The 225,837-nt window shown below is 73.2% G+C and carries 207 protein-coding genes, 1 tRNA gene and 9 pseudogenes (1 of these 217 cut by a window edge); 102 read left to right on the top strand and 115 right to left on the bottom strand.

All coding sequences use genetic code 11. The features are described 5' to 3' along the window. Positions 1-72: 72 nt before the first annotated feature. Positions 73-783: a GntR family transcriptional regulator gene (locus BX285_RS16050; RefSeq protein ID WP_097238605.1), complete on the bottom strand. Its 711-nt coding sequence runs from the start codon at positions 781-783 to the stop codon at positions 73-75. Positions 784-947: 164 nt separating this feature from the next. Next, a complete protein-coding gene (locus BX285_RS16045; RefSeq protein WP_257032862.1) occupies positions 948-1,835 on the bottom strand; it encodes an NAD(P)-dependent oxidoreductase in 888 nt (295 codons plus the stop codon). A 131-nt stretch (positions 1,836-1,966) separates the two neighbouring features. On the opposite strand from BX285_RS16045, the gene BX285_RS16040 reads away from it, so the two are divergent. Next, complete coding sequence (locus tag BX285_RS16040) at positions 1,967-2,557, top strand: TetR/AcrR family transcriptional regulator (RefSeq protein ID WP_097238604.1); 591 nt, start codon at positions 1,967-1,969, stop codon at positions 2,555-2,557. A gap of 107 nt (positions 2,558-2,664) precedes the next feature. On the opposite strand, the gene BX285_RS16035 is transcribed toward BX285_RS16040, so the two are convergent. From BX285_RS16035 to arc, 24 genes and pseudogenes are all read right to left on the bottom strand, one after another. Further along, positions 2,665-3,618 carry an ornithine cyclodeaminase family protein gene (locus tag BX285_RS16035; protein ID WP_310794214.1) on the bottom strand — a complete coding sequence of 318 codons (954 nt, stop codon included), beginning with the start codon at positions 3,616-3,618 and terminating at the stop codon, positions 2,665-2,667. Positions 3,619-3,650: 32 nt separating this feature from the next. Beyond that, on the bottom strand, positions 3,651-4,679 hold the full coding sequence (locus BX285_RS16030; protein WP_121175490.1) for a proline racemase family protein: 1,029 nt from the start codon (positions 4,677-4,679) through the stop codon (positions 3,651-3,653). After that, positions 4,679-6,046: an aldehyde dehydrogenase gene (locus tag BX285_RS16025; RefSeq protein ID WP_121175489.1), complete on the bottom strand. Its 1,368-nt coding sequence runs from the start codon at positions 6,044-6,046 to the stop codon at positions 4,679-4,681. Before BX285_RS16025 ends, BX285_RS16030 begins: the two co-directional genes overlap by 1 nt. A 104-nt stretch (positions 6,047-6,150) precedes the next feature. Then, on the bottom strand, positions 6,151-7,155 hold the full coding sequence (locus BX285_RS16020; RefSeq protein WP_097238602.1) for a proline racemase family protein: 1,005 nt from the start codon (positions 7,153-7,155) through the stop codon (positions 6,151-6,153). Between the two features lie 106 nt (positions 7,156-7,261). Next, on the bottom strand, positions 7,262-8,125 hold the full coding sequence (locus BX285_RS16015) for a dihydrodipicolinate synthase family protein (RefSeq protein WP_398900963.1): 864 nt from the start codon (positions 8,123-8,125) through the stop codon (positions 7,262-7,264). A 151-nt stretch (positions 8,126-8,276) separates the two neighbouring features. Then, positions 8,277-9,683 (bottom strand): NAD(P)/FAD-dependent oxidoreductase, encoded by a 1,407-nt coding sequence (locus tag BX285_RS16010; protein ID WP_121175487.1) that lies wholly within the window; start codon positions 9,681-9,683, stop codon positions 8,277-8,279. Then, a complete protein-coding gene (locus BX285_RS16005) occupies positions 9,664-9,981 on the bottom strand; it encodes a (2Fe-2S)-binding protein (protein WP_097238599.1) in 318 nt (105 codons plus the stop codon). Before BX285_RS16005 ends, BX285_RS16010 begins: the two co-directional genes overlap by 20 nt. Before the next feature lie 87 nt (positions 9,982-10,068). After that, a complete protein-coding gene (locus BX285_RS16000) occupies positions 10,069-11,229 on the bottom strand; it encodes an FAD-binding oxidoreductase (protein WP_257032860.1) in 1,161 nt (386 codons plus the stop codon). 160 nt (positions 11,230-11,389) lie between these two features. Next, entirely contained in the window at positions 11,390-12,286 is an 897-nt protein-coding gene (gene tatC, locus BX285_RS15995) for a twin-arginine translocase subunit TatC (protein WP_097238598.1), read from the bottom strand. 148 nt (positions 12,287-12,434) lie between these two features. Beyond that, positions 12,435-12,602 (bottom strand): annotated as a pseudogene (tatA, locus tag BX285_RS15990) (Sec-independent protein translocase subunit TatA); the annotation flags it as partial. 222 nt (positions 12,603-12,824) lie between these two features. Then, positions 12,825-13,004 carry a hypothetical protein gene (locus BX285_RS15985; protein ID WP_097238596.1) on the bottom strand — a complete coding sequence of 60 codons (180 nt, stop codon included), beginning with the start codon at positions 13,002-13,004 and terminating at the stop codon, positions 12,825-12,827. An 89-nt stretch (positions 13,005-13,093) separates the two neighbouring features. Beyond that, on the bottom strand, positions 13,094-13,324 hold the full coding sequence (locus BX285_RS15980; RefSeq protein WP_097238595.1) for a hypothetical protein: 231 nt from the start codon (positions 13,322-13,324) through the stop codon (positions 13,094-13,096). A 3-nt stretch (positions 13,325-13,327) separates the two neighbouring features. Next, a complete protein-coding gene (locus BX285_RS15975) occupies positions 13,328-14,284 on the bottom strand; it encodes a YafY family protein (protein WP_097238594.1) in 957 nt (318 codons plus the stop codon). Continuing rightward, positions 14,281-15,261, bottom strand: a complete 981-nt coding sequence (locus tag BX285_RS15970; RefSeq protein WP_097238593.1) for a YafY family protein — start codon at positions 15,259-15,261, stop codon at positions 14,281-14,283. Before BX285_RS15970 ends, BX285_RS15975 begins: the two co-directional genes overlap by 4 nt. 199 nt (positions 15,262-15,460) lie before the next feature. Further along, positions 15,461-15,859 (bottom strand): FKBP-type peptidyl-prolyl cis-trans isomerase, encoded by a 399-nt coding sequence (locus BX285_RS15965; RefSeq protein WP_218893117.1) that lies wholly within the window; start codon positions 15,857-15,859, stop codon positions 15,461-15,463. Between the two features lie 148 nt (positions 15,860-16,007). After that, positions 16,008-17,324: an FKBP-type peptidyl-prolyl cis-trans isomerase gene (locus BX285_RS15960; protein ID WP_097238591.1), complete on the bottom strand. Its 1,317-nt coding sequence runs from the start codon at positions 17,322-17,324 to the stop codon at positions 16,008-16,010. A 202-nt stretch (positions 17,325-17,526) separates the two neighbouring features. Further along, positions 17,527-18,516, bottom strand: coding sequence for an FKBP-type peptidyl-prolyl cis-trans isomerase (locus tag BX285_RS15955; protein ID WP_121175486.1), 990 nt, complete (start codon positions 18,514-18,516; stop codon positions 17,527-17,529). 138 nt (positions 18,517-18,654) lie between these two features. After that, positions 18,655-20,016, bottom strand: a complete 1,362-nt coding sequence (gene pafA, locus BX285_RS15950) for a Pup--protein ligase (RefSeq protein WP_097238589.1) — start codon at positions 20,014-20,016, stop codon at positions 18,655-18,657. Between the two features lie 112 nt (positions 20,017-20,128). Then, positions 20,129-20,890, bottom strand: a complete 762-nt coding sequence (prcA, locus tag BX285_RS15945; RefSeq protein WP_121175485.1) for a proteasome subunit alpha — start codon at positions 20,888-20,890, stop codon at positions 20,129-20,131. Between the two features lie 30 nt (positions 20,891-20,920). Next, the gene (prcB, locus tag BX285_RS15940) at positions 20,921-21,718 is read right to left on the bottom strand and encodes a proteasome subunit beta (RefSeq protein ID WP_373560573.1); all 798 of its coding nucleotides are present in this window, start codon (positions 21,716-21,718) and stop codon (positions 20,921-20,923) included. Then, positions 21,715-21,792 (bottom strand): annotated as a pseudogene (locus BX285_RS39480) (recombination endonuclease VII); the annotation flags it as partial. The gene prcB and the pseudogene BX285_RS39480, both read right to left, overlap by 4 nt. A 132-nt stretch (positions 21,793-21,924) precedes the next feature. Further along, positions 21,925-22,143: a ubiquitin-like protein Pup gene (locus BX285_RS15935; RefSeq protein ID WP_030055588.1), complete on the bottom strand. Its 219-nt coding sequence runs from the start codon at positions 22,141-22,143 to the stop codon at positions 21,925-21,927. A gap of 174 nt (positions 22,144-22,317) precedes the next feature. After that, positions 22,318-23,829 (bottom strand): depupylase/deamidase Dop, encoded by a 1,512-nt coding sequence (gene dop, locus BX285_RS15930; RefSeq protein WP_121175484.1) that lies wholly within the window; start codon positions 23,827-23,829, stop codon positions 22,318-22,320. 230 nt (positions 23,830-24,059) lie between these two features. Continuing rightward, positions 24,060-25,826, bottom strand: coding sequence for a proteasome ATPase (gene arc / locus BX285_RS15925; RefSeq protein ID WP_097238586.1), 1,767 nt, complete (start codon positions 25,824-25,826; stop codon positions 24,060-24,062). Positions 25,827-26,110: 284 nt separating this feature from the next. Here arc and BX285_RS15920 point away from each other — a divergent pair, with 284 nt between their 5' ends. Continuing rightward, the gene (locus tag BX285_RS15920; protein ID WP_030055585.1) at positions 26,111-26,416 is read left to right on the top strand and encodes a ferredoxin; all 306 of its coding nucleotides are present in this window, start codon (positions 26,111-26,113) and stop codon (positions 26,414-26,416) included. 52 nt (positions 26,417-26,468) lie between these two features. Here BX285_RS15920 and BX285_RS15915 read toward each other — a convergent pair whose 3' ends face one another. The 3 genes from BX285_RS15915 to BX285_RS15905 all read right to left on the bottom strand — a co-directional run bounded on the left by BX285_RS15915 (position 26,469) and on the right by BX285_RS15905 (position 29,493). Next, positions 26,469-27,128, bottom strand: a complete 660-nt coding sequence (locus BX285_RS15915; RefSeq protein ID WP_147465171.1) for a hypothetical protein — start codon at positions 27,126-27,128, stop codon at positions 26,469-26,471. A gap of 114 nt (positions 27,129-27,242) precedes the next feature. Further along, complete coding sequence (locus tag BX285_RS15910; protein WP_097238584.1) at positions 27,243-28,202, bottom strand: tRNA (adenine-N1)-methyltransferase; 960 nt, start codon at positions 28,200-28,202, stop codon at positions 27,243-27,245. A 73-nt stretch (positions 28,203-28,275) separates the two neighbouring features. Next, entirely contained in the window at positions 28,276-29,493 is a 1,218-nt protein-coding gene (locus tag BX285_RS15905) for a site-2 protease family protein (protein WP_398900961.1), read from the bottom strand. Between the two features lie 164 nt (positions 29,494-29,657). Here BX285_RS15905 and BX285_RS15900 point away from each other — a divergent pair, with 164 nt between their 5' ends. Next, positions 29,658-30,581 (top strand): RecB family exonuclease, encoded by a 924-nt coding sequence (locus BX285_RS15900; RefSeq protein ID WP_121175482.1) that lies wholly within the window; start codon positions 29,658-29,660, stop codon positions 30,579-30,581. After that, positions 30,582-31,253, top strand: a complete 672-nt coding sequence (locus BX285_RS15895; RefSeq protein WP_049650980.1) for a response regulator transcription factor — start codon at positions 30,582-30,584, stop codon at positions 31,251-31,253. A 133-nt stretch (positions 31,254-31,386) separates the two neighbouring features. Here BX285_RS15895 and BX285_RS15890 read toward each other — a convergent pair whose 3' ends face one another. The 3 genes from BX285_RS15890 to metH all read right to left on the bottom strand — a co-directional run bounded on the left by BX285_RS15890 (position 31,387) and on the right by metH (position 37,592). Further along, positions 31,387-32,985: an ABC transporter substrate-binding protein gene (locus BX285_RS15890; protein ID WP_179852921.1), complete on the bottom strand. Its 1,599-nt coding sequence runs from the start codon at positions 32,983-32,985 to the stop codon at positions 31,387-31,389. 247 nt (positions 32,986-33,232) lie between these two features. Further along, positions 33,233-33,937, bottom strand: a complete 705-nt coding sequence (locus BX285_RS15885) for an HAD family phosphatase (protein ID WP_097238580.1) — start codon at positions 33,935-33,937, stop codon at positions 33,233-33,235. A gap of 142 nt (positions 33,938-34,079) precedes the next feature. Continuing rightward, entirely contained in the window at positions 34,080-37,592 is a 3,513-nt protein-coding gene (gene metH, locus BX285_RS15880) for a methionine synthase (protein WP_097238579.1), read from the bottom strand. Positions 37,593-37,735: 143 nt separating this feature from the next. Between metH and BX285_RS15875 the strand changes: the two genes are divergently transcribed. Continuing rightward, positions 37,736-38,830: a glycosyl hydrolase family 18 protein gene (locus BX285_RS15875; protein ID WP_121175481.1), complete on the top strand. Its 1,095-nt coding sequence runs from the start codon at positions 37,736-37,738 to the stop codon at positions 38,828-38,830. A 3-nt stretch (positions 38,831-38,833) separates the two neighbouring features. Here BX285_RS15875 and BX285_RS15870 read toward each other — a convergent pair whose 3' ends face one another. Continuing rightward, entirely contained in the window at positions 38,834-39,355 is a 522-nt protein-coding gene (locus tag BX285_RS15870) for an SRPBCC domain-containing protein (RefSeq protein WP_121175480.1), read from the bottom strand. A 354-nt stretch (positions 39,356-39,709) separates the two neighbouring features. On the opposite strand from BX285_RS15870, the gene BX285_RS15865 reads away from it, so the two are divergent. Continuing rightward, a complete protein-coding gene (locus BX285_RS15865; protein WP_097238577.1) occupies positions 39,710-40,663 on the top strand; it encodes a PAC2 family protein in 954 nt (317 codons plus the stop codon). A gap of 96 nt (positions 40,664-40,759) precedes the next feature. Here BX285_RS15865 and mshC read toward each other — a convergent pair whose 3' ends face one another. From mshC to BX285_RS15835, 6 genes are all read right to left on the bottom strand, one after another. Then, entirely contained in the window at positions 40,760-41,989 is a 1,230-nt protein-coding gene (mshC, locus tag BX285_RS15860; RefSeq protein WP_097238576.1) for a cysteine--1-D-myo-inosityl 2-amino-2-deoxy-alpha-D-glucopyranoside ligase, read from the bottom strand. A 219-nt stretch (positions 41,990-42,208) separates the two neighbouring features. Further along, positions 42,209-43,042, bottom strand: a complete 834-nt coding sequence (locus BX285_RS15855) for a carbohydrate-binding protein (protein WP_220783911.1) — start codon at positions 43,040-43,042, stop codon at positions 42,209-42,211. A gap of 144 nt (positions 43,043-43,186) precedes the next feature. Continuing rightward, complete coding sequence (locus tag BX285_RS15850; RefSeq protein ID WP_121175479.1) at positions 43,187-44,122, bottom strand: AraC family transcriptional regulator; 936 nt, start codon at positions 44,120-44,122, stop codon at positions 43,187-43,189. An 83-nt stretch (positions 44,123-44,205) separates the two neighbouring features. Further along, positions 44,206-45,078 (bottom strand): SCO1664 family protein, encoded by an 873-nt coding sequence (locus BX285_RS15845; protein ID WP_097238574.1) that lies wholly within the window; start codon positions 45,076-45,078, stop codon positions 44,206-44,208. Further along, positions 45,048-45,617: a DUF3090 domain-containing protein gene (locus BX285_RS15840; RefSeq protein WP_097238573.1), complete on the bottom strand. Its 570-nt coding sequence runs from the start codon at positions 45,615-45,617 to the stop codon at positions 45,048-45,050. Before BX285_RS15840 ends, BX285_RS15845 begins: the two co-directional genes overlap by 31 nt. A 230-nt stretch (positions 45,618-45,847) precedes the next feature. After that, entirely contained in the window at positions 45,848-46,540 is a 693-nt protein-coding gene (locus tag BX285_RS15835; RefSeq protein ID WP_097238572.1) for a histidine phosphatase family protein, read from the bottom strand. A 210-nt stretch (positions 46,541-46,750) separates the two neighbouring features. Between BX285_RS15835 and BX285_RS15830 the strand changes: the two genes are divergently transcribed. Further along, complete coding sequence (locus tag BX285_RS15830) at positions 46,751-47,731, top strand: magnesium and cobalt transport protein CorA (protein WP_121177541.1); 981 nt, start codon at positions 46,751-46,753, stop codon at positions 47,729-47,731. 24 nt (positions 47,732-47,755) lie between these two features. Here the strand turns inward: BX285_RS15830 and BX285_RS15825 are convergent, their stop codons facing one another. Continuing rightward, positions 47,756-48,802, bottom strand: coding sequence for an LLM class F420-dependent oxidoreductase (locus BX285_RS15825; protein WP_121175478.1), 1,047 nt, complete (start codon positions 48,800-48,802; stop codon positions 47,756-47,758). Positions 48,803-49,053: 251 nt separating this feature from the next. Here BX285_RS15825 and BX285_RS15820 point away from each other — a divergent pair, with 251 nt between their 5' ends. Then, the gene (locus BX285_RS15820; protein WP_097238570.1) at positions 49,054-50,034 is read left to right on the top strand and encodes an aldo/keto reductase; all 981 of its coding nucleotides are present in this window, start codon (positions 49,054-49,056) and stop codon (positions 50,032-50,034) included. A gap of 130 nt (positions 50,035-50,164) precedes the next feature. Here BX285_RS15820 and BX285_RS38405 read toward each other — a convergent pair whose 3' ends face one another. Then, a complete protein-coding gene (locus BX285_RS38405; protein WP_259470545.1) occupies positions 50,165-50,341 on the bottom strand; it encodes a hypothetical protein in 177 nt (58 codons plus the stop codon). Here BX285_RS38405 and BX285_RS15815 point away from each other — a divergent pair. Further along, a complete protein-coding gene (locus BX285_RS15815; protein ID WP_259470544.1) occupies positions 50,331-52,334 on the top strand; it encodes a helix-hairpin-helix domain-containing protein in 2,004 nt (667 codons plus the stop codon). The two genes, BX285_RS38405 and BX285_RS15815, sit on opposite strands and share 11 nt — an antisense overlap. A 114-nt stretch (positions 52,335-52,448) precedes the next feature. Here BX285_RS15815 and BX285_RS15810 read toward each other — a convergent pair whose 3' ends face one another. After that, positions 52,449-53,054, bottom strand: a complete 606-nt coding sequence (locus tag BX285_RS15810; RefSeq protein WP_097238568.1) for a hypothetical protein — start codon at positions 53,052-53,054, stop codon at positions 52,449-52,451. A 364-nt stretch (positions 53,055-53,418) separates the two neighbouring features. Between BX285_RS15810 and BX285_RS15805 the strand changes: the two genes are divergently transcribed. Further along, complete coding sequence (locus BX285_RS15805; protein WP_037901221.1) at positions 53,419-53,628, top strand: DUF5703 family protein; 210 nt, start codon at positions 53,419-53,421, stop codon at positions 53,626-53,628. A 121-nt stretch (positions 53,629-53,749) separates the two neighbouring features. Here BX285_RS15805 and BX285_RS39225 read toward each other — a convergent pair whose 3' ends face one another. From BX285_RS39225 to BX285_RS15790, 3 genes are all read right to left on the bottom strand, one after another. After that, positions 53,750-54,607 (bottom strand): chaplin, encoded by an 858-nt coding sequence (locus BX285_RS39225; RefSeq protein WP_121175476.1) that lies wholly within the window; start codon positions 54,605-54,607, stop codon positions 53,750-53,752. Between the two features lie 276 nt (positions 54,608-54,883). Further along, positions 54,884-55,129 carry a chaplin gene (locus BX285_RS15795; protein WP_097238566.1) on the bottom strand — a complete coding sequence of 82 codons (246 nt, stop codon included), beginning with the start codon at positions 55,127-55,129 and terminating at the stop codon, positions 54,884-54,886. Positions 55,130-55,427: 298 nt separating this feature from the next. After that, positions 55,428-56,759, bottom strand: a complete 1,332-nt coding sequence (locus BX285_RS15790) for a M20/M25/M40 family metallo-hydrolase (RefSeq protein ID WP_097238565.1) — start codon at positions 56,757-56,759, stop codon at positions 55,428-55,430. 291 nt (positions 56,760-57,050) lie between these two features. Here BX285_RS15790 and BX285_RS15785 point away from each other — a divergent pair. Further along, positions 57,051-57,135 (top strand) — tRNA-Leu (locus tag BX285_RS15785). 116 nt (positions 57,136-57,251) lie between these two features. Here BX285_RS15785 and BX285_RS15780 read toward each other — a convergent pair. From BX285_RS15780 to BX285_RS15770, 3 genes are all read right to left on the bottom strand, one after another. Then, positions 57,252-57,971, bottom strand: a complete 720-nt coding sequence (locus BX285_RS15780) for a YukJ family protein (RefSeq protein WP_121175475.1) — start codon at positions 57,969-57,971, stop codon at positions 57,252-57,254. Positions 57,972-58,142: 171 nt separating this feature from the next. Continuing rightward, a complete protein-coding gene (locus tag BX285_RS15775; protein WP_257032855.1) occupies positions 58,143-58,883 on the bottom strand; it encodes a TetR/AcrR family transcriptional regulator in 741 nt (246 codons plus the stop codon). A 114-nt stretch (positions 58,884-58,997) separates the two neighbouring features. Then, positions 58,998-60,149 (bottom strand): acyl-CoA dehydrogenase family protein, encoded by a 1,152-nt coding sequence (locus BX285_RS15770; protein ID WP_121177538.1) that lies wholly within the window; start codon positions 60,147-60,149, stop codon positions 58,998-59,000. A 180-nt stretch (positions 60,150-60,329) separates the two neighbouring features. On the opposite strand from BX285_RS15770, the gene BX285_RS15765 reads away from it, so the two are divergent. Continuing rightward, complete coding sequence (locus BX285_RS15765; protein WP_097238563.1) at positions 60,330-60,764, top strand: hypothetical protein; 435 nt, start codon at positions 60,330-60,332, stop codon at positions 60,762-60,764. Between the two features lie 121 nt (positions 60,765-60,885). Here BX285_RS15765 and BX285_RS15760 read toward each other — a convergent pair whose 3' ends face one another. The 5 genes from BX285_RS15760 to BX285_RS15740 form a co-directional block, all read right to left on the bottom strand. After that, the gene (locus BX285_RS15760; RefSeq protein ID WP_121175474.1) at positions 60,886-61,848 is read right to left on the bottom strand and encodes an electron transfer flavoprotein subunit alpha/FixB family protein; all 963 of its coding nucleotides are present in this window, start codon (positions 61,846-61,848) and stop codon (positions 60,886-60,888) included. Positions 61,849-61,887: 39 nt separating this feature from the next. Next, positions 61,888-62,673 carry an electron transfer flavoprotein subunit beta/FixA family protein gene (locus tag BX285_RS15755; RefSeq protein WP_097235160.1) on the bottom strand — a complete coding sequence of 262 codons (786 nt, stop codon included), beginning with the start codon at positions 62,671-62,673 and terminating at the stop codon, positions 61,888-61,890. A gap of 203 nt (positions 62,674-62,876) precedes the next feature. After that, positions 62,877-63,722, bottom strand: coding sequence for a family 1 encapsulin nanocompartment shell protein (locus tag BX285_RS15750; RefSeq protein ID WP_097238560.1), 846 nt, complete (start codon positions 63,720-63,722; stop codon positions 62,877-62,879). Then, entirely contained in the window at positions 63,719-64,810 is a 1,092-nt protein-coding gene (locus BX285_RS15745) for a Dyp-type peroxidase (RefSeq protein ID WP_398900373.1), read from the bottom strand. The genes BX285_RS15750 and BX285_RS15745 overlap by 4 nt, the downstream gene beginning before the upstream one ends. Before the next feature lie 142 nt (positions 64,811-64,952). Next, positions 64,953-66,323: an MFS transporter gene (locus BX285_RS15740; RefSeq protein ID WP_259470714.1), complete on the bottom strand. Its 1,371-nt coding sequence runs from the start codon at positions 66,321-66,323 to the stop codon at positions 64,953-64,955. Between the two features lie 224 nt (positions 66,324-66,547). Here BX285_RS15740 and BX285_RS15735 point away from each other — a divergent pair, with 224 nt between their 5' ends. Beyond that, the gene (locus BX285_RS15735) at positions 66,548-66,973 is read left to right on the top strand and encodes a helix-turn-helix domain-containing protein (protein ID WP_218893115.1); all 426 of its coding nucleotides are present in this window, start codon (positions 66,548-66,550) and stop codon (positions 66,971-66,973) included. 97 nt (positions 66,974-67,070) lie between these two features. Here BX285_RS15735 and BX285_RS15730 read toward each other — a convergent pair whose 3' ends face one another. Then, complete coding sequence (locus tag BX285_RS15730) at positions 67,071-67,694, bottom strand: FMN reductase (RefSeq protein ID WP_097238556.1); 624 nt, start codon at positions 67,692-67,694, stop codon at positions 67,071-67,073. Then, positions 67,691-68,860, bottom strand: a complete 1,170-nt coding sequence (locus BX285_RS15725; protein WP_121177535.1) for an LLM class flavin-dependent oxidoreductase — start codon at positions 68,858-68,860, stop codon at positions 67,691-67,693. Before BX285_RS15725 ends, BX285_RS15730 begins: the two co-directional genes overlap by 4 nt. 136 nt (positions 68,861-68,996) lie before the next feature. Between BX285_RS15725 and BX285_RS15720 the strand changes: the two genes are divergently transcribed. After that, a complete protein-coding gene (locus tag BX285_RS15720; RefSeq protein WP_097238555.1) occupies positions 68,997-69,758 on the top strand; it encodes a PP2C family serine/threonine-protein phosphatase in 762 nt (253 codons plus the stop codon). 84 nt (positions 69,759-69,842) lie between these two features. Here BX285_RS15720 and BX285_RS15715 read toward each other — a convergent pair whose 3' ends face one another. Together BX285_RS15715 and BX285_RS15710 are read right to left on the bottom strand one after the other, a co-directional pair. Beyond that, complete coding sequence (locus BX285_RS15715) at positions 69,843-72,131, bottom strand: M9 family metallopeptidase (RefSeq protein WP_259470543.1); 2,289 nt, start codon at positions 72,129-72,131, stop codon at positions 69,843-69,845. 307 nt (positions 72,132-72,438) lie between these two features. Continuing rightward, complete coding sequence (locus tag BX285_RS15710; protein ID WP_097238553.1) at positions 72,439-73,014, bottom strand: DoxX family protein; 576 nt, start codon at positions 73,012-73,014, stop codon at positions 72,439-72,441. A gap of 213 nt (positions 73,015-73,227) precedes the next feature. Between BX285_RS15710 and BX285_RS15705 the strand changes: the two genes are divergently transcribed. Further along, positions 73,228-73,824 (top strand): TIGR03086 family metal-binding protein, encoded by a 597-nt coding sequence (locus BX285_RS15705; RefSeq protein WP_121175470.1) that lies wholly within the window; start codon positions 73,228-73,230, stop codon positions 73,822-73,824. Positions 73,825-73,926: 102 nt separating this feature from the next. Continuing rightward, a complete protein-coding gene (locus BX285_RS15700; protein WP_121175469.1) occupies positions 73,927-74,388 on the top strand; it encodes a hemerythrin domain-containing protein in 462 nt (153 codons plus the stop codon). Positions 74,389-74,454: 66 nt separating this feature from the next. Here BX285_RS15700 and BX285_RS15695 read toward each other — a convergent pair whose 3' ends face one another. Beyond that, on the bottom strand, positions 74,455-75,177 hold the full coding sequence (locus tag BX285_RS15695) for a VOC family protein (RefSeq protein WP_259470542.1): 723 nt from the start codon (positions 75,175-75,177) through the stop codon (positions 74,455-74,457). Positions 75,178-75,361: 184 nt separating this feature from the next. Further along, entirely contained in the window at positions 75,362-75,943 is a 582-nt protein-coding gene (locus BX285_RS15690) for a Uma2 family endonuclease (RefSeq protein WP_121175467.1), read from the bottom strand. Between the two features lie 261 nt (positions 75,944-76,204). Here BX285_RS15690 and BX285_RS15685 point away from each other — a divergent pair, with 261 nt between their 5' ends. From BX285_RS15685 to BX285_RS15670, 4 genes are all read left to right on the top strand, one after another. Further along, on the top strand, positions 76,205-76,885 hold the full coding sequence (locus tag BX285_RS15685; RefSeq protein WP_097238548.1) for a TetR/AcrR family transcriptional regulator: 681 nt from the start codon (positions 76,205-76,207) through the stop codon (positions 76,883-76,885). A gap of 222 nt (positions 76,886-77,107) precedes the next feature. Beyond that, on the top strand, positions 77,108-78,640 hold the full coding sequence (locus tag BX285_RS15680) for an MFS transporter (RefSeq protein WP_121175466.1): 1,533 nt from the start codon (positions 77,108-77,110) through the stop codon (positions 78,638-78,640). A 223-nt stretch (positions 78,641-78,863) separates the two neighbouring features. Further along, the gene (locus tag BX285_RS15675; RefSeq protein ID WP_121175465.1) at positions 78,864-80,474 is read left to right on the top strand and encodes a cytochrome bc complex cytochrome b subunit; all 1,611 of its coding nucleotides are present in this window, start codon (positions 78,864-78,866) and stop codon (positions 80,472-80,474) included. A 29-nt stretch (positions 80,475-80,503) separates the two neighbouring features. After that, positions 80,504-80,944 (top strand): PPOX class F420-dependent oxidoreductase, encoded by a 441-nt coding sequence (locus tag BX285_RS15670; protein ID WP_310794212.1) that lies wholly within the window; start codon positions 80,504-80,506, stop codon positions 80,942-80,944. 186 nt (positions 80,945-81,130) lie between these two features. On the opposite strand, the gene BX285_RS15665 is transcribed toward BX285_RS15670, so the two are convergent. Both BX285_RS15665 and BX285_RS15660 read right to left on the bottom strand, forming a co-directional pair. Then, positions 81,131-81,340 (bottom strand): hypothetical protein, encoded by a 210-nt coding sequence (locus tag BX285_RS15665; RefSeq protein WP_121175464.1) that lies wholly within the window; start codon positions 81,338-81,340, stop codon positions 81,131-81,133. Next, entirely contained in the window at positions 81,337-81,606 is a 270-nt protein-coding gene (locus BX285_RS15660) for a DUF1876 domain-containing protein (protein ID WP_030059398.1), read from the bottom strand. Before BX285_RS15660 ends, BX285_RS15665 begins: the two co-directional genes overlap by 4 nt. A gap of 214 nt (positions 81,607-81,820) precedes the next feature. On the opposite strand from BX285_RS15660, the gene BX285_RS15655 reads away from it, so the two are divergent. The 3 genes from BX285_RS15655 to BX285_RS15645 are packed head-to-tail and all read left to right on the top strand — an operon-like array spanning position 81,821 to position 83,924. Further along, positions 81,821-82,708, top strand: coding sequence for a YndJ family protein (locus BX285_RS15655; RefSeq protein WP_121175463.1), 888 nt, complete (start codon positions 81,821-81,823; stop codon positions 82,706-82,708). Then, positions 82,705-83,217, top strand: coding sequence for a DUF1990 family protein (locus BX285_RS15650; RefSeq protein WP_097238543.1), 513 nt, complete (start codon positions 82,705-82,707; stop codon positions 83,215-83,217). The genes BX285_RS15655 and BX285_RS15650 overlap by 4 nt, the downstream gene beginning before the upstream one ends. Before the next feature lie 44 nt (positions 83,218-83,261). Next, positions 83,262-83,924, top strand: a complete 663-nt coding sequence (locus tag BX285_RS15645) for a hypothetical protein (protein WP_310794231.1) — start codon at positions 83,262-83,264, stop codon at positions 83,922-83,924. 71 nt (positions 83,925-83,995) lie between these two features. On the opposite strand, the gene BX285_RS15640 is transcribed toward BX285_RS15645, so the two are convergent. From BX285_RS15640 to BX285_RS15630, 3 genes are read right to left on the bottom strand one after another with little or no spacing between them, the layout of a single operon-like run. Continuing rightward, positions 83,996-84,742, bottom strand: a complete 747-nt coding sequence (locus BX285_RS15640) for a zf-HC2 domain-containing protein (RefSeq protein WP_179852920.1) — start codon at positions 84,740-84,742, stop codon at positions 83,996-83,998. After that, entirely contained in the window at positions 84,739-85,341 is a 603-nt protein-coding gene (locus BX285_RS15635; protein WP_097238540.1) for a sigma-70 family RNA polymerase sigma factor, read from the bottom strand. The genes BX285_RS15640 and BX285_RS15635 overlap by 4 nt, the downstream gene beginning before the upstream one ends. A gap of 19 nt (positions 85,342-85,360) precedes the next feature. Then, positions 85,361-85,978: a hypothetical protein gene (locus tag BX285_RS15630; protein WP_097238539.1), complete on the bottom strand. Its 618-nt coding sequence runs from the start codon at positions 85,976-85,978 to the stop codon at positions 85,361-85,363. Between the two features lie 164 nt (positions 85,979-86,142). Between BX285_RS15630 and BX285_RS15625 the strand changes: the two genes are divergently transcribed. The 5 genes from BX285_RS15625 to BX285_RS15605 all read left to right on the top strand — a co-directional run bounded on the left by BX285_RS15625 (position 86,143) and on the right by BX285_RS15605 (position 91,255). Next, positions 86,143-86,532 carry a co-chaperone YbbN gene (locus BX285_RS15625; protein WP_097238538.1) on the top strand — a complete coding sequence of 130 codons (390 nt, stop codon included), beginning with the start codon at positions 86,143-86,145 and terminating at the stop codon, positions 86,530-86,532. 164 nt (positions 86,533-86,696) lie between these two features. Then, complete coding sequence (locus tag BX285_RS15620; RefSeq protein WP_121175461.1) at positions 86,697-87,431, top strand: alpha/beta fold hydrolase; 735 nt, start codon at positions 86,697-86,699, stop codon at positions 87,429-87,431. Positions 87,432-87,597: 166 nt separating this feature from the next. Then, positions 87,598-89,040: an NAD(P)/FAD-dependent oxidoreductase gene (locus tag BX285_RS15615; protein WP_179852919.1), complete on the top strand. Its 1,443-nt coding sequence runs from the start codon at positions 87,598-87,600 to the stop codon at positions 89,038-89,040. Positions 89,041-89,252: 212 nt separating this feature from the next. Then, on the top strand, positions 89,253-90,347 hold the full coding sequence (locus BX285_RS15610; RefSeq protein ID WP_121175460.1) for an exo-alpha-sialidase: 1,095 nt from the start codon (positions 89,253-89,255) through the stop codon (positions 90,345-90,347). Positions 90,348-90,502: 155 nt separating this feature from the next. After that, a complete protein-coding gene (locus BX285_RS15605; RefSeq protein WP_121175459.1) occupies positions 90,503-91,255 on the top strand; it encodes a GNAT family N-acetyltransferase in 753 nt (250 codons plus the stop codon). 43 nt (positions 91,256-91,298) lie between these two features. Here BX285_RS15605 and BX285_RS15600 read toward each other — a convergent pair whose 3' ends face one another. Continuing rightward, on the bottom strand, positions 91,299-92,216 hold the full coding sequence (locus BX285_RS15600; RefSeq protein WP_259470541.1) for a DMT family transporter: 918 nt from the start codon (positions 92,214-92,216) through the stop codon (positions 91,299-91,301). A gap of 73 nt (positions 92,217-92,289) precedes the next feature. On the opposite strand from BX285_RS15600, the gene BX285_RS15595 reads away from it, so the two are divergent. Beyond that, positions 92,290-93,153, top strand: a complete 864-nt coding sequence (locus BX285_RS15595) for a MurR/RpiR family transcriptional regulator (protein WP_121175457.1) — start codon at positions 92,290-92,292, stop codon at positions 93,151-93,153. On the opposite strand, the gene BX285_RS15590 is transcribed toward BX285_RS15595, so the two are convergent. Beyond that, entirely contained in the window at positions 93,150-94,112 is a 963-nt protein-coding gene (locus tag BX285_RS15590; protein WP_097238532.1) for a DUF4436 family protein, read from the bottom strand. The two genes, BX285_RS15595 and BX285_RS15590, sit on opposite strands and share 4 nt — an antisense overlap. A 212-nt stretch (positions 94,113-94,324) precedes the next feature. Between BX285_RS15590 and BX285_RS15585 the strand changes: the two genes are divergently transcribed. Then, positions 94,325-95,371: a LacI family DNA-binding transcriptional regulator gene (locus tag BX285_RS15585; protein ID WP_097238531.1), complete on the top strand. Its 1,047-nt coding sequence runs from the start codon at positions 94,325-94,327 to the stop codon at positions 95,369-95,371. 39 nt (positions 95,372-95,410) lie between these two features. On the opposite strand, the gene BX285_RS15580 is transcribed toward BX285_RS15585, so the two are convergent. From BX285_RS15580 to BX285_RS15570, 3 genes are all read right to left on the bottom strand, one after another. Further along, positions 95,411-96,448: a sphingomyelin phosphodiesterase gene (locus tag BX285_RS15580; RefSeq protein WP_097238530.1), complete on the bottom strand. Its 1,038-nt coding sequence runs from the start codon at positions 96,446-96,448 to the stop codon at positions 95,411-95,413. A gap of 239 nt (positions 96,449-96,687) precedes the next feature. Then, positions 96,688-97,206, bottom strand: a complete 519-nt coding sequence (locus BX285_RS15575; protein WP_097238529.1) for a GNAT family N-acetyltransferase — start codon at positions 97,204-97,206, stop codon at positions 96,688-96,690. 191 nt (positions 97,207-97,397) lie between these two features. Continuing rightward, positions 97,398-97,865, bottom strand: a complete 468-nt coding sequence (locus BX285_RS15570) for a MarR family winged helix-turn-helix transcriptional regulator (protein WP_097240341.1) — start codon at positions 97,863-97,865, stop codon at positions 97,398-97,400. Between the two features lie 152 nt (positions 97,866-98,017). Between BX285_RS15570 and BX285_RS15565 the strand changes: the two genes are divergently transcribed. Beyond that, positions 98,018-98,800, top strand: a complete 783-nt coding sequence (locus BX285_RS15565) for a dioxygenase (protein WP_121175456.1) — start codon at positions 98,018-98,020, stop codon at positions 98,798-98,800. A gap of 20 nt (positions 98,801-98,820) precedes the next feature. Here BX285_RS15565 and BX285_RS15560 read toward each other — a convergent pair whose 3' ends face one another. The 4 genes from BX285_RS15560 to BX285_RS15545 form a co-directional block, all read right to left on the bottom strand. Then, positions 98,821-99,465: an NAD(P)-dependent oxidoreductase gene (locus BX285_RS15560; RefSeq protein WP_121175455.1), complete on the bottom strand. Its 645-nt coding sequence runs from the start codon at positions 99,463-99,465 to the stop codon at positions 98,821-98,823. A gap of 183 nt (positions 99,466-99,648) precedes the next feature. Beyond that, on the bottom strand, positions 99,649-100,035 hold the full coding sequence (locus BX285_RS15555) for a VOC family protein (protein ID WP_121175454.1): 387 nt from the start codon (positions 100,033-100,035) through the stop codon (positions 99,649-99,651). A gap of 5 nt (positions 100,036-100,040) precedes the next feature. Next, positions 100,041-100,661: a GNAT family N-acetyltransferase gene (locus BX285_RS15550; protein ID WP_121175453.1), complete on the bottom strand. Its 621-nt coding sequence runs from the start codon at positions 100,659-100,661 to the stop codon at positions 100,041-100,043. A gap of 32 nt (positions 100,662-100,693) precedes the next feature. Continuing rightward, positions 100,694-101,152 carry a group II truncated hemoglobin gene (locus tag BX285_RS15545; RefSeq protein WP_121175452.1) on the bottom strand — a complete coding sequence of 153 codons (459 nt, stop codon included), beginning with the start codon at positions 101,150-101,152 and terminating at the stop codon, positions 100,694-100,696. A gap of 199 nt (positions 101,153-101,351) precedes the next feature. Between BX285_RS15545 and BX285_RS15540 the strand changes: the two genes are divergently transcribed. Genes BX285_RS15540 through BX285_RS15530 form a run of 3 tightly spaced genes read left to right on the top strand, consistent with a single transcriptional unit; the run spans position 101,352 to position 104,143 of the window. Continuing rightward, the gene (locus BX285_RS15540) at positions 101,352-102,158 is read left to right on the top strand and encodes an SDR family NAD(P)-dependent oxidoreductase (protein ID WP_121175451.1); all 807 of its coding nucleotides are present in this window, start codon (positions 101,352-101,354) and stop codon (positions 102,156-102,158) included. 35 nt (positions 102,159-102,193) lie between these two features. After that, positions 102,194-102,556, top strand: coding sequence for a MerR family transcriptional regulator (locus BX285_RS15535; RefSeq protein WP_121175450.1), 363 nt, complete (start codon positions 102,194-102,196; stop codon positions 102,554-102,556). 51 nt (positions 102,557-102,607) lie between these two features. Then, positions 102,608-104,143 carry an AMP-binding protein gene (locus tag BX285_RS15530; protein WP_097238521.1) on the top strand — a complete coding sequence of 512 codons (1,536 nt, stop codon included), beginning with the start codon at positions 102,608-102,610 and terminating at the stop codon, positions 104,141-104,143. 20 nt (positions 104,144-104,163) lie between these two features. On the opposite strand, the gene BX285_RS15525 is transcribed toward BX285_RS15530, so the two are convergent. Further along, positions 104,164-105,009 carry a LuxR C-terminal-related transcriptional regulator gene (locus tag BX285_RS15525; RefSeq protein ID WP_121175449.1) on the bottom strand — a complete coding sequence of 282 codons (846 nt, stop codon included), beginning with the start codon at positions 105,007-105,009 and terminating at the stop codon, positions 104,164-104,166. A 176-nt stretch (positions 105,010-105,185) separates the two neighbouring features. On the opposite strand from BX285_RS15525, the gene BX285_RS15520 reads away from it, so the two are divergent. Beyond that, positions 105,186-106,007, top strand: coding sequence for a TIGR03084 family metal-binding protein (locus tag BX285_RS15520; RefSeq protein ID WP_121175448.1), 822 nt, complete (start codon positions 105,186-105,188; stop codon positions 106,005-106,007). Between the two features lie 72 nt (positions 106,008-106,079). On the opposite strand, the gene BX285_RS15515 is transcribed toward BX285_RS15520, so the two are convergent. Genes BX285_RS15515 through BX285_RS15505 form a run of 3 tightly spaced genes read right to left on the bottom strand, consistent with a single transcriptional unit; the run spans position 106,080 to position 111,972 of the window. Then, positions 106,080-109,373, bottom strand: coding sequence for an error-prone DNA polymerase (locus BX285_RS15515; protein WP_121175447.1), 3,294 nt, complete (start codon positions 109,371-109,373; stop codon positions 106,080-106,082). A gap of 57 nt (positions 109,374-109,430) precedes the next feature. Beyond that, entirely contained in the window at positions 109,431-111,176 is a 1,746-nt protein-coding gene (locus tag BX285_RS37900) for a DNA polymerase Y family protein (RefSeq protein ID WP_220783910.1), read from the bottom strand. Position 111,177: 1 nt separating this feature from the next. Continuing rightward, a complete protein-coding gene (locus BX285_RS15505) occupies positions 111,178-111,972 on the bottom strand; it encodes a hypothetical protein (protein ID WP_147465169.1) in 795 nt (264 codons plus the stop codon). 141 nt (positions 111,973-112,113) lie between these two features. Here BX285_RS15505 and BX285_RS15500 point away from each other — a divergent pair, with 141 nt between their 5' ends. From BX285_RS15500 to BX285_RS15480, 5 genes are all read left to right on the top strand, one after another. Beyond that, positions 112,114-112,797: a helix-turn-helix domain-containing protein gene (locus BX285_RS15500; RefSeq protein WP_121175445.1), complete on the top strand. Its 684-nt coding sequence runs from the start codon at positions 112,114-112,116 to the stop codon at positions 112,795-112,797. Next, positions 112,794-113,540, top strand: a complete 747-nt coding sequence (locus BX285_RS15495; RefSeq protein WP_121175444.1) for an SRPBCC domain-containing protein — start codon at positions 112,794-112,796, stop codon at positions 113,538-113,540. Before BX285_RS15500 ends, BX285_RS15495 begins: the two co-directional genes overlap by 4 nt. Before the next feature lie 126 nt (positions 113,541-113,666). After that, positions 113,667-114,239, top strand: coding sequence for a dihydrofolate reductase family protein (locus BX285_RS15490; RefSeq protein ID WP_097238513.1), 573 nt, complete (start codon positions 113,667-113,669; stop codon positions 114,237-114,239). Positions 114,240-114,326: 87 nt separating this feature from the next. Further along, complete coding sequence (locus BX285_RS15485) at positions 114,327-114,932, top strand: DinB family protein (RefSeq protein ID WP_097238512.1); 606 nt, start codon at positions 114,327-114,329, stop codon at positions 114,930-114,932. Between the two features lie 96 nt (positions 114,933-115,028). After that, on the top strand, positions 115,029-116,186 hold the full coding sequence (locus tag BX285_RS15480; protein WP_121175443.1) for an SUKH-4 family immunity protein: 1,158 nt from the start codon (positions 115,029-115,031) through the stop codon (positions 116,184-116,186). A 66-nt stretch (positions 116,187-116,252) separates the two neighbouring features. On the opposite strand, the gene BX285_RS15475 is transcribed toward BX285_RS15480, so the two are convergent. Continuing rightward, positions 116,253-117,296: an MFS transporter gene (locus BX285_RS15475; RefSeq protein WP_310794211.1), complete on the bottom strand. Its 1,044-nt coding sequence runs from the start codon at positions 117,294-117,296 to the stop codon at positions 116,253-116,255. A 361-nt stretch (positions 117,297-117,657) separates the two neighbouring features. Here BX285_RS15475 and BX285_RS15465 point away from each other — a divergent pair, with 361 nt between their 5' ends. Together BX285_RS15465 and BX285_RS15460 are read left to right on the top strand one after the other, a co-directional pair. Further along, entirely contained in the window at positions 117,658-118,761 is a 1,104-nt protein-coding gene (locus BX285_RS15465) for a DUF2332 domain-containing protein (protein ID WP_121175440.1), read from the top strand. Positions 118,762-118,941: 180 nt separating this feature from the next. Further along, positions 118,942-119,700 carry a MerR family transcriptional regulator gene (locus tag BX285_RS15460; protein ID WP_097238508.1) on the top strand — a complete coding sequence of 253 codons (759 nt, stop codon included), beginning with the start codon at positions 118,942-118,944 and terminating at the stop codon, positions 119,698-119,700. A gap of 95 nt (positions 119,701-119,795) precedes the next feature. Here the strand turns inward: BX285_RS15460 and BX285_RS15455 are convergent, their stop codons facing one another. Then, positions 119,796-122,180 (bottom strand): FtsX-like permease family protein, encoded by a 2,385-nt coding sequence (locus BX285_RS15455; protein WP_121175439.1) that lies wholly within the window; start codon positions 122,178-122,180, stop codon positions 119,796-119,798. A 79-nt stretch (positions 122,181-122,259) separates the two neighbouring features. Next, complete coding sequence (locus tag BX285_RS15450; RefSeq protein WP_257032852.1) at positions 122,260-122,973, bottom strand: ABC transporter ATP-binding protein; 714 nt, start codon at positions 122,971-122,973, stop codon at positions 122,260-122,262. Positions 122,974-123,252: 279 nt separating this feature from the next. Here BX285_RS15450 and BX285_RS15445 point away from each other — a divergent pair, with 279 nt between their 5' ends. The 4 genes from BX285_RS15445 (at position 123,253) to BX285_RS15430 (ending at position 127,809) form a co-directional block, all read left to right on the top strand. Continuing rightward, positions 123,253-124,764: a histidine kinase gene (locus BX285_RS15445; protein WP_259470540.1), complete on the top strand. Its 1,512-nt coding sequence runs from the start codon at positions 123,253-123,255 to the stop codon at positions 124,762-124,764. Next, positions 124,716-125,366 (top strand): response regulator transcription factor, encoded by a 651-nt coding sequence (locus BX285_RS15440; RefSeq protein ID WP_121175437.1) that lies wholly within the window; start codon positions 124,716-124,718, stop codon positions 125,364-125,366. The genes BX285_RS15445 and BX285_RS15440 overlap by 49 nt, the downstream gene beginning before the upstream one ends. Positions 125,367-125,763: 397 nt before the next feature. Continuing rightward, positions 125,764-126,807: an isopenicillin N synthase family oxygenase gene (locus BX285_RS15435; RefSeq protein ID WP_097238504.1), complete on the top strand. Its 1,044-nt coding sequence runs from the start codon at positions 125,764-125,766 to the stop codon at positions 126,805-126,807. Between the two features lie 234 nt (positions 126,808-127,041). Beyond that, positions 127,042-127,809, top strand: coding sequence for a MerR family transcriptional regulator (locus tag BX285_RS15430; protein ID WP_097238503.1), 768 nt, complete (start codon positions 127,042-127,044; stop codon positions 127,807-127,809). A gap of 81 nt (positions 127,810-127,890) precedes the next feature. On the opposite strand, the gene BX285_RS15425 is transcribed toward BX285_RS15430, so the two are convergent. From BX285_RS15425 to BX285_RS15410, 4 genes are all read right to left on the bottom strand, one after another. Then, positions 127,891-130,059 (bottom strand): 3-hydroxyacyl-CoA dehydrogenase NAD-binding domain-containing protein, encoded by a 2,169-nt coding sequence (locus BX285_RS15425; protein ID WP_121175436.1) that lies wholly within the window; start codon positions 130,057-130,059, stop codon positions 127,891-127,893. Positions 130,060-130,093: 34 nt separating this feature from the next. Continuing rightward, complete coding sequence (locus BX285_RS15420) at positions 130,094-131,308, bottom strand: acetyl-CoA C-acetyltransferase (protein WP_121175435.1); 1,215 nt, start codon at positions 131,306-131,308, stop codon at positions 130,094-130,096. A gap of 112 nt (positions 131,309-131,420) precedes the next feature. Further along, the gene (locus tag BX285_RS15415; RefSeq protein ID WP_121175434.1) at positions 131,421-132,563 is read right to left on the bottom strand and encodes an acyl-CoA dehydrogenase family protein; all 1,143 of its coding nucleotides are present in this window, start codon (positions 132,561-132,563) and stop codon (positions 131,421-131,423) included. A gap of 2 nt (positions 132,564-132,565) precedes the next feature. Then, positions 132,566-133,762 (bottom strand): CaiB/BaiF CoA-transferase family protein, encoded by a 1,197-nt coding sequence (locus BX285_RS15410; protein ID WP_398900957.1) that lies wholly within the window; start codon positions 133,760-133,762, stop codon positions 132,566-132,568. Between the two features lie 282 nt (positions 133,763-134,044). On the opposite strand from BX285_RS15410, the gene BX285_RS15405 reads away from it, so the two are divergent. The 5 genes from BX285_RS15405 (at position 134,045) to BX285_RS15385 (ending at position 138,768) form a co-directional block, all read left to right on the top strand. Next, on the top strand, positions 134,045-134,593 hold the full coding sequence (locus tag BX285_RS15405) for a GNAT family N-acetyltransferase (RefSeq protein ID WP_183107079.1): 549 nt from the start codon (positions 134,045-134,047) through the stop codon (positions 134,591-134,593). 169 nt (positions 134,594-134,762) lie between these two features. Then, positions 134,763-135,818 (top strand): hypothetical protein, encoded by a 1,056-nt coding sequence (locus tag BX285_RS15400; protein ID WP_147465167.1) that lies wholly within the window; start codon positions 134,763-134,765, stop codon positions 135,816-135,818. A gap of 41 nt (positions 135,819-135,859) precedes the next feature. Then, on the top strand, positions 135,860-137,092 hold the full coding sequence (locus BX285_RS15395; protein WP_121175431.1) for a sensor histidine kinase: 1,233 nt from the start codon (positions 135,860-135,862) through the stop codon (positions 137,090-137,092). 146 nt (positions 137,093-137,238) lie between these two features. After that, complete coding sequence (locus BX285_RS15390; RefSeq protein ID WP_259470539.1) at positions 137,239-137,952, top strand: response regulator transcription factor; 714 nt, start codon at positions 137,239-137,241, stop codon at positions 137,950-137,952. 165 nt (positions 137,953-138,117) lie between these two features. After that, positions 138,118-138,768: a Pr6Pr family membrane protein gene (locus BX285_RS15385; RefSeq protein WP_097238495.1), complete on the top strand. Its 651-nt coding sequence runs from the start codon at positions 138,118-138,120 to the stop codon at positions 138,766-138,768. 228 nt (positions 138,769-138,996) lie between these two features. On the opposite strand, the gene BX285_RS15380 is transcribed toward BX285_RS15385, so the two are convergent. Beyond that, positions 138,997-140,604, bottom strand: a complete 1,608-nt coding sequence (locus BX285_RS15380) for an ABC-F family ATP-binding cassette domain-containing protein (protein ID WP_121175429.1) — start codon at positions 140,602-140,604, stop codon at positions 138,997-138,999. Positions 140,605-141,155: 551 nt separating this feature from the next. Between BX285_RS15380 and BX285_RS15375 the strand changes: the two genes are divergently transcribed. The 4 genes from BX285_RS15375 to BX285_RS15360 all read left to right on the top strand — a co-directional run bounded on the left by BX285_RS15375 (position 141,156) and on the right by BX285_RS15360 (position 145,892). Then, entirely contained in the window at positions 141,156-142,385 is a 1,230-nt protein-coding gene (locus tag BX285_RS15375) for a serine protease (protein WP_097238493.1), read from the top strand. A 119-nt stretch (positions 142,386-142,504) separates the two neighbouring features. Continuing rightward, a complete protein-coding gene (locus BX285_RS15370; protein WP_121175428.1) occupies positions 142,505-144,142 on the top strand; it encodes an ABC-F family ATP-binding cassette domain-containing protein in 1,638 nt (545 codons plus the stop codon). 183 nt (positions 144,143-144,325) lie between these two features. After that, a complete protein-coding gene (locus tag BX285_RS15365) occupies positions 144,326-145,021 on the top strand; it encodes a nitroreductase family protein (RefSeq protein WP_121177528.1) in 696 nt (231 codons plus the stop codon). A 172-nt stretch (positions 145,022-145,193) separates the two neighbouring features. Continuing rightward, complete coding sequence (locus BX285_RS15360) at positions 145,194-145,892, top strand: GNAT family N-acetyltransferase (RefSeq protein WP_121175427.1); 699 nt, start codon at positions 145,194-145,196, stop codon at positions 145,890-145,892. Between the two features lie 339 nt (positions 145,893-146,231). Here the strand turns inward: BX285_RS15360 and BX285_RS15355 are convergent, their stop codons facing one another. The 3 genes from BX285_RS15355 to BX285_RS15345 form a co-directional block, all read right to left on the bottom strand. Then, a complete protein-coding gene (locus BX285_RS15355; RefSeq protein ID WP_179852681.1) occupies positions 146,232-147,482 on the bottom strand; it encodes an IS701 family transposase in 1,251 nt (416 codons plus the stop codon). Between the two features lie 80 nt (positions 147,483-147,562). Continuing rightward, complete coding sequence (locus BX285_RS15350) at positions 147,563-148,516, bottom strand: aldo/keto reductase (protein ID WP_097238490.1); 954 nt, start codon at positions 148,514-148,516, stop codon at positions 147,563-147,565. 152 nt (positions 148,517-148,668) lie between these two features. Continuing rightward, on the bottom strand, positions 148,669-149,292 hold the full coding sequence (locus BX285_RS15345; protein WP_121175426.1) for a GDSL-type esterase/lipase family protein: 624 nt from the start codon (positions 149,290-149,292) through the stop codon (positions 148,669-148,671). A gap of 356 nt (positions 149,293-149,648) precedes the next feature. Here BX285_RS15345 and BX285_RS15340 point away from each other — a divergent pair, with 356 nt between their 5' ends. The 3 genes and pseudogenes from BX285_RS15340 to BX285_RS39475 form a co-directional block, all read left to right on the top strand. Next, on the top strand, positions 149,649-150,245 hold the full coding sequence (locus tag BX285_RS15340; RefSeq protein WP_097238488.1) for a choice-of-anchor C family protein: 597 nt from the start codon (positions 149,649-149,651) through the stop codon (positions 150,243-150,245). 229 nt (positions 150,246-150,474) lie between these two features. Then, positions 150,475-152,040 (top strand): carbohydrate binding domain-containing protein, encoded by a 1,566-nt coding sequence (locus BX285_RS15335; protein ID WP_121175425.1) that lies wholly within the window; start codon positions 150,475-150,477, stop codon positions 152,038-152,040. A gap of 141 nt (positions 152,041-152,181) precedes the next feature. Next, a pseudogene (locus BX285_RS39475) lies at positions 152,182-152,892 on the top strand (short-chain dehydrogenase); the annotation flags it as partial. Positions 152,893-153,326: 434 nt separating this feature from the next. On the opposite strand, the pseudogene BX285_RS38385 reads toward BX285_RS39475, so the two are convergent. Then, a pseudogene (locus BX285_RS38385) lies at positions 153,327-153,569 on the bottom strand (SDR family NAD(P)-dependent oxidoreductase); the annotation flags it as partial. A 152-nt stretch (positions 153,570-153,721) separates the two neighbouring features. Here BX285_RS38385 and BX285_RS15320 point away from each other — a divergent pair. The 4 genes from BX285_RS15320 (at position 153,722) to BX285_RS15300 (ending at position 156,678) form a co-directional block, all read left to right on the top strand. Further along, positions 153,722-154,411 carry a TetR/AcrR family transcriptional regulator gene (locus BX285_RS15320; RefSeq protein WP_121175423.1) on the top strand — a complete coding sequence of 230 codons (690 nt, stop codon included), beginning with the start codon at positions 153,722-153,724 and terminating at the stop codon, positions 154,409-154,411. 356 nt (positions 154,412-154,767) lie between these two features. Then, the gene (locus BX285_RS15310) at positions 154,768-155,445 is read left to right on the top strand and encodes a GNAT family N-acetyltransferase (protein ID WP_121175421.1); all 678 of its coding nucleotides are present in this window, start codon (positions 154,768-154,770) and stop codon (positions 155,443-155,445) included. 406 nt (positions 155,446-155,851) lie between these two features. Continuing rightward, positions 155,852-156,349 carry a DUF6232 family protein gene (locus tag BX285_RS15305; protein ID WP_259470711.1) on the top strand — a complete coding sequence of 166 codons (498 nt, stop codon included), beginning with the start codon at positions 155,852-155,854 and terminating at the stop codon, positions 156,347-156,349. Beyond that, positions 156,346-156,678: a hypothetical protein gene (locus BX285_RS15300; RefSeq protein ID WP_121175419.1), complete on the top strand. Its 333-nt coding sequence runs from the start codon at positions 156,346-156,348 to the stop codon at positions 156,676-156,678. Before BX285_RS15305 ends, BX285_RS15300 begins: the two co-directional genes overlap by 4 nt. Positions 156,679-157,030: 352 nt before the next feature. Here the strand turns inward: BX285_RS15300 and BX285_RS15295 are convergent, their stop codons facing one another. Both BX285_RS15295 and def read right to left on the bottom strand, forming a co-directional pair. Then, positions 157,031-157,606 (bottom strand): hypothetical protein, encoded by a 576-nt coding sequence (locus tag BX285_RS15295; protein ID WP_097238482.1) that lies wholly within the window; start codon positions 157,604-157,606, stop codon positions 157,031-157,033. A gap of 127 nt (positions 157,607-157,733) precedes the next feature. Beyond that, a complete protein-coding gene (def, locus tag BX285_RS15290) occupies positions 157,734-158,408 on the bottom strand; it encodes a peptide deformylase (protein WP_121175418.1) in 675 nt (224 codons plus the stop codon). Positions 158,409-158,498: 90 nt separating this feature from the next. On the opposite strand from def, the gene BX285_RS15285 reads away from it, so the two are divergent. Beyond that, positions 158,499-159,071, top strand: a complete 573-nt coding sequence (locus tag BX285_RS15285) for a winged helix-turn-helix domain-containing protein (protein ID WP_259470538.1) — start codon at positions 158,499-158,501, stop codon at positions 159,069-159,071. A gap of 53 nt (positions 159,072-159,124) precedes the next feature. Here BX285_RS15285 and BX285_RS15280 read toward each other — a convergent pair whose 3' ends face one another. Beyond that, a complete protein-coding gene (locus tag BX285_RS15280; RefSeq protein ID WP_121175416.1) occupies positions 159,125-159,661 on the bottom strand; it encodes a hypothetical protein in 537 nt (178 codons plus the stop codon). 295 nt (positions 159,662-159,956) lie between these two features. Here BX285_RS15280 and BX285_RS15275 point away from each other — a divergent pair, with 295 nt between their 5' ends. Beyond that, complete coding sequence (locus BX285_RS15275; RefSeq protein WP_121175415.1) at positions 159,957-160,880, top strand: LLM class flavin-dependent oxidoreductase; 924 nt, start codon at positions 159,957-159,959, stop codon at positions 160,878-160,880. Between the two features lie 74 nt (positions 160,881-160,954). Here BX285_RS15275 and hemC read toward each other — a convergent pair whose 3' ends face one another. The 3 genes from hemC to BX285_RS15260 all read right to left on the bottom strand — a co-directional run bounded on the left by hemC (position 160,955) and on the right by BX285_RS15260 (position 164,837). After that, the gene (hemC, locus tag BX285_RS15270; protein ID WP_121175414.1) at positions 160,955-161,890 is read right to left on the bottom strand and encodes a hydroxymethylbilane synthase; all 936 of its coding nucleotides are present in this window, start codon (positions 161,888-161,890) and stop codon (positions 160,955-160,957) included. Between the two features lie 42 nt (positions 161,891-161,932). Further along, entirely contained in the window at positions 161,933-163,177 is a 1,245-nt protein-coding gene (locus tag BX285_RS15265) for a hypothetical protein (RefSeq protein ID WP_147465166.1), read from the bottom strand. 148 nt (positions 163,178-163,325) lie between these two features. Then, positions 163,326-164,837 carry an FtsX-like permease family protein gene (locus BX285_RS15260; protein ID WP_121175412.1) on the bottom strand — a complete coding sequence of 504 codons (1,512 nt, stop codon included), beginning with the start codon at positions 164,835-164,837 and terminating at the stop codon, positions 163,326-163,328. Between the two features lie 28 nt (positions 164,838-164,865). Here BX285_RS15260 and BX285_RS15255 point away from each other — a divergent pair. The 5 genes and pseudogenes from BX285_RS15255 to BX285_RS15235 all read left to right on the top strand — a co-directional run. Beyond that, positions 164,866-164,970: pseudogene (locus BX285_RS15255) on the top strand (DNA-binding response regulator); the annotation flags it as partial. Between the two features lie 208 nt (positions 164,971-165,178). Beyond that, the gene (locus tag BX285_RS15250) at positions 165,179-166,387 is read left to right on the top strand and encodes a cytochrome P450 (protein WP_259470537.1); all 1,209 of its coding nucleotides are present in this window, start codon (positions 165,179-165,181) and stop codon (positions 166,385-166,387) included. Positions 166,388-166,434: 47 nt separating this feature from the next. Then, on the top strand, positions 166,435-167,595 hold the full coding sequence (locus BX285_RS15245) for a type III polyketide synthase (RefSeq protein ID WP_097238474.1): 1,161 nt from the start codon (positions 166,435-166,437) through the stop codon (positions 167,593-167,595). Further along, a complete protein-coding gene (locus BX285_RS15240; RefSeq protein WP_097238473.1) occupies positions 167,592-168,176 on the top strand; it encodes an NUDIX hydrolase in 585 nt (194 codons plus the stop codon). The genes BX285_RS15245 and BX285_RS15240 overlap by 4 nt, the downstream gene beginning before the upstream one ends. Before the next feature lie 82 nt (positions 168,177-168,258). Next, positions 168,259-168,690 carry an SHOCT domain-containing protein gene (locus tag BX285_RS15235; protein WP_097238472.1) on the top strand — a complete coding sequence of 144 codons (432 nt, stop codon included), beginning with the start codon at positions 168,259-168,261 and terminating at the stop codon, positions 168,688-168,690. An 84-nt stretch (positions 168,691-168,774) separates the two neighbouring features. Here BX285_RS15235 and BX285_RS15230 read toward each other — a convergent pair whose 3' ends face one another. Beyond that, complete coding sequence (locus BX285_RS15230) at positions 168,775-171,306, bottom strand: Tex family protein (protein ID WP_183107078.1); 2,532 nt, start codon at positions 171,304-171,306, stop codon at positions 168,775-168,777. Positions 171,307-171,571: 265 nt separating this feature from the next. Here BX285_RS15230 and BX285_RS15225 point away from each other — a divergent pair, with 265 nt between their 5' ends. Then, positions 171,572-172,471, top strand: a complete 900-nt coding sequence (locus BX285_RS15225) for an aminoglycoside phosphotransferase family protein (RefSeq protein WP_257032844.1) — start codon at positions 171,572-171,574, stop codon at positions 172,469-172,471. On the opposite strand, the gene BX285_RS15220 is transcribed toward BX285_RS15225, so the two are convergent. Further along, a complete protein-coding gene (locus BX285_RS15220; protein WP_121175410.1) occupies positions 172,468-173,385 on the bottom strand; it encodes a LysR family transcriptional regulator in 918 nt (305 codons plus the stop codon). The two genes, BX285_RS15225 and BX285_RS15220, sit on opposite strands and share 4 nt — an antisense overlap. Before the next feature lie 72 nt (positions 173,386-173,457). On the opposite strand from BX285_RS15220, the gene BX285_RS15215 reads away from it, so the two are divergent. The 6 genes from BX285_RS15215 (at position 173,458) to BX285_RS15190 (ending at position 176,972) form a co-directional block, all read left to right on the top strand. Next, complete coding sequence (locus tag BX285_RS15215) at positions 173,458-173,865, top strand: RidA family protein (protein ID WP_097238470.1); 408 nt, start codon at positions 173,458-173,460, stop codon at positions 173,863-173,865. An 80-nt stretch (positions 173,866-173,945) separates the two neighbouring features. After that, positions 173,946-174,458, top strand: coding sequence for a DUF6232 family protein (locus BX285_RS15210; protein WP_143685824.1), 513 nt, complete (start codon positions 173,946-173,948; stop codon positions 174,456-174,458). Further along, positions 174,455-174,778: a hypothetical protein gene (locus BX285_RS15205; protein ID WP_121175409.1), complete on the top strand. Its 324-nt coding sequence runs from the start codon at positions 174,455-174,457 to the stop codon at positions 174,776-174,778. The genes BX285_RS15210 and BX285_RS15205 overlap by 4 nt, the downstream gene beginning before the upstream one ends. 122 nt (positions 174,779-174,900) lie before the next feature. Next, the gene (locus BX285_RS15200) at positions 174,901-175,572 is read left to right on the top strand and encodes a TetR/AcrR family transcriptional regulator (RefSeq protein WP_097238467.1); all 672 of its coding nucleotides are present in this window, start codon (positions 174,901-174,903) and stop codon (positions 175,570-175,572) included. A 10-nt stretch (positions 175,573-175,582) separates the two neighbouring features. Continuing rightward, positions 175,583-176,317, top strand: coding sequence for a tyrosine-protein phosphatase (locus BX285_RS15195; RefSeq protein WP_121175408.1), 735 nt, complete (start codon positions 175,583-175,585; stop codon positions 176,315-176,317). Between the two features lie 94 nt (positions 176,318-176,411). After that, positions 176,412-176,972 carry a DinB family protein gene (locus BX285_RS15190; protein ID WP_097238465.1) on the top strand — a complete coding sequence of 187 codons (561 nt, stop codon included), beginning with the start codon at positions 176,412-176,414 and terminating at the stop codon, positions 176,970-176,972. 5 nt (positions 176,973-176,977) lie between these two features. Here BX285_RS15190 and BX285_RS15185 read toward each other — a convergent pair whose 3' ends face one another. Continuing rightward, a complete protein-coding gene (locus BX285_RS15185; protein ID WP_259470536.1) occupies positions 176,978-177,922 on the bottom strand; it encodes a pentapeptide repeat-containing protein in 945 nt (314 codons plus the stop codon). A gap of 149 nt (positions 177,923-178,071) precedes the next feature. On the opposite strand from BX285_RS15185, the gene BX285_RS15180 reads away from it, so the two are divergent. Further along, on the top strand, positions 178,072-178,728 hold the full coding sequence (locus BX285_RS15180) for a GNAT family N-acetyltransferase (protein WP_121175406.1): 657 nt from the start codon (positions 178,072-178,074) through the stop codon (positions 178,726-178,728). Between the two features lie 4 nt (positions 178,729-178,732). Here BX285_RS15180 and BX285_RS15175 read toward each other — a convergent pair whose 3' ends face one another. Both BX285_RS15175 and BX285_RS15170 read right to left on the bottom strand, forming a co-directional pair. Then, entirely contained in the window at positions 178,733-179,572 is an 840-nt protein-coding gene (locus BX285_RS15175) for an SGNH/GDSL hydrolase family protein (RefSeq protein ID WP_398900336.1), read from the bottom strand. A gap of 253 nt (positions 179,573-179,825) precedes the next feature. After that, positions 179,826-180,203 (bottom strand): annotated as a pseudogene (locus BX285_RS15170) (winged helix-turn-helix transcriptional regulator); the annotation flags it as partial. Positions 180,204-180,300: 97 nt separating this feature from the next. Here BX285_RS15170 and BX285_RS15165 point away from each other — a divergent pair. Together BX285_RS15165 and BX285_RS15160 are read left to right on the top strand one after the other, a co-directional pair. Then, positions 180,301-181,515 (top strand): pyridoxal phosphate-dependent aminotransferase, encoded by a 1,215-nt coding sequence (locus BX285_RS15165; RefSeq protein ID WP_097238462.1) that lies wholly within the window; start codon positions 180,301-180,303, stop codon positions 181,513-181,515. 16 nt (positions 181,516-181,531) lie between these two features. Beyond that, entirely contained in the window at positions 181,532-181,864 is a 333-nt protein-coding gene (locus BX285_RS15160; protein WP_097238461.1) for a YnfA family protein, read from the top strand. 61 nt (positions 181,865-181,925) lie between these two features. Here the strand turns inward: BX285_RS15160 and BX285_RS15155 are convergent, their stop codons facing one another. The 3 genes from BX285_RS15155 to BX285_RS15145 form a co-directional block, all read right to left on the bottom strand. Continuing rightward, a complete protein-coding gene (locus BX285_RS15155) occupies positions 181,926-183,593 on the bottom strand; it encodes a metallophosphoesterase family protein (protein ID WP_121175405.1) in 1,668 nt (555 codons plus the stop codon). Positions 183,594-183,801: 208 nt separating this feature from the next. Continuing rightward, a complete protein-coding gene (locus BX285_RS15150; RefSeq protein ID WP_030056971.1) occupies positions 183,802-184,053 on the bottom strand; it encodes a hypothetical protein in 252 nt (83 codons plus the stop codon). A gap of 132 nt (positions 184,054-184,185) precedes the next feature. Next, positions 184,186-184,641, bottom strand: coding sequence for a (2Fe-2S) ferredoxin domain-containing protein (locus BX285_RS15145; RefSeq protein ID WP_259470535.1), 456 nt, complete (start codon positions 184,639-184,641; stop codon positions 184,186-184,188). Positions 184,642-184,945: 304 nt separating this feature from the next. Between BX285_RS15145 and BX285_RS15140 the strand changes: the two genes are divergently transcribed. After that, positions 184,946-185,884 (top strand): SGNH/GDSL hydrolase family protein, encoded by a 939-nt coding sequence (locus BX285_RS15140; RefSeq protein WP_097238459.1) that lies wholly within the window; start codon positions 184,946-184,948, stop codon positions 185,882-185,884. A gap of 70 nt (positions 185,885-185,954) precedes the next feature. Here BX285_RS15140 and BX285_RS15135 read toward each other — a convergent pair whose 3' ends face one another. Then, a complete protein-coding gene (locus BX285_RS15135; protein ID WP_097240329.1) occupies positions 185,955-187,058 on the bottom strand; it encodes a HoxN/HupN/NixA family nickel/cobalt transporter in 1,104 nt (367 codons plus the stop codon). 124 nt (positions 187,059-187,182) lie between these two features. Here BX285_RS15135 and BX285_RS15130 point away from each other — a divergent pair. From BX285_RS15130 to BX285_RS15110, 5 genes and pseudogenes are all read left to right on the top strand, one after another. Further along, positions 187,183-188,266: pseudogene (locus BX285_RS15130) on the top strand (hydrolase); the annotation flags it as partial. A 179-nt stretch (positions 188,267-188,445) separates the two neighbouring features. Beyond that, positions 188,446-190,299 (top strand): CocE/NonD family hydrolase, encoded by a 1,854-nt coding sequence (locus BX285_RS15125; RefSeq protein ID WP_097238457.1) that lies wholly within the window; start codon positions 188,446-188,448, stop codon positions 190,297-190,299. 237 nt (positions 190,300-190,536) lie between these two features. Beyond that, positions 190,537-191,295, top strand: a complete 759-nt coding sequence (locus tag BX285_RS15120; RefSeq protein WP_097238456.1) for an alpha/beta hydrolase — start codon at positions 190,537-190,539, stop codon at positions 191,293-191,295. Between the two features lie 130 nt (positions 191,296-191,425). Next, positions 191,426-192,010 carry a TetR/AcrR family transcriptional regulator gene (locus BX285_RS15115; protein WP_097238455.1) on the top strand — a complete coding sequence of 195 codons (585 nt, stop codon included), beginning with the start codon at positions 191,426-191,428 and terminating at the stop codon, positions 192,008-192,010. Between the two features lie 121 nt (positions 192,011-192,131). Continuing rightward, on the top strand, positions 192,132-192,920 hold the full coding sequence (locus BX285_RS15110; protein ID WP_097238454.1) for an SDR family oxidoreductase: 789 nt from the start codon (positions 192,132-192,134) through the stop codon (positions 192,918-192,920). A gap of 131 nt (positions 192,921-193,051) precedes the next feature. Here the strand turns inward: BX285_RS15110 and BX285_RS15105 are convergent, their stop codons facing one another. The 4 genes and pseudogenes from BX285_RS15105 to BX285_RS39220 form a co-directional block, all read right to left on the bottom strand. Further along, on the bottom strand, positions 193,052-193,957 hold the full coding sequence (locus tag BX285_RS15105) for an aminoglycoside phosphotransferase family protein (protein WP_259470534.1): 906 nt from the start codon (positions 193,955-193,957) through the stop codon (positions 193,052-193,054). Between the two features lie 71 nt (positions 193,958-194,028). Then, positions 194,029-194,685 carry an HAD family phosphatase gene (locus tag BX285_RS15100; protein WP_097238452.1) on the bottom strand — a complete coding sequence of 219 codons (657 nt, stop codon included), beginning with the start codon at positions 194,683-194,685 and terminating at the stop codon, positions 194,029-194,031. An 88-nt stretch (positions 194,686-194,773) separates the two neighbouring features. After that, positions 194,774-195,502: pseudogene (locus tag BX285_RS38380) on the bottom strand (putative Ig domain-containing protein); the annotation flags it as partial. Between the two features lie 204 nt (positions 195,503-195,706). Further along, positions 195,707-196,303: pseudogene (locus tag BX285_RS39220) on the bottom strand (serine protease); the annotation flags it as partial. A 363-nt stretch (positions 196,304-196,666) separates the two neighbouring features. Here BX285_RS39220 and BX285_RS15090 point away from each other — a divergent pair. Beyond that, the gene (locus BX285_RS15090) at positions 196,667-197,788 is read left to right on the top strand and encodes an esterase family protein (protein ID WP_257032840.1); all 1,122 of its coding nucleotides are present in this window, start codon (positions 196,667-196,669) and stop codon (positions 197,786-197,788) included. A 196-nt stretch (positions 197,789-197,984) separates the two neighbouring features. Then, positions 197,985-200,306: a glycosyltransferase family 39 protein gene (locus tag BX285_RS15085; protein ID WP_121175402.1), complete on the top strand. Its 2,322-nt coding sequence runs from the start codon at positions 197,985-197,987 to the stop codon at positions 200,304-200,306. Positions 200,307-200,415: 109 nt separating this feature from the next. Here the strand turns inward: BX285_RS15085 and BX285_RS15080 are convergent, their stop codons facing one another. Together BX285_RS15080 and moaA are read right to left on the bottom strand one after the other, a co-directional pair. Next, positions 200,416-201,987 carry an alpha/beta hydrolase gene (locus BX285_RS15080; protein ID WP_097238449.1) on the bottom strand — a complete coding sequence of 524 codons (1,572 nt, stop codon included), beginning with the start codon at positions 201,985-201,987 and terminating at the stop codon, positions 200,416-200,418. A 75-nt stretch (positions 201,988-202,062) separates the two neighbouring features. Continuing rightward, complete coding sequence (gene moaA / locus BX285_RS15075) at positions 202,063-203,067, bottom strand: GTP 3',8-cyclase MoaA (RefSeq protein ID WP_097238448.1); 1,005 nt, start codon at positions 203,065-203,067, stop codon at positions 202,063-202,065. Positions 203,068-203,196: 129 nt separating this feature from the next. On the opposite strand from moaA, the gene BX285_RS15070 reads away from it, so the two are divergent. From BX285_RS15070 to BX285_RS15050, 5 genes are all read left to right on the top strand, one after another. Then, the gene (locus BX285_RS15070) at positions 203,197-203,796 is read left to right on the top strand and encodes an NTP transferase domain-containing protein (RefSeq protein WP_121177518.1); all 600 of its coding nucleotides are present in this window, start codon (positions 203,197-203,199) and stop codon (positions 203,794-203,796) included. 151 nt (positions 203,797-203,947) lie between these two features. Further along, complete coding sequence (locus BX285_RS15065; RefSeq protein ID WP_257032839.1) at positions 203,948-204,802, top strand: hypothetical protein; 855 nt, start codon at positions 203,948-203,950, stop codon at positions 204,800-204,802. 201 nt (positions 204,803-205,003) lie between these two features. Further along, on the top strand, positions 205,004-205,855 hold the full coding sequence (locus tag BX285_RS15060) for a hypothetical protein (protein WP_398900329.1): 852 nt from the start codon (positions 205,004-205,006) through the stop codon (positions 205,853-205,855). A gap of 161 nt (positions 205,856-206,016) precedes the next feature. Next, complete coding sequence (locus BX285_RS15055; RefSeq protein ID WP_121175401.1) at positions 206,017-206,970, top strand: (2Fe-2S)-binding protein; 954 nt, start codon at positions 206,017-206,019, stop codon at positions 206,968-206,970. Between the two features lie 214 nt (positions 206,971-207,184). Next, complete coding sequence (locus BX285_RS15050) at positions 207,185-208,327, top strand: DUF2637 domain-containing protein (protein WP_097238446.1); 1,143 nt, start codon at positions 207,185-207,187, stop codon at positions 208,325-208,327. 108 nt (positions 208,328-208,435) lie between these two features. Here BX285_RS15050 and BX285_RS15045 read toward each other — a convergent pair whose 3' ends face one another. From BX285_RS15045 to BX285_RS38370, 3 genes are all read right to left on the bottom strand, one after another. Continuing rightward, positions 208,436-210,070, bottom strand: coding sequence for a triacylglycerol lipase (locus tag BX285_RS15045; RefSeq protein ID WP_121175400.1), 1,635 nt, complete (start codon positions 210,068-210,070; stop codon positions 208,436-208,438). Positions 210,071-210,253: 183 nt separating this feature from the next. Next, positions 210,254-212,395: a SpoIIE family protein phosphatase gene (locus tag BX285_RS15040; protein ID WP_183107077.1), complete on the bottom strand. Its 2,142-nt coding sequence runs from the start codon at positions 212,393-212,395 to the stop codon at positions 210,254-210,256. Positions 212,396-212,916: 521 nt separating this feature from the next. Beyond that, positions 212,917-213,531 carry an ATP-binding protein gene (locus BX285_RS38370; RefSeq protein WP_121175398.1) on the bottom strand — a complete coding sequence of 205 codons (615 nt, stop codon included), beginning with the start codon at positions 213,529-213,531 and terminating at the stop codon, positions 212,917-212,919. A gap of 469 nt (positions 213,532-214,000) precedes the next feature. Between BX285_RS38370 and BX285_RS15030 the strand changes: the two genes are divergently transcribed. The 4 genes from BX285_RS15030 (at position 214,001) to BX285_RS15015 (ending at position 218,208) form a co-directional block, all read left to right on the top strand. Then, on the top strand, positions 214,001-214,711 hold the full coding sequence (locus BX285_RS15030; RefSeq protein ID WP_097238443.1) for an urease subunit gamma: 711 nt from the start codon (positions 214,001-214,003) through the stop codon (positions 214,709-214,711). After that, complete coding sequence (locus BX285_RS15025; protein WP_373560521.1) at positions 214,708-216,429, top strand: urease subunit alpha; 1,722 nt, start codon at positions 214,708-214,710, stop codon at positions 216,427-216,429. The genes BX285_RS15030 and BX285_RS15025 overlap by 4 nt, the downstream gene beginning before the upstream one ends. Positions 216,430-216,477: 48 nt before the next feature. Continuing rightward, positions 216,478-217,527, top strand: coding sequence for an agmatine/peptidylarginine deiminase (locus tag BX285_RS15020; RefSeq protein WP_179852913.1), 1,050 nt, complete (start codon positions 216,478-216,480; stop codon positions 217,525-217,527). An 81-nt stretch (positions 217,528-217,608) separates the two neighbouring features. Then, positions 217,609-218,208 (top strand): TetR/AcrR family transcriptional regulator, encoded by a 600-nt coding sequence (locus BX285_RS15015; RefSeq protein ID WP_121175397.1) that lies wholly within the window; start codon positions 217,609-217,611, stop codon positions 218,206-218,208. A gap of 509 nt (positions 218,209-218,717) precedes the next feature. On the opposite strand, the gene BX285_RS15010 is transcribed toward BX285_RS15015, so the two are convergent. Further along, positions 218,718-220,349 carry a protein phosphatase 2C domain-containing protein gene (locus tag BX285_RS15010; protein ID WP_121175396.1) on the bottom strand — a complete coding sequence of 544 codons (1,632 nt, stop codon included), beginning with the start codon at positions 220,347-220,349 and terminating at the stop codon, positions 218,718-218,720. Between the two features lie 318 nt (positions 220,350-220,667). Here BX285_RS15010 and BX285_RS15005 point away from each other — a divergent pair, with 318 nt between their 5' ends. The 4 genes from BX285_RS15005 (at position 220,668) to pth (ending at position 223,524) form a co-directional block, all read left to right on the top strand. Continuing rightward, positions 220,668-221,204, top strand: a complete 537-nt coding sequence (locus BX285_RS15005) for a hypothetical protein (RefSeq protein WP_147465165.1) — start codon at positions 220,668-220,670, stop codon at positions 221,202-221,204. A 102-nt stretch (positions 221,205-221,306) separates the two neighbouring features. Then, a complete protein-coding gene (locus BX285_RS15000; RefSeq protein WP_097238438.1) occupies positions 221,307-221,972 on the top strand; it encodes a DUF3105 domain-containing protein in 666 nt (221 codons plus the stop codon). Between the two features lie 149 nt (positions 221,973-222,121). Continuing rightward, positions 222,122-222,754, top strand: a complete 633-nt coding sequence (locus tag BX285_RS14995) for a DUF305 domain-containing protein (protein ID WP_097240322.1) — start codon at positions 222,122-222,124, stop codon at positions 222,752-222,754. Between the two features lie 176 nt (positions 222,755-222,930). Next, complete coding sequence (gene pth, locus BX285_RS14990; RefSeq protein WP_121175394.1) at positions 222,931-223,524, top strand: aminoacyl-tRNA hydrolase; 594 nt, start codon at positions 222,931-222,933, stop codon at positions 223,522-223,524. Here pth and BX285_RS14985 read toward each other — a convergent pair. Next, positions 223,521-224,990: an MFS transporter gene (locus BX285_RS14985; RefSeq protein WP_121175393.1), complete on the bottom strand. Its 1,470-nt coding sequence runs from the start codon at positions 224,988-224,990 to the stop codon at positions 223,521-223,523. The genes pth and BX285_RS14985 overlap by 4 nt on opposite strands. Positions 224,991-225,134: 144 nt before the next feature. On the opposite strand from BX285_RS14985, the gene BX285_RS14980 reads away from it, so the two are divergent. Together BX285_RS14980 and BX285_RS14975 are read left to right on the top strand one after the other, a co-directional pair. Then, entirely contained in the window at positions 225,135-225,641 is a 507-nt protein-coding gene (locus BX285_RS14980) for a MarR family winged helix-turn-helix transcriptional regulator (protein WP_121175392.1), read from the top strand. A 44-nt stretch (positions 225,642-225,685) separates the two neighbouring features. Next, positions 225,686-225,837: the start of a GNAT family N-acetyltransferase gene (locus BX285_RS14975; protein ID WP_121175391.1), read on the top strand. 472 nt of this gene lie beyond the right edge of the window; the window shows 152 of its 624 coding nt (coding positions 1-152); the start codon lies at positions 225,686-225,688; its stop codon lies off the right edge, out of view.

Genomic DNA, 225,837 nt, shown 5'->3' with positions numbered 1-225,837 from the left:
ACCATCATCGTAGGACCCGGGCACCCCCGACGCCCGATCCTCCGTATTCACCCGAAGGGGCGGTTCAAGCCCCTACCGGGCCCGCAGCCGCAGGGCCGGGCGGTCCGCTTCCGCCGCCTCGTCCTGGCCGGCCCACAGCGAGCGGACGTGGCTGAGGTGGCGGGTCATGCAGGCCTCGGCCGCCTCCGCGTCGCCGGAGATCATCAGGTCCAGCAGCTCCAGGTGCTCCTCCGCCGAGGACACCAGCTCGCCGCGCTCGTCCAGCCGGTTCAGCCCGTACAGCCGGGACCGCTTGCGCAGGTCGCCGACCACGTCGACCAGCCGCGCGTTGCCGGCCAGGCCGAGCAGGTCGAGGTGGAACTGCCGGTCGGCCTCCAGGTAGCCGATCAGGTCGTGCTTGCGGGCGGCGGCGACGATCGCCTCGGCCTGCGGGCGCAGCCGCTCCAGCTGGTCCTTGCTCGCCGCGCGGGTGACCCGGCCGACGGTCGGGACCTCGATCAGGGCGCGGATCTCGGTGTAGTCGTCCAGGTCTCGCTCGGTGAGCTCGGTGACCCGGAAGCCCTTGTTGCGGACGGCTTCGACCAGGCCTTCGCGGGCGAGGTCGAGCATGGCCTCGCGGACCGGCGTGGCGGAGACGCCGAAGTCGGCAGCGAGGGCGGGTGCCGAGTACACGACGCCGGGGCGCAGTTCGCCGGAGATCAGGGCGGCCCGGAGTGCGTGGGCGACCTGGTCGCGAAGCCGCTCCTGGACGGAGATCAGGGTGCGGGATTTGAGGTCGGCCATAGTGTTCCTCCGGGTGGGTGCAGAACCCCAGCGTACAATGTCACGTTACGGTGCGTGCGCAACCGTCCGTGATTCGAATGCCTCCCGGGCCTGCCGACGCTCATGGTGGCAGCGGCCGTCGGCCGTGACAACGGCCGACGGCACACGATCTGCCCCACCCACGGCTATGCCCGGCGGAACTGCCCGACCAGCGAGGTCAGGCTCGCCGCGCCGTTCCCGGCCTCCACGGCCCGCCGGAACGCCGCCTCCAGGACGGCCGGCAGCGCGCCGTCGACCCCGGAGGCCTCGGCGGTGTGCCGGACGTGCTCGATGCCGGCGAGCCCCATCGCCACCCGGTCGACGTCCCCGCGGTGGTCCCCGGCGGCGATCCGCGGCGCGTAGAAGGCCTGGAAGCCGGCCATCGAGGCGGCGGTCGAGCTCAGATAGGGCAGGAACTCCTCGGCCGAGATGCCGTTGGCCTCGGCGATCGCGGTGGCGTGCAGGTAGCCGACCAGGGAGGTCCAGAACAGGTCCATCTGGATCTGGTAGTACAGCTGCGCCAGCCCGGGGTCGTCGCCGCGGTAGTCGGCGCCGGTCAGCACCTCCAGGGCCACCCGGTGCCGCTGGAACGGCTCGACCGGGCCGCTGTAGAAGGTGGACGATTCGGGGCTGCCGATGCCCGAGGGCGGGGTCTGCACGCCGCCGGTCAGGTGCCCGGCCCCGCGGTCGGCGAGCCACGCCGCGACCTCGCGGGCCCGCTGCGGGGTGTCGGAGGTGAGGTTGGCGAAGACCTTCCCCTTCAGGGCCGGCTCCGCCTGCTCCAGGATCGCGAACACCGCGTCGTAGTCGGTGAGGCTGAGCACCACCAGCTCGTTGGCCGCCACCGCCGCCTCCACACTCGGCGCCAACTCGGCTCCCCGGGCGACCAGTTCGGCGGCCCGCTCGGGCGTACGGTTCCACACCGTGACGGCGTACCCGGATTCCAGGTACGCCCCGGCCATGGCCTGCCCCATCGGGCCGAGCCCGATCACCGTCACGGACCTCGCGGCGGAACCGGCGGAACCAGCGGACACGGCGGACGACGTAACAGACACAGCAGCAGATCCCCTCGATTGGAACGAACGCTCTACCCAGAGCGACGGGGTCGACGTTAGCACAGTCCTAGAACGAACGCTCTACCCAGATCCTCGACTAGGATTCCCCCGTGAAGACGTCCGAGAAGACCACCACCGTCGGCACCCGCGAGCGGATCATCCGGGCCACCTCCCGCCTGCTCCAACGCCAGGGGTACGAGGGCACCGGAATCAAGCAGATCTCCCGTGAGGCCGAGGCCACGCTCGGCTCCGTCTACCACTTCTTCCCGGGCGGGAAGCAGGAGTTGGCCGCCGAGGCGATCCGGCACGGGGACGAGGAGTTCGCCGTCCTGCTGCGCGCCGGGCTGGGCTCCTCCGAGGACCTGGGCGAGGCGGTGAACGCCTGCACCCGGTTGCTCGCCCACGAGCTGCGCGCCTCCGACTGGCAGGACGGCTGCCCGATCACCACCACCGCCCTGGAGACGGTCGGCCGGGTGCCCGTCATCGAGCAGGCCGTGACCGAGGCCTTCGCCAACTGGCAGGCCATCGTGGCGGAGCGGCTGCGCGCCTCCGGCATCGCCGAGCAGGACGCCCGCGAACTGGCCGGCACGGTCATCAACACCCTGGAGGGCGCCGAGCTCGCCGCCCAGGTCGCCCGCAGCGAGGAGCCACTGCTGGTCACCGGCCGACACCTGGCCCGCCTGCTCGCCGGCTACTGCTGACGCCCGGCCCGCTGCCGACGCCTTCCCGAGAACGCAAAGAAGCCGGCCCGGCGGGGGATCCCTTCCCGCCGGGCCGACTCCAGCCTCACAACCAGGCCTGCGAACGCCTACGCCTGCGCCTGCGCCTGCCGGTACACCTCCGCCGCGACCGCCAGGTCCTCCCAGGCCATCCCGACGCTCTTGAAGAACCGCGGCCGCCCGGCCGGCACCAGCGCGTCCCCGCGCACCAGTTCGGCGAGGTTCCACAGCTGCCGCCCGGTGACCCCCGCCAGCAGCAGGTCCCCGGCCTCCCGGGCCGCGACCGACCGCGCCTCCACGTACAGCTCGGCCCGCCCGACCAGCGCCCCGTCCACCTCCCGCGCGTCCGGCTCGTGCGAGCCGACCGCCGCCACCGCCGCGTGCGCGGGCACCAGGGTGCCGTCGAACAGCGGGGTGCGCGCGGTGGTGCAGCAGACCACCAGGTCCGCCTCCGCGACGGCCTCCGGCCCGCCGACGGCGGCCGCCAGGCCGAGCCCCCGGCCGTACGCCGCCAGCGCCTCGGCCCGACCGGCGTGCCGCGCCACCACCGTGAGCCGGCTCAGCGGCCGCACGGCCAGCAGCGCGTCCAGGTGCCCGTACGCCTGCGGCCCGGAGCCGAACAGCACCAGGTGCCGTGCCTCCGGCACCGCCAGCCGGCGCAGCGCCGCCGCGGTGACGGCGGGCGTGCGCAGCGCGGTGAGCGCGGCGCCGTCCAGCAGCGCGAGCGGTTGCAGGGTGGGCCCGTCCAGCAGCAGGTAGCTGCCGGTGATCCGGGGCAGGCCGCGCGCCGGGTTGACGGGCGCGACCCCGGCGATCTTCACGCCCGCGTACGACCCGTCGGCGGCCGGCATCATCAGCAGCTCGCCGGCGGGCACCGGCACGGCCGACCGGGCGGGTGCCGCCTCCGGGTCGAACCCGTTCAGCAGCACCCGCTCGATCGCCCCCACCGCCTCGGCGGGCCCGACCCCGCCGGTGCCCGGCACGGCGTACTGGAGCGGCACAACCGCCGTACCGGGCAGCGCAGTCGGACTCGAAGGAGTCACACCCGGAACCGTCACTCCCGACCCGTCCGGACTCACAGGAGGAACCCCGTCCCCAGTTCGTCGTCCGCGTCCAGCACGAACCCGTGCTCCCCGGTGCGGAAGGCCGTCCCGCCGACCTCGGTGACGACGCCCTCCCCCGACGGGTCGCCGCCGGGGAGCACTCGACCGGTGAACACCGTCCCGATGACGGACTCGTGCCGCAGGATCTCCCCAGGGGTCAGCCGGCCCTCTGCGGCGAGCACGGCGAGCCGGGCTGAGGTGCCGGAGCCGCAGGGCGAGCGGTCGATCTGCCCGTCCGCGAACACGGTGACGTTCCGCTGGTTCAACATCCCGTCCGCCAAGGGCAGTTCGTCGTGGAGGATCACCCCGTACACCCCCGACAGCCGGGCGTCAGTCGGGTGCGCCACCGCCTCCGCGCCGGCCAGCGCCGCCCTGATCTCCCGCCCCACAGCGGTGAGTTCGGGCAGTCGGGCCGGCTCCACGGCAAGCCCCAAGGCCGACGCCGGCACGGAGACGTAGCAGGCGCCGGAGTGCGCCACCGCCACCTCGACCGTCCCCCGCGAGGTCTCCACCGGCAGCTTCAGCGCGCTGACCCGGGTGGGCACGTTGCGGAAGGTCACCCCGGTGGTGCGCCCGCCGGCCCGGTGCACCAGTGCGGTGACCCGCCCCGAGGGCACGTCGATCCGGACCCGCGCCACGCCGTCCTCGGGGGCCCGGACCAGGCCGGACTCCACCGCCCACGCGCCGAGCGCGATGGTGCCGTGCCCGCAGGCCGTCGAGTAGCCGTCCTTGTGCCAGAACAGCACGCCGAGATGGGCCTCGTCGTCGTCCGACGGCACCAGGAACCCGCCGTACATCCCGGCGTGTCCGCGCGGTTCCCGGGTGAGCAGCTGCCGGATCTCGTCCAGCGCGCTCGGCCGGGGCGCGGTGGCGCTGCCGCCGGCGCCGAGCGCGATGGCCCGCCGCTCGGCGACGGTGTCGCCGGGGATCGGCGGCGTGCCGTCGAGCACGATCCGGAACGGCTCGCCGGCCGTGTGGTAGTCGACCGTCCGCACGAACATCAGAGCGCGCCTCCGCCCGGCAGCACGCTGACGGTCCGGCCGGCGGTGTAGAAGTCCAGTGCCGCCTGACCCTGTTCGCGCTCGCCGTGGCTCGCGCCCTTGGCCCCGCCGAAGGGCAGGTGGAAGTCGACGCCGCTGGACGGGGCGTTGACCCGGATCATGCCCGCGTCCAGCCGGTCCGCGGCGGCCAGCGCCACGTCCAGGCTGCGGGTGTGCACCGAGGTGGCGAGGCTGTGCGGGGTGTCGTTGGCGAGCGCGATCGCCTCGTCCAGGTCGGCGGCGGCGTGCAGCACGGCGATCGGGCCGAAGAACTCCTCGCGGGCCAGCGGGTGTTCGGCCGGTACGTCGGCGAGCAGGGTCGGCTCGACGTACCAGCCGACCCGTTCGGGCACGCCGCCGCCGGTGAGCACGGTCGCGCCGGCTTCGACGGCCGAGTCCACCGCGCCGGTCAACCGGTCCCGGGCCCCGGAGTTGACCACCGGGCCGCACACCGAGTCGTCCACCGCCGCCAGCGCCTTGACCAGTGCCTCGCGCAGCGGCTGGTACGCGGCGCCGACCGCGATCACCCGGCTGGTGGCGGTGCACTTCTGCCCGGCGTACCCGGCGATGGCGGCGGCGATGTGCGTGGCGGCCAGCTCCAGGTCGGCGTCCGGCAGCACCAACGCGGCGTTCAGCCCGCCGAGTTCGGCCTGGACCGGCACCCCGCGCTCGGTCGCCGCCCGCACCACGGCCCGGCCGACGCCGGTCGAGCCGGTGAAGGAGACCACGTCCGCCGTCTCGACCAGCGCCGCGCCCTCCTCCGCCCCGCCGGGCAGCACGGTGAACACGTCCTCCGGCAACCCGGCCCCCCGGGCCAGCTCCGCCAGCCGCAGCGCGCACGCCGTCGCCTCGGGCGCCGGCTTGAGGACGGCCGTGTTGCCGACCGCCAGGGCCGGCGCCGCCTTCCAACTCGGGATCGCCAGCGGAAAGTTCCAGGGCGCGATCAGCCCGGCCACCCCGTACGGGCGGCGCCGGGTGAACAGCAGTCCGGGCCCGGCGGCGGTCTCGTGCACCGCCCCGGACGGCGTGTACGGCGCCTGCGCGTAGTAGCGCCAGATCGCCGCCGTCCGGGCGACCTCGCCGCGGGCCTCGGCGAGCGGCTTGCCGACCTCGCGCACGATCAGCGCGGTCAGCTCCTCCGCGTGCGCCTCGATCGCGTCCGCGATCCGGCCGAGCGCCGCCGACCGGGCGGCCGCCCCGGCGGCGAGCCAGCCGGTCTGCGCCGCCCGGGCCCGGCCGACGGCGGCCCGCACGGCCTCGGCGCCGGGTTCCTCGACGGCGAGCACCAGGTCGGTGGGGTCGGCGGGGTTGTACGAGGTGATGGTCACAACTGGCAGCCCTTCGGGGGTGGTTCAGCAGGCACGGGCAACGCGGGTGCTGCTCGGAGCAGGGCTCTGCTCGGAGCAGGGCTCTGCTCGGAGCAGGGCTCGCCTCAGAGCAGGAAGCCCGCCGGGAACGGGTCGCTCGGGTCGAGGAAGTACTGGGCGGTGCCGGTGACCCAGGCCCGCCCGGTGACGGTGGGCACCACGGCGGGCCGCCCGGCGACCTCGGTCTCCTCGACCAGCCGCCCGATGAAGGTCGTGCCGATGAAGGAGTCGTTGCGGAAGTCCTGCCCGAGCGGCAGCTCGCCGCGCGCGTGCAGTTGGGCCATCCGCGCGGAGGTGCCGGTGCCGCAGGGCGAGCGGTCGAACCAGCCGGGGTGGATGGCCATGGCGTGCCGGGAGTGCTCGGCGGTGGAGCCGGGCGCCAGCAGCTGGACGTGGTGGCAGCTGTGGATGGACGGGTTCTCCGGGTGCACCGGCCGGTCGGGGCCCGCGTTGATCGCGTCCATCAGGGCGAGGCCGGCGTCCAGGATCTCCTGCTTGCGCTCGCGTTCGAAGGGCAGCCCGAACCGGTCGAGCGGCAGGATGGCGTAGAAGTTGCCGCCGTAGGCGAGGTCGTAGCTCACGGTGCCGTAACCGGGCACCTCGATCTTGCGGTCCAGCGCGACCGAGTAGGACGGCACGTTGTGGATGGTCACCGCCTTGGCGGCGCCGTCCTCGACCTGCACCTCGGCGACCACCAGCCCGGCCGGGGTGTCCAGCCGTACGGTGGTGACCGGCTCGACCACCGGCACCATCCCGGTCTCGACCAGCACGGTGGCGACGCCGATGGTGCCGTGCCCGCACATCGGCAGCAGCCCGGAGACCTCGATGTAGAGCACCCCGAAGTCGGCGTCCGGCCGGGTCGGCGGCTGCAGGATGGCGCCGCTCATCGCCGCGTGGCCGCGCGGCTCGTACATCAGCAGGGTCCGGAAGTGGTCCAGGTGCTCCTGGAAGTGCACCCGGCGCTCGGCCATGGTGGCCCCGGGGATGATGCCGAAGCCGCCGGTGATCACCCGGGTCGGCATGCCCTCGGTGTGCGAGTCGACGGCATGGAACACATGACGGCTCCGCATGGGTCACAACTCCCGTACAGGTTCTGGTGGTTGGTGGGGCCTGGCCGGCTGCCCCCGCAGCCGGCCGGGAAGTCGGGCGCGGCCAGGACACGCCCCGGGGCAGGCCTTACGCCAGACCCTCGGCCAGCGCCTTCTCGGTGGCGGCGCGCACGGCCGCCTCGACCTCCGGGGTGAGCGGCAGCCGCGGCGCCCGGGCCGGCCCGCCGGGGCGCCCGGCGATGTCCATGGACAGCTTGATGGCCTGGACGAACTCGGTCTTGGAGTCCCACCGCAGCAGCGAGTGCAGCGACTTGTACAGCGGCAGCGCGGTCTCCAGGTCGTGCTTGACCGCGGCGTCGTAGAGCGCGACCGAGGCCTCGGGCAGCGCGTTCGGGTAGCCGGCGATCCAGCCGACCGCGCCGGCCAGCGCCAGCTCCAGCAGCACGTCGTCGGCGCCGATCAGCAGGTCCAGCCCGGGGGCCAGCTCGGCGATCTCGTACGCCCGGCGGACGTCGCCGCTGAACTCCTTGACCGCGACGATCGAGCCCTCGCCGTGCAGCTGGGCGAGCAGCGCCGGGACGAGGTCCACCTTGGTGTCGATCGGGTTGTTGTAGGCGACGATCGGCAGGCCCGCCTTGGCGACCTCGGCGTAGTGCGCCCGCACCGAGGCGTGGTCGGCCCGGTAGGCGTTCGGCGGCAGCAGCAGGACGGAGCCGGCGCCGGCCTCGGCCGCCTGCTCGGCCCAGCGGCGGGACTCGGCGCTGCCGTACGCGGCGACCCCGGGCATGACCCGGGAGCCGTCGCCGGCCGCCTCGACCGCGACCTCGACGACCCGGGCGCGCTCCTCGGCGGTGAGCGTCTGGTACTCGCCCAGCGAGCCGTTGGGGACGACGCCCTCGCAGCCGGAGTCGATCAGCCAGCGGACGTGCTCGGCGTAGGCGTCGTAGTCGACGGAGAGGTCCGGGCGCAGCGGGATCGTGGTGGCGACCATGATGCCGCGCCAGGGACGGTTGGTGTCGTGCTGGGTGATGGACACGTGCAACTCCTTGGTGAGGTGTGACATTTTATAGGAGCGGACAGGCCGGAGACAAGGTCCCCGACCGACCCGTTCGACAACAGGCCGAGCGGCCGAGCGGCAGGCCCTACCCCGGCGACGGCCCCGCCGCCAACTGCGAGAGCGGCACCGGGCACCCCAGCGGCCGCCGATCCGGCCCCGAGGCCGAACCCGCCCCCGCCAGACAGGCCACCGCCGGCCCGCACATCCGCCCCTGGCACCAGCCCATCCCGGCCCGGGTGAGCAGCTTGACGGTGCGCGGATCCCCCACGCCCAGCTCCTCCACCGCCTCCCGGACCGCCGAGACCGGCACCTCCTCGCACCGGCAGACGTCGGTGTCCGGACGCAGCCACCCGGTCCAGCCGGGCCCGGGCCGGTGCGCGGCGGCCATCAGCTCGGCGAAGGCCCGCAGCCGCGCCCGGCGGCGCAGCAGCGCGGCCGCCGGCAGCGCCCCGGACACCGCGTGCGCGGCCAGTTCGCCCTCGGCGAGCGCCAGGTCCGCGCCGCCGACGCCGTTGGTCTCCCCCGCCGACCAGAGGCCGGGCACGCTGGTGCGCAGCCGGGCGTCGACCTCCAGCGCAACCGCACCGTCCGGCCCGGTCCGGGTCCGCGCCCCCAGCTCGGTGGCGAGGTCGATCTGTGGCAGCAGGCCGTGGCCGACGGCGAGCGCGTCGCAGTCGATCCGCCGCTCGGTGCCGGGCACCGGCCGCCAGTCGGCGTCCAGCCGGGCGACCGTGACGCCGGTGACCCGGTCCGTCCCGTGCGCCTCGACCACGGCGCTGCGCGGCCGCAGCCGTACGCCGTGCCGCAGCAGCGCGCCGCCGTGCCCGGCGCCCTCCACCAGCTTGCCGGGGACGCCCGCGAGCACTCCGGGGCGCCGCGCGTACCCGAGGTAGGCGGTGGCCTCGACCACCGCGGGCACCTCGGCCCCGGCGGTGACCAGCGAGGACGCCGCCGCGAGCAGCAGCGGTCCGCTTCCGGCGACCACGATCCGCCGCCCGGGCAGTACGAGCCCGGCCTTGAGCATCGCCTGCGCGCCGCCCGCGGTGACCACTCCGGGCAGGGTCCAGCCGGGGAACGGCAGTTGCCGCTCGTACGCGCCGGTGGCGAGCAGCACCGACCGGGCCCGGACGGTGGCCCGGTCGGTGCTCTCCGGCCCGCGTGTGACGTGCACCGCGAAGCCGTCCCCGGTGCGCTCCAGCGCCCAGACCTGGTGCCCGCCGCGGAAGGCGGCCGCCCCGGACCGTTCGTGGGCGGCGAGCCGGTCGGCCAGGCCGGTGTAGGCGGACCAGTGGTGGTGCAGCCGGTCCGGGCGGGCCGCGCCGAGGCCGGGCGCCGGGTGGCGGTAGTACTGCCCGCCGGTGCTCGACCCGCCGTCCAGCAGGACGCACCGCAGCCCGAGGTCGGCGGCGGTGACGGCCGCGGCGAGCCCGGCCGGGCCTGCGCCGACCACCGCGAGGTCGAACAGCGAATCGTCAGACGGCGAGGTCGGCACGGCCGTGGCCCTCCTGGGTGGTGACGGTGGTGCCGGGCTCGGCGGGCAGCAGGCAGGTGCGCTGGTTGGGGCGGCCGTTCACGACGGCCAGGCAGTCGAAGCAGGCGCCGATCCCGCAGAACGCCCCGCGCGGCTTCCCGCCGACCCTGGTGGTGCGCCAGGCGAGCACGCCGTCGGCCCAGAGCGCGGCGGCGATGGACTGCCCGGGCAAGGCGGGGACGGGCCGCCCGTCGAACTCGATGTGGTGGGCGGGCCCGGGCTCGGCCTCGACCAGCCCGGCGGGGGTGCGGCGGCGCATCGGCGGCTTCTCCAATCCAGGACGGAATCTCATACGGGGCGGTGACGGGGCGGTGGCGGGGCCGGTCTCACCGGCCGGGAACCGGTCTCACCCGGCCGGGAACCGGTCCGCCCGGAACGGCGCGAGGTCCTGCTCCGGCTGCTTGCCGGCGAGCTGCTCGCTGATCAGCAGTCCGGTCGCCGGAGCCAGCCCGATGCCGGCCCCCTCGTGCCCGCACGCGTGGTACAGCCCGGCCACCCGGGGGTCCGCGCCGATCGCCGGCAGGTGGTCCGGCAGGTACGGGCGGAAGCCCCGGTAGGCCCGCATCACGGCGACCTCCGCGAGCACCGGGAAGAGCTCCGCGGCCTGGACGGCCAGTCGGCGCAGCACCTCCTGGGAGAGGGTGCGGTCGAAGCCGACCCGTTCCCGGCTGGCGCCGATCAGCACCGGCCCGCCCGGGGTGCCCTCGATCACGGCGGAGGTCTCCAGCCCGGCCGAGCTGCTGGCCACGTTGGCCACGTAGTCGGCGGCGTAGACCTTGTGCCGGACGACCCGCGGCAGCGGTTCGGTGACCAGCACGAAGCCGCGCCGGGGCATCACCGGCAGGTGCACCCCGGCCAGCGCGGCCAGTTCACCGCCCCAGGTGCCGGCCGCGTTCACCACGGCGGGTGCGGCCAGCCGGCGGCGGTCGGTGCGCACACCGCGCACGGCGCCGTCCGGCCCGCGGTCCACGGCGGTCACGGTCTCCCCGGTGATCAGCTCGGCGCCCATCCGGCGGGCCGCGAGCAGCAGCCGGGCAGCGGCGAGGGCGGGCTGGACCTGGGCGTCCTGGGGGTAGTGGAAGCCGCCGGCCAGGTCGGGGGCGAGGTGCGGCTCCAGTTCGTGCAGCCGCTCGCCGGGGACCTCCTCGGCGACCACCCCGACGGCGCGCTGGCCCTCCGCGAAGGCCCGCAGCGCCTCCTGCCCGGCGGCGGTGGAGGCGACCACCACGCCACCCTTGGGCTCGTACTCGACGGCCGCGCCGAGCTCGTCGGCGAGTTCGCGCCAGAGCCGCGCACTGAGCAGTGCGAGGTCGAGTTCGGGGCCGGGCTCCTTGTCGGAGACCAGCACGTTGCCCTCGCCCGCGCCGGTGGTGCCGCCGGCCACCGGCCCGCGGTCCACGACGGCGACGGCGAGCCCGGCGCGGGCGGCGTAGTAGGCGCAGGCGGCGCCGACCACTCCGGCGCCGACCACGACGACGTCCAGGGGAGGTCTCTGGGTCTTCAGCACGCCAGTAATATGTCACATGCCATCAACCCTGCCAAGACCACCCGCCGAAACCCGGGGGAGCCCCCGACCAGCGAAAAGCCCCGGCCCGCCGCTCGGAAGCGACGGGCCGGGGCTCACGAAGGCCTACGCCGGCCACGACGGCCTACGACGGCTCACCGGCTCAGGTGATGTCGTCCATCTGCTCGTGGCGGGCGCCCGGCACCGGGGCGCTGCTCGCCGTCGGCGCCGCCGACGCCCGGACGGCCTCCGCACCGGCCACCGGCTGCACGGACAGGTCCAGGTGCGAGGCCTCCTCGTCGTCCAGCCCCGCGTCCGGGTTGCGCCGCGCCTTCCGCTTGTCGTTGAAGAGCGCGATCGCCACGGCGATGAAGTACAGCGCCCAGATCGGCGCCGACAGCAGCAGCATGCTGACCGGGTCGGCGCCCGGGGTGGCGAACGCCGCGAACACGGTGATGGCCATGACCATCCCGCGCCACCAGCCGAGCAGCCGCCTGCCGGTCACGATGCCGACCAGGTTGAGCATCACCAGCAGCAGCGGGAACTCGAAGGCCAGACCGAAGACCAGCACCATCCGGGTGGCGATGTCGAAGTAGTCCTCGGGCGGCAGGATCGGCGTCGTGTCGCTCGGGGTGAACGAGATCAGCATCTCGACCATGGTCGGCATCACCATGATCGCGCAGCCCACGCCCGCCAGGAACAGCGGGGCGCCGCAGACCATGAAGAGGATCGCGTACTTCTTCTCGTGCCGGTGCAGACCGGGCGCCACGAAGGCCCACACCTGGTACAGCCAGACCGGGACGGCCGCGACCACGCCGGCCGTCAGCGCGACCTTCAGCATCCAGTTGAAGCCCGCGGTGAGGCCGATGTTGGACACCTGGGCGCAGCGCCCGTGGTAATGGTCGGCGGCCACCTTGGTGTTGCACTGCGGCAGCGGCTGGAGCAGGAAGTGCTCGATGTCCTTGTGGAAGACCGCCGCGATGGCCGCGAACAGCACGATCGCCAGGACCGACTTCACCACGCGGTTGCGCAGTTCCCGCAGGTGGTCGGCGAGGGCCATCCGCCCCTCAGGGTCCTTTGGCGCCTTCGACGCCTTGGAGAGCTTGCTCAACCCCGGTCCTCAACTCGTGCGTCGAGGCCCGCCGGTCGACGGGCCTGCGTGGTCGTGTGCGTCGCGTGCGCCGTGTGCGTCGCGCTCAAGGCCGACGCTCGCCGTCGGCCCCGGACTCCCCGTCCGAACGCATCGCCTTGGCCTCGCTCTTCAGGATCCGCAGCGACTGGCCCAGCGACCGCGCCACCTCCGGCAGCCGCTTGGCTCCGAACAGCACGATGGCGACTACCACGATCACGACGATCGCGGTCATCGAGATGCGCATGGCCGACCACCTTCAGTCATGGCGGCCCGACGGGCCGTCCGCTGCGGATGGTAACCGCTGCGGATGACGCCACGACGACGGCCGCCCGAACAGGACAGCGGCCCCCGGTACACGGTTCTCAGGAGCCATCTGAGAGCGTAACCCGCCCCTACCTCCGCGCAGCAGCCCCCGTACCGCGAACGGTTTCGCCGTGCTACGGGCCGCGGGCGCCGCGCCAGGGCGCTACGCCCGGCCCGGCACCGCCTCCGCGAGGTCCTCCGCCGCCGAGGCCAGCGCCCGCGAGGCCGCGTCCACGCCCTTGGCGAGCGTCCGCACGTCCAGCCAGAGCCGGATCGCGAGGACCCCCAGGACCAGCAGGCCCGCCGTGGCGAGCAGGACGGCGGCGACGAGCATCCAGGACATGCGCCCCACCCTATACGGGCCCCGAGCGGGGCCCGCCCCGACTCCTACCCCAGCTCGCCCCGCCCGCTACCCCCCGCTCACCCCGCCCGCTACCCCTCCGCCGGCACGAGCCGCATGGTGCGGACCCCGGCCCCGGTGAGCGCCTCGACGATCTTCTCCCCGGCCTGCTTGCGCACCGCCGCCCCGCACTGCGGGCAGCCGAAGCTGTAGTGCGCCTGGGCCGGGGTGCGCCCCAGGGTCAGCCGGAACTCCTCGGCGGGCAGCTCCACCTTCTCCCGGCACTCCGAGCAGTACACCTTGAATCTGGTCCCGGGTTCCACCGCTCAGACCTGCCCCTCCCCGTAGGCGGCCAGCGCCTCGCGCGCGGCCGAGCGCGCCTGCTCGGCCGGCTCGGGCGGCGAGACGATCCGGCCGTCCCGGCCCAGCCGCAGCGCCAGCGGGCGCAGCTGGGAGGGGTCGGCGCTGCGCAGGGTGATCCGCAGCCCGCCGTCGGGCAGTTCCTCGGCCCGGTCGTGGGTGTAGTACTCGGCGACCCAGCGTCCGGCGGAGGAGACCTCGATGACGACCTCGGGGTCGTCGGCCGCCGGGTTGACCAGCCCACCGCTGAGGTCGCGCGGCTCGCGCCGGGGCGGGTCGGCGGGTACGTCCAGGACGCGGATCTCGGCGACCCGGTCGAGCCGGAACATCCGGTGGTCCTCGGAGGTGCGGCACCAGGCTTCGAGGTAGGTGTGGCCCTCGGTGAGCAGCCGGATCGGGTCGACCTCGCGCTCGGTCATGCCGCCGCGCCCGTGCGAGTAGTAGCGCAGCCAGAGCCGGCGGCCCTCACTGAGCGCCCGGTCGATGTCGGCGAAGACGTGGCTCTCCGCCTCGAAGGTCACGCCGACGCGGGCGCTGCCCTCGGCGCTCTCCCCCGCCGCGTTCTCGATCTTGGCGACGGCCCGGGTCAGCGCCTCCCGGTCCCCGGCCCGCAGCCCGGGCAGTCCGGCGACCGCGCGGGCGGCCACCAGCAGCGCGGTGGCCTCGTCGGCGGCCAGCCGCAGCGGCTGGGCCACGTCGTCGACGTTGTGCCACCAGATCCGCTCGCCGTCGGTGTCGATGTCGAGCAGGTCGCCGCCGCGGAAGCTGGTGCCGCACATCGGCAGCACGTTGAGGTCCCCGATCAGCTCGCGCTCGCTGATCCCGAAGGCCCGGGCCACCTCGGCGACCTCGGCCCCGGGCCGCTCGCGCAGGTAGGTGACCAGCGACAGCATCCGTCGCGTCTGGTCGATTGCGTTACTCATGCCCGAACGTCCTCCGAGTCCAGCCCCGCGACCGCCCGCAGCCGGTCGATCACATCCGCCCGCAGCTCCTCCGGCCCGAGCACCACCACGTCCGGCCCGAACTCCGCGAGGTCGGCGCCCAGACCGTTGCCGTACGGGATCTCCAGCTCGTCCCAGACCTCGTCCACCCGGGTGCTGGCCAGCGCCTTGGTGCGCAGCGGGAAGCCCGCGCCCCGCCGGACCCGCACGGTGGCGGTGGCGGTGGCGCCCTCGCCGGCGAACTTCGCCACGGTGGCCCGGACGTCCACGTGCTCGGGCACGGTGCCCAGGAAGGCCCCGTTCTTCGCCCGCACCTTGCCGGTGATCCGGCTGAGCCGGAACACCCGGGCGTCGCCGCGGTCGCGGTCGTACCCGGCCAGGTACCAGTGCCCGCGCCAGCACTCCAGCGCCCACGGCTCGACGCTGCGCTGCTCGACGGCGGCGGCGCCGGCCTTGCGGTACTCGAAGGTGACGGGGCGGCGGTCCCGGGCGGCGGTGAGCAGCGGCTCGAACGCGGCCTCCCGGGCGGGGATGCGCGGCTCCAGGGCGGTACGGCCCTCGGCCTCGGTGAACGGCACTCCGGCCGCACGCAGCTTCTGCAGCGCGCCGCTGGCCGCGCCGGACATCTTGGCCTGCTGCCAGACCCGGGCCGCCAGGGTCAGCGCGGCCGCCTCCTCGGCGTCCAGCGCGATCTCGGGCAGCCGGTTGCGGTCGGCCCGGGCCAGGTAGCCCAACTCGCCGTCCAGGGCGCTCTCGTCGACGTCGATCACCAGTCCGAGTTCGCGCAGGTCGTCCTTGTCCCGCTCGAACATCCGGTTGAAGGCGTCCTCGCTGCTGCTCTGCCAGGCCTCGCGGTACGCCTCGATGGATTCCCGCAGCTCCTTCTTGGAGAGCGGCCTTCTGGTGTTCATCAGGCACAGGGCGAGATTCATCAGCCGCTCTGCCTTGGCGATCGCCATCGCTGACCCTTCCGGTGTGCCGCGCCGCGCGCGGGGTGCGCCAACCGGGCGATCTCGACCCGGCGGGACCGACCGTACCGGTAGCGGTACGCACTGCAAAAGCCGCCTCCCGAACCCGGTCCTCCGCCCGTGCCCTCCGGGCCCGGACACGCCCGTGGGCCGGGCCCCCGGAGGGGTCCGGCCCACGGCGCGAAGGGCCTCAGACGGCCAGCAGGTCGACCACGAAGATCAGGGTCGAGTTCGCCGGGATGAGCGGCGACGGCGACTGCGCGCCGTACGCCAGCTTCGCCGGGATGGTCAGCTCGCGGCGGCCGCCGACCTTCATGCCGACGACGCCCTGGTCCCAGCCCTTGATGACGCGGCCGGCGCCCAGCGGGAAGCGGAACTCGTTGGGGCTCCGGTTCCAGCTGGCGTCGAACTCCTCGCCGGTCTCGAAGGTCACGCCGACGTAGCGGACGCTGACGTTCTGGCCCTTCTTGGCCTCCGCGCCGTCGCCCACGACGATGTCGCGGATCTGCAGCTCCGTCGGGGCGTCGCCGATCGGGAAGTCGATCTCGGGCTTCTCGTTGAGGTTGACGCTCACAGTCCCTCTTCTCATGTCTCGCCTTGCATTTCACGACCAAGCAGCGGGCGCCCGTACCGTGGTCCCGGAATGGACCACGGTACGGGCGCCCGCCGCCCGTCCGGGCCCGGCCACGCGGCCGGACCCGAAGGTCACACGCACACCATTCTCACCCGAAAGTGGATCAGCCCACACCGGCGTCCAGGATGTCCACCACGAAGACCAGCGTCGCGCCGGGCGGGATGTCGCCCTGGCCCTTGTCGCCGTAGCCCAGCGCGGCCGGGACCACCAGCTCGACCCGGCTGCCGACCGTCTGGCCCTCCAGGCCCTGGTCCCAGCCCTGGATGACCTGGCCGCCGCCGAGCGGGAAGGCGTACGCCTGGCCCTTGCCGAGCGAGGAGTCGAAGACCTTGCCGTCCTTGAACAGCGCACCGGTGTACTGGACGAGGACCTTGTCGCCCTTCTCCACCTTCGGCCCGGTGCCCTTGATCAGGACGTGCGACTTCAGCTCGGTCGGGTCCTTGGCGCCGGCCACCGGGGTGATCTCGGCCGGCTTCTTGCCGTTGTCCTTGACCTGCGGGAAGTCCGCCGGCGGCGGGGTGACCGTGCCGCTGACGACCGCGTCGGGCGCGTTGGCGTTGCGGATGTCGATCACGAAGATCAGGTCGTCCTTGGGCCCGATCGACATGTCGGCCTTGCCCTGGGAGCCGAACGCGGCGGCCGGCGGGGCCACCACCAGCACCCGGCTGCCGGCCTTCTTGCCGAGCACGGCCTGGTCCAGCGCCGGGATCAGCGAGGACGTGCCGGCCTGGAAGATCTGCGGCTTGCCGTTGGCGTCGTACGAGCTCGGGATGTCCTTGCCGGTGTTCCAGTCCTTGGCGGTGTAGTCCACCGAGGTCCAGGAGTTCTTGTCCACCTTGGGCCCGGTGCCCTCGGTGAGCACCTTCACCACGAAGGAGCCGTCGGACTTGTCGGCCGGCACCTGGATGTCGGCCTTCTTGCCGAAGTCACCGGCGACGGTCGGCAGCACCTTGGCGCTGTCCTTGACCGGCGGCACCGGGTCGGCGGTCGGCGTGGGCGGCGCGGTCTTGGCCGCGTCGGGCTTGGCCGCCGACGCGTCGTCCTTGGAGCCGTCCTTGTTCACCATGTAGAGCGTCACGGCACTGCCCGCCAGCAGCACGGCCAGCACCGTGCCGAGGATCACGCCGAGCCTGCCGACACCGGGCGGGTTCTCGTCGTACCCGGCCTCGGAGGTGTCGCTCTTGCGCACGTTGGAGGCGAAGATCTGCGGGGTGTCGTCGGTCTTCGTCCCGCCCGCGGCACGCGGCGCGTCACCGGGCCGGGCCCAGCCGGCCTGCTGCTTCAGGATCGACGGCGGAACGACGATCGACTCGCCGTCCCCCGGAAGCGGGCCGCCGGGACGGGAGGCGGCCGGGTCACCCGCAGGGCTGTCGTTCGCCGCGGTGCCGGCCCCGCCCGGGCTCGGCGTCTTCTCAGTCATGACTCCCCATCCATCTCGCCACAGGTCTTCCAGGTCTGCGCCCGGCGTGCTGAGCGCCGGCCTGCCGCCGCACCGCCCGCCCGTACCTTGGCGCCGGACGGCGCTTGCCACAGCGCGAGGGCAGTATGACAGCTCAGGATGAGGGCGGACGCTTCGTTGTACGAGCGTCCGCCCAAGCGTACGGAATCCCCCGGGTGACTTCCTAGACCGCTTCCAGAATGTCGATCACGAAGACCAGCGTGGAGTTCGCCGGGACGGCGCCCTGGGCCTGGTCCTTGTACCCCAGCGCGGGCGGCACCACCAGCAGCACCCGGCTGCCCACGTTCTGCCCGACCAGGCCCTTGTCCCAGCCCTCGATCACGCTGCCGGTACCGATCTGCACCGCCTGCGCGCCGCCGTGCGTCCAGGAGGCGTCGAACTGCTGGCCGTTGCTCCACAGCACCCCGGTGTACTGCACCACCAGCGTCTGCCCGCTCTTGACCTGCTTGCCCTCGCCCTTGATCAGCACCGCCTGCTGGAGGTCGGTGGGCGGCGCCTGCCCGGTCGGGATGGTGATCGTCACCGGCGCCTTGCCGTTGTCCTTGACCTGCGGCAGCGTCGCGGCCGGCTGGGTCATGTTCCCGGTGAGCGTGGAGTCCTGCGGCAGGCTCTCCATGATGTCCAGCACGAACACCACGGTGTCGCCCTTGTTGACGCCCAGCTGGCCGGAGCCCTGCTCACCGAAGGCCGCCGCCGGCGGGGCCACCACCAGCAGCCGGGAACCCACCTTCTTCCCGATCACGCTCTGGTCCAGCGCCGGCACCAACTGCCCGCTGCCGGCCTGGTAGAGCTGCGGCTTGCCGTTCGGGTCGTACGAACTGGGCAGGTCCTTGCCGGTGGTCCAGTCCTTCGCGGTGTAGTTGACCGTCACCCAGTCGCCCTTGTTGACGGTCGAGCGCTCGCCGTCGATCGCCGTGTTCACCACGAACTGGCCACTGGGCTGCTGGCCTTCGGGGATGGTGATGGTGGCCTTGCTGCCGAAGCCGCCGCCCGAGAGGGTGGGCATCGGCGACGCCTCGCTGACCGGCGCGGGCACCGTCGGAGCGGCGCTCGCCGTGGACGGCGTCGCCGGACCGGCCGCCTTGGGGGAACTGCTGCAGGCGACCGCCAGCAGCAGGGGCAGGGTGAGAAGCAAACCGGCGGTGCGGCGCACGGTGGTCCTAACTGTCGGTCGAAGTCGGCTCTCCTGACTCGACGGACAGCGTATGCCCGGCGCGCGTCCGGCCCCGGTAGACACCACCGGGGCCGGTCACGACCTTGATCACATCGCCGCGGTCGCGGCGCCCACGGGCTACATCCCCGCGATGAGCTTCTCCACCCGCTCGTCGACCGAGCGGAACGGGTCCTTGCACAGCACCGTGCGCTGCGCCTGGTCGTTCAGCTTCAGGTGCACCCAGTCCACCGTGAAGTCCCGGCGCTGCTCCTGCGCCCGGCGGATGAAGTCCCCGCGCAGCCGGGCCCGGGTGGTCTGCGGCGGGATCGACTTGGCCTCGAAGGTCTTGAGGTCGGTGGTCACCCGCTGCGCCTGGCCCTTGCCCTGGAGCAGGTAGAACAGGCCCCGACGGCGGTGGATGTCGTGGTACGCGAGGTCGATCTGGGCGACCCGCGGGTTGGACATGCTCATCTGGTGCTTCTCGCGGTAGCGCTCGATGAGCTTGTACTTCATGATCCAGTCGATCTCGGTGGCCACCCCGTCCAGCCGCTCGCTGCGGACGGCCTCCAGGGTGCGGCCCCACAGGTCGAGGACCCGGCCGATGGTGCCGGTGTTGATGCCCTTGCGGTCGGCGAACTCCAGCGCCTTGCTGTAGTACTCCTCCTGGATGTCCAGCGCGCTGGCCTCGCGGCCGTTGGCGAGCCGCACCTGGTGGGTGCCGGTGAGGTCGTGGCTGACCTCGCGGATGGCCCGGATCGGGTTCTCCAGGGTGAGGTCGCGCATCACCACGCCGGCCTCGATCAGCCGCAGCACCAGGTCGGTGGCGCCGACCTTGAGCAGCGTGGTGGTCTCGGACATGTTGGAGTCGCCGACGATCACGTGCAGCCGGCGGTAGCGCTCGGCGTCCGCGTGCGGCTCGTCCCTCGTGTTGATGATCGGCCGCGAGCGGGTGGTGGCGGAGCTGACGCCCTCCCAGATGTGCTCGGCCCGCTGGCTGACGCAGTACACCGCGCCGCGCGGGGTCTGCAGCACCTTGCCCGCCCCGCAGATCAGCTGCCGGGTGACCAGGAAGGGGATCAGCACGTCGGCCAGCCGGGAGAACTCGCCGTGCCGGGCCACCAGGTAGTTCTCGTGGCAGCCGTAGGAGTTGCCGGCCGAGTCGGTGTTGTTCTTGAAGAGGTAGACGTCCCCGGCGATGCCCTCCTCGTGCAGCCGCCGCTCGGCGTCCACCAGGAGGCCTTCGAGGATGCGCTCGCCCGCCTTGTCGTGGGTCACCAGCTCGACCACGTCGTCGCACTCGGGAGTGGCGTACTCGGGGTGGGAGCCGACGTCGAGGTAGAGCCGGGCGCCGTTGCGCAGGAAGACGTTGCTGCTGCGGCCCCAGGAGACGACCCGGCGGAACAGGTACCGCGCGACCTCGTCCGGCGACAGCCGCCGCTGCCCGCGGAACGTGCAGGTCACGCCGTACTCGTTCTCCAGCCCGAAAATCCGGCGGTCCATGAGCACTCCTTGCTTTGTCGGAGCTGTCCGAAACCGCCTCCACGGCGGCCGGGCCGCCGCAGGGGCACCGGAGTCCCGTACGGCGATCGCGCCGCACGGGACTCCGAAGGCACTACTCGTCCGACGGCGGGGTGGCCGCCGGCTTGTCGTCGTCGTCCGCCTCGGCGGACTGGTCCCCGTCGAGCAGTCGGCCGAGCTGGTTGCCCAGGATCCGCTTGAACTTGCGCTGCTGGAACCGCTGGCGGTCGAGGACCGCGACCTCCAGCTGTTCCGGGGTGAGGCTGCGCGGGCTGCCGCCGTTGGGGTCGCGGGCGAGCGAGTCCACCGCGACCTTCACCGCCTCGGTCAGGCTCAGGCCGACGCGGTGGCGCTGGCCCAGGTAGTTGCCGATGGAGTCGGCGTTGCCGCCGACCACCACGTAGTTCTTCTCGTCGACGACCGAGCCGTCCGGCGTGAGCCGGTAGATCTGGTCGTTGTCGGCGGATCGGCCGACCTCGGCCACGATCAGCTCGACCTCGTACGGCTTCTCGCCGACCGAGGAGAAGATGGTGCCCAGCGTCTGGGCGTACACGTTGGCCAGGCCCCGGGCGGTGACGTCGGCCCGGTCGTAGGAGTAGCCGCGCAGGTCGGCGTAGCGGACGCCGCCGATGCGCAGGTTCTCGAACTCGTTGTAGCGCCCGACCGCCGCGAAGGCGATCTTGTCGTAGATCTCGGAGACCTTGTGGAGCGCCCTGGAGGTGTTCTCGGCGACGAAGACGATGCCGTCGGCGTAGGTGAGCACGACCACGCTGCGGCCGCGCGCGATGCCCTTGCGGGCGTACTCCGCGCGGTCCGCCATGGCCTGCTGGGGCGAGACGTAGAACGGTGTCGACACCGGCGGTCGTCCCTTTCCTGTGAGGTGTGGCTAGAGCAGCGGGGCCTGCGGGCCGTTGGGGTGGACGAGCCGCTCGTCGGTGATCGAGACGGCGATCTCGGCGACCTCCGCGTCGGTGAGGCGGCGGAAGCCGTCCTCGGTGATCAGCGAGACGAGCGGGTAGATCTTGCGGGTGAGGTCGGGGCCGCCGGTGGCGGAGTCGTCGTCCGCCGCGTCGTAGAGCGCCTGGACGACCAGGGTCGAGGCCTGGTCGGCCGTCAGGCCCTCGCGGTAGAGCTTCTTCATCGAGCCGCGGGCGTAGACCGAGCCCGAGCCGGTGGCGGCGAAGCCGCGCTCCTCGGAACGCCCGCCGGTGACGTCGTAGTTGAAGATCCGGCCGCGGCCGAGGTCGAGGTCGTAGCCGGCGAACATCGGCACCACCGCGAGGCCCTGCATCGCCATGCCCAGGTTGCCCCGGATCATGGTGGTGAGGCGGTTCGCCTTGCCCTCCAGGGAGAGCACGGTGCCCTCGATCTTCTCGTAGTGCTCCAGCTCCAGTTGGAACAGCCGGACCATCTCGACCGCGAGTCCGGCGGTGCCGGCGATGCCCACCGCGCTGTACTCGTCGGCCGGGAACACCTTCTCCATGTCGCGCTGGGCGATCACGTTGCCCATCGTCGCCCGGCGGTCACCGGCGATCACCACGCCGCCGTCGAAGACCGCGGACACGATCGTGGTGCCGTGCGGGGCCTCGACGACGACTCCCTCGGGGAGCCCTCTCAGGCCGGGGATCAGCTCCGGCCTGTGCTCGGCGAGGAAGTCGAGGAACGAGGACGACCCCGGGGTCAGGAAGGCAGCCGGTAGACGCCCGGTGCCACGAGTGTTGGCTTCCACACGATTCCTTCCAGGTAGCTTGAAGCGCGCATTGCCCGCACCCTACCCGCCCGACGATCTTTGTCCACGCCTGGAGCGGAGGTGCCGAGCGGCCGGGCGGCAGAAGCCGCCCGACCGCCCTCGACGGTCTCGACCGTGAATTCCCGATGACCGGGGAGGGGCTATTGCCCGCCCTTCTGCACGAATCCCCGGACGAAATCCTCGGCGTTCGATTCGAGGACTTCGTCGATTTCGTCCAGTACCGCGTCGACGTCGTCGCTCAGCTTTTCCTGGCGCTCCTTGAGGTCGTCGGAATTCTGGGATTCCGCAACCTGCTCCTCGACCTCCTCGGAGGAGCGGTTCGCCCGCTGCTGGCCGCCGCCGGTGTCCTTGCTCGCCATTTCCCTCACCCCGCTCGATTCGTCTGGCACGGTTGGGTCGCTGCTTGCTGCACCGACCCTATACACAAGGTGCGACTGCCGCTCCCGGTTTGCCGGTGGCGCTTCCTGTCCAACACCCGCTGCCACCCCGGATGATTCCCATTCGGCGGACGTTCACCCGTGGTGATCGAAAAGTTACCCGCCGGACAGGACCCGTAGCAGGTCCTCCGCCGTGCGACAGCGGTCCAGCAGCTCCTTGACGTGGTTGCGGGTGCCGCGCAGCGGCTCCAGGGTGGGCACCCGCTGCAACGAGTCCCGGCCCGGCAGGTCGAAGATCACCGAGTCCCAGGAGGCCGCCGCGACGTGCTCCGCGTACTGCTCCAGGCAGCGCCCGCGGAAGTACGCCCTGGTGTCCTCCGGGGGCTTGGAGACGGCCCGCTCGACCTCGTCCTCGGTCAGCAGCCGCTCGAACCGCCCGCGGGCCACCAGGCGGTTGTAGAGGCCCTTCTCGGGCCGCACGTCGCTGTACTGGAGGTCGACCAGGTGCAGCCGCGGGTTGGACCACTCCAGGGCGTCCCGGGTGCGGTAGCCCTCCAGGATCTCCCGCTTGGCGATCCAGTCCAGCTGCCTGGACAGCGACATCGGGTCGCGCTCCAGCCGGCCCAGCACGTCCTCCCAGCGGACCAGGACGTCCACGGTCTGCTCGTCCGCGTCGTTGCCGAAGCGGTCCTCGACGTACTTGCGGGCCAGCTCGAAGTACTCCAGCTGGAGCTGGACCGCGGTGAGCTTGCGCCCGTTGCGCAGGGTGATCAGGTGCTTGAGCGTCGGGTCGTGGGAGACCCGGTGCAGGGTGCGCACCGGCTGGTCGACGGCGAGGTCGGAGGCGATGAAGGAGTCCTCGATCATCGACAGGACCAGCGAGGTGGTGCCCAGCTTGAGGTAGGTGGAGATCTCGGAGAGGTTGGCGTCCCCGATGATCACGTGCAGCCGGCGGTACTTCTCGGCGTCGGCGTGCGGCTCGTCCCTGGTGTTGATGATCGGGCGCTTGAGGGTGGTCTCCAGGCCGACCTCGACCTCGAAGTAGTCCGCCCGCTGGCTGATCTGGAAGCCGTGCGCCGAGCCGTCCTGGCCGATCCCGACCCGGCCGGCGCCGGTGACCACCTGGCGGGAGACGAAGAACGGCGTGAGGTGGCGGACGATGTCGGCGAACGGGGTCGCCCGCTTCATCAGGTAGTTCTCGTGGGTGCCGTAGGAGGCGCCCTTGTTGTCGGTGTTGTTCTTGTACAGGTGGATGGTCTGGCCGTTGGGCAGTTCCAGCGCGCGCTGGGCGGCGGCCGCCATGATCCGCTCGCCGGCCTTGTCCCACAGCACGGCGTCGCGCGGGTTGGTCACCTCGGGCGAGCTGTACTCGGGGTGTGCGTGGTCCACGTAGAACCGGGCCCCGTTGGTGAGGATGACGTTGGCGAGGCCGATGTCCTCGTCGGTCAGCTGGCTGGCGTCCGCCACCTCCCGCGCGAGGTCGAAGCCCCGGGCGTCGCGCAGCGGGTTCTCCTCCTCGAAGTCCCAGCGGGCCCGCCGTGCCCGGTGCATCGCCGCCGCGTACGCGTTGACGATCTGGGACGAGGTGAGCATGGCGTTGGCGTTGGGGTGGCCGGGCACGGAGATCCCGTACTCGGTCTCGATGCCCATCACGCGCCGTACGGTCATGCGGCCCTCCTTGCCCGGTGCCCCGCCCCCGACGGGCGGGACACGCTGACGTACCGCTGAACAACACCGACGCCGGCGATCTGCCCGCGAACGGTGGGTCGAGCCTAGAACCCGGCGCCGGACGGCGGGCCCCGAGACGCGCCGTCCGGCTGCGGGGCCGCGAGGCGCCACAGCCGGACGGTGTGCGTACAGCTCCGGGGACCGCTGCCGGCCCGGGTAACCGTGTGTGCTTACAGGTACTGCCCCGTGTTGGCGACGGTGTCGATCGAACGGCCGGACTCGGCGCCCTGCTTGCCGGTGACGAGCGTGCGGATGAAGACGATCCGCTCGCCCTTCTTGCCGGAGATGCGGGCCCAGTCGTCCGGGTTGGTGGTGTTCGGGAGGTCCTCGTTCTCCTTGAACTCGTCCACGCAGGCGGCGAGCAGGTGGGAGACGCGCAGACCGCGCTGACCGTGGTCGAGGAAGTCCTTGATGGCCATCTTCTTCGCGCGGTCGACGATGTTCTGGATCATCGCGCCGGAGTTGAAGTCCTTGAAGTACAGGACCTCCTTGTCACCGTTGGCGTAGGTGACCTCCAGGAAGCGGTTCTCCTCGGTCTCGGAGTACATCCGCTCCACGACCGACTGGATCATCGCGGCCACCGTCGCCTCGACGGAGCTGTCGTGCTCCTTGAGGTCGTCCGGGTGGAAGGGCAGCGACTCCTTGAGGTACTTGGAGAAGATGTCCTTCGCGGCCTCGGCGTCCGGGCGCTCGATCTTGATCTTGACGTCCAGGCGGCCGGGCCGCAGGATCGCCGGGTCGATCATGTCCTCGCGGTTCGAGGCGCCGATGACGATGACGTTCTCCAGCCCCTCCACGCCGTCGATCTCGGCGAGCAGCTGCGGGACGATGGTGTTCTCCACGTCCGAGCTGACGCCGGAACCGCGGGTGCGGAACAGCGACTCCATCTCGTCGAAGAAGACGATGACGGGCGTGCCCTCGCCCGCCTTCTCCCTGGCCCGCTGGAAGACCAGGCGGATCTGCCGCTCGGTCTCGCCCACGTACTTGTTGAGCAGCTCGGGGCCCTTGATGTTGAGGAAGTAGCTCTTCCCCTGGGGGCGGCCGGTGACCTCGGCGACCTTCTTGGCCAGCGAGTTGGCCACCGCCTTGGCGATCAGCGTCTTCCCGCAGCCGGGCGGACCGTAGAGCAGGACGCCCTTGGGCGGGCGCAGCTCGTACTCCTTGAAGAGGTCGGCGTGCAGGTACGGCAGCTCGACCGCGTCGCGGATCAGCTCGATCTGGTTGCTGAGGCCGCCGATCTGGCGGTAGTCGATGTCCGGGACCTCTTCGAGGACCAGCTCCTCGACCTCGGACTTCGGCACGACCTCGTACACGTAGCCGGAACGGGGCTCCAACAGCAGGGCGTCCCCCGCCCGGATGTTGGTCTCGCGCAGCGGTTCGGCGAGGCGCACCACCCGCTCCTCGTCGGTGTGGCCGAGAACCAGGGCGCGTTCGCCGTCCTCCAGGACTTCCTTGAGGGTGACGATCTCGCCGATGCGCTCGAAGGCCATCGCGTCCACGATGTTGAGGGCCTCGTTGAGCATCACTTCCTGGCCGCGCCGCAGTTCGTCGAGGGCGACGTTGGGGCTGACGTTCACGCGGAGCTTGCGCCCGCCGGTGAAGATGTCCGCGGTCCCGTCCTCGTTCGCTTCGAGGAAGGTGCCGAAGCCGGCCGGGGGCTGTGCCAGCCGGTCCACTTCCTCCTTGAGGGCCACGATCTGGTCGCGGGCCTCGCGCAGGGTGGAGGCGAGCCGTTCGTTCTGGGCGGTCACGCCCGCCAGGTTGGTCTGGAGCTCGACGATCCGCTCTTCGAGGATCCTCGAATTGCGCGGCGAGTCGGCGAGCTTGCGGCGCAACACTGCGATTTCCTGCTCTAGGTACGAGACCTGAGCGGCCTCGTCGGAACCACGAGCGGGCCTGCCGGTGCTGCGGTTGTAGTCGTCATCGTGGGCTGCCACGGTCCTCACCTCCTCCGGGGAGCTGGACGCTTCCAGACCCTACCTGGGACCAGGGGTCCGTAAACCCCTAGATCAAGAAAGATGGAACGGGCGTGTCCGATCTTCGCCCCAGCGTGCTTCCCCTCTGCATAGGGGATACCCACCGCGCACCACCCAAAGCGGGCCAGATGTATCGTCGAGCGAAGTGATATCCGATCGCGACCGCCACTCCGGCTCCGATCGTTGTACGAATGGCGGGATTGCTCCAGGAATAGGGCGACCCGGGACAGAAACGGCAGGGGACCATGTCGGTGACCGAGCAGACGGCTGCGGCGACCGAGGCGCTGGAGGTGTGGATCGACCAGGATCTGTGCACCGGCGACGGAATCTGCGTCCAGTACGCACCGGAGGTCTTCGAGCTGGACATCGACGGCCTCGCCTACGTCAAGGGGCCGGACGACGAACTGCGCCAGCAGCCCGGGGAGAGCGCCCCGGTGCCGCTGACGCTCCTTCAGGACGTGGTGGACTCGGCGAAGGACTGCCCCGGCGACTGCATCCACGTGCGCCGGGCGTCCGACCGGGTCGAGGTGTACGGGCCGGACGCCGAGTAACCGCCCCGAGGCACCGGGCCTGAGCGCCCGGAGGCGAGCGGGCGAGTTGCTGTCAGGCCACGGAGACCGGGGCGGCGGTCTGGGAGCGTTCCCAGCCGCCGCCCTTGTGCGTCCAGCTGAGGTCGAGTGAGATGTCGGGCCGGAAGCGCGGCACGTCCTCGCTCGAATACCCCTGCGCGTGGCCGGTGATGGCGCCGTCGGAGCGCACCGCGAGCCGGTTCACGGTGAGGTTCTCGCGCTCGGGGAGCAGGGTGGCGACCACCGCGGGGCGGCCGTCGGAGCCGAAGCCGAGCAGGAAGACGGCGTCCGGCGGGGTGCCGGTCTCGGTGTCGCAGTGCGCGGCGACCACCGTGCCGGGGCGGCCGCCGCCGAGTTCGGCGGGCACGCTGAGCACCGTCTTCACCGGGAACGGTCCGCAGTCCAGCGGGAGTTGGACCTCGGCCGGATCGGGGGCCGCGCTCGCGGCGAGGGCCTTGGGAGTGCCGTGCCCGGGCACCGGGGTGCCGGTCGCCGGGGAGGCGGCGAGGGCGGCGGCCACCACCGCGCCGCAGCCGGCCAGGGCGAGGGCCCAGTGCCAGGGGGAGGTCCGCGCGTGCCCGGGCCGGGTGCGGCCCCGCGGTGTCTGCTGTCCAGCCGTCGCCGTCGTCCCGACCAAGGTCTCCACCAGGCGTCCCCTCCAGAGCTCCAGGAGCTGGTCTGCGTGAGCGAGCATCCTCCCACACCGTGCTGACGGAAATGCCGGCCGGGGCGCTGCACGGGCGGGCCGGCCACGACAAAAGGGGTGGCACGAGAATTCTCGTGCCACCCCTGTTCCGGTTGTGCGGACTCAGCCCAGGTCGGGCTGGTCGGTGTCGCCGGCGCGGGCGGCCTTGCGGGCGGCGGCGCGCTCCTGCAGCGACGGCTCGGGCGCCCCGCTGTCGTAGTCCTCGCCGTACGCGCCCTTGGCCGGGCGGCGGCGGCGCAGCGGCGGCTCGACGCCGTCCGCCAGGCGGCGGGCGGTGAGCAGGAAGCCGGTGTGGCCGATCATCCGGTGGTCCGGGCGGACGGCCAGGCCCTCCAGGTGCCAGGTGCGGACCATGGTCTCCCAGGCCTGCGGCTCGGTGAAGGTGCCGTGGTCGCGCAGCGCCTCGACGGTCTTGGACATCTGCGTGGTGGTGGCCACGTAGCAGCAGATGAGGCCGCCGGGGACGAGCGCCTTGGAGGCGACGTCCAGGCACTCCCAGGGGGCGAGCATGTCCAGGATGATGCGGTCGACGTCGGTCTCGACCAGGTTGTCCTGGAGGTCGCCGACGGTGAGCTTCCACGCCGGGTGTGACCCGCCGAAGTAGCGCTCGACGTTCCCCTTGGCGATGTCGGCGAAGTCCTGCCTGCGCTCGTAGGAGGCCAGCATGCCCTGCTCGCCGACGGCGCGCAGCAGGTACGTGCTGAGCGCGCCCGAGCCGACACCGGCCTCGACCACGCGGGCGCCGGCGAAGATGTCGGCCATGGCCAGGATCTGCCCCGCGTCCTTGGGGTAGATCACGGCGGCGCCGCGCGGCATGGACAGGACGTAGTCGGGGAGCAGGGGGCGCAGCGCGAGGTACGGGACGTTCCCCGTGGTGCGCACGACCGTGCCTTCGGGGGCGCCGATCAGCTCGTCGTGGGGGAACGCACCCTTGTGGGTGTGGAACTGGTTCCCGGCCTGGAGCGTGAACGTGTAGTGGCGACCCTTGGGGTCGGTCAGCTGGACCTGGTCCCCGACCTGGAAGGGCCCGCGTCGGCGGGCGGCACCGGTCGGTTCGGACATGCGGCCAATCCTAAGGGAAGCGTGCGCTCCGGCCGACCACGGTGATCACCGCCCGGTGGTCACCACCCCGCGGTCACCGCCCGGCGACGGCGGCGGTCAGCCGCTGCTCGATGTCGGTGAGCGCGACGACGCCGTACACCCGGCCGTCCGCCTCGATCACCAGGTACTCCCCCGCCGGGGTGGCCTGGACGGCCCGCAGCAGCTCCTCGCCGCTCAGGTCGGCGTCCAGTCTCAGCCCGGGTTCGAGGTCGCGGGCGAGCGGGCCGACGGCCACCCAGGGGCGGCGGTGCTCGGGTACGCCCCGGACCGCGGACTCGCGGACGATGGCGATCGGCTCGCCCCGGCCGTCCACCACGACCACCGCGCCGGCCCGGGCCTCGTGGGCGCGGCGCATCGCCTCGCCGAGCGGGGTGTCGGCGGTGACCTCGACGGCCCGCCGGGCCAGGTCGCGCAGCCGCAGGGCGGGCAGCGCCTCCTTGAGCCGGGCGTTGCGCACGCTGCCGGTGGCGCCGTTCCAGATGATCGCGGCGAGCACGGCGGCCAGCACCGCGTCCACCAGGGTGTCGGTGGTGCTGCGCTCGCCCCCGCGGGCGGCGCTGACCAGCGGCAGGCCGAACAGCACCGCGACCGCCAGCGCCCGGCCGACCCAGGCGGCGACCACGGTGCCGGTCATCGCCTTGCCGGTGACCGCCCAGACGACGGCGCGCAGCATCCGCCCGCCGTCCAGCGGCAGGCCGGGCAGCAGGTTGAAGGCGGCGACGACCAGGTTGGAGACCATCAGGCCGGTGAGCAGCACCCCGGGCACGGTGGCGAGGTCCACGGCCCGTACGGCGAGGTAGAACAGGCCGCCGAGCGCCAGGGAGAGCAGCGGGCCGACGAAGGCCAGCCAGAACTCCCGCCAGGGCGTGGTGGCCTCGTTCTCGATCTCGGAGACGCCGCCGAAGAACTGCAGCTGGATCCGCCGCACCCCGAGCTTGTAACGCAGCGCGACCAGGGTGTGGGCGAGCTCGTGCACCAGGACGGAGGCGTAGAAGGCGACCGCGAAGGAGAACGCGACCAGGTAGCGGGCGCCGCCGAGGTCGGGCAGCACGTCGCCGAGCTGCCCGCCGAACACCCAGGTGATCAGCGCGGCGATGACGAACCAGGAGGGAGTGACGTAGACGGGCACGCCGAAGGGCCGGCCCATCAGGATGCCGCCGCTGCGCTCCGGCGGCTTCCCGGTCGGGCGGCCGCCGTCGTCCTGCGGTGGCTGGTCGGAGGTCTGCTGCCCCCTGCTGTCGCTCACCGTGATCCCTTCGGTCGTCTCCCCCGTCGTGCCCCCGGTGCGCCCACGCTACGTGATCGCGGCACTGCCGGGGCCTCGCGCCCCTCTTTCTGCCTTCATACCCATTGCGCGGGCCGCGGTGGCAGCCCGGTGGCAGTCAGATGACAGCGAAGGGCAATAGGGTCGTAGCCATGCAGCAGACCGACACCACCAGCACCGCCGGGGCCCCGGTGCGCCCGGCGGCGCCTCCGACCGGCCTGTCCCCGTCCCGGGCGGGGGACTTCCTCACCTGCCCCCTGCTGTACCGGCTGCGGGTGATCGACCGGCTGCCCGAGCCGCCGAGCGCGGCGGCGACCAGGGGCACGCTGGTGCACGCGGTGCTGGAGCGGCTGTTCGACAGCCCGGCGGCCGAGCGGACGCCGGAGCGGGCGCTGGGCCTGCTGCGCCCCCAGTGGGAGCGACTGCTGGGAGAACGGCCGGAGCTGGGCTCGTTGTTCCCGGACGACCCGGACGGCGCGGCGCTGACCCGCTGGCTGGCGGACGCCGAGAAGCTGGTCGGCCAGTGGTTCCGGCTGGAGGACCCGACCCGGCTGCACCCGGTGGAGCGGGAGCTGTACGTGGAGACGGCCCTGGACTCGGGGCTGCTGCTGCGCGGCTACATCGACCGGGTGGACGTCGCCCCGACCGGCGAGGTCCGGCTGGTGGACTACAAGACCGGCCGGGCGCCCTCGCGGGACTTCGAGGGCAAGGCGATGTTCCAGATGAAGTTCTACGCACTGGTGGTGTGGCGCTGGAAGGGCGTGATCCCCAAGCGCCTCCAGCTGGTGTACCTGGGCGGCGGCGGGGACGTGGTCAGCTACGACCCGGACGAGGCCGACCTGCTCGCGGTGGAGCGCAAGCTGCAGGCGCTGTGGGAGCGGATCGGCCACGCGGTGGCCACCGGGGACTTCCCGGCCACCCGCAACCGCCTCTGCGACTGGTGCGACCACCAGGCCAGCTGCCCGGAGTTCGGCGGCACCCCGCCGCCGTACCCGCTGCCGCTGCCACTGCCGCCGGCCCGTACGTCGGAGGAAGACGATCCCAACGGGGGATCCGATGATCAAGGAGTGTCCTAGGTGACGATCCGAGTGCTGCTGGTCGACGACCAGCCGCTGCTGCGCACCGGTTTCCGGATGATCCTGGAGGCCGAGTCCGACCTGGTGGTGGTCGGTGAGGCCGGCGACGGTCAGCAGGCGCTGGACCAGGTGCGGGCGCTGCAGCCCGACGTGGTGCTGATGGACATCCGGATGCCCAGGATGGACGGCGTCGAGGCGACCCGCCGGATCGCCGGCCCGGGGCGGGACGGCCCGGCCAAGGTGCTGGTGCTGACCACCTTCGACCTGGACGAGTACGTGGTGGAGGCGCTGCGCGCGGGTGCCAGCGGCTTCCTGCTGAAGGACGTGCCGGCCGAGGAGCTGGTGCAGGCGATCCGGGTGGTCGCGGACGGCGCGGCGATGCTGGCGCCGAGCATCACCCGCCGGCTGCTGGACATGTACGCCACCAAGCTGCCCTCGGGCGACGAGGCGCCGCCGCAGGCACTGGGGGCGCTGACCGAGCGCGAGCTGGAGGTGCTGAAGCTGGTGGCGCGCGGGCTGTCGAACGCAGAGATCGCGGCCGAGCTGTTCGTCAGCGAGACCACGGTGAAGACCCACGTCGGCCACGTGCTGACCAAGCTCCAGCTGCGTGACCGGGTGCAGGCCGCGGTGTACGCCTACGAGAGCGGGCTGGTGCGCCCGGGGGCCCTGTAGGGGCTCCTGCGGGCCCCCAGGAGCCCTCCAGGGCGGCCCGCAGCGGCCGGTGAACGGCCTGCAGAAACGTGACGGCGGCCCGTCCGCTCCCCCGTGGTGACGAGGGAGCGGACGGGCCGCCGTCGTGCCGGTACTACTTGCTGTTCCGGCTGATCTCCCAGAAGCGGAAGAAGCCGGTGGTGTCGACGGTGGACTCGACGCCGGTGACGTACGAACGCGCCGCGTAGAAGGCCTTGTTCTGGTACAGCGGGATCAGCGGCGCGTTCTCGGCCTCGATCTGCTGGATCTGCGCGTAGCCGGGCGAGGCGGCGCTGCGGTCGGCCTGCTTGAGGCCCTCCGGCACCAGCTTCCCGCTGATCCGCGGGTCGTCCCAACCGTGGTGGTAGGCACCGCCGTTGACCAGCAGCGGGGCGATGTAGTTGTCCGGGTCCGGGTAGTCGGCGAACCAACCGATGACGTACGCCTGGTACTTGCCCTCGGCCCAGCCCTTCTTGTACGCGTCCCAGTCCGGCTCCTGCTGGACGGTGACCTGGAAGAGGCCGCCGGCCTCCAGCTGCTTCTTCAGCGTGTCGGCCTCGTTGCTGCCGGCCCGCGAGCGGGACCAGGTGAGGTTCAGCTTGACCGGGGTCTGGACCTTGGCGTCGGTCAGGATCTTCTTGGCCTTGGCCAGGTCCTGGTCGCCGTAGCGGTCGAAGAAGGCGGTGGTGTGGCCGGTGACGCCGGCCGGGACCATCGCGTACAGCGGCTGGACGGTCCGGGCGAAGACGTCGCGGGCGAGCGCCTTGCGGTCCACCAGCTGCGCGGCGGCCTGGCGGACGGCGACGTTGCCGCCGACCGCGTCCTTGGTGTTGAAGACCAGCGAGCGGGTGTCGTTGCTGTCGCCCTCGGTCACCTGCAGGTCGGTCTTGCCGCCCTGCTGGTCGGCGCGGATCTGGGCGGCGGTGTTCGGCTCCAGGCTGTTGTCGGTGAGGTCGACGTCGCCCTTGTCCAGCGCGGCCTTCAGGTCGTCGGCCTTGTCGAAGTACCGGACGGTGAACTTGTTGTTGCGCAGCTTGGCGTCGCCGCCGTACTTGTCGTTGGGCGACAGGACGACCTTGCCCAGCTGCTTGCCCGACGTCTCGACCGAGTCGATGCGGTACGGGCCGGAGCCGATCTGCTTGTCGTTGGGCAGCGCCTTGTCGGCCGGGTAGACCTGGTGGTCGACGATGGCGCCGGCCGGGGTGGCCAGCTTGGCCGGCAGGGTGGCGTCGGGCGCGGTGAGGTGGAAGAGCACCTCGGTGTCGCCCTTGGCCTCGACGGACTTGATCGAGGAGAGCAGCGAGACCGGGCCGTTCTCGTCGTTGATCTTCCGGGTGCGCTCGATCGAGAAGACCACGTCCGCGGCGGTCAGCGGGTGGCCGTTCGAGAACTTCAGCCCGGGCCGCAGGGTGCAGTGGTACTCGGTGGCCTCGCTGCTGGTGAACTCGCAGGACTGCGCGGCGTCCGGGGTGGGCGTGCTGGCGGCCGCCGGGAAGGTGAGCAGCGACTGGAAGGCGTTGCGCATGACCAGCCAGGAGCCGGAGTCGTAGGACATCGCCGGGTCCAGCGTGCCGGTCAGCTGGGCGGTGCCCATGGTGATCGACTTGCCGCTGTCCCCCTTGACGGCGTCGGTCACCGATCCGCAGCCGGCCACCGTCACGGCGACCAGACCGGCACAGCCGAGTACTGCGAGGCGTTCAGCTGAAGTCTTCACGGGGCGCGTCCTTATCGGTGGCACGAAACCCGAGTAGCGTGCCATATCGAACACGCACGACCGATACCCGCGCAGATGACGTTTGGGACACGGTGGTTACGGGCAACGCGGCCGCGACCGACGAGATGTCGGTCAATGCCCTTTTTCTCCCCCGATCCCCCCGGATCGGAGCCCCCTGACGCCCCGTACCGGCCGGTAGGGGCGGTCCGCAATGAGAGGACAATCACACTCGACGGTCACCCGCGGGTCACACCCGCGAGGCGACCAGCGAGCGCAACAGATCGAGGTCGACCTGCTCCAGCGAGGGCAGCACCAGCCGTCCGGGGGCCGGCTCGATCGCCGCCACCGAGGGCACCGCGATCACCGGGCAGCCGGCCGCCTCGCCCGCGCTCACCCCGGTCGGGGTGTCCTCGACCACCACGCAACGGGCCGGCTCCGCGCCCAGCCGGCGGGCCGCCTCCAGGTACGGGTCCGGGAACGGCTTGGTGCGCGGCACCTCGTCCCCGCCGATGGTGAAGGCGAAGTGGTGGGCGCCCAGCGAGCGCAGCACGATGTCGATCACGTGCCGGTGCGAGGCGGACACCATGGCCGCCGGGATCCCGTGCGCGGCAAGGGTGTTGAGGAGGCGTTCGGCGCCCGGCATGAGCGGCACGCCGCCCGCCAACAGGTCCACGAAGCGCTGGTTGACCAGGACGCCCAGGTCGGCCGGTGCGATGTCCACGCCCGTCCGGGCGACCAGGTAGTCCATCACCCGGGTCATCGGGCCGCCGACCACGTGCGCGCGGTCCGCCTCGTCCAGCTCGTGGCCGAGCTCGGCGAAGAGCGAGACCTCGGCCTGCCACCAGAAGTCCTCGGTGTCCACCAGGGTGCCGTCCATGTCCAGCAGGACCGCCTGCAGACCGCGGTCGTCACCGTGGTCGAGGACCCGGGTGGCAGTGGGGCTGGTGGTCATGGGCGGACGTCCTTCCGGCAGGCCCCGGGGAGCCCCCGGGGATGGCACAGGCCGGCCCGCTGGTGAGCGGACCGGCCCGTTCAGGATCCTCCAGGATACGCCCGCTTCGTCCGAAAAGAGCGAACGGAGGGGGACCGAGGCGTTACCGGGCGTTGAAGTACTTCGCCTCCGGGTGGTGGATCACGATCGCGTCGGTGGACTGCTCCGGGTGCAGCTGGAACTCCTCGGAGAGCACCACGCCGATCCGCTCGGGCTTCAGCAGCTCGGCGATCTTGGCGCGGTCCTCCAGCTCGGGGCAGGCCCCGTAGCCGAGCGAGAAGCGGGCGCCCCGGTACTTGAGCGCGAACATGTCCTTGACGTCCTGCGGGTCCTCGCCGGAGAAGCCCAGCTCGTAGCGGACCCGGGCGTGCCAGAACTCGGCCAGCGCCTCGGCCAGTTGGACCGAGAGGCCGTGCAGCTCCAGGTAGTCGCGGTAGGAGTTCCCGGCGAACAGCTCGTTGGCCGCCTCCGAGATCCGGTTGCCCATGGTGACCACCTGCAGGCCGACGACGTCCCGCACGCCCGACTCCTCGGGGCGGAAGAAGTCGGCCAGGCAGAGCCGGCGCCCGCGGCGCTGGCGCGGGAAGGTGAAACGGGTGCGCTCGGTGCCGTCCTCGTGGAAGACGATCAGGTCGTCGCCCTTGGAGTTGGCCGGGTAGTAGCCGTAGACCACGGCCGCCTCCAGCCAGCCCTCGGTCTGCAGCCGGTCCAGCCAGGCGCGCAGCCGCGGCCGGCCCTCGGTCTCCACCAGCTCCTCGTACGACGGCCCCTCGCCGCTGCGCGCCGCCTTCAGGCCCCACTGCCCCTTGAACAGTGCGTCCTCGTCCAGCCAGGAGGCGTAGTCGGCGAACGGGATGCCCTTGACGATCCGGTCGCCCCAGAACGGCGGGGTGGGCACGGTGTTGTCGACGGCGACGTCGGAGCGGATCTGGCCGAGGTTGACCTCCGGCTCCGGCTCCGCCACCTCGACCCGGGCGTGCCGGCGCTGCTTCAGCTCCGGCAGGGCGGCGCCGGGCACGCCGCGCTTGACCGCGATCAGCGCGTCCATCAGCCGCAGGCCCTCGAAGGCGTCCCGGGCGTAGCGGACCTCGCCCTCGTAGATCTCGTGCAGGTCCTGCTCGACGTAGGCCCGGGTGAGCGCGGCGCCGCCCAGGATCACCGGGTAACTCGCGGCCAGCTTGCGCTGGTTGAGCTCCTCCAGGTTCTCCTTCATGATCACGGTCGACTTCACCAGCAGCCCGGACATGCCGATCACGTCCGCGTTGTGCTCCTGCGCGGCGTCCAGGATCGCCGAGACCGGTTGCTTGATGCCCAGGTTGACGACGTTGTAGCCGTTGTTGGACAGGATGATGTCGACCAGGTTCTTGCCGATGTCGTGGACGTCGCCCTTGACGGTGGCCAGCACGATGGTGCCCTTGCCCTCGTCGTCGGACTTCTCCATGTGCGGCTCCAGGTGGGCCACCGCGGTCTTCATCACCTCGGCGGACTGCAGCACGAACGGCAGCTGCATCTGGCCGGAGCCGAACAGCTCGCCGACCACCTTCATGCCGGCCAGCAGGGTCTCGTTGACGATCTCCAGCGCCGGGCGCCCGGCCAGCGCCTCGTCGAGGTCGGCCTCCAGGCCGTTGCGCTCGCCGTCGATGATCCGGCGCTGCAGCCGCTCCTCCAGCGGGAGCGCGGCCAGCTCCTCGGCCTTGGAGGCCCTGACCGAGGCCGAGGAGACGTTGGCGAACAGCTCCAGCAGGCGCTGCAGCGGGTCGTAGCCGTCCCGGCGGCGGTCGTAGACCAGGTCGAGGGCGACCTCGCGCTGGTCCTCGGGGATCCGGGAGATCGGCAGGATCTTGGAGGCGTGCACGATCGCGGAGTCCAGGCCGGCCTCCACGCACTCGTGCAGGAAGACCGAGTTGAGCACCACGCGGGCGGCCGGGTTGAGGCCGAAGGAGATGTTGGACAGGCCGAGCGTGGTCTGCACATCGGGGTGCCGGCGCTTCAGCTCGCGGATCGCCTCGATGGTCTCGATGCCGTCCCGGCGGGACTCCTCCTGGCCGGTGGCCAGGGTGAAGGTGAGGCAGTCGACCAGGATCGAGCCCTCGTCGATGCCGTAGTCGGCGGTCAGCTCGGCGATCAGCCGCTCGGCGATCGCCACCTTCGCGTCGGCCGTACGGGCCTGGCCCTCCTCGTCGATGGTGAGCGCGATCAGGCCGGCGCCGTGCTCGCGGGCCAGCGAGGCGATCTTCCCGAAGCGCGAGTCGGGGGCGTTGCCGTCCTCGTAGTTGACCGAGTTGAGCACCGCGCGGCCGCCCAGGGCCTCCAGGCCGGCCCGCAGCACGTCCGGCTCGGTGGAGTCCAGCACGATCGGCAGGGTGGAGGCGGTGGCCAGGCGGCCGGCGATCTCCTTCATGTCGGCGACGCCGTCGCGGCCGACGTAGTCCACGCAGAGGTCCAGCAGGTGGGAGCCGTCCCGGATCTGGTCGCGGGCGATCTCCACACAGGCCTGCCAGTCGCCGGCCAGCATCGACTCGCGGAACTTCTTGGAGCCGTTGGCGTTGGTGCGCTCGCCGATCGCCAGGTACGAGGTGTCCTGGCGGAACGGCACCGCCTGGTACAGCGAGGCCGCCGAGGGCTCGGGCTGCGGGGTGCGCGGGGCGATCTCGCGGCCCTGGACGCGCTCGACCACCTGGCGCAGGTGCTCGGGCGTGGTGCCGCAGCAGCCGCCGACCAGCGAGAGGCCGTACTCGCGGGTGAACACGTCGTGCGCGTCGGCCAGTTCGGCCGGGGTGAGCGGGTAGTGGGCGCCGTCCTTGCCGAGCACCGGCAGGCCCGCGTTGGGCATGCAGGACAGGCCGATCCGGGCGTTCTTGGCCAGGTAGCGCAGGTGCTCGCTCATCTCGGCCGGGCCGGTGGCGCAGTTGAGGCCGATGTAGTCCACGCCGAGCGGCTCCAGCGCGGTGAGCGCGGCGCCGATCTCGGAGCCGAGCAGCATGGTGCCGGTGGTCTCCACCGTCACCTGGACCAGCACCGGCAGATCCAGCCCGGCCTCGGCCAGGGCGCGCTTGGAGCCGAGGATGGCGGCCTTGGTCTGCAGCAGGTCCTGGCTGGTTTCGACCAGCAGCGCGTCGGCGCCGCCGGCGATCAGGCCGGCCGCGTTGCGCTGGAAGCCGTCGCGCAGCGTCTCGTACGGCGCGTGGCCGAGGGTGGGCAGCTTGGTGCCGGGGCCGATCGAGCCGAGCACCCAGCGGAGGCGGCCGTCCGCGGCGGTGTGGGCGTCGGCCACCTCGCGGGCGATCCGGGCGCCGGCCTCGGACAGCTCGTGGATGCGGTCGGAGATCTCGTACTCGCCGAGCGCGGAGAAGTTGGCGCCGAAGGTGTTGGTCTCCACGCAGTCCACGCCCACCTCGAAGTAGGCCTCGTGGACGGAGCGGACGATGTCGGGCCGGGTGATGTTGAGGACCTCGTTGCAGCCTTCGAGGTTCTGGAAGTCCTCCAGCGTCGGGTCCTGGGCCTGGAGCATGGTGCCCATGGCACCATCGGCCACCACCACCCGGGTGGCGAGCGCTTCACGCAGCGCGTTCGCGCGGCTCTGCGGAGTGACGGACGGACTGGCTGCAGTGGCCATGGGGCTTCTCCCTGGTGCGACGGCTGTCGGCTTTGCACGCCCGCTTGCTCGGGCACGCACGTGGCCAGGGTATCCGGCCCACGGCTCGGGCTGCGGGCCCATTCCGTATCCTGAGCGTTCGACCGAACGGGGGGAGCGACCGCGTGGCCCGATTCCGGACCGGCGCGCGGCGGATCGGCGGGGCCCTGGCGGTCCCGTTCCGGGCGCTGCGCGACCGCTGGCGAGGCTGGTCCTGGTGGCGACGGACCCTGCTGGTCCTGGTGCTGGCGGCGGCCGTGCCCGCCACCGCACTCGGCTCGGTGTTCGTCACGATCCGACTGCACTACACGGGTGAACCCCCGGCCGAGGCCCGCACCCGGGGCCGCGACGCGCTCTGGCTCGGCCACGCCTGGGTGGACGGCCGCAAGACCGAGACCGACGTGGCCGGGCTGGTCCACCAGCTGGCCGGCACCGGCATCCGGGACCTGTACGTGCACACCGGCCCGCTGGAGCACGACGGCACCCTGCCGCCCGCCGTCCACCCCCGGGCCCGCTGGTTCGCCGACACCGTCCACCGGGAGCTGCCGGGCGTGCGGGTGCAGAGCTGGCTGGGCGACGAGGTCAAGCCGGAGAAGGACGCCATGGACCTGGAGGACGCCCCGACCCGGGACCGGGTCACCGCCTCCGCCCGCCAGGTGCTGGACCTCGGCTTCGACGGCGTGCACTTCGACATGGAACCGATCCGCCCGGGTTCGGCCGGCTGGCTGGCCCTGCTCGACCAGGTCCGCCCGGTCACCGCGGCCCGCGGCGCCAAACTCTCGGTCGCCGCCCCGCAGATCGACCCCGTCCCCGGCCTGCACACGGCCGGCATCCTGCTCACCGACCACGGCAAGTGGTGGGACCGGGCGTACTTCTCCGCGACCGCCCGCCGGGTCGACCAGGTCGCGGTGATGACCTACGACACCTCGATGCCGACCGCTCCGCTGTACGGCGGCTACGTGGCCCAGCAGACCGAGCTCGCCCTGCAGGCCACCCCGGCCGACGTGGACCTGCTGATCGGCCTGCCGTTCTACTGGGACGACAAGTGGGGCCACTGGGGCGACGCCGAGACCGTCCCGGCGGCCGTCCGCGGCGTCCGGCTGGGCCTGGGCCGGGAGGACCCGCGGCGGGCGAACTTCGGCGTCGCGCTGTACGTGGACTTCGCCTCGACGCCCGGGAACTGGGCGGACTACCGCAGCGGCTGGGTCGACGTCCGGTAGCCGTCAGGCGGCCATCCGGTGGGCCAGGGCGCCCAGGTAGCGGTGGATGGTGCTGTCCTCGCCGACGACGTAGTGCGAGACGGCCCGGTACAGCGGCCGGCGCACCTCGCCGCGCTCGGTGACGGTCAGCGAGCAGCCCGGCCCGGCCGGGGTCAGCACGTACGTCCAGGTGCCGCCGTAGGGCAGGTCCGGGTCGGCGATGCCGGTGACCAGGCGGTGCGGGGCCTCGCTGGCCACCACCTCGTACGTGGTGTGCCCGTGCCGGTCGTACTCGCGCCAGCGCTCCCGGCCGCCGGCCGCGGCGGGCAGCCGCTCGACGTGGGTCAGGCCCGGGCGCCAGGCCGGGTAGAGGTCGATGTCGGTCAGCACGTCCCAGACCGCGCCGGGCGACTGGGCGAGCTCCAGGCCGCCCTCGGTGACGTGCTCCACCGGCAACCGGCGCCCGGCCCGGTCCGCCGCCAGCACTGCGGCACCGGCCAGCACGACGGCGCCCGTGCCCGCGCCGATCCACAGCCATCGCTTCATCGGTCCGGCCCCTTCCGCCCGGCCCCCGCCCGTTCATCATCGCGCCGTCCCGCCTGGGCGGCACGCGGTCGGGCCGGGCCGCCGGGCGGAGGCGGTCCGGCCCCGGCCGCGGGCTGACGCCCCGTCGGGCCGGGCCGTCCCGATATCCGCTGGATCGGCACGGCCGGCTCCCCCAGACTGTCCCGGTGCCCGGTCACGGGGCGCATCAAAGCCCGTAGGCTGGGCAGGTAGGGACCATGGGGCGAGGCGTTCCATGGGTGACGAGAGGTTCGACAGTCGGCAGCAGGCCCGTCGGCGCCCGGCAAGCCGGCCGAGGCGGCGCCGGTCCGACCGCCGACCGGAGGGAGACGCTGGGTGATCGAGTTGGAAGATGTTCCCGAGTTGATCGACCCGGTCATGGTCTGCGCCTTCGAGGGCTGGAACGACGCGGGTGACGCCGCCTCCGCGGCTCTGGCGCACCTGGACGAGACCTGGGGCGGCAAGGTGTTCGCCGCCCTGGACGCGGAGGACTACTACGACTTCCAGGTCAACCGGCCCACGGTCTGGCTGGACGGCGGCATCCGCCGGATCACCTGGCCGACCACCCGGCTCTCGGTGATCCGGGTCACCGAGCCGACGACCAGGGACGTCGTGCTGGTGCGCGGCATCGAGCCGAGCATGCGCTGGCGTTCGTTCTGCAACGAGCTGCTGGGCTTCGCGCACGAGCTGGGCGTCGAGCTGGTGGTGATCCTGGGCGCGCTGCTCGGCGACACCCCGCACAGCCGCCCGGTGCCGGTCAGCGGTGTCACCTCCGACCCCGACCTGGCCCGCCGGCTGGACCTGGAGGAGAGCCGCTACGAGGGCCCGACCGGCATCGTCGGCGTGCTCCAGGAGGCCTGCACGCACGCCGGGGTCCCGGCCGTGACGCTCTGGGCGGCGGTGCCGCACTACGTCTCGCAGCCGCCGAACCCGAAGGCCACGCTGGCCCTGATCAACAAGCTGGAGGACCTGCTGGACCTGCGCATCCCGCCGGGCGAGCTCGGCGAGGACGCCCGGGCCTGGCAGCTGGGCGTGGACCAGCTGGCCGCCGAGGACAGCGAGGTCGCCGAGTACGTCCAGCAGCTGGAGGAGGCGCAGGACACCGCGGAGCTGCCGGAGGCCTCGGGGGACGCCATCGCCCGCGAGTTCGAGCGCTACCTGCGCCGCCGGGAGAACGTCGGGCCGACCGGCGAGAAGCCGGTCGCCGGGCACGCCACCGCGGAGCGGCCGGCCGAGCCGGAGCCGCCGGGCCCGGGCCGGGAGAGCCCGGACGGCGCCGAGGAGGAGTAGCCGCCTCGGCCCCAGCAACGCCGAAGGGGCGTCAGGACCGGTGTCCTGACGCCCCTTCGGCGTTGCGGCTGAGGGACCTGCAGCCGTCCTGGGGAGCTACAGCGCGACGCCGAGCAGGGCGTCCACGGTGCGGGTCACCAGGCCGGGCGCGCCGATGTCGGTGCCGCCCTCGGTCTCCTGCCGCTCCACCCAGCGGTCGACGGCGGCCAGCGCGGCGGGCGCGTCCAGGTCGTTCGCGAGCGCCGTACGGACCTCGGCGAGCAGCTGCTCGGCCGCGGGGCCGTCCGGCCGGGAGACCGCGGCGCGCCAGCGGGCGAGTCGCTCGACGGCCTCGTCCAGGACGCTCTTGGTCCACTCCCAGTCGGCGCGGTAGTGGTGCGAGAGCAGCGCCAGGCGGATCGCCGCCGGGTCGACGCCGTCGCGGCGCAGCGCCGAGACGAAGACCAGGTTGCCGCGGGACTTGGACATCTTGTGGCCGTCCAGGGCGACCATGCCGGCGTGCACGTACGCCTTGGCGTACGGGTGGGTGCCGGTGGCGACCTGGGCGTGCGCGGCGCCCATCTCGTGGTGCGGGAAGGAGAGGTCGCTGCCGCCGCCCTGGATATCGAAGGACATGCCGAGGTACTGCAGCGCGATGGCGACGCACTCGATGTGCCAGCCGGGGCGGCCGTGGCCGAGCTCGGTGTCCCAGGCAGGCTCGCCCGGGCGGGCGGCCAGCCAGAGCAGGGCGTCCAGCGGGTTGCGCTTGCCCGGGCGGTCCGGGTCGCCGCCGCGCTCGGCGAAGACGGGGCGCATGGCCTCGCGGGTGAGGCCGGAGACCTCGCCGAAGTGCGGGTCCGCGTCGACCGAGAAGTAGATGTCGCCGTCCACCCGGTAGGCCGCGCCGGAGGCCAGCAGCTTCTGGACGATCGGGACGATCCACGGGATCGACTCGACGGCGCCGATGTAGTGGGCCGGCGGGAGCAGCCGCAGGGCGGTCATGTCCTCGCGGAACAGGGCCGTCTCGCGCTCGGCGAGGGCCGTCCAGTCCTGGCCGGTCTCGACGGCGCGCTGCAGCAGCGGGTCGTCGACGTCGGTGACGTTCTGGATGTACAGGACGTCGTGGCCGGCGTCCTTCCAGACGCGCTGGACCAGGTCGAACGCGTTGTAGGTGGCGGCGTGGCCCATGTGGGTCGCGTCGTAGGGGGTGATGCCGCAGACGTAGATCCGGGCGGTGCCGTCCTGCGGCACCACCTCGCGGACCGTGCCCGCTGCGGTGTCGTGGATACGGAGAGGGAGCCCCTGACCAGGCAGGGCGGGAACCTCGGAGGCGGGCCAGGCATGCATGGAAACAACTTTAACCTTGCGAACATTTGAAAGCCTAACCAGTAAGCAAGATCGACTGGATTCGCTTCCTGTCGTTGCCTGACCGCTTCCCGACTGGTATTGGACCTTTCGATGCACCTTCGCCGCACGGAGATCGGTCCGGATTCCGGGCAGCGGTGAGCGCCCGGTCGGCCCTGCTGCCGACCGGGCGCCCGGCTCTCCGGGAGGCGGCCGGAGCCGCTACGACCGCTGCTGCCAGAGGGCCGGTACGTTCGGCGGCTCCCAGCCGACCATGGCGGTGTGCGCCTGGAGGCAGACGTAGGAGACGCCGGAGTAGGTGACGCGGTCGCCCGCGCGGTAGGCGGTGCCCGGGGTCCAACTGCCGCTCGGCGGCCGGGTGGGCGTGGAGGTCGGGGTCGGCGTGGGCGTCGGGCTCGGGGTGCCGGGGGTCTGCGGCACGTCCAGCACGAAGTCGTAGCTGCCCTCGCGGATCGGGCCGTTCTGCCGCACGTTCATCAGCAGCCGGGCGTCGTAGATGGAGTCCGTGCTGTTGCGCGGCTCGCCCGGGAAGTACAGCTGGGTGGTGACGATCGGGCGGCCGGGGGCCTGGAGCTTGACGTGGAGGTGCCGGGTACGGCCGGGGTAGAGGCCGGGCACGATGGTGTCCAGCCTGAACGCACCGCCCGCGTCGGTGAACTGGTGGCCGCGGAAGGTGTAGCCGACGTTGTCGTAGGCGCCGTCGTCGTCGGCCTGCCAGAAGTCCAGCAGCACGCCGGGGACGGGCCGGCAGGCGCGGCCGAAGACGTAGCCGATGACGGCCAGCCGGGTGCCCGGGCCGTCGCCGACCATGGAGCTGCGCAGCGGGGAGTCGGGCTTGAAATAGGGGCCCTCGGTCTGTTCGATCGTGGGGTCGTCGCCGTCGTGGCACTCGGGGGTGAGCTCCGGCGCCCGGCCGGTGCCGACCTGGTCGCGAGCCAGGGCGACCCCGCCGCCGATCAGCAGCGGGGCGGCCCCGAGCGCGGCGGCGGCCTTCAGTACGGTCTTGCGACTGATCATGCGGTCGGGCATGGGCATGCGCCGTCTCCTTCTCGTGAGGCGGGAAGCGAAGGGCGGAGGGGCGGCCCTTGCCATGGTGGGGGCATGACAAGGACCGGGCCGACCGACCGCCCGTACGCGCCGGACCGACCGCCGACGCCACTCCTCGGGCCAGCAGCAAAACTACGGGCCGTCCGGTGCGACCGCGATGGACATGATCCGGGGATCGTGGTGATTTCCGTCGACCTTGGCCCGGAACCCCCCCGGCGTCATCCCGGTCTCCCGGCGGAAGAAGCGGCAGAAGTACGCCGGATCCACGAAGCCCGCTTCCTTCGCCACCTGGCGGATCGTCAGATCGGTACAGGCGAGCAGCCGCTTGGCCTCCAGGGTCTGCTGTCGGCGGATCAGTCCGCCCGGAGTGCGGCCGGTGGCCTGCTTCACCAGGGTCTGCAAGTGCCCCGGGGAGACACCGAGTTCCTGGGCGGTGGAGGCCACCGAGTGCCGCACCCCGCCCGGCCGGGCGATCAACCGGGTGAAGGCGGCCGCCACTTCGGCCGGGCGGCTGGGCACCAGCGGCCGGTCGTCCGGGGCGCAGGCGCGCAGCGCCCGGACGATCAGGATGTGCAGACTGGCCCGCAGCACGCCCTGGTAGCCGGGCGCCCTGGTCAGGTACTCGTGCTCCATGTCGGCGAACAGGGCGCCGATCGCGTCGGCCTGCCCGCCGAGCGCGAGGGCGGGGCGGGCGGCCAGCGCCCGCAGGGCGGCGAGGTCCTGCGGGTGGCCGAGCAGGAAGTCCTCGTTGAACAGCACGACCCGGCCGGCGAGGCCTTCGGTGTCCGCCCAGTAGTGCACCTGGCCGGGGGTGATCACGCACAACTGCGGTGGTGCCAGCGGCCGCTGGACGAGGTCCAGGACGTGGGCGCCGCGGCCGCCGGTGACGTGGACCATCTCGTAGAACGAGTGTCGGTGGGGGAAGCCGGCCCGGGAGAGTGGGCCGATCGCGTCGAAGCTGCCGATCGCGAAGGGGAGCAGGTGGGGCAGCGGGACCTGGAGACGGTGCAGCGGCAGGTCCGGCGTGGTTCGGGGGGCGGGGGTGGGGGTGGTCCGTCGCGCGTCCATCGGAGCAGTGTGCGACCTCCTCCGGGGACCGGTCCAGACCACCAACTCCCATACGGGAGCCCTGCCTTGGCCCGAAGCGGCCGCTACACCGGCGGCCAGGGGATCGCCGGCCAGTCCTCGGAGGGCAGCGGGTGGCGGCCGGAGTCGCGCAGCTCGGCCACCCGGGCCCGGGTGGCCGCCAGCTCGGCCTGCGTCAGGTGCGGGGCCAGGCGCTCGGCCAGTTCGCCGTCCAACTGCTCGGCCAGCCGGGCCAGCACCTCCAGTGCCTCGGCCGGCAGCGGGTCGCCGGCCCAGCCCCAGAGCAGGGTGCGCAGCTTGCCCTCGGTGTTGAAGGTGACGCCGTGGTCGATGCCGTACACCCGCCCGTCGGCGGCCGGGATCAGATGGCCGCCCTTGCGGTCGGCGTTGTTGAGCACCGCGTCCAGCACCGCGAGCCGGCGCAGCCGCCCGTCGTCGTGGTGCACCAGCAGCGCGGTGCGCCCGCCCTCGACCTCGGCCCGGATGATCGGCAGCCAGCCCTCCTCCGGGCCGCGCGGGTCCTGCAGCGCGAGCAGCGGCTCGGCCTGCGGGTCCGGCTCGACCCACAGCTGCACCATGCCGGGCCCGTGCGGGCCCTCGCGCAGCACGGTCGGCGGGATCAGCGCCCAGCCCGTCGCCGCGGACAGCTCGTAGGCGGCGACCTCACGGCCGGCCAGGGTGCCGTCCGGGAAGTCCCACAGCGGGCGCTCGCCGGCCACCGGCTTGTAGACGGCCTGCGCGCTCAGCGAGCCGTGCGCGACCGTGCAGTACAGCGCGGCGTTGGAGGCGTCGGTGAGGCGGCCGTGCACGGTCAGCTCGCCCTGGCGCAGCAGCGCGAGGGCGGTGGGCACGTCGGCGGCCAGCGCGGCCGCCGACGCCGGGTCGGCCTGGGGCGGGGTCTCGGTGTTCAGCGCCGGTAGCCGTTCGCGCGCGGGCACAGGTGGCCCTCCGGGTCGAGCGGCAGGTTGCAGAACGGGCAGGGCTTGCGGCCGGCCGCGACCAGGTCCAGCGCGCGCTTGGCGAACACCCGGGCCATCGCACCGGACAGCCGCACCCGCAGCATGTCCGGGCCGGTGTCGTCGTCGGTGAAGACCGTCTCGGCGCCCTCCTCGTCCTCCTCGTCCTCGACCAGCGCCTGCGCCTCGACCACCAGGCAGCCGTCCACGCTGTCCCAGGCCAGGGCCATCGTGCCGACCCGGAACTCCTGCTCCAGCGGCAGGTCGAGCGGCGCGGTGTCGAGCAGGTCCTTGGGGGCGGTGGCCGGGATGGCGGTGTCGCCGCCGCTGCGCCGCAGCGCCTCGTCCAGCACCTCTTCGATGCGCTCGGCGAGCGCCGCGACCTGGGTCTTCTCCAGCAGCACGCTGGTGATCCGGCCCCGGGCGCTGGCTTGCAGGTAGAACGCCCTGGCGCCGGGCTGGCCGACGGTGCCGGCCACGAACCGTTCGGGCTGGTCGTAGAAGAAGACCTGACGGGGCACGCTCTCGCTCCGGATCGTGTCGGTCGGCGCGGATCCGCCGTGGGGGATCGCGGGTTTCGGGACTCGTTAGTCACCCTACGACCTCCGGGCTCCGGTCGGGGAGCCGAGCCGACGGCCGGGGGGATGGCACCCGGGGTCTCGGGTGGTGACGTGCGGGCGCTGACGCCCGGGCAGTCACGCGCGGGAGGGACGCCGGCGGGGCTGCCGGCCCGCGTCGCGGGTGGCCGCGGTCAGGCGGTGCCGCCGACCACCGCGTCGCCGGCCGGGGTGACCGGGGCCGCGCCGGTCCGCGGTGCGAGCGAGGAGAGGTCGCCGGTGTCGCCCATTCTCAGCACGAAGGGCCGCTGCGGGGTGTACCGGATCGCGGTGACCGAGCCGGGCTCGACGCTGATCCGCTGGAAGTGGTCCAGGTGCAGGCCGAGCGCGTCGGCCACCACCGCCTTGATCACGTCACCGTGCGAACAGGCGATCCAGACCGCGTCCTCGCCGTGCTCGGCGGCGATCTTCCCGTTCCACTCGCGCACCGCGCTCACCGTGCGGTGGCTCAGCTCGCGCAGCGACTCCCCGCCGGGGAAGGCCGCGGCGGCGGCGTGGTCCTGCACGGTGCGCCACATCGGCTCCTTGGCCAGCTCGGCCAGCGGACGGCCGGTCCAGTCGCCGTAGTGGCACTCCCCCAGCCGCTCGTCCTCGGCCGGGGCGCCCAGCTCGGGCCGGGCGGCCAGCAGGGGCTCCAGCGTCTGGCGACAGCGCTCCAGCGGGCTGCTGACGGCCTGCACCAGCGGGATCCCGGCCAGCCGGTCGGCCAGCGCGGCGGCCTGCCCGCGCCCGGTGTCGTCGAGGTCGACGCCGGGGGTCCAACCGGCCAGGATTCCGGCGGTGTTCGCGGTGGAGCGGCCGTGACGGACGAGCAGCAGGGTGGGCATGGGGCTCAGCCTACGGCCTCCGGGCCCGGCCGTGGAGGCGGGTTACCGTCCGGTTATCCGCCCGGGCGCCTGGGGCGGTCTCGGTCGGCCGTCCTGCCCGCCGAGCCGCCTCGCCACCGAGCCGACGACACCGGCCGCCGGCACCGGCCGGTGGACCCGCACCGCACCGGTCCTGTGCCCGGAGGCCGCGGTCGGGTGACAATGGCCCGCATGATCGTCCACTGCGCCGCCTACTCCGACGGCCGCCGGATCGAGGCCCCCGCCGACCTGGCCGGTGCGCTCGCCGCCGCCCGCGCGGCCGGTCCGGACGGCTTCGTCTGGATAGGCCTCTTCGAACCCACCGCCGAGGAACTCGACCACGTCGGCAAGGAGTTCGCGTTGCACCCGCTGGCCGTCGAGGACGCCGTCAGTGCCCACCAGCGCCCCAAGGTGGAGGCCTACCAGGGCTCGCTGTTCGTCTCCCTGAAGACCCTCGGCTACGCCCCCGGCGCGCATGTCGTCACCGTCGGCGAGGTGATGGTCTTCCTCGGGCCCGACTTCGTGATGACCGTCCGGCACGGCGCGGACTCCCCGCTCGGCGGCCTGCGGGCCCGCCTGGAGCAGGAACCCGAACTGCTGCGCTTCGGGCCCAGCTCGGTGCTGCACTCGGTCGCCGACACCGTCGTGGACGGCTACATGGAGGTGGCCACCGCACTGCAGAGCGACCTGGACGAGCTGGAGGCGGACATCTTCACCCCCAGCCGGGTCGGCCGCGACACCGCCGGGCGGATCTACGGCTACAAGCGCCAGGTGATGTCCGTACGCCGCGCCACCGGCCCGCTGCTGGAGCCGATGCTGGAGCTGGAGCGCGGCGCCCGATTCGTCCGCCCCGAGGCAGCGCCCTACCTGCGGGACGTCGCCGACCACCTGGCCCGGGTGAACGACCAGGTGGACGGCATGGACCGGCTGCTGTCCGACATCCTCAACGCCAACCTGGCGCAGGTCAGCGTGCAGCAGAACAACGACATGCGGAAGATCTCGGCCTGGGCGGCGCTGGCCGCCGTGCCGACGATGATCGCCGGAATCTACGGGATGAACTTCGACGACATGCCCGAGCTGCACCAGCCCTGGGGGTACCCGGCGGTACTGGTGCTGATGGCCGTGGTCTGCGTGGTGCTGCACCGGGTGTTCAAGCGGCACGACTGGCTGTAGCGCCACTCGAACACGCTCAGGCGCTTACGCCAGGCCGGCGCGCTCCAGGGCCGCGACCCCGGTGCGCAGCGCCTGGATCCGCTCGTCCAGGGTGAACCCGGCCGGGGCCAGGGTCAGTGTGGTGACGCCCGCGTCGGCGTATGCCTGCATCCGGTCGGCGATCCGGGCGGTGTCGCCGATCAGCGAGGTGGCGTCGACCAGGTCGTGCGGGACGGCGGCCGCGGCGCCCGCGTAGTCCTTGGCCAGGTACTTCTCCTGGATCTCGTCGGCGGCCTGCTCGAAGCCCATCCGCCGGGTGAGCTGGTTGTAGAAGTTCTTCTCCTTGCTGCCCATGCCGCCGATGTAGAGCGCGGCGTAGGAACGCAGGGAGTCGACGGCGGCCTTGATGTCCTCGCCGACGGCCAGGTTCACGGTCGGGCAGAGGTCGAAGCCGTCCAGCGTCTTCCCGGCCTTGGCGCGGCCGGCGGTCAGCGGGTCGAGGGAGAGCGCGGAGTGCTCGGGCGAGAAGAAGATGCCGAGCCAGCCGTCGGCGATCTCGCCGGTGAGCTCCAGGTTCTTCGGGCCGATCGCGGCGATGTACAGCGGGATGTGCTCGCGCACCGGGTGCACGGTGAGCTTGATCGGCTTGCCCGGGCCGCCGGGCAGCGGCAGGGTCCAGTGCGCGCCCTCGTGGACCAGGCGCTCGCGGGACATCGCCTTGCGGATGATCTCCACGTACTCGCGGGTGCGGGCCAGCGGCTTGTCGAACTTCACGCCGTACCAGCCCTCGGAGACCTGCGGGCCGGAGACGCCGAGGCCCAGGCGGAAGCGGCCGCCGGAGAGGGTGTCCAGGGTCGCCGCGGTCATCGCGGTCATCGCCGGGGTACGGGCCGGGATCTGGAAGATGGCCGAACCGACGTCGATCCGCTCGGTCTTCGCGGCGACGTAGCTCAGCACCGTCGCGGCGTCCGAGCCGTACGCCTCCGCCGCCCAGCAGACCGCGTACCCGAGCCGGTCCGCCTCCTGGGCCACGGCGATGTTGTCGGCGTCCATGCCGAGTCCCCAGTAGCCGAGGTTGATACCGAGTCGCATCTGCCGCACCTTCCAGTGGGTTGGGTTGTGGCGAGGGTAACCGCGCCCGCGCCGGACATGCTACTGACGGGTAGTGGTGGGGTGGGTCACACCCGCACCACCTCCTCCGGCGGTGATCGTTCTGCGGGTCTGCACACCTGCCCGCACACCGGCCGCTACGCTCAGCCGACGTGGGAGAGCACTCTCCTCACCTGCGCTTTCACAGGGCCACCGGGGCGCCCGGGGCCACCGGCCAGTGGAGGGCCCGTCCGATGGAAAAGCGTCACCTGGGCCGTACCGGTCTGCAGGTCTCCCGACTCGGCCTCGGCACCATGACCTGGGGCCGCGACACCGACGAGCACGAGGCCGGCGAGCAGCTCAAGGAGTTCGTCGACGCCGGCGGCAACCTGATCGACACCGCCGACGTGTACGCCGACGGCGGCGCCGAGTACCTGATCTCCCGGCTCACCGACAACCTGATCCCCCGCTCCGACCTCGTCATCGCCACCAAGGCCGGTAGCGTCCCCGACTCCGCCCGCCGCTTCGACGGCTCGCGCGGCCACCTGCTCGCCGCCCTGGACGACTCGCTGCGCCGCCTCGGCACCGACTACGTCGACCTCTGGCAGGTGCACTCCTTCGACCCGACCACCCCGGTCGAGGAGACGCTCAGCGCCCTCGACATCGCCGTCTCCACCGGGCGCGCCCGCTACGTCGGCGTCTGCGACTTCAGCGGCTGGCAGCTCGCCAAGGCCGCCACCTGGCAGCGCGCCCACCACGGGCGGGTGCCGCTCGCCGGGGCGCAGCTGGAGTACTCGCTGCTGCAGCGCGGCATCGAGCGCGAGGCGCTGCCCGCCGCGCTGGACGACGGGATCGGGGTGCTGGCCGGCTCGCCGCTCGGGCGCGGGGTGCTCACCGGCAAGTACCGGCACGGCGTCCCGCAGGACTCGCGCGGCGCCTCGCCGTACCTCACCGGGTTCGTCCAGCCGTACCTCGGGGAGCGCTCGCGGCGGATCGTGGACGCCCTCGCCACCGCCGCCGACGGGCTCGCCAGCAGCCCGCTGGCGGTCGCGCTGGCCTGGGTCCGGGACCGCCCCGGGGTGGCCAGCGCGCTGGTCGGGGCACGGACGGCGACCCAGCTGCAGGCGGCGCTGTCGGTGGAGGCGCTTACGCTTCCGGGTGAGATCCGCAGTGCGCTGGACGACGTGTCGTCCCCGGTGCACCGCTACCCGGACCAGGGGTGGACCGAGCTGTGACCAGTCGGCCGGGTCGTCGAGCAGAACGCGCAGTGGAGTGACCTTTGGAGCGGACGACGATGAGTGACACGGGGAACGGCGCTCCGGAGGAGACCTCGGCGGCTCCGGCGACTCCGGGGACCGCGGCGACTCAGGGGACTGCGGCCGACAAGGCCGCGGCGATCGCGGAGCTGGCGGCGCGGATCCGCAGCATCGCGCCGCAGGGGTCGGGGCCGGGGGCTTCGGCGGGCTTGGCTCCGAGGCGCCCGGCCGAACCGGCGTCGGAGGCGGAGGCGAGGGCGGAGGCGGAGGCTTCGGTGGCCGCCACCCCGGCCGTTCCGGCGGCCCCAGCGGCTCCGGCGGCTCCGGCGGCCGTGATGGCGGACGGGCCGCGCGGCGACGCGCTCCAGCGGACCAGCGCCGTGCTGGCCGCGGGCGGCGCCCCCGCCGAGCTGGCGGCCGCCGCCGTGGCCGAGTTCGGCGACGACGCGGCCGAGCGGCTGCGCGAGGACCCGTGGGCGGTGCTGGGCCTGCCCGGCGTCCGGCCCGAGCACGCCGACCGCTTCGCCCGCGAGCTGCTCGGCCCCGAGGCCGAGCCCGCGGACCCGCGCCGCGCGCAGGCGCTGGTGGTCTGGCTGCTGGAGCAGGCGGCACTGCGCGGGCACTCGGCCCTGGAGCTCGCCGAGGTGACCTCCGGGCTCGACCGGCTCCGGATGCCGGACCCGGTCGCCGCCGTCCAGGCCGCCGTCGAGGACGGCCGGGTGCTGCCCGCCCAGGAGGAGCTGACCGGCGCCGAGGCCCAGGCGGCGGGCGGCGAGGACGACGAGCCGCCGACCCGGACGCTGCTCGCGCTGGAGCGGCTGGCGATGGCGGAGACCACCCTCGCCGAGGGGCTGCTCCAGCTGATGGCGACCTTCGTACCGGGCGAGGACGTCGAGGAGGACGGCGACTCCTCCGCCGTCGAGTCCGCTCCCGATTCGGACGTCGAATCGGACGTCGAATCGGACGTCGAATCGGACGTCGAGTCGGACGTCGAGTCGGCGGGCGGGGAGACGGCGGGCGCAGCGGACGGCGAGGCGGAGGGCGCCGAGCCTGAGCCCGTCGCCGCCCCCGGCCCGGCCGCGTGGGCGGCCGCCGCCGAGGCCGCGCCGACCTCCTCCGCGACCGCCCTCATCCAGGCGGTGGCCGACAACGCCCTCGTCCTGCACACCGGCGGCGAGGCGGCCCGCGCCGAGCCGGCCGCGCTGCTCACCGCCGCCCGGGGCCTCGGCCTGCGGGCCTGGGCCGCCACCTGGACCGACCAGGGCCGGGCCTCCTTCGCCGCACTCGCCGGAGCCGGGGCCGGGGCCGGAGCCGATGCCGGAGCCCCCGTGGTCACCCTCGCCGAGCTGCTGGCCGGCACCGCCGGCCCGGGCCGCGGGCCGGACGGCATGCTCGCCCTGGATCTGCTGATCGTCCTGGACGCCCCGCTGCTGGACGTCGAACTGGCCGCGACCGTCGTGGAGTCGCTCGCCGACGGCACCCGGCTGGTGCTCAGCGGCGACCCGGGCCAGCTCTGGTCGGCCGGCCCCGGCCGCTTCTTCGCCGACCTGCTGGCCGCCAAGGCCTGCCCGGCGGTCGCCTCCCGGACCCCGGACTTCGGCCCGATCGGCGAGCTGGTCTCCGGCGTCGGCATCGGCGAGCTCCAGCCGGTCGACGCACCGGACAAGGAGGTGGTCATCCTGACCGCCAAGGACGCCGGCGAGGCCGTCCACCGGGCGATCCAGCTGCTCACCGACTCCATCCCGCGCGCCCTGGGCATCCCCGCCGAGCAGGTGGTGCTGCTCACCCCGGGCCACGGCGGCGCGGCCGGTACCCGGGCCCTGAACGCCGCCGCCAAGGCCCGGCTCAACCCCGGCCCGGGCCGGTTCGGCGGGTTCGACCCGGGCGACCGGGTGGTCGACTCCCCCGCGCCCGGCATCACCCGCCCGGCCCGGGTGCTGGACGGCGACGCCGACGGTCTGCACCTGGAGTACGCGGACGGCACCCGCCGGACCGTCCCGCCCGCCGAGGCCGCCCGGCTGCGGCACGGCTGGGCGCTGACGGTCCACCAGGCACTCGGCCGCCGCTGGCCGGGCGCGGTGGTCGTGGTCCCGGAGGACGCCGCCCCGGCGCTCACCCGGCAGTGGGTCTACACCGCGTTCGGGCGGGGCGAGCGGCACCTGTCCGTGGTGCACGCGGCGGGCCCGGCGCTCGTCCAGGCCGTCGCCGAGCGCCCGGCGCAGCCGCGTACCACCCGGCTGCGGGCGATCCTCGCCGAGAACGCCGCCCCGGCGTACTGAGCGCACTCCCGACGAACGTGATGACGGGCGGGCCCCATGCTCCGGGGCCCGCCCGTCATCACGTCCGCCCGTCGTCGCGTCCGCCCGTCGTCGCGTCCGTCAGGCGTCAGCCGGTCAGTCGTCGCCGTCCTCGTCGTCGTAGACCTCGCTGACGTCGAACCGGCAGATCAGCAGCTGCGGGTCGGCGTGCTCGAAGGGCTCCGGCAGCCATTCCCCCGGCTCGGTCGGCTCGGCCGCCGCGACCCAGAGCGTCGAGTCGCCCTCCTCCAGCCCGAACTCCTCGCTGCGGGCGGCGATCTCGTCCGGCTCGTACTCGCCGAACAGCACACCGATCGCGGCGTTCACCTCGCCCGCGCCGGCGCCGCCCGGGGTCAGCGACTCGTCCAGCCGCTCGGCCTGGGCGCGCAGCCGCTTGGGGTCGACGACGTGGTAGTCGCGGCGGATCAACACGCTGATCGCCTCGGGCTGTTCGGGACCGTGGTACCCGCCGGGTCCCTCGTCCCCGGGGATCTCGAAGGGCGTGACCTCGTCGTAGGCCTCGTACAGGAGCTGGTCGTAGGCGATGGCCGCCGTCGCGAGCTGCTCGTAGGCGGCGGACACGGCGGGATCATCGGCTGCGTTGGGGCTTGACACCGCTTCCAGATGACGGTCGATGGCGGCCTTGACCGCCTCAGCGGCGGCGCGTACCTCGGCAATGGTGGGCTGCGCGGCATCAGACATGGTGCAGACGCTATCTCCCCGCGGTGTCGGTACGCACAGCGGTTGTCACCTACACCCGCGATTTCACCGCAACTTCCCCCCCCGATGTCCGATCTGCACACGTACGTCCCCCTGCGGTACGGGCGCGAGACGGGCGCGGAGGGCGCACGGCGGACCCGGCGAGGCCGTCCGGGTACCGCTTCGCGCGCCGGGATCGGGGTATCCCCTCCACAGCCGCAACAGAACTGATGCACTGTCAGCCGACTGCCCGAATCATGATCTCCCTGGCTGCCGTTCCCGCACGGGAGGACGGCCGGAAATACCCGGGCCGACTGTCCGGGGTAGGCCGTAGGCTTGCCTGAAGGTGATCCTCAGGAGGAGCGTTTTGACCCCACGGAAGCCGGTCCGGCAGCCGGAGTACGAGTACCAGTCGCTGCGCATGCCGCGCGGCACCACGCGCAACGCGGCGCGCCAACTGCTCACCGAGCACGCCGAGTACGGCCACTGGGAGCTCGACCGGCTGCGGCTGTTCCCCGACGGCAGCCGGACGGTCCGGCTGAAGCGGAGGATCATCCGCCAGGTCCGGAACTGGTGACGGGCGGGGCGCTCCGCCCGTGGCGGGACCTCGCGCACGACTTCCACGCACCCGCGGCCGCCTGGTCATCCGGCGGCCGCGGGTGCGTCGTTTCCGCGGTCGGCCCCGCGGGGCTGCTATCTCAGCGGGCTCCGGCGCGAGCCCGGCGGTAGAGCACGCCGCCGCCGAGCAGCAGGGCGAGGCCGGCCGCGCCGAGCAGCTCGACGCCGCCGGCGCCGGTGGAGGCCAGCTGGCTGTCGGCGGTGGGGGTGGCGGCCGGGGCGGCGGCCGGGACGGCCTGGGTGCCCGGGGTCGTGCCGTGGACGACCGGCGTGGCCGGGGCCCCGGTCTCCGGGCCGCCGGTGCGCGGGATGCCCGGGGTGCTCGGCGTCGTCTCGCCGCCGGTCTGCGGCGGGGTCGGGTGGTCGCCCTCGTGGCAGTCGTCGCCCGGCTTGGGGGCGGGCGTGTGCGCGGGAGGCGCGGGCTGCGCCACGTTGCCGCAGTCGTTGCCGAAGGCCGGGTTGCCGACGCCGACCACGTTGACGGAGTTGCCGCAGGCGTTGACCGGGACGTGCACCGGGGCCTGGACGCTGTTGCCGGAGGCCACGCCGGGCGAGCCCGCGGCGGTGCCGGAGGCGGAGGAGCCCGAGGCCGTGGTGCCCCGGCTCCCGCCGGTGCCGGAACCCTCGGTGGCTCCGCTGCCCGGGTGGCCGCCCTGGCCGGCCTGCCCGGACGGGGGCGCCGCGTGGCGCCCGCCGCTGACGTTGGCGCAGTGGTTGCCGTAGGCCGGGTTGAGCACGCCGATCACGTCGACCGTGTTGCCGCAGGCATTGATCGGCACCTCCACCGGGACCTGCACCGAGTTGCCCGAGGCGACGCCCGGCGAACCCGCGGCACCGCCCTGTGCCTCGGCGCCCGCGTAGGCGTAGCCGGCGGTCGAGGCCAGCACACTGCCGGTGGCCACGGCCGTGAGGATGCCCTTCTTGGCCACATTCCTCATGTTTTCCCCTGACGTTCGAGACGAGGTTTCGACCTTGGCATGAACCTTATGAAAGTCGGAATTTCCGAATATCCGTAAATCACGCAGGGTCTTTGGCTGCACAGGAGTTAACGACGGGCCGACGGGGAGGTTGGGCCGAACGAAGCAGCTTCACCCGATCGAGCGATCGTGTCGCCGTCGGGTATCCAGGGACGCGAAGGCCCCCGGTACGGCGCGTCCGCCGCCCGGGGGCCGGGTCGAGTCCGCTCAACAGGCCTCAGCGGCCCGGAGGTCGACTCAGAAGTTGGCGCAGTGGTTGCCGAACGCCGGGTTCAGCACGCCGATCACGCTGACGGTGTTGCCGCAGGCGTTGACCGGGATGTGCACCGGAACCTGGACCAGGTTGCCCGAGGCGACGCCCGGGGAACCGACGGCCGCACCCTGAGCGGCGGCACCGCCGTGAGCGGATGCGACACCGGCGGCGGCGAGCACCAGGCCACCGGTGGCGGCGGCGACAGCGGCGATCTTCTTGACCTTCATCATTCCTCCTGTATGGACAACGCAACCCGTTCGGCGGGGTGCACAGGGATGAACGACGCTGCGGCAAACGGGGTACGGAACGGATTTCCCATTCACCCGCAACGGTGAGGTCTCGCACAGATGGTCGGCGCGGAATTCCGGGCAGAATCGTTTCTGTCGATCTCCTCCCACCCGTCCCACAATCATCAGCTCGGACAATGCGGTCGGCCCGCCCCCGGAACTCCGGGAACGGGCCGACCCAGTCGCCTGATCAGCCACCGGTGACCGACCGGCGGTCGATCGGCGGACAGCCAGGGGGCGATCAGCAGGCGTCGATGAAGCGGTCCAGGACCCGGACGCCGAACTTCAGGCCGTCCACCGGCACCCGCTCGTCCACGCCGTGGAACATCCCGGCGAAGTCCAGCTCCGGCGGCAGCTGCAGCGGTGCGAAGCCGAAGCAGCGGATCCCCAGGTCCTGGAACGACTTGGCGTCCGTCCCGCCCGACAGGCAGTACGGCACCGCGCGGGCGATCGGGTCCTCGGCCCGCAGCGCGGTCTGCATCGCCTCGACCAGCGCCCCGTCGAAGCCGGTCTCGATCGCCTTGTCGGAGTGCAGGCTCTCGCGCTTCACGCGCGGGCCGAGCACGCTGTCCAGCTCGGCCAGGAACTCCTCCTCGTAGCCGGGCAGGAAGCGCCCGTCCACGTGGGCGGTGGCCTGACCGGGGATCACGTTCACCTTGTACCCGGCGCCGAGCATCGTCGGCTGGGCGGTGTTGCGCAGCGTGGTGCCGATCATCTTGGCGATGCCGCCGAGGACGCGCAGCGTCTCGTCCATGTTCTCCGGGTCGAGCTCGACCCCGAGCGCGTCCGAGAGCTCGTCCAGGAAGGCCCGGACGGTCTTGGTGATCCGCAGCGGGAACTGGTGCCGGCCGAGCCGGGCGACCGCCTCGCACAGCTCGGTGATCGCGTTGTCGTCGTTCTCCATCGAGCCGTGCCCGGCCCGGCCCTCGACCGTCAGGCGCATCCAGTGCATGCCCTTCTCGGCCGTCTCCACCAGGTAGAGGCGGACCTGGTCGTTGACCGTGAAGGAGAAGCCGCCGACCTCGCCGATCGCCTCGGTCACGCCCTCGAACAGCCCCGGGTGCTTGTCCACCAGGAAGCGCGCGCCGTACGTGCCGCCCGCCTCCTCGTCGGCGAGGAAGGCCAGCACGATGTCGCGCGGGGGCTTGCGCCCGGTGCGCAGCCGGTCGCGGATGACGGCCAGCGTCATCGCGTCCATGTCCTTCATGTCGACCGCGCCGCGCCCCCAGACGCAACCGTCGGCGATCTCGCCGGCGAACGGGTCGTAGGTCCAGTCCGCGGCGTTGGCCGGCACCACGTCGGTGTGGCCGTGGATCAGCAGGCCCGGGCGGGAACGGTCCTCGCCCTCGATCCGCACCACCGTGGAGGCCCGTCCCTTGGCCGACTCGAAGATCTTCGGTTCGAGCCCGAACTCGGCGAGCTGCTCGGCCACGTACTCGGCCGCCTTGCGCTCGCCCGGGCCGGAGCCGTCACCGTAGTTGCTGGTGTCGATCCGGATCAGATCGCGACAGATCCCGGCGACCTCCGACTCAGCCGTCACCTTCGGCGCCGCCGACTCGCTCCGCTCGCTCACGGTCACTCCTCGTCTCTGGCCCGCACCGACGCACCAGCGCGCCACCCCCGGGACCTGCACCCGGGCCGTACGAGCACGTCCGCCCATCCTCCCCCAGCCCCCCAGCCGGATCCACCCCCCGCACGCTCTCGAAACCCCCTGGTCACGCCCCCGCCACAGAGCACCCCTTGCCCGCGCCACCGGCCCCGCTCCCCCGTCCGGAGCCGTTTTGGGAGCCCAAGCCGATCTTTGCTACAGTTACATCTGTCAGCGCGACGGACGAGAGATCGGAAGCCGCGAGGACGACACCCGGTCCGGGTGGCGGAATGGCAGACGCGCTAGCTTGAGGTGCTAGTGCCCTTTATCGGGCGTGGGGGTTCAAGTCCCCCCTCGGACACAGAGTGATGCGGGTCAGGAGAAATCCTGGCCCGCATTTCGCGTTTTCGGAGCAGGGATGGGGCGGGGCGGGAACCCGGCCGGGTTTCTGCCGGGTTCCGTTCGGGGCCCCGGCCGTCAGCGGTGCCCTGGGGTGGTGGGCTGGTGGGGGCGGGTGGGGCGCGGGACGGGGGTGCGGGCGGGGAGGGCGTGGCCGGTGCGGTCGTCGGTGTGCCAGGACTGGGACTGGAAGGCGAGGAAGAGGGCGGTCCAGCGGTTCTCGGCGGGGAGGTGGATCAGGACGGCGCCGTCCTGGTAGACGTCGTCGTCGGCGGTGAAGCGGCCGCTGTTGCCCTGGTTCATGTGGATGTCGTGGACGCCGTTGCCGGGGAGGAAGCCGAACACCTTGTCGGGGACGCCGGGTTCGGGGCCGAAGCGCTGGCCGAAGACGTAGAGGACGGCGGCCGGGTCGGCGATCGCCCGCTGGACGTGGCGGTCGAGCTGGTCGGCGAGGTCGTTGTCCGGGCCCGGGGCGTCGGGCGGCAGGACGTGCATCGCGGCGGGGTCGAAGAGCCGGCCGCGGACGAAGTCGAGGCTCGCCGTGCCGGGGCGGGACGGCAGCGGGTTCCAGCCGCTGCCGGCGGGCGGGAGGAGGCCGGTGACGGGGTGCCGGAAGTCCTCGTCGGCGAGGTGGCGCAGGTCCGAAGGGGCCTGCTGGGAGAGGACGTTGACGGCCGCGCGGTAGTCGGTGCCGTGCGCGTCGCGCAGGTGGATCTGGTAGTGCGGGGTGTCGGTGGCGCCCTCGCGGCGCCGGTCGACGGCGGTGGCGGCGAGCACGCCGTAGTCGCGGATCGGCATGGGTGGGGTCCTCGGAGTCGGCGGGTCGGGAGACTCCTCCGTTATGCGGCATGCGGCGGGCCGACTGCCCGGGAATCGACGGATGTTCACCTGCCGTCCCCGTGCGGGTTCGAGGCGACACCGGACGTTGGCAGCCGGGCCGGGGACGGCGGCGGACGTCAGAGCGGCGTGTCAGGCCTGGCGGGTGTCCGCGCCCAGGGCGCTCTCGATGCCCTGGACCATCCGCCACAGCGGCGCCCGGCGGCTGGCGACCAGGACCACCACCTCGTCGGACTCCCCCTCGGCGGCGGTCTCGGACGGGCGGTCGCTCCAGGTGCCGGTGACGAAGCCCATCGCCGCGTCCACCTCGGCCACCCAGTCGCTCTCCCCGCCCGAGCGCAGCCAGGTGCGCAGGGCGTGGTTGTGCGCGGCGACGACGGCCGCGGCGATCACGTCCGCGCGCAGCGGGCCGTCCGGGCGGTCGGCGAAGCGGCCGCGCAGGTAGGCGGCGAGGGTGTGCTCGTAGCGCCAGACCACCGACAGCTCGTACGCCCGCAGTCCCGGCACCTTGCGGGTCAGCCGGTAGCGCTGGACGGAGAAGGAGGGCTGCTCGGCGTACATCCGCAGGACCAGGCGGGCGGCGTCGCAGGCGTGCCGGACCGGGTCCTCCTCGCCGGTGCCGGACTCCAGGAACTCCGTCATCTCGGCCAGGCTGCGTTCGTGGTCGGGGAAGACCACGTCCTCCTTGGCCGGGAAGTAGCGGAAGAAGGAGCGCCGGCCGACGCCGGCCAGCGAGACGATGTCGTCGACGGTGGTCTGCTCGAAGCCGCGCTCCAGGAAGAGCTCGAAAGCCGCGGCCACCAGCGCCTCGCGCATGGCGGGCTTGGGGGGACCGTCGTTCATGGGCAGGTCCTGCTCTTCCTTCTCGCTCATCTCCGCAACCTACCTCGGTGCACCGCGCCGGCGCCGACGGCCGGACCACTCCGGTCCGGCCGTCGGCGCAGGTCGGACCGGGGTACGGCCGACCGTCGGCGGTGTCCTGCGGGGTTACGGCAGGTTGCGGGCCATGACGATGCGCTGGACCTGGTTGGTGCCCTCGTAGATCTGCGTGATCTTCGCGTCCCGCATCATCCGCTCCACCGGGTAGTCCCGCGTGTACCCGTAACCACCCAGCAGCTGCACCGCGTCCGTGGTGACCTCCATCGCCACGTCCGACGCGAAACACTTCGCCGCCGCACCGAAGAACGTCAGATCCGCATCCCCGCGCTGCGACTTCGCCGCCGCCACGTACGTCATCTGACGCGCCGCCTCCAGCTTCATCGCCATGTCCGCCAGCATGAACTGGACGCCCTGGAACTCGGCGATCGCCTTCCCGAACTGCCTGCGCTCCTTCACATAACCCTTGGCGTAGTCCAGCGCACCCTGCGCGATCCCCACCGCCTGCGCGGCGATGGTCACCCGGGTGTGGTCCAGCGTCCGCATCGCCGTCGCGAAACCCGTACCCTCCGCACCGATCATCCGGTCCGCCGGAATCCGCACGTTGTCGAAGTACACCTCACGCGTCGGCGACCCCTTGATCCCCAGCTTCTTCTCCGGCGCACCGAACGACACCCCCTCGTCGCCCTTCTCCACCACGAACGCCGAGATCCCCTTCGACCGCGCCGACGGATCCGTCACCGCCATCACCGTGTAGAACTCCGACACCCCGGCATTGGTGATCCAGCGCTTCACCCCGTTCAGCACCCAGAAGTCACCGTCCCGCACCGCCCGGGTCTTCATCCCCGCCGCGTCCGAACCCGCCTCCGGCTCCGACAGGCAGTACGAGAACATCCCCTCACCCCGGGCCAGCGCCCCCAGGTACTTCGCCTTCAGCTCCTCCGAGCCCGACAACTGCACCGGCAGCGACCCCAGCTTGTTCACCGCCGGGATCAACGAGGACGAACCGCACACCCGCGCGACCTCCTCGATCACGATCACCGTCGCCAGCGCATCCGCCCCCGCACCGCCGTACTCCTCCGGCACGTGCACCGCATGCAGGTCATTGCCCCGCAACGCGTCCAACGCCTCCTGCGGGAACCGACCCTGCTCGTCCACCTCCGCCGCGAACGGAGCGATCTTCGCCTCGGCCAGCGAACGCACCGCCTCACGAAGCATCTCGTGCTCCTCGGAGATACGGAAGAGATCGAAGTCCTGGCTCATGATCGCCACTCCTGTTTCACGACGGTACTCAGTACCCTTCATTATGCATGGGCGCAGCAAAAAGGGAACTCAGTGCCTTCCCTTGGCGGTACTGAGTTCCCTATCCTTTTCGTGCCGAACTTCTGCCGAACTTCTGCCGAACTGTCGAACGAACCGGTCCGAGCCCAGGGAGATGACAGCGTGGTCCACCCAGCCATCGATGCCGACACCCGGAGCACCACGCTGTACTTCCAGCGCTGTACGTGGTGCAACAACCCGACCTTCCAGCGGCTGCTCTGCCCCACCTGCGGCTCCACCGACCTGAGGCTGGAGCCCAGCGAGGGCACCGGCGTGGTCCGACGCTGCGCGGTCGAGCAGGCCCGGACGCCGCTGGTCCGTCAGAAGTCCCTGATCCGGATGGCGGAGGGCTTCGACGTCTGGTGCATCGTGGACGGGATGCGCAGCACCGTGCCGGTCGGCACCCGGGTGCGGCTGCTCTCCTCCCCCGACTCCGAGCAGCCCGAGCTGCGGCTGCTCCCGATGGAGGAGCCGCCGCCGCTGCCGGAACCCGAGCTGCGCCCGCTGCCGCCCTCCCAGGGCGGTTTCACCCAGCACCTCGCGGCTTTCGCGGAGTGAGCGGAGCGGTCCGGCCGCGAGGACGAACGCCGGAGGGCGTGGCACCGGGTACCCGGTGCCACGCCCTCCTTGTGTTACTCGTGTTGCACGTGTCGCCCGTGGTGCTCGGGCTACCGCGGGATCAGGCCTTGCGGGCCTTCACCTCGGCGGTGAGCTGCGGCAGGACCTGGAAGAGGTCGCCGACCACGCCGTAGTCGACCAGCTCGAAGATCGGGGCCTCGGGGTCCTTGTTGACGGCCACGATGGTCTTCGAGGTCTGCATGCCGGCCCGGTGCTGGATGGCGCCCGAGATGCCGTTGGCCACGTACAGCTGCGGGGAGACCTGCTTGCCGGTCTGGCCGACCTGGCTGCTGTGCGGGTACCAGCCCGCGTCCACCGCGGCACGCGAGGCACCGACGGCCGCGCCCAGCGCGTCCGCGAGCTCCTCGACCACGCCGAAGCCCTCGGCGGCACCGACACCACGGCCACCGGAGACCACGATCGCGGCCTCGGTCAGCTCCGGACGGCCCGTCGACACCCGCGGCGTGCGCGAGGTCACCGTGGCCGCATTGCCGGTGAACGCCACCGACACGTTCTCCACCGCACCCGCCGCCGCAACGGCCTCCGGAGCCACCGCATTCGGCTTGACGGTGATGACCGGCGCACCCTTGGTGACCTTCGACTTCACCTGGAACGACGCCGCGAACACCGACTGCGTCGCCACCGGACCACCATCACCGGCCTCCACGTCCACCGCGTCGGTGATGATGCCCGAACCCAGGCGCAGCGCCACGCGGGCGGCGACCTCCTTGCCCTCGCCGGACGAGGTGACCAGCACGGCCGCCACGTCGTTGGCCTTGGCGATCTGGGCCAGGGCGTCCACCTTGGGGACGACCAGCTGGTCGGCGAACTCGGCACCGTCGGCGACGTACACCTTCACCGCGCCGAACTCGCCGGCCTTGGCGGCGATGTCGGCGGCCGCGCCACCGGCGCCGAGCACCACCGCGGACGGCTCGCCGATACGGCGGGCCAGGGTCAGCAGCTCCAGGGCCGGCTTGCGGACCACACCGTCGGCGTGGTCCACCAGGACGAGAATCTCAGCCATTGCTCAATGTCTCCGTGTTCGCAGGTTCGAGGGGTCGGACTAGATGAACTTCTGGTCGGCGAGGAAGCCGGCGAGCGCCTTGCCGCCCTCGCCCTCGTCCTTGACGACCGTGCCCGCGGTACGCGCCGGACGCGCCGCCACCGACTCCACCGCCGTCCACGAACCCGCCAGACCGACCTCGTCCGCCTCGATCCCCAGATCGTCCAGGTCCAGCGACTCGACCGGCTTCTTCTTCGCCGCCATGATCCCCTTGAACGACGGGTACCGGGCCTCACCCGACTGGTCCGTCACCGACACCACCGCCGGCAGCGCCGCCTCCACCAGCTCCGTCGCCGCGTCACCGTCACGACGGCCCTTCACCACACCGCCCTCGACCGACACCTCCGACAGCAGCGTCACCTGCGGCACACCCAGACGCTCCGCCAGCAGCGCCGGCAGCACACCCATCGTGCCGTCCGTCGACGCCATACCACCGATCACCAGGTCGAACCCGGTCTTCTCCAGCGCCTTCGCCAGAACCGCCGACGTCCCGATCACATCCGAACCGTGGATGTCGTCGTCGTTCACGTGCACGGCCTTGTCCGCACCCATCGACAGCGCCTTGCGCAGCGCGTCCTTCGCATCGTCCGGACCGACCGTCAGCACCGTCACCTCGGCACCCTCGTTCGCCTCCGCGATCCGCAGCGCCTGCTCCACGCCGTACTCGTCCAGCTCCGACAGGAGGCCGTCCACGCCATCCCGGTCGGTGGTGTGGTCGTCCGCAAAACGACGGTCACCCGTCGCATCCGGCACGTACTTCACACAGACGACGATCCTCAAGCTCATCAGCGGTTCTCCTGTCACGGGTGCTCGGATGCACGGATCCATGGCCTCGGGTCATGCCGAGGGTACTGAGTGCCAAGTCCGGCCCGGCCGCGACCCGCGCGTCGCAAGCGCCACCTGGACCGGCATACCGTGTCGGCTCTCTTCGACTGGCGTCAGAGGCTCCACGGAGAGAATACGGCACTCAGTACCCCTCGTAAAGGAACTCAGTACCCTTCCCGGTGCCCTGGGGCCCGGGGGGACTGCTCCGGCGGGGTCCCGCCCAGGGCGACGGCGGCCTCGCCCGTGTAGACGCGGAAGGTGAGGGATTCCTGGAGGTAGAGCCGGATCGTCTCGGCGTCGTGCGAGAGGTAGCCGACGGAGACGTCCTGGCCGAGGAAGAGCTCGAAGTCGCCGCCCCGGGTCGAGAGGAGGAAGGCGCCTTCCAGGGCGGGGGCCCAGATGATGTCGCCGTCGAGGAGGCGGGCCAGGTGGTTGTGGACGGGGTAGCCGTGGTCGCTGGTCTCGTTGACGGCGGTGAAGGCGGCCGCGCCGAGCAGCAGGGAGTACGGGCCGCCGACGCCGGCCAGGCGCAGCGCGGTGAGGGCCCGGCTGACCGCCTCGGGGTACTCGCGGACGTCCTCGGGGAGCGGGACCGGCGGGTTGCCGGAGGCGGCCCGGATGCCGTCGATGGCGGCGGCGCGGTAGCCCTCGAAGACCGCCCGGTCCTCGGCTAGGGCGAGGGTGCGGGCGGCGTCCTTGACGGGCTGCCAGTCGGAGTCGCGGGAGCCGCGCTCGACGTCGTCCACGGCCTCGCGGCGGACGGTGAAGGGCACCCGCAGCTCGACCACCGGCTGGGCGGCGCGGGCGTGTGCCCGGACGCCGTCCGCCGGCGGTTCGATGCCGGTCAGGTGGCCGGTGCCGACGGCCGCGAGGGTGGTGCCCCCGGGGCCGTTCAGGTCGACGACCCGGCGGCCGGCGATGTGCAGCTTGAAGGTCTGGCGGGCCTCCTCCTCGATCTCCTCCCACGCGGCGGCGGAGACGGGGGCGAGGTCCCGGTGGAGGTTGTTCATGGGCGGGGTCCTGTTCGGGAGGTCTGCTTGAGGCTGCCGATGCCCAGCGAGCCGTCACCCGGGGCCGACGGGGCGGACTGGGCGGACCGGGCGGGCGCGGCGGTGTCCGGGGCCGGCGGCGGGGAGTCGAGGAAGTCGGCGGTCGGGACGAAGAACAGCGAGCCGGTGACGGCGGTGGAGAAGTCGAGCAGCCGGTCGGTGGTGCCGGGCGGGTTGCCGACGAACATGTTGCGCAGCATCTCCTCGGTCACCCCGGGGTCGCGGGCGTAGCCGATGAAGTAGGTGCCGAAGGTGCCGCCCCGTTCGAAGGAGCCGAAGGGCATGTTGAAGCGGACGATCTTCCGCTCCTCGCCGTCCGGGCCGGTGATCACGGTGAGCGCCACGTGCGAGTCGGCGGGTTTGACCTCGTCGGCCAGCTCGATGTCGGTGAGTTTGGTGCGGCCGACCGCCGCCTCCTGCTCCTCGACGACCAGCGCGTTCCACTTGTCCAGGTCGTGCAGGTACTTCTGGACGACGACGTAGCTGGCGCCGAGGAAGTCCGGGTCCTCCGAGCCGACCAGTGCGGCGCTGACGGCGGCCCGGCCCTCGGGGTTCTCGGTGCCGTCCACGAAGCCGAGCAGGTCCCGGTCGTCGAAGTAGCGGAAGCCCTGGACGGAGTCCACCACGGTGGCCGCGCCCGCGAGGCGGTCGGTGAGCTGCCCGGCCAGCTCGAAGCAGAGGTCCATCCGCTCGGCCCGCAGGTGCAGAAGCAGGTCACCGGGGGTGGCCGGGGCCAGGTGCCGGGCGCCGGCCACCTCCCGGAAGGGGTGCAGTGCGGCCGGCCGGGGGCCGTCGAAGAGGCGGTCCCAGAGAGCGGAGCCGATGCCGGTGACACAGGTGAGGCCACCCTCGGGGGCCCGGAAGCCGACCGAGCGGCGCAGCCCGGCGAGATCGGGCAGCAGGGCGCGGACGGTGTCCTCGCCGCCGGGTTCGACGGTGAGCACCAGGAAGACGGCCGCGCCGGTCAGCGGGGAGAGCACGGCCTGCGGTTCGGGCCGGGGCTGCGGTTCGGCCTGCGGCTGCGACTGCGGTTCGGGCTGGGGCTGCACGGTTCGGACCTCCTCGGGACACCCGGGCCAGTACATCGCACAGCGGACGAATCGGCACGGCCGCCGCGCACCCGTACGGCCCTGCCGGGCGGTGCTCCGACAGGGCCGTACGGGTGAGCGGCGGCGTCCTTCCGAACGGGAGTCAGGCGCGGCGCCGCCCCGCGCCGGTGGCCGCCACCACCGCGCCCAGCACCGCCGAGGCGACCGGCACCACCAGGGCCGCCCGGAACCCCTCCAGTGTGCTCGCCCCGGAGCCGAGCGCGGCCAGGTTCACCGTGGTCACCACCGAGAGGCCGAGCGCCGCGCCGAACTGGAAGGAGGTGTTGAGCAGCCCGCCGGCCAGCCCCTGCTCCTCCTCCGCGACGCCCTCGGTGGCCGCGATGGTCAGCGGCCCGTACGCGAGCGCGAAGGCGAGCCCGGTCAGCAGCATGGTCGGGAACATCATCGGGTATGTCCAGTCGGCGCCGACCGGCAGGAACAGCCCGTACGAGAGCGCGGCCAGCAGGAAGCCGCCGAGGATCACCCGGGCGTTGCCGAAGCGCTCCACCAGCTTCGGGGTGAGGGTCGGTGCCAGCACGGAGTCCACCCCGATCGCCAGCAGCGCGAGGCCGGTCTGCAGCGGGGACCAGCCGCGCAGGTCCTGCAGGTAGAGGGTGGCGGTGAACTGGAAGCCGAAGAACGAGCCGGCGAACAGCACCGCGCCGAGGTTGGCCCGCAGCAGCGGCCCGGAGCGCAGGATGCCCAGGCGCACCAGCGGCGAGGACGAGCGCCGCTCGATCGCCACGAAGGCCGCCAGCAGCGCCAGCCCGCCGGCCAGGACGGCCGCCGTGAGCTCGGCCGCCGCGCCCGGCTCCCCGATCCGGACCACGCCGTACACCAGCAGCAGCATCGCGCCGGTCGCGGTGGCCGCCCCGGCCAGGTCGAAGCGCCCGCCGCCCGCCTGCTCCGGCGCGGTGTCCCGCGGGATCAGCGGGACGGCCGCCGCCAGCAGGGCGCCCGCCAGCAGCACCGGGGCGAAGAACACCCACCGCCAGCTGACCGCCGTCAGCAGGCCGCCGACCACCAGGCCCAGCGAGAAGCCCGCCGCGGCCGTCCCGGCGTACACCAGCAGCGCCCGGTTGCGCTGCGGGCCCTCGGGGAAGGCGGTGGTGATGATCGACAGCCCGGCCGGGGTCATGAACGCCGCCGACAGGCCGGTGACGAAGCGGGCCAGGATCAGCACCCAGCCATCGGTGGCCAGGCCGCCGAGGCCGGAGAAGAGGACGAAGACGGTCAGCCAGAACAGGAACATCCGGCGCCGGCCCAGCAGGTCGGCCGTCCGGCCGCCGAGCAGCATGAAGCCGCCGTACCCGAGCACGTAGGCGCTCAGCACCCAGGACAGCGCGCCGGTGGACATGCCCAGGTCGGTCCGGATCGAGGGCAGTGCCACGTTGAGCATGGCGACGTCGATGCCCTCCAGGAAGATCGCGCCGCACAGCACGGCGAGCACCGCGGCGGCCCGGCCGCCGAGCACCGTCGAGGGCTGCCCGGCGGGCTCCCGGGCGGCGTTTCCTGGTCGGGCTCCGGGCGCGGCGCCGGGCAGGGCTTCGGGCAGGGACTCGGTTTCGGGCAGGGCTGATGGCACGGACACCTGGGGCTCCTCGGGGGAACGGGAATGGCGAGGGCCCCGACGGTTCTCTTCCGTCCGGTCGGTTCCCTCTTGTAACCAACCGTCATCCTGGGGCAGCATCAGGAAGCGTGGAAGAAGGCACTTTGAAGGAACCGACGCACTGCACGGGTACCGAAGACCTCTACGACGTCCTCCAGTGGGACGTCCGCGAGGACTGCGAGGTGCGGCAGATCCTGGACCGGATCGCCGACAAGTGGTCGCTGCTGGTGATCGCGCTGTTGGACCGGCAGTCGCTGCGCTTCACCGAGCTGCGCCGGGCGATCGACGGGGTCAGTCAGCGGATGCTCACGGTCACGCTGCGCCAGCTGGAGCGGGACGGGCTGGTCGAGCGGACGGTGCACCCGGTGGTGCCGCCCCGGGTGGACTACGCGCTGACACCGCTCGGGCGGACGCTGCACGCCACCATCCAGTCGCTGGTCACCTGGACCGAGACGCACCAGCCCGAGATCGCCGCCGCGCGGGCGGCGTACGACGCGCGGGAGGGCGCGGCCTGAGGCTGCTTGCGGCGGCCGGTTCCCGAGACCGGCTCCCGAGACACGGCGAGGGGCAGGTGCGCCGGATCGCGCACCCGCCCGTACCGCCCCTGCTGGTTCAGACCCGCAGCGCCGCCAGCTGCTCGGCGAACGGCACCACCTGCTCCGGCAGCGCCGGGGCCGCCGGGCCGCGGCCGGACAGCAGGGCCGCCAGCTCGCCCGCCGCGCGGTCGATCCGGCGCGGCAGCCCGTCGGTGAGCCCGTCCCCGGCCGCGCCCCAGTCGTCGGTGGCCGCGTAGACGGCGGTCGGCAGCACCACCGCGCGCAGGTAGCTGAACAGCGGGCGGACGGCGTGCTCCAGGGCGAGCGAGTGCCGGGGCGTGCCGCCGGTGGCGGCGATCAGCACCGGCTTGCCGGTGAGCGCGTCGTGGTCGATCAGGTCGAAGAAGGACTTGAACAGGCCGCTGTAGGAGGCCGTGAAGATCGGCGTCACCGCGATCAGCCCGTCCGCCTCGGTCACCGCCTCGACCGCCTCGCGCAGCGCGGCGCCGGGGAAGCCGGTGACGAAGTTGTTGGCGATCTCCGTTGCCAGGTCACGCAGTTCGACCACCCGTACGTCCACCGGGCTTCCTTCTGCGGTGAGTTGACGGACCGTCGACTCGGCGAGCCGGTCCGCCAGCAGACGGGTCGAGGAGGGCTTGCTCAGCCCGGCGCTCACCACCACCAGCTTGTACGCGGTCACTTGGCCACCTCCACCTTCTCGTTCGCGTTCTCGTTCGCGTTCTCGTTCGCGTTCGCGTTCTCGTTCTCGGTCGCCGCCGCGTTCGCGTGCTCCTGGTCGCGGGCCGCGAGCAGCGCGGCGTGGGTCGGACCCTCCGGCACCCCGGCCGGGCGGCCCTTGGCGAACTCCTCCCGCAGCACCGGCACGACCTCCTCGCCGAGCAGGTCCAGCTGCTCCAGCACCGTCTTCAGCGGCAGGCCGGCGTGGTCCATCAGGAACAGCTGGCGCTGGTAGTCGCCGAAGGTCTCGCGGAAGGTCAGCGTCTTCTCGATGACCTCCTGCGGGCTGCCGACGGTCAGCGGGGTCTGCTCGGTGAACTCCTCCAGCGAGGGCCCGTGTCCGTACACCGGCGCGTTGTCGAAGTACGGGCGGAACTCGCGCACGGCGTCCTGGGAGTTCTTCCGCATGAACACCTGCCCGCCGAGGCCGACGATCGCCTGCTCGGGCGTGCCGTGGCCGTAGTGGGCGTAGCGCTCGCGGTAGAGCTCGATCAGCTTCTGGAAGTGCTCCTTGGGCCAGAAGATGTTGTTCGCGAAGAAACCGTCGCCGTAGTAGGCGGCCTGTTCGGCGATCTCGGGACTGCGGATCGAGCCGTGCCAGACGAACGGCGGGACGTCGTCGAGCGGGCGCGGGGTGGAGGTGAAGCCCTGCAGCGGGGTGCGGAAGCGGCCCTGCCAGTCCACCACGTCCTCGCGCCACAGCTGGTGCAGCAGCGCGTAGTTCTCGATGGCGAGCGGGATGCCCTGGCGGATGTCCTTGCCGAACCACGGGTAGACCGGGCCGGTGTTGCCGCGGCCCATCATGAGGTCCACCCGGCCCTCGGCGAGGTGCTGCAGCATCGCGAAGTCCTCGGCGATCTTCACCGGGTCGTTGGTGGTGATCAGGGTGGTCGAGGTGGAGAGGATGATGCGCTCGGTCTGCGCGGCGATGTAGCCGAGCATGGTCGTCGGCGAGGACGGGACGAACGGCGGGTTGTGGTGCTCGCCGGTCGCGAAGACGTCCAGGCCGACCTCCTCGGCCTTGCGCGCGATCGCCACCATGGCCTTGATCCGCTCGTGCTCGCTCGGGGTGCGGCCGGTGGTGGGGTCGGCCGTGACGTCACCGACGGTGAAGATTCCGAACTGCATGCTGCTCACCACTCCCAGGGGGCCAGGTAGTCCAACTTTCAACCATCCTAGCAGTCGGGTGGGGACGGTTATTCCCGCCGACAATGGAAGGCGGGGCATCGACAGACGGCAGGGGATCCGGAAAGGGCGGCGGACGATGGCGCCGTACATCGCGGTCAGCGCGCTGAGCCACGAGGGCCTGGTGCGGGAGCACAACGAGGACAGCCTCACGGTCGGGCCGTGGACCCTCTGCGCCACGGTGACCGCCAACCCGCAGACCCTGCTCTTCCCGCTCGGCCCGCCCTGCGTGGTCGCGGTGGCCGACGGCCTGGGCGGCCACCCCGGCGGCGAGGTGGCCAGCGCCCTGGTGGCCCGCCGGCTCGCCACCGACGGCGACGCCCTCGCCGACGAGGAGGCCGTCCGGGAGGAGCTGCAGGAGTGCAACCGGGCCGTCTTCGCGGCCGCCGCCGGGGATCCGGAGCTCGCCGCGATGGGCACCACCGTGGCCGGGCTGGTGCTGCTGCCCGAGCAGGCCCTGGCCTTCAACGTCGGCGACAGCCGGGTCTACCGGATCACCGGGGACGGGCTGAGCCGGGTGAGCGTGGACGACAGCCCGCCGCTGCCGCCCGGGCAGCGCACCACCTCGATGGTCACCCAGACCCTGGGCGGCTCGCTCGGGCTCACCTTCGTCGAACCGCACGTCCGCACCGCCCCGCTGGCCGCCGGCGACCGGTACCTGGTCTGCAGCGACGGCCTCACCGACCCGGTGCCCGAGGAGGAACTGGCCGAGCTGCTGGCCCAGCCGTACGAGGGGGCCGAACGCTCCGACGGCAAGGCCGCGTTCGAGCTGTGGAAGGCGGCGATCGAGGCGGGCGGGCCGGACAACATCACGCTGGCGCTGATCCGGGTCGGGGGTTAGAGAAGACCCGGGGAACGGACCCGCCCCGGCGGGGCGCCGAAGCGCTCCGCCGGGGCGGTCACCTGTCCGTTCGCCGTGCCCGGCTCACATCTCGCTCGTGACGGTCACCCCACTGAATCCCTGCTGGGCGTAGAGGCTGAAGTACACGTAGCCGGCCGGCGGGTTGGTGACGGTCAGCGTCTCCGAGTTGTCCGGGCCGGTCGACCGCGCGGTGTAGGCACCGGTGTACGCCCAGTTGCTCGCGTTGTAGTAGAGGTCGCCGTTGCCGGTGCCGCCGCCGGTGGTGATCTTCACCTGCTTGGTGCCGGCCGGCACCAGGAGGTAGAAGTGCGCGTAGTTGCCCGTGGTGGCCGCGACGTTGCTGCGGGCGCAGCCGGCGCCCAGCTGCCGGGTGTCGGCGGCGGTGCACTCCGGTGCCGTCGGGACGGTCGGGGTCGTGGCGCAGGCGCCGTTCGCGCAGCTGGTCAGCCAGCTGTCGAAGCCGGCGTCGTACCGGGTGCCGATGGTGGTCTTCAGCAGCGTACGGGCGCCGGCCCAGTCCCCCACCCGGTACTTGGCGAGGAGCGCGTCCACGTCGGGGCGGTGCTGTTCCAGCATGTAGCGGACGGCGAGGTAGCCCCAGCGGTAGACGCGGTCCTGGTCGCCGTAGACGGTGTCGAAGAGGTCGCTCAGCTTGTAGGTGTGCCGGGCGGCCGCCGCGACGGCGGCGTCGTTGGTGACCTTGCGGTACGAGTAGGAGACGTACTCGGCGAAGCCCTCGACCCACCAGACCGTCGGGGTGGTCATGCCGGCGTCGAAGTCGCCGTACATGTCGAACCGGCCGTCGAGGTAGTGGGTGTACTCGTGGTTGAGGTTCCAGATCTGGAAGGACGGGCGGACCCACTCGGCCTCGTAGCAGAGGAAGCGCGGCTGGTTGCCCGCCGCGGCCGGGTTGCCCTCCAGGTACATGCCGCCGTTGTTGGTGTCGATGCCGTAGATCGCGGCGGCCAGCACCTGGTAGTCGAGCGAGGAGTGGAAGACCACGACCTCGATCGTGGTGTTCCCGTCGTCCTTGACCGGGCCGTTGTCCTTGACCACCGCGTGGACGAAGGCGTCCTGGCCGGTCAGGCTGGCGCAGGTGGTGGCCAGCTGGGTGCCGTCCAGCGCCTGGGCGATCAGCTTGATGCTCGGGCTGCAGGTGTACCTGATCGTCAGCACACCGGACTTGAGCTGGTCGGCGGCATTGCAGGTGCCGTAGTACGAGCAGTTGGCGGCGTCGTAGTAGCCGACCGACTCGGCGACCGCGGCCCACTGGAAGACGGTGCGGCCACTCGGCGCGGACTGCGCGGCGAGCGCCTTGGCGAGCGGACGGACCTTGGCCTGGAGCGCCGCGTCCTTCAGGAAGCGGCCCAGCTCCTTGGTCGCGTTGTAGGGCAGCACGCCGAAGTCGCCGCCGAGCAGGTCGCCGGTGCGGCCGGCGAAGGCCGACAGGGTGTCCAGCACGCTCGGGTCGGCCTCGACGGCGGCGTCGAAGCCGTCCACCTGGTGGCCGCGGAACAGCACGGTGAACACCGGGTTGACCGCCCAGGCCATGCCGGCCGGGTTCCAGCTGGCGCTGTCGTAGTCGGTCAACAGCCGCTTGACCACCGGGAGGTAGCGGACGTTCTCCTGCGCGCTGTCGATCAGGGTGACGGACTCGCCCAGGATGGTCGCGTTGCCCGCGGTGACGTCACGGGAGTGCGCGCTGCCGAAGAACGCGTCCAGCCCGGAGCGGATCGCGGTCTGCAGGGCGGTGCCGTACGTACCGACGTCGTCCTTGTGGTACCACTGCACGAAGTAGCCCGCGCGCAGGTAGAGCACCAACTGCTCGACCGAGGTGGAGTCGTCGCCCGGGTAGCTGCCCGCCGCGTCGCGCAGCGCGTACGCCACGGTGGTCATCTGCTCCTCGCGGAACGCGCCGCGGGCGTCGCTGCCGGTGAGCGGGAAGAGGCTGTTGATGCACTGGACGTCGGCGGCCTTGATGTGCTGGACCAGGTCGCTGCCGGTCCGGCCGGTGAAGTCGCTGATGGTACAGGCCTGTTGGGCCGCGGTGGCGAGGTTCCGGGGCTGCGCGGCGGGCCGGGCCTCGGCCGGCCTGGTGTCCAGCGGGAGCGGGGCGCGCTGGTCGAGGGAGGTGAACTGCCGCTCACCGTCGCCGCGTTGGGGGGTGCCGGTGGCCGGCTGGGGGGCCGGTCCGGCGGGGGTGGTGGGCGCGCCGCCGGGGGTGGCGGCGGGAGCGGCGACGGGAGCGGCCTGGCTCTGCGGGGCGAACAGGCCGACCGCGAGGAAGAGCGACAGGAGGAGCGTCAACAGTCGTGCCGGCTGCAGGAGTCGCAGCAGACGTGCGGGACTCACGTGGGGGCCTCCGGGCCGTCGTCGGCCGCGATTGGGGCGCGGCCGGTGTGGGGAATCGAGGACCGTTGGCGACGGCGCCGCGTGGGGGCGGCTCCGCCGGGAACACGGTGGGGAATGTGACATGTACCATGGCACACATCACATGCCTTGGGAACCCTCGCCGTTGTGTGCGATGTGCGCGGAAAAAGCGCAGAGGCCGTGGTGACGGTTCGCCACCACGGCCTCCGGGCCGGTGAGTTGGGCTGACTGGTTCGCCGGGCCCCGTGTCAGTCTTGTGCCGGACCGACCAACGGCCCGGCAGGAAGCACTACTTGCGCAGCAGCAGGATCACCCCGGCCGTGGCCAGGCCGACCACGACGGCGGCCACGCCGTACGCCAGGCGGTGCGCCCGCACCACCGGCAGGAAGCGGTCCACGGCGTAGCGACCCGGGCCGGTCAGCGCGAGCGCGGCGGCCCCGGCGGTCAGCAGCAGCTCGTACTCGTTGCCCTTCGGAGCGAAGAAGCCGCCGCCCCAGGTGACGGCGATCGCGTTGACCATGGTGCCGACGATCGCGGCGCCCGCAAGCGGGGTCAACAGGCCTACGGCCAGGGCGAGTCCGCCCAGCGTCTCGGTGAGGCCGGCCACCACGGCCATGGCGTGGCCGGCCGGGTAGCCGCTCATGGTGAAGAACTGACCGGTGCCGTCGATCCCACCGCCGCCGAACCAGCCGAACAGCTTCTGGCTGCCGTGCGCGGCCATGGTCAGGCCGAGGGCCAGGCGCAGGAGCAGGAGTCCGGCGTCGTAGGCGTGCGGGGAGGTCGCCGTCGCGGGGCCGGAGGTCGCTCCGGCCGGGCGGACGGTGGGGCTGGTGGCGGCGGTCGTGCTCGGGCTGCTGCTCGGCATGCGCGTCTCCATCGATCGAGGGTCGGTCGTCGCCGGCCGGAGCCGGCGTGAGTGCAAGGTGCGGTGAAGGCGGCGGGCGGGGGTCGTCACCCCGGCACCATTGTTCAAATTTGAACCGGCCGCTCCTCGACCGTACCCCGGAGTTCGAATTTGAACAACTGACGGCTGGTGAACGACTCGCGGGCCCCACCCTGGTCGGGGCAGGGTGGAGGCATGGCTCAACGCAGGCAGCACCAGCGGGCAGCGCGCACCGGCACCCCGTACACCGAGGCCCTGGACGCCTTCGACGAACGCGTCCGGCTGATCACCCCCGACCAGTGGGACTCCCCCACCCCCTGCGCCGACTGGTCCGTCCGCGACCTGGTCAACCACCTCACCGGCGAACAGCTCTGGGTACCCGAGCTGCTGATGGGCGCCACCATCGCCGAGGTCGGCGGCCGCTTCGACGGCGACGTGCTCGGCGCGGACCCGGTCGCCGCCTGGGCCGACGCCGCCACGGCCGCCCGGGAGGCCTGGGCCGTCCCCGGTGCCACCGAGCTGACCGTCCACCTCTCCTTCGCCGACGTCTCCGGTCAGTACTACCTGGACCAGCTCACCACCGACCTGGTGGTCCACACCTGGGACCTCGCCGAGGGCATCGGCCGGCGCACCCGGCTCCCCGCCGGCCTCGTCGACTTCGCACTCGGCGAGATCACCGGTTACGGCGACCTCTCCGGCAGCGGGCTCTTCGACCCGCCGCTGCCGGTGGCCGACGACGCCGGCCCGCAGACCCGGCTGCTCGCCCTCACCGGGCGGCGGGACGGAGGGTGACCAGGCTGTTTCGGAGGGCGATCGCAGGCCCGCCCGGTCGATCGGCCCGACGCCGGATACTGGAAGGTGCGGGGGCAGACTTCCGTGCGAGAGGCGGGCACCATGAGTCGCAGGCCGGACATCCTCGACGAGTTCACCGCCGACCACCGGGCGGTCACCGAGCTGCTCGACCGGATCGAGGCCGCCCCGGCCGGCGGCACCGACCGCGGCGAGCTGGTGACCCGCCTGACCGACCTGCTCTTCGCCCACTGCGCAGCCGAGGAGGAACACCTCTTCCCGGTCGTGCAGCACGACGTGCCCGACGGCGGGGCGCTGGTGTTCGGCAGCATCCACGACCACCTGGCGATCGGGCAGTACCTCGCCGACCTCCAAGCCCTCGGCCCGGCCGACCCGGCCCTCGAAACCCTGCTGCGCGGCCTCGCCGACACCCTGCGACGACACCTGCGCAGCGAGGAGGAAGGGATCTTCCCCGCCGCCCGCAAGGCCCTGCCCGCCGCCGCCCGCACCGCCCTCGGCGACCGGCTGCGGGCGGAGCGCGCGGAACTCGGCGCGCCGCCCGAGTGATCGGGGCTCGGGGGCTCGGGGGCTCCGGGGTCAGGAGGTCAGGGGCCGGTCAGGCTTCGGGGCCGGTCAGGCTTCGGGGCTGATCACCGCGAACCGCGCGCCTTCCAGGTCCTGCAGCCGGGCCACCCGCCCGTAGGGGGAGTCGAAGGCCGGGCCGAGCGCCACACCGCCCAGCTCGACCGCGCGGGCCAGCGCCCGGTCGGTGTCCGGGACGGCGAAGAACACCTCCCAGTGCGGCGGCATCCCCGCCGGGCCGCCCGCCTGCTCCTTGGCCAGCGCCGCGACGCTGTTGCCCTCCGCGCGCAGCACCACCCGGTCGTGCTCCCAGCGCACCTCGAAGCGCTCCGGGTCGCGGCCGTCCCAGCGGAACACCTCGCCGTAGAACAGCGCCGCCGCGAACGGGTCCGGGGTGCGCAGCTCGATCCAGACCGGGGCGCCGGGCAGCTCCAGCTTCCGGGCCCGGCCCGGCGGGCCCTCCCAGATGCCGAACACCGCGCCCGCGGGGTCCGCCGCGATGGCGACCCGCCCGGCGTCGAAGGCCAGCGGACCGACGGCCAGGGTCGCGCCGCGCTCGCGCACCGCGTCGGCGGCGGCGTCCGCGCTCTCCGTCCCGAAGTAGCTGGTCCAGGCGACCGGGATCGCCCCGCCCTCCGCGACGCCCAGGCCGGCCACTGCCTCGCCACCCGTCACCGCGTGCACGTACGGCCCGAAGCGGTCCGGCCCGGGCTCGAACTCCCAGCCGAGCAGCGGCCCGTAGAACCCCTCGGCCCCCTCCAGGTTCCGGGTCATCAGGCTCACCCAGCACGGAACGGCCGCCACACAACGCACCTTGGCGGTCTCACCGCTGCCCATCGCGAACCTCCTCGCCCACCCGGCGGCCGGGCCCCTCCCGACTCCCACGACCCACCGGCCGCCCGGGACGCCCACAGCCTAGGGGGCCACCCCGGACACCCTTGGGAAGCCATGCCCGGGATCAGCGCACCCAGTTCTTCAGCGGCTCGGTGTCCAGCGAGATGCCCACCGGCTCGGGGAGGTGGACGGCCTTGCCGAACGGGAGGATCCGGACGCTCTCGTAGCGCACGCCGTCGGGCTGGCTGTGGACGACGACCTCGGCGGAGTCCCGGTCGATCAGCAGGTAGACGGGGATGCTGGCCTCCGCGTAGGCCCGGGGCTTCTCGACGCGATCCCGGCGGTCGGTCTCGGAGTCGAACGAAGTGACCGCCGCAACCATCAGCACGTCTTCCGTCGTGGCCCAATCTCCCCGCCCGACGAAGGCGTCCGCATCAGCAAGCGTGCCGTCCGGACGAGCGAACCCGCCCCGATAGCCCTGGATCTTCAGCCCCTGGTCATGGACATAGAGCTCCGGCCGGGCCTGAATGCAGATCCGGTTGAGCCACTGGATGATGCGGCCGTGGTCGCCGTCCGGCACGGGCTTGATCCCCAACTTCCCGTTGATGAACTCCAGCCGGATGCCTTCGACAGTCCGCCCCAGATGACGAGCGAACTCCTCGAACTGCTCGGGCAGCATCTGCGGGCGGTCGGAGATCGCGGTCACGGGCCTTCCCCCTTCGCCTGGGCACCCTCCGGGGGAACGAACTCACCGTCGGATGGCTACTGGCTGCGTGGCTTCCGACGATAGCGCCCGCCGCAGCCGCAGGCCGCCCTGATCGGCGAGCTGTGGGCGTGGACGCCCGACAGCACCGAGATGTGACCCAGGTCACATCGACAGAGGAAATTCCGGGGACAGATTCCCCGTTTCCGATTACATTGGCAGAAGCGGGGAGAACTTCCCCGGTACTATGGAGGAGCAGTCGTCGTGACCACCGCAGCCGCTGAGTCGGTCCGTCCCGCGGGGAGCGTCCGCACGCCGAAGTTGCGTGCCGACGCGAGCCGGAACCGGGAGCGGATCGTGGTGGCGGCCCGGGACGCGTTCGTCGAGCACGGTGCGGATGTGCCGCTGGACGAGATCGCGAAGCGGGCGGGGGTCGGCAACGCCACCTTGTACCGGAACTTCCCGGACCGGATGGCGCTGATCCGCGAGGTGGCGCTGCTCGTCAAGAACCGCATCCTGGCCCTCGCCGAGACGGCGACGGTGGAGGCGGACACCCCTGACGGCAGCGGCCCGTTCGACGCCCTGCAGCGGTTCGCGCACGCGGCCGTCGCGGAGAAGGTCGGCGGACTCTGCCCGTTGTTCACCAGCCATGTCGACCCGTACGACCCGGAGTTGACCGAGATCCGAGAGCGCCTGCGGTCCGCTGTGAGCGGACTGATGGAGCGCGCCCGGGCCGCGGGCGAACTGCGGCCGGACGTCGACCACGGTGACCTGTTCATCGCGATGGGCCAGCTGACCCGACCGCTGCCGGGCACCTCCTGCGGCCTGCTGGAGGAGTTCGTCCACCGGCACCTGCAGCTGTTCCTGGACGGCATGCGCGCGCCGGCCCGTTCGGCGCTGCCCGGCCGGGCCGCGACCTTCGAGGACTTCCAGCCCCAGAACTGATCCGAGCACCGATCCCAGAACCGACCGACCACCGGCACTGACCCGCCGGCACCGACCAGCCGGCACCGACCGACCGGCGTCGCTGCGCCGCGCCCTGCGGCCGCGCCTGCACACGCCTTCAACACGCCTTTCCTGCAAGCCTTTTCACCGTACGGCGATCCGTCGTTCCCGTACGGCAGTCGACCGTTTTCACGCACCACGCACCGTGAAGTGAGTACCCCCATGTCTCGAACCGACGCCCGACCGGCGACGCTGCCCGATCCCCGGCGCTGGAAGGCGCTGATATTCATCGGCCTCGCCCAGCTGATGGTCGTTCTCGACGCGACCATCGTGAACATCGCCCTGCCCTCCGCCCAGCGGGACCTGGGCATCACCGACGGCAACCGCCAGTGGGTGATCACCGCCTACGCGCTGGCCTTCGGCGGCCTGCTGCTGTTCGGCGGCCGGATCGCGGACCTGTGGGGACGCAAGCGGACCTTCATCGTCGGCCTGACCGGCTTCGCCCTGGCCTCCGCGCTCGGCGGTGCCGCGGCCAACACCGCGATGCTGCTCGGCGCCCGCGCCCTGCAGGGCGTGTTCGGCGCGCTGCTCGCCCCGGCCGCGCTGTCGCTGCTCGCGGTGACCTTCACCGAGGCCAAGGAGCGCGCCAAGGCCTTCGGCATCTACGGTGCGATCGCCGGTGGCGGTGGCGCCATCGGCCTCATCCTCGGCGGCCTGCTGACCGAGTACATGAACTGGCGCTGGACCTTCTTCGTCAACATCCCGTTCGCCATCGTGGCCGCCGTGGGCGCCGTCATGGTGATCCGCGAGCCCGCCGAGGGCCGCAACCGCAACAAGCTGGACGTCCCCGGCGTCCTGCTGGTGACCACCGGTCTGGTCTCCCTGGTGTACGGCTTCACCCGGGCCGAGTCGCACGGCTGGACGGCCGGCAGCACCCTGGGCCTGTTCGCCGCGGCCGCCGTGCTGCTCGCCGCCTTCGTGCTGGTGGAGCTCAAGGTCAAGGCCCCGCTGCTGCCGCTGCGCGTGGTCCTGGACCGCAACCGCGGCGGGGTGTACCTGTCGCTGGGCATGGCCGTGATCGGCATGTTCGGTCTGTTCCTCTTCCTGACCTACTACCTGCAGATCGTGCTCGGCTACAGCCCGGTGCTGACCGGCGTCGCCTTCCTGCCGATGGTGGCGGGCATGATCACCGGCTCCACCCAGATCGGCGCCCGGCTGATGACCCGGGTCCCGGCGCGCTACCTGATGGCGCCCGGCTTCCTGGTCGCCTCGATCGGCATGTTCCTGCTGACCCACATCAGCCTGGACACCTCCTACCCGGCGCTGATCCTGCCCGGCCTGATCCTGATGGGCCTCGGCATGGGCACCGCGTTCATGCCGGCCATGAGCCTCGCCACGCACGGCGTCCAGCCGCGCGACGCCGGTGTGGCCTCCGCGATGGTCAACACCTCGCAGCAGGTCGGCGGCGCCATCGGCACCGCGCTGCTGAACACCATCGCGGCGAGCGCGACCACCAGTTGGCTGACCTCGCACGTCACCGGCGCGGCCGCCGCCTCCCCGGAGGCCGCCAAGGCGCTGCAGTTCCAGGGCATGGTGCACGGCTTCTCGACCGCGATCTGGGTGTCCTTCGGGATCCTGGTGGCGGCCGCCGCGGTCGCCTTCACCTTCATCAACGCCGGCCGGCCCGACGCGGCGGGTGCGGGCGCCGGCGAGGGTGCCGTGAAGAGCGACGAGGTGCCGGTGCTGGTGCACTGACGCCACGGGCCCCGCGGGGTCACTCGGGTGCGTACGCGGCCCGTCCGGTGTTCCACGACACCGGGCGGGCCGCTCGCCGTTTCCGGGCCCGGTGAACCTCGACTGACGGCTCCCCCGCTCGACGGCACCCCCGGGTAGAAGTGGGGATCACTCCCCGATTAAGGTGGGCGCCAGTACGAAACGGGGGCATCTCCCCGTTTTCTTCGGACCGAGGTGCGTGCACATGACCCGGAAACAGAGCCCAGGGCGGGGGCAGCGGGCCGCCGACTGGGCGGACGGCCGGCTGGGGATCTACTCCCTGGCCAGGGCCAACCTGCGGAAGATCTTCCCGGACCACTGGTCCTTCATGCTGGGCGAGATCTGCCTCTACACCTTCCTGATCATCATCCTGACCGGCGTCTACCTGACCCTGTTCTTCAAGCCGAGCATGGGCGAGGTGATCTACGACGGCTCGTACGTGCCGCTCAAGGGCATCGGGATGTCGGAGGCCTACGCCTCCACCGTCGACATCAGCTTCGAGGTGCGCGGCGGTCTGCTGATCCGGCAGATCCACCACTGGGCGGCGATCGTCTTCGTCGCGGCCATGTTCGTGCACATGATGCGGGTGTTCTTCACCGGCGCGTTCCGCAAGCCGCGCGAGATCAACTGGCTCTTCGGCTTCCTGCTGCTGTTCCTCGGCATGCTGGACGGCTTCTTCGGCTACTCGCTGCCCGACGACCTGCTCTCCGGCACCGGCATCCGGTTCATCGAGGGCGTGGTGCTGGCCGTCCCGCTGGTCGGCACGTACATCCAGATGTTCCTGTTCGGCGGGGAGTTCCCCGGGCACGACATCATCCCGCGGTTCTTCACCATCCACGTGCTGCTGATCCCCGGCATCATGCTCGGCCTGCTGGTGGCGCACCTGATCCTGGTCTTCTACCACAAGCACACCCAGTGGGCGGGCCCCGGCAGGACCGAGAAGAACGTCGTCGGCATGCCGCTGATGCCGGTCTACATGGCCAAGGCCGGCGGGTTCTTCTTCCTGGTCTTCGGCATCATCGCGCTGGTGTCGGCGATCGCGACCGTCAACCCGATCTGGTCGTACGGCCCGTACCGCCCGGACCAGGTCTCCACCGACGCGCAGCCTGACTGGTACATGGGCTTCGCCGAGGGCCTGATCCGCGTGATGCCCGGCTGGGAGATCGGACTGTGGGGCCACACCCTCAACCTCGGGGTGCTGATCCCGTTCCTGCTGTTCCCGGTCATCCTGTTCGCCATCGCGGTCTACCCCTTCGTGGAGGGCTGGATCACCGACGACAAGCGCGAACACCACCTGCTCGACCGACCGCGCAACGCGCCCGTGCGCACCGCGCTCGGCGCCGCCTGGATCAGCCTCTACCTGGTGATGCTCGCCGGCGGCGGCAACGACCTCATCGCCACCCACCTGCACCTGTCGCTCAACACCATCACCTACGCGGTGCGCGCCGGCGCCTTCGTCGTCCCGGTGGCCGTGTTCGTGGTCACCAAGCGGTGGTGCCTCGGCCTCCAGCGCCGGGACCGCGACAAGGTGCTGCACGGCCGCGAGACCGGCCTCATCAAGCGCCTGCCGCACGGCGAGTTCACCGAGGTGCACGCCGGGCTCGCGCCCGCCGAACTGCACCGGCTCACGGCACACGAGCAGCCCCGCCCCCTCGAACTGCCCGCCCCCGTCGACGAGAATGGAGTCGCCCGCCCGGCCGGAGTGCTCACCCGCACCCGGGCCAGGCTGTCCCGCGGCATCCACGGCGAGCACGCGCAGATCCCCAAGCCCACCGCCGAGGAGTACCGCGAGATCACCGAGGGCCACGGGCACTGACCCGCCCCCCACACCAGAGGGAGGACATCGTGCACGACCCGACCGACCAGCTCGCCGACAGCAGATACCTCCTGCTGACCACCTTCGCCGAGGACGGCAGCCGGCTGGAGTCGCAGCTCTGGGTGGTGCCCGACGGCACGGCACTCGGAGTCTGGACCCCGGCCCACTCCGGCGAGGCCGAACGGATCCGCCACCACTCCCGGGTGCTGATCGGCCCCTGCGACGCCCGCGGGCGCCCGACCGGCCGTAGCCTCCCGGCCCGCGCACGGCTCTGCGACGCCGACGCGACCGCGCGCTACCGCACCGAGCTGATCAACAAGTACGGGCTGACGGCGCTGATCGCACTGGCCCGCAGCCGGTTCCGGGTCGGGCTGGCCGGGACGGTCGGGATCCGGATCACGCTGAACGAGCTGGAACAGCGGCTGGTCGGGCCCGAGTGGCAGCCGCCGGGCACGTACTGCGTGAACTGAGGGCGGTCGCAGAGCCGTTGGGCGATCGCGCCGGACTGGCGCGGTTGAGCTCGCGGTTGAACCCGTGGTCGAGCCCGTCGAGTGCCGGGTCCGGATGCGGCCGGACGCGGCGCTCGGCGTTTCCGCGTTCGCGTCGTACGGAACGGACGGGACGGGCGAGACGCGGGACGGGCGGGACGGGCGGCCTCAGGGTCCGTCGTCGTCCGGAGCCCGTGCCAGGTCCCCGGGCTCGCAGGCCTCCCGGCCCGTCCCGACGTGGACCACCTTGACCGCCCGCTGCGGACCGCCGGGCACGACCTGCTGCTCGTGCCCGCAGCGCGGGCAGATCAGCGGGATCCGGGGGCGGGTGGTCGGCTCCCGTTCGGCGCCGTCGCCGCCGGGTCGCGCGGTCGTCACGTCAGCGGGTGGGTCGGGACCGGGCTGACCTCCTGGATCTCGCCGTGGGCCTTGGTGAGCAGTTGCGAGGCGAGGTCGTTGAGCGCGCGGGCCCCCGCGACCTCCTCGCCGACCCGCAGCTGGTCCGGGTCGGAGGGGTGGCGGCTGCTGTAGCCGTGGGCACGCAGTTCGGTCCCGTCGCCGAGCCGGAGCAGGGCGGCGGCGCTGGTCCGCGGACCGTCCTCACGGAACTCCATCTCGATGTGCCAACCGACCAGAGTCTGCATGGCGGATCACCTCCATCGGTTACTCCTCCAGAGTGCGCCGCACCCAGCGTGAACACCAGGCAGCGGGTTCGCGGGCGGATTCCGGAGCGGATTCCGGAGCGGGTTCCGGGGCGAGTTCCGGGCCACCCCGGGGGCAAGTTGAACGCGTTCAAGTCGACGGCGTAGAGTCGGCGGCGAAGCTCATTTGAACGCGTTCAAGGGGGGTGGGCCCGCCATGGGGAAGGGCACCACGGAACTGGTGGACCTGCTGGTCCTGCTGGGCATGGGCGCCGTCGTCCCGCTCGGCCTCGCCCTGATCGACGAACCCGGACTCGCCCGGATCCGCCGGCTCTGGCCGCTCGCCGCCGTCCCCGGCGCCCTCTCGCTCTGGCTGCCACGTGGCGCCCTGGCCGCCGGCCCGGCCGTCGTCTACGCCCTGGGGACCCTGGCCATCGCCCTGCACGCGCCGCTGCGACTGGCCCGCACCCGCTCGCTCGCCCCCGCCGAGATCGCCGTGCTCACCGCACTCGCCGCGCCCTCCGTCGCCGGGGTCGCGCTGGTCGCCGAACGCTCCGGATACCCGCTCTTCGGCTTCGAACCGCACATCCTGGCGCTGACCGTCCCGCACTTCCACTACGCCGGGTTCACCGCCGCCCTGGTCGCCGGACTCGTCTGCCGCACCGCCGACCCCGCCTCCCGCCCGGCCCGCTGCGCCGCGCTCAGCGTCCCCGCGGGCACGCTGCTGGTGCTGGCCGGGTACTTCCTCGGCAACTGGTGGCAGTTCGCCGGAGCCCTCGTACTGGCCACCGGCATGTGGCTGGTCGGCCTGGTCACCTGGCGCGAGCTGCGCCCCCGGGCCGGCGACGCCGCCGCCGCCCGGCTGCTCGCCGTCTCCTCGGCCGTCCTCGCGGTCACCATGCTGCTCGCCCTCTGGTGGGCGCTCGGCCGGGCCGCCGGACTCCCCCACCCCACCCTGACCTGGATGGCCGCCACCCACGGCGTCGGCAACGCACTCGGCTTCGCCCTCTGCGCCCTCCTCGCCTGGCGCCGCCTCAGCGCGGACCGCACCGCCACCGCCCGCACCGAAACCGCCCGCACCGCCACCCCGGAGGCCCGCCGATGACCGACTTCAGCTACCCCGAGCAGGGCGCCAGCGCCACTTGCACCCTGCCCGACGGCTACCACCACCTACGGCACCGGGCGCTGATCGGCCACGGCCGCGCCGCGCTGACCGTCGCCGGAGCCGCCCTGCTCGGGTGGCGGATGCACCGGCTGGCAGGCGTGCGGATCGACGCCGACGCGGAGCAGGCGGCCCCGGGCGTCGCCGTCCACTGTGCGATCGGCGTCGGCCCGCTGCGCGCCGGGGCCCCGAACCGGGTGCTGGCCGCCGTCGACGGCCCGGACCGCTACGGCTTCACCTACGGGACGCGGCACGGCCACCTGGCCCGCGGCGAGGAAACGTTCCTGGTCGAAATGGGGCCGGACAAGGCGGTCTGGTTCTCCGTCACCGCCTTCAGCCGGCCCGTCGCCTGGTACGCCCGGCTGGCCGGCCCGCTGCTCCCGCTCGCCCAGCGCGCCTTCGCCCGCCGCTGCGGGCGGGTGCTGGCCCGGATCGCGGCGGACGCGGGGTAATCCTTTGGCGGCGCGGGCGGACCGTCCGGCATCATCCCCGGGTGATGCTGATGCAGCCCGTCCTGGAGATCCACGCCCCCGACGACTTCGCGCTCTGGCCCACGGGTGAGCACGAGGCCTGGGGGTACCTGGCGCTGAACGGGCAGTTGACGCCGGCCGAGGTGGGCACGGCGGTGTGGCGGCTCACCGACGTCAACGACGTCGACCCCGACGAGGACGACGAGCGCGGCCCGCGCCCGGAGGACCCACTGGGCGCCTTCCTGCACGGGCTGCTCACCATGCCGGACCTCTTCGCCCCCGGCGGCCTACGGGTGACCGACCCCGTCACCGGCACCGTCTTCACCCCGGGCTGCTGCACCGGCCTGGAGGAGTGGCGCGCCTGGCTGGACGTCACCGACGGCTCGGGGTCCGCCTGGTTCGGCCACGACCCCGACGCCCGGGTCGAGTGGGTCGGCCGGACCGTCAAGCTGACCCAGGACGCCGACGACGAGAACAGCCCGGTGATCGAGCTGCCGCCGGACGAGCTGCGCCGGCTGCTCGCCGGAGCCGAGCAGGACCTGCGCGACTTCCTCGCCCTGGCAGCGAGTTGGGCCGAACGGCAGCTGCCCGAGCACGCCGCGGCCGTCACCGCCGCACTCGCCCGGGCACTCGACCTGGAGCCGGGTCCGGCGCTGGGTTCGGAGCTGAGTCCGGAACCCCCGGCATGACCAGTGTGCGCACATGACCGACGCGGGCACGCCGGAGCCGTACGTGCCGGACCCGACCGCCGCTCACTGATTCATGCGTGGTGGGCCGGGACGGCGACCAGGAGGGCGCCGGTGCCCTGGACGCGCACGTCGAAGTGGTCGATCTCGCCGGGCTGGAGGGCTGCGCCGCCGGTGGTGCGCAGATCGCCGCTCGGGCCGCCGTAACCGCTCGCCGGGACGGACCAGGTGTTCACCGTCTGCTGCTCGCCGTTGTGTGCCACGGCGACCAGGCTGCAGGTCAACGGGCCGTGTACGCCGCCGAGTTGCATGCTGATCCGGCTGCCCCAGGTGGTGCCGTCCACACCGACGGTGGCGTGCGCGCCGGTGGTCGGGTCGGTGGCGCTGAACTGTTCGGCCACGGCGACCACGGCGGGGGTGCTTTCGGCGGTGAGCACCGCGGCCGTCACGGCGGGGCCCGCGGCCATCATCGCGGTCGCCGCCAGGGCCAGCGCGAGCCGCCGCACCCGGCCGCGCCGCCGGACGGCCCCGATCTCGGCGACCAGCCGGCCCAGGAGCTGCGGCTCCGGCTGCGGGGCGGGGCCGGCCGGGTCCAGTCCGGCGGCCACGGCGGAGGCCGTGTACTCGGCCAACAGCGCTTCCATGAAGCCGAGTTCGGCCACCTGCTCGGCGCACTGCGGGCAGTCGGCCAGGTGCCGCTCGAAGGCGGCGCGCTCGACGGGCTCCAGCAGGTCGAGGACGTACGCGCCGACGTCGACGTGCTCCGGCCCGCCCGCTTCGGGGTCGGGCCCGCCGGGCACCGGGTCGGGACGCCTGATCACGATGTCACTCCCCGTTCCTCCAGCGCGAGCCTGAGCGAGCGCAGTGCGTAGAACACCCGCGACCGGACGGTTCCGGCCGGGATGCCGAGTTCGGCGGCCGCCTCGGCGGTCGTGCGGCCCTTCAGGTAGGTCTCGACGATGATCTCGCGGTGCGCCGGCGAGAGGTCGGCGAGCGCGTCCGCGACGGTCATCATCCGTAGGGCCCGGTCGAGTTCGTCCTCGGCGGGCAGCAGTTCCAGGGCGGCGGCGTCCACCTCGCGCGGTCTGGCCCGGGCGCTTCGGTGGCCGTCGATCACGATCCGCCGCGCGACGGTGACCAGCCAGGGCCGCAGCGAGGCCGCCTGCGGGTCGAGCCGGTGGATGTTGCGCCAGGCGCGGACCAGCGTCTCCTGGACGACGTCCTCGGCCCGCTGCCGGTCGCCGGCGACCAGGTGGAGCACGAAGCCGAAGAGCGGTCCGGCGTGCTCGTGGTAGAGGGCGCGCATCAACTCCTCGTCGGACGCCCCCGTGCCGTGGCCGGCCGTGCCGCCGACGGGGTGCTCCTCGGTCACCACTTCATCGTTGCGCACCCGGGCCTCCTGGTCGAGGGCGGTCGTCATCGCTCAGCTGCCCGGTCGGTCAGTAGCCCGGGATGCTGGGCATCGGGCTGGGGTTGGCAGGGCTCGGGGTGGCCGGGCCGGGGTTCATGGGGCTGGGGGTGGCCGGGCCGGGGGCGGAGGTGCCGGTGCCCGCCTTGCCGCCGCTCGGGGTCACCGCGAACCAGGTGCCGGCCACGCCCTGGCCCTTGGTGTCGCCGGGCTTGGCGTCCTGCGAGTAGCGGTAGACCGGCCGGCCGTTGAGGGTGATCTGCTTGGTGCCGTCGGAGCGGGTGACGGTGCCGACCAGCTTGCTGTCGATGCCCTTGACCGTCACGTCGCCGTTGGCGTGCTCGGGCGGCCAGATCGTGGCGCAGCTGCCGTTGCAGGAGGACTCCGGCGGGTTGTCCCTGTCCTGGTCGAAGCGGTAGAGCGTGAAACCGGAACTGTCGGTGACGATCGCGCCCAGCTTGGGGTCGGTGGCGGCCTGCAGGGTGGCGCCCGTCGGGGCGCCCGGGCTGCTCGACGTGCTCGGCGCGCCGGCCTTGCCGCTCCCGTACGACCCGCCCCCGGAGGACCCGCAGCCGGCGATCAGGGCGGCCACCGCGATGCCGGAGGCGGCCAGCACGGCGGCCCGCCGGGTACGGGGGTTGCTGCGCATGGGGTGCCTCCCGCGGCCGGAACGGAGTGGACACCCTTCTGTACGGGCAGTGCCGGCCGGCTGCTCAATGGCGCCGGAGGGCGTCCGGAATACGGTGCCGGGTGGCGCCGTTGTCGCGGGCACATGGCCTGTACCGCAGCATCCGGAGAGGAAGGGACCGCGAGATGAGCAGCACGGTCGAGCTGACCAAGGAGAACTTCGACGACATCGTCCCTGGCCCGGAGGGCAAGGACTTCGTCTTCATCGACTTCTGGGCCGGGTGGTGCGGGCCGTGCCGGCAGTTCGCCCCGGTGTACGAGAAGGCGGCCGAGCGCCACTCCGACCTGGTCTTCGCCAAGGTGGACACGGAGGCGCAGCAGGAGCTGGCCTCCGCGTTCGGGATCCAGTCGATCCCGACGCTGGCGATCATCCGTGAGGGCGTGCTCGTCTTCTCGCAGGCCGGTGCGCTGCCGGAGGCGGTGTTCGAGGACCTGATCGACCAGGCCCGCGGCCTGGACATGGCCGAGGTGAAGCGCAAGGTCGCCGCGGAACAGGCGGCCGACGGCCAGGCCTGAGCCGGCGCCGCCGGGCCGGCGCGCAGCCGGGCCGGCGCGCAGCCGGGCGACGCGCCGATGGCATCGAGGGGCCCGGGGACTCGTACTCCTCGGGCCGCGCCCGGAGGTGCGTCCGCTCCTAGAGTCGTCGGCGGAAGGCCCCACCGACGGAGGAGTGATCCGCCATGAGCACGTTCGTACTGGTCCCCGGGTTCTGGCTCGGCGCCTGGGCGTGGGACGAGGTGGCCGCGCCGCTGCGCGCCGCCGGGCACACCGTGCACGCCGTGACCCTGCCCGGGCTCGCGGAACGCGCGTGCGAGAGCGGCGAGTTCGGCCTGGAGGACCACATCGCCGACCTGGCCGACCTGCTGGTCCGCGAGGACCTGTGGGACGTGGTGCTGGTCGCGCACAGCGGCGCCTGCGCCCCGGCCGGCGGGATCGCGGACCGGATGCCGGAGCGGATCCGCCGGGTGGTCTACCTGGACTCCGGCCCGGTGGTCGACGGCGGTTCGCTGTACGACCTCTGGCAGCCCGACTACCGCGAGGCGGCCGACGCCTCGGTGGTCGACGGCCGCCTGCCGATGCCGCCCTGGGACTTCCTCGCCGCCCACGGCGCCAGCGTGGAGGGCCTGGACGAGGCCGCGCTGGCCCGGATCGGCGCGCGGGTCACCCCGCACCCGGCCGGGGCGTACCGGGACCGGCTGCACCTGACCGGCGCCGGGGCCGCCCTGCCGCAGGCGCTGGTGTCCTGTTCGTTCCCGCTCTCCCAGGTGCGCGCCCTGATCGCCTCCGGCCACCCGTGGTTCGCCGGGCTCGACGGGCCGAACTGGGAGCTGCGCGAACTGCCCACCGGGCACTGGCCGATGTTCTCCCGCCCGGCCGACACGGCGGCGGTGCTCGCGGAGTTCGCCGCGATCTGAACCCGCGCGTGTCCGTCCGTCGCGCGGGCGCGTCCGGCCCGGCAGGATGGGGCCCACGCCGCACCCGAACGGGCCTCGGGCCCCGGGGGCGGGCAATCCGGCCGTACCGGACCGCCCGCCGCCGAGCGGGGCGGGGGCGACCCATCGAGACGACGGAGGACCGTGTATGACCAGCACCGCCGAGGAATACGACGTCATCGTCCTGGGGGCCGGCCCGACCGGCGAGAACGTGGCGGACCGGACGGTCGCCGCAGGGCTGCGCACGGTGGTCGTGGAGGCCGAGCTGGTCGGCGGCGAGTGCTCGTACTGGGCCTGCATGCCGAGCAAGGCGCTGCTGCGCCCGGTGGCCGCGCTGGCCGACGCCCGGGCGGTGGCCGGCTCCCGGGAGGCGGTCGGCGACCGGCGGCTGGACGCGGCCGCGGTGCTGGCCCGGCGGGACTCCTTCACCTCGCACTGGAGCGACGACGGCCAGGTGCAGTGGCTGCGCGACACCGGCATCGACCTGGTCCGCGGCCATGGCCGGCTGGCGGGCGAGCGGACGGTGACGGTGGAGGCCGAGGACGGCAGCGAGCGGGTGCTCACCGCCCGGCACGCCGTCGTCGTCTGCACCGGCAGCCGTCCGGTGCTGCCCGGGCACGTGTCGGGGCTCGCCGACGCCCGCCCGTGGACCAACCGGGAGGCGACCGGCGCACCGGCCGTCCCCGGACGGCTGGCGGTGGTCGGCGGCGGGGTGGTCGGGGTGGAGATGGCCGCGGCCTGGCGGGCACTCGGCTCCGAGGTGGTGCTGCTGGTGCGCGGTGGGGGGCTGCTGCCCAGGATGGAGCCGTTCGCGGGCGAGCTGGTCGCCGAGGGCCTGCGGGACGCCGGGGTGGACGTCCGGTTCGGCACCGAGGTCACCGCGGTGGAGCGGGCCGACGGCTCCGGGCCGGTGACGCTGACGCTCGGGGACGGGGAGCGGTTGACCGCCGACGAGGTGCTGTACGCGACCGGCCGGGCCCCGCGCACCGCCGACATCGGGCTGGAGCAGGTCGGGCTGAAGCCGGGCGCCTGGCTGGACGTGGACGACAGCTGCACGGTGCTCGGCGTGGACGGCGGGTGGCTCTACGCCGCCGGGGACGTCAACCACCGGGCGCTGCTCACCCACCAGGGCAAGTACCAGGCCCGGATCGCGGGCGCGGCGATCGGCGCCCGCGCCCAGGGGCGCCCGCTGGACACCGCGCGCTGGGGCGCGCACGCTGCGTCTGCCGACCTGGCGGGCGCGCCGCAGGTGGTGTTCACGCAACCGGAAGTCGCCGCCGTCGGCCTGACCCTGGCCGCCGCCGAGGAGGCCGGGCTGCGGGTCACGTCCGTCGACCACGACCTCGGTGCCGTCGCCGGGGCCTCGCTGTACGGCGACGACTACCGCGGCCGGGCCCGGGTGGTCTTCGACCTGGACCGCCAGGTGCTGGTCGGCGCCTGCCTGGTCGGCCCCGGCGTGGCCGAGCTGCTGCACTCGGCGACCGTCGCGGTGGTCGGCGAGGTGCCGATCGACCGGCTCTGGCACGCGGTGCCGGCCTACCCGACGATGAGCGAGGTGTGGCTGCGGCTGCTGGAGGGCTGCCGGGGGTGACGGGCCCGGCTGCCGGATGACGGTCCCCCGACCGGCGGGATGACGCCACTCGACGGGCCGACGGCCTCCCGGGTGAGCGCACGGCCTCCCGGGTGAACGGCGCGGCCTCCCGGGTGAACGGCGCGGCGAGATGTGACCACCGGTGAACGGCGGGACACTGGCGGTCGGGGGCCGTCCCGGGGGGCCGTACTCGTGACCAGGTGGTGTGAGACATGACCGAGGTGCTGTTGGCCGTCGGAACCGAGAAGGGCCTCTTTCTCGGCCGCAGCCGCGACCGGCTGACGTGGGAGTTCAGCGGGCCGCACTTCCCGATGAACGCGATCTACTCCGTGTCCGTCGACCGCCGGGGCGGCCGCACCAGACTGCTGGTCGGCGCCGACAGCAGCCACTGGGGGCCCTCGGTCTGGCGCTCCGACGACCTCGGTGCCAGCTGGTACGAGCCGCCGCGGCCCGCCATCCGCTTCCCCGAGTCCACCGGCGCCTCGCTCACCCGGGTCTGGCAGCTGCAGCCCGCCGGAGCGGAGGCCCCCGGCGTCGTCTACGCGGGCACCGAGCCCGCCGCACTGTTCCGCTCCACCGACGGCGGCGAGACCTTCACCCTGGTCGAGCCGCTCTGGAACCACCCCCAGCGACCGCAGTGGGGCGCCGGCTACGGCGGCCAGGGCCTGCACACCATCCTCACCGACCCGCGCGACCCGCAGCGGCTGCTGGTCGCTGTCTCCAGCGGCGGCGTCTACCGCAGCAAGGACGGCGGCGACAGCTGGGAGCCCTCCAACACCGGTCTGCGCGCCGAGTTCTTCCCGCCGGACAGCCAGTACCCCGAGTTCGGCCAGTGCGTCCACAAGATCGCCCCGGACCCGGTCCACCCCGACCGCCTCTACCTGCAGAACCACGGCGGCGTCTACCGCAGCGACGACTGGGGCGGCAGCTGGCAGTCGATCGTCGACGGGCTGCCCGCCGAGTTCGGCTTCGCGGTCGCCGCCCACCCGCACCGGGGCGACACCGCCTACCTCTTCCCGCTCGGCGGCGCCGACGACCGCATCCCGCCCGGCCGCCGCTGCCGGGTCTTCCGCACCACCGACGGCGGCACCAGCTGGCAGCAGCTCGCCGACGGCCTGCCCGGCGAGGACCACTACGGCATCGTGCTGCGCGACGCCCTGCGCACCGACGACGCCGACCCGGCCGGGATCTACTTCGGCAACCGGACCGGCGAGGTGTACGGCAGCCACGACGAGGGCGAGAGCTGGTCGCTGCTGCTCTCCCACCTGCCGGACGTGCTCTGCGTCCGGGCGGCGACGGTGGCCTGACGGGCCGGACGGCTGCTGCCTGATGGAACGGACGGTGGCCTGGCCCACCGGGAGTCCGGAGGACCTCAAAACCGGTTGCCCGACGGCAGATCCTCGGTGACCATGGGCCGCCGACGAACGACCGTACGACTCTCGTGAACAGGACGGGGTGGGCCATGGCCGAGGACTGGGTGGTCAGGCACGACGGCGAGGGCACCCCGGTGCTGCGCTACCTGCCGGGCGAGCGGGAGGGCCGGCCCTGGGCCGACCTGCTGGAGGTGCTGGACGAGTCGGTGGACGCGGCCGGGTACATCCGGGCCGAGCTGCCCGGGTGGGTCGTCTCCGGCTCCCCCGAGCTGGGGCAGCGGCTGGTGGCGGACGGCGCGACGGTGCTGCGGCACGCGCACACCTTCCGGCGGGACCTGCGCGCCGATCCCCCGCCCGCCGACTGGGCCGGGGCGCCGCTGCGCGAGGGCCTGCGGGCCGTGCCCTGCGACCGCGCCCCCGAGGACCTGTTCCCGGCCTGGCGGGCCGCCTTCGGCCCGGGGCACGTCGACCACTTCCACGCCGACGACGCCCGGGCGCTCGCGGAACGGCTCGGGCTGCTGCTCGCCGGAAAGGCCATCGGCCCCGTCCTGCCGTCCAGCGTGCTCGCCGTGGACGCCGAGGACCGCGTGCTCGGCGCGGCGATCCTGACCGACCGCAACGCGCAGCCCTGGGTCGGCGAGGTCTTCCGGCACCCGGAGCTCGGCTACCGCGGCCTCGGTGCCGACCTGCTGCGCCGGGCCGTCGCGGACGCCGCCGCGCGCGGAGTGGCCGGCCTGGGGCTGGCGGTGTCCGAGGGCAACCCGGCCCGCCACCTGTACGAGTCGCTGGGCTTCGTGCTGCAGGAGACCTCCCTGACGGTGCTCGTGCCCGACGCCGGGTGACGCCGGGTGCCACCTCCGCGCCCGCCCGGCCGCAGGACACGCCCTACGGCCGGGCGAGCTCCAGGATGGCGATCCCGCCCAGGACGGTGAACGCCGCGGTCACCCGCAGCCGGCCGAGGCGCTCGCGGAACACCACGGCGGCGATCAGCGCGGCGATCACGATGCTGGTCTCCCGCAGGGCCGCGACCGCGGCCAGGTTCCCCCGGGACTGCGCCCACACCACCAGGCCGTACGCCGTCAGCGAGAGCACCCCGCCCACGATCCCCAGTGGCACCGCCCGGCCCGCCCCGGCGAGCAGCGACCGGCCGCGCCGGACCCACACGATCAGCGCCAGCAGCGGCCCCTGGAGCAGGAACAGCCAGGCCACGTAGCCGCCGACCGTCCCGGCGTGCCGGACGCCGATGCCGTCCAGCACCGTGTAGCCGGCGATCATCACGCCCGTCCCGGCGGCGGCCCCGAGCGCGGGCAGCTGTGCCCGCCCGGGCCAGCCGCGGGCGAAGGCGAGCCCGATCAGGCCGCCGGAGATCACCACCACCCCCAGCAGCTCGCCCGTGCCCAGGTGCTGGCCGAGCAGCGCGGCCGATATCAGGGCCACCAGCAACGGCGCGGTGCCCCTGGCGATCGGGTACATCTGGCCGAAGTCGCCCAGCTGGTAGGCGCGCAGCAGCAGGAGCGTCGACGTCACCTCGACCACGACCGAGGCCAGCAGGTACGGCCAGCAGGCGGCGGCCGGCAGCGGGTTGAGCGCCACCAGGACGACGGCGCACGCGGCGTAGGTCAGGTTGATCAGCGCGAAGCCGACCAGCTTGTCCGGGATCCGGTGCGCCAGCCCGTTCCAGACGGCGTGCAGCACGGCCGACGCGAGCACGGCCACCGGCACGGCCGAGACGACTCCGGACACGGCGAGTCCGGACACGGCGACTCCGGACACGGCGACTCCGGGCATGGCGACTCCGGGCATGGCGAAGCTCCCCTCCGACGGCCCGCCGGAATTCCGACGGGCTTGGAACCGAATTCCACGCTACCCTAGACCCATGGAACGACATTCCGAATTCACGCCGCTGGAGTCCGGGCTGGCCGCGCAGATCCGCGCCCGGCTCGGCGAGCTGCGGGGCACCGAGGCGCGGGTCGCCCAGGTGGTGCTCGACCGGGGCGCCGACCTGGTGCACCTGGGCGTCAGCGATGTCGCGGCGCTGGCCGGGACGGCCCCCTCCTCGGTGGTCCGGGCCTGCCAGCGGCTCGGCTTCCGCGGCTACCAGGAGCTGAAGATCGCCGCCGCCCGGCACGCCCCCGCCGCCACGCCGGCCCCCGCGGAGGACGGCGATCCGGCCGCCCGGGCGCTCGCCGACACCCTGCGGGCCGCCCGCGAGGCCCTGGACGGGATCACCGCCACGCTCTCCGCCGAGGAGCTGCGGGCGGCCGCCGAACTGCTGGCCGACGCCGACCAGGTGGTGCTGGTCGGCTCCGGATTGTCGGGCGCAGTGGTCCTCGACCTCGCCTACCGGCTGCGCGCGCTCGGACTGCGCGTCGACGCCCCCGCCGACCCGCTCACCGCCCAGCTCGCCGCCGCCGGCCTGCCGCCCACGGGCGTCTGCTTCGCCGTCAGCCACGGTGGCGCCACCCCGCTGGTGATCGACGCCGCACGCCGGGCCCGTACGGCCGGGGCCGCCGTGATCGCGCTCACCAGCTACGCCCGCTCCCCGCTCACCGAGACGGCCACCCGCACCCTGGTCGCGGGCGGGCAGGACCTGGTGTTCGGCCTGGAGACCACGGCCAGCCGGCTGGCCCACCTGGCCGTCGTCGACGCCCTCACCCAGACCCTGCTGGTGCTGCGCGGGCGGCCCGCCGAACAGGCCCTCGGCCTCTCGGCGGACATCTGCGCGGACCACGCCTACTAGGGCCGGTCCGGAGGCCGGTGCCCGCCTTCGACCCGGGCGCCGTAGACCACGACCATGGTCAGGCTGACCGCGACCAGCAGCTCCGCCCAGAAGAACGCCGCGTAGTCCAGCAGCGAACCGATCGGCGGGCTGCCGGGCGCGGCGTTGCGCATGCCGACGAGGGCGAACAGCGTCGCCGCCATCCAGCCGAGGGCGGGCCAGATGATCCCGCGCCGCTGCCGGACGATCAGCCAGGCCGCCACCAGCGCGGACAGCGCCAGCGCCCACATCGCGGCCATCATGAACCAGGCCAGGATGAAGGTGCTGCGCGAGCGGCTGATCCGCTCGGTGACCGCGGTGGCGCCGCCCTCGCTCCCCGTGGCGCTCCGCTTGAAGACGAAGAACGGGTCGGCCTCCTCGATCGCGATCACCACCGCCGCGGGCTGCCCGCCCAGGGTGGCCTGGAAGCCGATCGGCGTGTGGTAGCGGTCGAAGGGGTAGTCCGTGACCCGCCCGTCGACCAGGTTGAACGTCACCATGCTGGAGGCGATCTGCTGCCCCGCCGGGTACCTGATAGAGGTCTGCTCCAGCGAGGTGGTCTCCAGCACGATGTCCCGGGCCGGCACCAGCGGGTCGTCGGCCTCCTGCAAGGCGCCGCCGTGCGGCAGGAGCAGGACCTTCGCGGTGAGCGTCTGCGCGGCCGCGTCCACCCGCTGGAGCACCACGTGCACCTCCAGGAAGTCCGGGCCGGGGGCGGTCCCGATGATCTGGGCGTGGCCGCGGCTGGACCGCTCGTCGACGTAGAGCAGCAGCCCCGCGACGACGAACAGCACGATCGCCGTGGCCACGGCGTACGCGCTCCAGGGCCGGACCCTCGGCCGGACGGCGCTCGCGGCCCGCGCCCGGGAGTGCAGGCGCACCCGCGGCCGGGCCTTGGGTCGCGGGGGCCGGGTGGCCCGGCGGTGCGGCGGCGTGCTCATCGACCTGCTCCCACGGTCGGCGGCGACGACGGAGGCCGCCCGTTCCGCCACCCTCCGCGCGGCGCCGCCCGCCCCGCAACCGCAGACGGCCGATCGGGGCCCGCTCCGGGGTTCGCTCAGGGGCCCCGCCTCGGAGCCCGCTCCGGGGCCCGCTCCGAGGCCGGAAACTCGCCGGTCGGCGGTGTCGGAGGCGCTGTGTAGGCTCAACGGTCATGGCGAGGGTGACGAGGGACGATGTGGCGCGGGCGGCGGGGACGTCCACGGCCGTCGTGAGTTATGTGATCAACGACGGGCCGCGGCCGGTGGCGCCGGCGACCCGGGCGCGCGTGCTCGCGGCGGTCGAGGAGCTCGGCTACCGCCCCAACCGGGTCGCCCAGGCGATGGCGCGGCGGCGGACCAACCTGCTCGGGATGGTCGTGCCGGACGCCCGTCAGCCGTTCTTCGCCGGGCTCGCCCACGCCGTCGAGCAGGCCGCCGCCGAGCACGGCCGGCTGTTGCTGATCGGCAACTCCGACTACGCCGACGAGCGCGAGGCCCACTACATCCGCGCCTTCCTCGGCATGCAGGTGGACGGCCTGATCCTGGTCACCCAGGACCCGGCCACCCCCGGGCTGACCGGCTTCGACGTGGCCGACGGCACCCCCGTCGTGCTGCTGCACCACCGCGCGGAGAGCGCCACCGGCGTCTCCGTGGTGGCCGACGACGAGGGCGGCGCCCGCGCTGTCGTCCGCCATCTGCTCGACCACGGGCACCCGGAGGTGCACTGCTTCGGCGGCACCCTCGCCCTCAGCCCGCACGACCCGGTGACCGCCCGGACGGCGGGCTGGGTCGGCGCGCTGGAGGAGGCCGGGCTGCCCACCGAGGGGCGGCTCACCCCCGCGCCGTTCGACCGCGTCCGCGCGCACGCCGAGGCGCACGCCCTGCTCGCCCGGCCCGACCGGCCGTCCGCCGTGTTCTGCGCGACGGACGACCAGGCGATCGGTCTGCTGCGGGCCGCCGACGACCTGGGGATCCGGGTGCCGGAGGACCTGGCGGTGGCCGGCTTCGACGACATCGCCGAGGCGGTGATCGCCGGGCCGGCGCTGACCACCGTCACCACCGCGCAGGACGAGATGGCCCGTGCCGCGCTGGAGCTCGTCCTCGGCGGGGCCGAGCGCCGGGCCGCCGGCATCCGGACCTTCCCGGCCCGGCTGGTGGTCCGGCGCTCCTGCGGCTGCCCGGCGCCGGACGCTGCCGGGCCGGGCCGCGCCCTGGGCTGACCTCCCCCGGTTGGAGCCTGTCCGGCGCCGCCGTGGGCGTCAGCCCAGCTGGAAGGTGGCCTCGACCGGGTAGTGGTCGCTGGGCGCGTTGGTGTCGAGCTGTCCGGGCGTCCAGCCCGCCTGCGGATCGAAGTCGACCTTGACGTTCGACATCGCGGTCGGCACCGGGCGGCCCGGGGCGTTGAGGTAGCCGATGTAGTCGAGGTCGTCCCGGTAGTCCTTGGGGAAGGTCTCGACGCCCGACATGTACTGGCACCAGGCGGAGACCGAGCAGTCCATGGTGGTCAGGCTCTGGGTCGGGTCGGTGGCCGGGGTGCCGAGCACGCCGTTGACCGCGTTCTGCGCGTTGGCGTAGTCGCCGCGGGCCTGCCCGTGGACGTACTCGACGTTGAGGTCACCGCCGATCAGCACCGGGGCGCCGCTGCCGACGATGCCGTCCACCCAGGCGCGGATCTCGGCGAGCTGGCCGAGCCGGGTGGACTGGGTGGTGTCGGTGGAGACGTCCGACTCGTCGGCCTGCAGGTGGGTGCCGACCACCCAGGCGGTGCTGCCGTTCTTGGTCACCTTCACCAGCGCCGCGCCCTTGTTGGCGTGGTAGTCCCAGGTGCCGTAGGTGGAGTTGGAGAACACGTGGGCGTACTGGGCGGTGATCGGGTACTTGGAGAGGATCATCGTGCCGCCGTTGATGACGAACCACGAGTTGGAACAGTTGCCGCTGACACCCGTCCAGCCGCCGCCGGAGCAGGTGCCGCCGACCACCGGGGTGCGGTACGGGTAGAGGTCGGCGAGCTTGCTGTTGATGTCGGCGGTCGAGCTGTTGTTGAACTGCTCGTCCAGGACGACGACGTCGGCGTTGTGCTGACGGACGATCTGCTCGATCACCGGGGTGCGCCGGGCGGCCTGCTCGTTCTGGGTGCTGTCGACGACGGCGGTGCCGAGGTCGACGTTGAACGCGAAGACGGACAGCGTGGTGGGGCCCGCCGGGGTGCCGGCGGTGGCGGCCGGGGCGGTGCCGCCGAGCAGCAGTGCGGCGGCGGCCGCCGAGGTGAGGGCGGTGGCCGTGCGACGCGAGAGCATGGGCGTTCTCCTGGGGAATTCGTCTACCCTGCGGGGCCCGGCGCCGGGGTGGCCGGCGACCGGGATTGGCGGAGGAACGCTAGCTACTGCCCGGTACGGGGGGAAGAACGCCAGGAGATCAGTTCCGGCCGATCATGTGGCCGTGAGATGTCTGTACAGGTCGGGGCCGGTGGGCGACAAGATGTCTGTACACCCTTGCACCGCCCTCGGGCCGGCACGGGAGCCCGCCCGAACCGCCGTCAGCCGTCGAGCAGTTCGTCTGCGAGCAGGTCCATCAGCACGTTGTCGTGCCAGGTGCCGTCCGAACCGCGCTCGTACTGGCGCATGGTGCCGACGATCCGGAAGCCGACCTTGGTGTAGCAGCGGATGGCGGCGAGGTTGTCCGCGGCCGGGTCGATCACCAGCCGGTGGTAGTGGTGGTCGTGCACCAGGTGCCGGGCCATCGTCCGCACGGCGTCGGTGCCCAGGCCCAGGCCGTGCACCGCCGGGTCGAGGTAGAGGTCCATCCCGGCGTGCCGGTACTCGTCGTCGTTGTTGGCGTACCACTGGATGGCGCCGACCACCTGGCCGCCCACGTCGATCGCGAAGGTCTCGGTGTCGGGCGACTCCAGGTCGTTGGCGACCTCGGCGGGCAGGTCGTCGCCGCCCCGCCACCGGGCGAACACCTCGGGTGTGCCGCGGATGGCCGCCAGGGCCGGGATGTCGTCGGTGGTGGCCGGGCGGAGCGTCACCAGGGTGCCGTGCAGAATCGTCCCCATATGGGGCATGTTGGCACGGAAACCCGGCCGCGGCGAGCGTTTTTGCCGCATTGCCCGAACCCCCTCACGACCCTTCGCCACCAGGGCGGATGCTCCGTCCGGGCGACCACGGTGTCGGGTGGCCACCGTGTCGGGCAGCCACCACGGCGTGCGGCCACCACGGCGGGCGGCGGATGCCGGACGTCGCGCCCCTACGGGGTCTCGTCCTGGCGCAGCCGGGCGCTGACCCGGCCCAGGCCCTCGGCGAGGACGGCCAGCTGTTCGCGGGTGAGGACGTCGATCAGCAGTTCGCGCACCAGGGCGACGTGCCCGGGCGCCGCCTGGCGCAGCATCTCCCGCCCCTGGTCGGTGAGTTCGGCGATGACGCCGCGCACGTCGCTGGGACAGGAGCGGCGGGCGACCAGGCCGGCCCGCTCCAGCTGGGTGACCTGGTAGGTCAGGCCGCTCTTGGAGGTGACGAGCTTGTCGGCGAGTTCGGTCATCCGCAGCGAGTCGCCGGGGGCCGCGGACAGGTGCACCAGGATCTCGTACTGCTGATGGGAGAGGCCGGAGTCCTCCTTGAGCTGGCGTTCCAGTCGGCGGTTGAGCAGGTTGCTCGCGACGACGAAGCCCCGCCAGGCGGCCATCTCGTCCGGGTCCAGCCAGCGGGGTTCGTTCAGTGAGGGCATGGTGTGCAGCCTACTCCTGTTGTTCAAATTCGAACGAAGGTGTACCGTCGACAACAGTAGACGTTCAAATTTGAACTACTATGGAAACCGGCCCACGGTGAAGCCACCGTGAGCCCCCACGGTCCGGTCCCGAGGAGGACGCCATGAGCGCCGCGGCCCCCGAACGCATGCCCGCCCTGTACCTGTCGCACGGCGCCCCGCCGCTCGCCGACGACCCGGTCTGGCCGGGCCAGCTGGCCGCCTGGTCCGCCGACCTGCCCCGGCCCGCGGCCGTGCTGATGCTCTCCGCCCACTGGGAGGAGGCCCCGCTCGCCCTCGGCGCCGTCACCACCGTCCCGCTGGTCTACGACTTCTGGGGCTTCCCCGAGCACTACTACCGGGTCCGGTACGCCGCCCCCGGCGCGCCGCAGCTCGCCGAGCGCGTGCGCAAGCTGCTGCGCGCCCCCGGCACACCCGTCCAGGACATCCCCGACCGCGGGCTCGACCACGGCGCCTACGTCCCGCTGGTGGAGATGTACCCGGAGGCCGACATCCCGGTGCTGCAGGTCTCGCTGCCCACCCTCGACCCGCAGCGGCTGCTGGAGATCGGCCGCAAGCTCGCCCCGCTGCGCGACGAGGGCGTGCTGATCGTCGGCAGCGGGTTCTTCACCCACAACCTGCGGGCGCTCAGCCGCGACGGCCGGATCACCTCGGTGATGGCCGAGTTCGACGACTGGGGCCGGCGCGCCCTGGAGGCCCACGACCTGGACGCGCTGCTCGACTTCGAGCACAAGGCCCCCGCCGGGCGCCTCGCCCACCCGCGCACCGAGCACTTCGCCCCGCTGTTCGTCACCCTCGGCGCCGGCGAGGCCGACCTGGACAGCCAGCGCAGCGTCATCGACGGCTTCTGGATGGGGCTGGCCAAGCGCTCCGTCCAGCTGGGCTGAACCCCGCCGGATCGTACGGACTACAGCGAGCAGCAGGTGAAGCGCTCGCCGATGTGCTCGGGCTGCTCGATCTCGTCCACCAGGGCGACCGCGTAGTCCGGCACCGAGATCCGGCTGCGCCCCTCGTCGTCGGTGAGCAACTGCTCCAGGCCGGTGCGGTAGTGGCCGGTCCGCTCCCCCGGGCCGATCTCGGCGGCCGGGCTTAGCACCGTCCAGCGGATGTCGGAGACCGTCCGGTAGTAGTCCAGCGCCGCCCCGTGCGCGTGCATGATCTGCAGGACCGGCTCCGGCAGCCCCGGGGTGTCCCAGACCCGTACGCCCGGAGCGGTCTCCAGGCTGCCCGCCCCGCCGACCGCGATCAGCCGGGGCGCGGCGCCGAGCCTGCGCAGGCCCTCGACCAGGGAGCGGGCAGCGGGCTCGATCAACGCCAGGTGACCCGGGCCGTCACCGCCGCCGACGGCGCTCACCAGGACGTCCCGGCCGGCCGCGACCCGGGCGACGTCCGCCGGGTCCAGCACGTCCGCGCGCTCGACCAGGGCCGCTCCGCCCCGGTAGCGGCCCGGGTCGCGGACCACGGCGACCACCTCGTGCCCGCGCGCGGCCGCCTCCGCGACGACGGCGCTGCCGATGGTGCCGTTGGCGCCGATCACGGCGATGCCGACCATGGGGTACCTGCCTGATTGCTCGGGTGCGGGGATGGCGTCGGACAGGGTCGATTATCGGATGGTGCTGCTGCGCGGGCCCGGGGTGTCGGCCGTTCGCGTGAGCCGACGCGAACGGCCGCCCGCGCGTCCCGGGCGGACGTGCGGGCGGCCGTTCGGCGTCGGGTGTCTGCCCGGGCCGCCGGCTCAGGCGGCGCCGGTGGCAGCGCGCTCGGCCTTGCTGCGCTCGACGCAGAACTCGTTGCCCTCCGGGTCCGCCAGGGTGATCCAGCCCGTGCCGTCCGGATTGCGGTGGTCGGCCAGCACGGTGGCGCCCAGGGCGACCAGGCGGTCCGCCTCCTCGTCCCGACTGCGGTCCTGCGGCTGCAGGTCGAGGTGGACCCGGTTCTTCACCGACTTGCCCTCGGGCACCCGGATGAACAGCAGCGAGGCCCCGGCGGACTCCACCACGGCCTCGTCGTCACCCGGGTTGTCGTCCTCCCCCAGGGTGCCTTCCAGCGCCTGGGCCCAGAAGCCGGCGAGCGCGTGCGGGTCGGCGCAATCGATCGTCACATGTCGTACCAGAGAAGCCATGCCGCCTACTCTGACCTGGGTCGTTCGGATTCGTCCAGCCCTTTCCCGGAGTACCGATGACCGGAGTACCGAGGACCGGAGTACCGAGGCCTGGAGTGCCGGTGGCCGTCCAGCGGGAACTCCGGCGGCAGGGCGGTCAGCACCTCCTGGAAGGCGTAGCCGCTCTTCTCCGCGACCCGGCAGGACGCCGGGTTGTCCACCTGGTGCAGCAGGTCGATCCGGTGCAGGACGTCCTCGGCGAAGGTGGCGAAGGCCCAGGTGGTGAGGGCCTGCACCGCGCGCGGAGCCACGCCCCGGCCGCGGGCCGGGCCCGCCGTCCAGTACCCCACCTCGGCCGTCTCCCCGCCCGGGGAGCCGCCCGGGGCGCCGCGGTGGAGCACGCCGCGTTTGAGTGCGACGTTGCCGACCAGTTCGCCGGCGTCCAGGACCGCGAAGCTGTACCGGGTGCCGGCTGCCCAGCCCTCGCGCTGCAGCCCGAGCCAGCGCGCGGCCTGCTCGGCGTCCTCCACCGGGACGCGAGTGAAGCGGCGCAGCGTCTCGTCCCGGTAGATCTCGATCAGGGCCGGTGCGTCGGCTTCCTCGAAGGGGCGCAGCAGCAGGCCGCCGGCGGTCATGCGGTCGGCCATCGGCGTTGCTGCAGACGGTATTTGACGAGCAGTCACTTCAGTCCTTCCCAGCCCCAGCGCGGGGTCGGGCCGGGCTCGCCCAGGTCGGTGCCGGCCGGAGAGGCGGAGACGTCCTCGGCGATCTTCGTGCCCCAGTCGAAGTACTCCAGCACCCGGCGGCGTAGCAGTTCGTCCTCGGGCAGCTCGCGGCGGACGGCCTCGGTCATCAGCTCCATCCAGCGCAGCCGCTGCTCCTCGGTGATGTCCAGGCCCAGGTGGGCGCCGAGCAGTGCCTGGTGGCCGCCGTGTTCGTCGGTGAAGGCGGTCGGACCGCCGAAGACCTCGGCCAGCCAGACCGCGACGTGCTCGATGTGGGTGGGGGTGAAGTTCGCGAAGACGGGGGCGAGCAGCGGGTCGGCGAGGACGCCCCGGTGGAAGGTGTGGCTGAGGCGGCGCAGGGCCTCGATGCCGCCGACCGCCTCGTAGAGGGTCTCGGGCTGTTGGTCGTTCATGGACGTGCTCCCCGTGGGTGTGTGGCCGTACCTGTGTGGCCGTACGCGTCTGGCCGTACGTGTCTGGCCGTACGTGTGTGGCCGTGCGTTGCGACCTTCCTAGCAGGCGGACGGGCCGGGTGCAGGCGTATGGGTGCCAGGCGGCTCGGCGGTGCCCGCTTGACCCTGACGTCAGCGGCAGGGTCGGAGGGTGGTGCGCATGAACGAGTTCCCGAAGAACGACGAGAACGACGAGAGCGACGAGAGCGACGAGGACACGGCCAAGGACCGGGTCGTGGTGGTCACCGGGGCCGGGACGGGGATCGGGCGGGAGACCGCGCGGGCCTTCGCGGCCGAGGGAGCCCGGGTGCTGGCGGTCGGGCGGCGGCCGGAACCGCTGGCGGAGACGGCGGGCGCCTACCCGTCGCTGATCGAGCCGCTGGCCTCCGACATCACCGGGCCGGAGGCGCCGGAGGCCGTCGTCGCGGCCGCGCTGGAGCGGTTCGGGCGGCTGGACGTACTGATCAACAACGCCGGGATCGTCCGCAGCGGCCAGGGCGTCGGCGGCTACGACCGGACGGGCATCGAGGCGCTGCTGGCCACCAACCTGGTCGCCCCGGTGCTGCTGGGGCAGGCCGCGCTGCCGGCACTGGGCGACAGCCGGGGCGTGATCGTCAACGTCAGCACCGCCGTCGGGCAGCGCGGCTGGCCCTCCAACGCGGTGTACGCGGCGAGCAAGGCCGCGCTGGAGACGGTGACCCGCAGCTGGGCGGTCGAGCTGGCGCCGCGCGGGATCCGGGTGGCGGCCGTGGCGCCCGGGGCGATCGACACCCCGATCGGCGACCACTCCGGGTACGGGCCCGAGCAGCGGGCGGCCGTCCGGAAGTGGCAGATCGAGCACACCCCGCTGGGCCGGATCGGCCGCCCGGAGGAGGTGGCCTGGGCGATCACGCAACTCGCCTCCCCGCGGGCCTCGTTCGTGACCGGCGTAGTGTTGTCCGTCGACGGGGGCGCGCTGGTGGGCTGACGCGCACGGGCGAGGCGGGGGCGGGGAGCGTACGGGTGCGGATCGGCGAGCTGGCGCGGGCGACGGGCGCGACCGTCCGGGCGCTGCGGCACTACGAGCAGGCCGGTCTGATCGAATCCGAACGCGAGCCGAACGGCTACCGCGGGTACGGGGATTCGGCGGTCGTCCGGGTGCGCAACATCCGTGCACTGGTCGCCGCCGGGATCACCCTGGCGGACCTCCGGCCGCTGCTGGGCTGCCTGGACGGGGACGTGCTGGTGCAGCCGCCGTCCGAGCGGGTGCTGCGGATCGCCCGGGACCGGCTGGCGGTGGTGGAGCGGCGGATCGCCGCCCAGACGGAGGCGCGGGACCGGCTGGTGGCGGCACTCGCAGCGGCCGGGAGTGCCGCGGAAGGGTGACACCCCCGATCGGGGGTGTGCAGGGGGCGGGTGGGGGAGGACAGTAGGCGCATGCAGATTCCACTCTCCGTGATGGACTTCCTCGACCGGGCCGAGCTGGTCTACGGCGACCGGGTCGGCATCGTCGACGAACCGGCCCAACCGGCCGAATCCTGGGGCGAGCTGAGCTACCGCCGAGTTGCCGAACTCGCCCGCGCCCAGGCGGCCGGGCTGGACCGGCTCGGCGTCGGGCCCGGCGAACGCGTCGCGATCGTCTCGCACAACTCGGCGCGGCTGCTCACCTCCTTCTACGGGGTGAGCGGGTACGGCCGGGTACTGGTGCCGGTGAACTTCCGGCTGAAGGCCGAGGAGGTGGAGTACATCGTCGAGCAGAGCGGCGCCTCCGTCCTGCTGGTCGACCCCGAACTCGCCGACGCCCTAGGCGGGGTGGTGGCCAAGCACAAGTTCGTGCTCGGCGCGGACAGCGACGCCGTGCTGTACGACTTCGACAACTCCCCACGTCGGTACGCGATCTCCGAGAACGACACCGCCACCATCAACTACACCAGCGGAACCACCGCCCGCCCCAAGGGCGTTCAGCTCACCCACCGCAACGTCTGGCTGAACGCGACGCTGATGGGCCTGCACTACGGCGCCAACGACCGGGACGTCTACCTGCACACCCTGCCGATGTTCCACGCCAACGGCTGGGGCCTGCCGTTCTCCCTCACCGGGCTCGGCGCCCGGCACATCGTGCTGCGCAAGGTGGACGGCGCGGAGATCCTGCGCCGGGTCGAACGGCACGGGGTGACCTTCCTGTCCGGCGCGCCCGCCGTCGTCCAGATGGTGCTGGACGCGGCGGCCGACTGGGACGGCCCGGTGCCGGGCCGGGACCGGGTGCGGATGATCGTGGCCGGCGCGCCGCCGCCGACCTCGGTCGTGCAGCAGGTCGAGGAGCAGCTGGGCTGGGAGTTCATGCAGCTCTACGGCCTGACCGAGACCTCCCCGATCGTCACGGTCAACCGCTCGCGGGCCGAGTGGGACGCGCTGCCGGCCGCCGAACGGGCCGAGAAGCTGGTGCAGGCCGGCGCCCCCGCGCTCGGCACCCAGCTGCGGGTCGACGCCCAGGGCGAGGTGCTGGTGCGCTCCAACACCGTGCTGGACGGCTACTGGCAGCAGCCGGAGGCAACCGCCGAGGCGCTGCGGGACGAGTGGTTCCACACCGGTGACGGCGGCACCTTCGAGGACGGCCAACTCACCATCTCGGACCGGAAGAAGGACGTCATCATCAGCGGCGGGGAGAACGTCTCCTCGATCGAGGTGGAGGACTGCCTGTACAGCCACCCGGCGGTCGCCGAGGCGGCCGTGATCGGGGTGCCGCACGAGAAGTGGGGCGAGACGGTGAAGGCGCTGGTGGTGCTCCGGGAGGGCAACGGGGCCGTCACCGAGGCCGAGTTGATCGCGCACTGCAAGCAGCGGCTGGCCGGCTACAAGTCGCCCACCACGGTGGAGTTCCGGGAGGCGCTGCCGCGCACCGCCACCGGGAAGCTGCAGAAGTTCCGGTTGCGCGAGCCGTACTGGGCCGGCCGGGAGCGGCAGGTCAACTGAGGGTCAACTGGGCGCGCGGCTCAGTTGACCAAGCCTGACTCCCGTGCTGCCAGGGCGAGTTCGGTCCGGTTACGGACGCCGAGCTTGTGCATCGCGGACTTGAGGTAGCCCGTCACGGTGTTGCGGGTCAGGCCCAGTCGGGCGGCGATCTCCGGGTTGGTCCGGCCGGTCGCCGCCCAGCGCAGCACCTCGTGCTCGCGCGGGGTCAGCGGGGTCGACGGGGTCAACGGCCGTACGGCGGCCGGCGGGGCCGGCTTCGGGGCGGCCGGCGAGACGGCCGGCGGAGCCGGCTTCTCGCGGCACCAGGCGGCGGACTCCGCGAGCGCCCGGGCCGCGGCCCGGGCCAGCCGGTCGACGGCGGCGATCCGGACGTCCCCGTACGGCACGACGGCGCGTACCGAGGCGTACACCACGCCGTGCACGGTGGTGCCGTCCAGCAGGGGGACGGTGAGCATCGCGTACAGGTCCTCGGCGGCCACGGCCGCGTCGTAGTGGTGCGAAATGTCCTTCGCTGCACGGTAGTCGGGCACCCAGGTGGGCGCGCGTTCGGCGAGGGCGCGGCCGCCGAGGCCGAGCCCGGCCGGGACGGGCACGTCGTGCAGCAGGTCCGCGCGGGTGCCGGCCCAGTGCCGCAGCACCATGCCCTCGCTGCCGGCGCGGCTCCCGGGCAACGCCTCCGGCACCCCGACCAGCCCGACGTCCACGCCGCACTCGGCCACCACCCGCCGGGCGAGGTCGCCGAGCACGGCGTCCCGCACCAGCGCGGCGGCACGCGCGGCGACTTCAGCGGCTTCAGTGGCTTCGGTGGCCTGGGCGGCTCTGGCGGCTTCGGATTGCGCAGTTCGGGCGGTGTCCGCGCTTTTCATCGCGCGATTCTCACACGCGGCGGGGCCGGTGGCGAGAGTCCTGACGTGCGTCTTTCTGCGTCTTTCGGGGAATCGCGGGCGGGCCGGCCGGGCCCGGCATAGGGTGCGGGCCGGGATTACCGACGGGTAGTGCGGTCGGCCGAAGCAAGGCCGAGCAGCGGGCAAGAGGGGAAGAGATGACCACGGAGCGGAGCACCCCGGCGGACGTCCTGGGCGGGCTGCTGGAGGACCTGCAGGCCGAGAGCGAGGTCCTGGACGGGCTGGTCGTCGGCCTGCCCGCCGAGGGCTGGTCCCGGTCGACGCCCGCCGAGGGCTGGACGATCGCCCACCAGATCACCCACCTGGCCTGGACCGACGACTGGACGGCGCTGGCCGCCCGCGACCCGGAGGGCTTCACCGCAGCGATCGGCGAGCGCTTCGGCGCGCTGCTCGCGGCCGGCGCCGACCCGGTCGAGGAGGGCGCCCGCGAGGGTGCGGCCGCCGAGCCGACGGCCCTGCTCGCCCGCTGGCGGGCCGGGCGGGAGGAGGTGCGGACGGCGCTCGCCGCCGTACCGGCCGACCTGCGGCTGCCCTGGTTCGGCCCGCCGATGAAGCCCGCCTCGATGGCCACCGCCCGGCTGATGGAGACCTGGGCGCACGGCCAGGACGTCGCGGATGCGCTCGGCGTCACCCGTGAGCCCACCGCCCGGCTGCGGCACATCGCCCACCTGGGGCTGCGCACCCTGGGCTTCGCCTTCGCCGCGCACGGCCTGCCCGCGCCGGAGCGCCCCGTCCGGCTCGAACTGACCGCCCCCGACGGCGGGCTGTGGGCCTTCGGCCCGGCCGACGCGCCGGACGTGGTGACCGGCCCGGCCCTGGACTTCTGCCTGCTGGTGACCCAACGCCGCCACCGGGACGACCTCGCCCTCACCGCCACCGGCCCGGTCGCCACCGCCTGGCTCCCGGTCGCCCAGGCCTTCGCCGGGGCCCCGGGCAAGGGGCGGCAGCCCCAGGCGTAGGGGCCGTCCGGGCCGCCTGCCCGGGGCGCAGGGGCGCCCGGGCCGCCGGGTCCTGTGTGGCACCGGCGCCCCTCACAGGCCGATCCGGAGCGGGGTGAGCCGGGTGGCGATCAGGTTGGTGGCGCCCCGGTCGCGTTCGATGTGGCCGTGGACCAGCAGCCCGGCCCGGTCCAGGGCGGTGCGGCGCTGGGACTCCCAGACCGGGCGGTTGCAGATCACGTTGATCAGGCCGGTCTCGTCCTCCAGACTGAGGAAGAGCACCCCGCCGGCCGTCGGCGGCCGCTGCCGGTGGGTGACCAGGCCGCCGACCACCACCGCCGTTCCCGGTGCCACGTCCGGGAGTTGGGCGGCCGACAGGGCGCCGCCGCGGTCCAGGTGGGGGCGCAGGTGCTGGAGCGGGTGGCTGGTGGCGGAGGTGCCGGTGGCCCAGAGGTCGGCGATGGTCTCCTCGACCGGGCTCATGCCGGGCAGGTCCGGCGCCTCGGTGCCGGGCGTGGTGCCGGGGATCAGTTCGGCCGAGATTCCGGCGAACGCCCCTGCGGCCCAAAGCGCCTGACGTCTCGTCATCCCGAAGCAGTCGAAGGCGCCCGCGGTCGCCAGCGCCTCCAGGACGGGTGCGGGCAGCCCGGTGCGACGGGCGAAGTCCTCCAGGTCCGCGTACGGCTGACCGGCCACGATCGCCTCGGCCTGCGGGGTGCCGATGCCGCGGACGGTCTCCAGGCCGAGCCGGATCGCCGGTTGCGGACGCCCGGCGGTCAGCGGCGGTTTCGGGGTCGGCCCCCGGTACGGCTCGAGGGTGGGGCGCGCCCCGCTGGCGTTGACGTCCACCCCGCGCACCCGCACGCCGTGCCGCCGGACGTCCGCGACCAGGCTGAGCGGTGAGTAGAAGCCCATCGGCTGGTTGGCCAGCAGGGCACAGGTGAAGGCCGCCGGGAAGTGGTGCTTGAGCCAGGCGCTGGCGTACACCAGGTAGGCGAAGCTGATCGCGTGGCTCTCCGGGAAGCCGTAGTTGGAGAAGGCCTCGATCTTGCCGTAGACGTCCTCGGCGACCTCGGGCGGGATGCCGCGCTCGGCCATCCCGGTCAGCAGCCGGTCGCGCAGCCGGGCGACCCGCTCGTGCGAGCGCTTGGCGCCCATCGCCTGGCGCAGCCGGTCTGCCTCGGCGGGACTGAACCCGGCGCAGTCGATGGCGAGTTGCATCATCTGCTCCTGGAACAGCGGCACCCCGAGGGTCTTGCCGAGCGCGTTCTCCATCAACGGGTGCGGGCAGTCGGCCGGTTCGGCGCCGGCCCGGCGGCGCAGGTACGGGTGGACGGAACCGCCCTGGATCGGGCCGGGGCGGATCAGTGCGACCTCGACCACCAGGTCGTAGAAGTGGTCCGGCTTGAGCCGGGGCAGGGTCGCCATCTGGGCCCGGGACTCGACCTGGAACACGCCGACGGTGTCGGCCCGGCGCAGCATCGCGTACACGCCCTTGTCGTCGTCCGGGATGGTGGCCAGGTCGTAGCGCAGGCCGTGGTGTTCGGCGACCAGGTCGCAGGCGTCGTGCAGCGCGGCGAGCATGCCGAGGCCGAGCAGGTCGATCTTCACCAGCCCCGCGCCGGCGGTGGACTCCTTGTCCCACTGCAGGACGGAGCGCCCGGGCATCCGGGCCCACTCGGTCGGGCAGATCTCGCCGATCGGCTCCTTGGTGAGCACCATGCCGCCCGAGTGGATGCCCAGGTGGCGTGGCAGGCCGTGGAGTTGGGCGGCGAGCGAGAGCACGTCGGCGGGGATGACGGCGTCCGCGCCGGGGGCGGAGCGGAAGTCGGTCTGCCGGCTGAACGCGTCCACCTGCCCCTGCGGGTAGCCGAGCACCCGGGCGGCGTCGCGGATCGCCAGCCGGGGCCGGTAGGTGATCACGTTGGCGACCTGGGCGGCGTGCTCGCGCCCGTAGCGGCGGTAGACGTACTGGATGACCTCCTCGCGGCGGCGGTTCTCGATGTCCAGGTCGATGTCGGGCGGCCCGTCCCGGGCGGTGGAGAGGAAGCGTTCGAACAGCAGCCGGTAGTGGATCGGGTCGACGGCGGTGATCCCGAGGGCGTAGCAGACCGCCGAGTTGGCGGCCGAGCCCCGGCCCTGGCACCAGATGTCCCGGCTGCGGCAGAAGTCCACGATGTCGTGCACGATCAGGAAGTAGCCGGCCAGGTCGAGGTCCTCGATGACGTCCAGTTCCCTGGCGAGCTGGCGGCGGGCGGCGGCGTTGCCGGGGCCGAAGCGGGCCGGGCCGCCGGCCGCGACCAGGGCGCGCAGGTGGCCGATCTCGCTCTCGCCCTCCGGGACGGGGAAGCCCGGCAGCTCCGGGTCCAGTCGGGCGAAGTCGAAGGCGCAGTCCCGGCCCAGCTGGGCGGTGGCCCGCTGCACGCCCGGGAAGCGGGCCAGCCGGCCGGCCATCTCGCGGCCCGAGCGCAGGTGCGCGGTGCCGGCCGCCCGGGTCCAGCCGACCGCGCCCTGCAGGGTGCGGCGCTCGTGCAGCGCGGCGAGGCTCTGCGCGAGGCGGCCCTGGGCGGGGCCGGCGTGGTGGGCGTTGGTGGAGGCGACGACGGGCAGTTCCGCCCGGGCGGCGAGGGAGGCGAGGGCGTCGTTGCGACGGTCGTCCCCGGGCAGCCACTGGTCGATCAGTTCGACGTACACGTTCTCGCGGCCGAACGCCTCGGTGAGGGTGCGCAGTCGGCGCTCCGCCTCGGCCTGATCGGGCAGCGCGGCGGGAACCCGGCCGAGGCGGCAGCCGGTGAGCACCGCCCAGTGGCCGCCGTGCGCGTCGGCCAGCGCCGCGACGTCGTACACCGGGCGGCCCTTGGCGCCGCCGGCCAGCTGGGCGGCGGCGATCGCGGCGGAGAGGCGGCGGTAGCCGGCCGGGTCACGGGCGAGAACCAACAGGTGCTCGCCCGCCCCTTCATGACTGAGCGTCAGTTCGGCGCCGAACGCGGTGGCCACGCCCGTTCCCCGCGCCGCCTCGGCGAGCCGGACGGCGCCGTACAGGCCGTCGTGGTCGGTGACCGCCAGGGTCTCCACGCCCAGCCGGGCCGCCTCGGCGACCAGGTCCTCCGGGTCGCTGGCGCCGTCCAGGAAGCTGAAGGCGGAGTGGACGTGCAGCTCGGCCCAGGGTTCGGCGGCTTCGGCCGGGGACTCGGGGGCGGCTGGTTCCGCCGGGGCGGGGCGGCGGCGCAGCGGGACGACCGTACGGTCCGGCTCCGGTGTGCCGTTCGGTGCGCCGTCCGGTGCGCTGCCCGGGAGCGTGCTGCCCGGCGTACGGTCCGGCGCCGCGCCGGTCAGTCGGCGGTGCAGCTCGCTCCAGGGGAGGGTGGGGTGGCTGGTGAAGCCCATCGGGGGTTGCCTTCGTCGTTCTCGTGCTCGTCCTGCCCCCCTTCGGCTCCGGAAGGGTCAGTCGTAGCCGGCCTCCAGGTACCAGGCACCCCCCTCCACGGTCAGCAGCAGCGCCCGGCCGCCGCCCACCACGACCTGGAACCGCGCCCGGCGGCGGGCGAGCGACTGGTCCCACCAGTACTCGACCGCCGGCCACGGCCCGGTCCAGCCGTCCACCGGTTCCTCCCGCCCCCGCACCACGACCACGGCCGGCCGGGCCGACACCCCCGCCCGGCCGTCCACCGTGACCGGCTGCCCGACCCCGTCCAACACCCGCACCGGCGCGGGCTCCCGCAGCACCACCGCCGGCCACACCTCCGGCAGCCGCCCCGGCCAGGGCGCCTCGGCCGGCACCGCCGCCTCGTACGGCTCGCCCCACGGCACCTTGACCGCCTGCTCCCCCGGGCCGCGCCCGCCGGCCGGCTCGATCCGGCGCAGCCCGGCGTGCCCGAGCACCGCCTGCACCCGGGCGACCGCGCGCTCCACCCGGTCGTCCGCGACGGCCTGGCCCCACAGCGCCAGCTGACGGCCCTGGTCCGGGGAGAGGCCGTCGGGGGCCAGGCGCAGCAGGGTGAACCCCTCCTGCCCATCGGCGAAGGTGCCCGCGCCCTGCCAGGCCTGGAGCTGCCAGCGGACCCGCTCGGCCAGCGCCGTCGCCGACAGCCGGCCCTCGTGCCGCCACAGCCGGGAGGCCGTCCGGCCGTCCGCGCAGGCCACCTCGACGGCCACCCGGCGGCAGGTCAGCCCGGCCCCGGCCAGCCGCTGGTGCAGCGCCTCGGCCAACGTGCGGGCGACGAACACCAGCGGTTCGGCCAGCGGCTCCGGCGGATCGAAGTGCTGCTCGACGGAGAGGTCCGGCTCCTGGTCGCGCGGCACCAGCGGGCGCGGCTGCAGCCCGCGGGCCAGCCGGTGCGCGACCGTCCCGGAGGGGCCGAAGCGGTCCGCGACCGCTTCGGCCGGCAGCGCGGCGAAGGCCCCGACGGTGGGCAGGCCGAGCCGCCCGAGCAGTTCGGCCAGCGCCTCGTCGCCCAGCGTGGCCACCGGGTACGGGGCGAGGAACTCCGCCGTCCGCCCGGCCGGGACCAGCACCCCGGCGCGGGCGGCCAGCACGGCGGCGAACAGGCCGTCGGCGACGCCGACCAGGGCGTGCGGGGGGTTCGCCGCCGGTCCTGCGGCGCGGGTTTCCGCGGGGGTTTCGGGGGTTTCGGGGATTTCGGTGGGGTTGGCCGGGCTGGGGGTTTCGGCGGGGTCGGCGGGGCTGGGGGCTTCGGGGGTGACCGCGCCCGGGATCGCGTCCGGGACGGGCGGCTGCCCGAGGGCGTCCGCCACCGCCGTACGGACCTTGGCGGCCAGGGCCTCCTCGCCGCCGAAGTAGCGGCCCGGGCCCTTCACCGGGATCGCGCACAGGCCCGGGCGGATCACCTCCACCCGGGGCGTGAACGCCTCCACCGCCGCGACCACCGGTTCGAAGCGGCGGGTCTCCGCCTCCGGGTCGCGGTCGCGCAGCTCCAGCTCCGGGCAGAGCCGTTGGGCCAGCTTGAGCCGCTGCCCCTGCCGCACCCCGGCCGCCCGGGCGCCCGCCGAACAGGCGAGGATCCGCCCGCTCTCGGTCACCGCCACCGGGTCGTCGCCGGTGACGGCCACCACCGGCCAGTCCGGGCACCAGACCACCAGCACCCGGGGGGTCCGCTCCTCCGCCGTCCGCTCCTCCGCCGTCCGGGACACCGTCGTCTCGGGCACCGTCGTCCTCTCGGGCACCGTCATCTCAGACCACCGCCGCGACACGTGGTTCCGCCGGCTCCGCCACCGGCTGCGGCTGCTCCCGTACCGGGCGCACCGCGCCGTGCTCGTCCGGCAGCCAGAGCCGGGCGGTCCGGCCGCGCACCGCCGCACCACGGCCCTCGGCCACCACCTCCACCTGCCGGCCGGTGAGCTGCCCGTGGCCGTCGCCCAGCCCGTACCAGCGCCCGGACCGCACCCCCAGCCGCAGCACCGCGCCCGGCCACGGCCCGGCCACCAGCAGTACGCAGCCGCTGCGCCGCAGCACCGCGGCCAGCCGGGCGGCCTGCTTCGGCGGCACCGGGCCGTCCGGGCGCAGCATGATCAGCTCGACCGCGCCGGCCAGCACCGACACCACCTCGGCCCAGTGCGGCCCGGGGTCGTCCGCGACCAGCAGTCGGCGCAGGTCCAGCCCGTACCCCTCGGCGGCGGCCAGCCCCAGGTCCGGCAGTCCGACCGCAGCCGCCCAGCCGCCCTCGGTCTCCCGCACCCCGGCGGCGAGCGCCAGCAGCAGCCCGGCGTCCCCACCCGCGACCGACACCGCGGTCCCCCGCCGCAGCCCGCCGTCCGGCAGCACCTCCCGCAGTGCGAAGGGCACCGGCAGCAGGCCCCGGGCCTCCGCCCGTCCGTCGCCCTCCCCCGATGCGCCCGATGCGCCCGGCACGCCCGGCACGCCCCCGCCCGGCTCCCCCGGTACGGCAGCCGGGAGCGCCACCGGCCGGAGCGCGGGGCGCGCGGGCTGCTCGGCGGTGGATTCGAAAACAGATTCGAAAACGGGCACGGCTCCAGGATCGAACATTCGTTCGCAAAGATTCAAGTCCGACTCAGTGGCCCCACCCGTCACTCTCCGTGCAGGTCACGGCGGGCGACCGACAAGTCTTCTTTCCTTGACAAATTTTTTTGTCGGATGGATCCTGGAGACGTGCTGGACGTCACCGTGATCGAAGAACCCGCCGCGGCCGAGGCCGCCCTGGACCCGATGCGGTCACGGATCCTCGCCGCCCTCGCCGAGCCCGGCTCGGCCGCCATGCTGGCCACCCGCCTGGGCCTGCCCCGACAGAAGGTCAACTACCACCTGAAGGAACTGGAACGGCACGGACTCGTCGAGCTCGCCGAGGAACGCCGCAAGGGCAACGTCACCGAACGGGTGTACCGCGCCACCGCGGCCTCCTACGTGATCTCCCCCAGCGTCCTGGCCGCCGTCAGCCCCGACCCCGCCCGCGCACCCGACCAGCTCTCCGCCCGCTGGCTGCTCGCCCTGGGCTCCCGGCTGGTGCAGGAGGTCGGCACCCTGCTGACCGGCGCCGCCCGGGCCCGGCGACGGGTCGCCGCCTTCGGCATCGACGCGCAGGTGCGGTTCGCCTCCGCCGCCGACCGGACGGCCTTCGCCGACGAACTCGCCCAGGCCGTGGCCACCCTGGTCAGCCGCTACCACGACGAGTCCGCACCCGGGGGCCGAAGCCACCGGGTGGTCGTCGGGCTCCACCAGATCCCGGCGGCGCCGCCCGCCCAGGCGGCAGAAGCCGAACCGAGCCAGAAGCAGCAGGAGCAGCAGGAGCACCAGCTGAACCAGGACGACCAGGACGACCAGGAGAACCCACGATGACGCACCCGTTCGAGATCGAGCTGGAGACCTCCCTGCCCGCGAGCCCGGAACAGGTCTGGGAGGCGATCGCCACCGGGCCGGGGATCGACTCCTGGTTCATGGGCCGCAACGAGCTGGACCCGCGCGAGGGCGGCACCGCCGCCATGGAGACCGGCGGCCACCGCGAGGAGGCCGTGGTCACCGCCTACGAGCCCGGCAAGCGCCTGGCCACCCGTACGGCCACCCGCGAGGACGGCCGCTTCATGGCCTTCGAGTACCTGATCGAGGGCCGGGACGGCGCCGCCACCGTGCTCCGCGTCGTCCACAGCGGACTGCTCGGCGACGACTGGCAGGACGAGTACGACGCGCTGCGCCGCGGCTGGCCCTTCCACCTCCACACGCTCCGCGAGTACCTCGCCCACTTCCCGGGCCGCACCGCCGTCCCCGTCTTCGCCGCCGCCCCGTCCGCCGGGCGACCGGAGCCGGAGGTCCGCGCGGCCCTCGCCGGGGCCCTGTCGCTGCCGCTCCCGGTCGTCGTCGGCGCGCGGGCCCACGGCGAGCCGGCCGGGCTGCCGGCGCTGGACGGCGAGGTGGTCTGGGCGGACGACGAGCGCTTCGAGCTCCGTACCGCCGACGGGCTCTACACCTTCCACCACGGCTCGGGACTGGTGCTGATGTTCCACCACCTCTTCGCCCACCCGGCACCGGACGCGGCCGAAGCCGAAGCCGCCTGGCAGCGGTGGCTGACCGGGCTCCTCGCCTGAACGGGCCGCACGCCGCCCCGCACGCACCGCGCGCACCGGACACCCCGAATCACACACGCCCCGCACGCCCCGGATCACGCACGCACGCACACGCACGCACGACAACGCGGAATTGAGGAACCACCCATGCGCACCCTGATCAGCACCGCCTTCGTCTCGCTCGACGGCGTCGTCGACTCCCCCGGCGGCGAGCCCGGCTACCGGAACTCCGGATGGACCTTCAAGGACGTCGAGTTCCTCCCCGAGGCGTTCGAGATCAAGGGACGGGAGCAGGAGGAGGCCACCGCGATGCTGCTGGGCCGGGTCAGCTACCAGGCGTTCAGCGCGGTGTGGCCGGACATGCCGGAGTTCGCCCGCTACAAGACGCTGCCGAAGTACGTCGTCTCCACCACCCTCACCGACGCCGACCTGGTGTCGAACTGGGGCGAGACCACCATCCTGCGCTCGGTCGACGAGGTCGCCGCCCTGAAGGAGACCGAGGGCGGCCCGATCATCGTCCACGGCAGCGCCGCCCTGAACCACGCCCTCTCGGACGCCGGCCTGATCGACCGCTACCACCTGATCGTCTACCCGCTGCTGCTCGGCGCCGGCAAGCGCCTGTTCAGCACCACGGACAAGGACGCCCAGAAGCTGAAGCTGGTCGAGCACGAGGCCTACGCCAACGGCCTGCAGAAGCAGGTCTTCGACGTCGTCCGCTGACCGCCGCCCCATGTCCCCTGGCTGGTCGACGGCCGGTCAGCCAGGGAAACCGGTGGACAGGCTTCCTGTGATCACCAGACTGATCCCATGACCGTGACGGATGACAAGACCGACCTTCGGATCTACCTCCAGGACGCCCGCGACGCCCTGCTCTGGAAGCTCGACGGCCTCTCCGAGTACGACCTGCGCCGCCCCCTCACCCCGACCGGGACCAACCTGCTGGGCCTGGTCAAGCACGTCACCGGAGCCGAGGCGCTGTACCTCGGCGACACCTTCGGACGGCCCTTCCCCGAGCCGACCCCGCTGTGGTTCCTCGGCCAGACCGAACCGAACGCCGACCTGTGGGCGCGGGCGGACGAGAGCACCGAGGAGATCGTCGGCCGCTACCGGCGGATCTGGGCGCACGCGGACGCCACCATCGACGCGCTGCCGCTGGACGCCGTCGGCGAACTGCCCTTCGACAACCGGCCCCGGCAGACCCTGCACCGGGTCCTCGTCCACCTGATCGCCGAGACCCACCGCCACGCCGGCCACGCCGACCTGGTCCGCGAACTCATCGACGGCGTCATCGGCCAGCGCCCCGACGGCATCAACACCGCCGAGGGCGACGCGGACTGGTGGCGGACCCACCGCGACCGCGTGGAGCAGGCGGCCCGCGAGGCCGGCGGACTCGCCCCGGCGGCGGAGGCGTAGTCGCCCCGGCGACGGAGCTCTCGGAGTCGGAGGTGTAAACCCGCGGGGCGATGTCCGGCCGGACCGCTAGGGTCTGGGGGTCGGTGCCGGGGAAGGGTGGGGGACGTGGGGTGCGAGCAGGTGGCGGGTCTGCCGGATGGGGTGGGTCACGCGGGGAGCCGGGAGTTCCTGGTGCGGGAGGGGCTGCCGGCTGCGGGGGCGTTCCTGGAGTTCGGGGTGGTGCGGCCGTTCCCGGCGGACGCTGAACGGCTGTTCGTCCTCGGGGAGACGGACTACTGCACGCCCTTCGCCGCCGTCGGCAACCTGGTGCTGCTGGACGGCACGACGGGCGAGGTGTTCCTGGACAACGGCGGCCCCCGACGGGACCTGCTGGCCTCCGACCTGACCGCGCTGGCCGCTCTGGTCCGGGAGGTGGAGGCGGTGGCCGAGGCCGCGCGCCGGCCGGAGGCGCTGGACGGGCGGCGCGGGCCCGCGGTGGTGGCCGAGGTGGTGGCCGGTGCCGAACGACGGATGCGGGCCATCGATCCCGGGCTGTTCGGGGACGGCGCCAGGGCCGGCGCCACGCCGCCCGCGCACTGGGGCACCGCACTGCTGGTGCACGCCCTGGGCTGGGGCGCCCTGCCGGGCGGACCGGACGGGCCCGCGTACGAGGTCGGCCCGGAACTGGTCGCGGAACTCGCGGCGCTGACGGACGAGGACGACGGGCCCGGCCGGGTGCACCGCTTCCGGCCCGAGCACCTGCCCTCCGCCCTGGTGCACGAGCCGACCCGACGGCTGCTGACCGAGGTCGGACTGCCGCTGGGCGGGGCGATGTTCGGGGTGTGCGACGAGCCGCTGGCCACCATGGGCGAGGCGTACCCGGAGTACTTCGACGGCGAGGAGGACCGCCCGTACCAGCGCGACTTCATCGCCCTCGGGGACTGGCCGACCGACCTCACGATCGCCCTGGACGGCGCCACCGGACGGCTGGAGCTGCCGGACTGGTACGACGACGGCCAGCCCGAGGCCTACCTGAACCGCGACCTGTCCGCTCTGCTCTACGCCCTCTGGACGTACGAGCGGCTGCGCGCCGAGTGGGACCGCTGGGACTACGGCCGGGGCCGGGACACCTGGGCGGTGTTCGACCCGCAGTCGCTGCTGAGCACGGTGGTGGACCGGCTGGTCGAGGCCGTCGACCCGGAGGCCTTCGCCTCGCCCGGCTGCTCCTGGCGGCTGCTCGCCGAGGACGGGCACATGGGCGGGCTGCTGGGCTGAAGCGCCCGGCTGGGTCTGCCGGGTCGGCTTGGCTCGGTCGGCTTGGCTCGGTCGGCCCACCGTCGGTCAGGCGTTCCGGTGCGGGGCCGGGTAGGGGGCCGGGGCCGGGGTGGCTGTCGGGGCGCGGGTCCGGCTGACCGGGCAGCCCGCGGCGGTGCGGACCGGGGACAGGAACACCGGCAGGAAGGCCGTCGCCAGGACTGCCCCGCCCAGCCAGAGCGTCGGCCGAAGGCCGAGGGCTTCGCCGAGGAGCCCGGAGAGCGCGGACCCGATCGCCAGCGCGCCGGTGAGCAGGAAGCGGAAGGTCGCGTTCATCCGGCCGAGCAGCGCGGCCGGGGTCATCCGCTGGCGCAGGCTCACCCCGAGCACGTTGTCCATACCGGTCTTGAGCGACACCACCAGCCAGCCCGCCCCCGCCACGAACAGCCAGGGCCCATCGCCGATCAGCGGCACCAGCAGCCCGGCAGGCGCCGTGCACAGGCCCGCCAGGCCGAGCGTACGGCCGTGGCCGAACCGGGCGGCGACCGGACGGGCGCAGCGCAAGCCGAGCAGGATGCCGACCCCGCCGGCCGCCCAGAACAGGCCCAACGCCCGTGCGGGCAGGTGCAGTTCACGCACGAACAGCACCGGAAGCAGGGTGTTGGCCAGCTGGGAGCCGAGGTTGTTGAGGGTGGCGGTGAGGGCGAGTGCGCGCAGTTCCGGGTTGCCCAGGACGTGCCGCACCCCCTCGGCGATCTGCGCGCGAAGGCGCGGGGCGCTTGTCAGGCGCGGGCCGGTCGACGGTTCGGAGGCTTGGGTGGCTTCGGGGGCTTCGGGGGCTTCGGGGGCAGCTGTGCAGCGCACGGCGGTCAGGCGCAGGGCGGAGCCGAGGTGGCTGAGCGCCGTGACGACGATCGCGAGCGGGGCGGTGAGGAGTTGGACCAGCACGCCGCCCGCGCCGCGTCCGGCGACGTTGCCGACTGCCATCAGGCCGACCACGGCGGCGTTCGCGTCCACCAGCTGCGCGCGACCCACCAGTCGGGGCAGCACGCTCTGCGAGCCGATGTCGAAGAAGACCGTCGCACAGCCGGTGAGCAGCGCGACCGCGCACAACTGCCAGAGCGTGAGCACGTCCAGCCACCAGGCGAGCGGGACGGAGGCGTACAGCGCGGCCTTGACTGGGCGTGGCGCTGGTCCCCGAACTGGGCCTGACCCAGCGCCACCCGGGCGTCTCCGTACGGAGACTGCGCGATCCGGAACCGGTTCGCATCCTGCACGCCGCCGTGCGGGAGAGCGCCTGGGGGCAGCCGGTGCTCGGCGCGCTGGTCACGGCGCTGCGGGCGGCAGGACGAACGGCGGGCCGGACGGCGGGGCAGACGGTGGGAAGAACGGCGGGCCGGACGGTCGGGAACATCACAGAGGATCCAGCGGACGACGTATCGGGCCGCCCGTAGGCTGGGCCGATTCGATCACTCGAAAGGGAGGGCGAGAGATGTACAGCGCCACGGGGGACCTCTACCGCGCGTTCGCGGAGCGGGAGGCACGCGGCAACTCCGCGATCTACCGGGACCTGGCCGAACACGTCGCCGAGGACGACCGGTTGCTCGCCCTGCTGGACGGTCTGCCGGCCGCGAAGCGGCAGCCGAACCTGCTGTTCGGCGCCGTCCGCCACCTGGGCGGGCCGGTGACGGCGGGCTGGCCGGCCTTCCGGGACTGGGTGACGGCCCACCGGGACGAGGTGACGGCGACCATGCTGGAGCGGCGGACGCAGACCAACGAGGCAGGTCGCTGCGCCACCCTGCTGCCGCTGCTCGCGACGCTGCCGCAGCCGCTCGCACTGATCGAGGTGGGGGCCTCGGCGGGGCTCTGCCTGTACCCGGACCGGTACCGCTACCGGTACCTCTCTGCGGACGGGGCAGCCTACGCAGCCGGAACGGACGGGGCGGGCGGAACGGACGGGGCAGCCGACACAGCCGGAACGGGCGGAACGGACGGGGCGGGCAGAACGGCCACCGTGGTGGCCGAGTTCGGTGCGACGGGGAGCCCGGTGACGCTGGACTGCACGGTCGACGGGCCGGTGCCGCTCACCGCCGCCCTGCGGGAGCGCCTGCCCGAGGTGGTGTGGCGGGCCGGGATCGACCTCAACCCGCTGGACGTCCGGGACGAGGAGGACATGCGCTGGCTGGAGTCGCTGGTGTGGCCGGAGCAGGCGCATCGGCTGGACCGGCTGCGCGGCGCCGTCCGGGTCGCCCGGGCCGAACCGCCGCTGCTGCTGCGCGGCGATCTCAACGCGACGGTACGGGAGTTGGTGGCGCGGGTGCCGGCCGGGGCGACGCCGGTGGTGTTCCACAGCGCCGTCCTCGCGTACCTGTCGCCGGAGGCTCGGGAGGAGTTCTCGGCGACCATGCGCGAGCTGCCCGGGCACTGGATCTCCAACGAGGCGGTCTCCGTGCTGCCGGCCGTCGCCCGACGGCTCCCCCGCCCGGCCCCGGCCGGATCCGGGCTGTTCGCGCTGGCCCTGGACGAGCGGCCGGTGGCCTTCACCGGGCCGCACGGGCAGTCCCTGGACTGGTTCGACGACTTCGGCAACGCATAGGTCCTCCTATAGGTCCTCCTCCGGGACAGTCGCCCGGGACAGTCGCCCGGGACGGTCGGTGCGCGTTCGGGCTTGAAGCTGCCGCAGCGGCAGCTTCTACCGTCGTGACCAGGGCCGGAGGAACCGGCCCCGGTCACGACGAACACGGGAACTCGGACGCTCGGAAGTGAGGTGGCGGCCATGGCCTGGCCGATCGCGGAGGTCGCCCGGATGTCCGGGGTGACCGCCCGGACGCTGCGGCACTACGACGAGATCGGGCTGCTGCCTCCGGCCCGGACCGGCTCCAACGGCCACCGCTACTACGAGGAGCGGCAGTTGCTGCAGTTGCAGCAGATCCTCGTCCTGCGGGCACTGGGCGTGGGCCTGACCGAGATCGCCCGGATCCTGGGCGATCAGGTGGACGAGCTGGACGCCCTGCGGGGCCACCACCGACGGCTGCTCGCCGAGCGCGACCGGCTGGACGCCCTGGCCGGCACCGTTTCCCGCACGATCGCCGACCTGGAACGCTCCCGGAAGGAAGGCACTCCCATGACCATCAACCGCCCCGAGAACCTCTTCGAGGGCATCGAGCCCACCGACATCGACGCCGGCCTGCGCGACTTCCCCGAGCACGCCGAGGCGGCCCGGCGCGCGACCGCCGCGATGAGCCCGGCCGAGATCGAGGCCGGGCAGCGCGAGCGGACCACGCGCATGATCCGCCTGGCGGAGCTGATGGCGGCCGGCCACCCGGCCGACGCCGAGCCCGTGCAGAGCACGATCGACGAGGAGTACCGCATGCTCGGCACGATCCGGTCCGTCCCGGCGGAGGAGTACCTCGCGATGGCGCAGTCCTGCACCGAGAACGAGCAGTGGGCCGCCGTCTACGAGGCGATCGCCCCGGGCCTGGCCGCGTACCAGCGTGCCGCCATGGAGGCCTACGCGGCGACGCGGCTGGGCTGAGCCCGGCCCCGGTCGGCAGGGGGACGGCGGGGGTGACGGTGGGGGGGTGACGGTGGGGGCGCCCCCACCGCCGTCCCCTCGCCGCACCCCGCCCGTCACTCCGTCCGCAGCGCCGTGGCCGTCCGGGTTCGGGCAGCCCAGGTGGCGGGGAGGGCTGCACCGAGCAGGGCCAGCGCCAGCCCGCCGAGTATCAGCGGCCCCACCACCGCCAGGTCGAACACGGTGAGGTCCGCCTCGGGCACACTGATCCCGGCGGCGCGGGCCATCGCGGGCATCACCCGGTGGTGCACCAGGATCCCGATCGGCACCCCGATCACCCCGGCCACCAGCCCGCTGCCGCACACCGAGGTGAGCACCATGCCGACGGTCTGCCGGGGCGACATCCCGAGTGCCTTGAGCACCCCGAGGTCGTGCACCCGTTCCCGGGTGTCCAGCAGCACCGTGTTGAGCACCCCGAGCCCGGCGACGACGGACAGCAGCAGGGTGAGCGTCCCCGCCAGGGTGTTCATCGCCAGCATCACGATGTTGATGTGCTGCTCGCCCGGCTCGGCACTCAGCCCCATCGGCCGGACCACGCCGTCGAGCGCGTCGGCGTAGGCGTTCGCGTCGGTGCCGGGAGTGAGGTCGATGTGGAAGGAGATCGCCTCGGCGGCGACGGCGCCGCCGAGCGGGGCCAGCGCGACCCGGTCCATGAACACGACGTCACCGGTGGTCAGGACCTCGCCGGTGATCTTCGCCGGGGCGGTGCGCCCGTGGTCGGTGAGGGTGACGGTGTCGCCGACCTTCGCCTGGTTGGTCCGGAGGTAGGTGGAGCCGACCACGACTTCGCCGGGGCCGTCGAACCAGCGGCCGGAGACCAGTTGGTAGCCGCCCCACGAGACGTCGCCGGTGAACGCGATCGCCTCGGAGCGCCCGGTGTTCCCGGCCAGGGTCACCGGCGCCGGGACGCTGCTGTACCAGGCCCGGGTGCCCGGACGGGCCTCGATCGCCCGGGCCACGGCCGCCTCGTCCAGCTGGTCGGCCGGCTTGCTCGGGCCCTCCATCGGCGCCTCGACCACGACCTTGCTCGTGCGTCCGGCCTCCAGACCGTCCTGGAGCAGGCCGAGTGAGAGCGTCAGGCCGACGCAGAGGGTGACCCCTGCGGTGCCGAGCACCACCGCGGCCGCCGTGGTCGCCGAGCGGCCCGGCCGGTGGAGCGGGGTCACCAGCCCGAGGCTCAGCGCACGCGGCACCGGAAGTCGGCCGATCCCGTTCTGCAGCCCCGCCAGGAGGCCGGCCAGCCCGGCTCGGCCCCGGGCGGCCGATCGCTTGGCTCCCGGCGCCGTCCGGCCGACCGCGAGCGCCTCCACCGTGCGCAGCCGGCCGGCCCGCAGCGCCGGCACCAGGGCGGTGCCGACCACCGCGGCCAGGGCCAGCGCCGGAACGGTGAGGTCCACCCAGAGCGGGATGCCGAGCAGGCCGCCGCGCAGGGCCTTCCGGGCGATGCCGAGGACAGGGACGGAGAGCAGGTTGCCGCCGAGCACGCCGAGCGCCGTGCCGATCCCGGCGGGGATCAGCGCCTGGCCGATGTAGGCGCGTGCCACCTGGGCCGGGGTGAAGCCCAGGGACTTGAGGATGCCGATCCGGCGGGTGGCCGCGGTGACGGCGCCGCTGACCACGACTCCGATGATCAGCACCGACATGGCGAGGCCGAGCAGCCCGAAGGCCGTGACGAACGGGACGAAGGTCGAGGCCGTCCGGTCGGCCTCCTGCTGGGCGGGCCGGTAGGAGGTGGCCCTGGCGAGTGCGCCGGGTGGCACCGCGGCGGCGAGCGCGGCGTGGTCCGTCTCCACCTCGGCGTCGGTGCCGGCCCGGGCGAAGCGGTAGAGGTACTGGGCGGCGGGCGTGGTGCCGGGCGCGGTGAGCCCGGCGACCTGCTCGGGGGCCACCCAGCCGTCCGCGCTCCAGGAGACGGAGTCGGCGAGGCCGACGACCTTGAGCGTCGGCTGCCCGGGCAGGCCCGGGAACCGCATGCTGTCGCCGACGGCCAGCGGGGAGTGGCCGTCCAGGAACACCACCTCGCCGGGGCCCTGGACCCAGCGGCCCATGGTGATCCGCAGGCCGTCCATCGGGCCGTCCTGCGCCCGGCCGACCAGCGTCATCGGCGGGAGCGGACTGCCGGGCGGCGGGAGCGTGGTGTCCTCGCCGGAGCGCGGCTGGACGGTGACCGCCGGGTACGGCCCGGCCGAGGCCGTCACGCCGGGCGCGCGGCCCGCCGCGGCCAGCTGGGCCGGGCTCGCCTTGGCCGGGTCGTACAGCACGTTGAGGTGCGCGCCGTGCCGGTCGGCGAAGGAGCGCTGGTACGGGCCCTGGGCGGCGACCAGCAGCCCGACCGCGAGGATGCACGCCGTCACGGACATCATCGTGGTGAGCACCATGACCAGGGTCTGCACCCGCTTGCGGCCCACCCCGGCCCGGACCACCTTGCCGAGCGCGCTCATGCGCTCACCTCCCTTCGCTCCGCGGCGGCGTCCGCCCATCCGCGCCGTCCGCGCCTGTCCTCCGTCCGCCCGGTCACCGTCACAGCACTCCCCCGGGTGTCGGCACGGCCGCCGTGTCCCGGACCAGCCGGCCGTCGAGCAGCTCGATCGTCCGGTCCGCGCAGGCCTCGGCGAGCGCGGTGTCATGGGTGACCAGCAGGATCGTCTGGCCCTCCGCGTTGAGCCGGCGCAGCAGGTCGCGGACGTCGGCGGCGGAGGCGGTGTCCAGCGCTCCGGTGGGCTCGTCGGCCAGCAGCAGCGGCGGACGGTTCATCAGCGCCCGGGCCACCGCGACTCGTTGCCGCTCGCCGCCGGAGAGCCGGCCGGGGAAGGTCTTGGCGTGCCGGGCCACCCCCAGCTGCTCCAGCAGCTCCCCGGCCCGGGCCCTGGCCTGGTCCCGCCGCATCCCGGTCAGCTGCGCCGGGAGCAGCACGTTGTCCTCCACGTTCAGGTCGTCCAGCAGGTTGAAGAACTGGAACACCATGCCGATCCGCCGCCGCCGGTACTCGGCCAGCGCGGCCTCGCCGAGCCGGTGGACGGGCACGCCGTCCACTTCCACCGTGCCCTCGCTCGGGCGGTCCAGGCCGGCGATCAGGTTCAGCAGGGTGGACTTGCCGCTGCCCGAGCGGCCGAGCACGGCCAGCGCCTCGCCGGCCCGCACCTCCAGGTCGAGCCCGGCCAGGGCGGGGCGGGCGGCGTCGGATCGGTCGTACGTCTTGCTGACGCCGCGGATCCGGATGATCGGCGCGTTCACGGGCCCTCCACGGTTCGGGTTCCGGCACCGGGAGCAACCCGGGTCCGGCTGACGGGACATGACGCTACGAATCGCGGCGGGGGTGCGGACAGCCGTCTGGACGGCCTCTCCGAGGTGTATCCAGATACACCCCGAACTGGGTGTTCAGGCCTAGAGCGCCGACCGCCCCGGACCGGCAGACTGAGCCACCGAAAGATCGGGACCGGGGTCCGCTGGGGCTCCGGAGCCGAGGGCGACGGGGCCTCCGAGCGGGGCTGCGGGACGGAGAGGGGGCGCGTCATGACGACGGGAGTGACGACAGGAGTGACGACGGGAGTGCCGGCGGGAGTGCCGGCGGAGGAGCACCCGGGGCCGGTGGCCTGGGCGGCCCGGCGAGCGGTCCGGGCCTGCGTGGACGGGGTGCGCGCCTGGTACGTGGTCACGATGGCCGTGACGGGCCTGATCGCGCTGCTGGCCGGGCCGATCCTGGTGGCCGCCGCGCTGTTCGGACCGGAGGAGGCCGGACCGTTCGGGCCGGGCGGCCCGTTCTTCCTCCTGGTGCCGCTGGCCCCGGTCGCTGTCTGGGCGCTCTGCTGGGCCACCGGGGGCGGCGGCCGGGCGGTCGGGGCCGCCCTGTTCGCCCCGGGTGCGCTCGCGGTGATAGCGACGCACCTCTACGGGGGCGCGGCGCCCGGCGGCCGGTCGGTCTCGCTCTGGCTGGCGCCCTCGCTGGTGATGCTCGGGCTGTTCGGCGCGCGCTGGATCGCGACGGAGAGCCGGCGGACGGTCGGCAAGTGGAGCGGGCGGCCGGTCCCGGTGCCGTACCGCCGTGCGCCCGGCGCCGACAGCCCGTGGCAGCGGCTACGGGCCGGCGGCTGGCTGGCCGACCCGGCGACCTGGCGGGACTTCGCCTGGGCACTGCTCACCGGCTTCGCGGTGCTGTTCACCGCCGCGATCGTCCTGCTGACCCCGATCGTCCTGGAGATCTTCGGCCGGAACGGGCCCTTCTTCCCGCTGGGTCTGGTCTACGGGATGGGCCTGTGCGCCGCCCCGGCGGCCGCACTGTGGGCCGCCCCGCCGGTTCTGCGGATCCACGAGCGGGCCGCCCGGGCCCTGCTCGGGCCCTCCCGGCGGGCCGAGCTCGCCCACCAGGTCAGCCACCTGGCCCGGACCAGGGCGGACACCATCGACGCGGGGGCCGCCGAGCTGCGCCGGATCGAGCGGGACCTGCACGACGGGGCGCAGGCCCGGCTGGTGGCGCTGGGCATGCTGCTGACCGTGGCCGAACAGCTGAAGGACGACCCGGACGCCCTGGGCCCGCTGCTGGCCGAGGCCAGGGAGTCCTCCGTGAAGGCGCTGAGCGAGCTGCGGGACCTGGTCCGCGGCATCCACCCCCCGGTGCTCGCCGACCGCGGACTGGCCGACGCAGTGCAGGCCACGGCACTGGACATGCCGCTGCCGGTCACCTTCAGCGGCGAGCTGCCCGGCCGGGCGCCCGCCCCGGTGGAGTCATCCGCCTACTTCGCGGTCACCGAGCTGCTGGCCAACGTGGTCAAGCACGCGGGCGCCTCGCACGTGTGGATCGAGATAGGGCACAGTGACGGGCTGTTGCGGATATCGGTCACCGACGACGGGCGCGGCGGCGCCGACCCGTCCCTGGGCACCGGCCTCAGCGGAACCGAACGCCGACTGGCCGCCTTCGACGGGGTGCTCGCGATCAGCAGCCCGCCCGACGGTCCGACCATCGTGAACCTGGAGATCCCGTGCGCGTTGTCATCGCCGAAGACCTCTTCCTCCTCCGGGACGGCCTGACCCGGCTGCTGGAGGCCAACGGCATGAAGGTCACCGCGGCGGTCGAGAACGGTGACCAGTTGCTCGCCGCGGTGGCCGCCGACCGGCCCGACATCGCCGTGGTCGACGTCCGGCTGCCACCGGGCTTCACCGACGAGGGGCTGCGGGCCGCGCTGGCCGCGCGCCGGGCGCACCCGGGCCTGCCCGTCCTGGTGCTGTCGCAGTTCGTGGAGCAGCTGTACGCCCGCGAGCTGCTCGCCGGCAGCAGCACCGGCGGGATCGGCTACCTGCTCAAGGACCGGGTGATGGACGGCACCCAGTTCATCGACGCCGTCCGGCGGGTCGCCCAGGGCGGTACCGCGATGGACCCGGAGGTGATCACCCGGCTGCTCACCCACAACTCCTCCGCCGGGCCGGTCTCCACCCTCTCCCCGCGCGAGCGGCAGGTGCTGGCGCTGATGGCGGAGGGCCGCTCCAACGCCGCCATCGCCCAGCAGTTGGTGATCACCGAGCGGGCCGTCGCCAAGCACACCGCGTCGATCTTCGTCCGGCTCGATCTCCAGCCCTCCGACGACGACAACCGCCGCGTCCTGGCCGTCCTGGCGTACCTCAACAACACCTGAGGCGGCACAGAGACGGCACGGAGACGGCACAGAGGCGGCACAGCAGCGACCCTTACGGCAGCTGTGAGAGACCCGCGGCAAGCACACCTTGAACGACCACCGACAAGTGATGGGCGGCCCTCCGCCGCAGGGGGCTCGCCCGCCGCCGAACGGGTCATCTAGGCTGGTGACGTGCTCATCCTTGTTCGCCGCCGTCACGTGGACCTGCTCCGCGTGACCAGCATGTCCTGTCGACGCTCCGGCTGAACCTCGCGCCACCCACCCTCAACGGCGGTCCCCACCCGGCCGCCACCCACCTCCCGGCCCCCCGGAGCACCAGCCGCACCAGGCGGTCGCTCCGGCCACCCCTCGGTCGACCACCGGGGCCGGTCGGGACGAGACCCAGCGGATGTCACACATGACGCAGCAGTACACGCCCATATCCGAAGCCGCCTCCGGCTCCGCCCCGGCGGACTCCCTCCCGGTGATCGACCTCTCGCTCGCCGACGGCAGCCCGGACGACCGCCGCCGCCTGCACGACGAGCTCCGCACCGCGGCCACCGGTGTCGGCTTCTTCCAGCTCGTCGGCCACGGCGTCACCCGGGAGGAGACCGCCGCCCTCACCGCGGCCATGCGCGCCTTCTTCTCGCTCCCCGAAGCCGACCGGCTCGCCGTGAGCAACCTCAACTCCCCCCACTACCGCGGCTACACCCGCACCGGCGACGAGCGCACCGGCGGAAGCCAGGACTGGCGCGACCAGCTGGACATCGGCGCCGAGCTGCCGCCGCACGTCCCCGGCGCCGGCGAGCCCCCGTACTGGTGGCTGGAGGGCCCCAACCAGTGGCCCGCGGCGCTCCCCGAGCTGCGCACCGCCGCGCTCGGCTGGATCGACCGCCTCGGCGCGGTCGCCCGGCGGCTGCTGCACGAACTGCTCACCGCGATCGGCGCCCGCCCCGACTTCTACGACGACGCCTTCGCGGGCCACCCCCACCTGCGGCTCAAGCTGGTCCGCTACCCCGGCACCGCCCCGGACGGCGCCGGCCAGGGCGTCGGCGCCCACAAGGACTACGGCTTCATCACCCTGCTGCTCCAGGACACCGTGGGCGGCCTCCAGGTCGAACGCCCGGACGGCACCTTCCTGGACGTCCCGCCGCTCGACGGCGCCTTCGTCGTCAACCTCGGCGAACTGCTGGAGGTGGCCACCGACGGCTACCTCAAGGCCACCAGCCACCGCGTGGTCAGCCCGCCCGGCGCCCGCGAGCGCTTCTCCGTCCCGTTCTTCTTCAACCCGCGCCTCGACGCCCACATCGCGCCGCTGGACTTCCCCCTCGCCCACCACGCCCCCGGCGCCACCGAAGACCCGGACAACCCCCTCTTCGCCGACTTCGGCCTCAACGAGTGGAAGGGCTACACCCGAGCCCACCCCGAAGTCACCCGCCGCCACCACCCCGCCCTCGCCTGACCGGGCCCCGCCCGACGGCCCCTGCCTGACGAAACCGGCGAGCCCCCGCACGAAGCCCCTGCCCTGCGCCCGAACCCCGGCGCAGGCGGGGGCTTCGCCGTGCAGAGCGCCGTCGGCAGCATCGCCGCGCCGGTCCGCCGGTGGTCCGCCGGTGGACCGCCGGTGGACCGGCACGGGCCGCACTGTCACACTGCTGCTGTCACAGCAGGAGTGTGCCAGTGCGGGAGGCAGCGGATGGGGGAGCGCGGCGCCGGGGTGGGCGAGGTGCGGCTGACGGTGGACGAGTTGGCGGCGCGGGCCGGGGTGACGGTGCGGACGGTGCGGTTCTACGGGACGAAGGGGCTGTTGCCGCCGCCGGAGCTGGGGCCCCGGCGGGTGGGGTTGTACGGGGCGGCGCACCTGGACCGGCTGGGGCTGATCGAGGAGTTGCAGCGGCAGGGCCTGACGCTGGCGGCGATCGAGCGGTACCTGGCGCAGCTGCCGGAGGACAGCAGCCCGCTGGACCTGGCGATCCACCGGGCGCTGGTGGCGTCCTGGACACCCGAGGCGGCCGAGGAGCTGGGGCGGGCGCAGCTGGAGCGGCGGGCCGGGCGGGGGCTGTCGGAGGAGCACGTCGAGCGGCTGGCCGCGATGGGGGCGCTGGAGCGGACCGGCGATCCGGAGGTGTTCCGGGTCGATCCGGGCCTGCTCCCGCTGGGGGTGCGGATCCTGGACGTGCCGATCCCCCTGGAGACGCTGCTGGCCGCCCGGGCGGTGGTGCTGGAGCACAGCCGGGCCACGGCACAGGAGTTGCAGCGGCTGTTCCGGGAGACGGTGTGGAAGCCGTACCGGGAGAGCGAGCCCGCGCCGGCGGAGCTGGCCCGGATGAAGGAGCTGACGGACCACATCCAGCCGATGGTGGCGCAGGCGCTGGTCACGGCGTTCCAGCGCTCGCTCCGGGAGGAGTTGGGTGAGGCCGTCCTGAGCACGGCCCCACCCGAGCACGGCGAGTCGAACGGGTAAAGCGAGTCGCGCGAGTCGAGCAGGTCTGGCGAGTCGCGCGAGTCTGGCGACTACGGCGGGTAGGAGCCCGCGCCGGGCCCGTCAGTCGCCGAACGTCCGCCCCTCCGCCGCGATCCGCTCCAGCAGCGCCGGCGGCGCGAACCGCTCGCCGTACGCGGCGGCGAGTTCGCGGGCGCGGGCCGCGAAACCGGCCGGGCCGCCCTCGTACCCGTTGATGTACTGGAACACGCCGCCGGTCCACGCCGGGAAGCCGATGCCGAGGATGGAGCCGACATTGGCGTCGGCGACCGAGGTCAGCACGCCCTCCTCCAGGCAGCGCACCGAGTCCAGGGCCTCGCTGAACAGCATCCGCTCCTTGAGGTCCTCGAAGGGGACCTCGGCGAAAGCATCGGCCGAAGCACCCGCGAAGTGCTCCTGCAGCCCCGGCCAGAGCCGCCCGCGCCTGCCGTCCTCGCCGTACTCGTAGAAGCCCGCGCCGCCGCTGCGCCCCGGGCGGCCGAACTCGTCGACCATCCGGTCGACGACCGCGTCCGCCGGGTGCGGCGTCCAGGTGCCGCCGACGGCCTCCACCGAGCGCCGGTACTCGTCGCGGATCTTGCGCGGCAGGGTGAGGGTGAGCTCGTCCATCAGGGAGAGCACCTTGGCGGGGTAGCCGGCCTGTCCGGCGGCCTGCTCGATGGTGGCGGGGTGGATGCCCTCGCCGACCATGGCGACGCCCTCGTTGAGGAACTGGCCGATCACCCGCGAGGTGAAGAAGCCGCGCGAGTCGTTGACCACGATCGGGGTCCGGTCGATCTGCCGGACCAGGTCGAAGGCGCGGGCCAGGGCCTCGTCGCCGGTCTGCGGGCCGCGGATGATCTCCACCAGCCGCATCTTGTCGACCGGCGAGAAGAAGTGCAGGCCGATGAAGTCGCCGGTCCGCCGAACGCCTTCGGCGAGTAGCCCGATCGGCAGGGTGGAGGTGTTGGAGCAGAGCAGCGCGTCGGGGGCGACGACGCCCTCGATCTCCTGGAACACCTTGTGCTTGAGTTCGGTGTTCTCGAAGACCGCCTCGATCACCGCGTCGCAGTCGGCCAGGTCGGCGGCGTCGGCGGTGGGGGTGATCCGGGCGAGCAGTTCGTCGCGCTTGGCCTCGGTGGAGCGCCCGCGCGCCACGGCCTTGGCCAACAGCCCTTCGGAGTACGCCTTTCCGCGCCGGGCGGCCTCGATGCTCACGTCCTTGAGCATGACCTCGATGCCGGCCTTGGCGCAGGCGTAGGCGATGCCGGCGCCCATCATGCCGGCGCCGAGCACGGCGACCTTGCGGACCGTCCGCTTCTCGACGTCCTTGGGGCGCCCGGCACCGGAGTTGACCGCCTGCATGTCGAAGAACAGTGCCTGGATCATGTTCTTGCTGGTCTGGCCGCAGGCGAGTTCGGTGAAGTAGCGGGCCTCGATGACCATCGCGGTGTCGACGTCGACTTGGGCGCTCTCCACCGCGGCGGCCAGGATGTTGCGCGGGGCCGGGTAGGGCGCACCGTTCAGCTGCTTGCGCAGGTTGGCCGGGAAGGCGGGCAGGTTGGCGGCGAAGGCCGGGGTCGCGGGGGTGCCGCCGGGGATCTTGTACCCCTTGACGTCCCAGGGCTGGACGGCGGTCGGGTTGGCCTCGATCCAGGCCTTCGCCCGGGCGGTCAACTCCTCGGGGGTGTCGACCAGTTCGTGCACCAGTCCGTGCTCCAGTGCCTGCCCGGGGCGGTACTGGCGGCCCTGCAGCAGGAACTTCAGCAGGGCGTCGGTGATGCCGAACAGCCGCACCGTGCGGACCACCCCGCCGCCGCCCGGCAGCAGGCCGAGGGTGACCTCGGGCAGGCCGATCCGGCCGGCCGGGGTGTTCAGCGCGATCCGGTGGTGGCAGGCGAGCGCGATCTCCAGGCCGCCGCCGAGCGCGCTGCCGTTGACGGCGGCGACGACCGGCTTGCCCAGCGTCTCCAGCGTGCGCAGCGAGCGCTTGATCCGCATCGACTTCTCGAAGACGGCCTCGGCGTCCTCGGGGCGGGCGGCGGAGAGCATCCGCAGGTCTCCCCCGGCGAAGAAGGTCTTCTTGCCGGAGGTGATGACGACGAGGCCGGCCAGGCGTCCGACGACGGCCTCGAAGTCGGCGGTGAAGGCCTCGTTCATGGTGTTGACGGACTGGGTGGGGTCGTCGAGGACGAGGGTGACCACGCCGTCCTGGTCCTGCTCCCAGCGGATGGTGGTGGTGGTGTCGCTCATGGGTTCACGGTCTCCGTAATCTGCGGGGAGGGGATCAGACGCGCTCGACGATGGTGGCGATGCCCATGCCGCCGCCCACGCAGAGGGTGATCAGGCCGTAGCGCAGGTCGCGCCGCTCCAGCTCGTCGATCACGGTGCCGAGCAGCATCGCGCCGGTGGCGCCGAGCGGGTGGCCGAGCGCGATCGCGCCGCCGTTGACGTTCACCTGGTCGGCGCGGAAGCCGAGTTCGCGGATGAAGCGGAGGGCGACGGCCGCGAAGGCCTCGTTGATCTCGACCAGGTCGATGTCGGCTGCGGTGAGCCCGGCCTTGGCGAGCGCCTTGCGGGTGGCCGGGGCGGGGCCGGTGAGCATGATGGTCGGCTCGGAGCCGGAGACGGCGGCGGAGACGATCCGGGCGCGCGGGCGCAGCCCGTACCGCTCGCCGACCTCGCGGTTGCCGATGGCGACCAGCGCGGCGCCGTCCACGATGCCGGAGGAGTTGCCCGCGTGGTGGACGTGGTCGATGGCCTCCACCCAGTGGTACTTCTGCAGGGCGACGGCGTCGAAGCCGCCGGCCTCGCCGATCGCGGCGAACGAGGGCTTGAGGCCGGCCAGGGTCTCGACGGTGGTGCCGGGGCGGATGAACTCGTCGCGCTCCAGCACGACCAGGCCGTTGCGGTCGCGCACCGGGACCACCGAGCGGTCGAACAGGCCGTCCGCCTGGGCCTTGGCGGCGCGGGCCTGGGACTCGGCGGCGAAGGCGTCCACGTCGGTGCGGGAGAAGCCCTCGATGGTGGCGATCAGGTCGGCGCCGATGCCCTGCGGGGCGAAATTGGTCTCGTACGCGGTCATCGGGTCGGCGAACCAGGCGCCGCCGTCGGAGGCCATCTTGACCCGGGACATCGACTCCACGCCGCCGGCCAGGACCAGGTCCTCCCAGCCCGAACGGACCTTGGCGGCAGCCAGGTTGACGGCCTCCAGGCCGGAGGCGCAGAAGCGGTTCTCCTGGACGCCGGCCACGGTGTCCGGCAGGCCGGCCGCGATGGCGGCGATCCGGGCGATGTCGGAGCCCTGGTCGCCGATCGGGCTGACCACCCCGAGCACGATGTCGTCGATCGCGGCCGGGTCCAACTCGGGGAAGCGGCAGCGGATTTCGTGGATCAGGCCGACGACCAGGTCGATCGGCTTGGTGCCGTGCAGCGAGCCGGTGGCCTTGCCCCGGCCGCGCGGGGTGCGGATCGCGTCGTAGACGTACGCTTCGGTGGTCACGATGGGACTGCCTTTCGGGGCGGGGGGATGGCGTCGGGCTCGCCGGAGGAGGCGGACCTCGCGAACGGGGTCAGCGGTCAGCGGTCAGCGGTCAGCGGTCAGCAGTCAGCAGTCAGCCGAGGATGGAGCGGCCCACGATCTCCTTCATGATCTCGGTGGTGCCGCCGTAGATGGTCTGGATGCGACCGTCGGTGAACGCCCTGGCGACCGGGAACTCGCTCATGTACCCGTAGCCGCCGTGCAGTTGGAGACAGCGGTCGGCGGTGCGCTTCTGCAGTTCGGTGGCCCACCACTTGGCCATCGAGGCGTCGGCCGGGGTGAGCGCGTAGCGGTTGTGCTCGGTGATGCAGCGATCCACGAAGGTCCGGGTGACGGCGCACTCGGTGGCCAGTTCGGCGATCTCGAAGCGGACGTGCTGCAGCTTGGCGAGCGGGCGGCCGAAGGCCTCGCGCTGCTTGACGTAGTCGGTGGTGATCTCGACCAGGTACTCGGCGCCGGCGATCGCCGCGGCCGCGATGGTCAGCCGCTCCTGCGCGAGGTTCTGCATCAGGTGGACGAAGCCGCCGTGGAGCTCGCCGAGCAGGTTCTCCTTCGGGACGCGGACGTCCTCGAAGAACAACTCGGCCGTGTCCTGGGCCTTCTGGCCGATCTTGTCGAGGTTGCGGCCGCGCTCGAAGCCGGGCGTGCCGCGTTCGACGGCCAGCAGGCTCAGCCCGTGCGCGCCGCCCTCCGGGGTGGTGCGGGCGACCACGATCACCAGGTCGGCGAGGATGCCGTTGGAGATGAAGGTCTTGGCGCCGTTGAGCAGGAAGTGGTCGCCGCGGTCGACCGCCTGGGTGCGGATGCCCTGCAGGTCGGAGCCGGTGCCCGGCTCGGTCATCGCGATCGCGGTGATCAGCTCGCCGGAGCAGAAGCCGAGCAGCCAGCGGCGCTTCTGCTCCTCGGTGCCGAGCGAGGTGAGGTAGGGGCCGATGATGTCGTTGTGCAGGCCGATCGCCAGACCGGAGGCGCCGGCCCGGGCGAACTCCTCGGCCAGCACGGCGGCGTAGCGGAAATCCGGGGCGCCGCCACCGCCGTACTCCTCCGGGACGGCGATGCCGAGCAGGCCCTGGCGGCCGGCCGCGAGCCAGACGGAGCGGTCGACGATGCCCGCCTTCTCCCAGCGGTCGTAGTGCGGCAGCACCTCCTTGGCAAGGAAGGCCCGTACGGTGGCCCGGAAGTCGTCGTGCTGCTCGGTGAAGATCTCGCGCTGCAACGCTACTCTCCTTGTTCTGCTGGGGAGTCGGGCCCGGCGGAGCCGGGGGCGGAGGGGCCGAGGGAGGGCACGCCCCAGTCCCGGGCCACCTCGGCGGTGTCGGCGCCCGGCCGGGCGGGCGGGCGGCGCAGTGCGCCGGGGGTGGCGGAGAAGCGGGGGGCGGGGGCGGGCTGGGTGACGCCGTCCGCCTCGACATAGGTGCCGCGCGCCGACAGGTGCCCGTCCACGGCAGCCTGACGCATCGTCAGGACCGGTTCCACGCAGGCGTCGGAGCCGGCGAAGACGGCCTCCCACTCGGCCCTGGTCCGGGTGGCGAAGCGGGCGGCGATCAGGGTGCGCAGTTCGGGCCAGCGGGCGAGGTCGTACTGACCGGGCGCGTCCGGGCCCAGTTCCAGCAGGCGGGCGAACTCGGCGTAGAAGCGCGGCTCCAGCGCGCCGACGGCCAGGTGCCCGCCGTCGGCTGCGCGGTAGACGGCGTAGAACGGCGCGCCGCCGTCGAGCAGGTTGACGCCCCGGCGGTCCTGCCAGTGGCCGGCGGCGAGCAGCCCCCAGAGCATGCTGCCGAGGTGCGCGGCGCCGTCCACGATCGCCGCGTCCACCACCTGGCCCGCGCCGGTGGCCCGGGCGTGGTGCAGCCCGGCGAGCAGGCCGACGACCAGGTAGAGCGAGCCGCCCGCGTAGTCCCCCAGCAGGTTGGCCGGGATCCCGGGCGGCTCGTCGGCGCCGCCCGCCGCCACCATCCCGAGCACTCCGGCGACCGCCGCGTACCCGAGGTCGTGCCCGGCGGTCGTGGCCCGCGGGCCCTGCTGCCCCCAGCCGGTCATCCGGCCGTAGACCAGCGCCGGGTTGCGTGCCAGGCAGGCCTGCGGGCCGACGCCGAGGCGCTCCGCGACGCCGGGCCGGTAGCCCTCGATCAGCAGGTCGGCCCGCTCGACCAGGTCGAGCACCCGCCCGGGCCCCTCGGGCGACTTCAGGTCGATCAGCACCGAGCGCTTGTTGCGGTTGGTGAGGTCGTGGGCCGGGTCCGTGCCGAGCGGTGACGGCTCCGGCCGGTCCACCCGCACCACGTCCGCCCCGAGGTCCCCCAGCAGCATCGCGGCGAACGGCCCCGGCCCGATCCCGGCCAGTTCCACCACCCGCACACCCGCCAACGGGCCGCCGGCTCCCGGTAGGCCCGGTCCGCCCGGTACGTCCGGCACGTCCGGTCCGCCCGGTACATCCGGCACGTCCGGTACACCTGTCGCGTCACGCACTGGCCGCAGAACCCTTTCGGGGTTTGACAGTAAAGCTGTAACACTCGGGATGATAGAGAAGCGACCCATCGGTAACAAGACCTCCGGGCCTGCCCCTCCCCCGCTGGACCCGCGGGCGGGAAAATCACCGGACACCTGTCTGTGTAACGGTCTAAGGTGCGAATCAGCCATTACGAAGCCATGGCCGACGACAGCAACCGCCACGAGCGACAACCGGGGAAGCACACCATGACCACCGCCCAGCACCACACCACCCGCACGGTCGTCACCACCTCCGAGCGGCTGGTGCTCACCCGGCCCCAACAGGGCGACGCCGAGGCGCTGTTCGCCGTCCACGGGGATCCGGAGACCAACCGGTACAACCCGCACGGGCCGCAGCGGGACCTCGCCCAGGCACAGGAGATGCTGGACGGGTTCGTGGCCGACTGGCCGCGCGACGGGGTGGGCTACTGCGCCGTGTCGACGCGGGAGGAGCCGGAGACGATCATCGGGTACGCCGGGCTCTACCTGCACACGCTCGACGGGGAGCGGGTGTTCAACCTCTACTACCGGTTCCGGCCGTCCGCCTGGGGCCGGGGGTACGCGGCGGAGGCGGCCCGGGCGGCGATGGCGGAGGCCCTGCCCCGCTTCCCCGGGATCCCGGTGATCGCCCTGATCCGGGCGGACAACCTGCCCTCCCGCCGGCTCGCCGAACGGCTCGGGCTGGTGGCGGACCCGGACGGGCGGGTCGACGAGGAGGACCGGCTGATCCACCGCATGGCTGAGCCGAAGGCCTGAGCCGCAAGCCCGAGCCGCAAGCCCGAGCGGCAGGCCCGAACTGAGGGCCCGAACCGCAGGCCCGAACCGGCGCTTCCTCGCTCCCCCCGGCGAGGATCCCCCGCCGGGGGGAGCGGGATCCCGCTCCGGGCGGAGGACCGGGACCGGAGCGCGGAGCGACCGTGGGGGCATGAGAATCAACGAAGGCGCCGTACGGTCCGGGGCAGCGTGGACGGCGGTGGCCGCGACCGGGCCGTACCTGACGCTCAAACTGCTGTGGCTGACCGGACACCCGGTGGGGTCGGACGATCCCGGCGAGATGGACAAGCTCTGGCTGCTGAACCTGCTCACCTTCGGCATGGACGCGATCGCCGTCGCCCTGGCGCTGGCCTTCGTCCGGCCGTGGGGGCGGCGGGCGCCGGCCGGGCTGGTGGCGTTCCCGATGTGGGTGGCGACCGGGCTGCTCGGCACCATCCTGGTGGCGCTGCCGCTGTTCCTGCTGAGCGTCCTCGTCCTGGGCCCGGAGCACCGCACCGACCCGGACGACAAGGGCCTCGGCGGCTGGGTCTTCCTGGTCGTGTACGGCGGGTTCACGGTGCAGGGCCTCGCGCTGCTCACCGCCTTCGCGCTCTACGCCCGGCAGCGCTGGGCCGGGCTGCTGACGGACCGGATCGGCGACCTGCCGCGCTCCGCCACGCTGACCGTGCAGCGCACCCTCGCCTGCGTCGCCGCCCTGCTCGCCGTCGGCGTGGCGGCGGCCCGGCTGTACTGGGCGGCGGGCGGCACCGCCGGGCTGCCGGTCGACATGGCGGAGACGCGCAGCCGGGGCGTGGCGGTGATGGACGGCGTCACCGCGGTGATGGCGGTGGCCGCGGCGGCGGCACTGCTGGTCCTGGTCTTCCGGATCGAGCCGCGGCGGCGGCTGCTCGGGCCGCTGCTGGTGGCCTGGACGGCGGCCGGCTCGCTGTTCGGCTGGGGCAGCTGGCAGTTGGTGGCGTTCGGGACGACGACGACCCGGGTGACCGACCTGCGGAAGGCGGTGCCCGGGCTGCTGCCCCTGGTGCAGACCGCCCAGGTGGTGACCGGGGTGCTGATCCTGGCCGTCGGCGCGATCGCGCTCACCGAGCGGGCGGCCCGGGAGCGGGCAGGCCGGGAACGGGCAGGCCAAGCACGGACAGGCCGGGCACAGGCAGCCCAAACACGGGAAGCCCGACAGAGCACCGCTGACGTAGAGTCACCCAGGTGATCACGGGGGCGGGCACGCGACTGCGGCGTGCGGTAGGGGCGATGTTCGGACGGCAGGCCAGGTTGCGCTGGGTGCACCTGGTGCTGGGCGGCGCGCTGCTGATGCCGTACTGGCTGCTGTCGGTGGTGATGCTCGGGGCGCTCAACCCGGCACAGGGACCCGCTCGTCAGACCCTGCTGCAGTTCCTGTCGCTGTTCACCTCCCTGCCGATGGCCGCCGTCACCGCGCTGCTGCCGACCGTCCGCGGTCTGGAGGGCGCGGCCGCCCGGGCCCTCTGCTCGACCGCGCGGCCGGAGGAACTGGCCACCGGACCCGCCCGGTCGTGGCCCGCTCGGTGGCGCACCTCGCTCTGGTTCGTCCTGCACCTCTTCTCCGGCGGGGTCGTCGCCGGGATGACGCTGGCCGGGACGCCGTTCGCGATCGTGCTGATCCTCAACATCGGCGGCGCCCGCGACCTGGCACGCTTCTGGGAGGACCGTTTCCCCGGCTGGATGCTCACCGGCCCCGCCCTGGGCCTCGCCGTCCTGCTGCTGATCCTCCTCGCCAACGCCGGCTTCGGCGCACTGCTCGCCCGCTGGGCGCCCGCCCTGCTCGGCCCGACCCCGGAGGAACGATTGGCCACCGCCGAACGCCGGGCCACGGTGCTCGCCCAGCGCAACCGGCTGGCCCGCGAACTGCACGACTCCGTCGGACACGCGCTCAGCGCGGTCGGCATCCAGGCCTCGGCGGCCGCCCGGGTGCTGCGCAGCAACCCCGACTTCGCCGCCGAGGCACTGCAGGCGATCGAGGAGACCGCGCGGGCGGCCGTCGCCGAACTGGACACCGTACTCGGCCTGTTGCGCGAGGAGGACCCGGAAGCCAACGGGGCGGCAGGACCGGCCGGGCCCACCCTCGCCGGGCTGGACGACCTGCTGCGCCAACTCGCCCGCACCGGGGTCACGGTGGACGCCGAACTGGCCCCCGGCCTGGCCGCTCTGCCCGACGCCGTCTCCCGCGAGGCGTACCGGATCGTGCAGGAAGGCCTGACCAACGTCCTGCGGCACGCCGGAGGCGTCGCGGCCGGACTGCGGGTCGGGCTGGCCGGCGGCCGGCTGGAGATCGAACTGACCAACCCGATGGGCCCCGGCCGCCCGAGCCGCCCCGGCGGCGGACGCGGACTGCGCGGGATCGGGGAACGCGCTGCCGCCCTGCACGGCGGCAGCACGGCGGGACCGGACGAGGACGGGACGACGTGGCAGCTCGCCGTCTGGCTGCCGGTGGCAGGATCCGCATGACGCACGAGGGGGACACGGTGAACGACAGGGACGCAGCGGACGCAGTGAACGGCGGGGCCACAGTGAACGGCGGGGCCACAGTGAACGGCGGGGCCACATTGAACGGCGGGGCCACATTGAACGGCGGGGACGGGGACGGCGACGCAGTGAGCGACGGGCGAACGGGCACCGGCGGGAACGGCCCGGGCCAGGCCGCGCCCGCCATCCGCGTGGTGATCGCGGACGACGAGCGGCTGGTCCGGATGGGCCTGCGGGTGGTCATCGACGCCGAACCGGACCTCACCGTGGTCGGCGAGGCCGCCGACGGGGCCGAGGTCGTCCCGCTGGTGCGCGAACTGCTGCCGGACGTGGTGCTGATGGACGTCCGCATGCCCGGCATCAACGGCATCCGCGCGACCGAGCAGCTGGTCGGCGGGATGGCCGAGCCGCCGCGGATCCTGGTGGTCACCACCTTCGAGCACGACGACCACGTGTACGACGCGCTGCGCGCGGGCGCGGCCGGCTTCCTGCTGAAGCGGGCCCGGGCCGAGGAGATGGTGCAGGCGGTGCGACTGGTCGCGCGCGGGGACTCGCTGCTCTTCCCGGCGGCCGTCCGCGAACTCGCGCTGCGCCACGGCGCGGACCGCCGCCGGGAGGCCGAGGCCGACCAGGGGCCGATCGGACGGCTGACCGAGCGGGAGGGGCAGGTGCTGCGGCTGATGGCCACCGGGCTCAACAACGGCGAGATCGCCCGGCAGCTGGTGGTGAGCCAGGAGACGGTGAAGACGCACGTCGGCAGCGTGCTCGCCAAGCTGGGCGCGCGGGACCGCACCCAGGCGGTCATCGCGGCGTACGAGTCGGGGTTCGTCCTGCCCCGCTGACTGCCCCGCTGACTGCCCGGCTGAACACTGCGGAGGGGCGCGCGCCGGTCCGGGCACCGAGGAATCGCACACGGGTTCCACCGCGCCGGTACCAGCGAGTAGAGTTCGATTTTCCCCTTTGCCGTCCGATACCTCCCGTATCGCCTGGAACGAACTGGTGGCCGCATGACAGTCCGGACCCGCCCCGCGCTGTGGTGGCGCATGGGAATCGTGCTCTCGGCGGGCCTCGGCCTGTCCCTCGGGACCGCACCGCTCGTGTACTTCACGGTGCAGAGCAACGTCATCGTGCTCGGCTACTTCATCGGCGCGGTGTACTGGATGACCAAGCGCGGCACCGTGGACGCGCCCGCGCCCCGGCTGCGCGGCGCCGCCACGCTCTACATCCTGATCACCGGGCTGGTCTCACACATCCTGCTGCAGCACGGCGCCAACCCGCTGCCCGGACTGGTCAGCGGGCCGGACCGGCTCGCGCACTGGTCGTCGTTCTTCCTGCACTACGTGACGCCGGTGATGGTGATCATCGACTGGCTGGTGCTCAAGCCCCGCAACGCGGCGGCCTGGAAGGACATCCCGCTCTGGCTGGCCTTCCCGCTGGGCTACGCGGCGATCGTGCTCACCCGCAACGCGCTGTTCGACGACTACCCGACGCCCTACCCCTACTTCTTCTTCGACCCGACCACCAAGGGCTACGGCTACGTCTGGGGCCAGATCGCCCAGCTGACCGTCGAGTTCGTGGTGCTCGCCGCGCTCGTCGTCGGCCTGGACCGGCTCGGCACGCTGGTCGCCGGCAAGCTGCGGCCCGCACCGCAGGCGTAGCCACGGCGAGTTGCCGACCTCCTGTCGACCTCGACGTTCACCCGCCCCGAGCCGATCACCGTACGGCCCGCGGCGGGCGCGCACATCACCGGGCCGGTGGCGGTGCTCAGGGGCCCGCCCTGAGCACCGCCCGCCGGGAGCTCACCGAGGACGCCCGGAGCCGACGATCCCGGTAGCCCGCCGCCACCGGCCGGCTGCCACGACTCCGGGGCAGCTGCCTCGGGTCCGCTACATCGGGTCCACCCCCCGCAGTTCGCCGTCCAGCTCCAGCCACCTGGTCAGGCCCAGGCCGCGCAGGAACGGCAGGTCGTGGCTGACCACGATCAGCGCGCCCTGGTAGGCGGCCAGCGCCTGGGTGAGCTGGCGGACGCTCGCGAGGTCCAGGTTGTTGGTCGGCTCGTCCAGCAGCAGCAGCTGCGGCGGTGGGTCGGCCAGCAGCAGGGCGGCCAGCGTCGCCCGGAACCGCTCGCCGCCGGACAGCGTGCCGGCCGGCTGCTCGGCCCGGGCGCCGCGGAACAGGAAGCGGGCGAGGCGGGCGCGGATCGCGTTGTCCCCGGCGGCGGGCGCGAACAGCTTGACGTTCTCCACCACGCTGCGCTCGTCGTCCAGCAGGTCGAGCCGCTGCGGGAGGTACCGCAACGGCACCGGAGTGGTGATCTCCCCTTCCAGTGGGGCGAGTTCGCCTGCGATGGCGCGCAGCAGGGTGGACTTTCCGGCGCCGTTGCGGCCGACCAGGGCGATCCGCTCGGCACCGCGCAGGTCGAGGTCGGCGGTGGTGCCGTAGGGCAGCCGGACCTTCTGCAGGGTGAGCACGGTGCGCCCGGCCGGGACCGCGGTGCGCGGCAGGTCGATCCGGATCTCGGCGTCGTCCCGCACGGCCTCCTCGGCCGCGCCGAGCCGCGCCTTGGCCTCCTCCAGCCGCTCGGCGTGCATGCCCTGGAGCCGGCCCGCGGTCTCCTGACCCTTGCGCTTGAGCATCCCGGCGAAGATGTGCGGGTCGTTTCGGGTGACCGACCGCTTCTTCCCGTACGCGGCGCTGCGGTCCAGCCGGATCCGGGCGTCGGCCAGGTCCCGTTTCTGGCGCTGGACGTCGGCCTCGGCGTTGCGCAGCAGCCGCTCGGCCGTCTCCTGCTGGGCGGCGAGGGTGCGTTCGTACTCCTCGAAGTTGCCGCCGTACCAGGTGACGTCGCCGTCCCGAAGGTCGGCGATCTGGTCGACGTGGCTGAGCAGCTCGCGGTCGTGGCTGACGATCAGCATCACGCCGTTCCAGCCGGCCACCGTCTCGTAGAGCCGCTCGCGGGCGGCCCGGTCGAGGTTGTTGGTGGGCTCGTCGAGCAGCAGGACGTCGGGGCGGGCGATCAGCAGGGCGGCCAGCCGCAGCAACACTGCCTCGCCGCCGGAGAGTTCGCCGGTGGTGCGGTCGAGGCCGAGGCCGCGCAGACCGAGCCGGTCGAGCGTGGCGCGGGCGCGCTCCTCGACGTCCCAGTCGTCGCCGACGGCGTCGAAGTGGCGCTGGTCGGTGTCTCCGGACTCGATCGCGTGCAGCGCCTCGCGGGTGGCGCGGATGCCCAGTGCCTCGTCCACCCGGAGGGTGGTGTCGAGCGTCAGGCCCTGTGGCAGGTAGCCGAGTTCGCCGTCCACCCGGACGGTGCCGCCGGTGGGGGTGAGGTCGCCGGCGATCAGCCGCAGCAGGGTGGACTTGCCCGCGCCGTTGAGCCCGATCAGGCCGGTGCGGCCGGGGCCGACGGCGAGGTGGAAGCCGTCCAGGACGGGTTTGCCGTCGGGCCACTCGAACGCGAGGTCGGTGCAGAGGACGGCGGTGGTGGGTTGTGCCATGTAGGGACTCCCGGGGTGGTTGCCGAAGGGGTGATGAGCAACACGGGGAGACACCGCGGGTGTGGAACCGGTACGGCCGGAGGACAGGAGGGCGGAAGGAAGCGCCGGGGGGCCGTGACTGAGGTCGCACACACGCGCACCACGCGGCAACAGGGCCTGCGCGGCGGGGCGGTGTCCCGGGACCTCAGTAGAGCAACGGCCTTCTCCTTGTCTGGCTGATGACCCGGACCACGCTAGGACCGTCGGCGGACGTGTGCAACCGATTTATCGGACGCCGCGGCTCGGGCGGCACGGACCGGGTCGCCGCGGATCGGGTCCCCGCGGACCGGACGGCCACGGACCGGGTGGCCACGCACCGGACAGCCGCCGCGCACCAAGTGGCGCCCGGCGGAGGCCTGGTGCCGATCCGGTGACAGCCCCGTCCCAGCCCGGGCCGGATGTAAGGAGATTCTTATCCGCATGGCAGACTCCTCACCTGCCATACCTACGGCCCGCGGGCCGTACCCGCGGAACGGGCCGTATGGCAGTAGTCAACAGGGGGATTTGAACTCATGTCACCGATATCCCGGCCGAGCCGTGCCGTCCTGGGCGCATCCGTCGCCGCGCTGACCATGGTGGTCGCCACCGCCTGCGGCCCGGACAACAGCGACCCGGTCGGAGCCGAGACCGGCGCTCCCACCGTCGCGGCCAGCGCCTCCGGCAAGCCGGGCGCGGCCCCGATCAAGCTGCCCACCATCGAAGAGCTGAAGGCCTGGAAGCTCGACGACTGGGACAAGTGGGCGCAGGCGAACGTCATCACCCCGGCGGTCAAGGGCTACTGGACCCTGCAGAAGCTGCTGAACGCCAAGCCGAAGCCGCTGCCCCAGGCCCCGGCCCAGGACCCGACGCAGGCGCCCGCCCAGCCCACGGCGCAGCCGACCGCCCAGCCGACCGGTGCGGCCCCGGCCCAGCCCACCGCGGCCCAGCCGCCGGCCGGCCCGGACCAGCTGCCCGCCATGGTCCCGGCCAAGCCCGTGGCGCACCCGTTCCCGAAGAACACGCACGTCAACGGCAAGATCTTCTTCAAGGACGGCAACGAGGACTACGTGTGCTCCGGCACCGTCATCTCGGACCCGGAGCACCCGGGCAAGAGCAACCTGGTGTGGACCGCGAGCCACTGCCTGCACGGCGGCAAGGGCAACAAGTACTACACCGACATCACCTTCGCCCCGGCCTTCAACAGCAACGGCGTGCTGAGCGGCGCCGGCAAGCAGCAGGCCAAGGTGGAGGACGCCGAGCCGTACGGCGAGTGGGGCGCGACCGCCGGCATGGTCTCCCCGCAGTGGACCGCCGAGGCCGACCCGGAGAAGGGCGGCCCCTGGAGCCAGTACGACTTCGGGATCATCAAGGTGGCCAACCCCGACGGCAGCGCCAAGTCGCTGGAGGAGACCGTCGGCGGCTCCGTCCCGCTCTGGTTCAACGCCCCGCGTGACCAGCTCGCCTCGGTCAGCAACTACGGCTTCCCGGAGGGCAAGCCCTTCGACGGCGTCGAGCTGGAGCACTGCGACGGCGGCAAGCCGTCCAAGAAGACCGGCGACCCGAGCCGCCCGGCGATGCTGCTGATCGGCTGCAACATGACCGGCGGCAGCAGCGGCGGCGGCTGGTACGCCACCAAGGACGGCAAGCCGGCCCTGGTCAGCGACACCTCCATCGGCAACGGCGCGAACACCTACGAGGCCGGTCCGTACCTGGAGGACGTGGCCCAGCACATGTTCGAGTACTTCTCGAAGAAGGCCAAGTGATCACCGAGAGGTGATCCGCCGGGGTTGCACGCACTGACCCGGGGGCCGCGGCTGCCACAGCCGCGGCCCCCGGGCTTTTTTCGGCATGGGGGCCCGCTCCTCCTACAATCGGCCTCATCATGAGCGCCACACTCGTAGTCAAGGACCTCAGCGCCGGCCACGGCGAACGCACCCTCTTCTCCGGCCTGGACCTGGTGGTCGCCCCCGGCGACGTGATCGGCCTGGTCGGCGTGAACGGCGCCGGCAAGTCGACCCTGCTGCGGCTGCTGGCCGGCCTCGACACCCCCGAGGGCGGCTCGCTGCGGCTGAGCCCGGCCGGCGCCAACGTCGGCCACCTGCCGCAGGAGCCGGAGCGGCGCGAGGGCGAGACGGTGCGCGACTTCCTGGCCCGCCGCACCGGCGTGGCGGCCGCGCAGGCCGCCCTGGACGAGGCCACCGAGGGCCTGGTCGAGGGCCGGGCCGGCGCCGACGACGCGTACGCGGCCGGCCTGGACCGCTGGCTCGACCTCGGCGGTGCCGACCTGGAGGAGCGCGCCGAGGAGGTCGCCGACTCGCTCGGGCTGAAGGTCTCGCTCGACCTGCCGATGACCGCGCTCTCCGGCGGCCAGGCCGCCCGGGCCGGCCTCGCCTCGCTGCTGCTCTCCCGCTACGACGTCTTCCTGCTCGACGAGCCCACCAACGACCTCGACCTGGACGGCCTGGAACGGCTGGAGGCCTTCGTCAAGGGCCTGCGTGCGGGCACCGTGCTGATCAGCCACGACCGCGAGTTCCTGGCCCGCACGGTGACCAAGGTGCTGGAGCTGGACCTGCACCAGCAGCAGGTCCACCTGTACGGCGGCGGCTACGAGGCGTACCTGGAGGAGCGGGCGGTGGCCCGCCGGCACGCCCGCGAGGAGTACGAGGAGTACGCCGACACCAAGGCCTCGCTGGAGGCCCGGGCGCAGATGCAGCGCAACTGGATGGAGCACGGCGTCCGCAACGCCCGCCGCAAGGGCAGCGACAACGACAAGAAGGCCCGCGCGACCCGCGCCGAGTCCACCGAGAAGCAGGCCTCCAAGGCCCGCCAGACCCAGCGGATGATCGAGCGGCTGGACGTGGTCGAGGAGCCGCGCAAGGAGTGGGAGCTGCGGATGGAGATCGCCACCGCGCCGCGCTCCGGCTCGGTGGTCGCCACCCTGAACGGGGCCGTCGCCCGTCGCGGCGACTTCGCCTTCGGCCCGGTGGACCTGCAGATCGACTGGGCCGACCGGGTCGCCATCACCGGCGCCAACGGCGCGGGCAAGTCCACGCTGCTGGCCGCACTGCTCGGCCGGCTCGAACTCGACGGCGGCAGCGCCTCGTTGGGCTCCGGCGTGGTGGTCGGCGAGGTCGACCAGGCGCGCGGGTCGTTCCTCGGCGGGGAACCGCTCTCGGAGGCCTTCGCCGCCGCCGTACCGGAGTTGTCGCCGGAGGACGTACGCACCCTGCTGGCCAAGTTCGGCCTCAAGGCGGTGCACGTGCTGCGCCCGGCCGGCACCCTCTCCCCCGGCGAGCGCACCCGGGCCGCGCTGGCGCTGCTGCAGGCCCGCGGGGTCAACCTGCTGGTGCTGGACGAGCCCACCAACCACCTGGACCTGCCCGCGATCGAGCAGTTGGAGGCCGCGCTCGGCTCGTACACCGGCACGCTGCTGCTGGTCACCCACGACCGGCGGATGCTGGACACCGTCGCGGTGAACCGGCGGATCGAGGTCCGGGACGGGCGGGTGCACGAGCTGTAGGCCCGGTCCCGCACCTCGGCGGCGGCACGGCGGCACGGCGGCACGGCGGTACCGCGGCACGGCGGCTCGGCGGTACGGCGGTACGGCGGCACGGCGGCATCGCGGAACGGCAGCACGGCGGCCCCTGCGGGAATTGGTCTCGACCTCTTCCCGGAAGGGCCGTCATGTGCTGTGCTGTCCGCCATGGTTGACAGCACAGACGGCGCCGCGGCCGGGGCGACTCACCCGACGTCCCACCCGACGGTTGCGCTCACCCCCATGACGGTGCCCGCCCACGAGGCCGAGGCCCGCAGCAGGTCCTTCCACGACGTGATGGCCCGGCGCCGCACCGTCCGCGACTACTCCACCCGCCCGATCCCGGACGGGGTGGTCGAATGGGCGGTCCGGACCGCGGGCACCGCGCCCAGCGGCGCCCACGTCCAGCCCTGGCGGTTCGTGGTGATCACCGACCCGGAGCGCAAGCGGCGGCTGCGCGAGGCGGCGGAGGCCGAGGAGCGCGAGTTCTACGGCCACCGGGCGTCGGAGGAGTGGCTGGCCGCGCTCGCGCCGATCGGCACCGACTGGCGCAAGCCGTTCCTGGAGGACGCGCCGGCCGTGATCGTGGTCTTCGAGGTGCACAAGGGGCCCGACTCGCCGCGCCCGTACTACACCAAGGAGTCGGTGGGGATCGCGGTCGGACTGCTGCTGGCCTCGCTGCACCAGGCCGGGCTGGCCACGCTGACCCACACGCCGAGCCCGATGAGGTTCCTCAACGAGGTGTGCGACCGACCGACGGAGGAGCGCGCGGCGTACGTGATCCCGGTCGGCTACCCGGCCGAGGGGGCGCGCGTGCCGGATCTGCGGCGCAAGGAGCTCGACGAGGTGCTGGTCCGGCTCTGACGCGCCGGTCCGCGAGCGGGAGCGCCGGTCCGCGAGCCGTCGCGCCGGGCCCGGGCCGGGCGCGCCTGGTGGCGGGACGGTGCGCCCGTCCACCGACCCGCGCGCCCGCCGTCCGGGGATCCCTCCGGAGTCCGGATGGTGACAGGTCCGGGCCAAGGACATAATCGCCGTCATGAGCCAAGCACAGTCACGGTCCTGTGGCCCGGCCCGGGCCGGAGGGGTCCGGACGGCGGCGGAGCCGACCGCGGCGCCCACGGCAGCGGAACCCGCGGTGGAGGTGACCACCGGGCGGCCACCCGAACTGCTGCGGCTGCCCGGCGGCCTCTGGCTGCGCCGGCGCCGCAGCACCCACGCGGTGGCCCTGAACCGGGCCGTCCGCGCCAACCTGGACCACCTGCGGCCCTGGCTGGAGTGGGCGGCCGAGGCCCCCACCCGCGCACGGACCGCAGAACTGACCCGGGCCGGCTCCGCCGCCTGGGAGGCCGGCACCGACTTCATGTACCTGGCCGGCCTGGACACCGACCCCGGCGGCGTGATCGGCGCCCTCGGCCTGCACGGACGTCTCGGCCCGGGCGCGCTGGAGATCGGCTACTGGGTCGCCGCCGGGCACGTCGGCCGCGGCATCGCCACCGCCGCGGCCGGGGCGCTGACCGAGGCCGCGCTGGCCCTGCCCGGGATCAGCCGGGTGGAGATCCGCTGCGACCGGGCGAACACCGCCAGCGCGGCCGTCCCGCGCAAGCTCGGCTACCGGCTGGACCGGATCGCCGAAGCCGCCGTCCGGGCCCCGGGCGAGACCGGACGGCAGCTGGTGTGGGTCAGGGAACGCCGCCCGCACCCCGGGGAACCGGCGATCGGTGGCAGGCGGCCGTAGTACCGCCCGCCCGCACGCTTGGTACCGCCCCGCCCGCCCGTCTGGTACCGCCCGCCCGCCTAGGGCCTGTCCGGCGGATCTTGTCGGATCAGCGCGCGGCGTCGGGCGCCCGTCTGGGCGTGCGCCCGAATCGCCCTCGTACTGGGTGTACTTGGACGATTCGGGCGTGCGTCCAGGCGGGATGATCCGGCGTCGTGCGCCCGGCAAGATCCGCCGGACAGGCCCTAGTAGGGCTTGGTCAGGTCTGTTTTCGTGTGGGTATGTCGCGGTGGCAGGTGGGGCAGGCGCCGGCCCAGGTCGCCAGAAGGATCTGGAGCTCGCGGACGACTTGGTAGAGGCTCAGGCCGGCCCCGCGTCTTTTGGGGCGGTGGCCAGTCTGCGCAGGGTGCAGAACGCGTGGGCGAGAGAGACGAGCGTGACGTGGTGATGCCAGCCGGTGAACGTGCGGCCCTCGAAGTGGGCCAGGCCGAGGGCCTGTTTCATCTCCCGGTAGTCGTGCTCGATCCGCCAGCGGAGCTTGGCCATTCGCACCAGAGTGGTCAGCGGGGTGTCGGCGGGCAGGTTCGAGAGCCAGAACTGGACCGGCTCGGCTTCCTTGGCGGGCCATTCGGCCAGCAGCCAGCACTCGGCCAGCTCCACGCCCTCGGTGGCGTCGCGGATCTCGCGTCCGGCCGGGCGGATCCGCAGCGCCACGAAGCGCGAATACATCCGCTTGAAGCCGCTCTTCGCCTTGCCTGGGCGCGACCCCTCCCGCCACGACACCGGCCTGGCCGCTTTCGGCCCGGCAGCGATGGCCAGGTCCTTCACACTGCGGGCCTTGTCCGGGTACTTCGCCACCGGCGGCCGGCCGGTGCCGCTGTAGGCGGGCGTGACGGGCCGGGCTTCGGCAGGGTGCGCGGTCGGCGTGGTGGAGATCCCCAGCACGTAGTGCAGGCCGCGTTGCTGGAGGCCGAGGCGGAAGGCCGCGGCGTCGCCGTATCCGGCGTCGGCGATGGCGAGCGGGACGTGGACACCCCAGCACCGGGTCTCGTCGATCATGTCCAGGGCCAGCTGCCACTTCTCCACGTGGCCCAGGCCTGCGGGGATGCCGCACCGGTCTCGCCGGGCGACCTTGTCCGGGTCGGCCTTCGTCGATTCGGGGTCCCAGGACGCGGGGAGGAACAGCCGCCAGTTGACCGGCGCCGAGGCGTGGTCACGGGCCAAGTGGAGCGAGACGCCCACTTGGCAGTTGGTGACCTTGCCCGCGGTTCCGGTGTACTGCCGCGACACACACGCCGACGCGTCGCCGTCCTTGAGGAACCCCGTGTCGTCGATGATCAGCGCGGTCGGATCGATGGCGTCCTGCATCCTCCAGGACAAACGGGCCCGGACATGTGCCGGATCCCAGGGGCTTGTCGTGACGAAGTGCGCGAGAGCCTGCCGGTTTCCGTCCTCCCCGAGCCGCGCGGCCATCGGCTCCACCGACTTCCGCTTGCCGTCCAGGAGCAGCCCACGCACGTACGCCTGCCCCCAACGCCGCTGGTCAGCGCGCGTGAACGCTTCGAACAACCCCGCCGTGAACGCCTCCAGGTCCTCCCGGACCTCGGCCATCTCCCCAGGTGTCACACACCAACAACGCGCCACCTACTCCCCAGGACACGCCACCACGGCACCGACCTGACCAAGCTCTACTAGTACCGACCACCCGTCGGTGCCGGCAGCGCGTCCAGCTCGGCGAGGTCGGCCGCCGAGAGCACGACCCCGGCCGCGCCCACGTTGTCCTCCAGGTAGCGCGGCGTCCTGGTGCCCGGAATCGGGAAGACGTACCGGCCCTGTGCCAGCACCCAGGCCAGCGCCACCTGCGCGGGCGTGGCGCCGATCCGCTCGGCGACCTCCCGGACCTTCCCCACCAGCGCCAGGTTCGCCTTGAGCGCGTCCTGCTGGAAGCGCGGCAGCCGGCGGCGGAAGTCGTCGGCGGGCAGCTCGTCGAAGGAGGAGATGCTGCCGGTCAGGAAGCCCCGGCCGAGTGGCGAGAACGGCAGCAGCGCGATGCCCTGCTCCTCGGTGTACGGCAGGACCTCGTCCAGCGCGTCCCGGGTCCACAGCGACAGCTCGTTCTGCACGGAGGCCACCGGGTGCACCGACTGCGCCCGCTTGATCTCCTCGACGGTCACCTCGGAGAGGCCGATGTTGCGGACCTTGCCCGCCGCGACGAGTTCGGCGAACGCGCCCCAGGTCTCCTCGATCGGCACCTCCGGGTCGACCCGGTGCAGCTGGTAGAGGTCGACGTGGTCGGTGCCCAGGCGGCGCAGGCTCTCGTCGATCGAGCGGCGCACGTGCTCGGGGCGGCCGTTGCGCTCCTGCTGGCCCTGGCCGCCCGGGACGATGCCCACCTTGGTGGCCAGGAAGGCGCGCTCCCGGTACGGGCCGGCCAGGGCGGCGCCGACCACCTCCTCGTTGGTGTACGGGCCGTACATGTCGGCGGTGTCGATCAGGGAGACGCCGAGGTCCAGCGCCTGCCGGATCACCCGGACGGAGTTCTCGTCGTCCCGGTTCTGCACGTCGTAGGCCCAGGTCATGCCCATGCAGCCGAGGCCGAGGACGCCGATCTCCGGACCGTTGGTACCGAACGTGGCCTTGCGCATGACGGTGCTCCCATCGTGGTTTCCGAGGTTCTTACGGTGCTGCATGCGGTGTTGCGTGCGATTCTGCGTGCGGTGTTGCGTGCGGTGCGGTCCGCGGTGCTGTGTGCGGCGCCGCGTGATCAACGCCTTCAGCTTTCACCTTGGAGTGTGCTCTAGGTCAAGTCCGTTCGGATCCACGCCCGGAAGCCGCCGTCCAGGACCAGCTGCGCCAGCCGTCCGTACCCGCCGGCGCCCGGGTGCGCGCCGTCGCCCGCCCCGGCCTCCGCCACCCAGGCCGGGTCGGCCGCCAGCGCCTCGGTGACGTCGACGAACGGGACCTCGAACTCGGCGCAGACCCGGGCCAGTTCGGGGGTGAGGCGGCGCAGCCGTGCCAGGTGCGCCGCTCCCCCGGCGAGCACCGGCGGCGGGCCGACCACCAGCACCCCGAGGCCGCGCCGGCGGGCGCCGTCGAGCAGGGCGGCGAGGTTGGCCACGGTCTCGCGGTGCGCGACGCGCGGCGAACCGGCCTCCTCCACCGCGTCGTTGGCGCCGAATGAGACCACCAGCCGGTTGTCCGCGCCGGGCGCCGTCCGCGCCTCGACCTCGGGCCAGCAGCGGTGCAGCACCTGCGTCGAGGTGTTGCGCCGGACGCCGAGGTTGAAGGCGGTGGCGTCGGGCGCGGCGGCCTGCAGCACCCGGCCGACCCAGCCGCGGAACTCCGGGTCGCCGAGGCCCTGGATGAAGGAGTCCCCAAGGAAGCAGATCCGGGGACCATCGAAGCTGACTTGTATGGTCATCGGCCCACCGTATGGGCGCATTCGGGGCGCGCGCTTCCGATTTCACCACCGGGGCCGATGATGCGGCCGTCGACCCTTCGACGTTCGTTCGCGGACCTTTCACCGGGTCATCACAGGTTGCCCTCCGTCAAACCGGCGCGAGAGAGCCCGCTTGCAAGCCTTTCGCACCACCGGGCGCCGCCCGCCCGGTCTTGGCAGGGCCCGCCGGGACGATCGACGCTCTGTGCACGGCCGATCAACGACTGCTCGGCGACTGCTCGACGACCGCTCGACGACCGCTCGACGGTCGCTCATCGACCGGTCACCACGCAGTCCGCACGGCCCTCGTGCACATTCCCTCGGAGAGGAACCCACCCATGCAGCTCTCGCGCACCCGCGTCGCCGTCGTCGCCCTGATCGCGGCCGCCACCACCGCGCTCGCCGTCCCGGCCCAGGCCGCCGGCGGTCACCGTGCGCTCAGCCGCTTCGACGACGGCAGCTTCGAGACGCCCAAGGCCCCGGCGAACGCTTTCACCGAGTTCAACGCCGGTCAGGTGATCGGCCCGTGGAAGGTCGTCAGCGGCAGCGTCGACCTGATCGGCGCGGGCTTCTGGCAGGCCGCCGAGGGCGACCAGTCGCTCGACCTGAACGGCGGCAACAGCGGCACCGTCAGCCAGGCCTTCACCACCGTCCCCGGCACCACCTACTCGGTGACGTACGCGCTGGCCGGCAACCCCGGGGGCGGGCCCGCCCTGCGGACCGGCCGGGTGACGATCGACGGCCAGTCCTTCCAGGACTTCACCTTCGACGTCACCGGCAAGACCATGGCCGCGATGGGCTACGTGGGACGGCAGTTCACCTTCGTCGCACAGAACTCCTCCACCACGCTGGGCTTCGTCAGCACCGTGGCGGGGGCGTACGGGCCGGTGATCGACAACGTGCAGGTCACGGCCTGCAAGCCGTGCTGCGGCTGACCTGCTCCACGGGGCGTCCCGACCCCGGGACCCGGAGCCTTAACCCTTCCTAAAACCTGCCTCCGGTGCGGTGCCCGGCGCCGGGAAGTGCTTGACGTGCACAGCTGGTCTAGTCCAGTTTGATGCTCAGCAACGCGCTCCCCCGCACCGGACCACCCCCACGCTGCCGCCCGCCCCGCGTCTCCCCCTTCGCGGCGCGGGCGGCCACCACGTCCCGAGAGGCACCCCCATGCCCAGCGCGTACCAGCCTGCCCCCACACACCGCGGCCCCACCGCCCGCCCCGCCGCCCGCCCCTCCGGCCGGACCACCCTGCTGAGCCTCGCCGCCGCCACCGCACTGGCTGCCGGCGGCCTGGCCGCCCTCGCCGGGAACGCCGGTGCCGCCGACGGCAACCTGCTCGCCAACGGCGGCCTGGAGAGCGGTGCAGTCAGCCCCTGGAGCTGTTCCGCCGGCACCGGCAGCGTCGTCAACTCCGGTGCGCACAGCGGGACGTACGCGCTGAAGGGGGCAGTGAGCACGAGCGACACCGCGCAGTGCGGCCAGAGCGTCGCCGTCCAGCCCAACACCACGTACAGCCTCAGCGCCTGGGTGCAGGGCCAGTACGTCTACCTCGGCGCCACCGGCAGCGGCGTCACCGACCCGGCCACCTGGACGCCCGGCGGCGCCAACTGGCAGCAGCTGTCCACCAGTTTCACCACCGGCCCGGCCACCACGAGCGTCACCGTGTACGTGCACGGCTGGTACGGGCAGGGCGGCTACCTCGCCGACGACATCACCCTGACCGGCCCCGGCGGCAGCAACCCGACCGCCACACCGCCGACTTCGGGCACGCCCAGCGGCACCCCGACCGGAACCCCCACCGGTACGCCCACGAGCACGCCCACCGGCGGGCCGAGCACCCCGCCGCCCGGTGTCGCGCTCCCGGTCGCCCCGTACATCGACATGGGCGCCTGGCCCACCCCGTCCATGCCCGACATGGCCAGGGCCGGCAACCTCAAGGGCTACACCATGGGCTTCGTCACCGGCGTCGGATGCAAGGCCAGCTGGTTCAACGCCTATGACCCGCGCACCGGTTGGGCCAAGGACCAGGTCGACGCGCTGCGCGCGGCCGGCGGCGACGTCAAGGTCTCCTTCGGCGGCGCCAGCGGCACCGAACTCGCCGCCGCCTGCACCTCGGTGGACTCGCTGTTCGCCGAGTACGACGCCGTGGTGAAGGCCTACAACCTGCGCTACGTCGACTTCGACATCGAGGGCGCGGCCATCGCCGACACCGCCGCCAACGACCGCCGCTCCGCCGCGCTCGCCAAGCTGCAGCAGGCCCACCCCGGCCTCAAGGTCTCCTTCACCCTGCCCGTGCTGCCCGAGGGCCTGACCGCCGAGGGCGTGGCCATCGTCAAGTCCGCCCGCGACGCCGGGGTCACCACCGACGTGGTCAACGTCATGGCGATGGACTACTACCGCAGCGGGACCGACTACGGCAACGCCGCCGTCCAGGCCGCCCAGTCGCTGTTCGGCCAGCTCAAGGCGCTCTACCCGGCGAAGACCGACGCCCAGTTGTGGGCCATGGTCGGCGTCACCCCGATGATCGGCGAGAACGACGACCACCAGATCTACAACCAGGCCGCGGCCCAGCAGTTGGTGACCTTCGCCCGGCAGAACCACCTCGGCCTGCTCGCCTTCTGGGACGCCACCCGCGACGCCAACGCCTGCACCGGCGGCTCGCTCTCCAAGTGCACCAACATCCCGCAGCAGCCCTACGAGTTCGCGAAGCTCTTCGCCCAGTACGCGGGCTGAGCCGTACGCAGGCGGGCTGAGCCGTACGCAGGCGGCCTGGGCCGCCGTACCGGCGCAGGTCATACCCGGAGAAATTGGCATAACATCATCCCGGGCCGTCGGCTACTGTCCGTCCCATCTGTACAGCACGAAGGGGCGGACATGACGGTCCGGGACGACCACAACCAGCTCAGCACGATCCTTCCGACCGGAGACGCCGCCGGCGCGGCCGGTGTCACCCCCGAGGAACTCGCCGCGTTCAGCCGTACCCTCGGCCGGCTGCGGGCGCTCCCCGCGGACGACCGCACCCGGCAGCACGCCGAGCGGCAGCTCAGCTCCTTCGTGATGGAGAGCCGCAAACGCCGCCGCAAGGAGGCCCGGCAGGCCCTGCGGGACGCCGACGCCGAACTGCTCGCCACGACGGCAACCGGCAGCCGACAGCGCCGCGAGGACGCCCCGCTGACCCCGGCCCCGGCCTCGGCCCCAGCCCCGGCCTCGGCGCCGACCGGCGGGCCCGTCGGCGAGCTCGCGATACCGCGCAAGTGCTACGTCTGCAAGCAGTCCTACCGCCAGGTCGACGGCTTCTACCACCTGCTCTGCCCGGACTGCGCCGCCGACAACAGCGCCCGCCGGGCCCTCACCACCGACCTGCGCGGGCGCCGCGCACTGCTCACCGGCGGACGGGTCAAGATCGGCTTCCAACTGGCCCTGATGATGTTGCGCGACGGCGCCGAGCTGATCGTCACCAGCCGCTTCCCGCAGGACACCGTGCGCCGCTTCCGCGCCGCCGAGGGCAGCGAGCACTGGTGGGACCGGCTCACCGTCGTCGCCATCGACCTCCGCGACCCGCGCCAAGTCATCGAACTCACCGACCAGTTGCGCGCCGAAGGGCGTCCGCTCGACATCCTCGTCAACAACGCGGCCCAGACGCTGCGCCGCCCGCCCGAGTCGTACGCCCTGCTGGCCGCCGGCGAGTCCACCGCCCTGCCCGCGGCCGACCGGCGGGCCATCACCCACGCTCCCGGCTTCCGGCCGCTCGGCGCGAGCGGCCAACTGACCGCCGCGGCCGCCTCGTTGCTCGGGACCGGAACACCGCCCGCGGCCGGGTCGCTGCTCGACCTGACGGACGAGGCCGGACTGCTGCCCGACCTCGCACCCGCCAACTCCTGGTCCGCCACGCTCGGTTCACTCGACCCGGTGGAGCTCCTGGAGACCCAGCTGGTCAACGCCCTGGCCCCGGCACTGCTCTGCGACCGGCTGCTGCCCCTGAAGCCGGTAGCGAGCTCGGCCAGGTCGAGCTGCGCGAACGGGCCGCTGCCGGCCGCCCCGCTGACCGCGACGATCAGGTGGTCGACGGTTCCCTCCCCGGCGAAGAAGGCGGCGAGCGCGGCGGGGTCGGCCGCGTCCAGCCGCCGGCCGGTGGCCCTGCCGCCGATCCGGGCGACGGCGGCGTCCAGCCGCTCGCGGTCACGGCCGGTGACCACGACCTCGGCGCCGTCCCCGGCGAAGGCGGACGCGGCGGCCTCGCCGATGCCCGAGCTGCCGCCCATCACGACGACGCGCTGTCCGGCGAAGAGGTTTGACGCAGTGCTCATGGTGGTGGGGCCTTTCGACTTGTCGAGACCGCTGGTTCCGTCAATGATGCTTGTCGAGACTGCTAGTCTTGTCAAGCGGAGGCATGAGGAGAGGAAGCGCGATCACGATGAAGGAGACCACCCGACCGGAGGCGCCAGAGGCCCCGGAGGTATCGGAGGCGTCGGAGGCGCCAGAGGCGTCGGAGGCATCGGAGGCGTCGACCGAACAGACCCCGCCCGCGCGCCCGCACACCGGCCGCCGCCGCAACGAGGCCGCCCACCGCGCGATCCTCGACGCCGCCCTGCAGCTGCTCGCCCACTCCGACGGCACCCCCGTCACCATCGACGCCATCGCCCGGGCCGCCGGCGTCGGCAAGCAGACCGTCTACCGGTGGTGGCCCTCCAAGGGCGCCGTCCTGATCGACGCCCTCACCGCCCGCGCCGACCAGGACGTCCCCGGCCCCGATACCGGCACCCTCCGCACCGACCTGCGCGCCTTCGTCGCCACCACCTTCGATGCCGCCCAACGCAGCACCACCGCCTCCGCGCTGCGCACCGTCGCCCGCGAAGCCGCCCGCGACCCCCACCTCGCCGACCTCATGCGGACCTTCACCGCCACCCGCCGCACCGCCCTGCACGACCTGCTCTCCCGCGGCCGCGAACGCGGCGAACTGCCCGACGACGCCGACCTCGACCTCATCGTCGACCAGGTCTACGGAGTGTTCTGGTACCGCTTCCTCCTCGGACACGGCCCCCTGGACACCACCACGGCAGAACGGCTCGCCGACTCACTGCTCACAGGGCACGCAGCCGACTAGACAGTCGGCGCCATCAACCGCCGCCCCGCCTCTCGCCGCACGCCGTCAACTCTCGGACGCCGCCGGGCGCGTCCGCCCACGCATCACCGACAACCACACCCTCGACGAACACCTCAAGGCCGCCCGCTCCAACCTCCGCTTTCAAGACCGCCGCGTCGCCGGCCTCGAAGCCCAGATCGTCGACCCCACTGGCACGAGGTGACCTGGCCACAAGACCGTTCCGAGTAGTCGTCACCGCCTCACGCCGTGGCGGCTCCTCCCAGGGTGCTCTGGAACACCCCCTTGCTTTGGCCGGGACAGTTCTTTCGCTGCGAAAACAAGGTGATCAGAGGCCGGCTGGGCGCGCACAATGGCCCATGCTCATCGACCACTGGCCCCTGCTCGGACTGCGACTGAACACCCCTCGGCTGGAACTGCGGCTGCCGTCCGGCGAGGAGCTTTCCGAACTGGCTGACCTCGCAGCGCAAGGTGTCCACGAGCCGGACCGCATGCCCTTCTACGTCCCCTGGACCGACCTGCCGCCCACGGAACGGGCGCGCTCGGTGGTTCAGCACCACTGGCTCCGGCTGGGCAATTGGACTCCCGACAACTGGTCGCTGAATCTCGCCGTCTTCGAGGCGGGTCAGATCGTTGGCCTGCAGACGATCGCGGCCCGCAACTACGCCACCGTGCGCGAGGTCGCCACCGGCTCCTGGCTCGGCCTTCGGCATCATGGACGAGGCATCGGCACTGAGATGCGTGCGGCGGTCCTGCAGCTGGCATTCGCCGGACTGGAGGCGAACGAGGCGACGTCCGGGGCCTTCGCAGACAACCCTTCCTCGTTCCGGGTGTCCAGCAAGCTCGGTTACGAGCCCGACGGAATCGAGCACCACGTTGTCCGCGGCCGCGTCACCGTCATGCGTCGCCTCCGGATCTCCCGCGCCCAGTGGGAAGCCCACCAGAACACCTCCGTCTCGATCACCGGACTCGGCCCCTGCCTGCCCGTACTCGGGCTGGCAGACGAGCCTGATGAGCCGTTCGACGCTCTCTCCTGAACAACCGCCACGAAGCCAACCGCACCTTCCACGACCCGGCCACCGATGTCGGCGGCCGGGTCGCCTGACGGACCACTCGAAACGCGGCAACAACCAGTGCCGAACCATCGTCACGGACATGTAGTCGATCACCTCGATTCCTCCCCGGAGGCCGAGTTGGGCCGGATCGAGCGAGACCCTGAGGCGGGGCGCGTCTCACTGTCCCTGGACCACCGCAGGTCAGGAACGGGGCTGTCCCGCGACAGTCGATCTTCCTCTTTGCCACTGAATCCTGCTCAAGTCGGCTTGTTGCCATTACGGTTCACTCGAAGGCAACGGGCGGAAAGCGTGATTCCCGTCTCGTGTCCGCATCGGCTTCGGTATGCTCCACACCTCATCGTCCGGGAGTGGGCAGGAGGGTCCCTTGGTGGCCCAAGTAACAATCAATGAAGGCGTGTTGTGGGTGGGTGGCGACGCCTATCCGCTGCGCAACATCTCCCATGTCGGCCAGAGACGACTGACCGTCGACAAGGGTGCCGCGTGGAGGAAGTTCATCCTCCAGAGCATCGGATGGTTCATCCTGGGCGGCATATTCGCCTCTTTCGCCGGCACCGTGGGAACGATCGTCTTCCTCGCCGTCGAGGCACTTCTGGTCTGGAGGTTGGTCTCCGCCCTGCAGAAGCCCCCGGTGTACGGTCTGGTCCTCAACACCTCCGGCACCCAGCGTGAGGCCATCTGGTCCACGTCGCAGGAGGAGATCCAGCAGTTGATCTACGAGATCACCAAGGCGATCGGCAATCCCGACGTCGCACAGACGGTCATCAACGTGGCCCACGCGGTGCAGGGTGACGTCATCAACCAGTACGGCGAGGGCAGCATCGGCAAGGCCCAGCACAGTGGCAGCGGGAACATCGGGGGATCATGAGCGGCGACCACATCCAGCAGTACGGCTCGGGCAGCATCGGCAAGGCCGAGCACACCGGTTCCGGTGACATCGTGGCCGGCGGCAAGACCGTCGGCGCGACCGCAGGAGGGCCTGCGGTGGAGGCCCTCCTGCGGGAGATCGAGAAGCTGCGCCCGCACCTGGACGAGAACGACCGGGCAGAGGTGGACGCGGCGGCCGACTCGATCGCCGAGGAGACGTCTGCGGAGCGCCGGCGTAGCCTGGTGCAGCGCATCTCCGGGATCGCGGCGCTGGTCGGCGAGGTGGGCGTGCCGGTGATCGCGGCCGCGAAGGCGCTTCTGGCGGGCTGAGGCGGCCGATCGGCGGCTGAGCAAGTTGCAAGCAATGGGCGTGTCTCGGGTGTTGCCCGGGACACGCCTTGGCCGTGCTTGGGCAGGCGCAGGCGTGATGGGCGAGGTGACCGGGTGAGCACTTCACATGCCTTGGAGCATGACAACCGCCGGATTTCACCAAGTCGACCACATCACCTCGCGCAGGAAGTCGACCCCGCCGACTTCCTGCGCAGCCCGCGCGGCGCATCAGCGGAGGGAAACTATGCAGACCGGTCTACATATTTGTGTGCGCGCAGGAAGTCGACGGGATCGACTTTTCGTGCGCACTGAGCGCGGGTTCTGCGGGTGCGAGAGGAATATGACGGTCGGTCTACATATTTTGCCCGTGCCGGCTGTTACGCGGCGGCGGTACGGCACCGGCGGTGCGGCGACGGCGGCGGTAGTAGGAGTAGGTGAGGGCCAGGGTGATCGGGCCCCAGAGCATGGCGGTTGAGGTGCAGACGCGGGCGAGGGCCTGCCACCAGCCGTTGGCGTACGGGGCCTCCGCGAAGCCGAGGAGGTCGAACCAGGCCAGCGGCATGGGGTCGAAGAGGGCGACGAGGGTCAGCCCGCCCAGGGTGGCCGGGATGACGGCGGCGAGCGGGGGAACCCGTCGGCCGCGGAGGACGGGTACCCAGGAGGGGAAGACCTCGCCCCAGCCGCTGACCAGTCCCAGGGTGAGCAGCGCCAGTGCCTCGGTGACCACGCTCAGCCCGGTCACGTAGAGGGGCGCCCACCAGGTGAGGCCCGGGGCGTCCGGGTCGAGTAGTCCCATCCTGAAGTCCACTGCGAACGGCAGCCGCCACAGGCAGTGCGGCAGCAGGACGAGCGGAAGGGCCTTGGCGAGGCGCAGGGCCCAAGGGGGGACCGGGCGTTCGGTGTCGCCCACCGGAATGTTCTTCAGCATGCGTCCACCGTCGCCCGGACCGCAGCACACCGGCGTCAGTCGCTCGGCGGAACCCGCTCCCCCGCCGGAGTGGGTTGCGTGTGCGCCAGGAGGAGGTGGCCGGCGGGCACGACCGCTTCGGCTTCGCTCACGGCGCGGCTTCCAGGCCTCGGCAGCGGCATGAGGTGTCGCAACCGTCCACCGTGCCGCGCCACTTCAGCCGGTCGGCGGCCGCCGTCCGCTGCGCGAAGACCTTCTCGCGCCGGTCGGCCGTCTGCCGCAGCACGTCCTTGCGGTCGCGCCGGGAGAGCCGGTCCACGTAGAGCTGCCCGTCGAGGTGGTCGGTCTCGTGCTGCAGGCAGCGGGCGAAGTAGCCGGTGGCCTCGATGGTGCGCGGGGTGCCGTGCCGGTCGAAGCCGCGTACGACCGCGCGGGCCGGGCGGGCGAGCGCGGGGGTGCTCGCACCCGGGACGGAGAGGCAGCCTTCGGTGTCCTCGATCAGCGGGCGCCCGGTGGTCTGCGCTTCGACGACCGGGTTGAGCAGGTGGCCGGTGTGCCGGACGCCGTCGTCGTCGGTGCAGTCGTAGACGAAGAGGCGCAGGTCCACGTCCACCTGGTTGGCGGCGAGCCCGCAGCCGTCGGCGACGTACATGCTCGCGAACATGGAGTCGATCAGTTGCGCCAACTCCGGGCTGCCGAAGTCCTGTTCGCCGGCGGGGCGGCAGGGGCCGTGCAGGATCGGCTCACCAATCTCGGTGATCCGCAGGACAGGAGGGACGGGAGGGACGGACGGGACGGGCGGGCGTTCGCGGCGATCGGGCACGGGTGGCGCTCCACGGTTCGGGGGTTCGGGACATGGCGGATGACGGCCTGTCACTTGTCAGCGACTTTGCAAAGTAGCAGACTTTGCAAAGTGCCAGAAGAAGATCTCGCCACCACCGCCGCCGCTGCCACCACCGGCGCCCTCCCCGAACACGCCGTGCGCACCGCCCTGCTGGAACTCCTCGCCGAGCACGGCACCCTCACCTCCACCGCGGCTGCCGCCCGGCTCGGCCTCAGCTCCGGCCTGTGCTCGTTCCACCTGCGGCAGCTCGGCCGGCACGGCCTGATCGAGGAGGCCCCGCCCGTCGACGGGCGCGCCCGCCCCTGGCGCCTGCCGCAGCCCAAGTCCCAGCCCCACCCGCAGCAGCCGTCGAGCACCCAGGGGCTGCAGGACCCGCACACCCCCGACGAGTTCGGCACACTGGCCCGCGGCCTGGAGGACGAGAGCTACCAGCGCTGGCTTGCCCGCCGCGCCGAGGCCCCGGCCGACTGGCAGCAGGACGAGGCCTTCAGCGCCGTCGTCTACCTGACCCCCGCCGAGCTGACGGCCGTCGGCGAGGCCGTCCGCCAGGTCCTCGCCCGCTACCGGGGCCGCGAGGCCGACCCGGCCACCCGCCCGGTCGCCGCCGTCACCCGCCTCTTCCCCCTCCTCGACGAAGGCTGACCGACCGGCTGCGGGGACGGCTCGGACCGGCGACCGCTCAGACCAGCGACCGCTCAGGCCCGCCGCCAGGACTGCCGCGCCATCGCCCGTACCACCGGCCCGACCAGCAGCCCCACCACCGCGCCCAGGACGACCCCCTGCACCCCGTCCCAGACGTCCTGCACGTCGCAGCTGCGACCGATCGCCGGAAACGCGTAGTGCACCGCCGACACCGCGAACGGCAGCACCGCCGCCCCGAGCAGCGCCACCGCCGCCCGCCGTCTGGTCCCGGCCAGCGCGGCCGCGAAGCCCACCGGGGCGTAGGTCGCCAGCTTGAGTTCGATGTGCCGCACGTGCAGCAGCTCGTACGGCGAGCGCGGCCGTCCGCCGGCGACGGTGCAGTGCCGCACGGCGTCCTCCGAGAGCCGGAACGCCTCCGGCAGCAGCGTGGCCACCACCACCCCGCCGAGCCCGAGCAGCAGGAGGAAGCCCACCGCCCAATGGGCCCGCAGCAACCGCCCCACCGGCCGGTTCAGCAGAGCCGCAGGCACCAGCGAGAGCAGCAGCCCGGGCCAGAACATCGGCATCCCGCCGAGCACCGCACTGATCACGCCTCAACGGACGCCGCGGACCCCCGCCCGGTTCTCGCCGGCAGGCGGAGAATGGACGGGCGGAGAAACGGCCGGAGAAACGGCCGGAGAAAACGGGCGGAGCGAAAAGGCTTTGCCCCGACCCGGCGCCCCGCGCTAACGTCACGGCACTCTGACGATCACGCTCCCCGGAACGAAGCAGCCGCAGTACGGGAGCACGGCCCGCAGCGCAGAGCGCGGCACGGGCCCATGGAGGGGCGGCACCGGTATCCGGCATGCCGCGGACGCGGCCTGCCCCTCCCCGAAGGACGGCCCCATGAACACGGCCCCCACCGACGCGACCCCCACCGACGCGACCCCCACCGACACCGGCACCCCCGCCGACATCGGCAAGATCGGCCTCGGCCTCCCCGTCGACGACCCCGCCCTGCTCCTCACCTGGGCCCGGCGCGCTGACGCCGCCCCGTTCAGCACCCTCGGCCTGCTCGACCGGCTGGTGTTCGACAACCCCGAGCCCCTGGTCACACTGGCCGCCCTGGCCGGCGCGACCTCCCGGATCCGCCTGCAGACCGAAGTGCTCATCGCACCGCACCACAACACCGCGCTGCTCGCGAAGCAGACCGCCACGCTGGACCGGCTCTCCGGCGGCCGGTTCACGCTCGGCATCGGCATCGGTGGTCGCGCGGACGACTGCCGTGCGGCCGGCATCGACCTGCGGCGCCGCGGCCGCCGCCTGGACGAGCAACTGCCCGTCCTGCGCGGGCTCTGGGCGGGCGAGCCGTACGACGGCGAGGTCGGGCCGATCGGTCCCGCGCCCGTGACGCCCGGCGGCCCGGAGGTGCTGTTCGGCGGTTTCGCTCCGGCGGCGCTGGAGCGGGTCGCCCGTTTCGGGGACGGCTTCCTCGGCGCGGCGCTGCCGCCCGAGGCGATGGCGGGGCTGTTCCGGGACGTCGAGGCGGCCTGGCAGCGGCACGGACGGTCGGGGCGGCCCCGGCTGGTCGCCCAGGCGAACGTGGCGTTCGGTCCGGAGTCCACCGTCGAGCAGGCCCGACACAACATCCGCTCGTACTACGAGTTCACCGGCCGCGCCGCCCACGTGGCGGACCGCCTGCTCACCACCCCGCAGGCGATCCGGGCCGCCGTGGACGGCTTCACGGCCGCCGGCGCGGACGAGGTGGTGCTGTACTGCTGGTCCTCGGACCCGGACCAGGTGGACCGTCTCGCCGACACCCTGTTCTGACCACACCGGAAGGCACCGACCTGGGGCAGGACCGCACCCGGCACCGCGCCCACGGCCGGCCGCGCCCCACCGCCTCAGTGCGGGATCGAGGCGATCAGCTCCTGCGCCCCCTGCCGCTTGAGCGCCAGCGCCACCGACGTCCCCAGGTCCTCCGGGCTGAGCGCGCCCGCCCACTCGTGGGCGTCCAGCACCCGCTTGCCGTCCGGGGTGAAGACCCGGCCGCGCAGGGCGAGGCGGCCGTCCGCTTCGGCCCTGGCGTAGCCGGCGATCGGGCTGTTGCAGTGCCCCTGCAGGACGTGCAGGAACATCCGCTCGGCCGCCGCCTCGCGCCAGGTGTCGTGGTGGCCGAGCCCGGCGACGGCGTCGATGGTCGCGGTGTCGTCCTCGCGGCACTGGAGGACGAGGATCCCGGCACCGATCGGCGGGCACATCGCCTCGGTGTCGAGGATCTCGGTGATCCGGTCGGGCCGGCCGATCCGCTCCAGGCCGGAGACGGCGAGCAGCAGCGCGTCCACGGTCCCGGCTTCCAGTTTGGCGAGCCGGCTGTTGGCGTTGCCGCGGATCGGCACGCATTCCAGGTGCGGGTGGGAGGAGGCGAGTTGGGCGATGCGGCGGACGGAGGAGGTGCCGATCCGGGTGCCGGGCGGGAGTTCGGCGAGGGTCAGGCCGTCGGGGTGGACGAGGGCGTCGCGGATGTCGTCGCGGCGCAGGTAGGCGGCGAAGACGGTGCCGGCGGGCAGTGGGCGGTCGGCGGGCACGTCCTTGAGGCAGTGCACGGCGACGTCGGCCTCCCCGGCGAGCAGCGCGGCGTCGACCTCCTTGGTGAACGCGCCCTTGCCACCGAGGTGGGCGAGGTCGCCGGTCCAGCGGTCGCCGGAGGTGGTGACCGGCACCACTTCGGTACGCAAGTCCGGGTGCAGCAGGGCGAGTTCGGCGCGGACCCGGTCGACCTGGGCGAGTGCCATGGGCGAGGAGCGGGAGACGATGCGGATCAGCTCAGCGGTGGCCATGGCGCGATGATAGGGCGTCGGACCACTGCGACTGATGTTCTGTCATGCGGACCGCGCCGCGTAGTACTGCATCACCCGCCTCCGCTGCACCTCCTGCATCACCGACCCCACCGCGTCGATCGCCGCTCCGGCCACCAGCAGCACGCTCGCACCCCCGAAGGCGTACCCGCCGAAGCCGTACCCGTCGGAGTCGGCCCCGCCCGCCGCGGCCAGCGCGAGCGCCGGCAGGACGGCGACCAGCCCGGTGCCGAGCGCCTCGGCGACGGCGAGCCGGCGACGCAGCGCGGCGAGGTACTCGACGGTCGCCACGCCGGGTTCGACGCCGGGGAGGTAGACGTGGGTGCGCAGTTTGGCCTCGGGGTCGGTCAGTACGGACCGGCCGGCCCGTACCGCCAGGCAGGCCCCGGCCGCGGCGAGCAGGAACAGCAGGGCGAGGTACGGGAGTCGGGGCAGCCGCAGCGGGGCGAGCAGCAGGACGGCGACCACGGCCGGGACGAAGCCCCGGTGGCTGAGCACCAGCGGCACGTAGCGGAGTTCGGCGCCCGGGCGGCGCCCGCCGAGCGGCGAGTACCGGACCTCGACCCGCCGCTCGCCCTTGCGGCCGGCGATCACCAGAGCGATCGTCACGGCCAGGCTCACCAGGACGGCCGCCGCCACCGCCAGGGAGCCGCCGAACCCGGACCGCTCCCGGACGGCCCACAGCTGACCGGGCAGCACGGCGAGCACCTGGACGAACAGCAGCACCGCGACCGCGTCGCCGAGGCCGTTCCGGTCCATCCAGCAGGTGAGCGGCAGCAGCACCGCCGTGCCCGCCGCGGCGCCCGCCGCCAGGACGACCACGGCGAGCGGCCCGCGCAGGTGCAGCACCTCCTCCGCGGCCGCGCCGGGGAGCAGGTGCCCGGCAGCGGCGACCAGCGCGAGGACGAGGCCGCCGAGCAGGCCGAGCGCGAGGGCCGTCCGGCGCTCCAGCAGGAACCGCCCGGCCCGTACGGCGCGCAGCGCGGCGAGCCGGGGGTGCAGCCGGGCGAGGGCGGGCACGAGCACCCGGGCGAACAGGAACGGCAGCACACCGAAGGGGAGCAGCGCGAGCCGGTACATCCCGCCGCCGGTGGCCAGGTCGGCCAGGCCGCGCAGCCCGTCGCCCGGCAGCACCCCGTCCGCGACCGGCCCGAGCGCCGCCGGGTCGACGCCGGGCAGCGGCAGGCTCTGCCCGAGCCGGAACAGCACGATCCCGCCGAGCGTGACCGCCACCCGGCGGCCCAGGCCTGGCGTCCTGAGCAGTGGCACGACGTTCTCCCCCGATCATCCGAGCCCACCGATCACCGTGGCTCCGGCGGAAGTTGGGACGCGCCGGGACGGCCGCACGGTTCCCCGCCCGCGCGCCGGGACGGCCGCCCGCCGGCCCGACCGCCCAGCCCCCACCACCTACCCCCGCTCACTCGTTGTGCAACACCTCCGCGATCGGCAGCCGGGCCGCCGACCGCGCCGGGACGAGCGCGCCGAGGACGGCGATGGCGACTCCCGCGAGCCCGAGCCCGGCGAGCAGAGGTACGCCCCAGACGTCGATCTGCGGCTCCGTGAACTCGATGGTCCGCACGTTCTCGACGATCAGCCGGTGCACCGCCACCCCGACCGGGATGCCGACGACGCCGCTGACCACGCCCTGCCAGGCCACCGAGGTGAGCGTCATCGCGACGACCTGCCGGGGTGTCATCCCGATCGACTTCAGCATCCCGAGGTCGCGCCGGCGCTCGCGGATGGTGAGCAGCAGGGTGTTGAAGACGCCGAGTGCGGCGACCACCGACAGCAGGACGGTGAAGGTCGTGGTGAAGGTCTTGATCGCGACGACGGACCCGTCGCTTCCCCCGGTGGCCACCGAGGTGGACAGACTCGGGTCGGCGTCCGCGACGGCCTTCCGGTAGGCCTCGACGTCGGTGCCGTCGGCGAGCCGCACGTCGTACTCGACCACGTGCGGGTCGGGGGTGAGCCGGGCCCGGGTGGCGTCGTTGGAGGTGATCGCGTTGGGGTTGCCCTGGGCCTCCTTGCCGACCAGGGTGACGGTGGTCTGCCGGTCGTCCAGGACCAGGGTGATCCGGTCGCCGAGCTTGAGCCCGTGCTGGTCGAGGAAGCCCGGCCCGGCCTCGGCCTCGTTCAGGCCGGTCGCCTGGCGGCCCTCGACCACGTCGAGCCGCGCGTGGTCGACCATGTCGTCGCCGCCGTAGAAGTTGGCGAAGACCAGCTGGGGCTGGCCCAGGATGCCGACCCGGACCAGGCCGCGGACGGAGACCCGTTCGGCACCGGGGGTGGCGTGCAGCATCGCCTCGGTCTGCGCCGCGGTCAGCCTGGGCGCGATCCTGTTGTCCGAGAAGGCGCTGGTCTTCACGTCGATGTGGGTTCGGTGATCGGTTGCGGCCATGGACCTGGCCAGGGTGCTGCTCACCCCGGTGGTCACGGTCACGGTGACCACGCCGAGTGCGATCGCCGCCATGGTCAGGGCCGTCCGGGCCGGACGGGCGAAGGGCTGGCCGAGGCCGAGGCTGACGGCGCGTGGCAGCCGGGTGCCGCTCAGCCGGCGCTGGACCGTGAGCCCGCGTCCGGTGCGCGGCGCGCTGCCGGCCGAGATGGCCTGGGCGGCGGAGAGCCGGTGGGCGCGCGAGGCGGGGACGAGCGCGGCGAGGGCGACCAGCAGCGGGACGCCGATCAGGGTGGCGGCGGGTAGCCAGCCGGCCGGCTCGATCACGGCGGTGCCGGTCGCGATCCCGCTGAAGGCGCTCCGCAGGATCGGGTAGGAGGCCGCCCAGCCGGCCGCCGTCCCGAGGGCGGTGCCGACGACGGCGGGCACCGAGACCATGGTCAGGTAGACGGTGACCACTTGGCGCGGGGTGAATCCGATCGACTTCAGCACGCCGATGTGACGGTAGCCGGAGACCACCGCGCCGCTCACCACGTTGCCGACGATCAGCGCGGCGACGACCAGGCCGGTGGCCCGGATCTTCGCGAAGCTGGACCTGCGCGACCGGGCGCAGGCCGTGGTACTCGCCTACGAGACCGGACTGGTGGCACCGGGCGGCACCGGCTGACCGTCAACTGCCGCACAGGGAACGATAATTAGCACGACAATCATCCATCTCACTCATTAGAGCTAACTCCCCGTCGAATCCGCCTTTTTGCCATCCCATGGGGCAACATCTGCATGTCCGCGCCCAGGCGGAAGCACCACCTCGGCCCCACCGCGGCACCGCCTCGGGCGGCATCACCCGACATGACAAAAGACAATTGGACAGGCCCGTGACCACCACCGCCGCCCCCGTGTGGGACTGCCCCTTCCACCACACCGACGGTCTGGAGTTCGACCCACTCCTCAAGCGGCTGCTCACCGAGGCCCCGATCGCCAGGATCCGACTGCCGCACGGCGAGGGCGAGGCCTGGCTGGCAACGCGCTACGAGGACGTCAAGGTGGTCACCACCGACCGCCGGTTCAGCCGCGCCGCCGGCATCGGCCGCGACCTGCCGCGAATGACGCCCGCCCCGATCGCCCAGGCCGAGGCGATCAACCTGATGGACCCGCCCGCCCACAACCGGCTGCGCCGCCTGGTCGCCCAGGGCTTCACCAACCGCCAGGTCGAGCGGATGCGCCCGGCCACCCAGCGCACCGTCGACGGCTACTTCGACGAGATGGAGGAGCACGGCGCCCCCGCCGACCTGATGCACTTCCTGTCCGCCCGGCTCCCGCTCACCACCATCTGCGAGCTGCTGGACATCCCCGAGGCCGACCGTACCGAACTGCGCGGCCACGCCGTCGCGATGATGCGGATGGGCCCGGGCAGCCGGGAGGGCCAGGAGGAGGCCAAGGCCGCCCTGCGCGCGTACTTCACCGAGCTGACCGCCGCCCGCCGGGCCGCCCCCGGCGAGGACCTGATCAGTGCCCTCGCCACCGCCCGCGACGGCGACGAGCTGCTGACCCCGGACGAGTTGACGGTCATGGCGATGGTCCTGCTGGTCACCGGGCACGACACCAGCACCTACCAGCTCGGCAACATCACCCACACCCTGCTCACCCACCCCGAGCAGCTCGCCGAACTGCGCGCCCGGCCCGAGATGCTGCCGCGCGCCCTGGAGGAGCTGCTGCGCTTCATCCCGTTCCGCCAGGGCGTCGGCATCGCCCGGGTCGCCACCGAGGACGTGGAGCTGGGCGGCGTGCTGATCCGGGCCGGCGAGGCCGTGCACGTCTCCTACCTGACCGCCAACCGCGATCCGGCCGTCTACGAGCGCCCCGACGAGCTGGACCTCGACCGCGGAGCCCCCACCCACATGGCCTTCGGGTACGGCCAGCACCACTGCCTGGGCTCGCACCTGGCCCGGATGGAGCTGCAGGTCGCCATCGGCACCCTGCTTCGGCGTTTCCCCGGGCTGCGGCTCGCCGTCGACCCGTCCGGGCTCGACTGGGACTCGGGCTCGATCTGGCGCTTCCCGCGCACCCTGCCGGTCGCCTGGTGACACCTCCCCTTCGACACACCGTTCCTGACTGGGGAGACCCACACCCAATGGCCACACTCTGCCGCCCCGCCATCGCCGTGCCCGAGCACGTCATCACCCTCGACGAAACGCTCGACCTGGCCCGCACCCTGCACGCCGGTCACCCCCAACTCGGCCTGGCCCTGCGGCTGATCGAGAACACCGGGGTGCGCACGCGGCACCTCGTCCAGCCGATCGAGCGGACCCTCACCCACCCGGGCTTCACCCTCCGCAACGAGGTGTACGAGCGCGAGGCCAAGCTCCGCGTCCCCGAGGTGGTCGAACGTGCCCTCGCCCACGCCGAGTTGACCGCCCGGGACATCGACCTGATGGTCTACGTGTCCTGCACCGGCTTCATGATGCCCTCGATGACCGCCTGGCTGATCAACACCATGGGCTTCCGCTCCGACACCCGCCAGGTGCCGATCGCCCAGCTCGGCTGCGCGGCCGGCGGCGCCGCCGTCAACCGCGCGCACGACTTCTGCCGCGCCTACCCGGGCGCCAACGTGCTGATCGTGGCCTGCGAGTTCTGCTCGCTCTGCTACCAGCCCACCGACCTCTCCGTCGGCTCCCTGCTCTCCAACGGCCTGTTCGGGGACGCGGTGGCGGCCGTGGTGATGCGCGGCCACGGCGGGCACGGCGTGCAGATCGAGCGCAACGGCTCGCACCTCGTCCCGGGCACCGAGAACTGGATCTCCTACGGGGTGAAGGACACCGGCTTCCACTTCCAGCTGGACAAACGGGTGCCCGGCACGATGGAGCTGCTCGCGCCCGCGCTGCGCGGCCTGGCCGGCGAGCACGGCTGGGACGTCTCCGGGCTCGGCTTCTACATCGTGCACGCCGGCGGCCCGCGCATCCTGGACGACCTGTGCCGCTTCCTCAACCTGGAGCCGGCCGCCTTCCGCCACAGCCGCGCGACGCTCACCGAGCGCGGCAACATCGCCAGCGCCGTCGTCTTCGACGCCCTCGCCCGGCAGTTCGCCGACGGCGGCGTGCCGGAGGGCACCCCGGGGCTGATCGCCGGCTTCGGACCGGGCATCACCGCCGAGATCTCGCTGGGCAGTTGGGTCGGCGCGCCGACCGAGCCGCTGCGCCCGCGCCGCCCGCGCGCCATCTCCACCTCCGACATTGCCCTCGTCCATCCGACGGCTCCCCGCCGTTTCCCGGCCGGCACTACGATCACCGAATGACCGATACCACGGACCGCACCGACACCTCCGCCAGAGCCGCCGAACTCGCCGCCCTGTTCCCGGCGTTGCACGCGCCGCAGTACTGGACCTGGGGACGGTACGACGCGCAGTTCTCCACCGAGCTGCCGCCGGACGACCTGGTCACCAACATCCACCTGGTCGGCTTCGCCGACGGCGAGGTGGTGCTCTGCCGGGACGACCGGGACCACTGGTTCCTGCCCGGCGGCACCCGGGAGCGGGGCGAGGACATCGCCTCCTGCCTGGAGCGCGAGCTGCGGGAGGAGGCGGGCGCCCGGCTGCTCGGCGAGCCGGGCTGGCTCGGCGCGCACCGCTGCCGCACCGACGACGCGCTGCCGTACCGGCCGTGGCAGCCGCACCCGGAGAAGGCCTGGCTGTGGGGCTGGGGCGAGGTGGTGCTGGACTCCACGCCGACCAACCCGGCGGACGGCGAGCAGGTGGTCGAGGTCCGCGCGGTGCCGGCCACCGAGGCGCAGCGGCTGCTGCTGACCGGGCACGACGCCTGGTGGGGCGAGCTGGTCGGGCTGGCGGTGGAGCTGCGGCGGAGGGCCCTTCTCGGCTGAAACATTCCGAGTCGGACCGGAGATCACTGGGACGGCTGAACAGCAGGGCGCAATGTCCGTTTTGTGATGATATGACTCGGCCATGGACACCTCTCTCCTGGCCGACACCGACTACCCGCTGCTCAACATCTTCTGGACGATGTTGGAGCTGTTCCTCTGGGTGCTCTGGTTCTTCCTGCTGTTCAAGATCATCACGGACATCTTCCGCAGCCACGACCTCAGTGGCTGGGGCAAGGCCGGCTGGCTGGTCCTGGTGATCCTCCTGCCCCTGATCGGCGTCCTCGTCTACCTGATCGCCCGGGGGGAGTCGATGACCAAGCGCGACATCGAACAGGCCCAGGAGACCCAGGCCGCGTTCAAGGCCTACGTCCGGGACGCGGCCGCAAGCGCCCCGGACACCGGTGGCGGCGGCCGCAGCCACGTCGACGACCTGGCGAAACTGGCGGCCCTGAAGGACAAGGGCGCCATCACCGAGGAGGAGTACCAACAGGCCAAGGCCAAGATCCTGGCCTGACCGCCCGAAGGGGGCGACACAGCCCGGGGCCGGTGGACGCGTCGCGCGTCCACCGGCCCCGGGCGTGGTCCCGTCCCTCCGGGCTCAGCGCCGCCCGGAGCGCCGGTCGCCCGAGCCGCCGTTGCCGGCGTTGCCGCCACCGGCCAGGCCGGCCCGGCGCAGCGCGTCCGCCATGGCGCTGTTCGCCGGCACGCCCCCACCGGAGCCGCCCCGGTCACGCTGGCCGCCCTGGCCGCCCCGGTCCTGACCGCCCCGGTCACGCCGGTCCTGGCCGCCGCGCCGCTCCTGGCGCGGCGGACGGGCCTGTCGCTCCCCGCGCTCGCCACCCCGCTCCCCGCGCTCGCCGCCCCGCTCCCCGCGGTCGCCACCCCGGTCGGCGCGCCCGCCGCCGACCTCGTCGTCCAGCCGCAGGGTGAGCCCGATCCGCTTGCGCGGCACGTCCACCGTGAGCACCCGGACCTTGACGATGTCCCCGGGCTTGACCACCTCGCGCGGATCCTTGACGAAGGTCCTCGACAGCGCCGAGACGTGCACCAGCCCGTCCTGGTGGACGCCCACGTCCACGAACGCGCCGAAGGCCGCGACATTGGTGACCACGCCCTCCAGCACCATGCCGACCTCCAGGTCGCCGATCTTGTCGACGCCCTCCTTGAAGACCGCGGTGCGGAAGGCCGGGCGCGGGTCGCGGCCGGGCTTGTCCAGCTCGCCGAGGATGTCGGTGACGGTCGGCACGCCGAAGGTCTCGTCGGCGAAGTCGCCCGGCTTCAGCGCCCGCAGCGCGGCGCCGTTGCCGATCAGCTCGCGCAGCTCGCCGCCGGTCGCGGCGAGGATCCGGCGGACCACCGGGTAGGCCTCGGGGTGCACGCTGGAGGCGTCCAGCGGATCGTCGCCGCCGGGGATGCGCAGGAAGCCCGCGCACTGCTCGAAGGCCTTGGGGCCGAGCCGGGAGACGTCCTTGAGCTGCCGGCGGGTACGGAACGGGCCGTTGGCGTCGCGGTGGGCCACGATGTTGTCGGCGAGCGTGCCGGTGATCCCGGAGACCCGGGTGAGCAGCGGCGCCGAGGCGGTGTTGACGTCCACGCCGACGGCGTTGACGCAGTCCTCGACCACCGCGTCCAGCGAGCGGGAGAGCTTCACCTCGCTGAGGTCGTGCTGGTACTGGCCGACGCCGATCGACTTGGGGTCGATCTTGACCAGCTCGGCCAGCGGGTCCTGCAGGCGGCGGGCGATCGACACCGCGCCGCGGATCGACACGTCCAGCTCGGGCAGTTCCTGCGAGGCGAAGGCGGAGGCCGAGTAGACCGAGGCGCCGGCCTCGCTGACCATCGCCTTGGTGAGCTTCAGCTCGGGGTGGCGCTTGATCAGGTCCTCGGCGAGCTTGTCGGTCTCCCGGGAGGCGGTGCCGTTGCCGATCGCGACCAGGTCGACGCCGTGCTTCTTCGCCAGTTCGGCCAGGGTGTGCAGGGCCGCGTCCCACTTGTTGGCGGGCTGGTGCGGGTAGATCGTGTCGTACGCGACGACCTTGCCGGTGGCGTCCACCACGGCGACCTTCACGCCGGTGCGGAAGCCCGGGTCCAGGCCCATGGTGGCGCGGGTACCGGCCGGGGCGGCGAGCAGCAGGTCGCGCAGGTTGGCGGCGAAGACGCGCACCGCCTCGTCCTCGGCCTCGGCGCGCAGCCGGGCACGCAGGTCGATGCCCAGGCGCACCAGGATGCGGGTGCGCCAGGCCCAGCGGACGGTGTCGCCGAGCCACTTGTCGGCCGGGCGGCCGCGGTCGGCGATGCCGAAGCGGGCGGCGATCCGCTGCTCGTAGTCGTTGTCGCCGGGCAGGTCGCCCTCGGACTCGCCTTCGTAGGGCGAGAGTTCGAGGCTGAGCACCTCCTCCTTCTCGCCGCGCAGCATCGCCAGGATGCGGTGCGAGGGGAGCTTGGTGTACGGCTCGGCGAAGTCGAAGTAGTCGGCGAACTTGGCGCCGTCCTGCTTCTTGCCCTCGCGGACGGTGGCGACCAGGCGGCCGCGGGTCCACATCCGCTCGCGCAGCGAGCCGACCAGGTCGGCGTCCTCGCCGAAGCGCTCGACCAGGATCGCCCGGGCGCCCTCCAGGGCGGCGGCGGCGTCCGCCACCGACTCGTTCAGGCTGCCGTTCTCGATGAGGGCGGCGGCGAGGGCGGCCGGGTCCTGCGTCGGGTCGGCGAGCAGGGTGTCGGCGAGCGGCTCCAGCCCGGCCTCGCGGGCGATCTGCGCCTTGGTGCGCCGCTTCGGTTTGAACGGCAGGTAGATGTCCTCCAGGCGGGCCTTGGAGTCGGCCGCCAGCACCTGGGCGCGCAGCGCGTCGTCCAGCTTGCCCTGGGCCTCGATCGACTCCAGGACGGCCGTCCGGCGCTCCTCCAGTTCGCGCAGGTAGCGCAGCCGCTCCTCCAGGGTGCGCAGCTGGGCGTCGTCCAGCGAGCCCGTGACCTCCTTGCGGTAGCGGGCCACGAACGGCACGGTCGCGCCGCCGTCGAGCAGGTCGACGGCCGCCTTCACCTGCCCCTCGCGGACGCCCAGTTCCTCGGCGATCCTGCGCTCGATCGCCTGCTGGGCCTGCCGGGCCACCTGTTCGACTGGCGTGGTCACGAAGCCGGTCACCTTCTCCTTCAGAGCGTTCGCCGTACGCCCTGCATTCTGGCAGGTGCCGACGACGACACCCGGCCGCACCCGGGGCGGCCGGGCGTGGCGTGCCCGGGCCGGCCGCCGGCCGGGCGCCAACCGGGCCCGGGCGGTGCGGAGTTGCCGCCTCCCCGGCCGGCGGGTACGGCCGCTCCGGTCGTACCGGGGTGCCGATCCGCCCAGTTGGGGAATACGCCTGAACGAAAACGATCGACGCTGTACGCTGCCGGGCATGTGCGCTGCCGCCCGGATGCACCCCGACGAGCCGGTGGTCGACGCGGCCCTGGTACGGCGGTTGATCTCCGCCCAGTTCCCGCAGTGGGAGCGCCTTCCGATCACGCCGCTCGCCTCCGCCGGGGCGGACAACGCGATGTTCCGCCTCGGGCCCGAACTCGCTGTCCGGCTGCCCCGGGTGGCGTGGGCGGCCGGGGGCGTCCGGCGGGAGCAGCAGTGGCTGCCCGCGCTGGCGGCGCGGTTGCCGCTGCCGATCCCCGCCCCGCTCGCGGTCGGGCGGCCCGCCGCGGGCTACCCGTGGGAGTGGTCGGTGCTGCGCTGGATCGACGGCGTCAACCCGGCGGTCGGCGCCCTCGCCGCGCCCGCGGCCCTGGCCCGCGACCTGGCCGGCTTCGTCACCGCGCTGCGCGCCGTCGACCCGACGAACGCCCCGGCCGGGCACCGCAGCGTCCCGCTCGCCTCCCGGGACGGCGCGACCCGGGCGGCCATCGCCCAGCTCGCCGGCTCGGTCGACTCGGCGGCCGCGACCGCGCTCTGGGACAGGGCGGTCCGGCTGCCCGAGTACGCCGGCCCGCCGGTCTGGATGCACGGCGACCTCACCCCCGGCAACCTCCTGCTCTCCCGCACGGGCCGGCTCGCCGCCGTCATCGACTTCGCCCTGATGGGCGTCGGCGACCCGACGGCCGACCTGATCGCCGCCTGGAACCTGCTGCCGGCCTCCGCCCGCCCCGCCTTCCGCGCCGCGTTGCACGCCGATGACGCCACCTGGGCGCGCGGCCGCGCCTGGGCGTTCTCGATCGCCCTGGTGACGATCCCCTACTACCGCCACACCGACCCGGCCCTGACCGCCAACGCCCGCCACGTCGTCCGCGAGGTCCTGGCCGACCGCAGCGTCTAGGGCCTGTCCGGCTGCGATGCGCCGACGACGCCGACGGCCGCGAGCAGGTGGCGCACCAGGGGGTTGGGGTCGTTGCCGCGCCAGGCCACGGCGACTTCGGTGCGGGCGGTGCCGGGGTCGATCCGGCGGAAGGCCACGCCGCGCAGGCGCAGCTGCCGGATGCCCGCCGGGGCCAGCGAGACGCCCAGGCCGGCGCCGACCAGCGCGCACACCGTCTGCCATTCCACCGCGTGCTGCACGATCCGCGGGGTGAAGCCCGCGTCGGTGCACAGGCCGGTGATCCGGTCGTACAGCTGCGGCCCCTCTTCCCGGGGCAGCAGGACGAACGACTCGTCCGCCAACTGCGCGAGCCGGACGGTGCGCCGGCCGGCCAGGGGGTGGCCCGCCGGGAGCACGGCGACGAACGGCTCGCGCAGGACGGTGCGGAAGCGCAGTTCCGGCTCGTCCGCGGGAGCTTCGCGCAGCAGGCCGACGTCGATGGTCCGCTCGTGCAGGGCGGTGATCTGCGGTGCGCTGGTCAACTCCCGGACGTCCAGCCGCACGGCGGGGTGGCGCTGCCGGAAGGTGTCGAGCAGGCCGGGCAGGACGGTGAGGGCGAGGGAGGCGGAGAAGCCGATCCGCAGCCGGCCGGCCTCGCCGCTGCCGACGGCGCGGGCGGCGGCCAGCGCGTCAGCGAGGTCGGTGAGCGCCCGGCGGGCTGCGGGCAGGAGTTCGCGGCCGGCCGGGGTGAGGGTGACGCCGCCGGGGTCGCGGCGGGACAGCGGGTGGCCGACCTTCTCCTCCAGCCGCCGGATCTGCTGGCTGAGTGGTGGTTGGGCGATGCCGAGGCGGGCGGCGGCGTGGCCGAAGTGCAGTTCCTCGGCGAGCACGACGAAGGCGTGCAGCTGCGGCAGGGGGAGTTCGGGGCGCTCCATACCTGCAGGGATATCAGATCATGCGCTGTGCAGTGTTGGACGTATCCCCGCAGGCCACCTAGCCTTCCCGGCATGACGCACCCAACAGCCCCCACAGCGCGACGCGCGATCCTGAGCGGTTCGACCTTCGAGGAGCAGATCGGGTACGCCCGCGCCGTGGTGGACGGCGACTGGATCCACGTGTCGGGGACGACCGGGTTCGACTACACCGCCATGACCATCTCCGACGACGTGGTGGAGCAGGCCGAGCAGTGCCTGCGCAACATCGGGGCGGCGCTGGCCGAGGCGGGCAGCGGCTTCGCCGACGTGGTGCGGGTGCGCTACCTGCTGCCCGAGCGCGAGGACTTCGAGCCCTGCTGGCCGGTGCTGAGCCGCTGCTTCCGCGAGGTCCGGCCGGCCGCCACCATGCAGGTGTGCGGTCTCGCCGATCCCCGGATGCGGATCGAGATCGAGGTCACCGCCCGCCGCTCCGCTTCCTGATCGGCCCTGCTGAACCGCCGTCACCACCGGTGCCTGCTGTTGCTATGGTTCTCCCCGCCACTACGGGCGGGGGAGCGGAATTGGCACGGAACGTGATCGACGTCAGTGTGAGCCGTCGGGTGCTGTGGGTCGGTGGGGACGCGTACCCGCTGCAGCACATCGCCCGGGCACGGCAGTTGGTCTGGTGGCCGCCCAAGCGCTCGCGGACGATCATCCGGTTCGTCCGGCAGGTGTTCGGGCTGCTCTGCCTGACCACCTTCCTCGGCGCGCTGCTGAAGAACTCGGCCGACAAGACGCAGGCGGGGGCCGTGCCCGGGGTGCTGCTGCTGGCGGGCTTCGCCTTCTGCCTCTACCGGCTGGTCACCAAGCTGCGGCAGCGGGCGCTGTACAAGCTGGTCATCGAAACCTCCAACTCCGCGACCACTGCCGTGGTGAGCCACGATCCCCGGCAGATCGGCAGCCTGATCCAGATGATCATGGATGCGATCGACAACCCCCAGGCCGAGTTCGCCCTCCAGGTGGAGAACGTGCACATCGGCGACCGGATCAACCAGTACGGCGACCACAACATCGGGAAGCAGGTGGGCCGGTGAGCGGCAACATCCACTTCGGTGACTCCGTCACCCAGCACGGCGACCACAACATCGGCATCATCAAGCATCAGGGCCCGGCCGACCCCCAGGCCGAGCTCCGCGAACTCGTGGGCGCGGTGCAGGCGTTGCGCGGTCAAGTGCCGGCCGAGGACCGCGAAGTGCTGGACGAGTCGCTGGAGGCCATCGGGGGCGGCACCGACACCCCGCCGCCCGTCCTGCGGCGGGCGCTGCGGAACATCTCCGGCGTCGCCTCGCTGGTCACGGCGGGTGCCCCGGTGGTGGAGTCGGTCCGCCGGATCCTGGACTCGATCAACTCCTGACGCCCGGGTCCGCGGCGGCCGGCCGTTCCTGACGCCCGGGCCGGCTGCCGGGCTGCGACACGCCGCAGGGATGACCGGGTAAGAAACCTTCCCCGGTCAAGCCCTGCTGCTAACCTGACCCCATGAGCGGACTGCGCGAACGCAAGAAGGAACTGACCCGACAGGCCATCTCCGAAGCGGCCATCACGCTCTTCCTGGAGCACGGCTTCGACCGGGTGTCGGTGGCGGACGTCGCGGCCGCCGCCGACGTCTCCAAACCCACCCTGTTCTCCTACTTCGCCACCAAGGAGGACCTGGTCGTCCACCGCTTCGCCGACCACCAGGACCAGGCCGCACAGGTCGTCCGCGACCGGCTCCCCGGCGAACCGGTGCTCGACGCACTGCTGCGCGACTTCCTGACCGGCCTCACCCGCCGCGACCCGGTCACCGGCCTCAACGACCACCCGGCGGTACTCGCCTTCACCGCCCTGGTCTACGGCACCCCCAGCCTGGCCGCCCGGGTCGGCGAGTACGTGGCCCGCGCCGAACGCTCCCTGGCCGACGCCCTGCGCGAGGCCCCCGACCTGCCGCAGCCGCGCGAACTCACCGCGGCCCTGCTCGCCGCCCAGGTCACCGCCACCCAGCGCGTCCTCGCCCTGCACAACTGGCGCCGCATCCAGGACGACGGCCGCACCGCCGACGACCTGCACGCCGAGGCCGCCGACGACGCCACCCGCGCCTTCGGCCTCCTCGCCCACGGCTACGCCACCGGCACCGCCGGGAGCAGCGCCGGGAGCGCCACCGCCGCTGGCTAGGCTGACGCGCATGACGACGCGTCACCACGACTTCCAGGCCCTGCACAACTTCCGCGACCTGGGCGGCTACCCGGCCGCCGACGGACGGTCCGTACGGTGGGGCCTGCTCTACCGCTCCGACTCCCTCGGCAAGCTCACCTCGGACGCCGACCTCGACAAACTCCGGGCCCTCGGCATACGGACCGTGATCGACCTGCGCTACCCCTGGGAGATCGCCGCCAAGGGCCGGGTGCCCGAGCTCGACGGGCTGGAGTACCACAACCTCTCGATCGAGCACCGCCCGTACGACCAGGCCGAGATCGACCCCGGACTCGACCCCTGGCGCTACCTCGCCGACCGCTTCGCCGAGGTCGCCGAGGACGGGGTGAAGGAGATCCGCCAGGTCCTGGACGTGATCACCGCCGCCGAGGCCCCGGTGGTCTTCCACTGCGCCTCCGGCAAGGACCGCACCGGCCTCATCGCCGCCCTGCTGCTCACCCTGCTCGGCGTCGCCGAGGACGACATCGCCGCCGACTTCGCCCTCACCGAACTCGCCACCGCACAGCTCGCCGCCGACTGGCACGCCGCCCACCCCGGCCGCACCCTGCGCTGGCCCGGCTTCGGCCGCGCCCCGGAGACCGTCATCCGCCTCACCCTCGCCGACCTCGCCGCCCGCCACGGCTCCGTCGAGGCCTACCTCACCGGCACCCTCGGCATCGACCGCGAGCAGATCACCGCCCTGCGCACCCGCCTGCTCTCCGCCTGAGCCCTCAACCGCACGGCCCGTACGGCCCGCACCGCGACGACTCGGGGCGATAACTCGGTGGCGGGAAGGGACGGTTGCGAACGAGCATGTCGGTATGACCGAGCAACCTGTGCGATGGACCGAGGCGACCGTCTACCCCGACATGTGGGCCGACCCGGACGACGACCCCCGCAACAGCGACGGACCGAGCCCGGACGGCGAACCCGGCGCGATCCACGACTGTCTGACGAACTACCGGCTGACCCTGCGGATGAAGTGCCAGGGCCTGGACGCCGAACAGCTCGCACGGCGCTCGGTGCCGCCGTCGACGATGTCGCTGCTCGGGCTGGTCCGGCACCTCGCCGAGGTGGAGCGGGACTGGCGCAACTGGCTCACCGAGGACGAGCGGCTGCCGAAGCTGTACGGCGCGCGGGACGCGGACTTCGACGGGGCCGTCGCCGACCCGGCCGTGGTGGAGGCCGCGTTCCGCGACCTGGACCGCGAACAGGCGGCGACCGACGCCGCGTTGGCCGGCTACCCGGACCTGGGCGAGCGGGTCGGGCGGGGCCGGGTCGCGATCCGGGAGCTGCTGATGCACCGGATCGACGAGTACGCCCGCCACTGCGGGCACGCCGACCTGCTGCGCGAGTGCATCGACGGCCGGGTGGGCCAGTAACGGCCTCAGCGTCGGCGCGATCGGCCCGGGCGGCCTGGTCCGCCCGGGCGGCCGGCGCCGCCCTTGCCCGAGCGGGGCTTCGCCGTCGGCGCCGCCGCCACCGGGGAGGCCGTGGCGGGCCAGTGGGCCGGGCGCTTGAGGCCGTCCGGCAGGCGGGTGGCGGCGTCGCCGCGGGCGGCGTCGAGCTGGGCCTGGGTGAGGAAGAGGGCGGTGCTGAGGTCGGCGCCGGCCAGGTTGGTGTCACGCAGGTCGGCGCCGATGAGGTCGGCCAGCCGCAGGTCCGCCCCGGAGAGGTCGGCGGCGACGAGCAGGGCGCCGCGCAGGTTGGCGCCCTGCAGGTCGGCACCGCGCAGGCGGGCGCCGAAGAGGTCGCCGCCGCGGTGCTCGCGCCGGCGCGGGACGGACGCCCGGACCAGCTCGCTCGCCCGCAGCAGCAGCTCGCTGACCCGCTGCCGGTGAGCCGGGACGTCGACGGCGAGGATCTGCTCGGGGGTGCCGCCGGCCAGCCGGTCGGTCTCCTCCAGGGCCTGCCGCAGCTCGGCGTGGACGGCCCGGGCCGGGGCGAAGGCCAGCGCCTCGGTGAGGTAGCGGAGCAGTTCGTGCAGCTGCCGCACGATCGGGAAGACCTCGAACATCTGCCCGGCGCTGTCCGGTTCCTCGCGCCAGCTGCGGCCGCCGAAGGTCACCTGGGAGACCCGCTGCCCGGCGCCGAAGCAGTCGTAGACGGTGCAGCCCTGGAAGCCGCTGTCCCGCAGCCGCACGTGGATGCCGCAGCTGAAGTCGGCCTGCAGGTTGCGGCAGGGGGTGCCGGCCGCCTTGTTCACGGCGAAGTCGGTGCCCGCGGCGAACGGCAGGGCGACGCAGCAGAGCCCGAAGCAACTGCCGCAGTCGGAGTGGAGCGGGGTCGGCGCGGCCGCCGTGGGGTCCTGCGGCGACTCGGTCTCGCGCACGTTCCGGGGTCCTTCCACCAGCTGGGCGCCGGGGCGACGCCGTGAACCCGGAAATTCTACTGGGCTGGGCAGGCCGCCCTCGCATCGGTAAGATGCATAAGGCATCAGGGACTATTACACGTAGCGCACGGAACACGGGGTGGACAGCCATGACGGAGCCGGACATCAGAGAGCTGGTCCGGATGTGGGTCTCGGGCTGGACCGTCTCGCGCGGCGCCGCCGAGCCGGTGGACCAGCCGTGGGGCTGGACCATCGACGTCGGCGCACCCGACCGCGAGGTGGGCCGGCACGTGCTGCCCGAGCCGACCGAGGCCGAGGTCCGCAAGATCGCCGAGGCCACCACCGCGCCGACCACCTGGCTGAAGCTGTTCGCCGAGGACGCCATGGTGCGCCCCTGGCTCGGCCCGCGGTGGCGGCTGGACGGCCCGGCCTTCCTGATGACCGTCCCGCTCGCCCCCGAACGGCCCGTGGTCCCGGCCGGCCACACCGTGACCACCTGGGAGCGGGGCGGCGTCCTGCGGGTGCTGGTGCGCACCGAGGCCGGGCACCTGGCCGCCCGCGGCCAGGCGGGCCTGGCCGGCCCGGTGGCCGTGCCGGACCAGATCACCACCGCGCCCGAGTTCCGCCGCCGCGGCCTGGGCGCCGTGGTGATGCGGACGCTGCAGTCCGCCGCGTACGAGGCGGGCGCCCGCACCGGCGTGCTGGTCGGCACCCCGGAGGGCCGGGCGCTCTACACCGCGCTCGGCTGGACCACCCACTCCCCGATGGCGAGCCTGGTCCTGGAGCCGGAGTCCGGAGTGTCCTAGCAGTTCAGCTGTACGGCAGCAGCTCGGCCCGCTTCGGCGGGCGGCCGTCGCCGGAGGAGCGGCCGGTGAGCCGGCGGCCGATCCACGGACCGAGGTGACTGCGCAGCCAGCGGGCGTCGTCCCGCAGCCGCTCGGTGAGGCCGGGCGGGGCGGCGGCGGGCAGCGGGGCACGCCAGTCGAAGGCGGCGGGGCGGCCGAGTGCTTCCAGTACGCCTTCGGCGACCCGCCGGTGGCCCTCGGGGGACAGGTGCAGGCGGTCCTCGGCCCAGAGCCGCCGGTCGTCGAAGCAGGGCGCGGAGAAGAGGTCGACGACGACGATGCCGTCCTGTCGGCCGAGCTCCTGCACGAAGGCCTTCATCCGCAGGATGGTGGGCAGCAGCCGGGCGCTGCCGGCCATCCGCCGGGTGGGGTCGGTGCTGGTGAACAGGACGACGGTGGAACCGGCGGCGCGCAGTTCGCGCACGCAGTCGCCGAGCAGCCGCTCGACCCGGTCGATGTCGCAGCCGGGGCGCAGCACGTCGTTGAGGCCGCCGGCCAGGGTGACGAGTTCGGCGCCCATGGCGGCGGCGGGGGCCAGCTGCTCGGCGTGGATCTGGCCGATGAGCTTGCCGCGGACGGCGAGGTTGGCGTACCGGAAGCCGCCGTCCGCCGGCCCGAACTGCCCCGCCTGCCCCGACTGCCCTGCCGGTTCCGCCCGCTCCGCGTGTTCCGCCGCCAGGGCCCGGGCGACCCGGTCGGCCCAGCCCTGGTAGTGGCCGTCGGGCAGCAGGTCGTCGCACATGCCCTCGGTGAAGGAGTCACCGACGGCGACGTAACTGGCGTAACTGCGGATGGTGGTGGGCACGGACTGGTCTCCGCTCTCCTGGGTTGGCTTCGCGGTCCGACGATCGTACGACCGCGCTCGCAGCACCCGGCAGCGAGGGCCCGCGAGAACCGACGCGAGGCCCTGACCACGGCGCTCATCGCGCGCCGACCGCTCGTTTACCGGCCCGCGCCATGCTCGTGTCCACGGGGGCGGCGGCCGGCGACGGGGGCCTTGCCGCCGCCCCACCCCTGCTCCCACCCCCGCTCAGCCGTCACCCCGCGACGGCCGCTGCCTCGCCCTCCGCCTTCCGGGGCGTGAACCAGTGCGCGCGCACCGCGTCGGTGGGCCGCTGCTCGCCGAGGGCGGACAGGCCCCACTCCCCCAGTGCCGCTATGACCGGCCGCAGTTCGCGTCCGCGTCCGGTCAGCTCGTAGACCGTCGCGTTGGCGGGCCGTTCCAGTCGGCGCCGCTCGACCAGGCCCTCGCCCTCCAGCTGCTTGAGCCGGGCGGCCAGGATGTCGGTGGAGACGCCGGGCAGGTCGGCGTGCAGGTCGGTGTAGCGGCGCGGGCCGCCGAGGAGTTCACGGACGATCAGGAGGCTCCAGCGTTCCCCCACCGCGTCCAGGGCGCGGGCGACGGCGCAGTACTGGTCGTAGCTTCGGCGTGACATGTGGATCAGCATAGCCAAGAGGTTGGACTTTCCAAGTGCCAACTTGGTAGAACAAAGCAGAAGCAGCGGAGCGGTGGTGACGGTCGGGAGGCCGCAGATGGAGTTTCGGCAGTCCAGCAAGCTGAATGACGTGTGCTACGAGATCCGCGGCCCGGTGGTCGACCAGGCCAACGCGCTGGAGGAGGCCGGGCACAGCGTGCTGCGGCTGAACACCGGCAACCCGGCGCCGTTCGGCTTCGAGGCGCCCGAGGAGATCCTCCAGGACATCATCCGCAACCTGCCCAAGGCGCACGGCTACAGCGACTCGCGCGGCATCCTGCCGGCCCGCCGCGCGGTGGTGCAGTACTACCAGCAGCGCGGGGTCCAGGGCGTCACCGTCAACGACGTCTACCTCGGCAACGGCGTCTCCGAGCTGATCCAGATGGCCGTCACCGCGCTGGTGGACGACGGCGACGAGGTGCTCGTGCCGATGCCCGACTACCCGCTCTGGACGGCCGTGGTGCGGCTGGCCGGTGGCAAGGCCGTGCACTACCTGTGCGACGAAGAGGCCGAGTGGTACCCGGACCTGGACGACATCGCCGCCAAGATCACCGCCCGCACCAAGGCGATCGTCGTCATCAACCCCAACAACCCCACCGGCGCCGTCTACCCGAAGGAACTGCTGGAGGGCATCCTCGACCTCGCCCGCCGCCACCAGCTGATGGTCCTGGCCGACGAGATCTACGACAAGATCCTCTACGACGACACCGAGCACCACTGCCTGGCCGCCCTCGCCGACGACGTGCTCACCCTCACCTTCAACGGGCTCTCCAAGGCCTACCGGGTGGCCGGCTTCCGCAGCGGCTGGCTGGTCGTCTCCGGGCCCAAGCAGCACGCCACCGACTACCTGGAGGGCCTGACCATGCTCTCCGGCATGCGGCTGTGCCCCAACGTGCCCGCCCAGTACGCCGTCCAGGCCGCGCTCGGCGGCCACCAGTCCATCAACGACCTGGTGCTGCCCGGCGGCCGGCTGACCGAGCAGCGCGACATCGCGGTCAAGGCGCTCAACGAGATCCCCGGCGTCAGCTGCGTCAAGCCCAAGGGCGCGCTGTACGCCTTCGCCAGGCTCGACCCGGCCGTCCACCGGATCGTCGACGACGAGCGGTTCGTGCTGGACCTGCTGCTGCGCGAGAAGATCCACGTCGTCCAGGGCACCGGCTTCAACTGGCCGCGCCCGGACCACTTCCGCTTCGTCACCCTGCCCCGCGCCGACGACCTGGAGACGGCCATCAACCGGATCGGTCGCTTCCTGGCGACGTACCGCCAGGTCTGATCCGTAGGCTCGGCCCATGACCGTCCTGCGTTCCGTCGCCCTGTTCCTGCTCGCCGCGCTCGCCGAGATCGGCGGCTGCTGGCTGGTCTGGCAGAGCGTGCGCGAGCAACGGCCGTGGTGGCTGGCCGGGGTGGGGGTGGTGGCGCTCGGGGCGTACGGCTTCGTCGCGGCCCTGCAGCCGGACAGCCACTTCGGCCGGGTGCTGGCCGCGTACGGCGGGGTGTTCGTGGCCGGCTCGCTGCTGTGGGGCGTGCTGGTGGACGGCTTCCGGCCGACCCGCTACGACGTGCTGGGCGCGCTGGTCTGCCTGGCCGGGGTCGCCGTGATCATGTACGGGCCGCGCCGCTGAAGCAGCGGGCCCCGGCGCCGAGGTCTCCTCGACGCCGGGGCCCGGTACGGGCGTTCGGGGACTACCAGCCCCAGCCGCCGCCCTCGCCGTCGTCGTCGCGGCCCGAGTCCCAGCCCTCGCCGACCTTGCGCAGGATCGAGTAGTTGTCGATCTGCGTGCCGTCCTCGGCCAGCGCGGTGACCTTCATGACCGACTTCTGGCCCAGGCGCGCCGGGGTGACGTCGACCTTGATGAAGGAGTAGCCGGTGTAGCGCACCCGCGACCACTGGATGGTCTCGGGGACCTTCACCCGGCCCTTGCCCCAGTAGTAGGTCTTGACCTCGTCCTGGTGGTTCTCGTGCCCCTCGTAGGTGTCCGGCACGTCGAACTTGTACAGGCTGCGACCGGCCGCACCCGCGGTCACGTAGACCACGCCGTCCTTCTCGGGCTCGATGGTGGCGCCGCTCGGCACCTGCTTCGAGACCTTGTTGCCCAGGATGGCGTCGGTGCGCTCGTAGATGTGGTTGTGGCCGTTGATGACCAGGTCCACCCGGTACTTCTCGAACAGCGGCACCCAGGCCTCGCGGACACCGCCCTCGGAGGCGTGCGCGACGGTGGTGGAGAAGGCGCAGTGGTGGAAGAAGACCACGACGAAGTCGACGGTCTCGTCGCTGCGCAGGTCCTTGAGGGTGCGCTCCAGCCACGCGGTCTGCTTGTTCGCCGAGACGCCCAGGTTGGCCGGGATCTCGTAGGAGACGTCGTTGGCGTCCAGGGAGATGACGCCGACGTTCTTGTAGCGGAAGGTGTAGACGCCGGGGACGGCGCGCGGGTCCGGCCCGTTGTTCGGCAGGAAGAAGCGGGCGTTCTCGCCGCCGTAGCCGTTGGGCGAGTACCAGGCCTCGACGTCGTGGTTGCCGTAGGCGACCATCCACGGGATCTCGGCGGCGACCGTCTCGGTCTGCACCAGGAAGTCGTCCCAGGTCTTCGCGTTGAAGACGGACTTGTCCGGGTCGGTGCCGGAACCGGCCGGGTCGGCGTAGCAGATGTCGCCGGCGTGCAGGTGGAAGGCCGGCTTCTGGGCCTTGATGATGTGGTCGTTGCCCGCCGCGTGCGAGCTGACGCCCTGGTCGCCGAAGGCGGTGAAGGTGAACGGCTCGTACACCTTGCCCCAGCGGTGGTCGCGGGAGGGCGCGGTGCGGAAGGTGTGCAGGGTGGAGATCTGCTGCTGCGAGGCCGGGTCGAAGCCCTCGTGGCCGACACCGTAGTAGTAGGTGGTGTCGGGGTGCAGGTCCTCCAGCGCCACGTGCAGGTAGTACTGGTCCACCGGCTGGCCGGTCGGGGTCAGCGCCGGGGTGTGCAGGGCGCGGACCTCGGCCTGGACCTTGTGGCTCAGCTCCCACGGGTGCTTGCCGAAGCGCAGGAAGGGCTTCTTGACCGGCGCCGGGACCTGCCAGGAGACGCGGAACTGGGTGTCCGGCTCGGGGCCGAACTGGAGGTGACGGCCGATCGGCGCGACCAGCGCGCCGTCGATGCCGTCCGTCGTGCCGCCCGTCAGCAGCTGCGGACCGGCGGGAGCGGCGAAGGCGGTACCGCTGCCCAGAGCACCGCCGACGGCGACGGCGCCGACGGTCACGGCCCCGGCGCGCAGCATCCGGCGGCGGGAGAAACGGGCCCGCAGGTACTCGTGCTGCTCGGCCATGCTCATGCTGTCGGCGAGCTTGGCCGGCACGCCCATGTTGGGGATATCCATGCGCGGGACTCTGTCAGCGGTGCGTGGATCGAACACGACCGCGGGGTGAACGGGCCGCAGCGCATCCCCCATTCGAACACCAATGTTCGACCATGGTTCGGTAAAGGACGTGTCCACGTCGACCCGACGCCGGATCATGGCCCCGGCCGGACCGGCTCGCTGAGGGTGCTTCGGGTCCGGCCCTCCGGAGGAGGAACGTGCCGCAGGGTCAGGACGGTTCGTCCCACTGCGTGGCGGTGCGGTTCCCGGTGCCGTCGCAGGTGCGGCAGATCTCGTCCCGGTAGGCGTGCTTGGCGCCGGTCGCATCCACCCGGTAGCGCACGTACACGCCGGTGCCGTCGCACAGGAAGCAGTTGCCGCCCCCGCCGCCCACCTCGGTGGTGCCGGTGCCCTGGCAGGTGCGGCAGCTGAGGCCGGCGGTCCGGCCGGTGCCCGCGCAGATGCGGCAGACCGTCGTCATCGTCTTCCTCCCTCGCGCGGAACCTGCTCGACGCCACCGGTCATGGTAGTGGTGCGGGTGGCGGAGCGGTCCTCGGGTGACGATCGGACGGCCCGACGATCAGACGAATCAGACGACCCGACAGCCCGACGGTCAGTCGGGCAGCGCCTCGCGGACCCGGCGGGAGACCGAGATCAGCTGGAGGTCGAGAAGACCGGGCGGGTCGGCGAGGCCCGGGCCGCCCGCCTGCACCCAGGCGGCTATGTCGTCGATCATCTCGTCCATCAGCACGAAGCCGAGCCAGACCGGCCGGCCGCCCGCCGCCCGGCCCTCGCTGGAGGGGCCGACCACCACCACGTTCGACTGGGTGCACACGTCCAGGCACTTGACGGCCCGGACCCGGCCCGCCGAGCCCACCGCCGTCCGCAGCCGCTCGTACTGCCCCGCGTGGTCGACGCCGGGGTGCTTCGCCTCGGTGCCGCAGCAGCATCCGCGGCAGACGGTGACGGTCACCGGGGAGGCGGCGCCCCGCTTCCGGTCACCGGCCCGTTCGCTGCTCCGTTCACTGCCCCGGGCGGCACCGTCGCGGTCGCGGTCTCGGCGGCTCATCGGTTCCTGGTACCCCTCGTGGTCGGCGGCGCGCTCTGCACCCGCACTGTACCCGCCGGCCGGGGGCCGCCCGACCGGCCGGTGACAAGCGAGTGCACGAATTCCGCTCCACCGCGTTTCGGAAATACCTCCGATACGCGGTGGAGCGGAATTCGAAATGTCGGCGACTCTCATCTGACGGAATTTCGGCAATTTCTGCGCAAAGCATGGACGGGCGCGAAACCTGGCAGTAACTTACCTGCGAGTAGCTGTGGCCCGGCTCGGCACGACCCCCACCCGTCGTTTCTCTCCCCCAGGAGGAACCGTGCTCCGCCCTGCCCGGAAATCCCGGCACCTCCGGAATTCCACCGCCCTCGCCGCGGTCGCCCTCGGTGCCGCACTGGCACTCACCTCGACCAGCGCCCAGGCCGCCACCCCCGCCCCGAAGCACTACGTGGCGCTCGGCGACTCCTACGCCGCCGGCGCCGGCGTGCCCGGCCAGTCGGCCGGCCTCTGCCTGCGCTCCGACCACAACTACGGCCACCTGGTCGCCGCAGCCCTCGACGCCGGCGCGTACACCGACGTCACCTGCGCCGCCGCCAAGGTCAAGGCGATGACGCAGCCCCAGTACGACGCCTTCATCAGGGTCAACGACCCCCAGCTGGACGCGCTGACCCCCGACACCGACCTGGTCAGCCTCGGGATCGGCGGCAACGACCTCGCGGCCAGCGACCTCGGCCTCGGCGAACTGGTCGCCACCTGCATCGCCGGAGCGGTCGTCAACCCGCTCGGCACGCCCTGCAAGGACGTCTACCACCACGGCTACTGGGACTGGCGCACCTGGTCCTGGCAGTACGGCAACGACGACCTCGCCGAGCGGATCACCGACACCATCGCCCCGCAGATCGCCACCACCCTCCGGCAGATCCACGCCAAGGCGCCCAGGGCCAAGGTGCTGCTGGTCGGCTACCCCTCCGTGCTGCCCGCCGACGGCTCCACCTGCATCCTGCGCCAGCCGGTCACCCCGGGCGACGTCGAGTACATGCACGGCGTCCTCGACAAGCTGAACGCCGCGCTCAAGGCCACCGCGGCGGCCGGCGGCGCGACCTACGTCGACACGGCGACGCCGACCCGCGGGCACGACGTCTGCTCGGACGACCGCTGGATCGAGGGCGCACTGCCCGGCTCGCCCGCCGTGCCGTTCCACCCGAACGCGACCGGCGAGAAGGTGATGGCCGACGCGGTGCTCGCCGCGCTGCGCTGATCCCGGGTACCCCGAGGGGCGGCGACCAGACCCCGGTCACCGCCCCTCGGTCCCGCCTGACCGTGCGTCGCTACTCGGACTCGGCCGCGGCGCCGGCCGCCAGCCCGGCCGACCACTTCTCCTCGACGTTGCCGAACTTCCAGTAGGCGATCGCCGCGGCCCAGGTGAGCACGAACAGTCCGACGATGGCGTAGCCGACGAAGTTGAGGTCCAGCGCGCCGATCCAGGCGACCGGCCCGCTGGTGATGTCCAGCTTCTCGCCGAGCAGGCCGATCAGCTCGATCGAGCCGATGACCAGCGCCACCAGCACCGAGAGCCCGGTGACGGTCAGGTTGTAGTAGATCTTGCGGACGGGCTTGGAGAAGGCCCACTCGTACGCGAAGTTCATGAACGAGCCGTCGATGGTGTCCAGCAGGCTCATCCCGGCCGCGAACAGGATCGGCAGCGTGAGCAGCGCGTACCAGGGCAGCGAGAAGGCCGCCGCGCCGCCCGCCAGCACCAGCAGGGACACCTCGGTGGCGGTGTCGAAGCCCAGGCCGAACAGCAGGCCCACCGGGTACATGTGCCACGGCTTGGTGACGGCCCGGGTGACCCGGCCGAGGATGCGGTTCATCAGCCCGCGCCGCTCCAGCTGGCGCTCCAGCTCGGCCTCGTCGTACTCGCCCTCGCGCATCTTGCGGAAGACCTTGAGGATGCCGTTGAAGGCGCCCAGGTTGATCAGGCCGAGGAGCAGCAGGAAGGTGCCGGAGACGGTGACGCCGATCAGGCCGGTCATCTCGTGCAGCGTCGAGTCGTCGGCCTCGACCTGGTCGGCCAGCGAGCGGATGCCGAAGGCCAGCAGCGCGCAGAGGCCGAAGACGATCGAGGAGTGCCCGAGCGAGAACCAGAAGCCGACCGACAGCGGCCGCTTGCCCTGGCCCATCAGCTTGCGGGTGGTGTTGTCGATCGCGGCGATGTGGTCGGCGTCGAAGGCGTGCCGCATGCCGAGGGTGTAGGCGGTCAGGCCCATGCCCGCACCGAACACCTGGCCGCCGACGTCGTAGCGCTCGGGCGCGACCAGCGCGAGCAGGGTGAACCAGCCGATGACGTGCAGCGCGAGGATGAACCCGCCCATTCCGGCCAGGCGCATCCACTCCTCACGGGTGAGCCGGTCGCGCCAGCGGGGGGCGGTCATCTTGGTGTCCTTTCGGCGGAGCAGGCGGAGCCGGGCCATCTTTCCGTCTGGACGCACGCAGTTGCAAGTCATACGCAATTACGGTTCAGTTTCCGCCCGCCGCGAGATCGTCACAACCCGTACAGTGCTTCGTCACCTCCCAGGGCTGTCACCGGTCGCTCTACGCGCGGATACTCACGTTCTACGCGCGAAAACTCGGGCGCCGACAACCTCAACTCCCCACGGAGGAACGGCACATGACGATCCGTATTCGAACCGTCGCGGCTCTCTCCGGCGCGGCGCTGCTCGCCGCCGGCCTCACCACCCTCGCCCCGGCCGCCACCGCCGCCACCGCCGCGACCGCCGCCCCGGCCTCCGCCACCGCCGTGCACACCCTGAGCACCACGCCCCACCGGGTGCTGTTCGACAACAGCAAGGCCGAGACCGCCGGCAACGCCGACTGGATCATCAGCACCAGCCAGCCCGACCCCCTCGCCCAGAACCCCAGCCCCACCACCGAGAAGAGCTGGACCGGCGCGCTCTCCGCCTGGGGCGTCGCCCTGCAGAAGACCGGCCAGTACAGCCTCAAGACCCTCCCGTCCGGCTCCACCATCACCTACGGCACCGGCGGCGCGCTCGACCTCGCCAACTTCGACACCTTCGTGATCCCGGAACCGAACATCCGGCTGAGCGCGGCCGAGAAGACCGCGGTCATGACCTTCGTCCGGAACGGCGGCGGGCTCTTCCTGATCTCCGACCACACCGGCAGCGACCGCAACAACGACGGCTGGGACTCGCCGAAGATCATCAACGACCTGCTGACCAGCAACGGCGTCAACAACAACGACCCGCTCGGCTTCTCGGTCGACCTGCTCAACATCACCACCGACAACCCGCGCGCCATCAACGACGCCACCGACCCCGTCCTGAACGGCTCCTTCGGCACCGTCACCGGCTCGATCCTGCGCAACGGCACCACCTTCACCCTCAAGCCCGCCGACAACCCCTCGGTCAAGGGCCTGGTCTACCGGACCGGCTACAGCGGCAACACCGGCGCCTTCTTCGTCACCAGCACCTTCGGCTCCGGCCGGGTCGCCGTCTGGGGCGACAGCTCCCCGATCGACGACGGCACCGGCCAGTCCGGCAACACCCTCTACAACGGCTGGGACGACCCGGCCGGCACCGACGCCGCCCTCGCCCTCAACGCCACCGCCTGGCTGAGCAAGGCCTGACCGCCGCGGGGCCCTCGCCGGGAAAGCCGCGGGGCCCTCGCGCGCGGCCCTCGCCAGGAAAACGGCCGGTTCCTCCCCTAGGGTCGGAATGCCGACGCCCGCGGCGGGTACGGGTGCCCCGTCCCCGCCGCGGGCCCGCCGGCGCCCACCCGGCCCGGGACCCGATGGGAGCGGCCATGCCGTCGTACCCCTTCCACACCACCCGCGAGGACGTCCGCATCCCGCTGCCCGACGGCACCCGGCTGGCCGCCCGGCTGTGGCGGCCGGTCGGCGACGAACCCGTCCCCGCCCTGCTGGAGTACTCCGCCGGCCGCCTCACCGACCGCACCGCCGCCGAGGACGCCCGCCGCCACCCCTGGTACGCCGGCCACGGCTACGCCGCCCTGCGGGTCGACACCCGCGGACACGGCAACTCCGACGGCACCCCCGGCGAGCCCGGCGGCGAGCAGGAGCTGGCCGACGGCGCCGCCGTCGTCGACTGGCTCGCCCGCCGCCCCTGGTCCACCGGCCGGGTCGGCCTGCTCGGCACCGGCGCCGCCGGCACCACCGCACTGCGGCTGGCCGCCCGGGCCCCGGACACCGTCGGCGCCGTGGTCACCGCCTGCCCCGAAGGCGGCCACCGGCTCGGCGGCGCCGTACTCGCCGCCGACCTGCACACCCGGCTCACCGCCCTCGTGGCCGACGCCGCCCTGCCCCCGGACCCGCGCCACGTCGGCGACGCCTGGCGCAGCCGCTGGCTGGCCCGCATGGAGGCCCTGGAGCCGCCCGTCGACGCCTGGCTCGCCGCCGGCGACAGCACCGTGCCGGTCTCCGCGCCGGTGCTCGCGATCTCCGCCTGGGACGACCCGTCCTGCTCCTTCGTCCTGCGCCTGCTCGCCGAATCCCCCACCGCACGCGCCGTGATCGGCCCCTGGCCGCACGGCCTGCCCGAGGACGTCCTGCCCGAGACCCTGCGCTGGTGGGACCACTGGCTGCGCGGCATCGACACCGGCGCCGCCAAGGAGCCCGCCCTGCGCAGCCGGATCGGCACCCGCTGGACCGGCGACGACACCTGGCCCTCCCCCGACGTCCGGCCGATCCACTACGGCCTGGACGGGCCGCTGCGCACCGCCGGCACCGCCGCCGACGACCGCTACGTCCACGTCCGCTCCCCGCAGCACACCGGCCTCAACGCGGGCGCGTACGTCCCGCGCGGGCGCCCCGCCGACCAGCCGCCCGACCAGCGCGAGGAGGACGGCCGCTCGGTCTGCTTCGACTCCCAGCCGCTGCCCGAGCCGGTCGAACTGCTCGGCGCCCCGACCGTCCGGCTGCGCCTGCGGGAGGGCGGGCCCGCCCCGCTGGTCGTCGTCCGACTCTGCGCGGTCGGCCCGGACGGCACCTCGGAGCTGGTCACCCGGGGCGTCCTGGTCGCCGACGGCCCGGACGCCGAGGTCGAACTGGCGGCCTGCGCCCGGACGATCCCGGCCGGGCACCGGCTGCGGCTCGCCTTCTCCTCCGTCTACTGGCCGTGGGTGTGGCCCCCGGCCCGGACCACCGGGTACGCCCTCGACCCGTCCCGCTCCACCCTGAGCCTGCCCGTCCGCCACCTGGCCGCCGACGTCGGCGCCGCCCCCGTCACCTTCGAGACGCCCACCCTGCCCGAGCCGCTCGACATCCACCTCACCGAGCCGCTCACCGCCCGGCCCGAACGCCTCACCGTCCACGACATCGGCCGTCACGAGTGGCGCACCGAACTCTCCCCCGCCACCGACGGCACCCGCACCCACCCCGACGGCCTGGTCCGCGACGAACACACCGTCACCGCCTACCGCATCCTCACCGACACCCCGCTCAGCGCCCAGGCCCGCACCGACCACACCGTACGGCTGGAGCGGCCCGACATCGGCTGGGACGTCACCGTCCAGACCCGCACCCAACTGCGCTGCGACGCCGGGCACTTCCTCAGCATCGTGCAACTGCGGGCGCTGGAGGCCGGGTCGGTGGTGTTCACCCGGGAGTGGCAGCACCGGGTCGCCCGCGAAGGATCCTGACCGATCCCCACCGAGGGCCGGAACGCGGGCCCGGCCGCGGGCCGATCGCGAAAAAGGCTTGCGCAGCGGGCCGTTCAGGCGGAAAGATCATCCCCGACCGAGACACCGCCCGAGGAGGTGAGACCCATGACCGCTGGACCCACGTGGGTGCTCCCCCTTTCCGTCACGGTCGGCGACTGACGTAGCCGTCGCCGGGAGCGCCGCATCATCACAGGCACTTCCGAAAGGCGACCCGCCATGTCCTCTTCTTCTTCCTTCCGCTTCACCTCCGAGTCGTCCTCGAACGGCATCGTCGAACGCGAGTTCACCGTGGGCGACGTCCCCGGAGTCCTCTGGTCGCCCGCCTCCGGCGCCGACCGCGCGCCCCTGGTCCTGATGGCCCACGGCGGCGGCAACCACAAGAAGCACCCCGCGATGTCCGGCCGCGCCCGGCTGCTGGTCGCCGGCAGCGGCTACCACGTCGCCGTCCTGGACGCCCCCGGCCACGGCGACCGGCCCCGCACGGCCCACGACGAGGCGGAGATCGCCGAGCTGTTCCGGGCCAGGGCCGCCGGCGAGCCGGAGGGCCCGATCGTCGTCCGCTACAACGACCACCTGGCGGAGCTCGCCGTCCCCGAGTACCGGGCCGCCCTGGACGCCCTCCAGGAGCTGCCCGAGATCGGCGCCGACGGACGGGTCGGCTTCTGGGGCCTCAACATGGGCACCGCGATCGGACTGCCCTTCGTGGCGGACGAACCCCGCATCACCGCCGCGGTCTTCGGCCAGCACTGGCCCGACACCCTGGCCGAGAAGGCGAAGCGGATCACCATCCCGATCGAGTACGACATGCAGTGGGACGACGAGCACATCTCCCGTGAGGACGGCCTCGCCCTGTTCGACGCCTTCGCCTCGACGGAGAAGTCCCTGCACGTGAACTCGGGCCGGCACAAGGAACTGCCCCGCTTCGAGGCCGACAGCGGCGCCCGCTTCCTGGCCCGCCACCTCGGCGCTGCCTGACCCCCTGTGGCGCCCGCCGGCGCCCGCCGGCGCCCGGCCTTCGCGGCCGGGTGCCGGCGGGCGGGCGCCGCGGGAACCCGGACGGCGGAAATTATGGACCGTCAGGTCAAGAACCTGCTACCGTCCTGACATGGCCCGACCCCGCACCTTCGAGACCGACGCCGTGGTGGAACGCGCGATGCAGGCGTTCTGGACGCTCGGGTACGCCAACACCTCGCCGGCGGCGCTGGCCGAGGCGACCGGCGTGGCGAAGGGGAGCCTGTACAACGCCTTCGGGAGCAAGCGTGAACTGTTCGTGCTCGCACTCGAACGGTACGACCGGCTCGGTGCGGAGTTCGCCGCGGAGCTCCTGGCGCGGCCCGGAACCACCCGGGAATGCCTCCGGGCGTTCCTGCATGACAGCGTTCAGTCCGACCTGACCCACCCCGTCCGCCGCGGCTGCCTGGCCGTCAACACGGCGGTCGAACTGTCCGGCCACGACCCGGAGATCGCCCGCGCGGTGCGCCGCGCCGTGGAACGGACGATGGCCGCGCTGGAGTCCCGGATCACCCAGGGCATCCGGGACGGCGACGTACCCCTCGACCTCGACCCGCGTGCCACCGCCGAGTACCTGATGAACACGATCGCCGGGCTGCGGGTGATGGCCCGCTCCTACGACGCGGCGACCCTGCTCCGCATCGCCGACACCGCACTGACGGTGCTCGGCCCGGCCTGACCCCGCCCTTCCCGCCGCCCGAGGCACGCCCGGACGGGCCCCAAGCGGGCCCCGAGCGGGCCCCGAGGGCGGCCGCACCATGCCCCAGTTCTGGACCTACAGTTCAAGAAAGAAGCGCCCCATGGACCTCCAGCTCACCGGCAAGACCGCAGTCGTCACCGGCGCCAGCCGCGGCATCGGCCTGGCCGTCGCCGAAGCCCTCGCCGCCGAGGGGGTGCGCGTGCTCGGCGCGGCCCGCACCGTGACACCGGAGCTCGACAAGGTCGCGGCGGCGACCGTGTCCGCGGACCTGTCCACCCCCGAGGGCGTCGAGGCCGTCGTCGCGGCGGCACTGTCGGAACTGGGCGGCATCGACATCCTGGTGAACAACGTCGGCGCCGGCGACGCCCAGCACCTCAGCCTCGGCGGCTTCCTCGACGCCGACGACGACCAGTGGCGCCGGATGCTGGACCTCAACCTCTTCAGCACGATCCGCACCACCCGCGCCGCACTGCCGAGCCTGATCGAGCGCCGCGGCGCGATCGTCAACATCTCCTCGATCAACGCCCGCGTCCCCGCGAGCGGCCCGGTCGGCTACAGCGAGGCCAAGGCGGCTCTGAACACCCTGACCAAGCGGCTCAGCGAGGAGTTCGGCCCCCGGGGCGTGCGCGTCAACACCGTCTCCCCCGGAGTGACCGGCAGCCCCCTGTGGCGCGGCCCGGACAGCTTCGGCGCCAAGGTCGCCGCCGCCAACGGCGTCGGACTCGACGACCTGCTGTCGACCCTGCCCCAGCAGTTCCAGATGGCCTCGCCCCGCATCACCGAACCCGAGGAGGTCGCCGCCCTGGTCACCTTCCTGGTCTCCGGCGCCGCGGCCAACATCATCGGCGCCGACCTGGTGATCGACGGCGGCACCATCAAGACCGCCTGACCGGACGGCGACGGCTCCGCCCGGCCGTGCGCCCCACGGGAGGCGGCGGCCGGGCGGGGACGCGGGCCGTCCGGTCAGGCGTGGTGGTCCGGACGAGGCATGGTCGGCCGGATCAGGCGTGGCCGGCCGGATCAGGCGTGGCCGGCCAGGACCTCGCCGATCACGTGCCGGGCGATGCCCGCCATCCGGGGGTTGCTCCCGCGGTAGTAGTCCAGCTCCAGCAGGGCGACGGACAGCGCCCAGCCCCGCCCGCGGGCCCAGGCCGCGTCGTCGGCGCCCACCGACGCCCGGAAGGCGCCGCGGGCCGAGGCCGGGAGCACGTACCAGGCGGTGATCAGGTCCACCGCCGGGTCACCGAGGCCCGCACAGCCGAAGTCGATCACGGCGCTCAACCGCCCACCTCCGTCCACCAGCAGGTTGCCCGGCTGCAGGTCGGCGTGGATCCAGACCGGCGGGCCGGAGTGCGGCGGGGCACCGAGCGCGGCCTCCCAGACGGCGGTCACCGCCCGGGCGTCGACGGTGCCGGCCAGCGCCGCGATCGCACGCCGGACGACGCCGTCCCGGTCGGGCAGCGACTCGCTCCGGTAGGAGGCCGGGCCGCCGGCCGGGTCCAGCCGGCGCATGGCGGTCACGAAGGACGCCAAGTCCGCTGCCAGCGCTGCCGGTTCGTCCACCTGACCGGCCACCGGGTTCACGCCGTCGAGCCAGCGGAGCACCGACCAGGGCCACGGGCAGCCGTCCACCGGCCCGCCCAGGGCCAGCGGCACGGGCACCGCGACCGGCAGCCCGGGGGCGAGGCGCCGCAGCCAGAGGTACTCCTTCCGCACGTCCTCGACCGCCCCCGGGATCCGCGGGATCCGCACCACCAGCTCCGCACCCAGCCGGTACATCGCGTTGCTGGTCCCGACGGTGGCCACCGGCTCGACCGGCAGGCCGGCCCAGTGCGGGAACTGCCCGGCGACCATCCGGCGCACCAGCGCCGCGTCGAGGTCGAGTTCGTTCGCGTGCATCCGGCGGCGAGCGGGGGAGTCCGACATGACGCCCGACCCTGCCACCGACGACCGCCCCCGGCAAGCGCTTTACGCGCTCAGCGCGTTCCCGACACGCCCTACACGGCGCCCGCGGCGATGAGGGCGGGCAGCTCGCGCATGTCCGTGAAGACCACGGTGCCCGGCCCCTCCAGCCACTCCGCCGGGGTGATGCCGCCCGCGTAGCCGAGCGCGCGCATTCCGGCGGCTCGGGCGGCCTGGACGCCGGGCCGGCTGTCCTCGACCACGACGCAGGCGGCCGGGTCGACGCCCATCGAGCGGGCGGCGTGCAGGAACAGGTCGGGGGCGGGCTTGCCCCGGCCGACCTCGGTGGCGCTGAAGATCCGCCCGGCGAAACGGTCGTGGAGCCCGGTCCGGCCGAGGGTGTGCCGCATCTTCTCGTGCGTGCCGCTGGAGGCCACACAGGTCGGCAGGTCGATCGCAGCCAGTGCCTCCGGCAGGCCGTCCACCGGGGTCAGCCCGGCGTCCACGGCCTCGGCGTGCAGCTCGCGGAAGCGCTTGTCCCAGACCGTCGCCGTCTCCTCCCCCAGCCGCTCGGCCACCATCGCGTGGTTGGCCGCCTCCGACCGCCCGACGAACCGCTCGACGGCCTCCGCCTCGCGCAGCGGCCAGCCCAGCTCCTCCCCCAACCGCACCAGCACCCGTACGGCGATCACCTCGCTGTCCACCAGGACGCCGTCGCAGTCGAATATCACGAGCTCTATCGGCTTGATCATCGAGCCAGCATACGGCGGCCGGGCAGCCCGCCCCGAAGGGTGCCGGGGGCGGGCTGCACGGGCGGACCGGACGTGCGGGGGGCCGGGGTCAGCCGGTCTGGACGGAGGTGTCGTCGATCACGAAGCTCGTCTGCAGCGAGGAGTCCTCGGTGCCGTTGAACTTCACGGTGACCGTCTGGCCCGCGTAGGCCGACAGGTCGAAGGTGCGCTGCTGGTAGCCGGCCGCGGCGTCCACGTTGGAGTAGGTCTTCAGCGTGGTGCCGTTCACCGACACGGTCAGCTTGTCGTACGCGGTGGTGCCGGTCTCCGCGGTGTCGATGTGCAGCCAGAAGCTCAGCGTGGCCTTGCAGCCCGCCGGGATGGTGACCGTCTGCGACAGCGAGTCGGTGTGGGTGGAGCCGTAGCCGTTCAGCCACGCCTTCCACGAACCGCCGTGCGCGGCCTGGCTGGAGCTGTTGTCGACCACACCGGAGCTCGCCGTCCACGGCGCCGCCGTGCCGGTCTCGAAGCCCGCGTTGCCCAGCAGCTGCGCCGGGGTGCAGCTGCCGCCGCCACCGGTGCTGACCGCCCAACCGAAGCTGGTGGTACCGGACTTGCCGGCGGCGTCCTTGACCGTGACGGTCACCGTGGCGCTTCCCGCGGTGGTCGGCATGCCGGTGATCAGGCCGGTCGAGGAGTTGATGGACAGGCCGGCGGGCAGGCCGGTGGCCGAGTACGACAGCGGGGCGGTGCCGCCCGAGGCGTTGATCTGCACGCTGACCGCGGTGCCGACGACGGTGGACTGGTCACCGGGGCTGGTCACCGAGACGGCGCCGCTGCCGGCCGGCTTGGTGAGCAGGCAGCCGGCCACGTTGAGGTCGATGGTCCGGCTGGAGTTCAGGCAGGTGGTGAACCAGTAGGTCTCCTCGCCGTAGCTCTGGCCCTTGTAGGCCTTGGTGGTGCCGTCGGCGGCCACCTCGCACGGGTTGTTGAGGGTGCACATGGCGCCGTCGTCGTTGCCGGTGTTGTTGATGCCGATGATCCGCCCGCTGGCGGAGTCGACGATCGGCGAACCGGAGGTGCCGTGCGTGGTGTTGCAGCCGGAGCTGTAACGCAGCGAGTCGTGCCAGGTCCACTCGTCCTCGCGCAGGGTGGACACGAAGCCGTTCACGGAGCAGTTCCAGACCTGCTTCCAGTACGACGAGGGTATGTACATCGCGGCGCCGTCGGCCGGGTGCGAGTCGTTGACGGTCAGCGCGGTGATGCCGTACTTGGAGCTGATCGACCCGTAGGTGTCGGTGAGTTGGTAGAGCGCGACGTCGGTGCCGGTCATCGTCGCGTAGAGCACCTTGTCGGCCTGGACGGTGCCGAGGCCGTTGCCGGCGCCGTCCAGCAGGGTGCCGCTGCGGCTGGCACTGACGTTCTGGATGACCTGGCCGGCCGAGGGCATGGTCGGCAGGCAGTGCCCGTTGGTGAGCATCAGCGCCCGGTCGCCGGCCACCGAGGTGGGGTAACGGACCAGCGAGGCCGAGCAGTTGCTCAGGGCGATGGTGGCCGTCAGATCGGCCGCCTGGACGGCGTGCGCGGGGGCGGCGGCGAAGGCCAACCCGCCCGCGACGACGGCGCCGGTGCCGACCATCGCGACAAGTCTCTTGAACATGGCTCTCCTTGTGGGGGATCGCGGGGTACACGACTGGTCGCCGACGCCCGCGCCGCACGAAAGTGCCATGGCCACTTCAAGGGGGTCAACCGTTATGGACGAACTCGCCACCGGAGACGCGGCGTTGTGACCGATACCGGCAACCTCCCGCCCCGATATGCCCGTTACGGGCGGGCACGGTGGCACCCGAGGACCCCCACCGTGCCCGCCTGACCGGCACACCCCCGTGCGCCGGCGAGCGACCACACTGCCGGGTACGAACCACACCCGTCGGCAGGGACCGAATGATCATCCGACGGGCCCGGGCCGGGCCGCCAGGTGGGGTCAACTACGATCGGGCACGTGCTCAGCCTCACCGGACTCCCCCTCCAGATCATCGCCTCGGTCGTCGCGATCGTGGTCTTCGTCGCCACCATGTGGCTCTGGCCGCGGTTCGGCGGGAAGGGCTGGAAGTCGTGGCTGGGCCGGATCGGCGCCTTCCTGGCCGCCCAGCTGTCGGTGCTGGTCGCGATGGGTCTGATCGCCAACAGCTACTTCGGCTTCTACAGCTCCTGGACCGACCTGCTCGGCACCAGCGGCGGGCTCGGCACGGTGGTCGACCACACCCCGAACGCCTCCGGCGTGGCCGTCACCGGGGAGCAGAAGTTCTACTCCACCCAGGGCTCGGACCCGGAACGCTCCGGGCTGATCCAGAAGGTCGACGTCAAAGGAGCCGGCACCGGCCTGAGCACCGAGGCGTACGTCTACCTGCCGCCGCAGTACTTCCAGCCGGACTACACCAAGCAGCGCTTCCCGATGGCCCTCGTGCTCACCGGCTACCCGGGCACCCCGGAGAAGCTGATCTCGCTGATGCAGTACCCGGCCTCCACCCTGGCGGCGATCGAGCAGAAGAAGCTGCCGCCGACCGTGCTGGTGATGGCCCGCCCCACGCTCGTCGGCAACCGGGACACCGAGTGCGTCGACGTGCCGAACGGCCCGCAGGTGGAGACCTTCTTCACCAGCGACCTGCCGAAGGCCCTCGCCACCACCTACCGGATCGGCACCGACCCGGCCAACCGGGCCGTGATCGGCAACTCCACCGGCGGCTACTGCGCGCTCAAGTTCGCGCTGCGCAAGCCCGACTCCTACCCGGCGGCGGTCGCCCTCTCCGGCTACTACAGCGCGGCCCACGACGAGACCACCGGGGACCTGTTCGGCGGCAGCGACAAGCTCAAGCAGGAGAACGACCTGCTGTGGCGGCTGAAGAACCAGCCGGCCGCCCCGGTCTCGCTGCTGCTGACCACCGCCAACGACGAGAACAACTTCGACGAGACCAAGGCCATGGTCGCGGCCTTCAGGGCCCCCACCAAGATGTCCACGATCACCCTGGACACCGCCGGCCACAACTTCCACACCTGGACCCGGGAGATCCCGCCGGCCCTGGAGTGGCTGGGCAAGCACATCACCATGCCGGCTGCGGCCTGACCGGGTCGCCCGACACAGCCGGACGACCCGGTTCCCTGACCTGGTTACCCGACCCGGTTACCCGACCCGGTTTCCCGAGCTGGTCACCTGACCCGGTCGCCCGACCGAGCCGCCGCCCGGGCGACACCCGCAGATCACACGCGCCTCACAGCCCCGTCTCACGGTTCTCTCAGCCTCGCCACGCACCGTATGGCGCATGACCACGAGCAGCTACTCCCCTCCGGCCGGCGAACCGTGGCCGGAGGCCGCGAACTACCCGCCGCCGGAGGTGCCGCAGCCGGACCCCGCCCGGCCGGATCCGGCGCCGCTCTTCCCCGAGCAGCCGCTGCCGCCCGTCGGGTCGGCGCCGGGTCCCGGGGGCCCCGCCTCCTGGTCCGGCCGGCTGCGCACCCTTCCGGCCCGGGCCTGGCGCGGCCGGGAGGACGACCCGCGCTGGGTGCGCCCGGCCCTGCTGGCGCTGCTGGCCGCGACCGCCGTCCTCTACCTGTGGGGCCTGAGCGCCTCGGGCTGGGCGAACTCCTTCTACTCGGCCGCCGTCCAGGCCGGCACCCAGAGCTGGAAGGCCTTCTTCTTCGGCTCCTCCGACGCCGGGAACTTCATCACCGTCGACAAGCCCCCGGCCTCGCTGTGGCCGATGGCGCTCTCGGCGCGGATCTTCGGCCTCTCCTCCTGGTCGGTCCTGGCGCCGCAGGCGCTGATGGGCGCGGCGACCGTCGGCGTGCTGTACGCGACGCTGCGCCGCCGCTTCTCCCCGCTGGGCGGCCTGCTGGCGGGCGCGGCGCTGGCGCTCACCCCGGTGGCGGCGCTGATGTTCCGCTTCAACAACCCGGACGCCCTGCTGGTGCTGTTGCTGACGCTGTCCGCGTACGGGTTGGTGCGGGCGATCGAGGCGGCGAGCACCCGCTGGCTGCTGTTCACCGGGGTGATGTTCGGCTTCGCCTTCCTGACCAAGACGTTGGCGGCCTTCCTGATCCTGCCCGCCTTCGCGGTGATCTACCTGGTCGTGGCGCCCACCGGCTTCTGGCGGCGGGTGCGGCAGCTGCTGCTCGCGGGGGTGGCGCTGGCGGTCTCGGGCGGCTGGTGGGTGGCGATCGTCGAGCTGATGCCCGCCTCGGCCCGCCCGTACATCGGCGGCTCGCAGGACAACAGCTTCCTGTCGCTCACCTTCGGCTACAACGGCCTCGGCCGGGTGGACGGCAACGAGCGCGGCAGCGTGGGCGGCGGGGGGCGGCTCCCGGCGGGGATGGACCTGCCGGGTGGTGCGGCGCCGGGCGGCGGCCGCGGCTGGGGACAGACCGGCCTGACCCGGATGTTCGGCACCGACATCGGCGGGCAGATCGCCTGGCTGCTGCCGGCCGCACTGATCCTGCTGGTGGTCGGCCTCTGGGCGACCCGCCGCTACGCCCGTACCGACACCGCCCGGGCGGCGTTCCTGGTCTGGGGTGGCTGGCTGCTCTCCACCGCGCTGATCTTCAGCTTCATGTCCGGGATCTTCCACCAGTACTACACGGTGGCGCTGGCCCCGGCCGTCGCGGCTCTGGTCGGCATGGGCGTGGACGGCCTGTGGCGGGCACGGCACCGGCTGGCTTGGGCGCTGGTACTGGCCGGGACGCTCGCGGTGACGGCGGTCTGGGCGTTCGTGCTGCTCGGCCGCAGCTCGGACTTCCTGCCCTGGCTGCGCTGGGCGGTGCTGGTCGGCGGGCTGGCCGCGGCTGCGGCGCTGGTCGGCGGACAGGTCGCCGGACGGTCCTCGGGCCGCACCGGTGCGCGGATCGCCTCGGTGGCGGGCCTGGTGGGTCTGGCGGCGGCGCTGGGCGGTCCGGCGGCGTACGCGGTGGACACCGTCAACACGGCGCACACCGGCTCGATCGTGACCGCGGGGCCCGGCGTGCAGGGCGCGTTCGGGCCGGGCGGCATGGGACGCAAGGGCGGCAAGGGCTTCCCGGGCGGCGGCGCCGGCAACGGCCGCTGGTTCGGCCAAGGACAGCAGGGCTTCCCCGGCGGCCAGGGCGCTCAGGGCTTCCCCGGCGGCCGCCACGAGCGCGGCACCGGCACCGGCACCGGCACCGGCACCGGCACCGGCACCAACGGTACGGTCGGCGGCCCGCCCCCCGGCGGCATGGGCGGCCTGCTCGACGGCCCCAAGGTGACCGACGAGGTCGCCGCCATGCTCAAGGAGAACGCCGACCGCTACACCTGGGCGGCCGCCACGATCGGTTCGCAGACCGCGGCCGGCTACCAACTCGCCACCGGAAAGCCGGTGATGGCCCTCGGCGGCTTCAACGGCACCGACCCCTCGCTGACCCTGGCCGGCTTCCAGCAGTACGTCCAGGAGGGCAAGGTCCACTGGTTCATCGGCGCCGGCGGCTCCCGCCGCGGCTTCGGCGGCGGCGCGGGCGGCGACGAGGGCGGGAAGCAGAGCGAGTCCGCCCGGATCGAGGCCTGGGTGACCGCCCACTTCACCGCGAGGACCATCGGCTCGACCACCTTCTACGACCTGACGGCCCCGACCTCCTGATCCCGGCCACCTGACCCCGAGCCCGACCCCGTAGGGGGCGAGCCGCGCAACCGCGGCCCGCCCCCTTCTCCCGTACCCGGGCGCGCCGGTACTCGGTCGGTCGTACGACTCAGTCGGACGCGCAGTGCGTTCCCGCCGCCGGCATCCGCCCGTCCACCAGGAAGTCGGTGACGGCCGCCCGGACGCAGTCGCTCTTGTCGTAGGCGGTGTGCCCGTCGCCGTCCCGGGTGAGCAGCACGCCGTGCTCCAGCCCGCCGGCCAGCCGCTGCGCCCACGGGTACGGGGTGACCGGGTCGCCGGTGGAGCCGACCACCAGGATCGGGGCGCTGCCGGGTGCCCGTACCGGGTGCGGCACCTCGGGCGAGCGGTACGGCCAGGTGCGGCAGTCCGGGTCGAGCAGGGTGGCCACGGGGGCGTGCCGGCTGGTCAGCGGGGCCCGGGTGGCGAGGTCGGCGAGGGCCGCGCGCTGTTCGGCCTCGGTGGGCGCCTGCGGGAGGTCGGCGCAGGAGATGGCGGCGTAGGCGTCGGCCGGGGTGTCGTACCGGCCGCCCTCCGTACGGCCGTTGACGCTGTCGGCGAGTTCGAGCAGGTCCCGGGCGTCGCCCCGGGTGACGGCGGGTTCGAGGACGTCGCGCACGTGGGGCCAGGAGCGGTGGCCGTCGGCGAGGGCGTCGAGGACGGCGGTCCAGGCGAGGGCGGCGGTGAGGGTGCGGCCGTCGGCGGTGTGCAGGGGGTGGTCGCGCAGGCCGTCGAGGAAGTCGGCGAGGCTGCGCGGGGCGGCGGCCGGGTCGGTGCCGAACGGGCAGCCGTCGCCCTGGTCTGTGGCGCAGTCGGCGGCGAAGGCCCGGAATCCGGCTTCGGCGGCGGCGGCCTGTTCGATGCCGAGCCGCAGCGGGTCGACGCTGTGCTCGACGGCGCCGTCGAGGACGAGCCGGCCGGTGCGGTCGGGGAACTCCTCGGCGTAGAGCGCGCCGAGGTGGGTGCCGTAGGAGAAGCCGAGGAAGTCGAGGCGGCGCTCGCCGAGGGCGCTGCGCAGCACGTCGAGGTCGCGGGCGGTGTCGCGGGTGCCGAGGTGCGGGAGCAGGTCGGCGTGCTGTGCGCGGCAGGCGTCGGCGAGGATCCGGCCGTGGTCGTAGGCCCGGTCGTCGGTGCTGTTCCATTCGTCGCGGGTCCGGTCGTCCAGGCAGTGGACGGGGGTGGTGTCCCCGGCGCCGCGCGGGTCGAAGCCGACCAGGTCGTAGCGGTCGTGCAGCGGCCCCTGGTAGCTCTGCCAGCCCCAACGGACCATGCGGGCACCGGAGTTGCCGGGGCCGCCGGGGTTGAGCAGGAGGCTGCCGAGCCGCCGGTCCGGGTCGGCGGCGGGCACCCGGGCGAGGGCGACGCCGACGGAGCGGCCGCCGGGGTCGGCGTAGTCGAGCGGGACGTCGAGGACGGCGCACTGGACGGTGGTGGCGTCCGGGTCGTCGGCGGCCTGGTCGGGGCAGGGCTGCCAGTCGATCCGCTGGTCGTAGAACGCGCGCAGGGCGGGGTCGGCGGTGGCGGCGACCCGTTCGTCCAGCGGGGGCGGCGGGGTGGCTGTTGCGCCCTTGCCGCCCGCGCCGGTACAGCCGCTCAGCAGGGCGAGGGCGGCGGCGAGGGCGGGCAGGGTGCGCTGGGAGAACCGGGAGATCAACGGGGCCACCGCCCACGAATACCACCCGTCCGGTGCCCGGGTCACATCGCGCCCACCCGCGCACCGCCAGGCCGGAACGTTTCCTCAGCCGCCGATGGCCGACATCGGACGCTCGGGCCGGACGAACTCCGCGCTGCCGATGGCGTGTCCTGGCCCCTTGCCCGCCACCGACACCCGCCAGGCCGCCTCGATCGCCGCATCGTCCGCGCCGCCGCGCAGCAGCGCCCGCAGATCCGACTCCTCGGTGGCGAACAGGCAGTTGCGCAGCTGCCCGTCCGCGGTCAGCCGCACCCGGTCGCAGCCCCCGCAGAACGGCCGGGTCACCGAGGCGATCACCCCGATCACCGCCTCCGTCCCCGCGATCCGCCACTCCTCCGCCGGAGCGCTCGGTGCACTGCCGTCCCGCCCGATCGGCACCAGCTCGAAGCGCTCGCCCAAGGCGGCCAGGATCTCCTGCGCCGTGACCATCGCCGTCCGGTCCCACGCCCCCTGCGCGTCCAGCGGCATGGACTCGATGAACCGCATCCGATACCCGTGCCCCACCGCGAACTCGGCCAGCGCGACGATCTCGTCCTCGTTCACCCCCCGCACCGGCACCGCGTTCACCTTCACCGGCCCCAGCCCGGCCGACTGCGCCGCCGCCAGCCCCGCCAGCACGTCGGCCAGCCGGTCCCGCCGGGTGATCGCCGCGAAGCGCTCCGGCCGCAGGGTGTCGAGGCTGACGTTCACCCGCCCCAGCCCGGCCTCCCGCAGGGCGACCGCCGTACGCGCCAGGCCGATCCCGTTGGTCGTCAGCGACACCTCGACGCCCAGGGCCGCGATGCGCCCGACCAGCCCCACCAGGCCCCGCCGCAGCAACGGCTCCCCGCCGGTCAGCCGTACCGAGGCGATGCCGAGCCGTTCGACGGCGATCCGCACCAACCGCACCACCTCGTCGTCGCCCAGCACCTCGGTCCGGGCCAGCCAGTCCAGGCCCTCCGCCGGCATGCAGTACGTGCAGCGCAGGTTGCAGCGGTCGGTCAGGGAGACCCGCAGATCGGTGTGGACCCGGCCGAAGCGGTCCACCAGCGGGTGCGGTGCGGTGTTCATCGCCCCAGTACAGGCGGCCGCCGCCCACAGGACCAGCGGCCGAACCGCCGGGGAGCGGCCGCCACCTGCGGCTTCCCCTTGTGGATTCACACAATGCGCGACCCCCTGCGGTACCGGCAGGCTGGGCCCATGCAGAACACTCAGGCCGTCGCCGCCCTGGTGCTCGCCGCCGGGGGCGGGCGCCGCCTCGGCGGGCGGCCCAAGGCGCTGATCCGGTACGGGGGCCGGCCGCTGGTGGAGCACGCGGTGGCGGTGCTCCGGGCCGGCGGCTGCCCGGACGTCACGGTGGTGCTGGGCGCGGAGGGCGAGCGGGTACGGGCCACCGCGCACCTGCCGGGCTGCCGCCTGGTGACCAACCCGGACTGGGCGGGCGGCATGGGCTCCTCGCTGCGGGCCGGCCTGGCCGCCGTGGCACCGAACGCCCCGGCGGTGCTGGTGATGCTGGTGGACACCCCGGGGGTCACCCCGGCCGCGGTGGCCCGGCTGCTGGCCGCGCACCGGGCGGGCGCCGAGCTGGCCGCGGCGGCCTACCACGGGCGGCGCGGCCACCCGGTGCTGATCGGCGCCCGCCACCTCGCCGAGGCGGCCGCGGGCGCCTCCGGCGACGCCGGCGCCCGCGCCCTGCTGACGGCGCACGCGGCGGAGGTGGTCCTGGTCGAGTGCGCCGACGTCGCCGTCCCGGACGACCTCGACACCCCCGCCGACCTGGCCCGCTGGTCCGCCGGCTGACCCTCCCCCGTGCGGGGGAGGCGGCCCCGCCCTCGAAGGACGGCCGTCCCTGATCCATCCCTGAGGATTGCCCCATTCCGCGCCCCCCGCCCGACATTTCGGGGAGCATGGGAATCGTCCCAGCCACCGACACCGACGGACGGAGCCCGCGATGGCCGCACTGCCCGATGACTTCACCGGACACGACCCCACGCGGCCGGGGGCGGGCGGTGGCGCCCGGGCGATCCGCTGCCCCGCCTGCCGCCGCGAGCACCTGTACGAACCGCCCTCGCTGCCCTGCCCCTGTGGCGCCTCGCTGAAGGTGCCGCTGCTGCGCGGCGGGGTGCCGGTGCAGGTGCGCTTCCGCTCCTGGGAGGACTCCTGGCTGAACATGCGCTGCCCGCACTGCGGCCGCTCCGACCAGTGGCCGCAGCCCGAGTTCACCTGCAACTGCGGCGCCACCGTCCGGCTGCCGGTGGACCGCGCCACCCGGCTGGGCAGCGGTACGGCCGCGCCGATCGCCGCCCCCGGCCCGCACTCCGCCCGCCCCCAGCCGGCCCACCCGATGGGCGCGCCGGTGCCCGCCCCGCCCGTACCGCCCGGCGCCACCGGCGGCCGCTCCCGCCCGTTCCGCCACCGCTCGCCGTTCCGCCCGCACCCGGTGCGCACCTCGCAGGACGCGGTGTTCACCGCCGCCCGCTACCTGGAGTGGCTGGGCTTCGACGACCTGGAGCTGACCGAGGCCCAGGAACGCGACGGCGTGACCCTGTTGGGCAGCCGGATGGTCGCCCAGGTGGACACCTGGACCGAGCCGGCCGACGTGAAGTCGGTCGAGTGCCTGTGGCTGCAGACCCTGCACGCCGAGGAGATGGCCGCCGCGATGTTCACTCTCGCGGGCTATTCGCACCAGGCCACCGTGCGCGGTGAGCAGCTGCTGGTCGCCCTGTTCAGCCTGGACCTGGCCGGCGTGCCGCAGCCCGCGAACGGCGCAGCCGAGGCCCTGATGGAGACCGGCTGGACGTCCTGACCGCCGGGACGCACCTCTAGATCATTTCCTCCACAAAAGCAACAACCTCCGCTCGTGATCTGGTGCACAAGCTCACCCCCGTGTTGAATTGCCGCCACAGCGCGGGCCTTTCGCCCTGCCGTTGCCATGCGCACGGTCGTGGCGGCAGGGCCCCAGGGGCAGGTCCGTGCCCTGCCGGATGGCGCACACAAGGAGGTGGCGTTGTCGGAGCACGGATGGGGCCCGAGCGGCCCGAACGGCCCGGACGGGCAGGGGCGGGCGGCAGCGGAGGAGCCGGGCGACACCGTGTGGCGGCTGAGGTCCCGGGGGTGCTGGCAGGAGGCCGCCGAACTGCTGCGCCCGGCCGCCGAACAGGAGCCGGCCGCAGCCCTCGGGCGGGCTGAACTCCTCATCGAGCAGTGCCTGTTCACCGCCGCGCACTGGACCCAGGCGGAGCAGGCGCTGCGCCTGGCGGAGGCGCAGGCGGCCGGCACCGAGCAGCGTGCGGCCGCCGCCTGCGCCCGCGGCTTCCTCGCCTACGTGGCCAGCGTGCTCGGCCCGCGGGACCGGCTGGACGAGGCTCAGGCCGCGCTCGGGCGCACCTCGGCCCTGCTGCCACCGGACGCGCCGGGCCGCCCGCTGCTGGACTTCCGGCGCGGGCTGGTCGCCGAGAACCTTTTGCGCGACCGCAGCGCCGCCTGGATCGCCTACCGGCGGGCGCACGACGGCGCCGGCGAGCGCGGCGACGAGCTGCTGCGCTCGTACACCTGGCGCCACCTGGCGGCGCTGGCGCTCTCCCGGGGGGACCGCGGGCACGCCCGGGAGGGCTTCGACGCCTCGCTGCGGCTGCGCGAGCAACTCGGCTTCACGGTGGGGGTGGCGCCGGCGCTCGCGGCGCTCGCGGAGGTGTCCGAGCCGGCCGAGGCCGCGCGGTTGCGCGCCGAGGCGGCCCGGCTGGTGCACGCGCTGGGCGGGGTGCCGGTCTGGCTGGCGCGGCAACTGGCCTCCGGCCGTGCGCCGGTGGCTCCCCCGGACGGGCGCATCACCACCGAGACCGGGGGAACAATCAGCTAAGGTGAGCCTAACCTGGCCGGGGCGAGCAGTGCCCCGGCCGGGTCGCCTTGCCGTTCCCCGGGCACCGCCATGCCCCGGTCCGGTCGGGCCCGGCGCCACCACCCCCGCCGGGACCGACCGGGCGGTCATGGGCGGCCCCGGTCGACCCGATGGGGCCGTCCATGACCGCGAGCAGCACCAAGCCCGGCCCCACGCCGTGCGCCCCCCGCAGCACGGGGGCGCACGCCCCCGCCCCCGCACCGGCCGCCTCCACCCCGGGCGCCCCCTCGTACCACCGGCTGACCAGGCTCTCCCCCGTCCTCGGCGTGCGCTGCGCCCCGCCCCGACGCGGCGGCGGCTGGCTGCCCGCGGCCGACCTCACCGCCCGCCCCGAGGCGGTGTGCGAACTGATCGCCCACGACGCCCGCCAGGGCCTGGCCCGCTACGGCCGGCCGCTGCGCCCGGACGTCGCGGCCGGCTTCGGGCTGCACCGCTTCGTCTGGCCGGTCTCCCTGCTGTTCACCCTGCCGTGGTTCCTGGAGCGGCGCGTCCCGCTGCTCGCCCTCGGGGACGTCTCGCTGCGCCGGCGCACCGACACGGTCGAACTGACGGTCCGTCCGACCGGGTTCGCCTGCCTTCCGGGCGACCCGGCGTCCGGCTCGCCGCAGGCCCGTACGGCGGCGGACGAGCAGGCGCTGGCCGCCGAACTGCGGTGCGCGCTGGGCGGGTTCCTGGCGCCGGTGCTGTCCGCCTTCGGTCCGCAGGTGCGGCGCGGGCCCCGGGTGCTGTGGGCGATGGCCACGGACGCCGTGGTGGAGGGCCTCTGGTACGCGGGCGGGCTGCTCGGGGAGCGGGACCGGGCGCGCGCCGAGCTGTCCGCGCTGCTGGCGCCCGGCGAGCCCGCGCACGCGCCGGGTCGGCCCGGCGCGTGCGGGGACCCCGCTCCCGCCCCGGCCCCCTTCACCCCGGGCGCCGGCTTCGCACCCCCGGCGCCCGGCCGCGGCGGTGCTTCGACCGCCCGGGGAGCCGGCGAGGACGCTTCGGGCACGGACCGGGCCCGGGCCAGTTGCTGCCTCGTGTACACCGTGGAGCCGCGGGACATGTGCGGCGGCTGCCCGCGCGTCATGCGACGTTGACGAATGGCCGTGCGATTCCAGATCCGGAAAGCCCGGAATTTCAGGAACAATCCGCATTGAATCGATAAGAAAATAGGATTGTTGCTGGGTCAGAAATCCCTCTCCCCAGCGCATTGACGGTGAATCGGCCATTCGCCCGCCGAGCATCCGCCATGATGGTCCCCGCCGTCACGGCGCAGGAACTCGACGCAGGAAAGCGAGGCTGGTTCCGGCGATGAAATTGTCCGACATACCGCTCGGGTGGGCCGTCACCGTGGTCGCGGGGCTGCTGGTCAGCGCGCTCCTGGTGGCCCTGCTCCGCAGCCGGGGATCCACCTCCGCCGGTGGCACGGATTCCTGGGAGCGCTCCGAGGAACGGCGCCACCGCAAGGAATCCCTGTACGGCGCCGCCTCGTACACGCTGCTGTTCTGCTGTGCCGGTGTCGCCGCCGCGCTCTCCTTCCACGGACTGGTCGGCTTCGGCGTCCAGAACCTGGGCCTGTCCGGCGGCTGGGAGTACCTCGTCCCGTTCGGCCTGGACGGCGCCGCGATGTTCTGCTCGGTGCTCGCCGTGCGCGAGGCCAGCCACGGTGACGCGGCGCTCGGTTCCCGGCTGCTGGTCTGGCTCTTCGCCGGCGCCTCGGCCTGGTTCAACTGGGTGCACGCCCCGCGCGGCTTCGGCCACGCCGGCGCCCCCCAGTTCTTCTCCGGGATGTCCCTCTCGGCGGCGATCCTGTTCGACCGGGCGCTCAAGCAGACCCGCCGGGCCGCGCTGCGCGAGCAGGGCCTGGTGCCCCGCCCGCTGCCGCAGATCCGCATCGTCCGCTGGCTGCGCGCCCCCCGCGAGACCTACGCGGCCTGGTCACTGATGCTGCTGGAGAACGTCCGCAGCCTGGACGAGGCGGTGGACGAGGTCCGCGAGGAGAAGCGGGAGCGCGCCCTGGAGAAGGAGCGCCGCAAGCTGGCCGGGCGCCGCGAGCGGGCCGAGATCCGGGCGATCAACCGCTCCACCGGCGGCTGGCGGCGCAGCGGCGTCGCCCGGCAGCTGGAGTCCGGCTCGGAGTCCGCCATAGCCGGCGGCCCCGGGGCCGAACGGCCCGCCGCGGCCGAACTGCCCGGGGCGGAGCGGCCGGCCGTGGAGCGGCCCGGGGCGGAGCGCCCCGGGTTGGAACGGCCGCAGGCCGAACGGCCCGGCGCCGAGCGGGCGTCCGCGCCGCGCGAGGTCGAGGCCGCCGAGGGCAAGGTCGTCCAGCCCGGCCTGCCGGCCCGTCCGGAGCGTCGCACCATCGACCTCACGGTGGAGGAGGACACCGTCACGCTGCCCCGGCTCGACTCCCTGGAGCGCAAGCTGAAGGACCTGGAGCAGCAGTTCGGCTGACGCCGCGTGCTGCCCGGCGTTGGCAGGTCAGCCGGCACAGGCGTACCGACCGGCACAGTCGGGCCGACCGGCCAGGCCCCCGGCCTTCCGGGGGCCGGTCTCCCGCGGTCACTCCCAGACCGCGGGCCGGAGGACGAGCGCCGCGTCGGCGCCGAGGAGCCGGCCCGCACTCGGCGGCAGGGGCACCGTCACCGCGTCCTGCTCCGGGTCGAGCGGGCTGGTGCCCACGGGGTCGCGGTCGGCGATCGCGGTCGGCAGCTGGGAGTTCCAGACGGCCCAGAGCCGCAGCTCGCCCTTGGGGTCGTCGCTCTCGTGCCCCACGTCGACGATCAACGTGTCGTCCCAGTCCGCGGTCTGGGCGAGGTGGTCGCGCCAGAACAGCAGCCCGTGCTCCTCGGTCAGCCGGGAGACCTTGAGGTGCAGCGCGTAGCGGGACGGCGGCGAGACCGGCCCGTTGCCGCCGTCGGCGGGCGACAACAGCGGATCGAGGAGGAAGACGGTGGTCAGCGGGACGGCGGCGCCCTCGGGCCCTGACTGCAGCAGGACGGGGCAGTAGTGCGCCGCCAGCTGCTGGTGCAGCACCACGGGCAGCCCGCGGACCGACAGCTGCAGCTCGCCCTGCCAGAAGGAGCGCCGGCCGTCGACCTCGGACGGGTCGGGGTCCAGGCCCGCCAGCTCGATCGCCACCCGCTTGCGGCCGAACAGGAAGCGGCGCAGATTCTGGTACCCCTCCTCGGAGTTGACCAGACCGTAGCGACCGGAATGCGAGCGGTGAACGTACGCCCGGTGCGCGCCCTCCACCCAGGCGTTGCGGATCGCCACCAGGCCGTCACTCTGCGGGCCGACGACCTTCCGGGAGGGGCCGTAGTCGCCGGGGTCGGTGCCGACGACGCAGAAGACGCGGTCGACGTCGAAGACCTCGGGCGGGATCCGGTTCGCCTGCCAGCCCTCCGGGGCCTCGGTGCCGTACTCGACGCCCGGCACCAGGTAGCCGTACATCATCTCGGGCGAGAAGATGTCGGATCCGACCGGGCCGAGGTCCTCCATGAACTCGTCGAGCAGGCCGCCGCCGACGGCGAAGGTGATCCCGCCGTGCGGCGTGCCGTAGGTGAACAGCCGGTCGACCAGGTCCTTTCCGGGGACGGTGGGCCGGAAGTCGCCGAAGCTGTCGTAGGACCACTTCTGCAGCATGCTGCGGCAGACCAGGCCGCCCATCGAGTGGGCGATCAGGTCGACCTTCTCCGCGCCCGTCTTCTCCCGGACCAGCCGGACGAGTTCGTACAGGTCCCTGGCCGCCGCCTCGATGTCGAAGTCGACGGCCCGGCTGCCGAAGGTGTCCGCGGAGGCGTCGTAGAAGCGGTGGATCCAGACGGTCGCCGGGTCCACCGACCCGGCCGCGCAGGACCGCAGGTACGACTTGGGGTCACCGGCCACCAGCGGGTGGTAACCGTCCTCGGCGAACAGCCGCAGCAGCGGGCTCTCGAACTGGTAGTACTGGGCGGTGCCGTCGCCGCCGACCCGGATGTGGGTCGAGCCGTCGTTGAAGCCGTAGAACGGGTCGTCGACCTGCTTGTCGATGCCGCTGGTGCCGCCGGCGAAGCCGCGGACGTAGATCAGCGGGAGGCGGGCGACGCCCTCGGGGGCGTAGCGGGGCTCGACCGGCTGCCGTTGCGGGGGCGGCAGCGGGATCGTGGGGGACGCGACGGCCTCGCCGTCGGTGTGGTGATGGAAGATCGACACCATGGCGTGATCCTCGTCGGCAGTGGTCGTGGCTGCCCGCCTCGGGTCGGCGAGCCCGAGCCCGAGCCACACACCCTCGTCGGCTGCCGGGACGCGCCGGGGCGCGTGACCTGTCTTCAGGTTCGCACCCGCGACCGCGTTTCGTCCAGGGCCGCACCTTCTGCCCGGGCGCTGCCCGGGGACCGTCTAAGCTGCCGCCCCGCTGAGCTCGAACCACATCCGCTTGCCGGATCCGCGCGGCTCCACGCCCCAGGCGTCCGCCAGTGCCTCAACCAGCATCAAGCCGCGCCCGGAGGAGGCCTGTTCGCCCGGCGTCCGGCGGGTCGGCCACAGGTCCGACTCGTCCTCCACCTCGACCCGCAGCCGGGCCCGCCCGCCGTCGGCCTCCGGCTCCCGGTAGAGGCGCGCAGTGAACATGGCGTCACGGTCCGTGTGCCGGATGGCGTTGGTGACCAGCTCGGACGAGAGCAGTTCGGCCGTGTCGATGAACTCGGCGACGCCCCAGCGGCGCAGCGCGTCGCGCAGCTCGGCCCGCACCTCGGCGACCCGGGCCAGGTCGGCCTGGCCGATCCGGCGGCGCAGCTGCTGCGCGGCGAGGCCGCCCGCCGGGCCGTCCCAGCGCAGGAGCAGCAGCGCTATGTCGTCCTCGCGCTCGCTGGAGTCGGCGGCCTGGGAGGCGATCCGGTCGGCCAGCTCCTCCAGCGGGTCGCGGGGCGCCTGCGCGGCGGACGGCAGCGGACGTGCCAGCGCCCGGGTCAGCCGGGCCACGCCCTCGTCCAGGTCCATGCCGCGCGCCTCGACCAGGCCGTCGGTGCAGAGCAGCACGGTCTCGCCCGGGTCCAGGCTGAACCGGGTGACCCGGTACTCCTGGTCCGGGTCGATGCCCAGCGGCAGCCCGCCCGCGACCGGCACCACGGCGGCGGTGCCGTCGGCGCGGCGCACCACCGGGTCGAGGTGGCCGGCCCGTACGGCGTACACCACGCCGTAGTCGACGTTGACCTCGGCGTAGGTGCAGGTCGCGAAGTGGTCGGTGTCCAGGTCGGCGAGGAAGCGGGAGGCGCGGGCCATCACGGCGGCGGGCGGGTGGCCCTCGGCCGCGTAGGCGCGCAGCGCGATCCGCAGCTGGCCCATGATCCCGGCGGCGTGCACGTCGTGGCCCTGGACGTCGCCGATCACCAGGCCGACGTGCCCGCCGGGCAACGGCACCACGTCGTACCAGTCGCCGCCGATCTGCAGGCCGGAGCCGGCCGCGAGGTAGCGCACGGCGGTGGTCACGCCCGGCACGGACGGGACGGTGCGCGGCAGCATCACCCGCTGCAGGCCGGCCGCCAGCTCGTGCTCGGCGTCGTGCAGCCGGGCCCGGGCCAGCGACTGGGCGACCAGCCCGCCCAGGGTGGTCAGCAGGGTGCGCTCGTCCGCGTCCAGCTCGCGCTCGTCGTCGAAGCTGACCACGCAGACGCCGATCGCCCGGCCGCTGGCCACCAGCGGCAGGTACGCCCAGGAGCCGCGGCCGGTGCGGTCGGCCTGCTCCCAGACCTCGGGGTAGCGGCCGCGGAAGTCCTCGCGGGTGGAGACGAACACCGGGGTGCGGTGGCGCAGCGCTTCGGCGGCCGGGTGGCCGCTCGGCAGCACGGTGCGGTCCCAGACCGCGAGAGCCTCGGCGTGGTAGCCGGAGGCGCCGAGGATCTGCGCCCGGCCGGCCTCGAAGGAGGCCAGCACCAGACCGTCCGGCGGCAGCCCGGGCAGCGGCAGTTCGGTGAAGACCCGGGCCACGTCACGGACGGTGACGGCTTCGGAGAGGGCGCGCGCCGCCTCCTTGATGAACCGGGAGCGCTCCTCGCGCAGCAGGGCCATCCGGTCGGCGTGGTCGCGCTTGTGCAGTTCGACGGTGGCGTCCCAGACGAAGCCCACCATCCGGGAGGCGCGGCCGAAGGCGTCGGCGAGCACCCGGCCGCGGAAGCGCACCGCGCGCATGGTGCCGTTCGGCCCGATGGTGCGGTAGTAGGCGCCGCACTGGCCCAGCTCGGCCACCGCGCGCTCGACCCGGCGACGCACCACCGGCGCGTCCTCGGGGTGCAGCAGGGCCAGGAAGGAGGCGGCGGTGCGGTCGAAGCGGCCCAGCGCCGGGCCTTCCAGTCCGATGATCGTGCAGGCGCGCTGGTCGCCCTCCAGGACGTCGCGGCGGATGTCCCAGTCGAAGGAGCCGATGCCGTTGGCGGCCATCGCCGGCTCCAGCCAGTCCGGCATGGTGTCGGCGGAGGCGGGCGGCAGTCCGCCGGACAGCACGGGCGCCAGGCGGGCGGCGGCGAGGCTGGGGGACGGGCGCATCGCGGAGGTCCGCCGGGTCGGCTGGGCGGGCGGCCGGGGCTCTACGGTCCTGGGTTCCACGGCGCGCGGCTCTCCGGTCCTGGGTTCTGCGGTCCTGGGCTCTGGGGTGCGCGGCTCGGCGACTCGCGGCTCGGCGGCGGACGTGCCGGAAGGGAGCGCCGGCCCCGGCGACTCGGGCTCAGTGGGCATGCTGCTCCTGCCGCTGCCGTGGCGGACCGCGCCGACCGTCCGGCCGGGCCGCGTGGCGATGTGATGGGTCGTGCTGGATGGGACGGTGCCGGCGGACGGTGGTCAGTCGAGGTTCGGTCTCCCCGCTGCTTCCCGCACGTGGACACACAGTCCCACCATCCTGGCCAATGTTCCGTCGAGCGGCAATGCCGACGGGCCGGAAATCTTCCGCTCCGCCTTCTGTTCAGGGCTTCCTTCGACAGCGAATCAATCGGTTGCGAACAATCGTACGACCGCGGGAACCGGACCCGAAGCGGCCGGAGTCGGCCCGGGTCGGACGGGGTCGGCCGGACTCAGGGCAGGGTGAGTTCGAACCAGGTGACCTTGCCGTCGCCTCTCAGCTGCACCCCCCAGGCGTCGGCGAGCGCCTCCACCAGCAGCAACCCGCGCCCCGAGGTCGCGTACTCGGCCTCCGGATCACGCCGACAGCCGGGCAGCCGGCTCGTCCCGTCGTGCACCTCGATCCGCAGCCGGTGGTCCGAGCCGAGCACCGCGTCGAAGACCGCGCCCTTGCCGGTGTGCACCAGAGCGTTGGTGACCAGCTCGGAGGAGAGCAGCTCGGCGGTGTCGGACAGCTCCGGCACCCCCCAGTGACTCAGCGCCGAACGCAGCCGCCGCCGGACGGCACCCACCGCGACCAGGTCGGCCGGGTCGAGCGCGAGGTGCAGCCGCCGGTGCAGCGCACAGCCGGGGGCCGGCGCGCCCGGCAGGGCCGTGTCGGTCGCTCCGGCCGTCCCGCTCGTGCCGCCCGTACCGGCCGGGCTGCTCGGACCGGCCGTGGCGCTCGTGCCGGCCGTACCCGCCGGGCCGGTCGTGCCGGCGGCGCCGACCGGGCCCTGGGCCGGCCCGGACCGGTAGGCGTCGCCCGAACTCGTCCGCTGCCGCGGGAATCGCGACTGACCGTCCATCACCACATTCCCCCGCCCTGGAATCCGGGCCCCCGCCTCCGGATCCCCCGCCGGCCGGGTGGCCCCCTCGATCTGACCACCAATCCTCATGCCCAGTTGACGGCGTTTGCAACAGTGTGCGTCCGATCACGTGGGGTGAAAGGGGCACGGGGAGGTTCGCGTGATCCAACTGCCCGCGCCGGACAGGTTTGCGAAGCGCAGCGGCCGTTTTCGAAGCCACCGCCCCTCGGTTCCGCGCACACCCGGCGCCCGTACGAGCCGTGCGCCCGGCTGCGCGCCCCCGCCGCACGCCGGGGCCCTCACCCCCCTCCCCCGCCCAGGGAGCCGAACCCGCGCGGACCGGCAAGGCTGGACAGGGCGGCCCGGTCCGGGTTCAATGACCCCAGATGTTTGAACGGCGTTCTAACATCATCCGGAAGGCTTCGAGTACCCGAGCCGCCCCTCCCCCGGCAACCGCGAGCGAGGAACCGTGCGACTGACCCCCACCGAGCGGGACCGGCTGCTGATCTTCACAGCAGCCGAACTGGCCCGCGCCCGCCGAGCCCGGGGCGTACGCCTCAACATCCCCGAGGCCACCGCCCTGATCGCGGACACCGTCTGCGAGGCCGCCCGCGACGGCCGGCGCCTGGCCGAGGCCATCGAGGCCGGCCGCTCCGTGCTGACCGCCGACGACGTCCTGCCCGGCGTGCCGGACGTGGTCACCGTCGTCCAGGTCGAGGCCGTCTTCGAGGACGGCACCCGCCTCGCCGTCGTCAACGATCCCTTCAAGGGCGCCGGCTCACTCGGCGACGAGGCCCCCGGCGGCGCGCTGATCGGCGACGGCGCCGGCTACGACCCGGTCGAGGAGACCCTGCTGCTCCCCGTCCACAACACCTCCGGGGTGCCGATCTCGGTCACCTCGCACTTCCACTTCTTCGAGGCCAACCCGCGCCTCGCCTTCGACCGCGCCGCCGCCTACGGCACCCACCTCGCCGTCCCGGCCGGCTCCTCGGTGCGCTTCGACCCGGGCGCCACCGTCGAGGTCGGCCTGGTGCCGATCGGCGGCGAACGGGTCGCGATCGGCTTCGCCGGGCTCGTGGACGGCCCCCTGGACGCGCCCGGCGCGAAAGAGTCCGCCCTCGCGAAGGCCCGCGCGACCGGCTACCTGACCAGCTTCGACGACTCGGAGGTGCCCTCGTGAGTGCGATCACCCCGCACGACTACATCTCCGTCCACGGCCCGCGCGCCGGGGACCGGATCCGGCTCGGCGACAGCGGCCTGATCGTCCGGGTCGAGTCCGACTCCCAGGCGCCCGGCGACGAGTTCCTGGCCGGCTTCGGCAAGACCGCCCGCGACGGCCTGCACCTCAAGCCCGCCGCCGTCCGCGACACCTGCGACGTCGTGATCAGCAACGTCCTGGTCATCGACGCGATCCAGGGCATCCGCAAGACGTCCATCGGTCTGATCGGCGGCCGGATCGCCTCGATCGGCCGGGCCGGCAACCCGGACACCCTCGACGGCGTGGACGTGGTCGTCGGCACCGGCACCACGATCGTCTCCGGCGAGGGCATGATCGCCACCGCCGGCGCCATCGACACCCACGTCCACCTGCTCTCGCCGCGGATCATGGAGGCCTCGCTGGCCTCCGGCGTCACCACCATCATCGGCCAGGAGTTCGGCCCGGTCTGGGGCGTCGGCGTCAACTCCCCGTGGGCGCTGCGCCACGCCTTCAACGCCTTCGACGCCTGGCCGGTCAACATCGGCTTCCTGGGCCGCGGTTCGTCCTCCGACGCGGCCCCGCTGGTCGAGGCCCTGGCCGAGGGCGGCGCGTCCGGCTTCAAGGTGCACGAGGACATGGGCGCGCACACCCGCGCGCTGGACACCGCACTGCGGGTCGCCGAGGAGTACGACGTCCAAGTCGCCCTGCACACCGACGGGTTGAACGAGTGCCTGTCGGTCGAGGACACCCTGAAGGTACTGGAGGGCCGGACCATCCACGCCTTCCACATCGAGGGCTGCGGCGGCGGCCACGTCCCCAACGTGCTGAAGATGGCGGGCGTGCCGAACGTCATCGGCTCCTCCACCAACCCCACCCTGCCGTTCGGCCGGGACGCGCTCGGCGAGCACTTCGGCATGATCGTCTCCGCGCACGACCTCAAGGTCGACCTGCCCGGCGACGCCGCGATGGCCCGCGACCGCATCCGGGCCGGCACCATGGGCGCCGAGGACGTGCTGCACGACCTCGGGGTCATCGGCATCACCTCCTCCGACGCCCAGGGCATGGGCCGGGCCGGCGAGACGGTGCGCCGCACCTTCGCCATGGCCGGCAAGATGAAGGCCGAACTCGGCCCGCTCGACGGCGCCGGCTCGTACGGGACGACGGAGAACGGCGACGACAACGAGCGGGTGCTGCGCTACATCGCCAAGCTCACCATCAACCCCGCCATCGCCCACGGCCTTTCGCACGAGGTCGGCTCGATCGAGATCGGCAAGCTCGCCGACATCGTGCTCTGGCGCCCGGACCACTTCGGCGCCAAGCCGCAGCTCGTCCTCAAGGCCGGTTTCCCCGCGTACGGCGTGGTCGGCGACCCCAACGCCTCCACCGACCGTTGCGAACCCCTCGTCCTGGGGCCGCAGTTCGGTGCCCACGGCGCGACCGCCGCCGACATCTCGGTGGCCTTCGTCGCCCAGGCCGCCGCCGACGGCGCCTACCTCGACCGCCCCGCCGACGGGCTGCCCACCCGCCGCCGCCGCGTCGGCGTCCGGGGCACCCGCGGCATCGGGCCGCGCGACATGGTGCGCAACGCCCGCGTCGGCCACGTCGAGGTCACCGAGACCGGGCTGGTCTCCCTGGACGGCTCGCCGCTGCGCTCCGAACCGGCCGACAGCGTCTCGCTCAGCCGCCTCTACTTCCTCTGATCCTCCCTCGTCTTCCGCGCCCTCCCGCGTTCTCCCCCATAGGACTTGATGATGACCACCCCCACGCCCGCCTCCCTCGGCTACCGGATGCCCGCCGAGTGGCACCCGCACGACCGCACCTGGATGGCCTTCCCGACCGCCAACCCCACCTTCGAGACCCCCGAGCAGCTGCACGCGGGCCGCGAGGCCTGGGCCGCCGTCGCCAACACCATCGTCCGGTACGAGCCGGTGACGCTGATCGTCAACACCGGTGAGACGGCCGAGGCGCGCAAGTACGTCTCCGAGCAGGTCGAGATCGTCGAGCGGCCGCTGGACGACGCCTGGATGCGCGACATCGGCCCGTCCTTCCTGATCGACGGCAAGGGCTCGCTGGCCGCCGCCGACTGGATCTTCAACGGCTGGGGCGCGCAGTCCTGGGCCCGCTGGGACAAGGACCAGCACATCGCCGAGCACATCAGCGAACTGACGGAGGTCCAGCGCTTCGCCTCCCGGCTGATCAACGAGGGCGGCGGCATCCACGTCGACGGCGAGGGCACGGTGCTCGTCACCGAGACCGTCCAGCTCGGCGAGGGACGCAACGCCGACTGGACCAAGGAGGAGGTCGAGGCCGAGCTGCACGCCTTCCTCGGCACCACCAAGGCGATCTGGCTGCCGCGCGGACTCACCCGCGACTACGACGAGTTCGGCACCCGCGGGCACATCGACATCGTCGCCTCCTTCGTCCGCCCGGGCGTCGTGGTCGCCCACGTCCAGCCCGACCCGTCCCACCCGGACCACGAGGTCTGCCAGGAGCTCGTCGCCATCCTGCGCGCCTCCACGGACGCCCAGGGCCGCCGGCTTGAGGTCATCGAACTGCCTGCCCCCACCGTCCTCCTGGACGAGGACGGCGAGCCGGTCGACTACTCCTACATCAACCACTACGTGGCCAACGGCGCCGTCATCCTGTGCGCCTTCGCCGACCCGCGCGACCAGGAGGCCGCCGCCATCCTCGGCCGCGCCTACCCGGGCCGCACCGTCGAACTCGTCGACGCCCGCGAGATCTTCGCCAACGGCGGCGGCATCCACTGCATCACCCAGCAGCAGCCGAAGGCACTCTGACGCCCGTCGCTGCCGGAGCGGGGGCCCGTCCCCCGCTCCGGTAGTCTTCGAACCTCCGTTCCACCGAGGGAGAGCACGCACATGGCGGACCCCCGCCCGCGCCGGCCGGCACGCCCCCGCGAGGAGGTCTTCGCCACCGCCCGGGCCGCGATCGCCGAACACGGGCTCGCCAAACTCACCATGGCCGGGCTCGGCAAGCAGCTCCAGATGAGCGCCGGACACCTGCTCTACTACTTCGGCAGCAAGGACCAGCTGCTGCTGGAAACCCTCCGCTGGAGCGAGGACCAGCTCGGCGCCCGCCGCCGCGACGCCCTCGCCGACCACACCCTCGACCCCTGGCAGCGCCTCGACGCCTACCTGCGCCTCTACCTGCCGGAGGGCGCGGGCGACCCGCGGTGGATCCTCTGGGTCGAGGTGTGGGGCCGCTCCCCGACGAGCGCCGAGATCCGCCAGGGGCAGCAGGAGATCGAGGCGCCGTGGCAGGCCGACCTGGTCGCCCTCATCGAGGAGGGCACCGCCACCGGCCACTTCACCCCGGGCCCGGCCGCCGACCGCGCCCTCCAGATCCGCGCCCTCCTCGACGGCCTCGCCGTCCCCATCGCCATCGGCCTCCCCGACACCCACCCCCCGACCGCCCTCACCCAAGCCACCGCCGTCACCACCATCCTCCTGCGCGCCTGACCCCACCCCGATGGCCCCCCGAGTGCCCACCCCCTCGGGAAAATATGCAGACCGGCCTACTGATTCCCCCCGCAGCCGCCGCCCACCGGCACCGGCACCAGAAGTCGGCCCGGCCGACTTCCTGCGCAGCCGTCCGCCGGAGGGCAGGAATATGCAGGCCGGTCTACAGATTTCCTCGCGGCCGCAACTCTGCTTGTGCACGAGAAGTCGGCCCGGCCGACTTCCTATGCGACCAGCCGGCTCGGCAGGAAAGAAATATGCAGACCGGTCTACTGATTACACGGGCTGGGCGGCGAGCCCGCACCAGAAGTCGGGCGGGCCGACTTCCTGCGCGGGGCGGGCGGCCACCATCCCGGGAAAAATATGCAGACCGGTCTACAGATTTTTACCTTGGGGCCGGCCGGACACCGGAAGAGGCGCGTCCGCCGCAGGGTGAGGTCCGTGCGTGAGAAGTCGGGTGGGCCGACTTCTCGTGCGCGCGGGCGGTGTAGGGCGGTGTGGGGCTTCGGTCATTCGGTCCAGATGGCGGCGGCGGTGCGGTCGTCGGCGTAGCCCTTGGCCCGGACCTGGACCTGGCGCAGGAAGTCGATGGTGCCCGGGGGGTGGGGGTGGGTCCAGTGGGTGGAGAGGAAGTGGGCGACGGCGGGCTCGTCGGCGATCGGGGCGGCCAGGCCAGGGGTGCAGAGGAGCAGGATGTCGCCCGGGGTCGCGGGGACCAGCCGGAAGCGGAACGGACGCGGGTCCGGGACCGGCGCCTCGGCGACCGGCGGCTGCCCGTCCGGGTGGTGCAGCAGGCGGGCGGCGTACGCGTCGATCCAGTGCCCCGCGCGCAGCAGGTACAGCCCGCCCGGGCCGACGCCGAACGCCGCACGGTAGCCCGCCGCCGGGTCCAGCGACACCATCAGGCAGTGCAGCGCGGCCGGGGACTGCGGGTCGCCCCCTTCCTCCCGGGGCGCCAGCGCCCGCAGCGGGGCGGCGGCGCTGGTCGCCAGCCGCTGGAGGCCGTACCGGAGCCGGTCCCGGGCGCCGTCGCGCAGGTCGGCGGCCAGTCCGGCCCGGCTTCGCCCGATCGCGGCGGCGAGTTGGCGGCAGGCTTCGTCGGCGGCGACGGCGACGGCCTCCGCGGTGACCGCGTCCTCCGCCGCTCCGCCCGTACGGTCGAAGCCGCCGAGGACGGCGAGCAGCAGTCCGTCGGGGCCGTCGCCGAACCGGGTGACGAGCAGGGAGTCCCGCCGCGGCTCGCCCCGGTAGCGCGCGGAGTCGCCGCGGACGGAGACGGCGCGCAGCACGGACGGACCGTACTGCGCCCCCTCCAGCACGGTGTCCGGTACGAGGCCGCGCAGCGAGCCCGGGTCCGCCTCCGGGACGGCCGTCGGCTCGGGGCCGTACGTCGGGGGTCGCTCGCCGACGTGCGGCACAGGGGCGCCGCCGTCGGCGAGCGGGGCACGGACGGCCAACCGGGGGTCGGGAATGGTGGCGGTGGCGGGGGCCGGGGCGGTGGGCTGCACCGGTTCCGGGTCGGGCTCCGGCACCGGCGCGTGGTCGGGCTCGGGTTCCGGGGCCAGGTCGGGGGCGGGGACGGGGGCCTCAAGGGCCTCGGGCGCTTCGGGCGCTTCAGGTACGTCGGGTGCTTCGGGTGCTTCAGGTACGTCGGGTGCTTCGGGCACCTGAGGCGGTTCGGGCTTCTGCAGGGAGATCGGCTCCGGCTCCGGCTCCGGCTCCGGCGCCGCCACGGGCTCGGGCGCGTCGTCCGCGAAGGAGGGTGCCCGGAACTGGTGGGTCTCCGTGGACGTCCGCTGGCGTCCGATGCCCTCCGCCCCGCCGATCACTCCGACCGCGGTGTCGAACCAGTCGTCGATGCTGTCCCGGCCGTCCGGCTCCGGCACCACCACCTCGGGCACCGCCACCGGCTCAGGCCCAGGCCCAGGCCCCGGCTCCGGCTCCGGCTCAGCCGCCGGCTCCTCCCCCGACCGCTGCTGCCCGATGAGCCCGGCTGCCGTGTCGAACCAGTCGTCCACGCTGCCGTCCCCCGGGTCGGCGTCCGGTGTGTCGGGGAGGGTGCCCGCCGGGCCGTCGTAGACGGTGTCCCACCAGCCGTCGTCGGGCCGGGGCGGCTGTGCGGGTGCACCCTGCTTGCTCATCTGGCGGCTCCTGGTGGGTCCGGTGGTCGCGCCGCCCCCGGCGGGCCGGGCTCGACGTCATTGTTCTCCACGTGCAACGACCCTGTCCGGGTTTCGGCGACAACCGGTCACCCTTGGGAACATCCCGGCCACCCCGCCGACCTGCCGGTTCGTCGTCCGCGCCGCGGGGGCGTCACCGCATCGTTCGTTTCCGTTCCGTCCGTGCTTGCCGGATGTGCCCGGAGCAAGGTGTTTCCTGGTCATCCGGGCGTACGGGCCCCTGAAAATGAGGGCCGATGGGGGGCATCGCTTCACTCGTTCGGCTGATTAAATGTCCGCATGACCGCGTCGGCCCCCAGCTTGCCCCGACCGGGGAGGGCCGCACCGGCGGGCCGCCCGGTGGGTGCGCTGTTGGTCCTGCTGCTCGGCGCGCTGCTGGCGGTGCTGCCCTGCGCCGGTCAGGCGAAGGCGGTGGACGGGTCCGCCGGTCCGGTGCCGGCCGCGGCCCCGGCCAGTGCCGTGACCGTCGTCAGTGTGGTCAGCGTGCAGGTCGCCACCGGACAGGCGCCCCACGCCGACCCCGCCGCGCCGGCCACCAGGCCCGCCAAGGCCGCGAAGCTCGCGGAGGACCAGGGCCAGGGCCACTGGATCCTCTGTACCGCCGACGGCCAGCCCCCGCGCAACAACGGCTGCTCCAGCCACCCGTACTGCTCGCAGGACGCCCAGCTGCCGAACCCGCCGCCGCAGCCGCAGCCCGCCGTGTCACCCCGCACCCCGGCCGCGCCCGAGGCGCTGCCCCGGGTGGTGCCCGCCGGTCTGCTGGACGGTTCGCACCCGGCACCCGATCTGCACGAGCTCCAGGTCCACCGGTCCTGAGCGGAACCCACCGCCGGCCCCGCCGCCGACGGATCCGCCCCTCCCCTCCTTCCAGCTGACCGCCGCCACCGACCGGTGCGCGGCGGAGACAAGGACACCACCATGGGTTCCGCCTCCAAGCAGTCCAACAAGTCCGGCGGCAAGCAGGCCGGCCTCGACCGTCGCGCTCGGATCGCCGAGCTGCGCGCCGCAGAGCAGCGCCGCGACCGCCGCAACAAGGTCGTCGCCTCGGTGGCGGCCGGCGTGCTGGTGATCGCCGCGATCGCCACCGGCACCTGGGTCGTCATGGACCAGAACCAGAAGAAGAAGGACAAGGAAGCCGCCGCCAACGCGGACATCCCGGGCGTGAAGACCTTCGGCGACCTGGGCCGCACCCACGTCAAGGAGAAGGTCAACTACCCGATGACCCCGCCGGTCGGCGGCGACCACAACGCGGTCTGGCTGGACTGCATGGGCCACGTCTACGACCAGCCGGTCGAGAACGAGCGCGCCGTCCACTCGCTGGAGCACGGCGCGGTCTGGGTGACGTACAACGGCAAGGCCACGCCGGAGGACATCAAGACCCTGTCCGACAAGGTCAAGACCACCCCGTACTCGCTGATGAGCCCGTACCCGGACGAGCAGGGCACCATCACCCTGAACGCCTGGAGCACCCAGCTGGTCGTGGACAGCGCCAGCGACCCCCGGGTGAACCAGTTCTTCACCAAGTACGTCCAGGGCAAGCAGACCCAGGAGCCGGGCGCCTCCTGCACCATGGGGCAGATGTGACCGCCGACGCGGGCCGCCCGGGCGACTCCGGATCCGCCGGTACCTCCGGGTCCGCCGGGTCCGCTGCCGAGGACGCCGTCGCGACCGCTGCGGCGGCCGTCACCGAGGCCGCCACCGCCGAGGGCCCGGCCAGGTCCGCGCGCCGCCGCCTGTGGTGGCCGGCCGCGCTGGCCGCCGCCGTGGCGCTGGCGCTCGGGGTGCCGGCCCTGGTGGCGAGCGGGACCTCGGCCTCCGGCTCCTCCTCGCTGTCCGTTCCGGCGGACGACTCGCCCGAGGCCGGTTTCGCCCGCGACATGGCGACCCACCACCAGCAGGCGGTGGACCTGTCGTTCGCCGTCCGGGACCGCACCTCCGACGAGCCGACCCGCACCCTGGCCTTCGACATCATCAACACCCAGGCCAACCAGCGCGGCATGATGATGGGCTGGCTGGACCAGTGGGGGCTGCCGCAGCACTCGGTCGCCAAGCCGATGGCCTGGATGCAGATGGGCCACGACTACCAGGCGCACGACGGTTCGCTGATGCCCGGCATGGCCACCAACGCCCAGATCGCGAAGCTGCGTTCGCTCAGCGGGCGGGACGCCGAGGTGTACTACCTGCAGCTGATGATCGAGCACCACAAGGGCGGCGTCGAGATGGCCCAGGGCTACGTGGACCTGGCCAGGAACGACGCCGAGAAGCGGCTCGCCCAGTCGATGGTGGTCGCCCAGACCTCGGAGCTGGAGCTGATGACCGACATGCTCAAGGAGCGCGGCGCCGCCCCCGGCGTGCCCGCCTCCTGAGCCGGCGCAGCCCGTACCGGCGCAGCCCGTACCGGCTCACCGCCTGCTGCCGGCTCAGCCCGCTCCGGCGCACCCTTTCGCGTTCCCCGGACGGCCGGGGCGCGGCCGACGGTCCCGTACCGTCCGCGCCGTGCCCCGGCCGTCCGCCGTTCCCGCCCCCTTACGGAGTACCGCGCATGACCCCTGACGCCCCCTGGCTGATCGCCGGACTGGGCAACCCCGGCCCGTGGTTCCGGCTGACCCGGCACAACGCGGGCTTCCTCGCCGCGGACCGGCTGGCCGAGCGGCACGGCGTCCGCTTCCGGCGCAGCGGAATCGCCACCCGGCTCGCGGAGTTCGAGGTCGACGGCCACCGGGTGCTGCTGGCGAAGCCGCTGTGGTTCATCAACCTGTCCGGCCGCCCGGTGGCCGCGCTGCTGCGCCGCCACGGCGTGCCGGTCGAGCGGCTGGTGGTCGTGCAGGACGACCTGGACTTCGCGTTCGGCTCCGCCCGGCTCAAGCGCGGCGGCGGCCCCGGCGGCCACAACGGCGTGCGCTCGGTCGGCGAGGTGCTCGGCACCCGCGACTTCATCCGGCTGCGCTTCGGCATCGGACGCCCGCCCAAGGGGCAGAGCATCGGCGACTTCGTGCTGAAGAAGTTCTCGGACGACGAACTCGCCGCACTGCCGGGTGAGTTGGACCGCTGCGCGGATGCCCTGGAGACCCTGGTCCGGCTCGGCCTGAACCGGGCCCAGGACACCCTCAACGCGCCCACCGCGCCGACCGCCTAACGACGAGCCGTACGGACCGTACGAACGGCGCGGGCCGGCCGGGTGAGGAGGGCGGCTGCCGCCGCGACCACGGCGAGGACGAACAGCACCGTCCGTCCACCGGACGCCGCGCCCGCCAGGTGGACACCGAGGACGGACAGCGCCATCCCGAGGGCCGTACCGAGGCTGCGCGCCATGTTCACCATGCCGCCGCCGACCGCCGAGCACTCCGCCGGTATCGCCCGCATCACCAGCGCGTTGTTGGCAGGCAGCAGCAGGCCCAGCCCGTAGCCGGCGACCAGCAGCGGGCCCGCGGCCACCGCCGAGGCCGGCAGCAACGCGAACAGCAGCAGGCCGGTGGCCGCGACGGCCGCGCCGAGGCGGCACCGGGTGACGTCCGACCAGTCGCGGGGCAGCAGCCCGCCGCCGACCGTCGCGGCGAGGGCGAAGGCGGCGGGCAGCAGGGTGACCACCAGGCCGGCGCGGGCCGTCGACACCCCTGCGTCGGCGAGCAGTACGGGGCCCAGCACGAGCGGGCAGAACAGGAGCAGGTAGCCGATCAGCGCCACCACCAGGCCGGACCGCACTCCCGGGGTGTTGACCAGTCCCGGCGCCAGGATCGGCCGGGCGGCCCGCCGTTCCTGGTGAACCAGTGCGGCGGTGAGCACGGCGGCGACGATCAGCAGGGCGGCGACCGCCCAGCCGGGCAGGGGCAGGCCGGAGGCGGTGGACAGGGCGAGCAGGAGTGCCGTGGTCGCGCCGGTGAGCAGCAACATGCCGGGCAGGTCGAAGCGGGCGTCGCCCCGTCTGCGCCGCGCCGCACCGCCCGTCCGGGGCCCGGGTACGGGGGCCGGGCCGTCGGTCCGGGTGCGGGGCAGCAGGTACCAGCCGGCCAGGATGCCGAGCACGGCGATCGGCACGTTCACCCAGAACACCCACTGCCACGAGGCGCGTTCGACCAGCAGTCCGCCGAGGCTCGGCCCGAGCGCCAGTCCGAGGCCCTGCGCGGAGGCCTGGATGCCGAGCGCACGCCGCATCGCGTGCCCGGGGACGCCGCGGGCGACCAGGGCGACGCTGTTGGCCTGCATCATCGCGGCGCCGACGGCCTGGACGGCGCGGCACCCGACCAGGATCCAGAGGCTGCCCGCGAATCCCGCGCCGAGCGAGGAGAGGCCGAAGACGGCGAAGCCGCCGATGTACATCGTCTTGCGGCCGACCAGGTCGGACAGCCAGCCGATCGGGGCGAGCAGGGCGACCAGGACGAGCAGGTAGGCGAGGGCGACCCACTCGACGGCGGCGAAGCCCACGTCGAAGTGGCGGCCGATGGCGGGGAAGACCAGGGCGATGACGCTGGCGTCGAGCTGGCCGAGGAAGGCACCGAGACACACCGTGCCGACGGCCAGCCAGTGGGCGTGTCGCCAGCCGGCGATGCCACGCGGCCGGGGCCGCTCGGTGAGCAGCCGTACGGCAAGGGCAGTGGCGTTCATGGGACAAATATATCGGATGCAGATATGTTCTTTCTACGAGTTGATCGTTCTGCGATACGTAGCGTCTCGCAGGGCGTCCGCACCCCGCCCGGGGGGCGGACCGCGCCCCCGGAACGGCCCGTACCAGGCGATACGCTGTCCGCCATGCCGTCGTCACCACACGTTCCCGACTCCGCCACCGAAAGCCCCGATCCGGCGGTCGAGCACGCCCGGCGGCTGACCGACACCGTCACCCGGCTGCGCCGCGCACTGCGCAGCAGCATCCGTACCGACTACCCGTGGGAGTCCCTGCCGATGGCGCAGGTCGAACTCCTCCAGACCCTCGCCTCCGCCCCGCTGCGCGTCGGCGAGCTCGCCGCCCGGCAGCGGCTCGCCCCCAACACCGTCAGTGGGCTGGTCGGCAAGCTGCTCGACGCCGGCTTCGTGGACCGCCAGGCCGACCCCGGCGACCGCCGCACCGCCCGGATCGCCCTCACCCCGGCCGGCCGGCGCCAGCTGGACGACTGGCAGCGCGCCCACGAACGCCGCATCGCCACTGCCTTCGACACCCTCGACCCCGCCGACCGCGAGGCCGTCGTCCAGGCACTGCCCGCGCTCGACCGGCTCGCCCGCGCCCTCGCCCCGCCGGGAGCCGGCGCCGACCAGGGCTGAAAACCGCTGGTCAACGGCACCGGCCCAGCACTACCGTCCCCGCTGTGACCACACTACGGGCGGGCCTCTCGGCACAGGTACGGATCGAACCCTGGACGGACGGCGACCTCACGCTGCTGCGCCGGGTCAACACTTCGGAGATGAAGAAGCACGTCGGCGGCCCGGAAACCGAGGAGCAGCTGCTCGTCCGGCACCG

This window comes from Streptomyces sp. 1114.5 (assembly GCF_003635085.1).
Classification (GTDB): domain Bacteria; phylum Actinomycetota; class Actinomycetes; order Streptomycetales; family Streptomycetaceae; genus Kitasatospora.
Note: the sequence above shows the minus strand (reverse complement) of the source record. Positions and strands in the feature narration are given on the sequence as shown.

What these genes read in the sequence shown, in the direction of transcription:
- hemC (WP_121175414.1), bottom strand. Translation starts at nt 161,890, where the DNA reads ATGGCCACCGCTGAGCTGATCCGCATCGTCTCCCGCTCCTCGCCCATG.
- BX285_RS15150 (WP_030056971.1), bottom strand. Translation starts at nt 184,053, where the DNA reads ATGACGACGGTCTGCCGCATCTGCGCGGGCACCGGCCGGACCGCCGGC.
- BX285_RS15340 (WP_097238488.1), top strand. Translation starts at nt 149,649, where the DNA reads ATGCAGCTCTCGCGCACCCGCGTCGCCGTCGTCGCCCTGATCGCGGCC.
- BX285_RS15115 (WP_097238455.1), top strand. Translation starts at nt 191,426, where the DNA reads ATGGCCCGACCCCGCACCTTCGAGACCGACGCCGTGGTGGAACGCGCG.
- BX285_RS15220 (WP_121175410.1), bottom strand. Translation starts at nt 173,385, where the DNA reads ATGGAGCGCCCCGAACTCCCCCTGCCGCAGCTGCACGCCTTCGTCGTG.
- BX285_RS15530 (WP_097238521.1), top strand. Translation starts at nt 102,608, where the DNA reads ATGCAGATTCCACTCTCCGTGATGGACTTCCTCGACCGGGCCGAGCTG.
- BX285_RS15680 (WP_121175466.1), top strand. Translation starts at nt 77,108, where the DNA reads ATGTCTCGAACCGACGCCCGACCGGCGACGCTGCCCGATCCCCGGCGC.
- BX285_RS15015 (WP_121175397.1), top strand. Translation starts at nt 217,609, where the DNA reads ATGGCGGACCCCCGCCCGCGCCGGCCGGCACGCCCCCGCGAGGAGGTC.
- BX285_RS15770 (WP_121177538.1), bottom strand. Translation starts at nt 60,149, where the DNA reads ATGAGCCAGGACTTCGATCTCTTCCGTATCTCCGAGGAGCACGAGATG.
- BX285_RS15400 (WP_147465167.1), top strand. Translation starts at nt 134,763, where the DNA reads ATGAGAATCAACGAAGGCGCCGTACGGTCCGGGGCAGCGTGGACGGCG.
- BX285_RS15435 (WP_097238504.1), top strand. Translation starts at nt 125,764, where the DNA reads ATGACGCAGCAGTACACGCCCATATCCGAAGCCGCCTCCGGCTCCGCC.
- BX285_RS15135 (WP_097240329.1), bottom strand. Translation starts at nt 187,058, where the DNA reads ATGACCGCCCCCCGCTGGCGCGACCGGCTCACCCGTGAGGAGTGGATG.
- BX285_RS15760 (WP_121175474.1), bottom strand. Translation starts at nt 61,848, where the DNA reads ATGGCTGAGATTCTCGTCCTGGTGGACCACGCCGACGGTGTGGTCCGC.
- BX285_RS14980 (WP_121175392.1), top strand. Translation starts at nt 225,135, where the DNA reads ATGCCGTCGTCACCACACGTTCCCGACTCCGCCACCGAAAGCCCCGAT.
- BX285_RS15605 (WP_121175459.1), top strand. Translation starts at nt 90,503, where the DNA reads ATGGCCGAGGACTGGGTGGTCAGGCACGACGGCGAGGGCACCCCGGTG.
- BX285_RS15010 (WP_121175396.1), bottom strand. Translation starts at nt 220,349, where the DNA reads ATGAGCAAGCAGGGTGCACCCGCACAGCCGCCCCGGCCCGACGACGGC.
- BX285_RS15350 (WP_097238490.1), bottom strand. Translation starts at nt 148,516, where the DNA reads ATGCGCAAGGCCACGTTCGGTACCAACGGTCCGGAGATCGGCGTCCTC.
- BX285_RS15485 (WP_097238512.1), top strand. Translation starts at nt 114,327, where the DNA reads ATGACCGTGACGGATGACAAGACCGACCTTCGGATCTACCTCCAGGAC.
- BX285_RS15710 (WP_097238553.1), bottom strand. Translation starts at nt 73,014, where the DNA reads ATGCCGAGCAGCAGCCCGAGCACGACCGCCGCCACCAGCCCCACCGTC.
- BX285_RS15580 (WP_097238530.1), bottom strand. Translation starts at nt 96,448, where the DNA reads ATGCTCTCGCGTCGCACGGCCACCGCCCTCACCTCGGCGGCCGCCGCC.
- BX285_RS15430 (WP_097238503.1), top strand. Translation starts at nt 127,042, where the DNA reads ATGGGGGAGCGCGGCGCCGGGGTGGGCGAGGTGCGGCTGACGGTGGAC.
- BX285_RS15610 (WP_121175460.1), top strand. Translation starts at nt 89,253, where the DNA reads ATGACCGAGGTGCTGTTGGCCGTCGGAACCGAGAAGGGCCTCTTTCTC.
- BX285_RS15750 (WP_097238560.1), bottom strand. Translation starts at nt 63,722, where the DNA reads ATGAACAACCTCCACCGGGACCTCGCCCCCGTCTCCGCCGCCGCGTGG.
- BX285_RS39225 (WP_121175476.1), bottom strand. Translation starts at nt 54,607, where the DNA reads ATGAGGAATGTGGCCAAGAAGGGCATCCTCACGGCCGTGGCCACCGGC.
- BX285_RS15850 (WP_121175479.1), bottom strand. Translation starts at nt 44,122, where the DNA reads ATGGACGCGCGACGGACCACCCCCACCCCCGCCCCCCGAACCACGCCG.
- BX285_RS15055 (WP_121175401.1), top strand. Translation starts at nt 206,017, where the DNA reads ATGACCGCGAGCAGCACCAAGCCCGGCCCCACGCCGTGCGCCCCCCGC.
- BX285_RS15855 (WP_220783911.1), bottom strand. Translation starts at nt 43,042, where the DNA reads ATGCCCATGCCCGACCGCATGATCAGTCGCAAGACCGTACTGAAGGCC.
- BX285_RS16015 (WP_398900963.1), bottom strand. Translation starts at nt 8,125, where the DNA reads ATGGTCGCCACCACGATCCCGCTGCGCCCGGACCTCTCCGTCGACTAC.
- pth (WP_121175394.1), top strand. Translation starts at nt 222,931, where the DNA reads ATGACCCCTGACGCCCCCTGGCTGATCGCCGGACTGGGCAACCCCGGC.
- BX285_RS15085 (WP_121175402.1), top strand. Translation starts at nt 197,985, where the DNA reads ATGACCACGAGCAGCTACTCCCCTCCGGCCGGCGAACCGTGGCCGGAG.
- BX285_RS15835 (WP_097238572.1), bottom strand. Translation starts at nt 46,540, where the DNA reads ATGCCCACCCTGCTGCTCGTCCGTCACGGCCGCTCCACCGCGAACACC.
- BX285_RS16020 (WP_097238602.1), bottom strand. Translation starts at nt 7,155, where the DNA reads ATGCGGAGCCGTCATGTGTTCCATGCCGTCGACTCGCACACCGAGGGC.
- BX285_RS15655 (WP_121175463.1), top strand. Translation starts at nt 81,821, where the DNA reads ATGGGGAAGGGCACCACGGAACTGGTGGACCTGCTGGTCCTGCTGGGC.
- BX285_RS15000 (WP_097238438.1), top strand. Translation starts at nt 221,307, where the DNA reads ATGGGTTCCGCCTCCAAGCAGTCCAACAAGTCCGGCGGCAAGCAGGCC.
- tatC (WP_097238598.1), bottom strand. Translation starts at nt 12,286, where the DNA reads ATGGCCCTCGCCGACCACCTGCGGGAACTGCGCAACCGCGTGGTGAAG.
- BX285_RS15550 (WP_121175453.1), bottom strand. Translation starts at nt 100,661, where the DNA reads ATGGCCGACCGCATGACCGCCGGCGGCCTGCTGCTGCGCCCCTTCGAG.
- BX285_RS16005 (WP_097238599.1), bottom strand. Translation starts at nt 9,981, where the DNA reads ATGCGCCGCCGCACCCCCGCCGGGCTGGTCGAGGCCGAGCCCGGGCCC.
- BX285_RS15145 (WP_259470535.1), bottom strand. Translation starts at nt 184,641, where the DNA reads ATGAGCCGCCGAGACCGCGACCGCGACGGTGCCGCCCGGGGCAGTGAA.
- BX285_RS15385 (WP_097238495.1), top strand. Translation starts at nt 138,118, where the DNA reads ATGACAGTCCGGACCCGCCCCGCGCTGTGGTGGCGCATGGGAATCGTG.
- BX285_RS38370 (WP_121175398.1), bottom strand. Translation starts at nt 213,531, where the DNA reads ATGGACGGTCAGTCGCGATTCCCGCGGCAGCGGACGAGTTCGGGCGAC.
- BX285_RS15005 (WP_147465165.1), top strand. Translation starts at nt 220,668, where the DNA reads ATGACCGCGTCGGCCCCCAGCTTGCCCCGACCGGGGAGGGCCGCACCG.
- BX285_RS15900 (WP_121175482.1), top strand. Translation starts at nt 29,658, where the DNA reads ATGCAGCAGACCGACACCACCAGCACCGCCGGGGCCCCGGTGCGCCCG.
- BX285_RS15225 (WP_257032844.1), top strand. Translation starts at nt 171,572, where the DNA reads ATGTGCGCTGCCGCCCGGATGCACCCCGACGAGCCGGTGGTCGACGCG.
- BX285_RS15780 (WP_121175475.1), bottom strand. Translation starts at nt 57,971, where the DNA reads ATGCCGATCCGCGACTACGGCGTGCTCGCCGCCACCGCCGTCGACCGG.
- BX285_RS15565 (WP_121175456.1), top strand. Translation starts at nt 98,018, where the DNA reads ATGAGCGCCGCGGCCCCCGAACGCATGCCCGCCCTGTACCTGTCGCAC.
- BX285_RS15235 (WP_097238472.1), top strand. Translation starts at nt 168,259, where the DNA reads ATGGACACCTCTCTCCTGGCCGACACCGACTACCCGCTGCTCAACATC.
- BX285_RS16030 (WP_121175490.1), bottom strand. Translation starts at nt 4,679, where the DNA reads ATGTTCGTGCGGACGGTCGACTACCACACGGCCGGCGAGCCGTTCCGG.
- BX285_RS15245 (WP_097238474.1), top strand. Translation starts at nt 166,435, where the DNA reads ATGGCCACACTCTGCCGCCCCGCCATCGCCGTGCCCGAGCACGTCATC.
- BX285_RS15465 (WP_121175440.1), top strand. Translation starts at nt 117,658, where the DNA reads ATGTACAGCGCCACGGGGGACCTCTACCGCGCGTTCGCGGAGCGGGAG.
- BX285_RS15635 (WP_097238540.1), bottom strand. Translation starts at nt 85,341, where the DNA reads ATGACGACCGCCCTCGACCAGGAGGCCCGGGTGCGCAACGATGAAGTG.
- BX285_RS15445 (WP_259470540.1), top strand. Translation starts at nt 123,253, where the DNA reads ATGACGACGGGAGTGACGACAGGAGTGACGACGGGAGTGCCGGCGGGA.
- BX285_RS15395 (WP_121175431.1), top strand. Translation starts at nt 135,860, where the DNA reads ATGTTCGGACGGCAGGCCAGGTTGCGCTGGGTGCACCTGGTGCTGGGC.
- BX285_RS15975 (WP_097238594.1), bottom strand. Translation starts at nt 14,284, where the DNA reads ATGAGTAACGCAATCGACCAGACGCGACGGATGCTGTCGCTGGTCACC.
- BX285_RS15885 (WP_097238580.1), bottom strand. Translation starts at nt 33,937, where the DNA reads ATGACCACCAGCCCCACTGCCACCCGGGTCCTCGACCACGGTGACGAC.
- BX285_RS15125 (WP_097238457.1), top strand. Translation starts at nt 188,446, where the DNA reads ATGCCGTCGTACCCCTTCCACACCACCCGCGAGGACGTCCGCATCCCG.
- BX285_RS15335 (WP_121175425.1), top strand. Translation starts at nt 150,475, where the DNA reads ATGCCCAGCGCGTACCAGCCTGCCCCCACACACCGCGGCCCCACCGCC.
- BX285_RS15295 (WP_097238482.1), bottom strand. Translation starts at nt 157,606, where the DNA reads ATGCTGAAGAACATTCCGGTGGGCGACACCGAACGCCCGGTCCCCCCT.
- metH (WP_097238579.1), bottom strand. Translation starts at nt 37,592, where the DNA reads ATGGCCACTGCAGCCAGTCCGTCCGTCACTCCGCAGAGCCGCGCGAAC.
- BX285_RS15920 (WP_030055585.1), top strand. Translation starts at nt 26,111, where the DNA reads ATGTCGGTGACCGAGCAGACGGCTGCGGCGACCGAGGCGCTGGAGGTG.
- BX285_RS15630 (WP_097238539.1), bottom strand. Translation starts at nt 85,978, where the DNA reads ATGCGCAGCAACCCCCGTACCCGGCGGGCCGCCGTGCTGGCCGCCTCC.
- BX285_RS15960 (WP_097238591.1), bottom strand. Translation starts at nt 17,324, where the DNA reads ATGACTGAGAAGACGCCGAGCCCGGGCGGGGCCGGCACCGCGGCGAAC.
- BX285_RS15540 (WP_121175451.1), top strand. Translation starts at nt 101,352, where the DNA reads ATGAACGAGTTCCCGAAGAACGACGAGAACGACGAGAGCGACGAGAGC.
- dop (WP_121175484.1), bottom strand. Translation starts at nt 23,829, where the DNA reads ATGACCGTACGGCGCGTGATGGGCATCGAGACCGAGTACGGGATCTCC.
- BX285_RS15830 (WP_121177541.1), top strand. Translation starts at nt 46,751, where the DNA reads ATGATCGTCCACTGCGCCGCCTACTCCGACGGCCGCCGGATCGAGGCC.
- BX285_RS15375 (WP_097238493.1), top strand. Translation starts at nt 141,156, where the DNA reads ATGTCACCGATATCCCGGCCGAGCCGTGCCGTCCTGGGCGCATCCGTC.
- BX285_RS15910 (WP_097238584.1), bottom strand. Translation starts at nt 28,202, where the DNA reads ATGTCCGAACCGACCGGTGCCGCCCGCCGACGCGGGCCCTTCCAGGTC.
- BX285_RS15045 (WP_121175400.1), bottom strand. Translation starts at nt 210,070, where the DNA reads ATGGTGTCGATCTTCCATCACCACACCGACGGCGAGGCCGTCGCGTCC.
- BX285_RS15275 (WP_121175415.1), top strand. Translation starts at nt 159,957, where the DNA reads ATGAACACGGCCCCCACCGACGCGACCCCCACCGACGCGACCCCCACC.
- BX285_RS15675 (WP_121175465.1), top strand. Translation starts at nt 78,864, where the DNA reads ATGACCCGGAAACAGAGCCCAGGGCGGGGGCAGCGGGCCGCCGACTGG.
- BX285_RS15645 (WP_310794231.1), top strand. Translation starts at nt 83,262, where the DNA reads ATGCTGATGCAGCCCGTCCTGGAGATCCACGCCCCCGACGACTTCGCG.
- BX285_RS15110 (WP_097238454.1), top strand. Translation starts at nt 192,132, where the DNA reads ATGGACCTCCAGCTCACCGGCAAGACCGCAGTCGTCACCGGCGCCAGC.
- moaA (WP_097238448.1), bottom strand. Translation starts at nt 203,067, where the DNA reads ATGAACACCGCACCGCACCCGCTGGTGGACCGCTTCGGCCGGGTCCAC.
- BX285_RS15795 (WP_097238566.1), bottom strand. Translation starts at nt 55,129, where the DNA reads ATGATGAAGGTCAAGAAGATCGCCGCTGTCGCCGCCGCCACCGGTGGC.
- BX285_RS15555 (WP_121175454.1), bottom strand. Translation starts at nt 100,035, where the DNA reads ATGGCTTCTCTGGTACGACATGTGACGATCGATTGCGCCGACCCGCAC.
- BX285_RS15455 (WP_121175439.1), bottom strand. Translation starts at nt 122,180, where the DNA reads ATGAGCGCGCTCGGCAAGGTGGTCCGGGCCGGGGTGGGCCGCAAGCGG.
- BX285_RS15190 (WP_097238465.1), top strand. Translation starts at nt 176,412, where the DNA reads ATGACCGAGCAACCTGTGCGATGGACCGAGGCGACCGTCTACCCCGAC.
- BX285_RS15590 (WP_097238532.1), bottom strand. Translation starts at nt 94,112, where the DNA reads ATGAGCACGCCGCCGCACCGCCGGGCCACCCGGCCCCCGCGACCCAAG.
- BX285_RS15560 (WP_121175455.1), bottom strand. Translation starts at nt 99,465, where the DNA reads ATGGTCGGCATCGCCGTGATCGGCGCCAACGGCACCATCGGCAGCGCC.
- BX285_RS15165 (WP_097238462.1), top strand. Translation starts at nt 180,301, where the DNA reads ATGGAGTTTCGGCAGTCCAGCAAGCTGAATGACGTGTGCTACGAGATC.
- BX285_RS15585 (WP_097238531.1), top strand. Translation starts at nt 94,325, where the DNA reads ATGGCGAGGGTGACGAGGGACGATGTGGCGCGGGCGGCGGGGACGTCC.
- BX285_RS15320 (WP_121175423.1), top strand. Translation starts at nt 153,722, where the DNA reads ATGAAGGAGACCACCCGACCGGAGGCGCCAGAGGCCCCGGAGGTATCG.
- BX285_RS15360 (WP_121175427.1), top strand. Translation starts at nt 145,194, where the DNA reads ATGAGCCAAGCACAGTCACGGTCCTGTGGCCCGGCCCGGGCCGGAGGG.
- BX285_RS15195 (WP_121175408.1), top strand. Translation starts at nt 175,583, where the DNA reads ATGACGACGCGTCACCACGACTTCCAGGCCCTGCACAACTTCCGCGAC.
- BX285_RS15370 (WP_121175428.1), top strand. Translation starts at nt 142,505, where the DNA reads ATGAGCGCCACACTCGTAGTCAAGGACCTCAGCGCCGGCCACGGCGAA.
- BX285_RS15700 (WP_121175469.1), top strand. Translation starts at nt 73,927, where the DNA reads ATGAGTCGCAGGCCGGACATCCTCGACGAGTTCACCGCCGACCACCGG.
- BX285_RS15595 (WP_121175457.1), top strand. Translation starts at nt 92,290, where the DNA reads ATGGAACGACATTCCGAATTCACGCCGCTGGAGTCCGGGCTGGCCGCG.
- BX285_RS15775 (WP_257032855.1), bottom strand. Translation starts at nt 58,883, where the DNA reads ATGAGCGAGAAGGAAGAGCAGGACCTGCCCATGAACGACGGTCCCCCC.
- pafA (WP_097238589.1), bottom strand. Translation starts at nt 20,016, where the DNA reads ATGGACCGCCGGATTTTCGGGCTGGAGAACGAGTACGGCGTGACCTGC.
- BX285_RS15070 (WP_121177518.1), top strand. Translation starts at nt 203,197, where the DNA reads ATGCAGAACACTCAGGCCGTCGCCGCCCTGGTGCTCGCCGCCGGGGGC.
- BX285_RS15625 (WP_097238538.1), top strand. Translation starts at nt 86,143, where the DNA reads ATGAGCAGCACGGTCGAGCTGACCAAGGAGAACTTCGACGACATCGTC.
- BX285_RS15825 (WP_121175478.1), bottom strand. Translation starts at nt 48,802, where the DNA reads ATGCGACTCGGTATCAACCTCGGCTACTGGGGACTCGGCATGGACGCC.
- BX285_RS15620 (WP_121175461.1), top strand. Translation starts at nt 86,697, where the DNA reads ATGAGCACGTTCGTACTGGTCCCCGGGTTCTGGCTCGGCGCCTGGGCG.
- BX285_RS14985 (WP_121175393.1), bottom strand. Translation starts at nt 224,990, where the DNA reads ATGAACGCCACTGCCCTTGCCGTACGGCTGCTCACCGAGCGGCCCCGG.
- BX285_RS15720 (WP_097238555.1), top strand. Translation starts at nt 68,997, where the DNA reads ATGGCGCCGTACATCGCGGTCAGCGCGCTGAGCCACGAGGGCCTGGTG.
- BX285_RS15040 (WP_183107077.1), bottom strand. Translation starts at nt 212,395, where the DNA reads ATGCGCCCGTCCCCCAGCCTCGCCGCCGCCCGCCTGGCGCCCGTGCTG.
- BX285_RS15310 (WP_121175421.1), top strand. Translation starts at nt 154,768, where the DNA reads ATGCTCATCGACCACTGGCCCCTGCTCGGACTGCGACTGAACACCCCT.
- BX285_RS15520 (WP_121175448.1), top strand. Translation starts at nt 105,186, where the DNA reads ATGACCACGGAGCGGAGCACCCCGGCGGACGTCCTGGGCGGGCTGCTG.
- BX285_RS15810 (WP_097238568.1), bottom strand. Translation starts at nt 53,054, where the DNA reads ATGTCTGATGCCGCGCAGCCCACCATTGCCGAGGTACGCGCCGCCGCT.
- BX285_RS15515 (WP_121175447.1), bottom strand. Translation starts at nt 109,373, where the DNA reads ATGGGCTTCACCAGCCACCCCACCCTCCCCTGGAGCGAGCTGCACCGC.
- BX285_RS15935 (WP_030055588.1), bottom strand. Translation starts at nt 22,143, where the DNA reads ATGGCGAGCAAGGACACCGGCGGCGGCCAGCAGCGGGCGAACCGCTCC.
- BX285_RS15615 (WP_179852919.1), top strand. Translation starts at nt 87,598, where the DNA reads ATGACCAGCACCGCCGAGGAATACGACGTCATCGTCCTGGGGGCCGGC.
- BX285_RS15355 (WP_179852681.1), bottom strand. Translation starts at nt 147,482, where the DNA reads ATGGCCGAGGTCCGGGAGGACCTGGAGGCGTTCACGGCGGGGTTGTTC.
- BX285_RS15525 (WP_121175449.1), bottom strand. Translation starts at nt 105,009, where the DNA reads ATGAAAAGCGCGGACACCGCCCGAACTGCGCAATCCGAAGCCGCCAGA.
- BX285_RS15365 (WP_121177528.1), top strand. Translation starts at nt 144,326, where the DNA reads ATGGTTGACAGCACAGACGGCGCCGCGGCCGGGGCGACTCACCCGACG.
- BX285_RS15020 (WP_179852913.1), top strand. Translation starts at nt 216,478, where the DNA reads ATGATGACCACCCCCACGCCCGCCTCCCTCGGCTACCGGATGCCCGCC.
- BX285_RS15965 (WP_218893117.1), bottom strand. Translation starts at nt 15,859, where the DNA reads ATGAGAAGAGGGACTGTGAGCGTCAACCTCAACGAGAAGCCCGAGATC.
- BX285_RS15155 (WP_121175405.1), bottom strand. Translation starts at nt 183,593, where the DNA reads ATGGATATCCCCAACATGGGCGTGCCGGCCAAGCTCGCCGACAGCATG.
- BX285_RS15180 (WP_121175406.1), top strand. Translation starts at nt 178,072, where the DNA reads ATGACGGAGCCGGACATCAGAGAGCTGGTCCGGATGTGGGTCTCGGGC.
- BX285_RS15120 (WP_097238456.1), top strand. Translation starts at nt 190,537, where the DNA reads ATGTCCTCTTCTTCTTCCTTCCGCTTCACCTCCGAGTCGTCCTCGAAC.
- BX285_RS15460 (WP_097238508.1), top strand. Translation starts at nt 118,942, where the DNA reads ATGGCCTGGCCGATCGCGGAGGTCGCCCGGATGTCCGGGGTGACCGCC.
- BX285_RS15065 (WP_257032839.1), top strand. Translation starts at nt 203,948, where the DNA reads ATGGCCGCACTGCCCGATGACTTCACCGGACACGACCCCACGCGGCCG.
- BX285_RS15755 (WP_097235160.1), bottom strand. Translation starts at nt 62,673, where the DNA reads ATGAGCTTGAGGATCGTCGTCTGTGTGAAGTACGTGCCGGATGCGACG.
- BX285_RS15380 (WP_121175429.1), bottom strand. Translation starts at nt 140,604, where the DNA reads ATGGCACAACCCACCACCGCCGTCCTCTGCACCGACCTCGCGTTCGAG.
- BX285_RS15240 (WP_097238473.1), top strand. Translation starts at nt 167,592, where the DNA reads ATGACCGATACCACGGACCGCACCGACACCTCCGCCAGAGCCGCCGAA.
- BX285_RS15870 (WP_121175480.1), bottom strand. Translation starts at nt 39,355, where the DNA reads ATGAAGCGATGGCTGTGGATCGGCGCGGGCACGGGCGCCGTCGTGCTG.
- BX285_RS15100 (WP_097238452.1), bottom strand. Translation starts at nt 194,685, where the DNA reads ATGATCAAGCCGATAGAGCTCGTGATATTCGACTGCGACGGCGTCCTG.
- BX285_RS15490 (WP_097238513.1), top strand. Translation starts at nt 113,667, where the DNA reads ATGCGCACCCTGATCAGCACCGCCTTCGTCTCGCTCGACGGCGTCGTC.
- BX285_RS15575 (WP_097238529.1), bottom strand. Translation starts at nt 97,206, where the DNA reads ATGGGGACGATTCTGCACGGCACCCTGGTGACGCTCCGCCCGGCCACC.
- BX285_RS15650 (WP_097238543.1), top strand. Translation starts at nt 82,705, where the DNA reads ATGACCGACTTCAGCTACCCCGAGCAGGGCGCCAGCGCCACTTGCACC.
- BX285_RS15915 (WP_147465171.1), bottom strand. Translation starts at nt 27,128, where the DNA reads ATGCTCGCTCACGCAGACCAGCTCCTGGAGCTCTGGAGGGGACGCCTG.
- BX285_RS15660 (WP_030059398.1), bottom strand. Translation starts at nt 81,606, where the DNA reads ATGCAGACTCTGGTCGGTTGGCACATCGAGATGGAGTTCCGTGAGGAC.
- BX285_RS15345 (WP_121175426.1), bottom strand. Translation starts at nt 149,292, where the DNA reads ATGACCATACAAGTCAGCTTCGATGGTCCCCGGATCTGCTTCCTTGGG.
- BX285_RS15495 (WP_121175444.1), top strand. Translation starts at nt 112,794, where the DNA reads ATGACGCACCCGTTCGAGATCGAGCTGGAGACCTCCCTGCCCGCGAGC.
- BX285_RS15160 (WP_097238461.1), top strand. Translation starts at nt 181,532, where the DNA reads ATGACCGTCCTGCGTTCCGTCGCCCTGTTCCTGCTCGCCGCGCTCGCC.
- BX285_RS16050 (WP_097238605.1), bottom strand. Translation starts at nt 783, where the DNA reads ATGGCCGACCTCAAATCCCGCACCCTGATCTCCGTCCAGGAGCGGCTT.
- mshC (WP_097238576.1), bottom strand. Translation starts at nt 41,989, where the DNA reads ATGCATGCCTGGCCCGCCTCCGAGGTTCCCGCCCTGCCTGGTCAGGGG.
- BX285_RS37900 (WP_220783910.1), bottom strand. Translation starts at nt 111,176, where the DNA reads ATGACGGTGCCCGAGAGGACGACGGTGCCCGAGACGACGGTGTCCCGG.
- BX285_RS15050 (WP_097238446.1), top strand. Translation starts at nt 207,185, where the DNA reads ATGAAATTGTCCGACATACCGCTCGGGTGGGCCGTCACCGTGGTCGCG.
- BX285_RS15200 (WP_097238467.1), top strand. Translation starts at nt 174,901, where the DNA reads ATGAGCGGACTGCGCGAACGCAAGAAGGAACTGACCCGACAGGCCATC.
- BX285_RS15695 (WP_259470542.1), bottom strand. Translation starts at nt 75,177, where the DNA reads ATGACCCGGAACCTGGAGGGGGCCGAGGGGTTCTACGGGCCGCTGCTC.
- BX285_RS15405 (WP_183107079.1), top strand. Translation starts at nt 134,045, where the DNA reads ATGACCACCGCCCAGCACCACACCACCCGCACGGTCGTCACCACCTCC.
- BX285_RS15545 (WP_121175452.1), bottom strand. Translation starts at nt 101,152, where the DNA reads ATGAACGACCAACAGCCCGAGACCCTCTACGAGGCGGTCGGCGGCATC.
- BX285_RS15970 (WP_097238593.1), bottom strand. Translation starts at nt 15,261, where the DNA reads ATGGCGATCGCCAAGGCAGAGCGGCTGATGAATCTCGCCCTGTGCCTG.
- BX285_RS15105 (WP_259470534.1), bottom strand. Translation starts at nt 193,957, where the DNA reads ATGTCGGACTCCCCCGCTCGCCGCCGGATGCACGCGAACGAACTCGAC.
- BX285_RS15705 (WP_121175470.1), top strand. Translation starts at nt 73,228, where the DNA reads ATGGCTCAACGCAGGCAGCACCAGCGGGCAGCGCGCACCGGCACCCCG.
- BX285_RS15985 (WP_097238596.1), bottom strand. Translation starts at nt 13,004, where the DNA reads ATGTCCTGGATGCTCGTCGCCGCCGTCCTGCTCGCCACGGCGGGCCTG.
- BX285_RS15425 (WP_121175436.1), bottom strand. Translation starts at nt 130,059, where the DNA reads ATGAGCGACACCACCACCACCATCCGCTGGGAGCAGGACCAGGACGGC.
- BX285_RS15215 (WP_097238470.1), top strand. Translation starts at nt 173,458, where the DNA reads ATGACGCACCCAACAGCCCCCACAGCGCGACGCGCGATCCTGAGCGGT.
- BX285_RS15820 (WP_097238570.1), top strand. Translation starts at nt 49,054, where the DNA reads ATGGAAAAGCGTCACCTGGGCCGTACCGGTCTGCAGGTCTCCCGACTC.
- BX285_RS15300 (WP_121175419.1), top strand. Translation starts at nt 156,346, where the DNA reads ATGAGCGGCGACCACATCCAGCAGTACGGCTCGGGCAGCATCGGCAAG.
- BX285_RS15725 (WP_121177535.1), bottom strand. Translation starts at nt 68,860, where the DNA reads ATGCAGTTCGGAATCTTCACCGTCGGTGACGTCACGGCCGACCCCACC.
- BX285_RS15600 (WP_259470541.1), bottom strand. Translation starts at nt 92,216, where the DNA reads ATGCCCGGAGTCGCCATGCCCGGAGTCGCCGTGTCCGGAGTCGCCGTG.